Below are 226,459 nucleotides of genomic sequence, written 5' to 3' on the forward strand. Positions count from 1 at the left end.
GATCGTCGGCCAGTGTTGCTGTAGGTGACCCTTGAACTCGGCCACCCCGATGCCATCGACACCGGCTGCACCCTTGTTGCGGATCACCCGCTCGTACGCAAGCCATAGGTTGCCGCGCTCGCACACGGCGTCCATCAGCCCGCTTTCACGCTCCAACTCCGCTTTCGTCCGCTCAACGCCCGCCGATTCCGCCTCGACACGCCGCCCGGCCCCCTCCGGATACCGTCCGGACTCCTCCGCCTGCGCCCCATCTGGCCGATGGGTTTCTGTCTTCATCGGCTTCATCGAGAAACGTTCGCCTACTCGCGTTCTTCCATGTTCGGCCCTTCAGCCCGTACCGGCGCCTACTATGGCCTCGGCTGACTTCCTCACGCGCATCCCGACGCCTCACGACGTCAGTAGCACCATGGCACCCGTGAGGATCTCCCCGGGTATGACGCACCCACCTTCACGCTTATGCCTGTCGGATATACGTCACAGCGCTCCGTGCAAGTTTCGGGCTTTGACGATATTCGCCGCCTTACCCCGCTGTGCCGCCTCGTATCCGCTTCCTGTTCGTCAGGCCAGCGCTTTGCCTTCGGCTTCCTCCAGATTCGCAGTTACCCGCGACACCCTTGCCGTTCAGCTAACTCTTCCCCTTGCCGGGCGAGTAGAGGACTTTCACCTCCAAGTGAGTGCGCCCTGCCGGGCGCACAAAACAAAAAAGGGGAACAGCCCGTGCCGTTCCCCTTTCTTGACCGTGACGGTGCGCGGGCTTAGCGCTTGGCGGCGTGGTCGGCCAGTTTCAGCCAGGTGTCAACAACCGTGTCCGGGTTCAGCGAGATGGTCTGGATGCCTTCGTCCATCAGCCACTCGGCGAGATCCGGATGATCCGACGGGCCCTGGCCGCAGATGCCGACGTACTTGCCGAGGCGGTTGGCCGCCTTGATCGTCATCGACAGCAGCGCCTGCACTGCCGGGTCGCGCTCGTCGAAGGCGTGAGCCACCAGGCCGGAGTCGCGGTCGAGGCCGAGCGTGAGCTGGGTCAGGTCGTTGGAGCCGATCGAGTAGCCGTCGAAGTGCTCCAGGAACGCGTCGGCGAGGATGGCGTTGGACGGGATCTCGCACATCATGATCAGCTTGAGATCATTCACGCCGCGCTTCAGGCCATGCTCGGCCAGCAGATCGACGACGCCCTTGGCCTCTTCGACGTTGCGCACGAACGGGATCATGATCTGCACGTTGGTCAGGCCGAGCTCGTTGCGCACCTTCTTCATCGCCGCGCATTCCATCTCGAAGCAGTCGCGGAACGAATGCGCGATGTAGCGCGAGGCGCCGCGGAAGCCGAGCATCGGGTTCTCTTCTTCCGGCTCGTAGATCTCGCCGCCCAGCAGCTTGCGGTACTCGTTCGACTTGAAGTCGGACATGCGCACGATCACAGGCTTCGGATAGAACGCGGCGGCGATGGTGGCTACGCCTTCGACCAGCTTCTCGATGAAGAACTGCTTGGGCGTGGCATAGCCGCGCGAACGACGGGTGATCTCGTCGCGCAGGCTGGCGGGCACCTGGCTCAGCTCGAGGATGGCCTTCGGGTGGATGCCGATCATGTTGTTGATCACGAACTCGAGGCGCGCCAGGCCGACACCGGCGTTCGGGATCTGCGCGAACTCGAAGGCCAGCTCCGGGTTGCCGACGTTCATCATGACCTTCACCGGAATCTCGGGCAGATTGCCCATGTCGGTGGTGACAATCTCGAAATCCAGCTTGCCGCGATACACGTAGCCGGTGTCGCCTTCAGCGCACGACACGGTCACCGATTCGCCTTCCTGCAGCACTTCGGTCGCGTTGCCGCAACCGACGATGGCCGGGATGCCCAGCTCGCGCGCGATGATCGCTGCGTGGCAGGTGCGACCGCCGCGGTTGGTGACGATGGCGCTGGCGCGCTTCATCACCGGCTCCCAGTTCGGGTCGGTCATGTCGGTGACGAGAATGTCGCCGGCCTGCACGCGGTTCATTTCGGATGCGTCGCCCACCACGCGCACCGTGCCCGCGCCGATCTTCTGGCCGATGGCACGGCCGTGGGTCAGCGCCTTGCCGTACTGCTTCAGGCGGTACTTCTCCATCACCAGGCCGGACTCCTGGCTCTTCACCGTCTCGGGGCGCGCCTGCAGGATGTAGAGCTTGCCGTCGCCGCCGTCCTTGCCCCACTCGATGTCCATCGGGCGACCGTAGTGCTTCTCGATGATCACCGCGTAGCGGGCGAGCTCGAGCACGTCCTCGTCGGTGAGCGAGAAGCGGTTGCGGTCGGTTTCGGGCACATCCACGGTGCGCACCGAGCGGCCGGCAACGGCCTTGTCGGTGAACACCATCTTGATCAGCTTGGAGCCGAGGTTGCGACGGATCACCGCCGGCTTGCCCAGCGCCAGCGTGGGCTTGTGCACGTAGAACTCGTCCGGGTTCACCGCGCCCTGCACCACCGTCTCGCCCAGGCCGTAGGAGGCGGTGATGAACACCACCTGGTCGAAGCCGGATTCGGTGTCGATCGAGAACATCACGCCCGACGCGCCGGTGTCGGAGCGCACCATGCGCTGCACGCCGGCCGACAGCGCCACATCGGCGTGGGCGAAGTTCTTGTGCACGCGGTAGGCGATCGCGCGGTCGTTATACAGCGACGCGAACACTTCCTTCATCGCGTGCAGGATGTTCTCGTAGCCGTGGATGTTCAGGAAGGTTTCCTGCTGGCCGGCAAAGGACGCATCCGGAAGGTCTTCGGCGGTGGCCGACGAGCGCACCGCGAAGCTGCCCTCGCCTTCGGCAGTGATGGCCTCGTAGGCAGTCTTGATCTCGGCCTCGAGCTTGGCCGGGAAAGGCAGGTCGACGATCCACTGGCGGATCTGCGCGCCCGTCTTCGCCAGCGCGTCCGTGTCGTCCACATCGAGCGCATCGAGCGCCGCATTGATGCGGTCGGCCAGGCCGTCGTGAGCGAGAAACTCGCGGTATGCTTCGGCCGTCGTGGCGAAACCGCCCGGCACGCGAACGCTCGAAGGCAGTTGGCTGATCATCTCGCCAAGCGAAGCGTTCTTGCCTCCGACCTTTTCGACGTCGGTCATGCGAAGTTCGTTGAAGGGAATGACGTAACGCGACATGGCTGGTCTTCCGGAAACGTTGGAGAAAAAGCAAAATGCGATAAGTGGAATTTTAGCTGGCTTTTGTGCTCTGCCGCACGGCAGGGTTTGCCCCAATACCCCTCCCATCGCCGCACTCGCGCCAAGGCAGTACACCATGAGCGACGCAAAGACCCGCACCGTATTCTTCATCTCCGACGGCACCGGCATCACCGCTGAAACGCTTGGCCACAGCCTGCTTGCACAATTTCCGGAGACAAGATTCCGCCAGGTGCGGGCGCCCTTCATCGATGACATTGACAAGGCGATCGACTGCGCCACACAGATCCGCGAGGCCGCTCAGGAAGATGGCGCCCGTCCGCTGGTGTTCAGCACACTCGTGAATCCCGACACGGTTGCTGCACTGCGCAAAGCCGACGCGCTGTTCATGGACCTGTTCGAACGCTTCATCGAGCCGCTCGAAACCGAGCTCGGCCAGCGCTCGACCCACGCCGTCGGACGTTTCCACGGCGTGGCCGAAAGCAACGACTACAAGCGCCGCATCGAGGCCATCAACTTCGCCCTCGCGCACGACGACGGCGTGTCGAGCGACGGCGAGCTGGAAGAAGCCGACGTCATCCTCGTCGGCGTATCGCGCTCGGGCAAGACGCCCACCAGCCTCTACCTGGCGATGCAGTTCGGCGTCAAGGCGGCCAACTACCCACTGATCCCGGAGGATTTCGAGCGCAACAAGCTCCCCGGCGAACTGCACAAGTACCGCGTCAAGCTGTTCGGCCTCACCATCGCGCCGGAGCGCCTGTCGCAGATCCGCCAGGAGCGCCGCCCCAACAGCCGCTACGCCTCGCTCGAGAACTGCCGCTACGAGATCGAGGCCGCGCAGAGACTCATGCGGCGCGAGAACATCCGCTCGCTGGACTCGACGACCAAGTCCATCGAGGAAATCTCGGCCACCATCCTGCAGACGGTCCGGCTCGACCGGCCCGGCTACTGACAAACCCACAGGTAACGCAATGAAGAGAACGCGCCTCAAGCGCCGCGGCGGCCTCGGCCGCAACGCCGAACAACTCGTATGGCTGGCCTCCGGCCTGGCCGACTCCGGCAGCCGCGTCGAAGACCGCTACTGGGAGCAGCAGCTCTCCGCACGTCTCGACCATCTCCTGACCGAAGACGAGGAAGAAACGCTCAACGCCGCGCTCGACCACCTGTTCAGCGCCGCGCCGCCGGGCTACGACGAACTCGCCGATTTCATCGAGTCGCGCGCCGAATCAGCCGCTGGCGTCTCGCCGCAGCACGACATCCTGCTGATCGCCGCGCCGGTGCTGGCGTGGTCGCGCTACCGCATTCCGGCCACCTCGATCCCGCCCGCAGTGCTCGCCAACCTGCGCGTCCATCTCCAGGCGCACATTCTCGCGCGCGGCGCAAACCTGTCGCTGGCAGATTTCCTGTTCAGCCCCGACCAGTTGCCCCAAGGCTACTGCGCCACTGCCGAATTCGCGCGCGTGCTGGGCAACTCCGCGCTGGAAAACCGCGACCTTCGCATCGAAACCGAAGGCATGCCGGAAACGACGCAGTTCCTGTCCGACACCCGCTACCTGCTCGCCGCGGTGGCCGTGCCCAAGGGCGAGGCCATCTTCCGCTGGCAGGAAACCGACGGCAGCCGCGAAAACGCTCTCGCGCAGTGGCGCACCCAGGGCGGCGCCTGCCTCGCACCGCTGCTGCCGGGCTGCGCGATCGACCTCGTGCTCCCCGAAGCGTATTTCGCCGCCAGCCGCGCGGCCGACAAGGACAGCCGGCCCTACTCCGTTCGCGCCTCGGTCGCCTTCCTCGGCACCGCACTGGAAACCCCGGCCGCCAACCTGCGCGCGGTAATCGCCCCTTTCTGGGATCGCCAGTTGGAGGAATACCGCATCGGCTTCACCGTGCAGGGCGATGACCAGGTCGTCCATGGCGTGGTGTGGCCGCTGCTCGGCGCCGAGGACGACACCAGCGACAGCCCGTCGCAGATCGAGGCGCTGCTGCGCGAATGCGGCGTCGCCGACGTGGTGAACCTCGATCACCATTTCCCGCTCGAATACTGTGACGACTGTGGCGCCCCGCTCTACCCGTCTCCGGAAGGCGAAGTCGTCCACGCCGAGATGCCGGAGGCCCAGTCCGAGCAGATGCCCCGCCACCTGCACTGACAGCATCTTCCTGCAGGAGCGAGCTCGACCGCGATCGGTGGCAGCCGGGATCGCCGTCGAGCCCGCCCGGCAGGTGGCCCGGCAGCGCACTCACCCCAGGAGAACAGCCATGAGCCGCAAGATCGAAAAACCCGACGCCGAATGGCGCGCCAAGCTCAGCCCGCAGCAATACCACGTCGCTCGCGAGAAGGGCACCGAACGCGCCTTCACCGGCGAATACTGGGACAAGTGGGACGCCGGCACCTACGCCTGCGTGTGCTGCGGCGCACCGCTGTTCCGCTCCGAGCACAAGTTCGACGCGGGCTGCGGCTGGCCCAGCTTCTGGACTGCCGCCGAGCCCGAAAACATCGACACCGCCGTCGACCGCAGCCACTTCATGATCCGCACCGAAGTGATGTGCGACCAGTGCGGCGCCCACCTCGGCCACGTCTTCGAGGACGGCCCCCAGCCCACCGGGCTGCGCTACTGCATCAATTCCGCGTCGATCAAGCTCGAGCCGGACGCGCAGCCCTGACCGCGCCGCGCCATTGGGCGCGGATCACGGCAGCAAGCGCTCGGCGATGCGCTCGACCTTCACCGCATTGTCGGCGCAGATCGACCGGAATTCCGGCGATATCCGCCCATCCCAGGCATCCGCCAGTCACGCACGCCCACGGCCAGCAGATGCGCCGATTGCGACTGGAGGCTGACGAACGCCCGCCGTCCGAAACGCCCTACCCGATCGTAAGCGTCCGCCGCCGACCGTCTATGCAGGGGGATATCTTTCAGGCAGCGACGGCCTGTTGCTCGGGCGGAGCCAGTTCGGTAGCGACGTTCCACGGCAGCAGTTCAGCGACCCGATTCACCGGATGCTCGGCGATGCGGCCGATCACATGACGCAAGTAGGCCTCGGGGTCGAGGCCGTTGGGTTTGTCCGTGCCGATCAAACTATAGATCGCCGCCGCACGCTCGCCCCCGGCGTCGGACCCCGCGAAGAGGAAATTCTTCCGACCCAGGGCGACCGTGCGTAGCGCCCGTTCGGCGGCGTTGTTGTCGATCTCGATGCGCCCGTCGTTGCTGTAGCGCACAAGCGCCTCCCAGCGGGCGAGCGCATAGCGGATCGCCTCGGCCAGTGCCGATTTCTGCGAGAGTTGCTTGAGGGTGGCGTCGAGCCAGGCGCGTAGCGCGACCAAGATGGGGCCGGCGCGCGCCTGCCGTTCCGCCCGGCGTAGTTCGGGCGGTTTGCCGCGAATCGACTCTTCCACCGTGTACAGCATGCCGATCTGCTTGAGCGCCTCAGCCGCCAGGGGTGAGGGTGCGCCTTGTGCAGGTCGTAGAACTTGCGCCGCACATGCGCCCAGCGGGCGGCTTCCTGGATGGCCCCGCCCAGATAGAGCGGCGCGAATCCGGCAAAGGCATCGGCCTGCAGCACGCCCTTGAAGGGCGCGAGATGGCGTTGCGGGTGTTCGCCCCGGCGATTGGGCGAGTAGGCGAACCACACGCCCGGCGGCGTCTCATCGCCTGCGGGGCGGTCGTCGCGCACGTAGGTCCACAACCGTCCGGTCCGGGTCTGGCCCTCGCCCGGCGAGAGCACCGGCACCGGGGTGTCGTCGGCGTGCAGTTTGGTGGCCGAGAGCACATGCTTGCGCAGCGCCTCGACCAGCGGACGCAGCAGCGCATTGCATTGCCCCACCCAGTCGGCCAGCGTCGAGCGCTCGAGTTCGACGCCCTCTCGGGCATAGATGGCGCTCTGACGGTACAGCGGCAGATGATCGCAATACTTGGCGACCAGCACATGGGCGAGCAGCCCGGCGCCCGCCAGCCCCCGGGCGATCGGTCGCGCGGGCGCGTCCGCTTGCACGATCGTGTCGCAGCGGCTGCAGGCGAACTTGGGGCGCACATGACGGATCACCCGGAAGCTCGCCGGCACGTACTCGAGCATCTCGCTGACGGTCTCGCCCAGTTTCTTGAGCGTGCCGCCGCAGGCTGGACAGTCACACGCCGAGGGCAGGTGCTCCTCGATGTCGCGGGGCAGATGCTCGGGGAGCGGTTTGCGGGGCGGGGGCGCCTCGCGCGTGTCGCCTGGCGCGGCCGGTTCGGCCGGGGTCTCGGCACGCAGGGTCTCGAGCTCTTCGAGCGAGAGTTCGAGCTGGCCGAGCATCTCGTTCATCTGCTCCGAGCTGCGGCCGAACTGCATGCGGCGCAGCTTGGCGATCACCAGTTTCAAGTGCTCGATCTCGGCCGCCTGTTCGCTCACCTTCGCCCGCAGGGCGATGACTTCGTCAGGGGCGGAAACAGGCGCGTTCGGCATGGCGACATGATACCGAAGCATGCGGCCAAATGCCGCTAAAAGGTGCCTATCCGCCGCTATGCAGCCCGATTCGGTGCCGTTCTGACCGGGCGCCGCCAGTCGATGCCTTCGAGCAGCATCGACAACTGCGCCGGTGTCAGCGCCACGCTCCCGTGCGTGACCTGCGGCCAGACGAACTTGCCGTGCTCGAGCCGCTTGGCGAACAGGCACAAGCCGTCGCCGTCCCACCACAGCACCTTGATCCGATCCCCGCGCCGGCCCCGGAACACGAAGATCTGCCCGCTGAAGGGGTCGGTCTGGAGTTGGGTCTGCACAAGCGCGGCCAGTCCATCGAAGCCACGCCGCATGTCGGTGATGCCGGCCGCGATCCAGATCCGCGTCCCAGAGGGCGGGACGATCATCGCAGCAGCACCGCCAGCACCTGCGCAAGCACCTGGGCGTCAGGACGTCCCTCGACGGTCAGCCGTGCGCCCTTGCGCTCGATCGTCAGCCGACCGAACGCGTCCGCTGGCGCCTCGAGCATCTCCGTTGCGTCCAAACCGTCGGTGCCCGTAAGGATGATCGGCACGAACCCAGCCACCCCTAGGCGCCCATCCCGGTAGGCCTTGCGCCACGCGAAGATCTGGTTGGCGTTGACGTCGTGCTGGCGCGCGAGCCGCGACACGGAGGCGCCCGGCTGCAGCGACTGCTCGACGACGGCGCGTTTGAACTCGATCGTGTGGCGGCGGTACGACCCGCGCGGACCGCGCTGCGGGCGTTGATCCAAATTTGTGTCCATGAATGCAATCGTGGGCACAAAGTTGGGTGCCCCCTCCGAGGGGCGATCCTCAGGGACTGTTATCCCGAAGGGAAGACGGCGGTGGGCGGACGCTTACACCCGATCGAACCGCTACGACTCGAGAAACGCCCCCCTCCAGCCTATGGTGTCGACATTCAAGACGAAAAAAACCCGCGCAGGCCTTGCGGCCGCGCGGGTTTTTATCTGAAGCGGACGCGAACTTACACGCGTTCCCAGACGGTGGTGATGCCCTGGCCGCCGCCGATGCACATGGTGGCCACGCCGTAACGGCCATTCACGCGGATCAGCTCGTGCAGCAGCTTGGTGATGATCACCGCGCCGGTCGCGCCCACCGGGTGGCCCAGTGAGATCGCGCCGCCGTTCGGGTTCACCTTGCTGGTGTCCAGGCCCAGGCCGCGGTTCACCGTGATCGACTGCGCCGCAAAGGCTTCGTTCGACTCGATGACGTCGATCTGGTCCAGCTTCAGGCCGGCGCGCTGCAGCGCCAGCTTGGTCGCCGGGATCGGGCCCTCGCCCATCACGTCGTTCGGCACACCGGCGATGGCGTAGGACACCAGGCGGGCGATCGGCTTCTGGCCGGCTGCAGCCGCCTTGGCCGCGTCAGCCAGCACCAGGAAGGCCGCGGCGTCGTTGATGCCCGAGGCATTGCCTGCGGTGACCGAGCCGTCCTTCTTGAAGGCCGGCTTCATCTTCGCCAGCGCTTCCATGGTGGTCATGCGCGGATGCTCGTCGGTGTCGAACACCACGGGGCCCTTGCGGGTCTCGAAGGTGATCGGGACGATCTGGCCCTTGAAACGGCCGTCAGCGATCGCGGCGGCTGCACGCTTCTGCGACTCGAGCGCGAACGCGTCCTGCTCCTCGCGGGTGATGCCGTGCTTGGAGCACAGGTTCTCGGCGGTGATGCCCATGTGGCCAACACCGAACGGGTCGGTCAGCACCGCCACCATCGAGTCGATGGCCTTGGTGTCGCCCATGCGCGCGCCGTTGCGCAGCGCCGGCAGCAGGTAGGCACCCTTCGACATCACTTCCACGCCGCCGCCGATCGCGTAATCGGCGTCGCCCAGCATGATCGCCTGCGCCGAGCTCACGATCGCCTGCTGCGCCGAGCCGCACAGACGGCTGACCTGGAACGCGACGGAATCCATCGTCATGCCGGCGTTGATCGTCGCCACGCGCGACACGTAGGCGTAGCGGGAATCAGTGGGAATGCAGTGGCCAACCGATGCGAACGAAATCGCTGCGGCATCGACACCCGCCCGAGCGATCGCTTCCTTGATGACCACGGCAGCCAGGTCCGACGGCTCCATATCCTTCAGCGAGCCACCGAAACCGCCCACGGCGGAACGCATCGCGCTCAGAACAACGACTTCACGATTTGCCATACTCGTCTCCCTCTTTGAAAAAAACAGCGACTCACGCCGCCGACATCAACCACCCACCCAGCCGGCAATGCCGACCAGGGCCAGCAGCAACAGACATACCACGAGGGCCCGCCACACCAGGCCCACGGTACTTTGCATGTGGTCGGCATCGGCCTCATCACCGGCGCCCATTTCGGGGCGCTCGACGATTTCACCGGTTTCATGCACCGGCATGCCCAGGCGCACACCCAGCGCGCCGCCGCCACTTGAAATCAGTATACCGGACGACTTATCGGGCCAGAGCATGGCCTGCGTCCGCCAGCAATAGATCGCATCCTCGAAGTCCCCCACCACCGAAAACGACGCCGCGGTGAGCCGCACCGGCAACCAGTCGATGGCCTCGAATGCGCGCTGGGCGAAGCGGCCGAACTGGCCGAACTCCACATCGGTGCGGCGACCCCAGTCTTCGGCGAAGAAGCGCGCCAGGCGATACATCACCGCGCCGCTCGGCCCCGGCAGCAGGATGAACCAGAACGCCACCGCGAACACGTTGCGATGCGCCGCCACCAGCGCCTGCTCGATCGCCAGCCGCGCCACTTCGCTGGAGCTGGCCTCGTGGTACTGGCCACCGCGCCATTCGGCCAGCAGCGAGCGCGCGCGGTCGATCTCGCCCATGCGCAGCGCAAGGTGGATGTCGGTGAAGAAATGGCTCTCGTGGCGGAAACCCATCGTCACGTACAGCACTGCAACGTTGAACACGAAGGTCACTGCCGGATGCACATGCCACAGCAGGAAATGGATCACCGCGGTGGCGAAGGTCGCCAGCAACACGATCAGCCACCAGGCCACCCTCCCGTGCCGCGCCTGGCCGTCGTTGAAGCGCTCCACCAGCAAGCGCGACAGCGCACGCAAGGGGTCGACCACGACGTGTTGCACCGGCAGCGGGCGGACCTGCTCGATGAGCAGGGCAATGATCAGCGAGAAAAGCGTCATGCGAAGGGGAACAAAACCGGGAAACGAAACGGCGCGGACTGCGGGATCGAAAGATTGCGGCCAAGATACCACAAAGCCACTGCCGAAACGCGCCGCCACCCCGCGTAGCGGCAGGCAATCGAGCCGCACGCCGGCTGTGCGCGGCGACGCACAACCGCACATTCAGGCGCGCCCGCCACTCACTCGTCCTGCAGCAAGCGATACAAGGACATGAGGATGCCCGCCGTCGCACCCCAGATGTAGTAATCGTGATACGGCATGGCATAGAAATGCCGCGTGCGACCCTCGAACACGCGGCTCAGCCGCTGGTGGTTCGCCGGATTCAGGAAATGCGTCAGCGGCACCTCGAAAGCCTCGGCCACCTCGAAGGCATCCAGCCGCAGCTCGAACGGCGGATGCACCACCGCCACCACCGGCGTCACGCGGAAGCCGGTGCCGGTGAAGTAATCCGGCAGCGCGCCCAACAGCTCGACGTGCGAACGGTCGAGGCCGATCTCCTCCTCCGTCTCGCGCAGCGCGGTGGACACTGCCGAATCATCGGCCTCTTCCACCCGACCGCCCGGAAAGCTGATCTGCCCCGGGTGGTGGTGAAGGTGCTCGGTGCGCTTGGTCAGCAGCACCGACGGCCCGTCGTGGCGCGACACCAGCGGCACGAGCACCGCCGCTGGCGTATGGGAATGCCCCTCCCGGACCTCCGGCCAGTCCGCCGAGGGCTGGAGTTCGGAAGACAGCAAACGTTGCTTCAGCTCCTGCGGCCTGAAGTGATAACTATGGTGCGGCAAGTCCCCTATCCTCGAGCGCTCACAGTGCGCTTCTGCAAAGTCGGCACGTCTCAGAGACTGCGACGGACGGAGCGAGTTCATTTAAACCGAGCCTAAGCCACGCCTGTCCAGCCACGCGAAATCAGTTCACCAGCTCGCGCCACATCATGCGCTTGAACCGCGCGCTCCGCCCTGCCTCGGGCAGCGGCACCGACGTGTGCTTGTTGTCCGAGGTCGTGATGATCGCCACATTCTTTCCATTAACCCTGATCACGCTCATGCCGACGCCCAATGCATTGGCGAACAGATAGCCGACGACTCCGCCCTCGACCGTCTTGATGTAGCTTCCGGTCTTGTAATCGAAAAAGTACAGGAAGCTGTAGCCGCCGACATTGCAGGCATTGGGCTCCGGCACGTTGCTGATCACCGCAAGCACGCCGCTTTCGAGCTTGAAGTCGGTGTTGATCCGCTCGCCGGCATCGGCCGCGATGTCGAAGTCGACGAACCAGCCGGGCGAGGTGCTCCAATCCACGGCATTCGCCGTGATCTTGCGCTGCGTGCCGACCGCCGTCAGCGTCTGCTCGACGACACCCGAGGCGGCGCGGAAGTCGCCCCAGGTCGTGCCCAGGGGATCGCGAATCCCGTACAGGGACTGCATCGACGAATCCGTGATGTCGGTCGTGCCGAGATACTTGCCGGTGCCGACGATCACCACCCGGTGCGTGGTTCCACCCGCCTTCACTTGCGCGAGCTCGGGCCGCGTCGTGATCGCTTGCTCGGCAACGCCCCCCGAGCCGCCCAGCTTCGCCAGACGAGCCACCGATTCGGCAACGATGTCGAAGCGCCACACATTGCCCGACAGATCGCCGCCGTACACGTATTGCGTCGTGTCATCGTAGGTGATGTTGTTGACCCAGTTGCTGATCTTGGCAAGGCCACTTCGGGACGGATCGGTTTCGCTGGTTCCGGTAGCCGGATTCACGGTCAGGATTTCCGACAGCTTGGTCCCGTTCGCAGCATCGATGACATATAGCCGTCCCGCACCGTCACCACCGGAGCCATTGTTGTATCCCGAGGCAAACAGCACGACCCACTTCCCGGACCGCTTGGTGATGATCGGATTGCCGAACGAATAGCCCAGATCCGCATCGCTCGCATTCGAAAACTCCCACAACAACTTGGGTGCGGTCGTATCGGTGATGTCGAGGGCGAAATAGCTGCGCCCCCCTTTGCCGAGCCCCACCACCGCGATCGTCCTCCAGTCCGCCTTGGAGGCCGTCGCGCAGTTGGCCGCAACGCAGATGTCGCCGACCGTGATCGCCCCGTCGACATAGAAACGATGGTTGTTCGCGTAATTGCTGTCGGCAAGCCGATACAGGAAGGGAATGACCGCGGTCGGGACGTAAGCCCAGAGTTCGGCCCCCGTCGCGGCGTCAAAGGCGTGCACCATACCGTCGTTGGCGCCGACGAGCACGACGCCCGTGCGCGCGGACTTCACGTATGTCTGAACATAATCCGCGTATCCCGAATCGGTGTAGGCGTAGGGCGGATTCTTCACATACACCGGCTGCGAGCTGACGATGTCGCCGAAGACATGCGCACGGTCGCGAAAAACCCGTGTCGCGTTGCCAGTCTGATCTTCCAGCGAAGTATCTCCGCGGATGAAATCGATGACTTTCGCAGCCGACGCTGCGTCCGTTTGCGTCTTCGTGAGCCCAGCGTACTGGGTCAGCGCGCCATTCGGATTGGTCCCGTCGATATTGAAGTAACGGTTGCCGATTTCGGTAGCGAGATTCGCCGAGGTGAAATCCTTCAAGCCGTTCAAGGCGGTTCCCTTCATGTAGATCTTGCGATCTGCGAATGCTTTCGCGTCGAGCAAGGCCTGTGCGGACCAGGTGCGGTCGACTTCCGACGCCAGCGCGCCCGTGGTCAGGTTGATCGTGCGCGCCTGAAGATCGCCATCCCAGAACTGTGTCCGATAGCTCGCCACGTAGGCGAAGTTGTCGCCTGCGACCGGCTCGAGATTGCTGGTTGCCGAGGCCGCACCAGAACCGGTGCGCGCGCTGACGACCGATAGCGCCTTGTTCAGGCCCGCGCCCAGCCCCTCCGGCGTCTTCGAGCTGAAATACGTGCCGCGCCCATTCACCGCGGCGTGCCACAGATCATCCACTCGGTGGAGATCCTCCTTGTCCGTCGGATCCGGCCAATCGCGAGAACCATCCCGAATCGCGTTGAAATCGACCGAGCCCCCACTGTCGTAGTCGTCCGCATAACGGACCGAACCGTCGATGCCGAAACCCAGCGTGAAGGTCGTCATGTGCTGGGTGCGGAAATTGTCCCGTCCGGCGACCGGCACGTTGTCCTCACAGACGTCGTGCCCGAGCGCACCAGTGCAATTGCCCAGCGCCGGGCTGCGAAGGTCGGTCTCGTAGTAGTACATTGCGATGTCGGCGAGGGTGTTCGGCTTCGCCAGCTTGTCGAACATCGGCCGCGCCGCCTTGCCATCCATGTCGCCGACGCCCGAGGTCGCGTCGAGATTGAACTTCGCCGAGTCGTCCTGGTTCCAGAAGCCGTCGGTCGCCATCACCAGAAAGTTCTGCTGACACGAATACTGCACCGGATCGTTGGCCCCGGTGAGCAGTTTGCCCGCGTACATGCGCCCGATCTTGGTCATCGCGCTGCGCAAGGGCGTGAAGCCGCCTGGCTGTGCAGCGTAAAGCTTCTGGTAGAACTGGGTTCGCTGGTCGCAGATCGTGCCGTCGATCCCGCAGAAATCGGCAATCTGCTGGAAGCTGACGTTCGTGCTGTCGACGCCGGTGTACCTGTGCGTCGAGAAGCCGATGCGGAAGTTCTCCGGATGCGGCATGCTCTTGAATGCCCAACCGACCGAGCTCTTCATCGTGTTGATGCGCGAGCGGTAGTAGCTGTACCAGTTCGCGAAATTCTTCGCGTCGGCGGACGCCGGATCCGAGATGACCACCTTCTGAAAAACCCACTTCGAGTCTTTATCGAGAGCCGCGGTTATCTTCGTGCTGCATTCCGCGTAAAGCGTCGCGTTTCCCTTGATCTTGGCGGTCGTATCGACGTCGCCATTCGCAAGATATGTATAGCTCAAGGGCTGGTTCACACCCTTGTACAAATAATAATAGGCGGTCTGTGCCGTATCGTTGACGCCCCCTCCCGACGGCCCACCACTGCTCTCGTAGGCCTTGAAATTGGTTCGCAGGTCAACCACCGTGGCTGTGGCGCTCGCATCGAAGCCGTCAAGTTTCGCCGCGACAAAACTTGCTGCGGGATAGGAAGTGCCATCGGCCTTCACCGGTGGCTTGTACGTGATGCTCGGGTTGTAATAGACACCGTTGCAGGCGGCACTGACATAACCGTAACGTCGCTCCGACGCGGTGCTGGACGCGAAATTCTCCACCAGGTCGGGGATGAAGGTGTTCCGCATGCTCCCTGAATCGTCGAGCACAAACATCAGGTTGGGCTTGATCTGCGTACCGGTACCGTTCGCCATCGGCGCGTCGGAAATCGAGACCGACGCCGCGAACGCGGACGAGAATCCCGCGATGATCATTGCAAGGGGCAAGCCTCCGGCGAGAAGCCGCTGCAGTCGAGTGCTCATGATCCCGCGATCCTTCGGCAAGGAGACTTTGGCGCATTGCATGATCGATGTCTCATCAGTTCAACAATACGGTCTGCACATAGCTGACCGTATTCTTCGGACCCACCACCCGCGTCGTGACGCGGTAGAAATATTCGCTGCTGGCCGATTTCTTGCCGAAATAGCCGCCGCCGCTCATCGACCGTCCTTCATCGGCCGCAGCCGTCGAGCGTGAATAACTCTCACAGAATGCCTTCTCATCGGTGGGAGGCAACTCATCACCGCAAAGTCGATTGATGACGTAGGCTGCGGAATAGCCGGCAGGTAGCCTGGCCGCATCCACGGCGACGGCCGTCATCTTACAGTTCGGGTAGTACTTATCTTCGTCATCTTTGTTTCCACCCCAATTCACATCGTCCGTACTGTCATCCGGCGTGCTGGAACCGGAAAGGTCGCACCCCACGTGTGAGGTGGCGTAATAGCCCTTGGTTTTGTCCGACTTGTACAAGGAAGTCGGGTTGGCAGTGAGTTGCGCATTCATCCACGTGACCGCCGCTTCAGTTCCGCTGTCGCCCGCCTGCGTGGTCGTCTGGCGGAACGACAGATTCCCCGCAATCTGCGTGCCGGTGTCGACCGAACGCACGAGCGCAACTGCGGACAAGGACAGGATGACCAGCGCAATCAAGACGGTGAAAAAGACCACACCGTGCTGGCTGGACCGTGTTCGATCGAACATCGCAGAAACTCCCTGGATCATGACGGCGACCAGATGATGTTGCGCAAGGGAATGATGGTCTCGTAGAGGCGATAGCGGTAATGCCGTTCCGTTTCGGGTATGTCGATCGTGGGTCCGCCCGTCCACATTTCCAGCTTGTCCGGCGTCCCCGTATCGGCAAAACTCTTTTCATATTGGGGATTTCGCGCCACGACGGCGAGGCGGATTGCACGCACCCGGGAGATGTCGGCGCCCGCAGGATTCGCCCACGCTCCGGTCGCATCGATCCATTGATTCACGACCAGCGATCCGGCCGGTGCGATTCCATACTGCGCCTGCAGATTCACGATCTGCGCCACCATTGGCCTCGTGTTGTCGCAAGTCGGCGCGGCGACCGCCAGCGGGTCGCTGTCGACGAGTTGATCGCACTGCACCGAGTATTGCCGGCGCGGGTAATTTCCCATGTTGATGACGATGTCGTCGACCTTGTACTTCGGCGCATCCTTGAAGACGTTATTGGGATTTGACGGATTGTATGGCCCGTCACTTCCTGGGTTGTGCTGAAGGTGGAAACCGCCCGGCTTACCCCCTATAGCCTGCGGATCTTGGGTCATCTGCAAGAGACTGCAGATCCTTTCACCGTCCTTCGATGCCATTATGAATAGGTCACCAGGTCGATCCCTCTTACGATCGGGCCCTTTCAATCCTGCGCCCGAGGATGTAGCCAATTCCGAAGAAGTATTTGTCATTTCCTTGATCACCGTTGTCGGCACGGCACCGAATTCGGCATCGCTACGCATGGTGATCACCGAATCCGGCGCCGAACCGCCGCCGTCGATGATCCGGATGGGAACGAACGACGCTGCATCCAGGACGGTCGCCCCTCCCACGGGATCGTCGTAATACATGTTGATGCCATTCTTGCAGAGCATCGATTCCGGCCCGAAAAGCCCGTACCCGGCCATCCGGATTTCGCGGTCGAGCATGTACAGCGCAAATGCGCCATTGGTCTGCGCATCGTTTCCGCCGGTGCTCGTGCGCTTCTGCCCCTCGAACGACTGCAGAAGCTGCGTCAGGACGAGCAGCGTGATCAGACCGACGGTCAGGCCGACGAGCAACTCCACCAGGGTAAAACCGCGCTGGACGCGTTTCTTCGCCATGTCTCCACCTACACGCTGACGTACGCAACGACCACGACGTTGCTCCTTTCGGTCGCGCCCGGCGCCCGCCAGGTCACCGTAACGGTCACCTGCGTTCCATTGACCGCCGTCGAGCGCTTGCCATCGGGAAGCGCAGTGCCAAGCTCGGTGTCGTTCTCCACGAACCCGCCCAGGGCCTCCGGATTCGCCCACATGCTGCCCACGCGCTGGCTGGCAATGAAACTGGCATCCGCCCGATACTTGGCCGCAGTCGTATTGCGAATCGCCGCAGCCTGAAGACCGATCACGCTCAGCACCCCCAGGGCGAGAATCAGGATCGCGATCAGCACCTCGAGCAGCATGAAGCCCCCATGGCTCCTGCGCTGCGGTCGTTCCCGGCGTCTCATGTCTAACATCTCCTCGGATCGTCCGCCGGAAGCTTTCCGGATGGATCGCACATGCGAATGGCGCCGTCGGTGCCGATCGTCACGCGCAGCGCGCGCGCCGCGGCAGCCGTCGTGATGGCGATGTCGATGCGCTGCAGCGGCGGCGTTCCTGCCGCGGTATTCGGGTTGACGCGCCCCAAGCCGTTGTAAGCGATGCTGACCGCGCCATCCGGCTGAGTGGTCGCGGTCACAATCGATGTACCTTCGCCGGCGGACCGTTGCTGGATCACCTCGGCAGGATCGCCCGGCACCTGCACTGTCCATGCCGAACTTGCGCCAGAAAGCACGAACTCGACGGTTCCATTGCGCTTGACGGCCTCTGCTCGCGCCAGTTGCAGGCCGTTCTGGATCGTCTCGGCCGCTGTGCGGATGCGCGAACTCTGGATCCACTCCGTGTAGGCGGGGAATGCCACGAGCAGCAACAGGCCGATGATCGCGACGACCACCATCAGTTCGACCAGCGAGAACCCTCGCGCCACTTTCAGCGGCGAAGCCACCAGATCCCGGTTTGCCGTCATGGCGATTCATGCGCACGGATGAGCAAGCTCGATTGCCTCATCAGCACACGCCTCCCTTGCTGGTGATCCAGCACGCCTTATTTCCAACGGCCCACGGGGTCGTGGATGTCATTGCGTTGCTCTGGTTAATCGTATAAGCGAATCCGGTCATGGTTCCGCTTCCCGTCGCAGTGATCGTGAATGTCGTCGCCGCCAATGCACAGGCGAACGTGAATGACTTCGCCGCGGCCGGACAGGGACCGCCCACGTACGTCCGGTTATCCTGGAACCACTGTTCGAGCCGGACGCGCCCTTCGGAAAGGCCCGCGGTCGCCTGTGGCACGTTTCCGCGCATGACATACTCGTTGTAGGCGGGCAGCGCGATGCCCGCGAGGATGCCAATGATCGCTACGACGATCATCAATTCGATGAGGGTGAAGCCGCGATGCCGATTCGCTGTCATGTCGCACTCGTTAGTCCGTGGATGCCGTGGCGCAATGCGCTACGAAAGCAGACTACGGACGCAGCCGGCAAGAAGCCAGCCAGGCACGACGGACGGACACCGGCAGCCGATCACCGGTCGCCGATGAAGCGGGCAGCCGGGCAGCGGAAGACCGAGAGCCTCAGAAACGGCGCCGCAGGATCAGCGTATCGCCCTCGCGCTGCATCGCGACGCGCTGCAGGAAGCTGCTGCCGAGCAGCACGAAGGGCAGCGGCGCTTCGTGCACCGCTGCATCGACATTGCGCAACACGAGGCTGCCCACCTGCACGCGATCGAGCCGGAGCAGCCATACGCGAACCGGGCCGTTGGCCGTCATGCTCGTTGACTGCGCACCGCCGAGGTAGTTGATCCCGGCACGGCGCGCGTCGGCGATGCCGAGCGAAACCAGGGTGGCGCCGGTATCCACCAGAAACTGCATCGCCGCGCCGTTGATCGCGCCACGCGTCGAGAAGTGCCCGCGCGCATCGGCCAGGATGCGGACCTCCTGCACCCCATCTGCGCTGGTGTCCGCTGTCGGGGCGGTGCGAATCGGCCCGTCTCCGACCCGGAGTTGCTGACGCCTGCCATCGACCTCCACCACTGCCGCCCCGTCGCGTATCGACACAAGCCTGACGCCTTCGCGCGTCTGCCCGCCTTCCGCCACGATCTGCGGATCGGCGCCATCGACCACCAGCACCGCGCGGTTGCCGAAGATGCCGTTGACCGAGACGTGCATCTCGGCGGCGCAGGCGGCGGCAACGCCGAACAACCCGGCCAGAACAGCCAGCCATCGGGGCAGCATTCGCAGAGTGCATCCTGAAACCATCGGAACCTCAAGCAACAAGCCGGAGCATGCCAGGGCATCATAGCCGACCCGGCGCCGACGCCCGCCCCAGGCGAGTGTCGGAAAATTTTACAAATGCTGACGCTTCGATCGCAAGAATGGGCCCAAGTTACTGTATTGCCGAGATGTTTATTATTGGCACGGTATTTGCTTTTAGCGTGCGAACGACATCACGTCACGAGCCATCCTGAAGGAAGACACCATGAACAAGAAGATCCTTGCCAGCGCCCTTGCCGCGGGACTGATCAGCATCAGCACTGGCGCCAATGCTGGGCTCCTGACCTTTGACACATTGCCTGGAGACGCCCCTGGAGTCGCTTTCTCGGACTATGGTGGTCTGCTGTGGTCGAATTTCTTTGCATTGAATCCGGACAATTCGACTGACTACAACGGCAGCGGTTATTCGACCGGGCGTGTATCGACACCGAACGTCGCCTTCAATGGAAATGGCGCCCCCGCCAGCGTCAGGACAAGCGACGGCAGCAACTTCCTGTTCAATGGGGGCTACTTCAGCGCCGCCTGGCACACGGGGCTTGAAGTGACGCTCGAGGGGCTGATCGACGGTGCCGTGACCAAGAGCACGAAGATCGTCGTTGGCATTCCCAGTATCGGTAACGCTTCACGCTTCGATTTCGATTGGACCATCGACGAATTGCGCATCACGAGCACGGGCGGAGTGCAGGCTAGTACCGATCTGGCGGGTGACGGCACCCACTTCGTGCTCGACAATTTCACGTTCAACGAACAGCGCACGAGCGTGCCCGAGCCGGGCGCGCTGGCGCTGCTCGGCATCGGTCTGGCGGGGCTGGGACTCACCCGCCGCCGGCGTGCGGCCGCCTGAACGGCCGGCGACGTGATCTTCGGGCGCCCGAAGTGGGGGCGCCTTTTTTCTTGCCTGTGCGGGCAGCCCGTGGCGAGACCTCCCCTTGTCGCCCGGACCCGCTCCGCACTTCGAGGCTGCACGAAATCCGGACCGTTGGCTCCAGCTTACGCCCAGGTATCGATGACGCCGCCAGCCGTGCCGATCGGCATTGGCGGTGGGGCCGGGACGGCCTGCAGCAGTTGCATCGCGCTCTGTTCCTGCGCGTCCAGCGCCTTTCTCAGCACCAGCGTGGCGGCCTTGTCCTGGATCTGGGCCATGGCATTGCCGCTTGCGGCAGAAGCGATAGAAGAAACATCCATGGAGGCGCTCCTGAGACGTGGGTGGCGATGACGAGGATTATGGTCACGCCTGAGATCCGCTGGGCGGGCACGATTGCGCAGGGTGATGGATTTGTCACAGCGGGGCGCGGCGGATCGCGGTCAAGCCCGCTCCTACAAGGGGCGGGCGGTGCGGGGCTTTGGGTGCCAACGTTCCCGCTTGTAAAGTAGCCCTCGGGCTGGAGATGAATCCGCGGCACTACCGGCAAGGCATCCGCCGTCACGACCGTTACAGGGCGCTGCAATGGATCAATCGGCCTGAGGCCATCCATCGGCGCCAAGCATCGTCTTCACGGCGCCCTCGAGTTCCGGAATGTTTTCACGAATGACGCGTACGACGACCTGCGGATCGATCTGCCCCAGATAATCGTGAACGAGTATGTTTCTGAAGCCACTGATCTCTCGCCACGGTATCTCAGTAAAACGCGCCTTCAACATGTCGGGGAGTTTCTGTGTTGCCTCGGAGAGCGTCTGCAAATTCCTCAGGGCCGCGTCGTACAGAATGTCATCCGTTGTCACGTCGCCACGCTCCTGGATACGCCGGATCCTGTTGATCGAATCCAGAATGTGAAGCGCATAGGGCTCCCAGGCCTTATTCACAGCTCCACAGCCTCGTCCAGCACATAGGGCCGTATGTGGCGGTTGAGTTCGTGCTCGGGAATGAGATCAACCTCCCTCCCGAACATGTCCGAGAGCTCCCGCGCAAGCGGCATGCGCTGCCGAAAAAGATCGTACCCTTGCGGCAGGTCCACGAGGAAATCCACATCGCTATCCGGACCCTCCTCGCGACGCGCGACGGAACCGAATACACGAATCCGCCTGGCGCCATATTTCTGCGCGAGAAGGTTGATCTCTGCCCTGTGAGCCCTGAGCGTGTCAAGCAGCATGAGTGCGGTCTCCAGAGCCTGATTTTAGCCCGCTTCGCGCCGCGGCGAGCAAGCGACCCATCGCGTGCGCTTATGCCCGGGGCTCGAACCACGGCGACGGTGGATCGCTCAGTCCCGAAAATTCCCGTACTGCAACGGAAAGTCGGTGATCTGCTTCTTCACCAGCGCGATGGCTTCCTGCAGCACGTCGCGCTTGGCGCCGGAGACGCGCACCGCATCACCCTGGATGGCGGCCTGGACCTTCATCTTGCTGTCCTTCAACAGCTTGACGATCTTCTTCGCCAGGTCCTGATCGACGCCGACGCGGACCTTCACTTCCTGCTTGACCTTGTTGCCGGAGATCTTCTGCACGTCGCCGTAGTCCAGGCAGCGGACGTCGACGTTCTTCTTGGTCATCTCGGGCAGCAGGATGGTCTTGATCTGGTCGAGCTGGAAGTCGCTGTCGCCGTAGAGCGTGAGCAGCTTTTCGGCGTGTTCGATCTTGGCGCTGGTGCCCTTGAAGTCGTGGCGGCCGTCCACCTTGCGGTTGGCCTGCTCGACCGCGTTGCGCAGCGAGGGCTGGTCGACTTCGGACATGATGTCGAACGAGGGCATGGCACGCGCTCCTCCTGCGTGATCAGCCGAAGTGGCAGATGTAGTGGTAGGGCTCGCCGGCGACTTCGATGTCGAAGCTGGAATTGCCGGGGACGTTGAAGGACTGGCCTGCGCCGTAGGTCTTCCAGTCCTCGCCCTTGAGGCGCACGCGGCAGGAGCCGGCCACACCTTCCATGATCTCGGGCGCGCCGGTGTTGAAGGTCAGCGTGGCGGGCAGGATGACGCCGACGGATTTCTTCGTGCCATCGGCAAACTGGATGCCGTGGCTGACGCACTTGCCGTCGAAGTAGACGTTGGCCTTGGTGGTGACGGTGATGTTGTCGATCTTTTCGGTGATGTTCATGCCTTTTTCCTATTCGATGCCGAGCAGTTTCATGATGAAGGCCTTGGCGACGAAGCCGACGAAACCGAGCCCCAGGCCAAGGAACATCCACATCGCGCCGTACTTGCCGGCCTTCGATTCCTTGGCCAGGTTGCCGATGATGAACAGCATGTAGAGGATCAGCGCCGTGAAGCAGACCTTGAGGGAGATGTCCTCGAATTCTGCAATCGTCAGGCCAAAGATCAGTACGTCGCTGTCCATCACCGGGTTTCCGTTTCTCCGCTTCGATCAGCCGCGCTTCGCCCTGGCGTTGGCGGCGATGCGCATGCGCAGCGCGTTGAGGCGGATGAAGCCGTGGGCGTCCTTCTGGTTGTAGGCGCCCTGGTCGTCCTCGAAGGTGGCGATCGTCGGGTCGAACAGCGAGTCGGTGCTGGAGTCGCGGCTGACGACGATGACGTTGCCCTTGTAGAGCTTGACGCGCACCCAGCCATTGACCGTCTGCTGCGTCTGATCGATGAGGGCCTGCAGCGCCTGGCGCTCGGGGCTCCACCAGTAGCCGGTGTAGATCATGCTGGCGTAGCGCGGCATGAGGTCGTCCTTGAGATGGGCGACTTCGCGGTCGAGCGTGATCGATTCGATGGCGCGGTGGGCGCGCAGCAGGATGGTGCCGCCCGGGGTCTCGTAACAGCCGCGGCTCTTCATGCCGACGTAGCGGTTCTCGACCAGGTCGAGACGGCCGATGCCGTGCTTGCCGCCGAGCTCGTTCAGCTTGGCGAGCAGCTCGTGCGGCTTCATGCGGGTGCCGTTGATGGCGACGAGGTCGCCCTTCTCGAACTCGAGGTCGACGTACTCCGCGGCGTCCGGTGCGGCTTCAGGCGACACCGTCCAGCGCCACATCGACTCCTCGGCCTCGGCAGCCGGGTTCTCGAGGTGGCGGCCTTCGAAGGAGATGTGCAGCAGGTTGGCGTCCATCGAATAGGGCGAGCCGCCCTGCTTGTGCTTCATCTCGATGGGGATGCCGTTCTTCTCGGCGTAGGCGAGCAGCTTCTCGCGCGACAGCAGGTCCCACTCGCGCCACGGCGCGATGACCTTCACGTTGGGCATCAGCGCGTAGTAGCCGAGCTCGAAGCGGACCTGGTCGTTGCCCTTGCCGGTGGCGCCGTGCGACACCGCGTCCGCGCCAGTGGCGCGCGCGATTTCGATCTGGCGCTTGGCGATCAGCGGGCGGGCGATGGAGGTGCCGAGCAGGTACTCGCCTTCGTAGATGGTGTTGGCGCGGAACATCGGGAAGACGAAGTCGCGCACGAACTCTTCGCGCAAATCGTCGATGAAGATGTTCTCGGGCTTGATGCCGAACTGCAGCGCCTTGGCGCGCGCGGGCTCGAGCTCCTCGCCCTGGCCGAGGTCGGCGGTGAAGGTGACCACCTCGCACTGATAGGTGTCCTGCAGCCACTTCAGGATGACCGAAGTGTCCAGTCCGCCCGAGTAGGCGAGCACTACTTTCTTGACGTCGCTCATGCTGTGTTCCTGTTTCGTCCGTGCTTGCGCACTTTTTGAGTAAGCAATCAGTCCTCGATGCGGCCAAGCATGAGGAATTCCATCAGCGCCTTTTGGGCGTGAAGCCGGTTCTCCGCCTCGTCCCACACGACGGACTGCGGCCCGTCGATGACCTCAGCGGTGACTTCCTCGCCGCGGTGTGCCGGCAGGCAGTGCATGAACACCGCATCGGGCGCCGCGACGGACATCATCTCGGCATCCACGCACCAGTCGGCGAAGGCCTTCATGCGCGCTTCGTTCTCGGCTTCGAATCCCATCGAGGTCCACACGTCGGTGGTGACCAGGTGGGCGCCCTTGCAGGCCTCGAGCGGGTCGGCGAACTGGCGGAAATGGTCGGTGCCATAGAGGCCGGCGCGCTCGGGTTCGACTTCGTAGCCGGGCGGCGTGGACACATGCACATGGAAATCCAGCACCTCGGCCGCCTGTAGCCAGGTGTTGCACATGTTGTTGCTGTCGCCGATCCAGGCCACGGTCTTGCCCTGGATCGGGCCGCGATGCTCGATGAAGGTGAAGATGTCGGCGAGGATCTGGCAAGGGTGGTACTCGTTGGTGAGGCCGTTGATGACCGGCACGCGCGAGTTGGCGGCGAAGCGCTCGACGATGTCCTGCTCGAAAGTGCGGATCATCACCAGGTCGCTCATGCGCGAGATGACCTGGCCGGCGTCTTCGACAGGTTCGCCGCGGCCGAGCTGGGAGTCGCGCGTGTTGAGATAGATCGCCGAGCCGCCAAGCTGCTGCATGCCGGCCTCGAAGGACAGCCGGGTGCGCGTGCTGGCCTTCTCGAAGATCATCACCAAGGTGCGGTCGAACAGCGGGTGGTAGGGTTCGTAGCGCTTGAACTTGCTCTTGATCCACTTCGCCCGCTCGAAGACGTAGTCGTACTCTTCGCGGCTGAAATCCTTGAACTGCAGGTAGTGCCTCAGTCCGGTCATGGCCTGCCCCTTTCAGCCGTTCGCGAGGAAGTCGCGAATGAGCGCCGCCAGCGCGGCAACCAGCGCCTGCGCGTCGGCAGTGGAAAACACCAGCGCAGGCAGCAGGCGCACCACGCGCTCGGCGGTGACGCTGATCAGCAGGCCCTGCTCCGCCGCGCGCGCCATCAGCGGGCCGCAGGGGCGGTCGAGCTCGATGCCGATCATCAGGCCGCGGCCGCGGATGTCGACGATGCCCGCCGTGCCCTTGAGCGCTTCGGCCATGCCGCTGCGGATTGCCTCGCCGACCTTGACCGCGTTGTCCATCAGCTTGTCTTCGACGATGGCGTCCAGCGTGGCGAGCGCGGCGGCGCACACCAGCGGATTGCCGCCGAAAGTGGAGCCATGGTTGCCCGGATTGAACAGCCCCTTGGCACGGCCGGCAGTGAGCACGGCGCCGATCGGCACGCCCGAGCCCAGGCCCTTGGCCAGCGTCATCACGTCCGGCTTCACGCCGGCATGCTGCCAGCCGAACCACACGCCGGTGCGACCGATGCCGCACTGCACTTCGTCGCAGATCAGCAGCCAGCCGTGCTGGTCACAGATCGCGCGCAATTCGCGCAGATAGGCGTCATCGACCATGTTGACGCCGCCCTCGCCCTGGATGACTTCCAGCATGACGGCGACCACCGTGTGGTCGTGCGCGGCGATGCGGCTGATGGATTCGATGTCCTTGTACGGCACGCGGATGAAGCCCGGCACCAGCGGCTCGAAGCCGGCCTGCGCCTTGCGGTTGCCGGTGGCGGACAGCGTCGCCAGGGTGCGCCCGTGGAAGGCGTTTTCCATGACGATGATGTGCGGCAGCTCGATGCCCTTGGTGTGGCCGTACATGCGCGCGAGCTTGATCGCACCCTCGTTGGCCTCGGCGCCGGAGTTGCCGAAGAAGACTTCGTCCATGCCCGAGATCTCGGCCAGGCGGTCGGACAGTTGCTCCTGCAGCGGAATGCGGTACAGGTTGGACGTGTGCAGCAGGCGGCCGGCCTGCTCGGCGATGGCCTTCACCAGGCGCGGGTGATTGTGACCCAGGGTGTTGACCGCGATGCCGGACAGGGCATCGAGATAGCGCTTGCCAGTCTCGTCGTACATCCAGACGCCTTCCCCGTGCGTGAAGGCGACGGGAAGCCGGGCGTAGGTGTTCATGACATGGGACATGGAGAGACCTCGATCTGAACGAAGCGTAAACGTGCACGGCGGCATGGGCCGCCGTGCATGAAGAGTCCTGAATCTTAAGCCAAAGCAGCCGCGCCTGTACATACGTCGCGTCTGGCGGGCCTGTTGCGGCACTTGACCGCTGGCGTGCGACCTGCGGCACGGCGCCGGAATCATCACCCCGGATTTCTGCTAGAATGCCGGCCGTTTTGCGCAGTGCCGCGGCAGACGGCGACGCCAGAACGCCCCGTAGCCACCAAGGCGTGGAACATGAATCAGAAGATTGAAAACTTCGTCATCGTCGGGGTCACGAGGGAAGGAAAGAAATTCCGCCCGAGCGATTGGGCGGACCGGCTTTGCGGCGTGATGTCAGCCTTCGGCGCCGATCACCGCATGACCTACTCTCCCTACGTGCGCCCGGGCTGCACCCTCAAGGGAGACAAGACCGTCCTGGTCGATGCGCGGCTCTACGACGTCGAGCCGCTCGCGTACAAGTTTCTCGTCAATTTCGGCAACGACAACAATCTGCAGATCGACTGGATGGGCGATACCCCGTTCTGACTTGCACCGGTTACCCGCGAGAAAGATCTCAGTCGAGCCCGCTCCTACGACACCGTTCCACGATCCGGTCATGCACGAGCGGGCTCGACCGCGATCACCCCACCATCACGCCCACACGGCGGCACCGCGAACTCCCTGTAGGAGCGGGCTCGACCGCGATCAGCGCACCGGCAAACCTCCGGCGCACCAACAAAAAAGCGACCCGCAGGTCGCTTTTTTGTTGGTGCAGGGCTGGCCCCGCGGCGTACCGATCTACGAGATCAGGCAGCCATCGCCTTGACGGCGGCAGACAGGCGGCTCTTGTGGCGAGCGGCCTTGTTCTTGTGAATGATGTTCTTGTCGGCGATGCTGTCGATGGTGCTCGTCGAGGTGCGGAAGACCGACTGAGCTGCCGCCTTGTCGCCACCCGCGATAGCCTTGCGAACAGCCTTGATCGCGGTGCGCAGGCGGGAGCGAAGACTGGCGTTGTGAGCGCGAGCCTTGACAGCCTGGCGGGCGCGCTTGCGGGCTTGAGCCGAGTTGGCCATAACGTGATTCCTGAATTGGTGGGTTCTTGAAAGCGCGTGATTGTAGCGGCGATGAATCGCTGTTGCAAGCGGGATTTCCGCGCGGGCGCATCGGGCGGCTATGATGCGCGCTTTCGTTACGCGGGTCTTGTCCCGCCCCCAAGCATGAACCTGCTGCGCGCCCTCGCCACCGTGAGCGGCATGACCCTGCTGTCCCGCATCCTGGGCTTCGTGCGCGACTTCGTGATCGCGCGCGCCTTCGGTGCGGGCATGGCAACCGACGCCTTCTTCGTCGCCTTCCGCCTGCCCAACCTGCTGCGCCGGATGTTCGCCGAGGGCGCGTTCTCACAAGCCTTCGTTCCGATCCTGGCGGAATACAAGAATCGGCTGGGTCCCGAAGCGACGCACACGCTGATCAATCGCGTTGCGACACTGCTCGGCCTGGTGGTGGCCGCAGTGGCGGCGATCGGCGCGTTGGCCGCGCCGCTGATCATTTATGTCTCTGCGCCAGGCTTCGCCGAGAACGCGGACAAGTTCGAGCTGACGGTGCAGCTCACCCGCATCACCTTCCCCTATATCTTCTTCATGGCGCTGGTGGCGTTGGCCGGCGGCACGCTCAACACCTGGAGCCGCTTCGCCATCCCGGCCTTCACGCCGGTGCTGCTGAACCTCTCCTTCATCGGCATGGCGCTGTTCGCCGCGCCGTATTTCGACCCGCCGGTGCTGGCGCTGGCGTGGGCGGTCTTTCTCGGCGGGGCGCTGCAGCTTGCGCTGCAATTGAGGCCGCTGAAGCAGATAGGCCTGCTGCCCCGCTTCGACCTGAAGCTCTCGGATCCAGGCGTGCGGCGCATCCTCAAGCTGATGGCGCCGGCGCTGCTGGGCGTGTCGGTGAGCCAGATCTCGCTGCTGATCAACACCATATTCGCGTCCTTCCTCGAGAGCGGCAGCGTGTCCTGGCTGTATTACGCCGACCGGCTGATGGAATTCCCCTCGGGCTTGCTGGGCGTGGCACTGGGCACCATCCTGCTGCCCAGCCTCTCGAAGCTGCATGCCAACGAGCAGCATGAAGCCTTCTCGTCGCTGCTCGACTGGGGCCTGCGGCTCACGCTGCTGCTGACCCTGCCTGCGGCGCTGGGGCTGGCGATCCTGTCGGTGCCGCTGGTGGCCACGCTGTTCAACTATGGCGCGTTCAGCGCCGCCGACGTGATGCAGACGCGCAGCGCGCTGGTGGCCTACAGCGTGGGCCTCAGCGGGTTGATCCTGGTGAAGGTGCTGGCGCCGGGTTTCTATGCGCGCCAGGACATCCGCACGCCGGTGAAGATCGCACTGATCACCCTGGCCGCCACGCAGTTGATGAATCTCGCCTTCATCGTGCCGCTGCGCCACGCTGGCCTGGCGCTGGCGATCGGCCTGGCCTCGTGCCTGAACGCAACGCTGCTGTATCGCGGCCTGCGCAAGCGCAACGTGTACGTGCCGCAGGCGGGCTGGGGAAAGTTCTCGGCCAAGCTTGCCACTGCGCTGCTGGTGATGGGGGCCGTGCTCTGGTTCGGTTCGGGTGCGGAGACGATGTGGGTGGAAATTCACGGCCTGGAGCGCGGCTTGCGCCTGGCCGCGGTGATCGCCGCCGGCGTGGTGGCCTACTTCGCGACCCTGTTCGCGCTCGGCTTCCGGCCTCGCGACTTCCGCAGACGCGGGGCGGAATAGATACCGGGCAGCAGGTACCGGGTAGCAAGTAGCGGGCAGCGGACGGCTGAAGCCGGCTCCGTCGGGGCGCGTCGCGATGCCGAGCGTACATGGCGCGTGGCGGGCTGAAGCCCGCCCTACGGGGTGCTGCCGCAGCGGGCGCGCTGCGTCACGGCACTGGCGGCAGCGGGATCTGGTCGCTGTGCCGGGCGCCGGCGGTGAAGCTGCGGCAGTCCTGCAGGAAGAGGCGGATTGCCGCGGTGTGGTACTTGCCGCGATGCCAGACGAAATTGAAATTTCGCCGCAGATCCAGCGCCGGCGTCTCCACCGGAACGAGGCTGCCGCGGCGGAAAGCGTCGCGCAGCGCAAGACGCGAGATGCAGCCGATGCCGAGGCCACTTTCCACCGCCCGCTTCACCGCCTCGGTGTGCTCGAGCTCCAGCCTTGGCGTGATGCCGCGTGGCAGGTGGCGCAAGGCCTGGTTGAGCGTCTCGCGCGTGCCTGAGCCCTGCTCGCGCAGGATCCACGGCTGATCGGCGAGTTCATCCGGCGTCACGGTGGCACGACCGGCCAGCGCATGGTCCGGCGCGCAGAAGACCACCAGCTCGTCCTCCACCCAGGGTTCGGATTCGAGTTCGGCATCGCGCACCTGGCCCTCGATGAGGCCGAGGTCGATCTCGTAGTGCAGCAGCAGGCTGGCGATGGTCGCGGTGTTGTGAACCTGCAGTTGCACACGGCTCTCCGGATGGCGTTGCAGGTAGCCGGCGACGATGAGCGGCAGCAGGTAGTTGCCGATGGTGAGGGTGGCGCCGACACGCAGGTTGCCGAGCCCGCGCTCGCCACGCAGCAGGGCCTCGATCTCTTCGGCGCGATCGAGCAGTTCGACCGCGCGTGGCAACAGCAGGCGCCCCTGCTCGTTGAGGCGAAGCCGCTTGCCGTGGCGATCGAAGAGCTGCTGGCCGAACTGGTTCTCGAGCTCGGCCAGCGCAGCGCTGGTGGCGGACTGCGACAGGTTGAGCCCTTCGGCAGCGCGCGACACATTCTCGTTGCGCGCGATGGCGACGAAAACCTCGATCTGCTTCAGGGTGTAGCGCATATCGACTCGATAGATAACAGATACACAAATTATCCGCGAAACCGGTAACCCTGACGAAATACAATTGCGTCATTCCTCAACTCAGGCTCCAACCCACCATGAGCAACCTGCGTACCGAGCGCGTCCTCAGCGTCCACCACTGGAACGACTCCCTCTTCACCTTCCGCACCACGCGCGACCCTGGCCTGCGTTTCGAGAACGGCCAGTTCGTGATGATCGGCCTCGAGGTGGAAGGGCGGCCGCTGACCCGCGCCTACAGCATCGCCAGCCCGAACTACGAGGAGCACCTGGAGTTCTTCAGCATCAAGGTGCCCAACGGCCCGCTGACCTCGCGCCTGCAGCACCTCAAGGAAGGGGACGAGATCGTCGTCAGCAAGAAGCCCACCGGCACGCTGGTGCTGCATGACCTGCATCCGGGCAAGCACCTCTACCTGCTGTCGACCGGCACCGGCCTGGCGCCCTTCATGAGCGTGATCCAGGACCCGGAAACCTACGAGCACTTCGAGAAGGTGATCCTGGTGCACGGCGTGCGCACGGTGTCCGAGCTGGCCTACTCCGAGTTCATCACCGGCGAACTGCCGAACAACGAGTTCTTCGGTGATCAGGTGCGCGAAAAGCTGATCTACTACCCCACCGTCACGCGCGAACGCTTCCGCAACATGGGCCGCGTCACCGACCTGATCGAATCGGGCAAGCTGTTCCATGACATCGGCCTCGCCCCGCTGCACCCGGCGCGCGACCGCGTGATGATCTGTGGCAGCCAGGCGATGATCGCCGACACCTGCGCGTTGCTCGACGCACGCAACTTCCGCGTGTCGCACCGCATCGGCGAGCCCGGCGACTACGTCATCGAACGCGCCTTCGTGGAGAAGTGAGCGCTCATCCAGCCTGAGGGACGGTCCTCAGCGCCTTGTGCGCGGATCGGCGAACGGCAGGTCCGCGCTGACGAGGGACGAGCGCGGCTCGAAAGGCACCCGCAGCATCACGCCCGCATGGGCGTGATCGTAGCCCGGGGCCGATGACACCGCGGCGTAGGCGCCGACGATGAGGTGTGGCGCCAGCAGGCGCGCCCATTGCACCTCCAGGTTGGCGGCCAGCCCACGCGTCGTCGTCTCGGCGTATTGGGCGCCATCCGCTGCCTGTGCGGGGAAACGCGGCGCGGCCTCTTCGTCGGCACTTCCATGGAGGATGGTGCCCACTGCACGCCATTGCTGGCGCTGGTTTTCCGCGGTCAGCGCATCGACCAACAGGCCCCATTGCAGGTTGCGCTGCGGGCTGTAGTAGCCGCCATGGCCGTAGGTGAAATAGCGCAGGTTGCGCTGGTAGGCCGAATACTGCAGCAGCGGCCCGACGCGCAGGTAGTCGAAGCCTTCGGGCTTCAGGTCGTAGGCCAGGCTGCTGGAGAGCTGGTAGCGATGGTTGTCGGCGACATCGCGGCCGTCGAGCTCGGCCCATTCTGCCCCCAGCGCCGCGCTGATGCGCCCGCCCGGCGCCCACACGCCCAGCACCGATGCGCCACGCTCGAGCACGCCGCCCCAGCGCTGCCCCAGCACCGGGTCGCGAGTACCAGAGTATGCAAGCAGGCTGGGCCCGACGACGCGCTGAAAGACCTGTGCAGTGACGCTGTAGGGATCGCGATAGTAGGTCAGGCCGAAGTCGCCGGTGGCGCTCGACGACACTGCCCCGCCGGTGGGAGAGGAGCCGAGGCTGCCGAACAGGGTGAGATCCGGCAGCTCCCAGCGCGCCGCCACGCGGCCCTGCGCCGTCTTGTCCTCCTCGAGCGGCGGATAGGCATCCGGGGCAGTCTGGCGCCAGCCGAGATCGGCGTTGCCGCCGGGGCGGCCGGCCCGCAGCGACGCTCCTTGCGCTTCGACACGCAACCGCACTTCGCCCGCCATGCCCTCCACGCCGACGCGCTGCGTCCACATGGTGAGCCGGTCCAGGCCAGAATCGCCGCTGGTGCGCGACAGCTCGGCCGTGGCATCGACCGCCCAGCCGATGCGCCCCGGTGCGGTGGCGTGGTGCGGGTCGAGGCGTTCGGCGAGATCGAATTGCTTGCGTGCGAAGGCTCGATCTCGCTGCTCGGCGCCCAGGATGCGGGCCACCAGGGGGAGCCGTTCCGCAAGCGCGGCGAGACGCTCATGCTCGCCTGTGCTCCTGAGACTCTCGATGAGGCCGTACGCCGGGCCGGGATCGTCCGACTGCGCCGCGAGCCGTTCGAATCGTCCGGCGGCCGCCCTGGCATCGCCGGTGCGCAAGGTCGACCAGGCGACGAGCGGCTCCAGGTCGGGGCGGGCGATGCCGAGCGAGGACAAGGTCGCCGCGTGTTCGAGCACCTCGGCGTGGCGCCCGGATTCATAGGCGGCAACCATGGCCGCGGCCAGTGAATCCCCGCATGCCATCGCGATGCGTGCGGATTGGCGCGCGTTGTCGCAGGCAAGCCGCCTCGATTCATCCGCCGAAGCGCTTGCGCGCCATGCCAGGATCTGGCCGTAGAGCGCCGGCTCGGCGGCCGGCTCCGGCGCCGATGCCGAGGCGGCCGCGGAGAAGAAAGTGGCGGCCTGCGCCGGCCGCCCGGCATCGAGCAGCATCCAGCCCAGGGTCGTCATGGCCTCTGCGCGCCGCGGCTCGGCAATCTCCCGCGCCAACTGCAATGCAGACCCCTGCTCGCCGTCGAGCGCGGCCTGGCGTGCCAGTGCAAGCAGGGCCTGGTCCTTGCCTTCCTGCGCCTCGCCTGCCCGCCCCCATTGCGCCGCGCGATCGAACCAGCTTAGAGCCGCGTCGGCTGCCTGCCGCTGAAGCGCGAGCCACCCCAGCAGCAGCGCGCCGCCGCCATCGCGGCGGGCCTGCACCTCGCGCCCCACCGCGGACAGGCGCTCGGCGGACAGTGCGCGCACGCCCTCGGCGTCCAGCCGTCCGAGGTTGGCGAGGGTTGTGCCGTAGCGATCGTCGCGCCGGCTGGCCGAGCCGGGCTGCGCGAGCGCCTGCCTGGCAACGCTCCGACGATCGACGGCCGTGTGGGCCGCAGCCGGCGAAGGCTCGAGCACGGGCCGACGACCGGTGCCCTGGTCGAAATCGGTCGCGTGGCCGGCAAGCGCGTCGCGCGCGGCGCGCTGCGTCGGTGCGGCTTGCTGACGCTCGATCTCGACTGCGTTCGTGCGGCGCTCGACGGCAAGCCCCTGCTCGGCCGCGACAAGCGCCGGCGATGCTGCGAAGGCGCCGATCAGCAGCGATGCGAGGGCCAGCGGCGAAGGCTCGCGGACGGGGCAATGTGATGGCTTCACTGACGCATCTCCGCAAGCGCAAGATGGGAAAGCAGGAGCAGACTCCAGGCGTAGTAGCCGTCATCGGCCGCTGGCACCGGCAGCGTCGCCGCCGGCGGGACGTTGTGGGTGACGCGGGCACGCGCCACCTGAGAAACCGCGGCCATGCCGGTCGACCAGGCATATTCGGCAACACGGCCATCCACCAGATCCACCCAGGCCGGTGGCGGGCGCTCGCCGAACTCCGCCCACCAACGCAGATAGGGCGCCAGCAGGGAAGGATCGGAATGCACGCTCCATGCCAGATGCAAGGGCACGCGGACCGCATTGTAGCCATACCGCGGCTCGAAGCGGGCCGATGGCGCCAGGCCTCCGGCCGAGATGTCGAGCCAGTCGGGTGCGAGCTTTGCCGCACCGAAACGCGCCTCGCCGAGGAGATTTCGGCCCGACTCCGCCAATTGCCGCCAGGGCCCTTCGGCGAAGGCCACCGCAAGCTGTTCAAGCGCGGGGAACACCCAATAGGACGGATTGACGGTGACCACGCCGCCCGGCTCGGTCGCATCGAAACCGTGCACGCCCGGCAGCAGCACGAGCCGGCCGTGACGACGCACCACCTGATGGGCCGCCAGCGCCTGCGCGATGCCGGCAGCCTCCTGGCGGTAGGGCTCGGCGCCCCAGCGATCGGCAGCACGCAGCAGCGCCCAGGCGATCAGCAGATCGCCGTCGCTCGCGTTGTTGGAATCGGTGACGCAGTCACCGGCACCTTGCTGGCACGGACCGAACCGCCACGCGAAAAGCCCGTCCGGCCGCGCGAGCGTCCGCTTCGTCCATGCGAAGAGCCCATCGAAGGTGTGCCTGTCGTCAGCGGCGACCGCCAGGAGCATGCCGTAGCCCTGCCCTTCGCTGTGGGTGATGCCGCCGTTATCGACGTCGATCACCCGGCCGTCGCTGATGAAGCGCGTGCGGAAGCCCTCCCACAGCGCAGGATCCAGGTGTCCCGCGCGCGGAAGCTGGAGCTCCGGCGCGGGTCGCATGCAGGACAGGGTGCACAGCGCCAGGAGCACCATGACGGCGCGCCGCCAGATCATCCGCGTCTCACTCACCGCGTTCGATGCGTCCGCGACGGCCGCGCAGCAGCACACGGGCGCTGACGACGACGAGCACAACCCCTGCCAGCAGCGCAAGCAGCACATACCAGGGGTTGGCCGTCAGGTAGAGCCGCAACTGCGTCCATCGCCCCTGTTCGCCGGCCGTAAAGGGTTCGGCAACCCTGAGCGTGGTGACCGCATCGTCCGCTCCACCCCACACTGCCAGATCGCCGCCAAGGCGTGACCAAACCTCGGGGCGCACGAGGTCCTGGACGCGAGCGGCGAGCCGCTCCGCGTCAGCCGCAGCGATCACCGTGAGCGTCGCGGCGTCGGCGCTACGCGGGTTGCGCAGGGCCGCAATGCCGCCGAGATCGCCCAGGCCACCGTCCTGCTGCACCCGCCCGCGCATGGCAGGCGCCTGGCCGCTGGCTTTGCCTTGCAGCAGCGCGTCCATGAGCACGGAGAAGAAGCCGTGCGTGGCCGCACGCCCCTCGTCGCGCATGTCGTTGAGCGCCTGGTAGGGCCAGCTCACCGAGCGGCCGAGCGCCGCCGACCAGGATGCAAAAAGATCGTCCGGCAACTGCGCAGCCGGTGCCAGCAGCAGCGCGCGTCCGGCGAGCTTGTCGCCATCCATCCCGACCTGCAGCATCCAGCCCTCCTGCGGCGCACCTGCCACCTGCGCGAGCTTGCCGAGCAGGGTCAATGCGCTGCCGACCTCGGCCGCGGAGCTCACCACCAGGCGCGGCTCGAGCTTGCCATCGGTGGAGAAATACGGATAACCGGTGGTGCGCAGCAGACCCAGATCCGGTTGCAGCGCGGCGGAGGCGAAAGGCGGCATGACGATGCGCGAGCTGCCGCCTATCTGGGCCACCAGGTGATCGCCGTCGACGCTGACGCATTCTCCGCTCGCCACCTCGGGCCTGAGGCTGAAATCGAAGCGGACCGTATTGACGCCCGGCACCAGCGCGCGGGCCGGCAGCACGATGCGGTAATCGCGATAGGCGACGCCGTTCTTGTCCTCCAGCGGCCTGCCGTGGACGAAGCGGTCGTTCACCGTGACGTTCATCACCGAGCCAGGACCCATGCCCGCCCCGTAGGCCAGGTCGACCAGCAGTTCGACTTCGGCGGACTCCTCGGGGTAATAGTCGGCGGGCACCTGCAGGTTCAGCCTGGCCGTGTGGGCGCCAGCGCCGCGAAAAGCGGCGTCGGCGAAACCCAGCGTGGCGAAGGTGTAGCGGCGGTCGGCGCCGAGCACGCGGCCGGAAAGCTGCGCGAGACCGGGAGTCCGGCGCTCGCCGCCAAGTTGCGTCACGCGCGGAACCGGGTTGAGCGCGTCGTCCATCACGGCGAGCAGGCTGGCTGCGCTCGCCACCTCGTCGGCGCTGTTACCGGTCACCACCAGCAGGCTGGCCGATGCAGCCGCGGCGCGCGCCTGGCGCTCGATGGCCAGATGCGGTCCATTGATGTCGGACAGCATCGCGGCGGGCAGCAAGGGCCTCAGCTCGTCGACCGTACCCACGAGCACCTGCGCGCCCTGAGCAGGGGATTCCGGCAGTTGCGCCGCGCCCGCAGGCACGCTGGCATGCTCGATGGCGAGTGGTGCGAACTGCCTACGCAGCGCCAGCGCCTGGGCGACACGCGGCAACGCCCGCGAAACGACAGGCGCCGCAGAGCCCTCCACCGTCAGCAGGCGCACCTGCGCCAGGCCGCCGATGCCGGGCGAGAACAGCGCGCCGACATCCTTCAGCAGCAGCGCCCGGTCGCGGTCCTCGACGCGGTAGTGCAGTTGGGAGCCATGCAGGTCGAGCTCGGTCCACAACTCGGCAAGCCCCGGGAATTCGCAGCGGTCGAGCACATGCTGCACGACTGCGAAGCTGAGCTTGTTGTAGCCCGGCTTCCAGCGCTCCGCCGGCAGCCGGACGCGTGCCGTGCCCACCGGCTGCTTGGGATCGAGGGGGATCTGCGCCAGGGTGAGATCATTCAGGCGCACGGCGAGCGTCGAGCGGCCCGACACCAGCGCGATCGAGTTGGAGAACTTGAGCTCCACGGTCGCTTCGCGCATGTCGACCGCAGGCGACAGCGGAATGTAGAGATCGCGCGCCGCCGCCGCACCTTGCAACATCAGGGGCCCCGGCTTCGAAGCGAACTGCGACAAGCGCACGCTCGCTTCATCAACCGCGGCGACGCTCGTGCCCGCTGCGAGGGCAGCAAACAGGAGAATGAGGCCCCCGATCGCCCGCGACACGCGGCCGCGCAGCCGAGCCAAAAGCACATCAGCCAGAATCTTGTTGTTATTCATCGTCATCGGTCCACTTCAGGGTGCAGGATCCGCATGCGCGGGCTGCGGAACGATTTGCGGGGCAACAGGCTGCGCGACGCTGCGCGCGCGGCGGCGCCGACCGAACCATTCGACATGCATTTTCACGGGTTTCACCATCAGGTTCAGCATCATTCGCAAGGCTGTGCCGAAGGATATCGGCCGCGAGCGCCGTTGCTGAAAGAAAAGCCAACGCGCGCTGTCGCCGTACGCCAGCGTCACTGCGTCGTCGGCGTGCCTGGGGTCGGAGAGGTCGAACTCCGCGCCGATGACGAGGCCGGCAGCCGTTGCCTCGAGCTTGCGCACGATGGCCGGCAGGCGCAACGTGCGCTCCGCCGCCTGCGAAAACGAAGCGAGCGAGAAGCGCAGCCCCACAGCCAGTCCGGACGCATCGATGCCCTTGACCGTGATGCGGGCGCCGCGCGCCGACACATCGTCGATCGAACAGGCGAAGGTGCGCCCCTCACCCAGGCTTGCGCTGCCCTCCTCCAGCACCGGCATGCGCGGCACGTTGCGGCGCTGACGCCGCTCGATCAGCACACCCAGCGCCGCCAGCACGGTAAGGAAGTTGAACAGATTCCACAAGATGACGACGGTGGTGATGCCGCGCACCAGAGGGTATTCCACCAGCCGATAGGCGCCCCCCAGAAAGGCGAGCCCGGTCAGGGCGAACAGGATGTAGAACGGCATCGCCAGCGGCGACAGGAAATCGTCTTCCATGGTCGCGCCCTTAGGCGTCACGAGGAAAGACGGTTTGCGCGGGTTGACCAGCACGCGGCAGACCGCGACGAAGGAAAACAGGCACTGGACGATCTCGTACAGTTCCGAGATCAGCGGCCACCGCGTGCGCCCGAAGAGCAGGTTGGAGACGATGTAGGTGGCCAGCACGTGCGGCAGCGCATACGCCAGGATCTGCGGCACCGAGGCGTTATAGACCTGAAGGCCGAAGATGAGGAAGGCCAGTGGCGCGGCGACGAAGATCAGGCGCGAAAACGGAAACAGCCAGAACAGGATCGAGCTCATGTAGCCGATGCGCTGGCCGAAGCTCAGCCCGCTGGCGAAGAAGGGCCGCTTGAGCAGCAGGATCTGCGTCATGCCCTGCGCCCACCGCGTGCGCTGCGTGACGAAGCTGGTCAGGGTTTCGGGCGCCAGGCCCGCTACCAGCGGAAGGTCCACATAAACTGAGCGGTACCCGCGGCGATGCAGTTCGAACGCGGTCTCGGCGTCCTCGGTGATCGTGTCGCCGGCCAGCCCGCCCACCTCGTCGAGGTGGCGCCGCCGCAATATGGCCGCGGAGCCACAGAAGAACGACGCGCCCCAGAAATCCAGCCCGCGCTGGATGGTCCGGTAGAACATGTCGCTTTCGGACGGCATGCGGCGGAAGCCATCGAGGAGGTTGCGGTCGATCGGGTCGGGGTTGACCATGAAGTGCGGGGTCTGCACCAGGAACACGTCGTCACGGCGCAGCATCCACGGCACGGTGCGGTCCAGGAAGTCGACCGCGGGAACATGGTCGGCATCGAGCACGGCGACCAGATCCCCGTCGGTACGGCCCAGCGCGTGGTTGAGGTTGCCGGCCTTCGCCCGCTCGTTGCGCGGGCGCGTCATGTAGACCACGCCCAGGCGCGCGCACAAGGCCTTGAGCGCCTCCCGGCGAAGCCGCGCCGCCCGCGCAACGGTCGGATCAGCGTTGTTGAGCTTCTGCTCGGTGGCGCCATCGTCGAGCAGGTGGACGCGCAGCAGATGGCGCGGGTATCGCATCAGCAGCGCGGCTCGGAGGGTGACCTCGAGCAGGGCGGGGTCTTCGTTGTAGCTGGGCACCAGCACATCGACGCTGGGCAGCGTCGTGTCCTCGGGCAGGTCGCGCAGGCTCAGCAGCGGGCGGCGATAGGGGGCCACATTCACCACCATGCCGAGAAAGTGGACAGCGGCGGCATAGATCTCGGCCGCGAAGAGCAGCAGCACCGCGACCATCGACAGCCAATCGCTGGCGTGAAGCGTGGACGACGCGCGCCAGGCAAGATAGCGCAAGGTGATCGCGCCGCAGACGATGAGCACCACCAACCGAAAGACCTCGGCATGTCGGCCTTCGGCCGCCAGGCGCGCAAACCAGGCGATGCCGAGGAGCGCGATCGCGACCGGCAACTGGGCGACGAAGTCCAGCGGCACGAACGAGATCGCGACGACGAAAAGCAGCCCGCAGGCCATGAAGTAGCTGCAGAGCTGCTCGTTCATTCCCGCCACGCGGGTCGACCCTGTAGAGGTGCTCGGCACCGGCTTGCCCGGCTCGCCGCTCATGCCGGAAGGATGACGCTGGGATGGGCAGCGTTGGTCACCAACCTGCCCCGACCATCGATGCGGAGGCCGAGCTTGTAAAGATCGCGAGCGATGATGTTGCGCGCTGACGCCGTCCTTTTCTTCGCCCACAGCGACACCAGCGAGACGATCGTCAGCGCGGGAAACGCGACCAAACCCGCCGCAAGCAGGGCTGCGGCATGCACAGCGGGCGTTCTGAGCACGAAGGCGATGACCGCAAATGCGAAGACGCCGAGTCCCGTTGCACCCGCGTGCAGCAGCCGCAACCCGAGCAGAAGGCGCTCGCTCCGCAGCAAGCCATCCCGCATCCGGCGCAGTCCGTCGAGCGCGGCTTCATCCGTGGGGTGAAGTTCTTCAAGCGCTTCGACATACGCGAGCGCGGTATCACCGCCGAGAAGACTGGCACGATGAAGGCGCAGAACATTCGGCAAGGAGTGAAAGGACATGGTGGAATCCGGCGGACAGCGGGTGTGAGCCTTGCGACGGGCAACCCGGGCGAGCTCGCCCAGGCGTGATCCCGCGCGTTCTTGTTCGGGTGCCTCGAAGGCTAGGCGGAGTGCGCCGAACACACCATGCACTGCATCACGCAGACAGGAGTCGGCAGGCCGCTTCCGTCATGCAGCGTGATTTGGCTCACGTCGGCAAGTTGCTGCCGGTCGTTCCGGGCGCGCGATTGTAACAGAAGCGCCTCGCACGGATGCCGCCTCGCGTGAGCACGCGCGCTCGGTGCGGCAAAGTTCGCTGCTGCGGTAAACTGCTGGCCTCGCAAACTGCCGGCAGCCCCTCGGTCGCTTGTGCTGCTGTCGCCCTGACCCACTCCCTCCGCAGGAAACCATGGCCCAATACGTAATGTCGATGCTGCGCGTGAGCAAGATCGTTCCGCCCAAGCGTCAGATCATCAAGGACATCTCCCTCTCCTTCTTTCCCGGCGCCAAGATCGGCCTGCTCGGCCTCAACGGCTCGGGCAAGTCCACCGTGCTGCGCATCATGGCGGGAGTGGACAAGGAATACGACGGCGAGGTGCAGTGGCTCGCCGGCCAGCGCATCGGCTATCTGCCGCAGGAGCCCGAGCTCGACCCGGCCAAGACCGTGAAGGAAGAGGTCGAGGCCGGCCTGGGCGAGATCATGGAGGCGCGCCAGAGGCTCGAGGAGATCTACGCCGCCTACGCCGAGCCGGATGCCGATTTCGACAAGCTCGCCGAAGAACAAGCGAAGTACGAGAACATCCTGTCTACTGCCGGCAGCGACGTCGAGACCCAGATGGAGATCGCCGCCGACGCGCTGCGCCTGCCGCCCTGGGACGCCGTCATCGGCAAGCTGTCCGGCGGCGAGAAGCGCCGCGTCGCGCTGTGCAAGCTGCTGCTGTCCAAGCCCGACATGCTGCTGCTCGACGAACCCACCAACCACCTCGACGCCGAGTCGGTCGAGTGGCTGGAGCAGTTCCTCACCCGCTTCCCCGGCACCGTGGTGGCCGTCACCCACGACCGCTACTTCCTCGACAACGCCGCCGAGTGGATCCTCGAACTCGACCGCGGCCACGGCATCCCGTGGAAGGGCAACTACTCGTCCTGGCTGGAGCAGAAGGGTGAGCGCCTGGCGCAGGAGGCCAAGCAGGAGGCCGCGCACCAGAAGGCGATGAAGACCGAACTGGAATGGGCGCGCTCCAACCCCAAGGCGCGCCAGGCCAAATCCAAGGCCCGCCTGGCCCGCTACGAGGAGATGGCCAGCGTCGAATACCAGCGCCGCAACGAGACGCAGGAGATCTTCATCCCGCCTGGCGAGCGCCTCGGCGACAAGGTCATCGAGTTCCACGGCGTCAGCAAGGCCTTCGGCGACAAGCTGCTGATGGACAACGTCAGCTTCGCCATCCCGCCGGGCGCCATCGTCGGCATCATTGGCCCCAACGGCGCCGGCAAATCGACGCTGTTCAAGATGATCGAAGGCCGCGACAAGCCCGATTCCGGCGCGGTGGAGATCGGCGCCACGGTCAAGATCGCCGCGGTCGACCAGACGCGCGAGGGCCTGGCCAACGACAAGACGGTGTTCGACGCCATCGCCGACGGCGCCGACGTGCTGACCGTGGGCCGCTTCGAGATGCCCAGCCGCGCCTACATCGGCCGCTTCAACTTCAAGGGCGGCGACCAGCAGAAGATCGTCGGCAACCTCTCCGGTGGCGAACGCGGGCGCCTGCACCTGGCGAAGACGCTGATCCAGGGCGGCAACGTGCTGCTGCTCGACGAACCGTCCAACGACCTCGACGTGGAAACCCTGCGCGCGCTCGAAGACGCGCTGCTGGAATTCGCCGGCTGCGCGCTGGTGATCTCGCACGACCGCTGGTTCCTCGACCGCATCTGCACCCACATCCTGGCGGCCGAGGGCGACTCGCAGTGGTTCTTCTTCGAAGGCAACTACCAGGAATACGAAGAGGACAAGAAGAAGCGCCTGGGCGAGGAAGGCGCCAAGCCCAAGCGCATCCGCTACAAGCCGATCACGCGCTGACGGGCGTAGAGGACGCAGCCCCGGAAGCGACACAGCCCCCGGAAGGGGGCTGTGTGCTTTTCAACATGGCACGGCCGGCATTGCTGCCTGCCGCCGCAGGCCGTCGGTCAGCGGCCGCCGGAGCAGCCGCAGCCGCCGCCACCGCCGCCGCAGGAGCCGCCCTGCGCGCCATAGCTCGGCGCCGCTTCATCCTGCGCATGGAGTTGGATCTTGAAATCGATCACGATGTTGCCGGGCTCGCGCGCCACGTACTGGATGCCCACCTGGCTGCCATAGCGCTGCTGGATCTGGTTGAGCAGCGGCAGCGGGTCGTGGTCGTTCACAAAGCGCATCGTCTCGCCGTCGTCCAGCGATTCGAGCGCGCCGAAGATCGCCGCATGGCGAAAACGCTTGGCGACGCCGCGCGCGTCGAAACCAAACACCGCATTATCGATAACAGGCAGTTCGCTCATCGAATTTCGTCCTCTGGTTGGTCGGCGCCACAGCGCGCCGCAGGCTTCGCATCGTGCCGGCGCGGCGCGGCGAAAGCCTTGAGCCAGAACAAGAATTCGCCCCCCGATCACGACGACCTGCCGCCACGCTACGATGGCAGACCAGCCACCGCGTGGTTGCAACGTCCGTCAGGAGAACCCCGATGTCCATGAGCTATGAACAGCACCTCGATGAAGTCACCACGCTGATCTACGAACGCCACGATCTGAGCGAGAAGGCGGCAATCCGCATCGTGATGCTCGCGCAGGAAGACGGCTATTTCAGCGGGCACGACGACGACCCTTCGATCTGCACTCAGGCACGCGCCGAAGCGGACGCCGAAGCGGTGTTCCGCAAGTACGCCAAGCCGCCGCGCGCGGCCGATGCCGCCCCGAAACGCAGCCGCTGACCGCACCTGCCACGGACAATGCTGCTAGAGTAAAGACGTCGTGTGCCTGAAAGCTCACCCCGGAGATCGATCATGTTCCACAAAATCCTGCACCGTCTCTCCCTGCTGCTCTGCATCGTTGCCTTGCTCGGCCTGTCGGGCTGCGGATACAACGACTTCCAGCGGCTCGACGAGCAGAGCAAGGCGGCGTGGGCCGAAGTGCTGAACCAGTATCAGCGGCGCGCCGACCTCATTCCCAATCTGGTCAGCACGGTGAAGGGCGAGGCAAACTTCGAGCAAGAAACGCTGACCAAAGTCATCGAAGCCCGCTCGCGCGCCACCGCCATCCAGGTCACGCCCGAGATGCTGAGCGACCCCCAGGCCATGGAGCGCTTCCAGCAGGCGCAGGGACAACTCGGCAGCGCGCTGTCGAGGTTGCTCGTCGTCGCCGAGAACTATCCCAATCTCAAGGCCAACCAGGCCTTCCAGGAATTGCGCGTGCAGCTCGAAGGCACCGAGAACCGCATCACGGTGGCGCGCAACAAGTACATCGACTCCATACAGCAATACAACGTCCTGGCGCGCAGCTTCCCCACCAACCTCACCGCGATGGTGTTCAGCTACAAGCCGAAGGCGAGCTTCAGCGTGGCCAACGAAGCCGAGATCTCGCGTCCGCCTACGGTGGACTTCGGCGCGCCGGCGAAGAAACCTTGACTGCGTCGCGTCGAATGCGTGCCGGCATGCGCAATGCCGGCGTGCCGAGCTGCGAGTCCTGATTGCTACCCCCACCCCACCGCACCCCCACCCCGCCCCGCACCCACCCCCTCTCCGACTGCCGATGAACCGCGCACAACCGGCCACCCCCTGCCGCAGCGCGCTCAGCCTTCTGGCCGCGCTGTTCGGGCTGTTGCTGCTGCTGGCTTGCGGGCCGGTCGCAGCCCAGCCACTGCAGCCCGTCCCCGAGCTTAGCGCGCGCGTCGTCGACCGCAGCGGCACCCTCGCGCCACAGCAGCTTCAGGCGCTCGAGGCGCGCCTCGCCAGCTTCGAGCGCGAACGCGGCACGCAGATCGTGGTGCTGCTCGTCCCCACGTCGGCGCCTGAGGACATCGCCGCATATGCGTTCCGCGTCGCCGACACGTGGAAGATCGGCCGCCGCGACGTCGGCGACGGCATCCTGGTGGTGGTCGCGAAGGACGACCGCCGCATCCGCATCGAGGTGGCGCGCGCGCTGGAGGGCGCGGTGCCCGATGTCGCGGCATTCCGCATCATCGACCGCATCATCACGCCGGCCTTCCGCCAGGGCGATTTCGCCGGCGGCCTGGAAGGGGGCGTCGATGCGCTGATGGCCCTGGTGCGCGGCGAGGCGCTTCCCCTGCCCGCGCAGCAAGCGCGCAACGACGGGCAGACGTCGATCGAAGACCTGGGCGCCTTCCTGTTCGTGGCTGTGCCGGTGGTCGGGGCAGTGCTGATCGGCGTGCTCGGCCGCAAGTTGGGCGCGCTGGCGACGGGCGGCGCTGCAGGCTTCGTCATCAAGCTGCTGACCGGCAGCCTGCTGCTCGCCGGCATCGGCGGCGTGCTGGCAGCGGTCTTCGTGCTGGCGCTGGGGATCGGTGGCGGCGGCGGCTTCGGCGGGGGTGGTCCCGGCGGCGGCATGCGCCGTGGCGGTCCCATCATCTGGGGTGGCGGTCGCGGCGGCGGAGGCGGCGGCTTCAGCAGCGGTGGCGGCGGCAGCTTCGGCGGCGGCGGCGCTTCGGGGAGCTGGTGATGAGCCTGCTGCGTGCATTGCGTCATCTATGGCTCGACAGTGGCGACGTTCATCGTGCGCTGGGCAGGGAGGCGCTCGACCGGCTCGCAGCGCAGGTGCGCGACAGCGAGCGGCGGCACAGCGGCGAGATCTGCGTCTGCGTCGAAGCCTCCCTTCCGCTACGCTACCTGTGGCGCCATGTACGGCACCGTACCGCATTCGCGGATCTCGCCCATGAACGCGCGCTGGAACTCTTCGCCGAGCAGCGCGTATGGGACACCGAGCACAACAACGGCGTGCTGATCTACGTGCTGCCGGTCGAGCATCGCATCGAGCTCATCGCCGACCGCGGCGTCGTACCGCATGGCGGCGCCACGCACTGGCAGGCACTGATGCGCGACATCTCGACCCGCTTCGCCGGCGGCCGGCTCGAGGACGGCATATCGCAGGCGGTCGATGCAATCGGCGGCGTGCTGCAGAGCCGCTTCCCGGCGCTGGGGACCGACGGGCTCACTGGCGGTAACGAAGAAGGCGAGTTGCCGGACCGGCCTGTCATTCTCTGATCAAGCGTGAGACCGGCAACGCGGCGGCGGGCGGCTGTGCTATTGTTAAAAAAGAGGCAGACAAGAGGCGTGTTCGCGGTCGCTGTCATGACGCCGACAAATGCGCCCATGCCGGCTTCGCGAAATTCCTATTACCCGCGAGTGTGGAGGATGTGTATGGCCGGAAAGCAAGAACAGATGAACGAACTTCAGAAAAAGAACCTGGAAGCGGCCATGCGCCTCGCGCAGCTCTCGATCGAGAACTCGCAGCGCATCATGGAAATCCAGGTCTCTACCGCAAAGACCCTGTTCGAAGAGGGCGTGCAGAATGCCAAGGCATTGTCTGCGGTGAAGGATCCTCGGGACATGATGAATCTGCGCACCCAGTTCGCGCAGAGCACCACTGAGAAGATGCTGGCCTGCGCGCGTGAGATCGCCGAGATCACCACGCGCACCCAGGCTGAAGTGGGCAAGCTGGTCGGCGAGCAATTGACGACCGGTGGACACGACATCTTCGAGGCGATGCAGAAGATGTTCAAGGGGATGCCGATCACCGACCAGAACGCACTGGGTGCGATGCAGTCCGCGATGGACACTACGCGTGCCGCCTTCGAGCAGATGACCCGTGCTTCGACCGAGGCCTTCCAGGCCTTCACGCAGCAGGGAGCCAAGGGCCGCAGGTAAGCCCGACGGTGGCTGATCCGCTGCCGCAAGGCGGGTCGGCGATGACGAAGACGGCGCCACCAGGCGCCGTCTTCATTTCATCACCGCGCGTCTCTCAGCCCTTCGATGCGCTCGCTGCGGCCGACCAGCGTGCCGCGGCAGTGTCGTCGCTTTCGCGCGCGTCGACCCAGCGCGCCCCTTCGGTGGTTTCCTCGCGCTTCCAGAACGGTGCCTGCGTCTTCAGGTAGTCCATGATGAATTCGCATGCGGCGAAAGCTTCGCCACGGTGCGCCGCGGCGACGCCGACGAAGACGATGCGATCGCCCGGCTGCAGGCGCCCGACGCGGTGGATGACCCTGACCGACAGTAGCGACCAGCGCGCGCAGGCCTGCTCGACGATGTCGCCGAGGGCGCGCTCCGTCATGCCGGGATAATGCTCCAGCGTCATCGCCGACACGCCGCTGCCATCGTTGGCATCCCTCACCAGGCCGATGAACGTGGCGATGCCGCCGACATCGCAACGGCCGTCGCCGAGGCTGGCGGTCTCGGCGCCGACGTCGAAGTCCGCCTCCTGGACGCTCACCAGCATCTCCCCCGCTGCCGCCTGCTGTGCGCTCATGGCTGCTCCCGGGCTCAACCGCCGGTGACGGGCGGAAAAAAGGCGACCTCGTCACCCGGTCCGACCGACGCATCGCCGCCGACCATGCGCTGATTGACTGCCGCCTTGACGTTGGCGGCCGCCAGCTTTTCCCAGACGCCGCCGCGGGCGACGAGGCAGGCGCGCAGCGCGGACACGCTCGCCACCCCCGCCGGCGGATCGAAGTCCTCTGCGGATACGCCCAGCGCCTCGCGCAGCGCAGCAAAGTAGAGAATTCTGAGCGCCATCTGCGCAACCTCGTCGTTCAATCAAGCAAATCGGTGAAAGGCAGGAAACGCACCGTGCCGCCGCGTGCGACCGGTTGCGCCGCCGGAATATCGACCAGACCATTCGCCCACACCGTCGAGTTCAGCGCTGCCGAGCCCTGGTTGTCGAACAGTTCCACGCCGCCCTGCGCATTCATGCGCGCGCGCAGGAACTCGCGGCGGCGGTCCGGGCGCGGCCAGTCGAAGTCGGCGCGCAACAACAGCGCTACTGGCGCCACGTCCCGCACTCCCTGCGTCGCCAGCAGGAAAGGCCGCACCAGCATCAGGAAAGTGACAAAGCTCGACACCGGGTTGCCGGGCAGGCCGATGAAGGCCGCGCCGTGCACCCGGCCATAGGCCAGCGGCTTGCCGGGCTTCATTGCGATCTTCCACAGGTCGAGGCTGCCTTCGGCCTCCACCGCCGGCTTGACGTGGTCTTCCTCGCCCACCGACACGCCGCCGCTGGTGAGGATCAGGTCATGACCCTGCGCGGCCTTGCGCAAGACCTCGCGCGTGGCGCCCAGGTTGTCAGGGACGATGCCGAAATCGGCCACCTCGCAGCCCAGCCCCTGCAGCAAGGCATTGAGCAGGAAGCGATTCGAATTGTAGATACCGCCCGGCGGCAGCGCCTCGCCGGGCATGACCAGTTCGCTACCGGTCGAGAACATCGCCACCCTGACGCGGCGATGGACCGGCAGTTGTGCCAAGCCGACCGAGGCGGCAAGCGCGACCGCCTGCGGCGTCAGGCGCAGCCCCGCCGGCAGGATCTCCGCGCCCAGTGCGATGTCCTCGCCCGCCCGACGCACGGATTCACCCGCGCGCGGCAGGTAGTTGATCACCACGTCGTCGCCATCGGCTTCGCACAGCTCCTGCATCACCACCGCATCGGCGCCGGGCGGTAGCGGCGCGCCCGTAAAGATGCGCGCTGCGCTACCCGCGGCAAGCGGATGGCCTACGCTGCCCGCCGGAATGCGCTGGCTGACGCGCAGCCGTGTGCCGATGGCGGACACGTCGGCAGTGCGCACCGCGTAGCCGTCCATCGCCGAGTTGTCCATCGGCGGTTGTGCCAGGCCGGAACGCTGCGCCACTGCGAGCACGCGGCCGCTGGCGACGAAAGTGTCGATCTGCTCGATCTCGCGCACCGGGCGCACGAAATCCAGCAGCTTGGCGTAGGCCTCGTCGAAGGAAAGCATGGGGGCGTTCATTGGACGTCGCGATGCTCCAGGATGAAGGCGGCGATGGCGGCGGGATCGTTGAGCGGCAGGCGCGGCAGCGGACAGTCGATGTCGCCATCCGTGGCAACCGCGACGACGTGCGGATTTTCCGGCCACAGCGGCGGCTTGCCCAACGCCGGGCGATGGATCTCGATCTTGGGCACGGCGGCTTCCTTGTAGCCTTCGATCAGGACCAGATCGCAGGGCGCCAGCAGTCGCAACTGCTCGTCCAGGGTCGGCTCGGGTGCGCCGCGCAATTCGTGCATCAGCACCCAGCGATCGTTGGACAGCATCAGCACCTGGGTGGCGCCTGCTTCGCGGTGGCGGTAGGAATCCTTGCCGGGGCGGTCAAGGTCGAAGCCGTGATGTGCATGCTTGATCACGGACACGCGCAGGCCGCGCGCAGTGAAGTGGGGAATGAGTTGCTCTACCAGCGTGGTCTTGCCCGAGCCGGACCAGCCGGCCATGCCGATGACTTTCATCGCTCGATGTTCGAATTGGGTTGCGCAGTCAGTTGCGTGTGAAGCCGCAAGGATACCCCAGCACGGTCGCCCCCGGGCTCAGCCGGCGGTCCCGGGCGGCGGCAGCGTGTGCAGGAAGGCCACCGCCTCGGCCTCCAGCCGGGTACGGCGCATTGGCGGCAGGCTGCGCCAGACGACCTTGCCGTAGGACTTGTCGATCATGCGCGGGTCGCAGATGCACAGCACGCCGCGGTCGCGCTCGGTGCGGATGAGGCGTCCGGCGCCTTGCTTCATGCTTATCACCGCACGCGGCAATTGATGGTGGATGAAGGGGTTGAGGCCCTGCCTCTGCATGTGCTCGACACGCGCGGCGAGTACCGGATCGTCGGGCGGCGCGAAGGGCAGCTTGTCGATCACCACCAGCGACAGCGCGTCGCCCGGCACGTCCACACCTTCCCAGAAGCTCTGGCTGGCGACCAGCACCGCGTTGCCGAGGCGGCGGAAACGGTCGAGCAGCTCGGTGCGCGATCCTTCACCCTGCAGCAGCAGCGGCAGCTCGTCGCCCGCCTGCTGCAGGCCGTCGGCGATCAGCTCGTGCACCCGGCGCATCGCACGCAACGAGGTGCACAGCACGAAGGCGCGTCCGCGCGCGGCGCGGATCAGCGGCAGTGCGACCCGCGCCACCGCCTCGGTATAGTCGGGCGTGTTGGGGTCGGGCATGTTGGCCGGCGCATACAGCAGCGCCTGCTCGCCGTAGTCGAAGGGGCTGCCCCACACTGCGGTCATGGGCGGCGGGTCCATCCAGGCGAGGCCGAGTTCGCGGCAGTAGTGGCCGAAATCGGCCTTGCCCACCGCCAGCGTGGCCGAGGTGAAGATCCAGGCGCGAGGATGGCCTTCGAGCTGGCGCTTGAACACGTCGGAAACATGCAGCGGCGTGGCGTTGAGCGCCAGCGACTGGGTGAAGACTTCGACCCAGCGGATCAGGTCCTTCTCCTCCGGGTTGCGCCAGCGTGCCAATCGCTCGTCCATCTCCTCGGTACGCCGCAGGCAGTTACCGAGCCCTTCCGAGCGCTCGGCCTGGGTGTCGAGCACCGAATGGAAGGCATCGAGCGCCTGCTGCAATGCGTCGAGCTGGGGCTCGAAGGCTTCGCGCTCGGCCGCCTGCGTCGCCGACAGCCGCGCCGTCTCGTTGCCGAACACCAGGCGCAGGTCGCGCGCGGCCTTTTCCAGCTTGCGCGACTCGTCGATCAGCGCGATGCAGTCGCGCGCCGCAGCCAGCGTCTCCGAGCGCGTGTCGCGCGCGAGTTCCAGCACCTGCGAAGTCGACACGCTCTCGCCGAAGAACAGGCTGGCCGTCTCGGGCAACTGGTGGGCTTCGTCGAAGATCACCGCGTTGCACGCCGGCAGCAGCTCGCCCATGCCTTCGTCGCGCAACATGACGTCGGCGAAGAACAGATGGTGGTTCACCACCACCACGTCGGCTTCCATCGCTGCGCGCCGGGCCTGCATGACGAAGCATTCGTCCTTGTTCGGGCAGTCCTGGCCGAGGCAGTTGTCGCGTGTGGAGGTCGCCGCGATCCAGGCGGCGGAATCCTCTCGCACGTCGGTGCATTCGGCCTTGTCGCCGGTCTGCGTGAGCTTGGCGAAACGCGTGATCGCGCGCAGGTCGGCAGCGTCCTGCGCGGTAAGGAAACGACCGTCGCGCGCGTTGCGCTCGAGGTGGTAATGGCACACGTAATTGGCGCGCCCCTTGAGCAGCGCGATCGACACGGGCACCTTCAGCGCGGCGCGCACGGTGGGCAGGTCGCGGTTGAAGAGCTGGTCCTGCAAGGTCTTGGTGCCGGTGGAAAGGATCACCTTGCCGCCCGCCAGCAGCGCCGGTACGAGGTAGGCGAAGGTCTTGCCGGTGCCGGTGCCGGCTTCTGCCACCAGTACGCGATTGCCCTGGATGGCCTCGGCAATCTTCTGCGCCATCTCGATCTGTTGCGCGCGCGCGCAGAAGCCGGGGATGGCCGCGGCCAGCGGGCCATCTGGGGCGAACAGGGATGCGAGATCGGACATCGGCGCTGCTAGTGCACCTGCAGCGCGTCGATGGCTTCCACGCGGTGCGCCTCAGCGAGGTAGTCGCGCGAGCGCATCTCGATCAGGCGGCTCACCGTGCGCACGAACTCATGCGCGTTCTGGCCCTCGACGTAGAGCTCGTGCGCCTCGACCTCGGCGCTCATGATGAGCTTGACGCGGTGGTCGTACAGCACGTCGATGAGCCAGGTGAAGCGGCGCGCCTCCGCGGCATTGCCGACGCGCATCTTCGGCACCTTCGATAGCAGCACGCTGTGGTGCTCGCGCGCGATCTCGAGGTAGTCGTTCTGCGACCGCGGGCCGCCGCACAGGGTGGCGAAGTCGAACCAGATCACGCCGGGCGCGCGCCGCACCACCGGCAGCTTGCGCTCGAGGACTTCGATCGTGCCGCCCTGGCCGTCACCGCCGGCGAGGCGGCGGAAATCGTCGCGCATCTTGCGCTCGGCGGCTTCGTCGGCAGGCACGAGATAGATCTCGATCTTCTCGAGTTGCCGCAGGCGGTAGTCGGTGCCGTGATCCACCTCGAAGACATCGAAGCGGCGCTTGATCATCTCGATGGTGGGCAGGAAGTTGATGCGCATCAGCCCGTTGGGATAGAGCCCGTCGGGCGGGTAGTTCGAGGTCATCACGAAGATCACCCCACGCGCGAACAGCGCGTCGAGCAGCCGGCCAAGGATCATGGCGTCAGCGATGTCCGAGACGTGGAACTCGTCGAAGCACAGCAGCCGCGTCTGCCGGGCGATGCGATCAGCCACTTTCTGCAACGGATCAGGTTCGTGGTTGTGGTTCTTCAGGTCGTTCTGCACTTCCTGCATGAAGGCGTGGAAGTGAGTGCGCCGCTTGCGCTTGTAGGGCACCGAATCGAAGAAGCAGTCCATCAGGAAGCTCTTGCCGCGCCCCACCCCCCCCCAGAAATAGACGCTGCGCGGCATCGCCGGACGGGTGAACAGCTTGCGCAGGGCACTGCTGCGCGCCGCCTTGAAGGCGAGCAGCTCGGTATAGAGCTTTTGCAGGCGCTGCGCCGCGGCACGCTGGGCGGGGTCGGACTTGTACCCGCGCGCCTTGAGCAGGGCGTCGTAGGCGTCGAGCATGCCGTGCTCGGCCACCTTGAGGATGCGATGAGGCATGGGGAGATCGATTCTTGGCGTCGGACAGGTCCGAAATGTTAACGCAACGAGGGGTGGGCGCGAGGATCACCCCGCACCACACCCCTCGCACCTCAAGCCTGGCTCAGAAGTGCAGCGGCCGCTTGTCGCAGGCGAGCGCCGCTTCGTGCACCACTTCGGACAGCGTCGGGTGCGCATGGCAGATGCGCGCCAGGTCTTCGCTGCAGCCGGCGAACTCCATCGCCACCACCGCCTCGGAGATCAGCTCCGAGGCATTGGCGCCGATGATGTGCACACCGAGGATGCGATCGGTGGCGGCGTCGGCCAGCATCTTGACGAAGCCGGTCGGGTCGCCCATGCCAAGGGCGCGACCATTGGCGAGGAAGGGGATCTTGCCGGCCTTGTAGGCCACGCCTTCCGCCTTCAACTGCTGCTCGGTCTTGCCCACCCAGGCGATCTCGGGGCTGGTGTAGATGACCCACGGGATGGTGTCGAAGTTGCAGTGGCCGGCCTGGCCCGCCATCAGCTCGGCCACCATCACCGCCTCTTCCATCGCCTTGTGCGCCAGCATCGGGCCGCGCACCACGTCGCCCACCGCCCACACGCCGGGCAGGTTGGTGCGGCAATGACCGTCGACTTCGATCTGGCCGCGCTCGTTGAGCTTGAGGCCCACCGCATCGGGGTTCAGGCCCTGGGTGTTGGGCACGCGGCCCACGGACACGATCAGGCGGTCGGCTTCCAGCTTCTGGTCGGCACCGTCCTTGTCCTTGTAGTTGATCGTGACGCCCTTCTTGCCGACCTTGACCTCGCCGATGGTGACGCCGAGCTTGATGTCCAGGCCCTGCTTGGTAAAGACCTTGAGTGCCTCCTTGGCCACATCCTTGTCGGCGGCACCGAGGAAATCCGGCAGCGCCTCGAGCACCGTCACTTCGGCGCCCACGCGGCGCCACACCGAGCCCATCTCCAGGCCGATGACGCCGGCGCCGATCACCGCCAGCTTCTTCGGCACGGCGTCGAGGTCGAGCGCGCCGACGTTGTCGCAGACGATCTTGTTATCGACCGGAATGCCCGGCAGGTGGCGCGCCGACGAGCCGGTGGCGACGATCACCTGCTTGGCGGTGACGACTTCCTCGCCGACCTGAACCTGCCAGCCGGCTTCGGCCTTGCCGACAAAGGCACCGTGGCCGTTCAGCAGGGTGACCTTGTTCTTCTTGAACAGGCCCTTGATGCCGCCGGTGAGCTGATCGACGATGCCGGCCTTGCGGGCGATCATCTTGCTCACGTCGATCTTGGGCGTGCCGACGCTGATACCCTGCCCTTCGAAGGCGTGACCCGCTTCCTCGAACAGGTGCGAGGTATGCAGCAGCGCCTTGGAGGGGATGCAGCCGACGTTCAGGCAGGTGCCGCCCAGGCGCGGCTCGCCTTTCGGGTCGGCATAGGGATTGGATTCGCAGCAGGCGGTCTTGAAACCGAGCTGCGCGGCGCGGATCGCGGCCACATAGCCGCCGGGGCCGCCGCCGATGACGAGGACGTCGAATTCTTTGGACATGGGTGCTCCGTAAGGAGTTGGGTGTCGGAAGTCAGGTGTCAGGTGCTTGGAGGGCGCCCTTGCGGGGCGCCCGCAGGACGCAGGGCGTGAGGTGTGGGGATCCCCGCACCTCACGCCGCAACTCTCCTTACACGTCGAGGATCAGGCGAGCCGGATCTTCCAGCGCTTCCTTCATCGTCACCAGGCCGAGCACCGCCTCGCGACCGTCGATGATGCGATGGTCGTAGGACATGGCCAGGTAGTTGATCGGACGGATCACGATCTGGCCGTTCTCCACCACCGGGCGGTCCTTGGTCGCGTGAATGCCGAGGATGGCCGACTGCGGCGGGTTGATGATCGGCGTCGACAGCATCGAACCGAACACGCCGCCGTTGGAGATGGAGAAGGTGCCGCCGGAGAGCTCTTCCAGCGTCAGCTTGCCGTTCTTGGCCTTGTCGCCGAACTCGGCGATTTTCTTCTCGATGTCGGCGATGGACATCGATTCGGCGTTGCGCAGGATGGGCACCACCAGGCCGCGCGGCGAACCGACCGCGATGCCGATGTCGATGTAGCCGTGATAGACGATGTCGTTGCCATCGACCGAGGCGTTCAGGATCGGAAACTTCTTCAACGCGGCGACGGCAGCCTTGACGAAGAAGCCCATGAAGCCCAGGCGCACGCCGTGCGCCTTCTCGAACTTCTCGCCGTACTGCTTGCGCAGCGCCATCACCGGGCCCATGTTCACTTCGTTGAACGTGGTCAGGATGGCGTTCTCGTTCTTCGACTGGATCAGGCGCTCGGCGATGCGGGCACGCAGGCGCGTCATCGGCACGCGCTCTTCCGGACGATCGCCGGCCAACGTGACCGGGGCCATGGCAGCAGGCGCCGCGGCGGCGGCGCGCGGTGCCTGGGCGGCGACCGCATCTTCCTTGGTCACGCGACCACCACGGCCGCTGCCCGCCACGTCGGCGGCAGCCACGCCCTTCTCTTCCAGGATCTTGCGGGCAGCCGGGCTGGCGGCGCCAGCGGCAGCGGCCGGCGCCGCGGCAGCAGGTGCTGCGGCGGCAGCCGGGGCTGTGGCGCCGGCGGCCGCCTTGGCCTCGGTGTCGATCTGGGCGATCAGCTCTCCGGAGGTGACGGTGTCGCCGTTGGCCTTGATGATCTTCACCAGCACGCCGTCGGCCGGCGCCGGCGTCTCGAGCACGACCTTGTCGGTCTCGATGTCGATCAGGTTCTCGTCACGCGAGACGGCATCGCCTTCCTTCTTGTGCCAGGACACCAGCGTGGCCTCGGACACGGATTCGGACAACTGCGGAACTTTGACTTCGATCAGCATGGATCTCTCTCCCGATTTGCTTCGTTATACGTTGGGTGACTGCGGCGTGGTGTCCTGAATCGGACCGAAGGCATTCTCGATGACCGCCTTCTGTTGCTGGTTGTGCTTGGCGTAGTAGCCGACCGCGGGCGAGGCGGCGGCCGGACGGCTGACCAGCAGCAGGCGGCGCTTGCCGAGCACGTTGACGAGATGTTGACGCGAGACCAGCCAGTACCACGCCCCCTGGTTGCGCGGCTCTTCCTGGCACCACACCACTTCCTTCGCATTCGGGAACTGGTTGATGGCCTTGGCGAACTCTTCCGCCGGGAACGGGTACAACTGTTCCAGCCGCACCAGGGCGGTGTCGGTGATCTTGTTCTCGCGGCGGTGCGCCAGCAGCTCGTAATAGAGCTTGCCCTGGCACATCACCACCCGCTTGACCTTCTTCGGATCGAGCTTCTCCACTTCCGGGATCACGGTCTGGAAGTGACCATTGGCCAGCTCGTCGATCGACGACACCGCCTCCTTGTGGCGCAGCAGCGACTTCGGCGTGATGATGATCAGCGGCTTGCGCAGCTTGCGCAGCATCTGGCGGCGCAACAGGTGGAAGATCTGGGCCGGCGTGGTCGGCACGCACACCTGCCAGTTGTTCTCCGCGCAGTTCGTCATGTAGCGCTCGAGGCGTGCGGACGAGTGCTCGGGACCCTGGCCCTCGTAGCCGTGCGGCAGCATCATCACGAGGCCGGCGAGGCGGCCCCATTTGGCTTCGCCCGAGCTGATGAACTGGTCGATGACGACCTGCGCACCATTGACGAAGTCGCCGAACTGCGCCTCCCACACCACGAGCTCGTTGGGCTCGGCCGTCGCATAGCCGTATTCGAATGCCAGCACCGCCTCTTCGGACAACACCGAGTCGTAGCACTGGAAGCGGGCCTGGCCGTCCTGGATGTGGTCCAGCGGCTTGAAGATGCCTTCGTCCCAGCGTTCGCGCTTCTGGTCGTGCAGCACCGCATGGCGGTGGAAGAAGGTGCCGCGGCCGACGTCCTCACCGGAGATGCGCACGCCGTAGCCTTGCGCCAGCAGGCTGGCATAAGCGAGGTTCTCGCCCATGCCCCAGTCGAACGGCAACTCGCCACGGCCCATCGCGGCGCGGTCGTCGATGATCTTCTTGACGCGCGAGTGCATGGCAAAACCGTCGGGCGTCGCCGTCAGGCGCTCGGCAAGGCGCTTGATCTCCTGCACCGGGATGGCGGTGTCGCACTCGTCGGTGTAGGACTTCTTCAGGTACGGCGACCAGTCGGTGGAGTTCTGGCGCTGGTAGCCGGACAGCACCGGGTTGTACAGGAGCTCGCCCTTGTCGAGGTGCTCGCGGTACTGGGCGATCATCTGCTCGGGCTCGTCGGCGCTGCAGGTGCCTTCGGCGATCAGGCGGTCGGCGTACAGCTTGCGGGTACCCGGATGCTGCTGGATCTTGCGATACATCAGCGGCTGCGTGACCATCGGCTCGTCCTGCTCGTTGTGGCCGAGCTTGCGGAAGCAGATGACATCGACGACGACGTCCTTCTTGAACTGCTGGCGGAATTCCACCGCCAGCGCGGTGACGAAGGCGACCGCCTCCGGATCGTCGCCATTCACGTGGAAAATCGGCGCCTCGACCATCTTGAAGATGTCGGTGCAGTACAGCGACGAGCGGTAATCGCGCGGGTCGGAGGTGGTGAAGCCGATCTGGTTGTTGATGACGATGTGGACCGTACCGCCCGTGCCATAGCCGCGGGTCTGCGAGAAGTTCAGCATCTCCTGGTTCACGCCCTGGCCCGCCACCGCCGAGTCACCGTGGATCAGCACCGGGATGACCTGGCTCTTGTCCGCGTCCTGGCGGCGAAGCTGGCGCGCATAAACCGAGCCCTCCACCACCGGGTTGATGATCTCGAGGTGCGACGGGTTGAAGGCGAGCGTCAGGTGCATCGGGCCGCCCGGCGTCATGACGTCGCTCGAGAATCCGAGGTGGTACTTCACGTCGCCGGCAGTCAGGTCGAGCGCGGCCTTGCCCTCGAATTCGGAGAACAGCATCGCGGGCGACTTGCCCAGCGTATTGACGAGCACGTTCAGGCGGCCGCGGTGGGCCATGCCGATCACCACTTCCTGGCCACCGAGGCTGCCGGCGACGCGGATCAGTTCGTCCATCGCGACAATGGCCGACTCGCCCCCTTCCAGCGAGAAGCGCTTCTGGCCGACATAGCGGGTGTGCAGGTAGCGCTCCAGCGTCTCGGCGGCGGTCGTGCGCTCGAGCAGACGCTTCTTCATCTCGGCCGAGAACTTCGGCGTGCCGCGCACGCTTTCGAGGCGGCTCTGGATCCAGCGCTTCTGACCGATGTCGGTCATGTACATGTATTCGGCGCCGATCGAGCCGCAGTAGGTCTGGCGCAGCGCCTCGAGGATCTCGCGCAGGCTGGCGTGCTCGGTCGAGAAGCCGTGGAAGGAGCCGACGTTGAAGGTCTGCGACAGGTCGGCTTCGGTGAAGCCGTAGTAGGACGGCTCGAGTTCGGCGATCTGCGGACGCTCGGTGCGCTTGAGCGGATCGAGGTTGGCCCAGCGATTACCGAGGAAGCGATAGGCGTTGATCAGTTGCAGCACCGATACCTGGCGCTTGTCTTCGCCGCCGGCGACGACCGTGCGGACCGGGCCGCGCTTGGCCATCTGTTCGAAGGCCGCGATCACCGGACCGTGCGCCACGTCGCGCGTCGCGGCACCTGCCTGCGCCTGCAGCGCGTCGAAATAGCTGCGCCACTCGTCCGGCACCGAAGCCGGGTCGGCGAGATAATTTTCGTAGAGCTCTTCGATGAACGGCGCGTTCGAGCCGAACAAATGCGAAGTCTGTTCGAGTTGCTTCATCATGATGAAAGCCACCTTTGGGTCTTCTGTTGCCCCGCATGGGGTGTTCTGGCGGATAGCACGGCCCAGCCCTGCTGTCCGAAGGAAAAACGGGATGGCCGCGCACGCGCGACCATCCCGTTGCAGCTATGTTCGACGGAGCCTCCCCTCCCTCTCCATCGACGCTTACGGACGCTGGCCGATCGCCGGCACGTCGCGGCGCGCGGCACCGACGTAGAGCTGGCGCGGACGGCCGATCTTGTATTCCGAGTCGGTGATCATCTCTTCCCACTGCGTGATCCAGCCCACGGTGCGGGCCAGCGCGAAGATGCAGGTGAACATCGAAGTCGGGATACCCAGCGCCTTCTGCACGATGCCCGAGTAGAAATCGACGTTCGGGTAGAGCTTCTTCTCGACGAAGTATTCATCTTCCAGCGCGATGCGCTCGAGCTCCTTGGCAAGCTTGAACAGGCGGTCGTTCTCCAGGCCCAGCTCGCCCAGCACGTCGGCGCACACCTTGCCCATCAGCTTGGCGCGCGGGTCGAAGTTCTTGTACACGCGGTGGCCGAAGCCCATCAGCTTGAAGCTGTCGTTCTTGTCCTTGGCGCGCTTGATGTACTCGCCCACGCGCGACACGTCGCCGATCTCTTCCAGCATGTTCAGGCAGGCTTCGTTCGCGCCGCCGTGCGCCGGGCCCCACAGGCAGGCGATGCCGGCCGAGATGCAGGCGAAGGGGTTGGCGCCCGACGAGCCGGCCAGGCGCACCGTGGAGGTGGAGGCATTCTGCTCGTGGTCGGCGTGCAGCGTGAAGATGACGTCGAGCGCGCGCACCAGCACCGGGTTCGGCTCGTACTTCTCGCACGGATTGCCGAACATCATGTGCATGAAGTTGGCGGTGTAGTCGAGGTCGTTGCGCGGGTACATGAAGGGCTCGCCCTTGTTGTACTTGTAGGCCATCGCAACGATGGTCGGCAGCTTGGCGATCAGGCGGTTGATCGACACGCTGCGGTGCTCCGAGTCGGAGAAGTCCATGGCGTCGTGGTAGAAGGCGGACAGCGCGCCCACCACGCCCACCATCACCGCCATCGGGTGCGCATCGCGACGGAAGCCCGAGTAGAACTTCGTCATCTGATCGTGCAGCATCGTGTGACGCTTGATGGTGTTCTCGAAATCCGATTTCTGCGTGAGGTTGGGCAGCTCGCCGTTCTTCAGCAGGTAGGCCACTTCGAGGAAGTTGCAGTTCTCGGCGAGCTGCTCGATCGGGTAGCCGCGGTACAGCAGCTCGCCCTTGTCACCATCAATGAAGGTGATCGTCGACTTGCAACTGGCGGTCGACAGGAAGCCGGAGTCGTAAGTGAACAGACCCGTCTTCGCACCCAGGGTACGAATGTCGATCACGTCGTTGCCGTGGGTACCGGTCATGACCGGGAATTCGACAGTGTTCCCGTCGACGGTGAGGGTTGCTTTGCGCTCAGTGCTCATGGATCGTCCCTTCGGTTAGAAGTTTCTTACGACTTGTTCCATTTCATGACCCGCCGGCCGGATCAGGCGCCCTGGGGGCGCCCGCTCAACAGGCCGATCATCTCTTTCCAGCGGTCCACCTCGCAGGGCTTGCTGCCATTGACCATCGCCCAGATGTCGTAGTCGTCGCAGCGCAGCAAGTCGTCGAGGTCCGCCACTTGATCGTCCGTGAGACGATCGAAGTGCTGCTCGAGGAAGCGTGTGAAGACCAGGTCGAGCTCCAGCAGAGCCCGCCGACATTGCCAGCGCACGCGTCCCCGGTTGATGCTCATGTCGTTTCGCCCTCGTCAGATCGCACGACGAACCATCATGTCCTTGATCTTGCCGATCGCGCGGGTCGGGTTCAGACCCTTCGGACAGACGTCGACGCAGTTCATGATGGAGTGGCAGCGGAACAGGCGATACGGATCCTCGAGGTTGTCGAGGCGCGCGTTGGTGTCCTGGTCGCGCGTGTCGGCGAGGAAGCGGTAGGCGGCAAGCAGACCGGCCGGACCGACGAACTTGTCCGGGTTCCACCAGAACGACGGGCAGGACGTCGAGCAGCACGCGCACAAAATGCACTCGTACAGGCCGTTGAGCTCTTCGCGCTCTTCCGGCGACTGCAGGCGCTCGCGCTCGGGCGGCGGGTCGTTGTTGACCAGGTAGGGCTTGATCGAGTGGTACTGCTTGAAGAACTGCGTCATGTCCACGATCAGGTCGCGGATCACCGGCAGGCCCGGCAGCGGACGTAGCGTGATGGGCTGCGCCAGGCTGTCGATGTCGGTCAGGCAGGCCAGGCCGTTCTTGCCGTTGATGTTCATCGCGTCCGAACCGCACACGCCTTCACGGCACGAGCGGCGGAAGGACATCGAATCGTCCTTGGCACGCAGGCGGACGAGCGCGTCGAGCAGCTTCTTGTCGGAAGGCTCGAGCTCGACCGAGATGTCCTGCATGTAAGGCTTCTCGTCCTTGTCCGGATCGTAGCGGTAGATCTTGAATTGAACGGTACGCTTGGTCATGTGTGATTCTCCCGTGCGCTCAGTAGGTGCGCTTGGCGAGCGCGATCGGCTCGACGTCGTCGGACAGCGGCTTCAGGTTCACCGGCTTGTAGTCGAGGCGGTTGCCTTCCGAGTACCACAGCGTGTGCTTGAGCCAGTTCTTGTCGTCGCGACCGTTCGGGTTCTCCGCGGTATCGGGCGCGTCGTCGCGGACGTGGGCGCCACGCGATTCCTTGCGGGCCTCGGCCGACACCATGGTCGCGCGCGCCACCTCGATCAGGTTGTCGAGTTCCAGCGCTTCCATGCGGGCGACGTTCCAGACCTTGGACTTGTCCTTGATCTCGGTGCGCTTGGCGCGCTCGGCGACAGCGGCGATCTTGGTCACGCCTTCACGCAGCAGCGCATCGAAGCGGAACACGCCGGCGTGCTTCTGCATGGTCCGGCGCATCTCGAGGCCGACATCGAACACGCTCTCGCCGCCAGTCTGCGAATCCAGGCGCGCGATGCGGGCGAGCGAAGCGTCGGCGGCATCTGCCGGCAGCGGCTTGAGGCTCAGGTTGCCAGCCTTGAAATCCTCGACAACCGTCTCGCCAGCCGACTTGCCGAACACCAGCAGGTCGAGCAGCGAGTTGGTACCGAGGCGGTTTGCACCGTGCACCGAAGCACAGGCGCATTCGCCCGCAGCGTAGAACCCGTGCACCGGCGCGTTGGGGTTGCCGTCCTTCGGCACCACGACCTGGCCCTTGTAGTTGGTCGGAATGCCGCCCATCTGGTAGTGGCAAGTCGGCACGACCGGGATCGGCGCCTTGATCGGGTCGACGCCGGCGAACTGGATCGCGATCTCGCGGATGCCAGGCAGGCGCTTCATGATGGTCTCGGGCGACAGGTGCGTGATGTCGAGCAGCACGTGATCCTTGTCGGGGCCGCAACCACGACCTTCATTGATCTCGGTGACCATCGAGCGCGACACCACGTCACGCGAGGCGAGATCCTTCAGGTTGGGCGCATAGCGCTCCATGAAACGCTCGCCCGACGCGTTACGCAGGATGCCACCTTCGCCGCGCACGCCTTCGGTGATCAGCACACCCGCGCCGGCCACGCCGGTCGGGTGGAACTGCCAGAACTCCATGTCTTCCAGCGGGATGCCGGCACGCGCCGCCATGCCCACGCCGTCGCCGGTGTTGATGAAGGCGTTGGTCGAGGAGTAATAGATGCGTCCGGCACCGCCGGTGGCGAAGATGGTGGCCTTGGAGTGGAAGATCGAGACTTCGCCCGTTTCCATTTCCATCGCCGTCACGCCCAGCACATCGCCGTCGGCGTTGCGGATCAGATCGAGCGCCATCCATTCGACGAAGAACTGGGTGTTGGCGCGCACGTTGCGCTGGTATAGCGCATGCAGCATGGCGTGGCCGGTACGGTCGGCCGCGGCACACGAGCGCATCACCGGCGCCTGACCGTAGTTCATCGAGTGGCCACCGAACGGACGCTGATAGATCTTGCCGTTGTCGGTGCGGTCGAAAGGCATGCCATAGTGCTCGAGCTCGATGACGACCTCATTCGCCTTCTTGCACATGAACTCGATCGCATCCTGGTCACCCAGCCAGTCCGAGCCTTTGACGGTGTCGTACATGTGCCAGTGCCAGTTGTCCTCGGTCGAGTTGCCGAGCGAGGCCGCCACGCCGCCCTGCGCCGCCACGGTGTGCGAGCGGGTCGGGAACACCTTGGTCAGGACGGCTGTCTTGAGGCCGGCTTCGGAGAGTTGCAGGGCCGCCCGCAGGCCGGCACCGCCGGCACCGACGATGACCGCATCAAAGGTACGCTTCGCGACGTTCACGCTTACAGCCTCCAAAGAATCTGGGCAGCCCAGCCGGCGTAGCCGACGAGCAGGAACAGGGTGACGAGATGCAGCACAAGGCGCAGGCCGTCTGGCTTGATGTAGTCCATCCAGATGTCGCGGATGCCGATCCAGGCGTGATAGAACAGCGACAGGAAGAACAGGAAGCTGAGGAAGCGGAACAGTCCGCTCTTGAACAGGCCCGACCACGCCTCATACGTGAAGGACGGCAAGGTCAGCACGCAGACCGCGAACACGACCGTAAACAGCGCCATGAACACGGCGGTGGCGCGCTGGGCGATCCAGTCCTTCAGGCCGTAGTGAGCACCAACGACTTGACGTTTCACCATAGTTTCACCCCGATGATCACGGTGAGCACGAGACTCACGATCAGAACCATGCGCGCCGAGCTGCGCGCGGGCTGCAGATCGACCCCCTTGTGCAGATCCAGCAGCAGGAAACGGATGCCGGCGCAGAAGTGGTGCATGTAAGCCCACAACAGGCCGATCAGCAGCAGCTTCACCAGCGGATGCCCCACGATCGCCGCAAAGGTCTGAAAACTGTCTGCCGACCCCAGGCTCCTGTCGAGCAGGAACAGCAGGAATGGCAGCATCAGGAACAGACCTGCCCCACTGATCCGGTGAAGGATCGACACGAAACCCGGCAGCGGCAGCCGGATCTCATTCAAGGCCAGGTGCTTCGGCCTTTGCTTGCGCACTGTCACTTCTGACATGAAGACTCCCCTCGACATGCGCGGCGGACATCCGCCGCAGACTCCCAAAAGCTCATAACCTACAATTTTAGGCTCACTCGCCTGACATCAGCCTGACGCCGGTCAACCCCTCGACCAGACGCATTCAATTGAGTTCATTCAAGTAAAAGTGTTCCGCGGTCGAATACAGCCCACGCCGCCATTCGACCGGCTTGTCGCCATAGGTGTAAGTGACGCGCTCCACCGACAGCAGCGACGTCCCCTCGGCCACCTTCAGCACCTCGGCAGCGGAGCGATCCGCCGCGACAGCGCGGATGCGCTCCTGCGCACGGATCATGCGCATGCCGAAGCGGGTCTCGAACAAGCTGTACAGCGAGCCGTTCCAGTCCTGCAGGACTTCGAGATTCAAGCCCTGGAACAGGTCGCCAGGCAGGTAGATCTCGTCGATGACGACGGGCTTGGCGCCGAACCGCAGCAGGCGCCGGATGATTATGATGGGCGCCCCCGGCTCGATGCCGAGCATGCGCGAGGCTTCCTGCCCCGCCTTCGCGCGCCAGCAGTCGAGCGGTACGCTCTGCGGATGGGACAGATTGCCATCCATCGGCACCAGGCGTAAAAAGCGGAACATCGCACGCGGGTCGTTGTGCGATGCGACGTAGGTTCCCTTGCCCTGCTTGCGCACCAGTAGATTGTCTGCCGCCATCTCGTCGATGGCCTTGCGGACCGTACCCTGGGAAACATTGAACCGCGAGGCAAGCTCCTGCTCGCTCGGAATGGCCTGGCCTGGACGCCATTCGCCCGCCTCAAGCGCCTGCAAAATCAAGGCCTTGATCTGGCGGTAAAGCGGACTGAAGGTCGGAGCGTCGTGCGACATGCGCTTATTGAAACACAAATTTTTCAACACGTCCATGTCATGTCTTATGTCTTATATAAGACCACAGACCTCATTTGACATGCGGACCCCTTGCCCATAACATTTCCGCGCCTCCGAGGCTGCCTGACGGGCCGCATCGCGATCCAGACGAATTCTTGCGCAATCGGCCTCATCGGCACGCATCATCGATCAGCGAGTCAGACTTTTTTGAGGGAGTCACCACATGAGCAAAGCCCCCGTCCGCGTAGCAGTGACCGGTGCCGCCGGCCAGATCGGCTACAGCCTGCTGTTCCGCATTGCCAGCGGCGAAATGCTGGGCAAGGACCAGCCCGTCATCCTTCAGTTGCTCGACCTGCCCCAGGCCCAGAAGGCAGTGAAGGGCGTGATGATGGAGCTGGAAGACTGCGCCTTCCCGCTGCTCGCCGGCATGATCGCGACCGATGACCCGAATGTCGCCTTCAAGGACGCCCAGGTCGCCCTGCTCGTCGGTGCCCGTCCGCGCGGCCCCGGCATGGAGCGCAAGGACCTGCTGACCGAGAACGCCAAGATCTTCACCGTGCAGGGCGCCGCGATCGGCCAGTACGCCGACCCGGACTGCAAGGTGCTGGTAGTGGGCAACCCCTGCAACACCAACGCCTATATCGCCAAGGAAGTCGCGCAGAAGTACGGCCGCGTACCGGCGAAGAACTTCACCGGCATGCTGCGCCTTGATCACAACCGCGCCCTGTCGCAGCTCGCCGCCAAGTCGGGTCGTGCCGTGTCGAGCCTGAAGAACCTTGTGGTTTGGGGCAACCACTCGCCCACGATGTATGCCGACTACCGCTTCGTGACCTCCAACGGCGACGCCGTGAAGGGCCTGATCAACGACGAGGCCTGGAACCGCGATGTGTTCCTGCCCACCGTCGGCAAGCGCGGCGCCGCCATCATCGAGGCGCGCGGCCTGTCGTCGGCTGCCTCGGCCGCCAACGCGGCCATCGACCACATCCGCGACTGGGTGCTGGGCTCGAAGGGCGAGTGGGTCACGATGGGCATCCCGTCCGACGGCTCCTACGGCATCCCCGAAGGCATCATCTACGGTTTCCCGGTCACCACCGAGAACGGCGAATACAAGATCGTCCAGGGCCTGGACATCGACGCCTTCTCGCGTGAGCGCATGACCCACACCCTCAACGAGCTGCTCGAGGAGCGCGAGGGCGTGAAGGACCTGCTGGGCTGATCGGGACGGCCGGCAGGCGCCGGCCTCTCGAAGCATGCAAGGCGCGCGGCCACGGTCGCGCGCTTTTTCGTTCACCGACCCGCTGCTATCCTAGCCCGCCACATCATCACATCGGCCACGCATGCCGAGTTCCCGCCCCATGAACGCCACTACCGTCCATCCGCGCGATGTCCTGTTCGCCGGAGAAAAGCCCTTCCCTGCCCTGCCCGCCGTCGACCACTACGCCGGCTCGGAAAAGCTCATGCGCAAGGCTCTGGCGTTGCAGCAGGAGCTCGGCGCGATCTTCGACATCACCTGCGACTGCGAGGATGGCGCGCGCGCCGGTGCCGAAGCAGAGCACGCGCGGATGGTGGTGGACCTCGTCAATGGCGCCGACAACCGCTTCGGGCGCGTGGGCGCGCGCATCCACGACATCACCCATCCGCACTGGGAGCGCGACCTCGAGATTCTCGTCGGCGGCGCCGGCGGACGGCTCGCCTTCATCACGCTGCCCAAGGTGCGATCGGCGGCCGACACTGCGGCGCAGATCGCGGAGCTGCGCCGGGTGGAGGCGTCGGCGGGCGTTACCCGGCCGCTCCCCGTCCATGTGCTGATCGAAACCCACGGCGCGCTGCGCGAGGCGTGGCAGATCGCCGAGCAGGACGGCGTCGAGTCGCTCGACTTCGGCCTGATGGATTTCGTCTCCGGCCACCATGGCGCCATTCCGGGCGCTGCGATGAAGAGCCCGGGCCAGTTCGAGCACCCGCTGGTCGTGCGCGCCAAGACGGAGATCGCCGCGGCGGCGCTCGCCTGCGGCGTCGTGCCGTCGCACAACGTGACCACCGAGCTGAAGGACATCGACTACATTCGCCGCGACGCCGAACGCGCGCGCCGCGAGTTCGGCTACCTGCGCATGTGGAGCATCCATCCGAACCAGATCGTGCCCATCGTCGAGGCGATGCGGCCGGACTTCTCCGAGGTCGAGGAGGCCACCGAGATCCTCGCCGCTGCGCAGGACGTCGCGTGGGGCCCGATCCAGCACGGTGGCAGGCTGCACGACCGCGCCTCCTACCGCTACTACTGGGAGCTGCTGCAGCGCGCGCAACAGACCGGCATGGCGTTGCCTGACGCCGCCCTCGGCCGCTTCTTCGCCGCCTGACGAACTGCCACGTGGCCGAACCACCCGCAAGCCCCGCACGGAATCCGCAGGCAGACGATCGCCTCGCAGCCGGCACGCCGGCCTTCCAGCGCGCCAACCTGGCGATGTTCGTCGGCGGCTTTGCGACCTTCGCCCTGCTGTATGGCACCCAGCCGATGTTGCCGCTGTTCGCCGCGTCCTTCGGCATCAGCCCGGCGCGGGCCAGCCTCGCGGTGTCCGCCGGCACCGCGGCGCTCGCGCTGGCGCTGATTCCAGCCAGCGTGCTGGCCGACCGCATCGGCCGCCGCCCTGTCATGAAGGCGGCGCTGGCCGTGGCCGCCGTGCTGTCGATGGGCGCGGCCCTGATCACCGATTTCAACCAGCTCCTGGTGCTGCGCGCGCTGCTGGGCGCGGCGCTCGCCGGCCTGCCGGCGGCGGCGATGGCCTACCTGGGGGAAGAGGTCGCGCCCAACGCGCAGGGCCGCGCGATGGGTCTCTACATCGCGGGTAACGCCCTGGGCGGCATGAGCGGCCGCGTGCTCGCCGCGGTGCTCACCGAGTGGGGCTCGTGGCGCATCGCCCTCGCGGTGCTGGGCGCCCTCGGCGTCGTCGCGGCGATCGTGTTCTGGCAGCGCCTGCCGCCGTCGCGACATTTCAGCCCGCGCGCGGCCTCGCTCGGACGCCTCGCGCGCGACGCGCGCACCCTGTTCGCCGACGCCGGCCTGCCCTGGCTGTTCCTCACTGCCTTCCTCGCCATGGGAGCCTTCGTCGGCCTGTACAACTACCTCGGCTTCCGCCTCGGCGACGCGCCATTCGGTCTCGGCCAGAGCGTGATCGGTGCGGTCTTCCTGCTGTATATCGTCGGCACCTGGGCCTCGGCGTGGGCGGGCGCGCTGGCGGATCGCCACGGACGGCGCAACGTGCAATGGATCATGGTGAGCATCATGCTCGCCGGGCTCCTGCTCACGCTGCCTGACAATCTCCCCGTCGTGATCGCTGGCGTGGCGGTATTCACCTTCGGCTTCTTCGCCACCCATTCGCTGGCAAGCGGCTGGGTGGGGCGCCGGGCGCAGGACCGTCGCGCGCTTGGGGCGGCGATCTACCTGTCGTGCTACTACCTCGGCAGCAGCATCATCGGCAGCGTGTCGGGCGTCGCCTGGCATGACGGCCGCTGGGCCGCGGTCGTGGCCATCCTGGGCGTCTGCGCCGGCGCCACGCTGCTCATCGCCCTGTGGCTGCGCCGCCTGGCGCCGATCGGCAGCGACTGAGGGCTCGTCCCTGGCCGTTCAGCGCATGGTGAGCGCCATCAGCACCGGCGTGGTGACGGCCGAGAACAGGGTGGACAGCACCAGGCTGCCCGCCACCTCCGCCTCCAGCACCTTGAACTGCAGCGCCATCATGTACACGTTGACGCCCACCGAGATCGACGCCAGCAGCACCACCACCTGAGTTTCCATGGCCGGCAGCCCCAGCGCGAGCGCGATGAGCCACACGACCAGCGGTTGCACCACCAGCTTGATGGCCGAGATCGCGCCGGCCATGCGGATTCCCGCGCGCACGCTGTACTGGGCCAGCCCCATGCCGAGCGCGATCAGCGCCATCGGTGCGGCCGTGTCGGACACCATGCCCAGCGTGGCGCCGACGAAAGCCGGCAACGGCAGCCCCACCAAGCCGAACAGCGTGCCCGACAGAATCGCCACGATCAGCGGGTTGGTCAGCACGCCACGCACTGTCTTGGCGAAGCCCTGCACCGAGAACTGGCCATGGCGCGCCCACTCGACCGACACCGTGACCAGGGTCCACAGGGTGAGCGAATTGAACACCAGCACCAGCGCAACGGAAGGCACCGCGGCCTCGCCCAGCATCAGGCGAGCGATCGGCAGGCCCAGCATGACGTTATTGGAAAAGACCCCGCCCAGGGCGAACACCGATTGCGACACGCCATCGAGGCGGAACAGCCGCCACGCCACCACCCGGCCGATCGCGAACACCACCATGCAACTGCCGAAGAAGGCGATCAGCAGGCGTGCATCCACCGGCGGCAGCCTGGAGAAATCGCTCATCAGGTGGAACAGCATGGCGGGCATCGCCACCGAGAAGACGAAGCGCGACAGCGCGTCGCTCACCGCCTTGGTCCAGCCGCCCAGGCGCACCAGCGCGTAGCCGGCGAACACGAGCAGGAACAGAGGGGCCGAAAGGCCGAGTTGGTGCAGGAAATGGCTCATGGGATCGAGATTGTGTGCATCGCAGCCAGGTCCGCCGCGACGTCGTCGATGGGAGGTCGCCGCTGGAGCCGATGCGCGCGACGCCGACCTCCACTTCGGGGAATCCCGGCTGTGCGGGCGCAAGGAAGGATGGTCTAATGATGGTTTCCAAGTTCCACCATTCTATCCACAATGCCGAAGACTCCGCTGTCCATCCTGGACCTCGCCCCCATCGTGCAGGGCGACACCCCCGCGCAGGCGCTGCACAACGCCACCGACATCGCCCGCCATGCCGACCGTTGGGGCTACAACCGCTACTGGCTCGCCGAACACCACAACATGACCGGCATCGCCAGCGCCGCCACGGCGGTGGTGATCGGGCACATCGCCGCCCATACCGAGCGCATCCGTGTCGGTGCCGGCGGCATCATGCTGCCCAACCACGCCCCGCTCGTCATCGCCGAGCAGTTCGGCACACTCGAGTCGCTGTTTCCGGGGCGCATCGACCTCGGGCTGGGCCGTGCGCCCGGCACCGACCAGAACACCGCCCGCGCGCTGCGCCGCAACCTCGGCCACAGCGACGACAGCTTCCCGCAGGACGTGCTCGAGCTGCAGGGGTACTTCAAGCCGGTGCAGCCCGGCCAGGCGGTGCAGGCAGTGCCCGGGGCGGGTCTCGACGTGCCGATCTGGCTGCTCGGCTCCAGCCTCTTCAGCGCCGAGCTCGCGGCCCATCTGGGCCTGCCGTATGCCTTCGCCTCGCACTTCGCGCCGCATTACCTGCTGCGCGCGGTGGATCTCTACCGCAGCCGCTTCCAGCCTTCGGAAGCGCTCGACAAGCCGTACGTGATGGTGGCCGCCAACGCCATCGCCGCCGACACGGACGAGGAGGCCCACTACCTGTTCAGCTCGCTGCGCAACCGCTGGGCGAACATCGCGCGCGGCGTGCGCGGGCCGCTGCAGCCGCCGTCGAACGACTACGAGAAGCACTGGTCGCCCGACCAGATCGCCTACATCGACGATGCGCTTTCATGTTCCGCCGTCGGCAGCGCCGACACCGTGCGCAAGGGCCTGGAATACCTGATCGACCGCACGGGCGCCGACGAGCTGGTCCTGACGGCGCAGATCTTCGACCATGCCGCACGCCGGCGCTCGTTCGAGATCGTGGCGCAGGCCTGGGGGCTCACGCCCGCGGCGGCGGCCTGACAGGCGCTTCGGCGCCCCCCGGCAGGCGTGCTGGCGAGCTCAGTTTTCGAGCAGCGCCTCCACCGGCACGCCGATGCGCACGTTGCCCCAATGGCGGCCGCCGATCACGATCGGCATGGCCATGTCGCACAGGATCTCGCCGGTGTCGCGCAGGTAGGTCTGCAGCAGCAGCGCCTCGGTGTTGCGCGCCGCGCGCAGTTCGGGCGGGCGCTCGAACTTGCGGCAGGTGCGGTTGCCGACGAGATCGGTGTCGTAGTCGCCGGTGAGCGGTCGCGAGAACCTGCTGTTGTGGGCCGACAGGTAGCTGTCGGCATTCACCGCCACGGCGAACACCGCGCCGCGAGTGGCGGCGAGGCTGTCGTCGAGGATGGCCTGGCAGCGGCGGGTGAATTCGTCGCCCCATGACACGGTGAACTTCGCCGGATTGGTCCCCGGCACCGGCCGGTAGTGGCGGTCGAAGACGTCGATACGGCTGCCGGTCATCGCCTCGAGCTCGCCCTGCACCCGATCGCGGAAACGGCGCGCCTGCTCCACCGCCTGGTCGAAGGCCCCCTGGCCGGTGCGGAAGCGCGACACGAGCTCCTGCACCGCCTCGGTCGCGCGCGTGAGATCGCCCGTGCGCTGCTCGCTGTCGTCCATGTGCTGCGCCACCGTGCGCGACAGCTCGTTGATCTCGACGACGTGGTCATGGACGCGGGCATTGGTCGCGGAGAGCGATTCCATGGCGTTGGCGATCTGCGTCAGTTGCGTGCTGGTGGCCTCGAACTCGCCCACCATGTGCTCGAACTGCTGCGCCGAACGATCGACCACCTCGCGCGTGTGCAGCACGTCCACGTTGATGACGTCGTTCTCGCTGCGTGTCTCCGCGACCAGCTCCAGCATGCCGTTGATGTTGCCGACGATCTCTGCGGTCGCCTTGTTCACCCGCTCGGCCAGCTTGCGCACCTCGTCGGCCACCACCGCAAACCCGCGACCGGCCTCGCCGGCGCGCGCCGCTTCGATGGCCGCATTGAGCGCGAGCAGGTTGGTCTGGTCGGCCACCTCGCGGATCAGTGTGGCGATCTGCTTCACGCTCTCCGAGCGCTGCGAAAGATCATCCACGGTGTGGTTGAACTTCAGCACCTTCTCGCTGACGGCGTTGATCTTGCCGGCGATGTCGCGCATCTCCTCGAGCGATTCGCGCGCAATGCTGAGGTTGCCGGTGGTCGATTCGGTGATGCGGTGTGCGCTGCCCGAAACCTCGTTGATCGCCGCGGTCGATTCGGTGCTGGCCTCGAACACCTGCGAGGTCATGCGCCCCTGCTCGCGCGCATCCTGCGCCGTGCCCTCGACACGCACCTTCACCTGCACCGCCTCACGCGCGATGCTCACGCTCATGTGCCGCACCTCGCCGATGATGTGGCGCATCTTGTCGGCAAAGCGGTTGTAGCCGGCGGCGAGATCGCGCAACTCGTCGTGGGTGGTGAGCGGGAGATTGTGCGAGAAGTCGCCTTCGCCGCGCGCGATCTCGTTGAAGATGCGGGTGATCACACGCACCGGGCGCACGATCAGCAAGCGCAGGTAAAGGATCTGCCCGACGCAGAACACGAAGGCGAACCCCGTCAGCCCGAGCAGCAGCATCCAGCCGCCATCCAGCGCGGCGACGACCCGCGCCGCCGTCTCCGGCGGCACTGCGCCCGCCTGCAACAAGGCTTCCACCTCGGCCTTCTGGCGCCAGTAGACGGCCAGATAGGCGAGATTGACGACGAAGAGGAAAAGCAGGCTGAAGAGCTTTTTCGTCAGCGAGTTCCAGAAGGTCTTCTCAACGGACTCGTACATCTGCCAAAAGAGTTTCATGAATCCTGTTTCCGTGGAACATTTGCCTGCATGCATCATCGACGCGCGCGGGCCAGACTTTAACTCGCGATTGCATGCGCTCATGGCGGCTCCGCAGCTCGCCCGCGGGCACACGGTTCGAACACGGATTTGCCCGTACGTTGTTCGCCTGCGACAATTGCAGACTCGCTACGTCAGCCCGACTGCCATGTCCGAAATCACTTCCACCGCACCCACCACCCCGCAGGACGAAAACCACCTGATCGCCGAGCGCCGCGAAAAGCTCGCAGCCTGGCGCGCCAGCGGTCGTGCCTACCCCAACGACTTCTCGCGCGAGAACACGGCGGGCCGGCTCGACGAACTTTACGGCGACAAGGAGGCCGACGCGCTCGAAGCGACGCCGGTCGACGTCAAGGTCGCCGGCCGCATCATGCTCAAGCGCGTGATGGGCAAGGCCAGCTTCGTCACCATTCAGGACCTGTCGGGCCGCATCCAGCTCTACGTACAGCGCGACAGCGTGGGCGAGGACGTCTATGCCGAATTCAAGACCTGGGACATCGGCGACATCGTCGGTTGCGTCGGTACGGTGTTCAAGACCAAGACCGGCGAACTCACCGTCAAGGCGACCGAGATCCGCCTGCTCACCAAGAGCCTGCGTCCGCTGCCCGACAAGTTCCACGGCCTCACCGACGTCGAGCAGAAGTACCGCCAGCGCTATGTCGACCTGATCATGAGCGAGCAGTCGCGCTTCACCTTCGTCGCGCGCAGCCGCATGGTGCAGTCGATCCGCAACTACATGACCGGCCACGGCTTCCTCGAGGTCGAGACGCCGATGATGCACCCCATCCCCGGAGGCGCCGCGGCCAAGCCCTTCACCACCCACCACAACGCGCTCGACATGGAGCTGTTCCTGCGCATCGCGCCCGAGCTCTACCTGAAACGCCTGGTGGTGGGCGGCTTCGAGAAGGTGTTCGAGGTCAACCGCAACTTCCGCAACGAAGGCCTCAGCCCGCGCCACAACCCCGAATTCACGATGATGGAGTTCTACGAGGCGTACGCGAACTACAAGACGCTGATGGACTTCACCGAAGGCCTGATCCGCCATGCCGCGCGCGAGGCGCTGGGCGCGGAGAGCTTCGTGTATCAGGGCCGAGAACTGGACCTGTCGAAGCCTTTCCACCGTCTGACCATCGTCGAGGCGATCCGCAAGTACCACCCGGGATTCACGCTCGAGCAGCTCGCCGACGCCGCGTGGCTGAAGGAGAAGATCGTCGCCTTCGGTGAGAAGGTGAAGCCGGGCGGCCTGGGCAGCCTGCAGTTGCAGTTGTTCGAAGCCTGTGCCGAAGCCGAGCTGTGGGAGCCGACCTTCATCATCGACTACCCGGTCGAGGTTTCCCCGCTGGCCCGCGCCTCCGACGCCAATCCCGAGATCACCGAGCGCTTCGAGCTCTTCATCGTCGGCCGCGAGATCGCCAACGGCTTCTCCGAGCTGAACGACCCCGAGGATCAGGCCGCCCGCTTCCGCGCCCAGGTCGAAGCCAAGGAGGCGGGCGACGAAGAGGCGATGTACTACGACGCCGACTACATCCGCGCGCTGGAGTTCGGCCTGCCGCCGACCGGCGGCTGCGGCATCGGCATCGACCGCCTGGTGATGCTGCTGACCGATTCGCCGGCGATCCGCGACGTGATCCTGTTCCCGCAGATGCGACCCGAATAAGCCACGACCGCGCAGCGCACACAACCCCCGCCGGGCGATGCCCGGGCGGGGGTTTCTTTCTTCTGGCCTCCGCACGGCCCAGCGGCGACACCGGCGGCGCGCCGGGAGCATCGTCGATTTCCACGGTCTAAGATGCACAAGGAGCACGGATCACCAGGAGGCGGGCGATGAAGCGGCTCGATCTGCAGCACTGGGCGACGACGGTCTTTCCGCAGGCGCTGCCGCTACCGGTGGCGGCGGGAATGGCCCTGCTTGCGCGATCGGCCATGCGACCGCACGGCGGATGGCTGCTGCTGGCGGCGTTCGCGCTGGCAGGGCTGGCGCTGTGGACGCTGCTCGAATACCTGCTGCATCGCTTCGTGCTGCATGGCATCGAACCTTTCCGGACCTGGCACCTGCAGCACCATCTGCGCCCCGAGGAGCCGATGCGCACGCCGCTGCTGTTCAGCGGGCTGCTGCTGCTCGCGCTGGTCTTCGCGCCCATGCTGGCGATCAGCAATCAATGGCTGGCGACCGGCCTGGCGCTGGGCCTGCTGGCCGGACACGTCGCGCAGGAGATCGCCCACCACGCGCTGCACACACGCCCGGATGGCGACAGCCACTGGCTGCTGCGCCGCTTCGGGCAGCACCGCCTGCACCATCTGCACTACCCCGAGGCCGCGTTCGGCACCCTGACCCCGGTATGGGACCACGTGTTCGGCACTTCCGCGCCGCAAGGCGACAAGCCAGAAGCCTGATCGCCCCGCGCGCCCCGCACGCATCTTCCGGCACGGCCTCCGTTCCTCAGCCGGTCGTCAACCCGAACACCCGCATCAGCAGGCGCAGCAGCATGGCAGCCAGCCCCACCACCAGCACGCCCGCCGCCCACAGGCCGCCGAACCAGGCGAGGTGGCGCCATGCGGGGGAAGGACGACGTGGCGGGAAGTCCCGCCCATGACTCACGTTCATCAGTGATAGCCCTCCCCCGCGCGGACCTTGCCGCGGAACACGTAGTACGACCAGGCGGTGTACATCAGGATGAAGGGGATGATGAACAGCGCGCCCACCAGGATGAACGCCTGGCTCTGCGGCGGCGCGGCGGCCTGCCAGATGCTGATGTCCGGCGGGATGATCATCGGCCACACGCTGATCGCCAGGCCGGTGTAGCCGAGGAAGACCAGCCCGAGCACATACACGAAAGGCGCCACATGCGGTTCACCGCGCAGCGAACGCAGCAGTTGCACGGTGAAGAACAGCACCAGCAGCGGAACCGGTGCGAACCACAGCATGTTCGGCCACGAGAACCAGCGCTGCGCGATCGATGCGTGCGCGAGCGGTGTCCAGATGCTGACGGCGACGATGAACGCGATCAGCAGCCCGATCAGCGGCCGGCTGAGCTGGATCATTCGCGCCTGCAGCGGCCCTTCCGTCTTCATGATCAGCCAGGTGCTGCCGAGCATCGCATACACCGCGACGACGCCCAGTCCGGTGAAGAGCGGGAACGGTGCGAACCAGTCGAAGGCACCGCCGGCGAAGGCGCGATTCACCACCGGGATGCCCTCGATGTAGGCCCCCAGCGCAACGCCCTGGAAGAAGGCGGCAGCGATCGAGCCGACGATGAAGGCCTTGTCCCAGAAGTGACGCTCGTGGTCGTGCGCCTTGAAGCGGAATTCAAAGGCCACACCGCGCAGGATGAGCCCGAGCAGCATGAAGATCAGCGGCAGGTAGAGCGCACTGAGAACGACCGAATACACCAGCGGGAACGCCGCCAGCAAGCCGGCCCCGCCGAGGATCAGCCAGGTCTCGTTGCCGTCCCACACAGGGGCGACGGTGTTCATCATCACGTCGCGGTCATGGCGGTCCGGGGCGAACGGAAAGAGGATGCCGATGCCCAGGTCGAAGCCGTCCATGACGACGTACATCATGACGCCGAAAAAGATGATCAGGATCCAGATCAGGGAAAGATCGATGCCCATGGTTTCAGCTCCTCGCTGCAGTAGTGCGCAGGTCGTCGTCGGTCGCGGCCGACAGCGGCCGCATCTGCTGGCGTTCATGTCCCGGTCCGCCGACGAGGCCGGTATCGCCCTCGTGCATCACCGGTCCCTTGCGCACCAGGCGCAGCATGTAGGCGATGCCGACGCCGAACACCGTGAAATACACGACGATGAACAGCAGCAGCGAAATCGCCAGCGGCAGCACGCCATGGTTGGACACCGCGTCCGCAGTGCGCTGCAGGCCATACACGACCCATGGCTGACGCCCCACCTCGGTGGTGAACCAGCCGGCGATGATCGCGATGAGGCCGGTCGGGCCCATCAGCAGGGTCGCGCGCAGAAAGGGTCGAGACCGGTAGAGGGCTTCGCCTCTGCGCAGCAGCAGCCCCCATGCGCCGAGCAGGATCATCAGCACACCCAGGCCCACCATGATGCGGAAGGACCAGAACACCACCGCGACCGGCGGCCGATTCTCGGGCGGGAACTCCTTCAAGCCCGGAAACTGACCGTCCCAACTGTGCGTCAGGATCAGGCTGCCCAGGCGCGGGATCTCGATCGCGAAGCGGTTTTCCTCGCGCTGCTGGTCCGGGAGTGCGAACACGACCAAGGGTACCCCTTCGCCCGGATGATTCTCCCAGTGCCCTTCCATCGCGGCGATCTTGGCCGGCTGGTGCTTCAGGGTGTTGAGGCCGTGGAAGTCGCCGATCACCGCCTGAATCGGCGCGACGATCACCAGCATCCACATCGCCATCGACAGCATCTTGCGGATCGCCGGATTGTCCCGGCCGCGCAGCAGATGCCAGGCCGCCGAGGCCGCCACGAACAGCGCGGTCGCCAGGAAAGCGGCAACCGACATGTGCAGCAGGCGGTACGGGAACGACGGGTTGAAGATCACCGCCAGCCAGTCGATTGGCACCGCACGCCCGTCGACGATCTCGAAGCCCGCCGGCGTCTGCATCCAGCTATTGGAAGCAAGAATCCAGGTCGTCGAGATCAGCGTGCCGATCGATACCATCAGGGTGGAGAAGAAGTGCAGGCCCGGCCCGACCCGGTTCCAGCCGAACAGCATCACGCCGAGGAAGCCGGCCTCCAGGAAGAAGGCGGTCAGCACCTCGTAGGCGAGCAGCGGGCCGGTGATGCCGCCCGCAAAGTCGGAGAAGAAGCTCCAGTTGGTGCCGAACTGGTAGGACATCACCAGACCGGACACGACACCCATGCCGAAATTGAGCGCGAAGGCCTTCGACCAGAAGTGGTACAAATCGCGGTAGAGCGTCTGCTTCGTGCGCAGCCACAAGCCCTCGAGCACGACCAGGTAGGCCGCCAGCCCGATCGTGATGGCAGGAAAAAGGATGTGGAAGGAGACCGTGAAAGCGAACTGGATGCGTGCAAGCTCCAGTGCCGTGAGTCCGAACATGAAAGTCTCTCCGTGACTGTGGGGGAGTGCGCGTCCCTGACGGCCGGATCAAGCCGGGAAGGTCGGATCGGCGCGGAAAATTTCTCGAGATTTTATGGTAGCCACTTTCAACAGACTAGCCCCTGCCCAAATCGGTTCCCGTGAACCGGCGACGCCGGGCACCGGCACGTCGAACGGCCAGCCTCCGGAACTCCGCCCCGCGGCGTCGCTCTATGCGCAGACTGTCTGCCAAACCAGATTGCAACCGCACGCCGACATGCACTCCCTCTCACGCACCGTGCTCGGGCCGCTGGCGGCCTGGCTCCTGCTGCAAGCCGCGCCGTCAGCCATCGCCGCCGAGCCGGCACTGCCGCCCGTCACGTCCGCCTGCCTGAAGCCCGGCAACTGGACCTGGCTGGGTGATGTCACGCCACGCCAGGCCACCGCGCAGAGCGTTTTGCCGCGGCTGGCCGAGCGCGACGTGATCCTGCTGGGCGAACAGCACGACAAGACCGACGACCATCGCTGGCAATTGCAGACCATTGCGGCACTCGCCGCCATGCGCACCGACATCGTGATCGGTTTCGAGGCCTTTCCGCGCCGTGTGCAGCCGGTGCTCGATCGCTGGGTCAACGGTGAGCTGACTGCCGCCGAATTCCTCGACAGGGTCGAATGGAACAAGGTGTGGGGCATGCCCGCCGAGCTCTACCTGCCCTTGTTCGAATTCGCCCGCATCAACCGCATCCCGATGGTGGCGCTCAATGTCGAACGCAAGCTGATCCGAAGCATCGCCAGCAAGGGGAGCGACGCAGTCCCCCTGACCGAGCGCGAGGGGGTATCGCGCCCGGCTGCGCCACCTCCGCCCTATGTCGACAACCTGTTCGAGACGCATCGCGAGCACGCGCGCATGCGAGGCAGCGAGAGCGGGCCCGCGGTATCGCGGAACGATCCCGCATTCCGCAATTTCGTGGACGCGCAGGCGACCTGGGACCGGGCCATGGCCGAGGTGCTGGCGCGCCGCCTCAACGCTCTGCCGGGCCCGCGGCCGCTGGTGGTCGGCATCATCGGCAGCGGCCACCTGCGCAATGGCTACGGTGTCGCGCATCAGTTGCGCGATCTGGGCGTGACGCGGATCGCGACCCTGCTGCCGGTGGCGAGCGACACGCCATGTGCCGAGATCCGGCCAGGCCTCGCCGATGCCGTGTTCTCGGTGCCGCCGCAGGCGTCGGCACCGGAGCAGCCGCGGCTGGGCGTCAGCCTCAGCGAAAGCGAGCGCGGTGTGCACGTCATCGAAGTGTCACCCGGCAGCCTGGCAGAGCAGAGCGGTGTTCGTGCCGGAGACCTTATCGTCGAACTTGCCGGAGCGCCGATCAGCAAGGCCGCCGCCGTCGTCGCCGCGGTGAAGAATCAGCCCGCAGGCACCTGGCTGCCAATGCGCGTCAGGCGCGACAGCGAGCTCCTCGAGCTGGTGGTGCGCTTTCCAGCGCGCGGCTGACGCACCGGTGCTCCAGCCCATGCGCCGCGCCGCCACGGCGGCCGCCCCCCTGGCGGCGATTGCCGACGCCAGCATGTGGATGTCGGCCCTGCTCGCCCCAATGGCCGTCGCCATCACGGCCTTCGTGCTGATCGTCGCCTTGCCGGGCGCTGCGCGCGCCCAGGCCGCCGCCCCGGCGCTGCAACTGGACGTCACACTGGACCCCGCCACGCGCCGGCTGGACGTCGTCGCCGATGTCCGTCCGCAAATCGCTCCGCCGGCCCGCGATTTCGATTTCGCGCTGCATCCTTCCCTGCGTATCGAATCGGCATCCAGCGCCGGGGAATCCATCCCCGTCACCGCCACCACGCGGCGGCATGGCCTGCAGGGCTGGCGCGTGCCCCTCGCCGGAAGCGCTCCGGTGCGTCTCGTCTACGGCGGCGTGTTGCCGCCGCTGGCCGCGAGGCTGGACCACCGCGAGGTGCTGCAGGCGCTGCCGCCGATGAGCGCCCCGGAAGGCAGCTTCCTGTCCGCCGGCAGCGGCTGGTACCCGCAGCCTGCCGAACGCTTCGCCTACCGCGTGCGAGTGTCCGTGCCTGCCGGACAGCGCGCGGTGGTTCCGGGGCGCCTCGAACAAGAAACCGCGCCAGCCGACGGCACGGGGCGCTATCGCGCAAGCTTCGACTTTCCGCACCCGGCCGATGGCGTGGACCTCATGGCCGGCCCGTGGCAGGTCCGCGAACGACTGATGCCGCGTGGCGCAGGCGAGCCAATCCGGCTGCGCACCTACTTCCCGGCCACCCTCGATGCAGCGCCAGGCCTGGCGGATGGCTATCTCACGGACAGCGCGCGTTACCTCGAGCGCTACGCGCGCCTCATCGGCCCGTATCCGTACTCGGAATTCTCGGTGGTGGCCAGCCCGCTCCCCACCGGCTTCGGCATGGCCACGCTGACCTACCTCGGCGCCGACATCCTGCCCCTGCCCTTCATCCGCGCCACCTCGCTCGGCCACGAGATCCTGCACAACTGGTGGGGCAATGGCGTGTTCGTCGACTACGCACGCGGCAACTGGTCGGAAGGGCTCACCACCTTCATGGCGGACTACGCCTTCAAGGAAGACGATTCGCCCGCCGCCGCCCGCGAGATGCGGCTCGGCTGGCTGCGCGACTTCGCTGCCCTGCCGCGCGACGGTCAGCCGACGCTGCGCGATTTCCGCGCCCGGACCCACGGCAGCGAGGCTGCCATCGGCTACGGCAAGGCGGCGATGCTCTTCGTCATGCTGCGCGATACCATCGGCGCGGACGCCTTCGCGCGCGGCGTCGCCCTGTTCTGGCAGCACCAGCGCTTTCGCACGGCGAGCTGGGACGCGCTGCAGGCCGCCTTCGAGCAGGCGTCCGGTCGCTCGCTGCAGGCCTTCTTCGCGCAATGGCTGGAGCGCGCCGGCGCACCGCAGGTGCGCATCGTCCGCGCCACGTCCGCAAGTGCCACTGGCCCACACAGAATTCGCCTGCTCGTGACGATCGAGCAGGCTGGCCCGGCGTACGCCCTGCGCTTGCCGCTGGAGATCGCGCACGCGTCCCGCTCCGAACTGCGCTGGGTGGACCTCGCCGGCCCACGCACCGACGTGGAGCTGGTGCTCGACAGCCCGCCCGCCGGCGTGCGCCTGGACCCTGACATGCGCGTCTGGCGCACGCTGGATGCCTCACAACTGCCGCCCATCCTGCGGCAATGGATCGTCGCACCGGCGCCGCGGCTGACCATCTTGTCGGACGATGCCGCGTTTCGCGGCGCGGCGGTCGATGCCGCACGGAGCCTGTTTGAACGACCCGCCACCCTCATCCCGCCAGGCGAGGCGCGTGCGGGCACGGCACCGGTGCTCGTCGTCGGCCGGCCGGCGGACGTAGACGCGGCGCTCGCGCGCATCGGGGCACCGTCCCGGCCGTCGGAAGTGGCCGCCCGCGGCAGCGCGCAGGTGTGGACGACGGCCGTGGCGGACGGGGTGCCACTGGCGGTGATCTCCGCCGTCGATGCCGACGCCTTGCGCGCCCTTGCGCGCCCCCTGCCGCATTACGGCGCGCAGAGCTGGCTGGTCTTCGACGGCCGGCGCGCGATTGCACGCGGAGTGTGGCCGGCGCCGGGAACGCTGCTGCAGGTGCAGTCAGGTACCACGCCGACGCGCTAACATAGCGCGCCGCGCCGCCCCGGCGCTCCACCCGCAACAAGGTATCCCAATGGCCGGAGCCAGCCTGCTCGCCCTCATCGACGACATCGCCAGCATCCTCGATGATGTTGCCGTGCTCACCAAGGTCGCCGCCAAGAAGACCGCCGGCGTGCTCGGCGACGACCTCGCCCTCAACGCGCAGCAGGTCGCCGGCGTGAAAGCGGAGCGGGAATTGCCGGTGGTGTGGGCGGTGGCGAAAGGTTCGATGCGCAACAAGGCCATCCTGGTGCCTGCCGCCTTGCTGATCAGCGCGCTGGCGCCATGGGCAGTGGTGCCGCTGCTGATGCTGGGTGGCGCCTTCCTGTGCTTCGAGGGCTTCGAGAAGCTCGCGCACCGCTTCCTGCACGGCAAGGACGAGGATGATGCCGAACATGCCCGCCTGGTCGAGGCAGTGAGCGATCCGGCCATAGACCTGGTGGCCCTCGAAAAGGACAAGGTCGCAGGCGCGGTGCGTACCGATTTCATCCTGTCGGCCGAGATCATCGCGATCACGCTCGGCACGGTCGCCGACAAGGCCTTCATGACCCAGGTCACCGTGCTGAGCGGCGTCGCGATCATCATGACCATCGGCGTCTATGGCCTGGTGGCCGGCATCGTCAAGCTCGATGACGCCGGGCTGCACCTCAGCCGCGCCCGGGGTGACGCATGGGCCGATTTTCAGCGCCGGCTCGGGCACGCCATCCTGGCAGCGGCGCCGTGGTTGATGAAGGCACTGGCGGTGGCGGGCACCGCCGCCATGTTCCTGGTCGGCGGCGGCATCCTGACCCACGGGGTGGGCGTGATGCACCACTGGATCCAGGGCGTGGCCGAAGATGCCGGCACCCTGCCCGCCGTCGGCACCATTGCCGAGGCGCTGACGCCCGCCCTGCTCAATGCCGGCATCGGCATCGTGGCGGGCGCACTGATCCTCGCCGTGGTGAGCCTGGTCCGCCGCCTGCTGCCCGGCCGCTCCGCCGCGCATTGAGAGCCCCTTCCCTCCCGCACCATGCCAATTACTCCGGCCCGCCTTGCCTACGCCGCCGACGGCACCCCGTATTCCGAGATTTTTGACGACGTCTATCACTCCAGCGACGGCGGGCTTGGGCAGGCACACCACGTCTTCCTTGCCGGCAACGAGCTGCCGCAGCGCTGGGCGGGTCGCGAGCGCTTCGTCGTGCTCGAAACCGGCTTCGGCCTGGGCCTGAACTTTCTCGCCACCTGGGACGCCTGGCGACGCGACGCGCAGCGCTGCGCGCGGCTGCACTACGTGTCCTTCGAACTGCATCCCTTCACCGTCGATGACCTTGCGCGGCTGCACGCGCGCTGGCCCGAATTCGCGGCGCTGGCATCGGAACTGCGTGCCGCCTGGCCGCCGCAGACGCCCGGCGCACACCGGCTGCATCTCGATGAAGGCCGGGTCACCCTCACGCTCTGGTTCGGCGATGCGCGCGACGGGCTTGCACAACTGGACGTCCATGCCGACGCGCTTTATCTGGACGGCTTCTCGCCGGCACGCAATCCGGACCTGTGGTCGGCGCGTGTGTTCCACCTGCTCGCTCGACGCAGCGCAGCGGGCGCCACCCTGGCGACCTGGTCGGTGGCCGGCGAAGTGCGTGAGGGCTTGCGCCGCGCCGGCTTCGAGATTGGCAAGGCGCCGGGCTTCGGCGGCAAGCGGCAGATGCTGCGCGGCCGGCGCAGCGGCGCAGCGGAAATCGACGCCAGCCCCGCGCCATCGGCGCAGGTGCGCCACGCGCTGGTGATCGGTGCCGGACTCGCCGGCAGCGCAGTGGCCGAGCGGCTGGCGGCGCGCGGCTGGCGCGTGGATGTGGTGGATGCGGCGGCGACGGCCGGACAGGGTGCATCCGGCAACCACGCCGGCGTGCTGCGTCCGTTGCCCAGCCTGGACGACAACCGCATGGGCCGCCTGACACGCGCCGGCACGCTGTACGGCTGGCGGCACATCGCCCGGCTGCAGGCGCAGGGCCTGGCGGTGCGTGCCGAACGCTGCGGCGTATTGCATCTGGCGCGCGATGCGACACAACTGGCCAAGATGCAGGCAGTGGTGGAGCGGCTGGCACAGCCAGCCTCGCATCTTCGCTTCGTCGATGTCGCGCAGGCCTCCGCGCTTGCTGGCTGGCCGCTGCCACAGGGCGGCTGGTGGTTCGGCGACAGCGGCTGGGTGCAGCCACCCAGCCTGTGCGCGGCCAACCTCGCCGCCCATCCGGCACTCATCCGCACCCATTTCGGACGCCGCGTCGCGCGCCTGCAACGCGCGGACGAGGGCTGGACGGCCATCGACGACCATGGCGTGGCGATCGCACGGGCGCCGGTCACCATCCTCGCTGCCGGCAGCCTGATCCGTGGTTTTCCCGAGGCCGCCGCGCTGCCGGTGGTGAGCGCGCGCGGCCAGGTGGCCCTGCTGCCGGCCACCGAGGGCAGTGCGCCGCGGGTCGTCGTCTGCCGCGGCGGCTATGTCAGCCCGGCGGTGGATGGCCTGCGCTGCGCCGGGGCGAGTTTTGATGTGGACGACGACGATCCCGAACTGCGCACGGCCGACCACGCGGCCAATCTGGCCAGGCTGGAGGCGATCCTGCCGGGCTACACCGCCTCCCTGCCGGACCATGGCATGCAGGGCCGCGTCGGCTTCCGTCCAGCCTCGCCCGATCGCCTGCCCATGGTGGGTGCGGTGCCTGTGCCGGCGCCGGTCGCGGATGCCATGCCGCTGGCCGACATCCCACGCCAGCCCGGGCTGTATGCGGTCTCCGGCTATGGCGCCCGCGGCCTGGTATGGTCGGCGCTGCTGGCGGAAATGCTCGCCGCGCGTCTGCACGGCGACCCGTCGCCGCTCGAGCAGGAACTGGCGGACGCGGTGGATCCGGCGCGCTATCTGCTTCGCCCGGCGGCCCGCATCCGCGCCGAGAATTGAAAGACGGTGCGCTCTCCAGCCGCCCGCGCCGCGCGGCGCGCAGTCGAGAGGTGTTCGCGTTTGAACTAGAATCAGTTCATAAGCCTAGCAACGGCGGACAATGCCGTTGCCGATTGGCATGAAGAATTCGCGCGTGGACGCGCTCCAGACGCCTGCGCGAGGATTCAGCAAACGAGATGACCATGAAGGACGAAAGCCCGTCGGACCCGTCGAGCTGCTGTGTGAGAGCAATCAACCTGGATGCGTGGCAGTTCCTGAAGCTGCCCAATCTCGCCGAGCCGGATGGCATCGGCACGCTCGACATCGCCGAATGTTTCCGCCTGAAGGAGAAGCTCTGGCACAAGGCGCGACTGCTGAGCGACGCGCATCGCCTCGCGCGGCTTGGCCATTGGGAATACCTTGTCGATGACGGAAGGATGATCTGGTCACTGGAGATCGCCGAGCTCCTCGGTTTCCAGGCTGAGGATCGGATGCCTTCGCCGTCGCAACGTGCCGGCATGCACACAGCCGAAAGCTGGAGACGATTCGATGCCGCGCTGGAACGGACGATCACCACCGGTGAGCCTTTCCAGCTCGATGTAGAAATCAGACGCCGGGATGGCGAACACTGCTGGTTCATGGTGCAGGGTGAGGCCGAGCGCGACGATGCCGGCCGTGTCGTCAAGGTGATCGGGATCGCGCAGGACATCACCGAACACAAGACCATCGAGGCCGCCTTGCGCGCCAGCGAACGACGCCTGGAGGAAGCGCAGACGCTGTGCCAGGTCGGCAGTTGGGAGCTCGACCGCGACAGCGCGCAGATGAAATGGTCGCGCGAAGTCTTCCGCCTGTTCGACCGCCCGGAATCGCTGGGCGTGCCCGATCTGAACGAGGCGATGTGCTACTACACGCCCGAATCGCTGGAACAGACGCGCAGCGCCTTCTGGCGCGCAATCGATACCGGTGAGCGCTGCACGCTGGAGCAGGAGGTGCGCCTGCCCTCCGGTGCGATCCGCCATCACGCGACGGTGATCGTGCCGGTTGCCGATTCCAGCGGCCGCACCTGCAAGCTGTTCGGCACGGTGCAGGACATCACCGAGCGCAGGGTGCTGGAGCTGGAACGCAGCAAGCAGCTCGGCCATGTCGCCGAATTGTCGCGACGCCTGGTGATGGTGCAGGAGCGCGAGCGGCGCAGGCTCGCCAGCGAGCTGCACGAGCGCGCGAGCCCCAACCTGGCCGCCCTGCAACTGACCTTCTCCAACCTCGCCAGCGCCTTGCCGCCCGACGTGCTGGCCGAGGTCGAACCCCTGCTGGACGACATTCGCGGCCTGCTGGCCGACACCACTGCCGGCATCCGCGAGATCTCGACCGAGATGCGCCCTGCCACGCTGGACCACGCCGGCCTGCTGCCCGCACTGCAGGACTACACCTACCTGTTCAGCCAGCGCAGCGGCATCGAGGTCGAGCTCGCCATCGACGACTTCGGTGTGCCCTTGGCGCCGGAGCTGCAATCAGTGCTGTTCCGCATCGTGCAGGAGGCGCTGACCAACTGCGCCAAGCATGCCTCCGCCGGCTGTGTTCGCGTCAGCCTCGCACAGGACGGCAATGCGCTCGAGCTGCGCATCGCTGACGACGGCATCGGCTTCGAACCCTCGATGCTGACCGAGCCGGGTAGCGCGGTGGGACTCGGGCTGATCACCATGCGCGAGCGCGCCGAGTTCGTCGGTGGCCGCTTCAGCTTGTCGTCGCACCCGGGCAAGGGCACCGAGATCCGCATTTCCTTCGATCTGCACGAGGATGCGCCATGATGGTCCGACTCATCCTCGCCGACGATCACCAGATGTTCCGCCACGCCCTGCGCGCGCTCCTGGAAAAGGACAAACGCATGACCGTTGTCGCCGAGGCGAGCAGCGGCGATGAATTGCTCGACATCGTGCGCCAAGTGCAGGCCGACGTCGTCTGCATCGATATCGGCATGCCGGGCATGAACGGCATCGAGGCGACCCGCCGGCTGCTCGCCATCCAGCCCGGCATCAAGGTCATCGGCCTGTCGGCGTTCTCGGACCGCCAGTTCGTGATGGACATGCTGAACGCCGGGGCCACCGGCTACGTGACCAAGGCCGAAGCCGGCGACGAGCTGATCCGGGCCATCCAGACCGTCCGCAGGGGCCGCAGCTACCTCTGCCCCGACGTGGCGGCGACGGTGACCAGCGCGCTGATGGAGAACATGCAGATGGCGACCGCCGCGCCGCGCATCTCGGCCCGCGAGCGGCAGGTGCTGCAACTGATCGCCGAGGGTCACACCTCGGTACGGATTGCCGAGCGATTGCACGTGGCGGCCTCCACCGTCGAGGTGCATCGGCGCAACATCATGCGCAAGCTGGACCTGCACAGCGTCGCCGATCTCACCCGCTACGCCATCCGCAACGGCATCACCTCAGTGTCGAACTGAGCCTTCCCGCTGCCGCTCGACGGCCACGCCCCTCGACCATCCCTACCGGTATATGGGTAGTCCGAACACACCGTCCGCGGTATTTGCGGACGCCCCATGCTCGCTTAGCATGGGCGCCATTCAAGAAATCTATCTTTCTCACCCGGTAATCGAGGCCGCGCCATGAATTCCCTGCCCTCCGTCCAGCAAATCACCGACACCGCCAACACCAGCATCCAGCATTTCGTCGCGCTCGCGGACATCGTGCTGAACGCTTCCGAGCAACTCATGGGCCTGAACATCGAAGCCGCCCGCAGCGCCTGCGAGTTCGCCTCGACCAATGTGGCTCCGCTGACCGGCGAGGACATCAAGGACCAGCTCTCCAACCGCGTCACCGCGAGCGGCGAAGGCTTCGAGAAGGCCGCCAGCTACCTGCGCAGCGTCAACGAGATCTGCGCCAGGACGCAAGCCGACGTCGCCGAAGTCAACGCACGCCACGCAAGCGAATACGCCCAGTCGGTGCAGTCGCTGCTCGACACCGTCACCAAGCTCGCCCCCGCCGGCGCCTTCGATTTCTCGTCGGCCGCGAAGGCTGGCAAGACGCCGGCGCGCAAGTCCGCCTGAAGCGGTCGACTGAAGATTCAGGAGTGAAGGAGACGGACGCGCCGGGATCCTGAGCGATACCTTGCCGCCATAACAAATGGACAAAAGCCCCTCACGGGGCTTTTGTCTTTTCCGCCCCCCACTGTGCAAGGGGCGCTGCGCTCACAGATGGCGTGCCAGGCGTGCCAGCACGCGTTCGCGGCCGAGCACTTCGAGCACCGCGTCGATCGCCGGCGTCTGCGGCACCCCCAGCACCGCGACCCGCAGCGGAATCGCCACCTGCGGCATCTTCAACCCGTGCTCCGCCATGGTGTCCTTGATCGCCTGCGACAGCGCCGCCTTGTCCCAGCTCGCTTGCTCCAGCCGCGCGCGCAGACTGGACAGGGCCGCCTTGGCGGTTTCGGTCAGGTGCTGGGCGATCACTTCCGGCGCCGGATGTACGTCGGCGCAAAACAGTTCGGCCGCATCGGCCAGCTCGTTGAGGTTGCTCGCACGATCCTTGTAGAGGGCGACGACCGCTTCGAGCGCCGGCCCGGCCTCCGGATTGACCTCGCGATGCGCCAGCCGGCTGGCGACGTCCGCGGCCAGCCAGGCGTTGTCGGTCTTCCTGATGTACTGCGCGTTGAGCCAGTTCAGCTTCTCGGTGTTGAACTGCGCCGCAGACGGTGTGATGTGGTCGAGGTCGAACCACTCCACGAACTGCTCGCGGCTGAAGATCTCGTCGTCGCCGTGGCTCCAGCCCAGGCGCGCGAGGTAGTTCACCACCGCCTCGGGCAGGTAGCCTTCCTCGTGGTATTGCATCACGCTGACCGCACCGTGGCGCTTGGACAGCTTGGTGCCGTCGTCGCCGAGGATCATCGACAGGTGCGCGTACATCGGCACGTCGGCACCGAGTGCGCGCAGGACGTTGATCTGCCGCGGCGTGTTGTTCACATGATCGTCGCCGCGGATGACATGGCTGATTTCCATGTCCCAGTCGTCCACCACCACGCAGAAGTTGTAGGTCGGCGTGCCGTCGGCGCGGGCGATGATGAAGTCGTCGAGCTCGGCGTTGGCGATCTCGATGCGCCCCTTGACCAGGTCGTCCCACGCCACCACGCCCTCGGTCGGGTTGCGGAAGCGCACCACCGGCTGCACACCGGCAGGAACGGGCGACAGCGTCTTGCCAGGCTCGGGGCGCCAGCGCCCGTCGTAACGCGGCTTCTCGCCGCGTGCGCGCTGCGCCTCGCGGATCTGCTCGAGCTCTTCGGACGACATGTAGCAGTGGTAGGCGGTGCCCGCCGCCAGCATCTGCTGGATCACTTCCTTGTAGCGATCCATGCGGCGCATCTGGTAGAACGGGCCTTCGTCCTCCTTGAGACCGAGCCAGTTCATGCCGTCGATGATGGCCTGCACCGCCTCCGGGGTGGAGCGGGCCACGTCGGTATCCTCGATGCGCAGGATGAAGGTGCCACCATGACGGCGGGCGTAAGCCCACGAGAACAGGGCCGTGCGCGCACCGCCGATATGCAGGTAGCCGGTGGGGCTGGGCGCGAAGCGGGTGCGGACGGGACGTGATGCGGTGCTGGCGGACATGGGGAATTCTGCGTCTTGCTTGGGAAAGGCGCGATTCTAAGCGATCGGCCGCCCCGAAGCTAAACGCGGCGCTCCATGCCCGGGCTCCGCATCTCAGAACTTGTAGCCCAGCTTGCGATACAGCGTGTTGCGGCTGATGCCAAGCTGCCGCGCTGCTGCTGACACGTTGCCGTCCACCTCGTCCAGCGCGCGCTGGATCACGTCGGCCTGAAACTCCTTCAGCTTGCGCCCACGCCGCGGCGCCGCCGCGGGCTCAGCCGGGGCCGGCAGCGGTGCCGCAGGCGCGGACCGCTTGTCATGCACCGACACGTCGCTGCTGAAGATCTCCTCGGGCAGGTGGTGGGGGCGGATCTCGTCCTCGTCGTCATCGAGCAGCGCCAGCGCCACGCGCAGCACGTTCTGCAACTGGCGGATGTTGCCCGGCCAGGGGTAGCTCTCGATGAAGTGCATCACGTCCTCGCCCACCTGCACACTGCCCGGCGCTCGATCGGTCGCTTCCTCCTCGATCAGTTTCATGACGATGCAGCGGATGTCGGTGCGCTCGCGCAGCGGCGGCAGATGCACGGTCAGGCCATTGACGCGGTAGTAGAGATCTTCGCGGAAACGCCCGGACTTCACCTCCTCGCTCAGCACCCGGTGCGTGGCGCAGACGAGGGCGATGTCCACCGGCACCGCTTCGCTCGCGCCGATCGGCAGCACGCGGCGCTCCTGCAACACGCGCAGCAGCCGCGCCTGCATCGCCAGCGGCATGTCGCCGATCTCGTCGAGAAACAGCGTGCCGCCATGCGCCTGCTGGATGCGCCCCACCGCGCCTTCGCGGCGTGCACCGGTGAATGCACCGCCGGTGTAGCCGAACAGTTCGGACTCGATCAGGTTTTCCGGAATCGCCGCGCAGTTGAGCGCCACGAACGGCCCGGCAGCACGCGGGCCGCTGTTGTGGCAGGCCTGTGCGAACAACTCCTTGCCCACCCCGGACTCGCCCTGGACCAGCAGCGGGATGTTCTTGCCCACTACCTTGCCGGCGCGGTCGAGCGCGAACTGCAACGTGGCGTCGCCGGTGGACAGGCTGTCGAGCGTGATCGTGCCGGGTTTGGCCGCCTTGCGCGCGGGCTCGCCGGCGCTGCGGCGCGACGAACGCGGCGCGCTGCGCACCGGACTCGCGGCCGCGTACCACGCCAGGCTCACCCGCGGCCGCGCAAACACGGCACCGCCGGCGCGCAGCTCGAGTTCCAGCAATCCCACAGGGTCGCGCGCCGCGCGATCCATCGCTGCGCCGAAGGAATTGCGGAACAGGTTGGCGAAGCCGCCGAAGCCGCCACGGTGCGCATCGGCAATGCCCAGCAGCGTGCGTGCCTGGCGGTCCACACCGACGATCTCGCCGTCCGCCGACACCGCCAGCAGACCCTCCTGCAGCCCACCCACCCCTTCCGGGCGCGGATGGAAGGCAAACAGCACATGGCGCGCGTGCTCGCTCTCGAACAGGCTGCGCTCGAGCAGCCGTACGCCGACCCGCGCCAAGCCCAGGGTGTGCGGCTGATAGCTGCGGTGATCGCCGGAGATGTCGAGCACGCCGAGCATCTCGCCGCGCGGATCGAAGATGGGCGCGGCGCTGCAGGTCAGGATGTTGTTGCGCTCGAGGTAGTGCTCCCCGCCGAAGATCTCGACCGGCCGGCGCTCGACCAGCGCCGAGCCCACCGCATTGGTGCCGCGCTGGCGCTCGCTCCAGTCGGCGCCGGGCTGCAGCGCAACGCGGCCGGCACGATCGACGAAGGTCGGGTCGCCCAGCGCATGCAGGATGAGCCCCTCGGCGTCCGACAGCACCACCATGCTGCCCGACGAGCGGATCTGTTCGAACAGATGTTCCATCACGCCGCTGGCGTGGCTCAGCAGCAGGCCGCTGCGCTCGCGCGCCACGGAAAATTCGCTGCGGCTGACATTGTCGAGGCGTCCCGAGGCGCGCTCGTCCAGGCCATCGCGCCGGCAACGGCGCCACGAGCGGATCACCGGCTCGGGCAGGCCCTTGTCCGGCACCTCGCCCATCTCGAAAAACTTCCTCCGCAGCATGGCAAGCTCCGCCGCCTGCTCGCTGCGCGCGAGGGTCTGACCCATCTTCTCGTCTCCAACTCCGGTGGGCGTGCTCTTTTTTTGCACGTCAAGCACTGCCCCCCTGCCCTCTGGGCGCTCCTCGGGACCGGATTGTTCCATCAATGTCGCATCCGGCTTCTTGTTGGTATTAAAGCAAAACGCCTGCCATCCATACAGGGGAATTCGAGGCGTCATGAGCGCAGCCCGGTTGGCATAGGAGATGACTATCGCCCAGCGGCGCGATCTTCCTCCTCCACCTCCGCCATCTCGGCGTCCTCGAACAGCCGCGAGCGGGTGAGGAAGGCCTTGCCGGTGTTGCCTTCCAGCGAAAAGGTGCCGCCGTGGCCTTCGACCACGTCGATGATCAACTGGGTGTGCTTCCAGTACTGGTACTGGGAGGCGCTGATGTAGAAGGGCACGCCGCCGATCTCGCCCAGACGCACGTCATAGGCTCCGATCGTCAGGTCGCTGGGCAGGTAGCAGTTGGCGGCGCTGTTGTCGCAGCAGCCGCCGGACTGATGGAAGAGCAGAGCGGGACCGTGTTGCGCCTTCAAGGACTCGATCAGTTCGAGCGCAGCCGGCGTGGCGATGACGCGTTGCACCATTGCTTTCCCTCCACAAATGGAAAAAACGGGGGCGGCCGCCCGCCCCCGGTGAGGAGCCCGGAGACCGGGCTAGGAGAGAGAAGAGACGTCGCTCAGAAGAAGCCCAGCTTGTTCTCGCTGTAGCTCACGAGCAGGTTCTTGGTCTGCTGGTAATGGTCCAGCATGACCTTGTGCGTTTCCCGGCCGATGCCCGACTCCTTGTAGCCGCCGAAGGCTGCGTGCGCCGGGTAGGCGTGATAGCAGTTCGTCCATACGCGACCGGCCTGGATGGCGCGCCCCATGCGGTAGGCGACGTTGCCATTGCGGCTCCACACGCCGGCGCCCAGGCCATAGAGCGTGTCGTTGGCAATCTCCAGCGCCTCGGCCTCGTCCTTGAAGGTGGTTACTGCGAGCACCGGCCCGAAGATCTCCTCCTGGAAGATGCGCATCTTGTTGTGGCCCTTGAACAAGGTCGGCTGGATGTAGTAGCCGTCGGCCAGGTCGCCGCCGAGTTGCGCGCGCTCACCGCCGATCAGGCACTGCGCGCCCTCCTGCTTGCCCAGCTCGAGATAGGACTGGATCTTGCTCATCTGCTCGCGCGAAGCCTGCGCACCCATCATCGAGTCGGTGTCGAGCGGATGGCCCTGCTTGATGGCGGCCACGCGCTGCAGCACGCGCTCGATGAAGCGGTCGTAGATCGATTCCTGGATCAGCGCACGGGACGGGCAGGTGCACACCTCGCCCTGGTTGAAGGCAAACAGCACCATGCCTTCGATCGCCTTGTCGAGGAAGGCGTCGTCCTTGTCCATCACGTCGGCGAAGAAGATGTTGGGCGACTTGCCGCCCAGCTCCAGCGTGGCCGGGATCAGGTTGTTGGCGGCGGCCTGGGCGATCACGCGGCCGGTGGAAGTCGAGCCGGTGAAGGCGATCTTGGCGATGCGCTTGCTGGTGGCGAGCGGCATGCCGGCTTCACGGCCGAAGCCATTGACGATGTTGAGCACGCCCGGCGGCAGCAGGTCGGCGATCAGCTCGGCCAGGATCAGGATCGAGATCGGGGTGGATTCGGCCGGCTTGAGCACCACGCAGTTGCCGGCGCCGATGGCCGGCGCCAGCTTCCAGGCGGCCATCAGGATCGGGAAGTTCCACGGGATGATCTGGCCCACGACGCCCAGCGGCTCGTGGAAGTGATAGGCAACGGTGTTCCCGTCGATCTCCGAGATGCCGCCCTCCTGCGAGCGCAGGCAGCCGGCAAAGTAGCGGAAGTGATCGACCGCTAGCGGGATGTCGGCATTGAGCGTCTCGCGGATCGCCTTGCCGTTGTCCACCGTTTCGGCGTAGGCGAGCACTTCGAGGTTCTGCTCGATGCGGTCGGCGATCTTGAGCAGCAGGTTGGCGCGATCGGTCGGCGAAGTCTTGCCCCACGTCGTGAACGCGGCGTGGGCGGCGTCCAGCGCCAGCTCGATGTCCTCCGCCGTCGAGCGCGCGGCCTTGGTGTATTTGCCGCCGGAAATCGGGGTCACGACGTCGAAATACTCGCCCTTGACCGGCGCCACCCATTTGCCGCCGATGAAGTTGTCGTAGTGGCTCTTGAACTGGACCTTGGCGTCAGCGTGGCCGGGCATCGCGTAAAGCATGGTGTGTCTCCTGGTTTGATGGTGTCTCGGGGCGTACTGCCGCCGCAGGCCACCTACAGCAGAAGGCATGCCAAAGCTGCTTTTATTCGTTCATTCAATAGCTTGCTTGAAACGCGACTGCTCCAGAATTTTTGCGCTCGCCTTTTGGAGCACTCCAGATCGCAGCGGTTGCTGCGCGTTGGCTGGAGCAGTCCCGCCGCCTTGCTCCAGCGCTGCTCCTTTCGCTGCACGAGCAGGCTGCTGCTCCACAAAGCGCACGCATTCTGGAGCACTCCGCGTACTCGTTCCGGCGCAGCACGGGCGCCGCCCGGCGCGCGCCATTCCTGCATCGGCAGCGGGATCGGGGCGTATCACCCGCCCCGCTGTGCGGCGTGTGGCACACCGCTTGCACTCCGCCTGTCCACCGGCTCCGCAGCCCGCCTGCAAGCGCAACAGGCACGCAGCCGATCAAACGACTCGACAGAAAAAAGGTGGAAGACATGATGATGAAGGAGACTCTCAACCGCGCCCTGCGCGTCGCCGCGATCGCAGCCTCCCTGGGCGCGGCCGCCGGCCTCGCCCAGGCGCATGGTGACGTGACGCCCCAGGCGGTCGACACCTCGGCGCTGAAAGCGATCACCGAGGGCTGGGTCGAGAAGAACCCCTACCGCAAGAACGACGAAGCCATCCGCATCGGCAGCTCGGCGTTCAACCAGAACTGCGCGCGCTGCCACGGCATCGGAGCGGTATCGGGCGGCATCGCCCCTGACCTGCGCATGCTGCCCGCCGGAGACGAGGGCGACGAGTACTTCATCGGCCGCATCCGGCACGGCGTGACCCGCAACGGCGCGGTGTACATGCCGCCCTTCGAAGGCACGCTGACCCAGGAGGCCATGTGGGCCATCCGCGCCTGGCTGGAGACCGTCCATGTGGAATGATCGCCGCCGCGTGCTGTTCGGGGTGGGCGCGCTGATCGCCCAGGCCGCCCTGCCTGGCGTCGCGCGCGCCATCGCCGCCGACAGCCTCCCCGAGACCCAGCAGCCTGGCGCGCTGCGCATCGCTGTGTATGCGGACTTTCCGCCGTACTCGCAGAAGGGCAAGGGCATCGATGTCGCGCTGGGCAAGGCGCTCGCCGAGAAGCTCGGCCTGCGCGCCGAGTTCGTCGAGTTCCAGCCCGGCGAGGACATGAACGACGACTTGCGCAACATGGTCTGGCGCGGGCATTACCTTGGCACACGTCCTGCCGACCTGATGCTGCATGTCCCGGTCGACGCCCGCTTTGCCGCGCAGAACGACAAGGTGGCGATCTTCGGCCCCTATCACCTCGAGACCATGGCGGTGGCGCGCGATCCGGCGCGGGTGCCGCCGGTGGCGGGGTCGGCCGCGAACGGGCTGGAGGTCTTCACGCGCGAGCTGATCGGCGCCGAGGTCGACAGCCACGCCAGCGACTTCCTGATGCAGGTGCTGAACGGCCGCCTGCGGGAGCACGTGCGCCACTTCCGCACGCCCGCACTCGCGGTCGAGGCGCTCAAGCGCGGCGAGATCGCCGCCGTGCTCGGTACCCACACCGAGTTGCAGGCCGCCCTCGGCGACAGCAGCCGCCTAGTGCTCGACCGCGTCGCGCTGCCCGAGCTGCGCGTCGCCCAGTGGCCGCTCGGCATGGCGGTCAAGGCCGAGGCCAAGCCGCTGGCCGAGGCGCTGGGCCGTGCGCTGGGCGAGTTGCAGCGCTCCGGCGAGCTCGCGCGGCTCTTCGCCGCCCAGGGCCTGACGCTGGCCACGCCCTGAGGGCATGACGTTCACGCATTGGCATGACGTCGGCCACAACCGGCGCGCCAGCTCCGCAGCCCCGCAACCGTCGTACCCACCAACCATGAACCTAGGAGACAAAACGATGACAGGACCGATCCGCCGTACCCACCTCGCTGCCGCGCTCGCCACGCTTTGCGTATCCGGCGCTGCCAGCGCGCTCGATGTGGATGCCGGTGACTACACCGCGCTGCCCGAGGGCACCAACCTCGCGCTGCTGTACTACCAGCACGCTGAAGTCGATCACCTTTACGCCGACGGGCACAAGGGCGCGGGGGCGCTGCGCACTGACGCCGCCCTGCTGCGCTATGTGCATTTCACCAAGATCGGTGACTACATCATCGATCCGCAGATCATCGTGCCGTACGTCAACATCGACACCCGCGGCGCGCTGGCCGACGCCGGGGTGAACAGCCCCAGCGGCCTGGGCGACACCCTGCTCGGCGCCACGCTGTGGCTCAAGAACGATCCGAAGAAGGGCGAATACTTCGGCTTCACCTACTTCCTGTCGGCCCCCACCGGCGGATACGACCGCGACCGCGCGCTCAACATCGGCGCCGACCGCTACGGCCACATCCTGCAGTTCGGCTACATCAACCGCCTCACCGACAAGCTGACGGTGGACCTCATCGCCGACGCCACCCTCTACGGCGACAACAAGAACGCGAATGTGGCCGGAGACACGTTGAAGAAGGCGGTCAGCTACCAGGCGCAGGCCTGGCTGCGCTACCACGTCACCGACGCATTCGATGTGCGTGCCAGCCTGTCGCGCGACTGGGGTGGCGAGACCAAGCTCGGCGGCGTGCGCCAGGACGATGAGAGCAATCGCTCGAAGTTCACCATCGGCGCAGCGTGGTTCGTCGAACCGACCGTGCAGGTGATCGCCAACGTCGGCAGGGACATCTCGGTCGACAATGGACCGAAGGAAGACAGCCGCCTGAACCTGCGCCTGCTGAAGGTGTTCTGAGCATCTCCCCCGGGCGCAGCGGTCGCGGTTTCTGGACCGTTGCGCCAACTGTTACCATCCCCGCCTTCGCTTGGCCGGCAAGGCCGCCGCCGCGGAATCCAACCGCGGAACCATTGGGCACTCGTCTCGGGACGAGCGGAATGGGCGAAGGAATCCAGGGGAAGGGCATGAGCGGCGGCAAGGAAGAAGCGCGCACCGGCGCGCAACTATCGGACACATGGAAGGGCGTGCTCGCGGCGGCGGTCGTCGTCTGCTGCTGGTCGGGCTTCAACATCGTCTCGCGTTTCGGCAGCACCGGCGCGTTCACACCTTTCGATCTCGCCGCGCTGCGCTTCGGTATCTCCGGCGCGATCGCGCTGCCCTTCTTCCTGCGCCGGACGAAGCCGGGCGAATGGCCGCGTTACGCAATCCTGGCTGCGGTGGGCGGACTCGCCTATGCACTGCTGGTCTACTCGGGCTTCGTGTACGCGCCGAGCGCTCATGCCGGCGTGTTCGTCAATGGCGGCATCCCGTTCTGGACGGCGATCCTGCTCGCACTCACCACCGGCATTCGCCTCGGCGGCAGGCCGGTGGGTGCGCTGCTGCTGACGACATGCGGCCTGGTCCTGATCGGCTCCGAGAGCCTGTTCGCAACCAGGAAAGGTGATGAATGGCTGGGCGACCTGCTGTTCCTGGCTGCGGCGCTGTCGTGGGCGGTGTTCGGCCTGTTGATGCGGCGCTGGCGGCTGCAGCCGCAGACGGCGATCTTCGGCATCGCCAGTTTTTCCTTCGTCGCCTACCTGCCGATCTACCTGATGGGATTGCCGTCGACGCTGCAGCACGCGCCGTGGAGCGCGCTGCTGCTGCAGGGCGTGTATCAGGGCATCATCGCCGCGCTGGTCGCCGGCGGCCTCTACAGCTATGCAAACCAGAAGATCGGGGCCAGCCGCGCGTCGATGGCGCTGGCACTGGTGCCGGCGGTTTCGGCCGTCGCCGGCTACCTGCTGCTCGACGAAGCGATCTCGCTCGCCGTCGGCGCCGGCATCGTGATCGTCACCGCCGGCGCCGTGATCGGGACATTGTCGCCGGCTACCGCCGGCCACGCCCGCTCATGAGCGGCCGTCAGTGCGCGCCATGCTCCATCGGCTTGCTGGCGGCCGGCGCATTCAGCGGCCGGACCGGAGCGCTGATCTCCAGCATCTGCTGCTTGCCGTCCTTGCCCTCGATGACGAGGGTCAGCGGCACCTTGTCGCCTTCCTTCACCTGGCCTTTCAGATCCATCAGCATCACGTGGTAGCCACCGGGCTTGAGTTCGACGGCCTTGCCCGCGGGCAGGTCGAGCCCGGGGATGGGGCTCATCTTCATGACGCCGCCCGCCATGCCCATCTCGTGGATCTCCACCACGCCGGCCACCGGCGAGCGCGCCGCGACCAGGCGCGAGTTGGCGTCGGCGGTGAGCTGCATGAAGGCGCCCGTCGCCTTCTGCGACGGGACGGTCGCACGCACCCAGGGGTCGCTCACCGTGACATCGGCAAGGACGGGCGCGGAAAGCAGCGTGGCGACGAGGGACGCGAGGGCGAGCTTCTTCATCATGAGACTCCTTCTTGTTGAAGCTGGAACTATGCACCACGAAGGTGCGGCGGTGGAGTGCCAGAATGTCGCACCCTGAGCCCGATCGAGCTCAGCCCAGCCAGACGCGCGCGTTGCGGAACATGCGCAGCCACGGCGAGGCGTCCGGGCTCTTGTCCACCAGCCACTGCGGCGCCCACGACATCTGCAGCGTGCGGGCGGTGCGCTCCGGGTGCGGCATCATGATCATGAAGCGGCCATCGGCGGTGGTGAAGCCGGTGACGCCCGCCGGCGAACCGTTCGGGTTCTTCGGATAGGTTTCGGTCGGCTTGCCATGGTTGTCGATGTAGCGCAGCGCCAGCAGCGCGGCCGCACGATCGGAATCCCGCGCGAACATCGCCCTGCCCTCGCCGTGACTGACGACGATGGGCATGCGGCTGCCGGCCATGCCCTTGAAGAAGATTGACGGGCTGTCGACGACCTCGACCATCGCGAAGCGCGCCTCGAACTGTTCGCTACGGTTGCGGTGGAAGGTCGGCCAGGCTTCGGCGCCGGGGATGATGGGCGCGAGGTGGGCCATCATCTGGCAGCCATTGCACACGCCCAGCGCGAACGTGTCGCTGCGGCGGAAGAAGGCCTCGAACTCGTCGCGCAGGCGGCTGTTGAACAGGATGGACTTGGCCCAGCCCTGGCCGGCGCCGAGCACGTCGCCGTAAGAGAAGCCGCCGCAGGCCGCCAGGCCATGGAAATTGGCCAGATCGATGCGGCCGGTCTGCAGGTCGGACATGTGCACATCCACCGGGGCGAAGCCGGCGCGCTCGAAGGCTGCCGCCATCTCGAACTGCGAATTCACGCCCTGTTCGCGCAGCACCGCGACCTGCGGCCGCGCGCCGATGGCGATGAAGGGCGCGGCGACGTCCTCGGCGACGTCGAAGGACAGCGACACCGACAGGCCGGGATCGGCAGCATCGGCCAGGCCGTCGAACTCCTGCTGCACGCTGTCGGCGTCGTCACGCAGGCGCGCGATCTGGTAGCTGGTTTCCGACCAGGCCTGCAGCAGCTCGGTGCGGCTGGCGCCGAACACCAGCTTGGCGTTGCGGCGGAAGCGGATCTCGTCCTTGTCGTTGGGCTCGCCGATGAAGTGGTAAGCGAGCCTCGCCTCGCGCAGCGCCTCGGTGATCTTCGCACGGTCGTCACGGCGGATCTGGATCACCGCGCCCAGTTCCTCGGCGAACAAGCCCGCGAAGAGCTTGTCGCCGAAGCGGCCCTTCAGCGTGTCGGGCTTCTTCTCCAGGCCGTCCACGTCGTTCATGTACTGGTCGTAGCACACGGTGTCGAGAACCAGCGACAGGCCGCAGCGGGCGGCGAAGGCCATCTCGCACACGGTGGCGAACAGGCCGCCGTCGCCGCGGTCGTGGTAGGCCAGCAGCAGGCCATCGCCACGCAGGCGCTGGATGGTGGCGAAGAAGGTGGCGAGCTGGGCGGGATCGACGTCCGGCGCATGCTCGCCCACCGCGTTGTACGCCTGCGCCAGCGCCGATCCGCCGAGACGGTTGCGACCGTTGCCGAGGTCGATCAGCAGCAGTTCCGTCTCGACGCCTTCGGGCAACTGCAGTTGCGGAGTCAGCGTGCGGCGGATGTCCTGCACCGGCGCGAAGGCGGTGGCGATCAGCGACAGCGGCGCGACGACCTGCTTGTCCTCGTCGCCATCCTTCCACGCGGTGCGCATCGACAGCGAATCCTTGCCGACCGGAATCGACAGCCCGGCCGCGATGCAGAACTCAGACACGGCCTTCACCGTGTCGAACAGCTTGGCATCCTCGCCGCGGTGGCCCGCGGCCGCCATCCAGTTGGCCGACAGCTTGACGTCGCCGATGGTGGCAATGTCGGCCGCGGCGATGTTGGTGATGGCCTCGCCGATCGCCATGCGGCCGGAGGCCGGCGCATCGACGCACGCCACCGAGGTGCGCTCGCCCACCGCGAAGGCTTCGCCGCGGTAGCCGTGGAAGCTCATCGCGGTGACGGCGACGTCGGCCACCGGAATCTGCCACGGGCCGACGAACTGGTCGCGCGCGGTCAGGCCGCCCACCGAACGGTCGCCGATGGTGATGAGAAAGTTCTTGCTCGCCACCGCAGGCATGCGCAGCACGCGCATGCCGGCCTCCCTGAGGTCGATGTCGGTGGTGTCGAAAGGCGGCAGGAAAGTGGCGCGGCGCGACACGTTGCGCGTCATCTTCGGCGGCTTGCCGAGCAGCACCTTCATGTCCATGTCGACCGGCTTGTTGCCGAAGTGGCGGTCGCTCACGGTGAGATGGCCATCGGCGGTCGCCGTGCCCAGTACCGCGAACGGGCAGCGCTCGCGCTCGCAGAAGGCGCGGAACTGCTCGAGGCTCTCGGGCGCGATCGCGAGCACGTAGCGCTCCTGCGATTCGTTGGACCAGATCTCGCGCGGGCTCATGCCCGGCTCCTCGATGTGCACCTCGCGCAGCTCGAAATGCGCGCCCAGGCCGGCGTGGTCGGCGAGCTCGGGCATCGCGTTCGACAAGCCGCCAGCGCCGACGTCGTGGATGGCGATGATCGGGTTGCGCTCACCGAGCTGCCAGCAGGCATCGATCACCTCCTGGCAGCGGCGCTGGATCTCGGGGTTGCCGCGCTGCACCGAGGCGAAGTCGAGGTCGGCGGTGTTGGTGCCGGTCGCCATCGACGAGGCGGCGCCGCCGCCCAGGCCGATCAGCATGCCCGGGCCGCCGAGCTGGATCAGCAGCGTGCCGGGCGGGAAGGTCGGCTTTTCGGACTGCTGCGCCTGGATGCTGCCGAGGCCGCCGGCGATCATGATGGGCTTGTGGTAGCCGCGCACCTCGCCCTGCACTTCCTGCTCGAAGCTGCGGAAGTAGCCGGCGAGGTTGGGCCGGCCGAATTCATTGTTGAAGGCAGCGGCGCCGATCGGGCCCTCGATCATGATGTCGAGCGCGGAGGCGATGCGCTCCGGCTTGCCGTAGGGCCTGCCGTTGGCGGTCTCCCAGGGCTGCTCGAAACCGGGGATGTTCAGGTTCGACACCGAGAAACCGGCCAACCCTGCCTTCGGACGCGAGCCGCGCCCCGTCGCGCCTTCGTCGCGGATCTCGCCGCCGGCGCCGGTCGCCGCCCCCGGGAAGGGCGAGATCGCCGTCGGGTGGTTGTGCGTCTCCACCTTGGCGAGGATGTGGGTCTCTTCGGTGTGGTAGCGCCACACGCCGTCGGCGTCCGGGTACAGGCGCTCGATCGTTGCGCCCTCGATGATGGAGGCGTTGTCGGAATACGCCACCACCGTGCCTTGCGGATGCGCCTTGTGCGTGTCCTTGATCATGCCGAACAGGGACTTGTCCATCGGCCGCGCATCGATGACCCAGTCGGCATTGAAGATCTTGTGCCGGCAGTGCTCGGAGTTCGCCTGCGCGAACATCATCAGCTCGACGTCGGTGGGGTTGCGGCCCATGCGGCCGAAGTTGTCGACCAGGTAGTCGATCTCGTCCTCCGACAGCGCCAGGCCCAGCTCGCCGTTGGCGGCCTCGAGCGCCGCACGGCCGCCGGCGAGGATGTCGACGCTGGTGAGCGGCTGCGGTGCATAGTGGTGGAAGAGCTCGTCGGCCTGGTCCAGCGTCGGCAGCACCGATTCGGTCATGCGGTCGTGCAGCAGCGCCAGCAGCGCCGTGCTCTTGCCGGCGTCCTTCGCATCCACCGTGTACGCGGTGCCGCGCTCGATGCGCACGATCTTGTCGAAGCCGCATTGCCGGGCGATGTCGGTGGCCTTCGACGACCACGGCGAGATCGTTCCCAGGCGCGGCACGACGAGTAGCAGCGTGCCGGCCGGCGCCTGCTCCGTCGCCGGATGGGCGCCCAGCAGATCGACCAGCCGTGCCAGCTCCTCCGCGGTCAGCGCCGCCGACAATTCGATGAAATACCAGTGCTCGGCTGCGAGCCCCTTCAGCTTGGCCAGCACCTCGCCCGCGGCGCGGGAAAGGCGTTCCAGACGGGTACGGGACAGCGCCGCAGCGCCACGCAGTTTGAGGATCGAGGTCATGTCGGTCGAGGCGGGAATGAGAAGGGTCCCCAGGCTTTGCGCGCCTGCAGAAGCCCGAAATTATACCCGACCGGCCCGGCTTTCCCCCCGCGCCCCTATTGCTTGGGCTTCGGGTTGAGCCAGCCGCGCATCACTTTCGTCAGCCGCGGCATCACCACCCAGGTCATGGTCACCACGATCACTGCGGTGAACACCGCCGTGCGCGGCAGGAAGGGCTGCTCGAGGAAACCCGGCCACAGCGAAACCAGCCACAGGTAGAAGGACACTACCGGGAAGATGCCCATCCAGGTCACGACCGCCATGCGAAAGCGCGGCGGATGCATGGATGCAGGCACCACCGTACCGGCAAACCAGGCCTCGAGCCCGCTGAGGCGGCGATAGTCGGGGTCGTCTTCGGCCACCTCGCGGATGCGACGATGCATCTCGGCACGCACGGACGACTCGTCCCAGCGCTGCAGGTCCGCTTCCGAGGCGAAATTGACCACCACCTGATAGCAGCCGCCAGGCTGCTCGGGCGGAATCATGTCCGCGCCCATGAAGCCATGGAAAGCGCGCATCTTGCCAAACATCTCGCGGATCAACGCCTCGTACTGCGGCTCATGCCCCGGCCGCGCATGGCGCCGCGCGATGCGCGTCACCGGCGCCGGCCCCGCAGACACCACCTCAGCGGCCTTGCTTGCTTCGCTCATTCGATCACCCCGAACATGGCGCCGCCCTACGCGCGGCGTCGGAAGTCTGAAAAGAATTCGGCCGGTCGCAAACGCTTCCGGCCGAATGGCATCGAGTCATTGCGGCGAAGGGCTCGGGACCGAGTTCATCGCCGCATGGTGGCAATGCGACCTGTTGCTCAGCGCCCCAGATCCTTGGCAGACACGCCGCCAATGCCCCAGTTCGTCTTCGGCACCTCGCGGATTACCACGCGCACCGTCTGGATCGGCGCACCGACCGCTTCGACCAGCGCCTGGGTGACCTTCTCGATCACCGCGCGCTTCTGGTCCTCGGTGCGTCCTTCAATCATCGTGATTTCAGCCAAAGGCATCGCTATCCCTCCCCTCGTTGTGCGCGGCGGCGGCCGTTCCAGGCCGATCACCGCAACCCTGCAAAATCCACGTGCGGCGCGTCGCGCACGACGCGCGCCGTGATCGACGCTCAGGCCGCCTGCTTGCGCGCCTTCGACATCGTGATCGCCGTGTCCTCGATCATGTCTTCCTGGCCGCCCACCATGCCACGACGGCCCAGTTCGACGAGCAGTTCGCGTGCCGGAATGCCGTACTTCTTCTCGGCACGCTTGGCGAACAGCAGGAAGGAGCCATACACGCCGGCATAGCCCAGCGTCAGCGCATCGCGGTCGCAGCGGATCGGGAAATCCATGATGGGCACGACCAGGTCTTCGGCCACGTCCTGGATCTTGAACACGTCCACGCCCGTCTCGATGCCCATGCGCGCGCACACGGCGACCAGCACTTCCATCGGCGTGTTGCCGGCACCCGCGCCCAGGCCTGCGGCGGCCGCGTCTACGCGGTTGGCACCGGCTTCGACGGCGGCGATCGAGTTGGCCACGCCCATGGCGAGGTTGTGGTGGCCGTGGAAGCCCAATTCGGTCTCGGGCTTGAGCGCCTGGCGCACCGCGCCCAGCTTGGTCCTCACTTCGTCCGGCAGCATGTAGCCGGCGGAGTCGGTGATGTAGATGCAGTTGGCGCCGTAGCCTTCCATCAGCTTCGCCTGGCCGATCAGCCCTTCGACGCTGTTCATGTGGCTCATCATCAGGAAGCCGACAGTGTCCATGCCGAGCTTGCGCGCCATGCCGATATGCTGCTCGGAGACGTCCGCCTCGGTGCAGTGGGTGGCGACACGGATGGTGTGCACGCCCAGTTCATGCGCCATCTTCAGGTGGTCAACCGTGCCGATGCCCGGCAGCAGCAGCGCCGACACCTTGGCCTGCTTCATCAGCGGGATCACGGTGCCGAGGTATTCCTCGTCGGTGTGCGCCGGGAAGCCGTAGTTCACCGAGCTGCCGCCCAGGCCGTCGCCGTGCGTGACTTCGATCAGCGGCACGCCCGCCTCGTCGAGGCCGACGGCAATGCTCTTCATCTGCTCGAGCGTCATCAGGTGGCGCTTCGGGTGCATCCCGTCGCGCAGGGTCATGTCGTGCAGGGTGATTTTCTTGCCGCGAAGATCCATCGTCATCTCCTTCAGGCTGCCATGACGGCGCGGTTGGGTTCGAGGGTGAGACGGCCGGCGATGATCTCTTCGGCGAACATCTCGGCAGTGCGCGCGGCGGCCGCGGTCATGATGTCCAGGTTGCCGGCGTACTTCGGCAGGTAGTCGCCCAGGCCTTCAACCTCCAGGTACACCGACACGCGGTTGCCGTCGAACACCGGGCCATTCACCAGCTTGTAGCCGGGCACGTACTTCTGCACTTCCTTGATCATGGCGTGGATCGAGTCGGTGATCTTCGCCTGGTCGGGCTCGCCTTCGGTCAGGCAGTGCACCGTGTCGCGCATGATCAGCGGCGGATCGGCCGGATTCAGGATGATGATCGCCTTGCCCTGCTTCGCGCCGCCGACGCGTTCGACGGCGCCCGCGGTAGTGCGGGTGAATTCGTCGATGTTCTTGCGCGTGCCGGGGCCGGCCGACTTGCTCGACACGGTGGCGATGATCTCGCCGTACTTCACCGGCTGCACACGAGACACCGCGGCCACCATCGGGATCGTCGCCTGGCCGCCGCAGGTGACCATGTTCACGTTCATCTCGCCCTTGCCGACATGCTCGACCAGGTTGACCGGGGGCACGCAGTAGGGGCCGATCGCCGCCGGCGTGAGGTCGATCATCAGCACGCCCAACTCGTTCAGCTTGCGGCTGTTCTCGGCATGCACATAGGCCGAGGTCGCGTCGAAGGCGATCTGGATGCCGTCTTCCTTCACGTGCGGCAGCAGGCCATCCACGCCGTCGGCGGTGGTCTTGAGACCCATTTCACGCGCGCGGGTGAGGCCTTCGGAGGTGGCGTCGATGCCGACCATCCACACCGGCTCGAGCACCGGGCTACGCTTGAGTTTGTAGAGCAGGTCGGTGCCGATGTTGCCGGGACCGATCAGCGCGCACTTGATTTTCTTGCTCATCGCCTTCGTTCTCTGTGAGATAGCTTGGTTGAATCAATCTCAGGCTGCGAACCCCGCCGCCTGCATGACAGCCGCCTCGCGGCCCTTGATCACCACTCCCTCACCCTCCTCCGCCGGCTGGTGGCCGGTGGTGAGACTGATTCCCGAGGCTGAGCCGGTCAACGCTGCCCGCTTGTCTGAGAGGTGAAGATTCATCGAGGGTTTCATCAAAATTGCCATTGCTGCGCATGAGAATGCAGGGCACGCGGCGGAGCGAGGGGAGAGGGAGAGGGCCGCCCCGCCGCGCGCCTGCAATCAGTCGAGCGCCTTCGGCTCGTCGGCCTGCGCCTCCGCCAGGAAATCGCCGACCAGACGGGCGAAGCGTGCCGAATGTTCGATCTGCGTCCAGTGCCCGCAACGGCCAAAGACATGCAGTTGCGAGCGCGAGATCCAGTTGGCCAGGGTCAGCGAGGTCGACAGCGGAATGACCTGGTCGTCGCGACCGTGGATCACCAGGGTTTCATGCGGGATCGCGCGGATGTCCGCTTCGCTGCTCGTCATCGCGTCGACCCAGCGCTGACGCGGCGCCGGGAACATGGCCGAGAAGGATTCCTGGAAGCCGGGACGGATGCTGGCCTCGTAGCGCAGCTTCGCCAGTTCGTCGTTCACCAGCGAACGGTCCCAGGCGAAGTAGTCCATGATGCGGCGCATGTTCTCGAACGAGGGCTCGTAGCCCCACACCGCATCCAGTCCTTCCGTGATCTCGAACGGCACGCCGACGCTGCCCATCAGCACCAGGCGACGCACCCGCTGCGGATGGCGGATGGTCAGCGCCAGGGCCAGCGCGCCACCGAAGGAGTTGCCCACCAGATCGGCGCGCTCGATGCCGAGCGCGTCCAGCAAGCCGACGGCCTGCTCGACCCAGACATCCATGTCGTACTTCTGCCCTGCGGGACGCTCGGTAAAGCCGAAGCCCACCATATCGGGCGCGATCACGCGCGAGCGCTTCGCCAGTTCCGGCATCACCAGGCGCCAGTTGGCCCAGGCCGACACACCGGGACCTGAACCGTGGATCATCAGCAGCGGGAACCCGTCGCCGACGTCATGGTAGTTGGTTCGAATGCCCGCCGCGACGATGCTGCGACCGATCTCGGGGCTCGAGATGCTCATCCCGCCTGCTCCTGATTCAAAGTTGCACGTCGTCCGCGCCGATCGCCACCAGGCCGGCCCGCGCGCACTCCGCGTCCTGCTCTTCCGATGCGCCGGAAACGCCAATGCCACCAATCAGCTCGCCGTTCACCCGGATCGGCAGACCACCACCGAACACGACCAGGCGCGGACGCGCCGAGAAGCCGAACTTCATGCCTTCGTTGTCGCCGAAGATCGACATCCACTGCTTGGTCGGGAAACCGAAGCCGCCGGACGTGTAGGCCTTGTCGATGGCGATGTCGATCGACTGCGGGAAGGCGCCGGGCATGCGCAGGAAGGAGATGAGGTTACCGCCAACGTCGGTCACTGCGACATTGATGAGAACCCCGAGGGACTCGGCATGCCGAACGGCCGCCTGCACGGCAGCATGGCCGGCCTCCCAGGACACGGTGGCTTGGGGCACAGCGACTTTCATGAGCGTCTCCTTGTCGCGAATTGTGTTTGAACAGGTCTGATGCTGATCTGAACGCAGAAAGATAGTACCCGTCAATCTCGAAGTCAATAATTAATCTCGAGATTTCAATATAGCTTTGTGAATATCCCTCTGCGATTCACGCTCGGCTAAAATTGATTCGTGAACATTCTATTCAGCGACCGCATCATGCGCGACCAGCACGCCTCTCCAGGGATCGACATCGACCAGACACAGGAGCCAAAGACGCTGGTCGAGGCGGCGTACCTTCGCCTGCGGCGTGACATCATCGAAGGAATCTACGCCCCCGGCGAAAAGCTGCGCGTCGAGCACCTGAAGGATCAATATGAAGTCGGCGCCGGCACGCTGCGCGAGGCGCTGCTGCTGCTGGTGACCGATGCCCTGGTCGTGGCGCAGGGGCAGCGTGGGTTCCGCGTGGCGCCGATCTCCATCGCCGACTGCGAGGACATCAGCCACACCCGCGTGCTGCTCGAAACCGAGGCGCTGCGCCAGTCGATCGCACGCGGCGACGACGCCTGGGAAGCCGCCCTGGTCGCCGCCTTCCACCGTCTCACCCGCGCCGAGCAGAAGCTATGCGACAACGACGACTCCACCACCGAGGAATGGGAGAAGTGCAACCGCGCCTTCCACGAAGCGCTGATCGCCGCCAGCACCTCGCGCTGGATACGCCACTTCCAGCAGATCCTGTATCAGCAGTCGGAACGCTACCGCCGGGTGAGCCTTTTCCGGCAGCCGATCACGCGCGACATCCACGCCGAGCACCACGCCTTGTTCGACGCCACGCTGGCGCGCGACGCCGCCCGCGCCAGCTCCATCCTGTCCGAGCACATCCTGCGTACCCTGGACGCGGTCAAGCGCCTGCCGGTGGATTTCTTCTCGCAACGTGCCTGAGCCGGCTGCCCCACGGCGACCGACGAAAATCGAGGTGCGCCCTGCCGGGCGCACCAGAAAAAAAGCGGCCCGAAGGCCGCTTTCCTTTGTTGCACCCCAAGGCTCAGGACACCACGGTCAGGAAGCGCTCGTTGAGCTTGCGGTCGTGGTAGAAGATGCCCGGGCCGACCTGGTCCCAGGTCCACTTGATCGCCTTGTAGTCCGGGTAGCCGTCGTAGCCGCCGCAGAAGGTCTCGAAGCGGTTGCCGGACGGGTCGAACGCGTAGATCGTGGTACCGCGGGTGATGCCGTGGCGGGTCGGGCCGATGTCGATGGAGATGCGATTCATCGACATGATGTCGGCGGCACGCAGCACCTTTTCCCAGCTATCGAGCTTGAACGAGATGTGGTGCAGCTTGCCCGGCTCCGGGTGACGCACGAAGGCGATGTCGTGGGCCTTGATCGAGCACGACAGCCAGATCGCCAGGTCGGTCTTGCCGTCTTCCATCACGACGTGCTCGACGAGATAGAAGCCGAGGACCTTCTCGAAGATCTCCTGCACCTTCTCGATGTCCGGACCGTACAGCAGGCAGTGGTCCATGCGGGTCGGCGCGATGCCGCGCTCGGCGTCGGCGATCCACGGATCCGGGTTGACGTACGACTGGCCGTTGCCGATGTCGGTCTTCTCGGCATACAGCTCGATGAAGTGGCCCGACGGAATCTTGAAGCGGACGCGCTCGCCGGTCTCGAGCATTTCGCCCGCCGGGATGCGCTCGGTGGTCAAGCCGTAGGCCTTCAGGTCGGCGTCGAGCTTCTCCAGCGTGGCCTTGTCGGCCACCTTGAACGCGAAGAAATCGACACCCGCCTCGTCCGCCTCGCGGATCAGGACGCTGTTGTGGTCGCGCTCGTCCCAGGTCTTGAAATAGACGCGGCCCTGGTTGTCACGCCCGGTCTCGACGAGACCCAGCGTGTTCTTGTAGAAGTTGATGCCCTCCTCGAGATCCAGCACGCGCAGCGAGATGTGGCCGGGACGCAGTACGCCAGTCATTGCCATAGAGTTTCTCCTCCAGAAATTTGCTCGTCCGGCCTGTGGCGGCCGGATCGACGCGGGTTGCAGAGCAAAAAAACGAACCAACCAAGCATAGCGTCCGATTCACGAGACGCGAGTGAAATCTCGATATTTGTTGATCTAGCTCAAACCTTCTTGAACAGCGGGCTGCGCACCTGCTGCGCATCTGCGGCAGAGAAGAACTTCTCCATGTAGATGTCGCGTTCGAACAGCCGCCCCTGCATCAGCGTGGTGATGCAGGCGTCGATCATCATCGGCGGACCGCACAGGTAAGCCTTGTGGTTGCGGAAGTCGTTGTCGAAGTGCGCCTTGGCCGCCTCGTGCACGAAACCGCGGAAGCCCGTCCAGCCCGAATCGGCCGGCTCGTCCGACAAGGCCGGCACATAGGTGAAGTTGGGATGCTTCTCGGCGAGCGCGAGGAACTCGTCGTGGTAGTACAGCTCGGCGCGATTGCGCTGGCCATAGACGAGCGTCATGTGGCGCGCGTCGCCGGCCTCGAGCAGGTCGAGGATCATCGAGCGCGGGCTCGACAGGCCGGAACCGCCCGCCATGAAGATCAGCGCCTCGGGCGCCGACTTGCGCACGAAGAAGCGGCCATAAGGGCCGGACAACTTCACGCGGTCGCCCACCTTCTGGTTTTCGTGCACCCAGGTGGTGCCCTTGCCGCCGGCGACGATGCGGATGTTCAGCTCTACCGTGCGTCCGGTCGAAGGCGGATTCGCCAGCGAGAAGGCACGGCTGTAGGCGCCACCCTCGATGTCGAAGTTGATGTACTGGCCGGCCTGGAAGTGCATCGGCTCGTCGAGCTCGATGAAGATGCCCTTGATCGTCGGCGTCAGCGCCTCGACACGCACCACGGTGCCGGGGAAGTCGCGCACCGGGATGTTCTCGGCATCGGGTTCTTCCTCGATCTCGGCCTCGATGGTCACGTCGCTCTGCAGGCGCGCACAGCAGGCCAGCGTCTTGCCTTCGTCGCGCTCGAAATCCATCAGCGCGAAGCTCGAGGCCTCGCCGTGGTCGATCTCGCCGTCGAGCACCTGCACCTTGCAGGTCGCGCACAGGCCGTGGCAGCAGGCGTGCGGCAGCCAGATGCCGGCGCGCAGCGCGGCATCGAGAATGGTCTGGTCGTCCTCGACCTCGATGGTCTGGCCGATCGGTTCAATGGTCAGTTCGTAGCTCATGGTTCTTTTCCGTTCTCTCCGTCCTCGGTCGGGGATGGGACGGCGACCCGCCATGCGGGCCGCCGTCCGCCAAGACGATCAACTGCAGGAGCCCTTGATGCCGGTGAGGCCCGGGGTACGGAAGCGGATCACGTCCTTGTGCTTGAGGCCGTTCTCGGCCAGCGACTTGTCGAAATCGGGCGTGAAGGGCTTGCCCGACTTGAACCACTCGGCCTTCGCCCAGTCGATCTGCGCGAAGTCGGGGTGGTAGCCGAAGGCGGCCTGCATCGGCCCGGCGACGACGTCGCCGAAGCGCATGGTCGCCGGGAACGGGAACGCGAACGGCGCGCAGAACAGCAGATGGTCTTCCCAACCGATGTACAGCAACTGGGCACCGTGGAACTTGTCCTGCGTGTCGGCAGGGGCGAATTCGTATTTCGAAACGGCAGCAACAGCCATGTGTTGTCTCCTTGCTAACTCGTGAATCCCGCGGGCGCCCGAGCGCCCGCGGTGTGCGGCATCAGATGTTCTTCGTTGCCTGGCCACGCCACTCGGCGAAGTTCTTCTTGTCCTCGGAAACGTCGAAGTCGAGGTTGTCGCGACCGTGCTCGAGGTGGTAGTACTTCAGCACCGCGGCGAGCGGATCGAAGCCTTCCACCGTCGGATCGGTGCCTTCGGGGAAGCAGTTGCCCTGGTAGATCTGGTGCACCGGCATCCAGGCCTGCACATACTTCTCCGGCTCGTGCTCGAAGATCGCCTTGCAGTGGTCGGAGCAGAAGTGGTACTTGTCGCCCTTGTAATCGACTTCGCGGTAGCAGATCTTGGTCGGATCGCCCGGCTCGGTGAAGATCATCGGGATCTGGCAGGTCTGGCACAGCATGGGCAGCGTCTTGTTGTAGAAGCGGTTGCCCTTGGCAGCCTGTTCGCGCCAGAACTCGTAGCGCGGACGGTAGAGCTTGTCGAAGCTGTTCGGGTACTTCGCCGACAGCCAGGCCATCTCGTCCTCGTCCGGCATCCAGGTGTGGAAGTTGGCGGCCGCAGCGTAGTTGTAGAAGGTGCTCCAGGCCTGGTGCGACAGGTGGTCCTTCTCGAGGGCGATCTGCTCGGCGCACTGCGGCATCTTGATGCCGTAGCGGGCCAGATCCTTGAACAGCGCGCCGCCGTTCTCCTCGAAGTAGATCTCCCACGACTCCTTCCAGCTCATCGTGCGCTTCGGCAGCATGTAGTCCATCATCATCGCGACCAGGGTCAGCACGCGGTAGCCGCGCCAGGTCCACTTGTCGATCCAGCGCTGCACGATGGGCACGTTGTCGGGATCCTGCTCGAGGATGAACTTGATGACTTCCAGGCCCAGCGTCATGTGGCGCGCTTCGTCGGACTGCGCCGAGAAGCCGAAGGTCATCGCCGCCATGTCGCCGTTGTAGGCCGCGCCCGAGACGAAGGGCACGAACAGCAGGTTGGTCAGCACGTACTCGAACGAGAAGCCGATCGAGACCATGAACTCGAACGGGCCGGCGGTGATCGCGTCGTCGAAGAACGACTTCGGCACCGACAGGAACCACACGCGGTCGTGCGCATGATGGAAGTCATGCATGCCGTTGTAGTACTTGTTGTAGTTCGACACCGCATGCACCTGGGTCTGGGCGTGGCGGATCTCGTCGAGCGACTGCATCAGGCAGGCGACGCGCGGGCCGGGGCCGGGGAACTGGCGGCCGGCATGGGCGAAGCCGCGGTGCGCCACGTATTCCAGCGGGCTGATGCCGCTCAGGAACAGCTTGACGGTGTTCAGGTAGCGCGCGTCGGTCACGTTGAGGTGGCCGTTGTTCTGGGTGAAGGCATCGAGCACCGAGTACAGCTTGCGCTCCTTCTCGGCCTGATACTTCCAGTAGGCGTCCATCGTCAGGCGGAACGGGTCTTCCCACTTGTCCCAGTCGTGGATCTTGATGCCTTCGTAGGTGATGTACGGATAGATGTCCTCCATCTTCTGATACGACGGCGTCCAGTCGAGGCCGCGCGTCATCACGGCATAGCGTTCTTTCAGACCCAGTTTCTTCTTGGCAACAGTCATGTCCATGTCGTTGTCTCCTTGGGGGCTCAGGCTTTCCAGAAAAGGGTGATTTCGTCGTCGGTCTGATCGAGGTTGCCCGACATCGTGATCATGTTCACCTGCAGCTCCTGCAGGTCGTAGTCACGGCCGGTGATGTCCTCGATCGTCTGGCGGCGCACCACGAGCCTGCCATCGGCATTGATCTTCACCATCGCCGGCTGCTCATCCACGACGGCGCTCGGGTTGTCCTGCAGGATCGCCTCGATGATCGGGCGGGTTTCTTCGTTGGTTTGCAGCGCGAGGAATACGGTCGACATCCAGGTGTCTCCTTAGATGGCCACGCCGGCTTTCGCCATGCGGGCATTGAATTGCTGAACGACTTCGCCCATGAGCTCGTCGGTACGATCACCCAGTGCAATGCGGGCCACCGGCAGCAGCGCGGCAGCCGCGCGATCGCGCCAGGCCGTCAGCCACTTGGTCATGATTTCCTTGTTCTCGGCCGATTCGGCCGCCGCGATCTTGACCGTCGCGTCGGCCCACTTCTTCGTCTCGGCGAACCAGTCGGTCATGAACTGGGTCAGCATCGCGACGGCAGTCCCGCCCTTGGATGCGAGCACGTCATCGACGATGGTCTCGTACACCAGCGGGTACATCAGGCCGTCGAGCACGACGTTCTGCACGACGAAAAGCTCGACCGGATCCTTGACCACGAAGGAGTCCTCGACGTAACGGCGCAGACCTTGCCAGGCGTCGTCATCCATCCAGGCGCGCTTGCCTTCGTCGAGCGACGCGACGTCGCCGAGCAGCAGACCGACGCGAGTGAGGTACTGGGCAATGCCGAGCTGGTCCATCGAGTGGAAGATATGCGGCTGCGAGAAGCCGGTGCCGTAGCTGTAGGCGCAGATGCTCGCGTTGTTCATGTTCGAGCCCCACGCCACGTGGCGCAGCGGCACCAGCAACTTCAGCGCCGTGTCGCGCACCGCTTCCGGCAGCGTCGCGGCCAGGCCGCGGTTCTCGACGAAGTCGAAGTTGGCTTCCGCCGTGTCCTGCTGCTTGGCACGCGCCATCGTGTAGGCGCCGTAATAGAACTGGCGCGGATCCTTGAAGGCGTACCAGTCGGCCATCTTGATCGCAGTACGCGACGCGTCGTAGATGTCGTGCGCCGGGTCCCACGTCGGGCGATAGTGGAAGTTGGCCGTCTGCTGCATGTCCAGCGTGCCTTCCTGGTAGCGGGAGGCCGGCTTGTCGCCGCCGATGCGGCGGGCAATGTTGTCGAAGGTGTGCCGCAGGGGCTTGATGGTCACCGTACGCAAATCGATTTGCATGAATTCTCCTCCTGTCGATTGATCAGCGATTCAACGGAATCGCTCGTGGGTTGCCTGATGCAGGTTCCAGTCCCACTCGGAACCATCACCTTCGGCCTGCTCCTCGCGGGGGCCAAGATGAATCACTTCATTGCTCTTGCAGAACGCTTCGTAAGCCTCTCCAGGCAGCAGCATTTCTGCGTAGATCTCGGGCTCGCCGATGGCGAACTCGAACTCGACGAATCCGTCCGCACGGCGCTCGATGAGTCGCACGTACTTCTTGGTCACGTCGATCGTAGGTTTTTCTGTCTCCATCTGCCGGGGCTCCGTCTGTTTTGATGCAGTGGCCTCCGCCACTCCACCACTACACTCAAGAGCCGTGCCAGAATGTTCAAGTTATTGATTTACATCAAAACCATCCGAGGCCAGAGGCATTGGTTGAAGTTTTCATATTTTATTGAATGATGAAATGATCAAATCGACTTCATCACTTCACCAAATGATCAAAGCAGTTTTTTGCATTGCAGCACCTCACCCCGTCGTGCCGGGTCAAAGGCCGCCATTCGACGCACCAGCTCAGCAACGGTTGGCCATGGATCGAATTTCGAGATTAATATTCAGTTTCGAGAGAGTTCTTGCGGGAGTGGGCGGCCTGCGTCACGGAAAGCCGTTCGCCCACGTGTTATAAGAAGAAGAGTGTCAGACGGCCGCCCCGGGCAATCCGGTGCGTGGGCGCGCACCAGAACCCGCGTTCGACGGGATGACGAGGAGACAGGCTTGAGCAGCATCCGGTATCCGGAAGATTCCGATCTGAGGCGCTTGTTGCGCTTTTCCAGCGAAGACAGCCTGATCTGGCTGGGCGAACACAGGATGGTGCTGCTGCATGCCGGCGCCCTCGCCGAACTGCGCAAGGAGCTGATCGAGTCAGTCGGCATGGAGCAGGCTCGCCGCATCCTCACCCGCATGGGCTTCGCCTCGGGCCTGCGCGACGCGGAACTGGCGCGCAAGGTGCGCGGCGCCGGCGATCTGGTGGACGCCTTCGTCGTCGGCCCCCAGTTGCACATGCTCGAAGGGTCGGTCCAGGTCGAGCCGGTACGGCTCGAGGTCAACCGCGGCAGCAAGCAGTTCTACGGCGAATTCCTCTGGCACCACTCGTGGGAAGCCGAAGCGCACGTGCAGACCTTCGGCGAAGTTGACCACCCGGTGTGCTGGATGCAGATCGGCTACGCCTCCGGCTACACCACCGCCTTCATGGGCGAGTTCATCCTGTTCAAGGAAATGGAGTGCAGCGCCACTGGCGCGCCGCACTGCCGCATCATCGGCCGCCCGGTGGACGAATGGCCGGATGCCGATGCGCTCAGGACCTACTTCGAGGCGGATTCCATCGTCGGCCGCCTGCTCGAGCTGCACGAAGAAATGGAAGCCATGCGCCGCAGCATCGCCTGCCGCAACAAGTCGCCCAGCCTCATCGGCAACTGCGCCACCTTCCTGCACGCCTACGACCTCGCGGTGAAGGCCGCCCCCACCAGCGTCACGGTGCTGCTGCTGGGCGAAACCGGCGTCGGCAAGGAGCGCTTTGCGCGCGCGCTGCACGATCTCAGCCCGCGCCACACCGCCCCCTTCGTCGCCGTCAACTGCGCCGCCCTGCCCGACGAGCTGATCGAATCCGAACTCTTCGGCGTCGAGCGCGGCGCCTTCACCGGCGCGCATGCGTCGCGCGCCGGCAAGTTCGAGCGCGCCGACGGCGGCACCCTGTTCCTCGACGAGCTCGGCGAATTGCCGCTATCGGCCCAGGCCAAGCTGCTGCGCGTGCTGCAGGAGGGCGAGATCGAGCGCCTGGGCGACGAGCGTTCGCGCAAGGTCAATGTGCGCCTGGTGGCGGCCACCAACGTCAACCTGCAGGAAGCCGTCGCCGCCGGCCGCTTCCGCCGCGACCTGTTCTACCGCCTCAACGTTTACCCGATCACGATCCCGCCGCTGCGCGAGCGCGTCGCCGACATCCCGCCGCTGGTCGAGGCGATGGTCGCGCGCTTCTGCACCTTGCACGACAAGCGGGTGGCGGGCGTCACCGACAAGGCCATGCGCGCGCTCAAATCGCACAGTTGGCCCGGCAACGTGCGCGAGCTGGAAAACGTCATCGAGCGTGGCGTGATCCTCGCGCCCCACAATGGCTGGATCGAGGTCGAGCACCTGTTCGTCGGTGCCGTCCCGCAGGAATCCGCTCATGCCTCGCTGGGCGAAGACGGACTGGTGGCGAGCAAGCCCGCCGCGGCGGGCGCCCCTGCAGACACCGACCTGCCGGATGCGGTGCTGGATTCGGGCATGTCGCTCGATTCGCTCGAGAACGAACTCCTGCAGCGTGCAGTGCAACGCGCCAACGGCAACCTTTCCGCCGCGGCGCGGCTGCTCGGCCTCACGCGCCCGCAGTTGAATTACCGCCTCAAGAAGAACACCTGACGGAAAGACGAAGCCTGCGGCGATGGGAGCCGGCACGAGCCGCTTGCAGCCCTCACAGCCGCATCGTGTAGTCCGCCCCGAAAGGCAGGCTCATGCGCCGCAGGTCGCTCTCGAAGTCCACATGGAAGATGACCTGGCGGTCGAGCATCTTGGCTTCGCGGCACAGGCTCCGCAGGTTGCCCGGCAGGCTGTCGGCGCGCCAGCGGTGGGGCTGGGAGAAGAGTGCGCACACCGCGTCGCTCCAGCGCCAGGCGCCTGGAAATTCATCCTCGATCCGTTCCGGTTCGACCCAGCGCGTGCGGCTGAAGGCCTGCGCCACGTCCTGCTGCGCCAGATAGCGCCGCAGGCGCATGCCATCGCCAATGATGATCGTGAAGGGATAATGCATGATGCGAATCGCCGGACAGTCGCAATAAGGTCGCGCCGCGCCGCCGGTATTCATGGCGAATAAAAACCCGATTGTGACAGAACGCGACCCGACCATACAGCGGACAGCGTGGCGGAACGTCCTGAAACTGTCAGAGGGGGCACGTTTGCGCGCGCGAAGAACCCTTGGGCAGCGGCAGCGCCAGCCATCGGCGCGCAGGCATTTCGCGCGAAGTCGCCGCCGCACGCTTCAGCGCCGGGCTGCGTTCAATTCGATCAGGCGCTGCTCAAGGTTGCGCACGAAGCGCGGTGTGTCGAACAAAATGCCCTTATCGCGCACCTCTTCCAGACGCTCACGCAAGCGCAGGCAGGCCCCCGACGTGGTCGCGAGTTCGACCGCCCTGTCTTCATAGGCCTGAAAGTCGTAAGTGATCAGTTCCGGCAATCCCGCAGCCGTCAGCAATGCACCGGCCATGCGGGAGGCGAAACAGCGCCCAGACCGCGTCAGCACGGGCAAGCCCATCCACAGCGCATCGTTCGCAGTCGTCCCGGCGTTGAAGGGGAAGGTATCCAGGAACAGGTCCGGTACCGCATAGCGGGCAAGGTAATGCTCGGGTGCCACACGTTCCGAGAAGAAGATCCGGCCCTCGTCGATCCCTCTGGCGCTCGCCTCGCGCCGGAGGTTTCCCTCAGACCAGGGGTTGTCCGACAGCAACCACAACACGCTTCCCGGCACGCGTCGCAGGATGTTCATCCAGACGTCGAACACCTCAGCGGTGTACTTGTAGTTGTTGTTGAAGGAGCAGAAGACAAAACCCTCCGGCGGCAGGCCGCAGGCCTTCCGCGTCGGCGCAGGGGAGCACAGCCGCTTGCGGTCGCTCACCTGATAGACGTCGGGCATGTAGAGCGGCGTTTCGGAGTAGTGCTTCGCCTCTTCCTCCGGAATGAGGAAGCGATCGGCGATGACGTAGTCGATGCACGGCAGCCCGGTCGTCGCGGGCAGGCCGAGGTAGGTGATCTGGATGGGTGCAGGACGATAGGCGAGCATCTGGGTCCGCGCACCGCGCGTCTGGCCATGCAGATCGATCAGGATATCGATTTCATGCTCGCGGATGAGCTGCGCCGATGCCGCATCGTCGAGCGCGTCGATGCGGATGTAGTGATCGAATGCTTTCACCACACGTTGACGCAGGGATGAGCCGTCGTCAGGTGACCAGCAGAAGCCATACACTTCAAATTTGTCTCGATCGTGAAGCTCGAAGAGTTCGGCGGTCAGCATCGCGACGGGATGCAGGCAGAAATCCGACGAACAATAGCCAATACGGATCCTGTCGTGACGATAGCCCTCGGCCGGAGCCAGTACAGGGAGATCGGCCGGGATCTTGCGGCGTGCGTAATTCATCGCGGCAGCAAGCTGCTCGGCCGGATCGTCGGAGAGACTGATCATTGCAAGCACCGACGTGGATCGCTGCATCAGCTCGGGATCGACCCCCGCCGGTGCGGAATATACCGGCCACAGGCACTGCTTCTCGCGCAGGAACACCCAGTGATGCAGCACGTCGGGCTGGTTCGGGTCGAGCGACAGGCTGCGCTCGAGGCAGGCCTGCGCATCCGCATACTGCTTGCGGCTCTCGCCGAGGCGCCCACGGCTGTTCAGCGCCGCGATCAGGATCGCGCGCTCGTCCGGCTTCTCCGGCGAGGCATGCTCCTCAATCCACAACCATTGCTCGGTCGCTGCGTCAGGCTGTCCCAGGCGTTCATGGACGAGTCCGAGGTTGAACCTCGGCTGCACGAAGTTGGGCGCCAGACGGATCGCCTGTTCGTAGGCCTCGCGCGCGCCGGCAATGTCTCCCTCGCCGAACAGCGTCACGCCGAGATTGAACCAGGCGAAGTGATCGTAGGCGCTGCGATTGCGCTTGAGCCAGGTCTGATACAGCACCGCCACAAGCCCCGTGAGTCGCGCGGCCTCGAGCTGATTCGCATAGTTCAGCACTTGCGGAAATTCCAGCTTGCGCTGCCAGATCAGATTGACGATGCCGGCGTAATCGACGTCCTTCATTTCGCTCAAGGGAAAAACTCCGAAAATGACGACGCCTCCAGCGGCTCAGGGTATAAGCCCTGAAGCGCCTGGAGGCGTGCCGATGCGACTGACGCTGAAATCAGCCGGCAAGATCAACCGAAATTGAGCTGCTGGATCTGATCGTTGGTCATCGCCGCGACCTGGGTCGGAGTTAGCGCCTGAACCTGCGCCGAGGTCAAGGCCTTGACCTGTTCGGTGCTCAAGCCTTCCTGGATCTGCGACGTCGTCAGTGCTGCAATCTGGCTCGTGGTCAGCTCCTTGATCTGGTCGGTCGAGAGACCCGACTGGATTTGCTCGGTGCTCAGCGCCTGGATCTGGGCGGCGGAGAACTGCACCAGGTCCTCGGTCTGCAGCGCGCTCACCTGCTCGGTGCCGAGCGCGCCGATCTGGGTCGCAGTCAGGGCCTTGACCTGTGCGGTGGTGAGGGCTTGCAGGTTTTCGGTCGACAACTTGCCCACCTGCTCGACCGTGAATGCCGATACCTGCGCCGCGCTCAGGCTCTGAATCTGATCGGTGGTCATGGAATTGATCTGTTCGGTGCTCAGCCCCCCGATCTGGGCGGCCGTCAGCGCGCCGAGCTGGCCCGTACTGAGTTCCACCAGGTCCGCCGTCTCGAGCGCCTGCACCTGCGAGGTCGTCAGCGCTGCGATCTGAGTGTACATCAGCGCCTTGACCTGACCGGTCGTCAGCGCCTGAATGTTGCTCGTGGACAAGCCCTTGACCTGCGCGGCAGTCAGCGCAGCAACGTCTTCCGTGTTCAGCGCCGCAAGCTGTTCGCTGCTCAAGCCGTTGAGTTGCGCCGCAGTCATCGCCTGCACCTGCGTCGAGGTCAGCGCCTCAACATTCTCGGTCGACAGTTTGGACACCTGTGCCGTCGTCAAGGCCGCGATCTGCGTTGCCTTCAGTCCGGCGATCTGGTCCGTGCCCAGTGCGTTGAGTTGCTCCGAACTCAACGAACGCACCTGTGCCGCAGTCAGGGCACCAAGTTGCCCGGAATCCATCGCCACCAAATCGGATGTCTCGATCGCCCCCACTTGGTCCGACGTGAGCGCTGCAATCTGCGTGTACATCATTGCCTTGACCTGACCAGTCGTCAGCGCCTGGATGTTGCCGGTCGACAGTCCCTTCACCTGCGCGGCCGTCAGCGCCGACACGTCACCGGTGTCGAGTGCGGCGATCTGCTCGCTGCTCAGGCTGTTGAGCTGCGACACCGTCATCGCCTTGACCTGCGTCGCGCTCAGCGCCTGCACGTTGTCCGTCGACAGCTTGGACACCTGCTCGGTCGTCAGCGCCGCAATCTGCGCTGCCTTCAGCCCCGCGATCTGCTCCGTGCCGAGGGCGTTGAGCTGTTCGCTCGTCAGCGACTTCACCTGCGTCGCCGTCAGCGCACCCAGTTGCGCGGTACCCAGCTTCACCAGATCCTGCGTCTCGAGTGCCTGGATCTGGTCCGAGCCCAGCGCCGCCATCTGCGCCGCCGTCAGCGCCATCGCCTGGTCCGAGTTCAATGCCTGGATGTTGGCGGTCGACAGCCCCTTCACCTGCGCGGCCGTCAGCGCCGACACGTCACCGGTGTCGAGTGCGGCGATCTGCTCGCTGCTCAGGCTGTTGAGCTGCGACACCGTCATCGCCTTGACCTGCGTCGCGCTCAGCGCCTGCACGTTGTCCGTCGACAGCTTGGACACCTGCTCGGTCGTCAGCGCCGCAATCTGCGCTGCCTTCAGCCCCGCGATCTGCTCCGTGCCGAGGGCGTTGAGCTGCTCGCTCGTCAGCGACTTCACCTGCGTCGCCGTCAGCGCCCCCAGTTGCGCGGTACCCAGCTTCACCAGATCCTGCGTCTCGAGCGCCTGGATCTGGTCCGAGCCCAGCGCCGCCATCTGCGCCGCCGTCAGCGCCATCGCCTGGTCCGAGCTCAATGCCTGGATGTTGGCGGTCGACAGCCCCTTCACCTGCGTGACCGTCAGCGCGGCCACATCACCGGTGTCGAGCGCGGCGATCTGCCCACTGCTCAGGCTGTTGAGCTGCGACACCGTCATCGCCATGACCTGCGACGCGCTCAACGCCTGCACGTTGTCCGTCGACAGCTTGGACATCTGCTCGGTCGTCAGCGACGCAACCTGCGCCGGCTTCAGCGCGGCGATCTGGTTCGTGCTCAACGCGTTGAGCTGCTCGCTCGACAATGACTTCAACTGCGCCGCCGTAAGCGCCGCGACGTCGGTACCCAAGGCCGCGATCTGCTCACTGCCCAGCATGCTGAGCTGACTAGTCGTCAATGCCTTCACCTGCGTCTGTGAAAGCGCCTCGGCCTGGTAGGTCAGCAAGCCATCGGAGAATGCAGTCTGATTGAAGGCAGCGATCTGGCTGGCATTGAGGACCACAAGATCCTGCGTCTCGATTGCGGCAACCTGCTCCGAACTCAAGGCATTGATCTGCGCCGAAGACATTGCCTTGAAGTCGGCAGTCGACAGGCTCTGGATCTGGGCAGTGGTGAGCGCCGAGATCTGCGATCCGGACATTCCGCTGATGATGGACATGACGACCCCTTTTCCCTCGCCCCTGGGGCGAGAATTCTGGACAAATCCAGCACGTGCCCGAGGCTCGGTTCAGGAACGTCTGGATGTTACTCAGGGGGGTCTAACGGATCATTCCATGCAAACTTTAGGATGACGCCAAGCCACACGAAGCGCCCTCGCCAGATGCGTTCGAGACGAGGGCTGCTCACATGCCGCGGCTGAGCGGGAACCGCCATCTACACCCAGCGGTTGGGCAGTACGCCGGGAAATACCTGCGACAGCAACTTATGCCGCTGCTCCCTGACCGCCTCGTCGGCAATCGGCCATTTCTTGTAGATGTGGAGATAGTCGGATAGGAGCATCTCGTTCTGCGCGTCCGCCGAACGACCCCTCGAATCGGGAGCCCCTGCCCTCTTGTGTATCTGCGGACCACCGAGGGGACAATGCACGAGGTCGTGCCGTGAAAGAACCGACAGGAGGTAATCCCAGTCCTCGATCGACTTGAGATTCGTGTCGGTCCAATGTTCCTTCAGGCAGACACGCGGATAAACGAGACAAGAGTTGGGTATGAAATTCTTTACATAAAGGTCAGCGACGCTGCGCCCCGCAAGGCTCACGTATTCACGTGAGCTCTCGACCATGTCGCCATTGGCGGAGACCTCTTCGTTGATCACGTAGAAATCGCAATATAAGACGCTGTGCGGGTGTTTGACGACATGCTGCAGCATCGAAGGAAGAAAATGCGGCGCGAGCGTATCGTCATCATCCAGGAAGAGAAAGTAATCGCCGCTTGCGAATTTCTGGGCCAGATTCCGGCTGTATGCCGGCCCAGGTGGACCATTCCTGCGGACATAAACGTCGTTGTCGGCGAGCAGCGTCGAGGCCACTTCATCCGTCTCGCGACAGATGCAGTCCGAGACGACGATGAGTTCGATCTCTGCGTATGCCTGCGCCCTCACCGAGGAGATCGCCCGGGCAAGCAGCTTTGGGCGCAGATGGGTTGCCATGATGATGCTGACCTTGGGATTTCTCTTTGCCTTCACGGTTGATCTCGCTGATGGCCAACGATGTGTCTGCGGCTCTCGATTCAAACTCGGAGCAGCACAACGGATGCGGTGCCGCCGGCCAATTCCCGGCAGCCACTCAGATTACTGCCAGGCGCGCTTGGCGCACGAGAAGCCACGAACAGGGATAAGTGACCTCAAGCGAACGCCCCTGCCGTCCGTAAATGCTCTCATGCTCGGAAGAGCTACGCTGCACCGGCGAAATTATCTCAAGGATTTCTTCCGGGCACCGTAAAAGCAACCAAGAGCATAACGAAACGCTCCTCACCCGCCCAGGCCGACGACGAAACCAACGGGTGTATGACCAACCTGACCTTCCAGGAGAAACATCATGGCCCAGACGATCAACACCAACGTGGCTTCGCTCAATGCGCAGCGTAATCTCTCCGCTTCCCAGAGCTCCCTGGGCACCACCCTGCAGCGCCTCTCCTCGGGCCTGCGTGTCAACAGCGCGAAGGATGATGCTGCCGGCCTGGCGATCGCCGACAGGATGAATACCCAGGTGCGCGGCATGAACGTCGCGGTCCGCAACGCCAACGACGGCATCTCGCTGGCACAGACGGCTGAAGGCGCGATGGGCAAGATCGGCGACAACCTGCAGCGCATGCGCGAGCTGGCCGTCCAGTCGGCGAACGACACCAATAGCGCCGACGACCGCACCATGCTTGACTCGGAATTCAAGCAGCTCGCGGAAGAAAACGACCGCATCATCAAGAACACGAAGTTCAACGGCCAGGAACTTCTGACCGGCGCAGGCGGCGATAGCGGCACATTCACTTTCCAGGTTGGTGCAAACACGTCTGGCGACAACCAGATCTCGATCACAACGACGGACATCGCGGGCGCCATGACCACCGCAACGGTCGGATCGAGTGCAACGTTGGGCACCGATGCTTCTGGCGCACGCGACGCGATGGATGCCGTTGATGCTGCGATGAAGGAAGTAAACAAGGCCCGTGCCAACTTCGGTGCGTCGCAAAACCGCTTCGACGCAGTGATCAGCAACCTGCAGGTCGCGTCGGAAAACCAGTCCGCCGCCCGCGGCCGCATCGTGGATGCCGACTTCGCGACCGAAACCGCCAACCTGTCGCGCACCCAGATCCTGCAGCAGGCCGGTACCGCGATGCTGGCACAGGCGAATTCGCTGCCGCAAAACGTGCTGTCGCTGCTCCGCTAAGCCTGAGCCGACCTGAAACAAACGACGGGCGCGGGGCGTAAGATACGCTCCGCGCCGTCTGTCCATAAGGAGGACACACCATGTCGATTCAGCCCCTCAGTAGTAGCGCCGCATCCATGCAATCCATGGTCGCGCGCGAGGCGCAGGCCAGCCGGAGCATGCCCGCGGCGCAAGGGGTCGAAACCCGGCCCGAGAACGTTCAGACTCAGACCGTGGACGGCTCCCAGAAAGTCCCGAGCGCGGGAGAATTGCAGAAGGCCCTCGAGGACGTTGCCAAGGCGGTCGCTCCGATGGCGCAAAGTCTCGAGTTTTCCCTCGACAAGGATTCGGGCAAGACCGTGGTCAAGGTGATGGACACCGAGACCAACGAGGTCATTCGCCAGATTCCGTCCGAAGAAGTGCTTGCCATCTCGAAGGCGGTCGACAAGCTCAAGGGTTTGCTGATCAAGCAGCAGGCCTGAACGGCAGGAGGGTAGCAAGATGGCGATCAGCGCAGCAGGAGTCGGTTCCGGTCTGGACGTCGGCAGCATCGTCAGCCAGTTGATGGCAGTGGAGCGCCAGCCGCTGACCCGCCTGCAGGATCAGCAGAAGAGCTACCAGTCCAAGCTGTCGGCCTTCGGCCAGCTCCAGAGCGCCATGTCCAAGCTCCAGGACGCGGCCGCCACACTCGCGAAGTCGAGCACTTTCTCGGCGACCACGGCAAACGCTGGCGACACGAAGGCGTTCACCGTCACCTCGACCGCATCGGCGCAGACCGGCAGCTACAACCTCGAAGTCACCCAGCTCGCCCGCGCGCAGCGCACCGCGACGAGTGCCACGGTAGCCCCGGACCTCGCTGGCGGCGGTTCGCTCACGATCACGCTCGGCTCGGGAACGCCGAAGACGGTGAACCTCGAGGATGGCGCCACGCTGCAGGACCTGCGCGACGCGATCAACGCCGCCGATGCCGGCGTGAGCGCGCAGATCGTCAATAACGGGACGGTCAACCAGCTCGTCATCAGCAGCAAGGAAACCGGCGCAGCCAACGCGTTCAAGCTGGAAGGTACAGGCGGATTGAGCGCGTTCAGCTTCGACCCGGCCGCACCGGCGGGCGACATGGTCTCCGTGCAGCAGGCCCGGGACGCGAAGCTGAGTATCGACGGCCTCGCCATCACCCGCAGCAGCAACACGGTGAGCGATGCAATCGACGGCGTCACGCTGACGCTGGTCAAACCGACGGACGGCGAGACTGCAGTGACGGTGGCACGCGACGACGACACCGCCAAGAAGGCCATCGACGATTTCGCCAAGGCCTACAACGACCTGAACTCGTTGATCCGCAGCCAGACGAGCTACGACGCCGCAACCAAGAAGGCCGGAACGCTGAACGGTGACGCCAGCGTGCGCTCGATCCAGGGCCAGTTGCGCAGTGTGTTCACCAACCCGATGGCCGGGCTCAGCGGCGCGACGATGCTGTCCCAGGTCGGAATCAGCTTCAAGACCGACGGCAGCATGTCGGTCGACAGCAAGAAACTGGCCGAGGCACTCGCCGATCCGTCCAAGAAGATCGGGGAACTCTTCGCCGGCAACGGCACTGTAGACGGCGTTGCCAAGACGCTCGAGACGCGGATCAAGGACATGCTGGGCACCGACGGCCTGCTGTCAGCGCGTACCGAAGGCATCAATCGCACGATCAAGTCGTTCGACTCGCGGATCGACACGCTCGAGGTTCGGCTCGAGAAGGTACAGGCTCGTTACAGCGCCCAGTTCACAGCGCTCGATGCGACGATGTCGAGCTTGAACACCACGAGTGCTTACCTTACACAGCAGCTCAGCCGGCTCTAATTACAACAAGCTGTCCCGCATCTCCAGGAGATTGACAAGATGTTCGGAGGTTTTGGTAACCGTGCTGCCGCTTATGCAAAGGTCGGCGTGGAAACCGGCGTCAATACGGCCGACCCTCACAAGCTGATCCTGATGCTGTTCGACGGTGCCTTGCTGCAGGTACGCACCGCCGGTATCGCCATCGGCAACGAGGACATTCCGGGCAAGGGCGCCGCCATCTCGAAGGCAGTCGAGATCATCATCAACGGCCTCAAGGTGAGCCTGGACTTGAGCGCCGGTGGCGAACTGGCCGGGCGGCTGGCCGCGCTCTACGACTACATGAGCGACCGCCTGCTCTACGCCAACCTGCACAACAGCCAGCCCGCGCTGGACGAAGTGGCGGGCCTGCTGGATTCGCTGCGCGAAGCGTGGGCGAGCATCCGCAGCCAGGTCCAGCCGGTCGCGGCCTGATTCCTGCTTGGGCTCATTCGTCCGTCGCTACCGCACTGCCGCCGAACCATGCTCACCCGCCCTGCCCTCGACGCCCTGACCGCCCGCTATGAAGCGATGGCGGAAGCGGCGCGCGCCAACGACTGGGACCGCCTGTCCGCGCTGGAGCGCGAGGCAGCGGGCTTGCGGGAGGCAGCACGCGCCGACGCAGATGCGGCGACGGCTGCCGCTGCGCAGTCGGCCCTGCCAGCCGCGGAGCTAGCGGCCCTGCGCAAGGGCATCGAGCGCATCCTGGCGCTGGATGCCGAGATCCGCAGCCACGCCGACCCCTTCCTTGCCAGCGTGCGCAAGCTGCTTGCCGCCGGACGGCAGGAGCGCGCGCTGCGCAGCGCCTACGGCGCGCTCGAGCCCTGACGCGCACACCGGCTGAGCCGGCGGCAGCCATGGAGCCCACGCGATGATCCCCGCCGACCTCGCCGCCCGCCTGCGCCTGCTCAACGAAGCGAGCTTCTTCAACACCGAGCAGCCCGTCTCCGGGCTGCAGCGCACACGTGAGATCCAGGCCGACCTGCCCGAGCTGCTGCCGGGGCAGCGCGTCACGGCGACCTTGCAGCGCCCCCTGCCCGACGGCACCTTCCGCGCCCTCATTGCCGGACGCGAGATGACCCTGTCGCTCAACAGCCCCGCCAACAACGGCGACACGCTCGAGCTGGAAGTCTCGCAGGTCACGCCGCGGGCAGTGTTCGCGCGCATCGTCGGCACCGAGGCCAGCGTCGCCAGCGGCGCTTCGGCGCAGGCGTCGCTGAGCCAGACCGGTCGGCTGATCAGCTTCCTGCTCACCGGCCAGCCGGCCTCCAGCCCCGCTGAACTGAGGGCCGGGCAAGCCCTGATCAGCGCCCCGCCGAGCAGTGGCGCGCAACTGGCGCCCGCGCTGCGCGACGCAATCGGCCAGAGCGGATTGTTCTACGAAGCGCACCAGGTGCAGTGGGTGCTGGGCAAGCTGGATCTCGCCAAGCTGCAGCGCGAACCGCAGAACCAGGCGCCAGCGTCTGCCGTGGGCGGCGCCGGCGCGGGTCCGGCGGGTTCGCCGGCCACGACCGAGTCACGACCCGCGACCGCGGCCGAGGTGCGGCCGGCGACGGCCGAGCAGCGCCTTGCCACGCCAGCCCCCCTGGGCGACACACGAGCCCCGGAGCGCGGCACAACCATCGACAACGCGGCCCCGTCGCCCCGCAGCACAGCCACCACCAGCGACGCGCCAGCGGCAGCGCGCGCCGAGCCCATCCCGGAGCGCCTGCTGCCGGTGGTGCATCGGCAGCTCGATGCGCTGGCGACAAACCAATACGTGTGGCAGGGCCAGGCGTGGCCGGGGCAGCCGGTGGAATGGATCATCCACGACCCGGAGGACCCGTCCGAAGGCCGGGAACAAGTCCAATCTGGCGAAACTTCACCGGAATGGAAGACCACCCTGCGCCTGACGCTGCCGCGGCTCGGCGGCGTCGAGGCGCACCTGCATCTGACCGCTGCGGGCGTCGCGCTGCGCATGCGCGCCGACGATCCGGCCACGATGGCGGCGCTGCTGGATCGCCGCGGCGAGCTGCAATCGGCGCTGGAGGCCGCCAACCTGGCGCTGGCCGGCATGGTGGTGGAAGAGCAATGACCAAGGTACGGCGATGAACTCCGACGCCCGGCCCGATGTACGCGGCGAAGCGGTCGCCCTCGCCTACAACGCGGGCGAGGCGGCGCCCCGCGTGGTGGCCAAGGGGCGCGGCGTGGTGGCGCGCGAGATCATCGAGCGCGCGCGCGAGGCGGGTGTCTATGTGCATGAATCGCCCGAACTGGTGAGCCTGCTGATGCAGGTGGATCTCGACGCGCGCATCCCGCCGCAGCTCTACGTTGCGGTCGCCGAACTGCTGGCCTGGCTCTACCGTGTCGAACAGGGCGCCGAAGCCGGCAACGCACCCGTCCCCGCGCACGGCAGCCTGCCGGAGAGCCTGCCGCGCCGGGGAGCAGGCGCACAGGCGGGCTGAGTCGTGCTATAAGCCACGACTGCCTCCCGACTCGACTCATCCGCCCACCCAGCTCCTGGTTGCGCAATCCACTTACCATGGCCACCGACGACAAGCTGACCCGTGTGGAACTGCTGCAAGCCGACGACGAGTCGCGTTACCTGCTGCGCGACCCATTGGAAATTGTGCACCTGATCCGCATGCTGGCAGCCGAGCGCGCCCTGGTCACGGCTTACCTTGCTCCGGGCAGCCAGTCCCTCCTGACGATGGTGCTCGGCGTGACGTCCGGTGAAGACGCCGTCCTGCTCGATGGCAGCACGTCCGAGGCGATCAACCGCCAGGTCGAGCTCGCCGAGCGGATCACCTGCATCACCCACCTCGACAAGGTGCGGGTGCAGTTCAGCCTCGGTACGCCGTCGCGCCAGGCCACGGGGAACGGAGCGGTGTTCAGCACTGCGCTGCCGACCGAGGTCCTGCGCCTGCAGCGGCGCGATTTTTTCCGCCTCAACACGCCTGTGGCGCAGACCGTGCTGTGTTCGATCCCGCTGGACACGCGGCATGGAATCGGCGGGCGGGTGGAGATGCGCATCCTCGACATCAGCACCGGCGGCATCGCCGTTGCTGTGCCGCCCAGCGGCCTGGCGCTCGTGCCCGGGATGTCGTTCGACGGTTGTCAGCTCAAGCTGCCCGCCAGCGAGCCGATATCTGCGCAGCTCACCGTGCGCAACGTGTTTCGCCTGGTCACCCGCAACGGCACCGAGATGCTCCGTGCCGGCTGCCAATTCACCGGATTGTCGCCGCAAGCCGAAGGCATGATCCAGCGCTACATCATGAAGAACGAAAAGCAGCGCAGCGCCCTAGCCCGCAGCCGCCACTGAAGAAGCCATGTCCCAGCCAGAGCAAGACCGCGCCCAAGGCAGCGAACCCGACCGCATCCAGCCGCTGCCGACCGAAGGCCTGGACAAGTACCTGCTGCATGGCCCGCGACAGATCCGTCAGTTGCTGCAGTCGCTGAGCGATGCCCATGCGCTGGTGAGCGTGCATCTGACGCCGGGGCGCGAATCCTTCCTCAGCGCCATCGTCTCGCTGGCCGACGACGAGAGCGCGGTCTATCTCGATGCCTGCATCGATGAAGGCACGAACCGCCGCGCCACCCAAGCCGGCAAGCTGCTGTGCGTGACCCAGCTCGAACGCATCCGCATCCAGTTTTCGCTCGAGGCGGCGGCACTGGCCACCCTGGACGGCCGCACGGCCCTGCGGGCGCCGCTGCCCGCACAGATGCTGCGTCTGCAGCGGCGCGAGAGTTATCGGCTGCACGTGCCGCTCAGCCACGAAGCACGGTGCGCGCTCCCCCGGCCGGATGGCGGACCGCGCCTGCCGGTCAGGATCATCGACATCGGCGCCGGCGGGATTGCCTTCCATCTGGCACCGGACGCCCTGCACGTCGAATTGGGAATGGAACTGGCAGGCTGCCTGCTGACGCTTCCCGATGTCGAACCCATGGTGGTAGCGCTCGAGGTGCGCAACATCACGACGCAACCCAGCCGCAGCGGCAGCGACAACCTGCGCGTCGGCTGCCGCTTCGCGGCCCTGCCCCGCGGCGCCGACACGGCGATCCAGCGCTACATCCTGCGAACTGAAAGGGAACTCAACGCACGCGAACGCGGCGGGCTCTAACAGCGGCGCTCGCCGCTCCCACGCGAATAGTTGCCGGATGCGAGCGGATGCCGCTCACACCGACATGTTCATGATGTCCTGATATGCGGTGACGAGGCGGTTGCGCACCTGGACCATCTGCTGAAACGACAGGTTGGCCTTCTGCAGGTTGACCATCACGTCCTGCAGATTGACGTTGGGATCGCCGGCGGAGAAGTTCTGCGCCATTTCCCGTGCCTCGTTCTGCGCGGCGCTGACGTCCTTCAGCGCGCCGTTGAGCACGTCGGCAAAATTGACGCCGCCGGCCGCCTCTTCGGGCTGCACCGGCTTGTTCTGCGCTGCCTGTGAGACAGAGCGCAGTTCGCTGAGCATCTGGTCGATTCCGCGGGTGTCCATATCCTCGCCCCCGGCTGCGGGTGGTACGTGATAAACGATTCCAATCTAGCACAGCAAACTGCATGCCACCATGCCGGCGCAGGCTAGATGTCGTAGCCCTCGTCGCGGTACTGCTGCAGCTTGTAGCGCAGCGTGCGCTCGGAAATGCCCAGTTTTTCAACGGTCTTCTTGCGCGAGCCACCCAGCTCGCGCAGCGTTGCGAGGATGTGCTCGCGCTCCAGGTCCTTCATGTTGGACGTCCGTGCGCCATCGGTTGGAGGCGCTGCGGCGGCAGGAGCGGCAAATCTTGCCGGTTCCGGCACGGGCGCGGCTGCCGGTGGCGCGGGCGAGGCGGCAGCCTGTTGCACCATCGCCCCGCTCGCCGTTCCGCCGCCGTCCCAGTGCGGCAGGCACAGGCGGATCGTCTCCGGCGTGACGGTGTCACCCGCGGTCAGGATCAGCACCCGGTGCATGGTGTTCTCCAGCTCGCGCACATTGCCAGGCCAGTTGTAGCGCTCCAGCAGGGCCTCGGCCTCCGGCGACAGGCGCACCTGGCGCTTGAGCAGCGCCGCATGGCGGGCGAGGAAGTGGCGCGCCAGCGGCACGATGTCGCCCGCGCGCTCGCGCAAGGCCGGGATGGCCAGCGGGAAGACGTTGAGGCGGTAATAGAGGTCCTCGCGGAAGCGGCCGGCCGCCACCTCCTTCACCATGTCGCGGTTGGAGGTGGCCAGCACGCGGATGTCGAGCGGCACCGGCTTCTTGCCGCCGACGCGCTCGACCTCGCGTTCCTGCAGCACGCGCAGGAGCTTGGCCTGCAGGCCGAGCGGCATCTCGGAGATCTCGTCGAGGAGCAGCGTGCCGTTCTGCGCCTGCTCGAACTTGCCCGGCTGGGCGGCCTGCGCGCCGGTGAAGGCGCCCTTCTCGTGGCCGAACAGCGTAGCCTCGAGCAGGCTGTCCGGGATCGCGGCACAGTTGATGGCGACGAAAGGCCCGGCAGCGCGCGGCGAATGGGCATGGATGTAGCGCGCGAAGACTTCCTTGCCGGTGCCGGACTCACCCGACAGCAGCACGGTGGCGTCGGTTTCGGCCACGCGCGCGGCGAGCGCGAGCAGGTTGCGGGTGTGTGGATCGTCGGCGATGGTGTCGTCGCCTTCTTCCTGCACCGCCGCGTAGCGGCGCACGTTCTCGAGCAGCACTTCGGGCTCGAAAGGCTTCATCAGGAAGTCGCAGGCACCGCCGCGCATCGCCGCCACCGCCTTGTCGACGTCGCCATACGCGGTCATCAGCAGCACCGGCAGTTGCGGCAGGCGCGCGCGGATCTCGTGCAGCAATTGCAGGCCGTCCATGGGCTGCATGCGCAGGTCGGTGACGACGATGTTGAACGCCTGGCGCTCGAGCTCGACCAGCGCCGCGGGCCCGCCGTCGACGCCCGTGACCTGGTGGTGCGCCATTTCCAGCGTGAAGCACACCGCGTCGCGCAGCGCGGCGTCGTCCTCGACGACGAGAATGTTGAGTGCCTGGGTCATGATTGATGGATCGCCTCGGCGCCTGCTTCGCCACCGGCAGCCAGCGGCAGGGCAAGCGTGAAGATGGCGCCCTGCCCGGGCGCGGAGCGCAGCGTGATGTCGCCGCCGTGGCCACGCGCCACGCCACGGGCGATGGCCAGCCCCAGCCCGGTGCCGTCGGCGCGGGTGGTGAAAAAGGGATCGAACAGGCGCGACTGCAGCTCGGGTGGCACACCACGTCCGCTGTCGCGCACGATGAAGCGCAGGCCAGGCTGCGCGGATGCGGTGGCCGCGTCACTGCCGGCGGCGTCGAGTTCCACGCGCAGACTGACGCTGCCGCCCGCCTCCGTGGCCTGGATGGCGTTCTCCAGCAAATTGGTGAGCGCGCCGGCGAGCGCCTTGCGGTCGCCATGCAGCGCGGCATCGCCACAATCGCAGACGCACTGGAAGTCGAGCTGGCGCGCGCGCGCCAGCGGCTCCAGGGTGTGCGCCAGCTCCGCGGCCAGTTCGCAGGCACCGAAACGCTGCCGGCCGAGGCTGTCGCCACGGGCAAAGAGCAGCATGTCGCGGATCAGGCGCTCGAGGTAGCGCAGGCGTTCGATGGCGCGGTCGGCCACCCTGGCCCGCTCTGCCGCGCCCAGCTCGGCCTGGCGCAGGTTGCCGGTGTAGAGCAGCGCGGCAGCGAGCGGTGTGCGCAACTGATGGGCGAGGCCGGCGACCATCTCGCCCATCGCGGCGAGGCGCTCATTGCGCTCGGCCGTCAGGCGCATCTGATGGGTGTCGGTGATGTCGTGCAACAGCAGGATGCGCTCGTCGCCCGACTCCAGCGCCGTCTCCGACAGGGCGAGGCGCGAGGTCTCGCCAGATCGGGCGAGGGTCAGTTCGCCGGGGGTCTCGGTGGCTTGCAGCGCGCGCCCAACCTCGTCCCAGTCGCGCCCGGCGAGCTCGGCGCCGAAGAGGGCCTCGGCGGCGCGATTCACCTGCACCACCCGCCCACTTCGATCGAGCACCACCACGCCGGCGGGCAGCGCGCCCATCAGCATGGTGAGCCGCTCGGTGAGCTGCGCGACCTGGCCTTGCAGCGCGTTGTATGCGGTGGACAACTCCTCCGAGGCGCGGCTGAACAGCGCGAACGCTTCGGCAAGCTGCGCTGCGTCCAGCGCGGGAGCGGGTGGCGTGGCGGGATCGATGGCGGGTTTCACGGCGGTCACTGTAGCCGATACCCTGCCATGGTAGCCGGCAAACAGGCGGCAAAAAATGCCGCTTTTCCTGCCGTCCCGCTTGAGCCGGCCGACGGACAATGCCGTCATCCGTCAAAGTGCACGCAACAGGATCGTCGCCATGGCAACCGCTGAAAACACCGCCGACGCTGCCCTCGGCGCCGCGCCCGCCGAGGGCGGTCCGCCGTCGCGCCTGCAGCAGACGCTGCAGAACATCAACGCGCTGAGCCAGCGCCAGAAGATCGCCGCGGCGGCGGCCATTGCCCTCGCCATTGCGCTGATCGTCGGTGCGCTGCTGTGGAACCGCCAGCCCGAGTACGCGGTGCTGTTCTCCAACCTGGAAGAGCGTGACGGCGGCCAGATCATTGCGGCGCTGCAGCAGCAGAACGTGCCCTATCGCATGTCCGACAACGGCAGCGCGATCCTCGTGCCGCAGGCCGCCGTGCATGAAATCCGCCTGCGGCTGGCGGCCAATGGCCTGCCCAAGGGCGGCCTGGCGGGGTTCGAGCTGATGGATGGCCAGAAGCTGGGCATTTCGCAGTTCAACGAGCAAATCAACTACCAGCGCGCGCTCGAAGGCGAACTGTCGCGCACCGTGCAGTCGATCGCCACGGTCGCCAGCGCACGGGTGCACCTGGCCATCCCGCGGCAGACCGCCTTCCTGCGCGACGACCAGAAGCCGACCGCCTCGGTGATGGTGAACCTGCGCCCGGGACGCACGCTCGATGCGAACCAGGTGGCGGGCATCGTCCATCTGGTGTCGTCCAGCGTGCCGCGCATGACGGCCTCGGGCGTCAGCATCATCAACCAGGACGGCGAGCTGCTCACGCAGCAGGCCGATCCCCTGCGCCGGGCCGGCATGGACCCCACCCAGCTCGACTACGTGCGCGAGCTCGAAGCCGGCTTCATCCGCCGCATCGAGAACATCCTGGGACCCATGCTGGGCAAGGACAACTTCCGCGCGCAGGTCGCGGCCGACGTCGACTTCAACCAGGTGGAGCAGACGGCCGAGACCTACAAGCCCAACCCCACGCCCGACCAGGCGATCCGCAGCCAGCAGACGAACGAACAGGTCAACCCGGCGCCGGGCGCGATGGGCGTGCCGGGCGCGCTGAGCAACCAGCCGCCGGTGCCGGCGACGGCGCCCATCACCTCGCCGGCGGTGCCGGGCGGGGCCGGCGCGGGCGTGGCGGGCGCGGGCAGCAGCACCCGCAGCGCGGTGCTCAACTACGAACTCGATCGCACCGTCCAGCACGTCAAGCAGTCGATCGGCCAGGTCAAGCGCCTTTCGGTGGCGGTGGTGGTGAACAACCGCTCGGCCACCGCGCCCGACGGCCAGACACAGAACCTGCCGCCGAGCGAGGAGGAGATCGCACGCATCACCAACCTGGTGCGCGAGGCGGTCGGCTACAACGCCAATCGCGGCGACACCATCAACGTGGCGAGCAGCAGCTTCACTGCGCCGGCGACCGAGGCCGCACTGCCACTGTGGAAGGATCCGCAGATGCTGGATCTGGGCAAGGAGCTCGCCCGTTGGCTGATCGTGCTGCTGGTGATCCTGCTCGTGTATCTTGCGGTGGTCCGCCCGCTGGTGCGCGCCGTCGTTCCGCCCAAGGAAGAGCAGGCGGAGGAAGAGGCAGCCGCCGTTGCGGGCGAAGAGCTCGAGGAAGGCGAGGAAGGCGTGCAGGTCAGCCTCTCCGGCGCCACCGAGGAGGACAGCTACGAAGCCCATCTGGAGCGCGCGCGCAACCTCGCGCGCAATGACCCGAGGACGGTCGCCAACCTGATCAAGGAGTGGATGGGCGCCACCGAGGAGGGCCGCAAGTGACGACACCGGAAGAAGGCCTGGAGAAGGCCGCCCTGCTGCTGATGACCCTGGGCGCCGACGAGGCGGCCGAGGTGTTGAAGCACCTTGGCCCGCGCGAAGTCCAGAAGCTGACGATGAAGATGGCCACCATGCCGGCGCAGGCGCGCAGCAAGGTCGATCCGCTGCTGGTCGAGTTGAACGAGCACTTCGGCAAGGGTGCGCTGATCCAGTCCGACGAGGACCAGTTGCGCAGGATGCTCACCAAGGCGCTCGGCGACGAGCGTGCGGGCCAGTTGCTGTCGCGCATGGTGCAGGGATCGGACACGGCCGGCATCGAGGCGCTGAAGTGGATGGACGCGGCGACGGCGGCCGACCTCATCCGCGAAGAGCATCCGCAGATCATCGCCACCATCCTGGTGCATCTCGAATTCGACCAGGCGGGCGACATCCTCAAGCACTTCAACGACCGCCTGCGCAACGACGTGGTGCTGCGCATCGCCACCCTGGACGGCGTGCAGCCGACCGCGCTGAAGGAGCTCAACGAGGCCCTGTCGCGGATGCTGGCCGGCGCGACGACGGTGAAGAAGGCGGCGATGGGCGGCGTGCGCCACGCGGCCGAGATCCTCAACTTCGTCGGTTCGGCGCAGGAGACCGCGGTGATCGACAGCGTGCGCGAGTACGACCCCGAGCTGGCACAGAAGATCCTCGACGAGATGTTCGTCTTCGACAACCTCGTCGACATCGACGACCGCGGCATCCAGACGATCCTGCGCGAGGTGCAGTCCGACTCGCTGATCGTCGCCCTCAAGGGTGCGACACCCGAACTGCGCGACAAGATCTTCCGCAACATGTCGAGCCGCGCCGCCGAGATGATGCGCGAGGATCTCGAATCGCGCGGGCCGGTGCGCCTGTCCGAGGTCGAGGCCGAGCAGAAGGAAATCCTCAAGATCGTGCGGCGCCTGGCCGAGGAAGGCCAGGTGATGATGGCCGGCAAGGGAGGCGACGATGGCTTCGTGTAAGCCTGCCGTACGCCCATGCCGCGGCCGGGAGCGGCGATGACCATCAGCCGCCACCAGGCGGTAGGCGCCTATCGCCGCTGGGAGCCGGTCGATTTCGACGCGCCCGAAACCCCCGCTGCGGCCGAGCTTCCCGTTGCGCCCGCCGCGCTCGATCCAGCGGCGATCCCGCAAGCACCCGAACCCGAGCCCGACCCGCTCGGCGACGTGCAGTTGCCGACCGCCGAGGACATCGAGCGCATGCACGAGGAGGCGCGCGCCGCCGGCCACGCCGAGGGCTACGCGGCAGGCCACGCCGCCGGCTTCGAGGCGGGCCGCGAGGCCGGGCATGCGGAGGGAGCGGCACGCGTGGAGGAAGCCGTGCGGCGACTGACGGACCTTTCCGCCGACCTGGACAAGGCCTTGAGTCAGCTCGACCAGGAGGTCGCCGAGGAGCTGATGGCGTTGTCGATCGAGATCGCACGGCAGATGGTGCAGCACACGCTGGCGGTGCACCCCGAGACCGTGCTGCAAACCGTGCGCAACGCGCTGCTGCAGATGCCCCAGGGCCACGCCCAGATCCGCCTGCACCCGGACGACCTGGCGCTGGTGCGCGAAAACATGGGCGAGCAGCTCGGCCACGCCGGCCATCGCCTCGTCGAGGACGCCGAACTGTCGCGCGGCAGTTGCCGCATCGACAGCCTTGGCGCCCAGGTCGACGCCACGCTGGAGCGGCGCTGGCGGCGCATCCTCGAGTCGCTCGGCCATGAGCGGGCGGCATGGCAGCCTGCCGATGACGGCGGAGAAGGATGATGGAACACCACGGGGCCCTGTGGCGCAGCTTCCTGAAAAGCGGCGCGAGCCTGGTGGGCAGTTGCAACCCGCTGGAAGTATCGGGCCGCCTGACGCGCATCAACGGCCTCGTCATGGAGGCCGCGGGCCTCAAGCTGCCGCTGGGGTCCGGCTGCCGCGTGCTGGTGCCGGGCGGCGGCGCGGTGGAAGCCGAAGTCGTGGGTTTCAACGGCGAGAAGCTGTTCATGATGCCGACCGACGATGTCTTCGGCCTGGCGCCGGGTGCGCGCGTGCTGCCGATGGAAGTGGGCACGCCGCGCCTGGTGCTGGGCAAGCACATCGGCCCGCGCCGGCGCGCCGCCGACCGCGCCAAGCACCTGCCGGTGGGCGACGCCCTGCTCGGCCGCGTGGTCGATGGCGCCGGGCGCCCGCTCGACGGGCTGGGGCCGCTGACGACGCAGGAGACGCGCTCGCTGCAGGGCCGCGCCTTCAACCCGCTGGCGCGGGCGCCGATCTCGCAGCCGCTGGACGTCGGCATCCGCGCCATCAACGCCCTGCTCACCGTGGGGCGCGGCCAGCGCCTGGGCCTGTTCGCCGGCTCCGGGGTGGGCAAGTCGGTGCTGATCGGCATGATGGCGCGCTATACCGCGGCCGACATCATCGTCGTCGGCCTGATCGGCGAGCGTGGCCGCGAGGTGAAGGAGTTCATCGAGCAGAGCCTGGGCGCCGAGGGCCTCGCGCGCTCGGTGGTGGTGGCGGCGCCGGCCGACACCAGCCCGCTGATGCGCATGCAGGGCGCATCCTATGCGACCACCGTGGCGGAGTATTTCCGCGACCAGGGCAAGCAGGTGCTGCTGATCATGGATTCGCTGACCCGCTATGCGATGGCCCAGCGTGAGATCGCCCTGGCGATCGGAGAGCCGCCGGTGACGCGCGGCTACCCGCCGAGCGTATTCGCACGCCTGCCGGCGCTGGTCGAGCGCGCGGGCAACGGGCCCGAAGGCGGCGGCTCCATCACCGCCTTCTACACCGTGCTGGCCGAGGGCGACGACCAGCAGGACCCGATCGCCGATTCGGCGCGCGCCATTCTCGACGGCCACTTCGTGCTGTCGCGCAGCCTGGCCGACCAGGGTCACTACCCGGCGATCGACATCGAGCAGTCGATCTCGCGCGCGATGCACAACCTCGTCGGCGACGACCACTTCGCGGTGGTGCGCCAGTTCAAGCAGTTCTTCTCGCGCTACCAGCGCTCGCGCGACCTGATCGCAGTGGGCGCCTACCAGCCCGGCGCCGATCCGATGCTGGACATGGCGGTCAAGCTCTACCCGCGGCTGGAGGCCTTCCTGCAGCAGGGCATCCACGAGCGCGAAGGCTATGACGGTGCCCTCGCGAAGCTGGCCGAGGTATTTTCCACGCCGGCGTGAAGGCGGACGCATACGGCGTGCGGACACCGCGTTAGAATCGCGCACTGCTTCTGCTGCAACCGAAAACCAAGACCCTCACGATGAGCAGCCGCTTCCATCTCCAACCCCTGCTCGATCTCGCGCAGACGCGCACCGACGAAGCCGCGCGCAAGCTGGGCGAGCTCATCGCGGGCGAGCGCTCGGTGGAGCAGAAGCTCAAGCAACTGGAAGACTACCGGCAGGAATACCACGAGCGCTTCATGCAGGCCGTGCGTGACGGCATCGGACCCGAGGCGTGGCGCAACTTCACCGCCTTCATCGGCCGCCTGGACGACGCCATTGCCATGCAGCGCAGCATCGTCGAGCAATCCCGGGCGCAGACCGCGCAAGGCCAGCAGTCGTGGCTCGACCAGCGCAACAGGCTGAAGGCCTTCGACACCCTGTCTCAGCGCCATCAGGCCGGCGTGTCGCGCAGCGAGGCCAGGCAGGAACAGAAGCTCACCGACGAGCACGCCGCACGGCGCAGCCGCCAGGACGACGACGCCTGATCCAGCAGTCGAATGCGCCGCGCTTCAACGCTGCGCGCATGGCATGAAGCTTGCTGAAAGCTCATCGACGCTTTTCAGGATCCTCCAGACAGAGGTCACCGCCATGCCTGCTTCCGTTTCTCCAAGCAACACGATGCTCGGGCTCGCCCGGACGCTGTTCGCCTCCTCGGCGCAATCCGGCGCCAGGGACCTGCCGACGGACTCCACCGGAGTTTCGTTCTCGAGCACGCTGCAAGGCCGGCTCGACAACGCGCCGCCGGCCCGTGCGCCGGGCGCCCACCTCGATGGTGCAGGCCGCCCGCGCGATCCCGAGCGCCCGGCGGAGCGCGAACGCCCCGCCGAGGCTGATCGCTCCGCCGAGGCTGAGCGCCCCGCCGAGCCTGGACACCCCACCGAAACTGCGCGCAGCGACGCCGGGGGGAACGCGGATGACGGCAGCGCCGCCGGCGCCACCAGCAGCGCGCCCGCGGCAGCACGAGGCGGGCAAGGGGCTTCCGGGAGCGGGCAGGAACAAGACGCCGCGGCAGAGAAACTTGCCGAGGCGGGACTGGCCCGCGGCAAGCCGGCAAGGGGTGTCACGCTGGACACCGCAGCGGGCGTCGATACGGCTGCCGCAGCTCAAGCAATCAACGGCACCACGGACGCGCGGGCGCTTGCCGCACTCGTCAAGGCAGGTACGGCGGGCGAAAGGACGGTCTCCGGCGGCACCGACAAATCCAGCGACGCCGACTCCTCTGCCGCAATCGATGCCGGCCTGCCGGCAGATCTTGCCGCCCTGTTGCCCCAGCTTGCCGCTTCGAGAGCGGCGGATGGCGCGCCGAAGCCAGATCCGGCTGTGGATGACAGCCTCGGCAAATCGCTTCAGAATTCCGGCCTGCCGCCGAGAATGGGAGCAGGCACGCAGGGTCCCGACCGCGATGTCGCCGGGGCGCTGATGATGTTGCAGGCACGAGAGAGCGCTGCCGCCGTCGCGGCCGGCAAGCTTGCCGGCGGCCTGCAGCAGGACGTGGAAGCGACCGCATCGGTCTCGGGTGCGAACGCCACGGGCTCGGCACCTGCCAGCGGGCTGCCGCACCAGCTCAGCGAATTTGCGGCGATCCGCGGCCAGGCGATCGCAGCGCGGCCGCTCACGCCGCAACTGCCCGTCCACACGCCGGTCGGCCAGGAGGGCTGGGCAGAGGACGTCGGCAACCGGGTGACGTGGATGCTGGGCCGCGCCGAAAGCAAAGCCGAGCTGGTGCTGACGCCACCCAACCTGGGCAAGCTCGAAGTCTCGATCAACCTCAGCGGCGATCAGACCACGGCGCAGTTCATCGCCGCCAACCAGGCCGCGCGTGATGCGCTCGAGCAGGCCCTGCCGCGCCTGCGCGAGATGCTGGCCGGCGCAGGCATCAACCTGGGTGAAACGAGCGTGAGCACCTCGGGTGAGCAACAGGCCGGGCGCGACAATGGCGGCAGCGGGCGCCATCGCGGGCAAGGCGAGGGCACAGTGGGCGGTGGCGGAGCCACCGTCTGGTTGAGACAGCACGACGGGATGGTCGACACCTTCGTCTGAAGCGCTGGAATTGGGGCGGCTCTGCCCCACTTTTCCACTCTTCGAAGGCGGCAACTCTCCCGGATAATGGAATCTGGAATCTAGGAGAACCGCATGGCGAAGGCGCCAGCCAAACCGGACGCAGCCCCCGAAGCCGCCCCCAGGAAGAAGGGCAAGCTGCTGTTGATCGTCGTCATTGCCTTGCTGGTATTGCTGATCGCGGCAGCAGGGGTGGTGGTGCTGCTGTTGCTGAAGAAGGACAAGGGCGGCGACGACCACGCTGGCCCGGCTGCTGCGGCGGAAGCTGCGCCGCACTCGACGATCGATCTCAGCAAGCCGCCGACCTTCGTGCCGCTGGACCCCTTCACCGTCAATCTGCGACGCGACGAGGGCGACCACTACCTGCAGGCGGTCGTCGTTCTGCGCGTGGGCGACCCGAAGCTGGCCGAAAGCCTCAAGGCCTTCATGCCCGAAGTGCGCCACCGCATCAACCTGCTGTTGTCGTCCAAGCTGCCTTCAGAACTCGCCGACACCGTCGGCCGGGAAAAGCTTGCAGAAGACATCGCCAGCCAGGTAAACGAGGCGCTCGGCTTTCCGGCAAGCACGGATACGCGCGGGCGCACACGCTCGAACGGACCGGTGCAGGCCGTGCTTTTCAACTCCTTCATCATCCAGTGACGGATCGCCGCCATGTCTTCGGACTTTCTTTCCCAGGAGGAGGTTGACGCGCTGTTGCGGGGCGTCACCGGGGAGTCCGACGAACCTGCGGACGATCTCGCCGACCAGAGCGGGGTCAGGCCCTACAACCTCGCCACCCAGGAACGCATCGTGCGTGGGCGCATGCCCACGATGGAGCTGATCAACGAGCGTTTCGCGCGCTACCTGCGCATCGGCATGTTCAACTACATGCACCGCAACGCCGAGGTCTCGGTCGGTCCGATCAAGGTGCAGAAGTACGCGGAGTTCATCCGCAACCTGGTGGTGCCGACCAACCTCAACCTGGTGCTGGGCAAGCCACTGCGCGGCACCGGCCTGGTGGTGTTCGACCCGAACCTGGTGTTCCTGGTGGTCGACAACATGTTCGGCGGCGACGGCCGCTTCCACACGCGGGTCGAGGGGCGGGATTTCACCCCCACCGAGCAGCGCATCATCAAGGCCATGCTCGACGTGGTGTTCGCCGAATATGCACGTGCCTGGGCGCCGGTGTTCAAGCTCGAGCTGGAGTACGTCCGCTCCGAGATGAATTCCCAGTTCGCCAACATCGCCACGCCGTCCGAAGTCGTCGTGGCGACCACCTTCTCGCTCGATTTCGGCGGCGCGCAGGCGGACATGCACGTGTGCTTCCCCTACTCGATGCTGGAGCCGATCCGCGACGTGCTCTACTCGACGATGCAGAGCGACCACCTCACCCAGGACAAACGCTGGATCCGCCTGCTTTCTCGCCAGTTGCAGACAGCCGACGTGGAACTGGTGTGCAACTTCGGCACCGCGCCGGTGACGCTGCGCGACATCGTCGACATGCGCGTCGGCGACATGATCCCGCTCAACGTCCCTGAACTGCTGACGGCTGCAGTGGATGGCGTACCGGTGTTCGAGGGCAGGCAGGGCACGAAGAACGGGCACTACGCGCTGAAGGTCGAGCGCTTCGTCAGTGCGAACGAGAACGACGCCGTACAGCTTCCCGGAGGCCAGAATGGCTGACGACAACCAGATTACCGACGACGACTGGGCTGCCGCGATGCAGGAGCAGGCCTCGGCTGAGGCCGGCTTGGGCGACGACGCCGCGCGCGTGGCTGCCGAACTTGCCGCCGCTGCCATGGACAACTCGCCCTACCAGGCGCGCCCGGCCAGCCAGATCTTCGAGGACTTCGGCGCCACCGGCACCAAGCCGAGCTCGCTGAACGACTTCGACATGATCCTGGACATCCCGGTGCAGATCACCGTCGAGCTCGGCCGCACCAAGCTGTCGATCCGAAACCTGCTGCAACTGGCGCACGGCTCGGTCGTCGAACTCGACGGGCTCGCCGGCGAACCGATGGATGTGCTGGTGAACGGCACGCTGATCGCCCAGGGCGAGGTGGTGGTGGTGAACGACAAGTTCGGCATCCGCCTGACCGACATCATCAGCCCCGCCGAACGCATGCGGAAGATCCGCCACTGATGCGCTGCCTTGCGGCCGGGCGCCATCGCGCCCTCGACCCGTTGCACGACGTGCCGGCCTCACGTTCCCAGCCGGCCTTCGCGGCCGTCACGGCCCTCTTCCTGCTGTCGGCGGCATCGCCGCTGCACGCCGCCGAAACCGCCGCCGCAGCCTCCCCGCCCGGGCCGGATCTCGCCGTCGGCCTCGGCCAGATGGCCTTCGGTCTGGCCGTGGTCATCGCCCTGCTGTTCGCCAGCCTGTGGGTGATCCGGCGGCTGTCGGCGCCGCGTGGCTCGGCCGCGTCGGCGCTGAAGGTGCTGGGCGCGGTGGCGGTCGGCCCGCGCGAGCGCGTGGTGCTGGTCGGCCTGGGCGACACGGTGCTGGTGCTCGGCGTGGCGCCGGGCCAGGTGAGGACCTTGCATGTGCTGCCGGCGGACGAACTGCCCACCCTCGCCGGCGGCACCGCCGCGGCGGTCAGCATGAAGGATTTCCCCGCGTGGCTGCGACAGGCAATGGAGCGCCGCCATGAGCCCTGAGTCGGCGTCCCGCCCTGCGCCGCGCGCGCGGGCTGCTTTCGCACGCGGCGCGACCGCGCTGGCGCTGTTGCTCACTCCGCTTCTGGCCGCTGCGCAAGCCCTGCCGACGCTGACCGCGATGCCGGCGGCCGGCGGCGGCACCACCTACAGCCTCACCATCCAGACGCTGGTGCTGATGACGCTGCTCAGCTTCATCCCGGCGATGGTGCTGATGATGACCAGCTTCACCCGCATCGTCATCGTCTTCGGCCTGCTGCGCCAGGCCATCGGCACGCAGACAGCACCGCCCAACCAGGTGCTGGTGGGCCTGGCGCTGTTCCTCAGCTTCTTCATCATGGCGCCGGTGGCCGAGAAGGTTTACCAGGATGCCTACCTGCCGATGTCGCAGGGCTCGATACAGTTCGAGGAGGCGCTGCAGCGCGCCTCGGTGCCGATGAAGGCCTTCATGCTGAAGCAGGTGCGCGAGCCCGACCTGTCGCTGTTCTCGGGGCTCGCCAAGCTGCCGCCGGTGGAGAAGGCCGAGGATCTGCCGATGCGCGTCGTCATCCCGGCCTTCGTCACTTCCGAGCTCAAGACCGCCTTCCAGATCGGCTTCATCGTGTTCATTCCTTTCATCATCATCGACATGGTCGTCGCCTCGGTGCTGATGTCGATGGGCATGATGATGATGTCGCCGGTCATCGTGTCGCTGCCGTTCAAGATCATGCTGTTCGTGCTGGTCGACGGCTGGACGCTGCTGATCGGCTCGCTGGTGCAGAGCTTCGCCGTGTAGGCGCCGAGGAGACAGGATCATGACCCCCACCGCCGTCGTCGAGCTGGGCCGCCAGGCGATCGAGATCACGCTGCTGGTGTCGGCGCCGCTGTTCATCGCCGCGCTGGTCACCGGCCTGGTGGTGAGCATCTTCCAGGCCGCGACGCAGATCAACGAAATGACCTTGTCGTTCGTGCCGAAGATCGTGGTGATGTTCGTCACCCTCGTGGTGGCGGGCCCGTGGATGATCACCACGCTGACCGACTTCATGCGCCGGCTGTTCGAATCCATTCCGGCGATGATCGGCTGAAGCCGGCGCCCGCCGCCTGCCGCCCGCTCCCCGCCATGCTCAGCGTCACCGCCGCCCAGCTCGACGCCTGGCTCGCCGCGCTGATGTTCCCGCTGGCGCGTCTGCTGGGGCTGTTCTCGTCGGCGCCGGTGTTCTCCAACCGCGGCGTGACGATGCGCGTGCGACTGGCGATCGGCATCGCCGTGGCGATCGCGTTGCTGCCGGCGATGCCGCCGATGCCTGCAGTGCCGCCGGCCTCCGGGCTGGGACTGGCGATCTTCGTGCAGCAGATCTTCATCGGCATCGCCATCGGCTTCATGATGCGCATCGTGTTCGCCGCGGTGGATCTGGCCGGCGCGCTGATCGGCATGCAGATGGGCCTGTCCTTCGCGCTGTTCTTCGACCCGGAAGCGGGCGGCCAGACGGCGGTGATGTCCGATTTCCTCGGCCTCGTCACCCTGCTGCTGTTCCTGTCGATGAACGGGCATCTGCTGCTGATCGACGCCACGGTGAAGAGCTTCGAGTGGCTGCCAGTGGGGGTCGAGCCGGTGCGGGCGCTCGGCTGGGGCTACATCGCGCGGGCCGGCGCAACGGTGTTCGCAGCCGGGCTGCTGCTGTCGCTGCCGGTGGTGGCGGTGCTGCTGGTGGCCAACATCGCGCTCGGCGTGCTGACGCGCGCGGCACCGCAGCTCAACCTTTTCGCCGTCGGCTTCCCGATCACGATGACGGCGGGCTTCATCGGCCTGATGCTGATCTTTGCCAACTTCGCGCCGGTGCTGCAGAGCCTGTTCGAGCGCGGCATGGATACCATCGCGCTGATGCTGGAAGCGCTGGCGCCGCTCCCCGCCGCGCCCCCCTGATCAGAGCTGCGGGAACTGCCGCGACCGCACCAGGCGAACCTCGCCGCTCGCGATACGACGTGCGAAGGGCCGGGTAGCCTCCATGCCTTCCTCGTAGCGCAGCACGTCGTAGCCGGCAAAACCGCCCGCCTCCACCATGCGTTGTGCATTGCGCAGGAAGATCTGCCGCGCCTCGCCCTCGCCGCCGGTGATGAGGGATTTCATGCGCAAGTCCATACGTACCCGGTCGTCGCCGGCGCGGCTGACGTCGATGCTCCAGGTCGGCGCCAGCGGATCGTAGATGGCGTAGGCGACGAGCGCCCCGGCAATGTATTCGGGCTTGAGGTAGGACAGCTTGCTGGCCATCAGCAGCCCGCCGGCGATGCCTGCCACCGTGCCGCCGGAGGCGGCGACTTCGTCGGCGGTCACGCCGGCAAAGGTCGCCTGGCCGTTCGGCGTGGTCGAGCATGCCGCGGCCGCGAGCGCAACGCCCAGCGCAAGGCACAACGGACCAATCCGCATCGACATCGTCATGCTCAATTGAGGTAGTTGAAAAGAGACAGCCCGGTGATCTTCAGGAACGACTGCTGCGCCGCCTGCAGGATGGTCTGCTGCTGGCTCAGACGCGAAAGCGCCTCGTTGTAGTCGAGATCCTGCAGGTTGGACAGGGTCGTCGCGTACTGCAGGTCCAGGTCGCTGCCGATCGTGCCGAGCTGGTCGATCTCGACCTGCTGCGAGCCGATCTGCGCCTGCGCACTCAGTACCCTGTCGAAATTGCGGTCGATGCCATCGAGCGCGGTCGTGACCGCTGTCGACACGCCCGATGCCGGCCCCTCGAGCGCGTGGATGAAGGTGGACAGCGTGGCGAACACGCCGGAATCGTCGCTGCCGAAGACCTGCTGCCCGGCGAACGTGGTGGGCATGAAACGCGACGAGGAGACCTGCATCGTGCGCGAGCCCTGGTCGCCCTGGTAGCTGACGCCCGCGTCCGGATTGCCGCTGAAGGCCGGATCCCGCGACTGGTAGCCGGCGAACAGGTAGTCGCCGTTGGCGTCACGGGTGTTGGCGATGGCCAGCATCGCGTCGAACTGCGCCCGCAGGTCGGTGGCGATGGCACGGCGGTCGCTGTCTGACAATACCGGATTGCCGGCCTCCAGCACACGGTCGCGCGCGTACTGCAGGATGTCGCCGGCGCCGGTCAGTTGTCCGTCCACCAGCTTGAGCGCATCTCCGGCGTAGCCCTGGTTGCGCGTGAACTGCGCATTCACGCTGCGCGACTGGGTGACGTCGAGCGCCTGCGCAGAGGCCACGGGGTCGTCCGCAGGCGTGAGCACCTTGCGCCCGGTCGCGATCTGCTGCGCGGTGTAGAGCAAGGAGGCGGACTGCTGCTGCAGCGCGCCCACGCTCTGTTCGTAGATCATGTTGGTCGAGATGCGCATGATGCGCTCCTGCTATCAGCGGCCGATCGCCAGCATGGTATCGAAAAGCGTCTGGGCAACCGACATGACCCGCGCCGACGCCTGGTAGGCCTGCTGGAAGCGGACGAGGTTGGCGGCCTCCTCATCCAGGTTCACCCCCGACACCGAGTCACGCGTGGCCTTGGCCTGTGCCAGCAGCGCATCCTGCGCCTTCTCCCCGGTCTGCACTTCGCGCGCCTTGTTGCCCACCTTGCCGACGAGCTGCGCGTAGGCGTTGTTCAGCGTCGCAGTGGGCGTGCCGCTGGCGTCGTTGAACATCAGCTTGGTGGTCTGCAGGGCACCCAGGAGCACAGCGTTGCGGTTATCGGCAACGCCGCCGGCGTTGTCGGCGAGCGCGAAGCTGTCCGACACATTGGTACTTGCATTTACGTCAGGAATGCCGGAGATCTTGAATGACAACGAGACTCCGCCCGGGCCGGTCACATTCACCACCTTGCCCGAACCTCCATCGGTCGCCGGGTCGTAAGCGAAGGATGTGGGAGAGTATCCGGCGGCGGCACCCGAGATTTCGAAAAGTTTGCTCGCCTTGTTGAACGTGTAGGTCAGCGACGGGAAGCTCAACGCGGTGCCTGCCGCAGCCGACGAAACGCCGGTCAAGCGCACATCGCTGATTCGCATCGACCCGACATTGCCCGGCGGCGTGCTGCCGAGCACCGCGCCTGCCGCGGCGACGAGCGTCGGGTCGCTGATGGCCATCGCGATCCGGCCGCCACTGTCGAAGGTGAAGAAGTCTCGGCCGAGCTTGCCGTCCAGATCCAGGCCGAGGCGATGCTGCGCGTTGAAAGCGTTGGCAAGCGAGGTGGCGATGTCGCTGAGGCTACCTTGCGCAGAAACCAGCGCCTCACGCCTGAACGCAAGCAGGCCGCCCAGGCTGCCGCCGGTCAGCAGGCTTTCGGAAAGCGGCGAAGCGGAACCATCACGGCCGATCAGCGTGATGCCGACCCCGCCGCCTTCGCCGGCGCCCGGCGCGGTGCCAAGCTGCGCGGCGTCGTTGCCCAGGACCAGGCGCTGCCCGCTGCCGATGAAGACCGAGATCGAGCCGTCGTCCTGCGGCAACGTGGTGGCGCGCACGAGCTGGTTCAGCCCCGTCACTGCCTTGTCGCGCAGGTCGTACAGGTCATTGGCCGTGGCGCCGCCACTGGTGGCGCGCGAGTCGAGGATGCGCTGGTTCAGCTCCGCGATCTGGCGGGCGTAGCTGTTGATGCTGCTGACCGTCGCATCGATGTCGGCATCCACACCCCGGCTGATCTCGTCAAGCCGCCCACCGAGCGACTGGAAGCGCGCGACCAGGGATTCGCCGGTCGACAGCAGCGCCTGACGCGAGGCGATGTTCGTCGGGTTCGCCGACACGTCCTGCGCGGCGGCGAAGAAATCGGCCATCGCCGGCGCCAGGCCGACCGATGGATCGCCGAGCAGGTTGTCCACCTGGCTGACCTGCTGGCTGTAGGCCGCGTACTCGGCGCGGCGGTTGTCGTTGAGCATGACCTGGCCTTCCAGGTACTGGCTGTAGGAGCGCTGCACGGAATCCACCTCCGTGCCCTGGCCGAAGAAGGAACCACCCCTGAGCAAGGGCTCCGCGTTGCTCTGCTGCACCGTCTGCCGGTGATAGCCGGGCGTGGCCGCATTGCTGATGTTGTGCGATGTGGTGGTGAGCTGCGCCTGGGCGGCGTAGAGACCGGTCAGTCCGATGTTCAGCAGGCTCGACATGGCAATGTTCCTGATACGCGAAGTCAGGCAACAATCAGCAAGATCCTTGCCAGCAACGCCTCAGAACTCCCTCGAAGCTCAGGCCGCCGAAGCGAGCGCGTTGCGCAACGTGCTGCCGCCGATGATGCGGGCGAGCTTGTCGGCGTACATCGGATCGGTCGCATAGCCCGCCTGCTGCAGCCCACGCGCGAAGCCGTCGGCGTCGCGCTGGCCGAGCACCGCCGCGTAGCGCGGGCTGCTCGACAGCAGGCGCGCGTAGTCGGCAAAGGATTCGGCATACGACCCGTAGGCGCGGAAGTTCGACGGCTCGCTGTAGGCGCGCCCGTTGGCGTATTCGGTGGCGCTCACATTCACCGTGCGCCCGCCCCAACTGCTGCCGGCCTTGATGTTGAAGAGGTTGTAGCTGGGGCTGCCATCCGCCTGGCGAAGCTGCCTTTCGCCCCAGCCGGTTTCCAGCGCGGCCTGCGCCACCATGAACTGCGGCGGGATGCCCGTCTTGCGGCTGGCTTCGACCGCGTGCGGCCAGACATCGGCAACGAACGATTTCGCTCGCGTCGACAGCGCGCCTGTCGCCTCGCGCGCGGAGCGGATCGCATCGCTGAGCCGGGCCTGCAGCGCCGCGCGCTCGGCCACGGCGGTGATGTCGTCGACGGCGCCGGAGTCGCCCCGTGGCGTACCGGTGATCGCCAACGCGCCGGCGCCCTGCGACAAGGCGGCAAGCGCACCGGCAGCGCTTTCCGCAGCGGGCATGCGGGCGGCAGGAATTGCCGCCCGCCGCACGACGTTGGCAAGATCGAAGCCGGCGGAAGGCCCGGCATTGCCGGTGTCGAGCGCCTCGAGCGCACCGCCGGCGGCCTTGCCGCCCAGTTGTCGATACAAGGTTTCGGCCAGACCGGTGCCCTTGCCCTGCGCCATGTTCAGTGAAAGTTGCTGGTCGAGCAGCCCCTGGAAGAGCTTGCCCTGCTCGCTGTCGAGCAAACCGCCAGAAGGCGTGGCGTCGCGCATGGACTTCATCACCATCTGCACGAACAACGCCTCGAACTGTTTCGCTGCCGCACGCAAGGCCTGGTCGGACTGGCCGTCGGTGCGCGCCAGGCGCTTGAGATCGCCCAGCGAGTTGGGATCGAGCGCGTTGAGCTGCACGCCGGCGTTGATGTTCGCTGCCGTCATGGTCGCGGCCTCAGATGACCTCGAGCTCGGCGCGCAGCGCACCGGCCGACTTCATCGCCTGCAGGATGCTGACGAGGTCCATCGGCTTGGCGCCGAGGGCGTTGAGCGCCTTGACCACGTCGGCGAGATTCGCCCCGCCCTTGACGTTGAACAGCGCCCCACCCTCGCGCTCGATGTCCACCTGGCCGCGCTGCGTCACCACCGTCTGGCCGCCGGAGAGCGGCCCGGGCTGGCTGACCTGGGCCTCGTTGTTCACCGTCACCGTGAGGTTGCCGTGCGCGACCGCGCAGTTCTGCAGCGTCACCTTCTGGTTCATCACGACCGAGCCGGTACGCGAATTGACGATCACCTTCGCTGGCTGCACCGCCGGCGTCACGTCCAGGTTCTCGAGCTGGCCCAGGAAGGCGACGCGGGCAGTCGAATCCAGCGGCGCGCGCACCTGGATGCTGCGCCCGTCCAGCGCCTGCGCCGAGCCCGGCGAGGCGTGGTTGATGGCGTCGACGACCCGGCGCGCGGTGCCGAAGTCCGTGTCATTGAGCTCGAAGAAGACGTACTCGCCCTGGCCCAGCAATGCCGGAACCGTCCGCTCCACGGTGGCGCCAGCCGGAATGCGTCCGGCGGACAGGTGGTTGATCGTCTGCGACGTGCCACCCGCGGATGCGCCCGCGCCCCCCACCACCATGTTGCCCTGGGCGATGGCATAGATCTGACCATCTGCGCCCTTCAGCGGCGTCATCACCAGCGTGCCGCCGCGCAGGCTCTTGGCATTGCCGATGGACGACACGGTGACGTCCAGGTTCTGGCCCGGGCGCGCGAAAGGCGGCAAGGTGGCGGTCACCATGACCGCGGCCACGTTCTTCAACTGCAGGTTGGTGCCCGGCGGCAGGGTGACGCCCATGTTGCCCAGCATGTTGGCGATGCTCTGCACGGTGAAGGGCGTCTGCGTGGTCTGGTCGCCGGAGCCGTCCAGGCCTACCACCAGGCCGTAGCCCGCGAGCTGGTTGTCTCGCACGCCGGCGATCGACGCGAGGTCCTTGATGCGTTCGGCAGCCGCGGGCTGCACGGCAACCATGGCCGCAGCGACAAGCCCGGATGCCAGCAGGCGCGCGAAAATTCGGGGGGTGTTGCGCATGTGATTGACTCAGAAGGGCAGGATGGCGACGAAGAAGCGCTGCAGCCAGCCCATGGTGTTGGATTCGTCGATGAAGCCGCTGCCGCGATACTCGATGCGCGCGTCGGCCACCTGGGTGGACTGCACGGTGTTCGCCGCCGTCACCGTGTTCGGGTTGATCACGCCCGAGAAGCGGATGAACTCGTTGCCCTGGTTGATCGCGACCATCTTCTCGCCCGACACCAGCAGGTTGCCGTTCGGATAGACGTCGATCACCGTCACCGTGATCGTGCCGTTGAAGGCGTTGTTGGCGGCCGCAGCACCCTTGCCGGAGAAATCCGACTTGGCGCCCGCGTCGGCATTGAGGCCGGCCAGGCCACCGAGTGGCAGTTTCGACGTGGCATTGATGCCGCCGCTGAGACTGGACTCGCGGCCGGCGCTGGCATTGGCGTTCTTCTGCGCGGTGTTGCGCTCCACCAGGTTGATGGTGATCGTGTCGCCGACGTTGCGCGCGCGACGGTCCTCGAACAGCGGCCGGCCGTAGCCCGGCTGGAAGATCGCGCCGGAGGAAGGCATCGCCTGCGGCCTCGCCTCGGGTCTCGCGGTCATCGGCTGGTGCACGGTCGTGGGCGGCGTCGAGTAGATCGACGCGCAGCCCGATATCAGGGCCGCGCCGACGAGTGCGAATGCACCGCTCGTTCTCATGATGCGTTTCCTCAAAGCTGCGTCAGCCGGCTCAGCATCTGGTCCGAAGTCGAAATGGCGCGCGAGTTCAGCTCGTAGGCACGCTGGGTCACGATCATGCTCACGAGTTCCTCGGCGACATTGACGTTCGACGTTTCGACGTACCCCTGATTGAGCACTCCGGCACCATTGGTGCCGGGCTGGACCGGTGTGGCGACGCCACTGGAGGCGGTCTCGGCAAACAGGTTCTCGCCCAGGCTCTGCAGGCCGCCGGCGTTGATGAAGGTGGCCAACTGGATTGCCCCGATCTGCACCGGCGCGGTGGCGTTGGCCTGCAGCACGCTCACCGTGCCGTCCTTGCCGATGGTGACGCTTTTCGCGTCGCCGGGAATGTTGATGTTGTCCGCCAGCAGGTAGCCGCTGGCGGTGACGACATTGCCCTGGTTGTCGAGCTGGAGGGCGCCGTCGCGCGTATAGGCGGTGGTACCGTCGGGCATCGTCACGCGCAGGAAACCGTTGCCCTGCACCGCGACGTCGAGCGAACCACCGGTCTGCTGAAGGGTGCCCTGGGTGAAGATGCGCTCGGTCGCCACCGGTTTGACGCCGGTGCCAATCTGCAGACCGCTGGAGATCTGCGTCTGCTGCGTCGATTGCGCACCGGGCTGGCGGATCGTCTGGTACAGCAGATCCTCGAAGATCGCCCGCTGGCGCTTGAAGCCATTGGTCGACACGTTGGCCAGGTTGTTCGAGATCACGTCCAGTTGCGTCTGCTGGGCGTCCAGCCCGGTGCGGGCGGTCCATAGGGAGCGGATCATGGTTCTGTCCTTGTTCGTGCTGTTAGCTGACCGACAGCACCTTCGCCGCCGCCTGGTCGTTCTGGTCGGCGGTCTGCAGCATGCGGGTCTGCATCTCGAACTGCCGGCCGAGCGAGATCATCTGCACCATCTGATCGACCACGTTGACGTTGCTGCCTTCGAGGTAGCCGCCGGCCACGCGCACGTTCTCGTCAGCGGGTGCCGCCCCGCCCTGCTGCAGGCGGAACAGGCCGTCATCGCCGCGCACCAGCGACTGTTCGGGCGGATTCACCAGCTTGAGCCGCCCCACCACATTGACCACGCCAAGCTGGCCCGGCTGCAGCGCCGAGATCGAGCCATCGTTGCCGATGCTGATCTCGTTGTCGGGCGGAATGGACACCGGCCCGCCATCGCCGATCACCGGCCGGCCGTCACGTGTCTGCAGCACGCCGTTGGCGCTCAGTTCGAGGCTGCCGTTGCGCGTGTAGGCCTCGCTGCCATCGGGCATCTGCACCGCCAGCCAGCCCTTGCCGGCCACCGCCACGTCGTAGGGGCGGCCGGAGTATTGCATCGGCCCGGCGGTATAGTCGTTGACCACGCTGGCATCGACGGTGAACGCGCGCGTGCGCAAGGCTTCGGTCTGCACCTCGACCGCGCGCAGCTTGTGCAGCTCGGCGCGAAAGCCGGTGGTGGTCGCATTGGCGATGTTGTGCGCGACTGCGCCCTGCTGGTCCAGGGTGCCCCTGGCACCGGTCATCGCGGTATAGATCAGGCGATCCATGGCTCAAGCCTCGATTCTGGCGGTCTCAGCGCAGGTTCACCAGCGTCTGCAGGATCGCGTCCTGGGTCTTGATCGATTGCGCGTTGGCCTGGTAGTTGCGCTGCTGGATGATCATCTGCACGAGCTCCTGCGTCAGCTCGACGTTGGATTCCTCGATGGTGCTCGACGAGATCACGCCATTGAGGCCCTCGCCAGGTCCGTTCTCGAAAGCCGGGCCCGACTTGCTGGTGGCCTCCCACAGGTTGTTGCCGAGCGAGTTCAGGCCGTTGGCGTTGCGGAAGGTGGCGAGCGCGACGCGGCCGAGGTTGTAGGTCTGGCCGTTGGTGTAGCTGCCGACGATTAGGCCGGCCTGGTCCACGCTCAGGCTCGCCAGTTCGCCCGCGCGGCGGCCGTCCTGCTTGATGTCGTTGATCAGGAAGGTGCCGCCGGTCTGGGTCATGCCGGTCAAGTCCAGCACACTGCTGATCTGGGCGGCATCCGGCGTCCGGGCCGGGTCGACGTTCCAGGTCACGCTTGCCGGCGAAGCTGTGTCAAGGCGCCCCGAGGTGGTGAATTTAAGCGTCAGCAGCGGCGTGGTGTCGGGTTTTGCGCCATCGAAGCTGGCGAACACGTCCCAGGTGTTGAGCGCCGTCGCCTCGGGCTGCTTGACGAAGTAGAAGGTCATCTCGTGCGACTTGCCGAGACTGTCGAAGCCCTGAATCGAGGTGCTGTAGTTGTAGGTGCGCGCATCGCGCCAGTCGAGTGCGCCGGGGAATGCGGCAAGCAGCGGATAGGCCTCCTTCGGGCTCAGCGCTTCGGCGTCCAGGTTGCCGGCCACCGTGACCTTGCTGGTTGCCACCGGGGCGGAACTGACGTTCGGGATCTGGAGCTGCTTGAGGCCGCCGATCTCGTTCGGCAGGCGGCTGCCGGCGTCGGGAATGCTCTGGTAGCCCATCAGCCGCTCCCCGGTCGAGGTGACGACAAACCCGTCCTTGTCGAGGTCGAACTGGCCGTTTCGCGTATAGGCGCTCGGCCCGTTGTCGCGGGCGATGATGAAGAAGCCGTTGCCGTTGATGGCCAGATCCAGCGGATTGTTGGTCGTGGTCAGGTTGCCTTGGGCGAAAGTCTGCCGCACCGCCGACAGCGTGCCGCCAGCGCCGACCTGCTTGTCGGACACCGTGCCGCTGAGCGAAGCCGCATACACGTCGGCAAAGACGGCCGAACCATTCTTGAAACCGGCAGTGTTGGTATTGGCAACGTTGTTCGAAATGATGTCAAGGGCTCTCGAGGAGACGTTCAGGCCGCTCAAACCTTGCTGGAAAGACATGATCGGGGCTCCGGATCAGAGGATCTGCTTGATGTCGTCGTATTTGAAGATGCCGAGCGAGCCGACCTGGAAGTCGGTGCCGCTGGAGCCGCGAATGACGCTGGAGACGTTACCGAATTGCAGCGTGCGACCCGCCACGTCCTTGCCGTCCTTGGTGGCGGTGATGCCTATCGAATAGACGCCATCGGCGGCACGCGATCCGTCCTGCGTGGTGCCATCCCAGGTGAAGTTATGGCTGCCGGTGGCGACCTCGGCAAAGCTCATCTGCTTCACCTCGCGGCCGGTGGCGTCCTTGACCGACAGCATGACCTTGTCGGCGTCGGCGTCCACCTCGAAGCCGCCCACCGCACCAGCGCTGGTGAGGACAAGCCCACGCCCCTCGACCAGCACGCCATGGCCGACCAGCGCAGCGGCCTGCATGGAATCGCTCGTCCCCTGGGCATCGACGAAGGACTGGAACATCTTGTTCAGCCGCTCGATGCCATCGACCGTGCTCATCTGCGCAAGCTGGGAAGTGATCTCCGCGTTCTGCATCGGATTCATCGGGTCCTGATTGCGCAACTGCGTCGTCAGCAAGGTCAGGAAGCGGGACTCGGTTGCCGCATTGCTCTCCGTTGAGCCATTGCTCGAAGTCGTCCTGGAACTGCTGTCGCTGCGGGCCAGGCTACTGAACGGATTGGGTGCAGCCTGGGTGCCGGATACGGTGCTCATGAAATTCTCCTGCTGTCGGCGTCGGTTGCGGGTCGGCGCTTACTGGCCGATCTGCAAGGTACGCTGTAGCAAGGTCCGTGCCGTGTTCATGACCTCGGCGTTGTTCTGATATGAGCGCGATGCCGAAATCATGTTCACCATCTCCTCGACGACGTTGACGTTCGGCATCTGGACGTAGCCTTCGGCATTGGCGGCGGGGTTGTTCGGCTCGAACACCAGGCGCATCGGCGCGGTGCTCTCGACGACCTGCGTCACCTGCACGCCGACCGACGCGCCGCCCGGCGCAACCGGTTGCGCCGCGAACACGACCTGCTTGGCACGGTAAGGCTGGCCGTCCTCGCCGACGACGCTGTCCGCGTTGGCAAGGTTCGACGCCGTCGTGTTGAGCCGCAGCGACTGCGCATTCAACGCGGAGCCCGCGATCTGGAAAACGTTGAGCATGCTCATGATCGAGCCTCGGAATTCACTGGCCGGTGATCGCGGTGTTCATGGACCGCAACATGCCGTTGATGAAGGTGATGCTGGATTCGTAGCGCAGCGCGTTCTCGGCGAACGCCGCGCGCTCTACGTCCATGTTCACCGTGTTGCCGTCCACCGCCGATTGCTGCTCGGTGCGGTAGCCGGTGTAGCGTTCCAGCGGGTTGGCTGGCCCTGCCGCAATGTGCGCTGCCTGCGTGGCCGCCAACTGGACAGGCGCGGCCTGCTGCGCCAGCGCCCCTTGCAGCGCGGCGCGGAAATCCATGTCGCGCGCCTTGTAGTTGGGCGTGTCGGCGTTGGCGATGTTGGAGGCGAGCATCTGCTGCCGGTGGGCCAGCAGGTTGAGCGCGTTCTGCTGGAAACGCAGTTGCTGGTCGAGCAGTGTCTTCATTGCCTCACCTCGGATGCTGTTGCCGCCCCGGATTCACCGGGCTGCGACGGATTGCGAAAGCCGTGCAGCTTCCATGCCAGCCATCCTAGATGTTTCAGGACCGTCCCCTTCGGCCGATAAGGCAAGGAATCCCCGGCCAATTTCGCCGCCAGGACAGCCGCCTGCGGCAATCTTTGCCGCCGGGTTGCCCGCGACCTCGAGGCCATGATGCAATCGCAGCATGAAGAACCATTTGAGATCCTTCCGGGAATCCCTGCTGAAGGCGCGCCGGGCCGGATGCGCAGCGCGCCTTCTCGCCGCATGCGGCGCACTCGCCCTTGCGCTGCACGCACCCGCAGGCAGGGCGCAACAGGCGCCCGACGCGGTAACGAAGGCGGTGCAGGGCTACCTCGAACGCGAGACGCGCGGCCTGCCCGGGCAGGTCCGCATCACCGTGAGCCCGCTCGACGCGCGCAACCGGTTACCGACCTGCGCGGCGTTGGTGCCCTTCCTGCCCGCAGGCACCCGTGCCTGGGGACAGATCAGCGTCGGCGTGCGATGCGATTCGCCGGTCGCCTGGACGGCCTATCTGCAGGCCCACGTCGCGGTCATGGGTGACCACCTGGTCACCAAGCGGCCCCTGCGCGCGGCGCAGATCGTCGGCCCGGAAGACGTCGACCTGCGCCAGGGCGACCTGACCGCGCTCCCGGACAACACGCTCACCGATGCATCGCAGGCCGTCGGCCACCATACGCGCTATGCCATCGCCGCCGGCATGCCGCTGCGTGGAGAGATGCTGCGCGTCCCGCCAGCCGTGCTGCAGGGACAGTCGGTTCGGGTCATCAGTGCCGGCCCAGGCTTTCGTGTCTCCAGCGAAGGGCAGGCCTTGAACAATGCGTCGCCTGGCGAGCCGGTGCGTGTAAGAATGGCGAACGGACAGGTCGTGACCGGGACTGCACGGACCGGCGGCAACGTCGAAATCGCCTTCTGAGAAAAAATTCACGCCCTGTGGCCTAAAGTTCCATCAAGGTCGGCCGTTACCCCGTCTGAGACAAACTGTCCGGGAAAGCATCATGAAGATCGAGAACTCAGGAAAACCGGTTGCGACCAGCGCCGCAAACGAGGCCAGGAACCGCGCGGCGATCGCCGGGCAGAAGGCATCGACGACCGTGGCCGCCGCTTCGGACAAGGTCGAGCTCTCGTCCCTGTCGTCCAGCCTGCAGAAGGCCGAGGCGGCGATGGCCGACACGCCTGCAATCGACCAGAAGAAAGTGGATGAGATCCGTCAGGCCATCGCCGACGGCCGCTTCAAGGTGGACGCCAATCGGGTGGCGGACGGCCTGATCGCCAGCGTGCGAGAGATGCTCGGCCGCCAGGGCTGATCACCGCCAAGCACCTGAAATCGCCGCGACGAGCCGCACAGCCGGTCGATGAGCCGCCCTGCTCCAACACCGACTCCCGCCGACACACAGCGCCTGGCGTTGCTGGTCGAGGCCGAGCTCATCCAGTTGCGCGAGTTCATCGCCATCCTCGAACGGGAGGAGGCCTTGCTCGTGTCCGGCGACAGCGACGGGCTCATTGCGCTGGCGCAGGAGAAGAGCGACCGTTACCGCCAGTTGCAGCGCCTGCACGACGATCGCGCCTTGCTGCTCGCGCGCCTGGGCCGGCCGGATTCCGACGCCTCGATGCGCGAGCTGTGCGCCGGGCTGCCACGCGTCATCGCGCGCTGGGCCGAACTGCTCGAACTGGCACGCATCGCGCGCGACCGAAATGCGATCAACGGCAAGCTGATCCTCGAGCGCATGGCCACCAACCAGGCCGCGCTGTCGGTGCTGCTCGCAGCCGCGGATCAGGCGCCGCTCTACGACGCCGAAGGCCAGGCGCATCCCATGCGCGGCGGCCGCATGCTGGGCAGTGCCTGAACATTCATTCAGTCATCACGGCAGTTCGCAGCGCGCCTCTGCTATCCTTGCGCCCTTCGTGAAACCCGACGGGCACGCGGCATGGCTGGCAAGCAAGATACCCCCAAGCAGTACGACGAATCCTCCTTCCGCGTCCTGAAAGGACTCGAGCCGGTGCGCGAGCGCCCCGGCATGTACACCCGCACCGACAGCCCGGCGCACATCATCCAGGAAGTGATCGACAACGCCGCCGACGAAGCACTCGCCGGCTTCGCGAAGAAGATCCACGTAACGCTCCATCTCGACGGCTCGGTCACCGTGGCCGATGACGGCCGCGGCATCCCGGTCGGGCTGCACCCCGAGGAAGGCGTGCCGGTGGTCGTGCTCGCCTATACCCGGCTGCACGCCGGCGGCAAGTTCGACAAGCGCGAGGGCAACTCGGCCTATGCCTTCTCCGGCGGCCTGCACGGCGTGGGCGTGTCGGTGACCAATGCGCTCTCCACCCGCATCGAGGTCGAGGTGAAGCGCGAGGGCAAGATCCACCGCATCGACTTCGCCGACGGCGGCGAGACGATCAGCCCGGTACGCGTGGAGGGCGATTGCGGCCGCCAGACCGGCACCCGGGTGCGGGTGTGGCCGGATGGCAAGTACTTCGAGTCGCCGCGCGTGCCGATGAGCGAACTCGAGCGCCTGCTGCGCTCGAAGGCGGTGCTGCTGTCGGGGGTGAATGTGCGGCTCGACATCGAGCAGGCGAGCGGCCCGGCGCTGAGCAAGACCTGGTCCTACCCCGAAGGCCTGGCCGGCTACCTGAAGGAGCTCGCCGGCGACGTCGAATCGGTGGCGCCGATCTTCACGGCGGAGAAATACGCCGAAAAGGACGACCCGACCTTCGCCCCCGGCGAGGGCGCGGCCTGGGCGCTGGCCTGGTTCGAATCCCCCGTGCCGAGCGAGTCCTACGTCAACTTGATCCCGACGGTGAATGGCGGAACCCACGAATCCGGCCTGCGCGCCGGCGTGTTCGAGGCGATGAAGTCCTTCATCGACCACCACACCCTGCTGCCGCGCGGCGTCAAGCTGCAGCAGGAGGACGTATGCGGGCGCATGAGCTTCGTGCTGTCGGCGCGCCTGCTCGACCCGCAGTTCCAGGGCCAGGTGAAGGAAAAGCTCAATTCGCGCGAAGCCGTCAAGCTCGTGTCGGCGCAACTGCGCGACCCGTTCGAGATCTGGCTCAACAACCACGTCGAGGCCGGCAAGGCGATCGCCGAGCTGTCGATCAAGCAGGCGCTGGCGCGCCAGAAGAGCGCGCAGAAGGTCGAGAAGAAGAAGACCTCCGGCGTCGCGGTGCTGCCCGGCAAGCTGTCGGACTGCGAATCCGAGGACCTCGCCGACAACGAGCTCTTCCTGGTCGAAGGCGACTCCGCCGGCGGCTCGGCCAAGATGGCACGCAACAAGGAAACCCAGGCCATCCTGCCCCTGCGCGGCAAGGTGCAGAACGCCTGGGAGATCGATCCCGACCGCCTGTTCGCCAACGCCGAGATCCACGACATCGCGGTGGCGCTGGGCGTGGATGCGCACAAGGCCGACAGCGAGGTCGACCTCTCGGGCCTGCGCTACGGCAAGGTCGTGATCATGTCCGACGCCGACGTCGACGGCGCGCACATCCAGACCCTGCTGCTCACCTTGTTCTTCCGCCACTTCCCCAAGCTGATCGAGCGCGGCCATGTGTATGTGGCGCAGCCGCCGCTGTACCGTGTCGACGTCCCCGCCCAGGGCAAGAAGCGCCCGCCGCGTCGCCTTTACGCGCTCGACGAGGGCGAGCTCGCGGCGATCCGCGAGCGCCTGGAAAAGGAAGGCTTCAAGCCCGACGCGATCGAGATCGGCCGCTTCAAGGGCCTGGGCGAGATGAACCCCGACCAATTGCGCGAGACCACCATGGACCCCGCCACCCGCCGCGTGCTGCCGGTGAAGGTGCGCAACGGCGCGCTCAAGGACACGCTGAAGATGTTCACCCTGCTGATGGGCAAGGGCGAGGCCTCGGGGCGGCGGGCGTGGATGGAGGAGAAGGGCGACAGCGTCGAGGCGGATGTCTGAGCGGGAGTCGAGCCCCGAGTCCGGCTGTACGGGAAGCGCGATTCACGAAACGACGTCACAACTTCGCCGATCAAATGCAGACGATTTCGTACAGCGAGGCAAGAAGGCGCCTCCCAGCCCTACTTCGACAAGTGGCCTGCGGCCATACATTCGTCGTCGTTCGCAAAGGTCTTCCCATCGCCATCATTAAGCCCCCGTACCGAATTGGTTCTGGCCACGACCGATCCTACGCCCGTGCGCGGCTATTCGAACGGCTCGGTCATGTTTCTCCGGCGGGAGCGCGTAGCTGGAAGCGGGATGAACTCGACCGCTTTTCAGAAACCTGAACCCACCCCGAAAAGATATATACTGATGGTAGATTCCAAACAAAGGAGGATGCCATGGACACTGCAAAGCTCTTCATCAATGGCCGAAGCCAGGCGGTGCGTCTTCCCAAGGAATTTCGTTTCGAGGGTGATGAAGTGATGATCAAGCGTGTAGGTGACGCAGTCGTGCTGTTGCCACGTCACGGCTGGCGGACGCTGTTCGACGCACTCGACCAGTTCGAACCGGGGTTCGAGCTGGTCCGAGAGCAGCCGCTCCAGCAGGAACGCGAGGCGATCGCGCCATGAAGTACATGCTGGACACCAACATCTGCATCTACCTCATCAACCATCGTCCCGCCCACGTCCGCCGTCGCTTCGAAGCACATCCGATCGGGGACATCGGCATCTCGGTCATCACTGCCTGCGAGCTTGCATACGGCGTATCGAAGAGCAACTCGGCACGCAATCGCGCAGCGCTCGAGACCTTCCTGCTGCCGCTGGACGTTGCAGCCTTCGACGACACGGTGGTCTGGCGCTACGCCACGCTGCGCGCCGAACTCGAACGCAGCGGGCTGCCGATCGGAGCACTCGATACCCAGATCGCCGCGCACGCACTTGCGCTCGGATGCACGCTGGTCACCAACAACACGCGCGAGTTCGCCCGCATCGGCGGTCTGGCGCTCGAGAACTGGGTCGAGCCGCTGCTGCATGAACCCCTGGCACCTTACCTTTCCGCAACATGAGCACTGACACTCCCGATCTCTTCGACGCGCCCGAGGTACCCGCATCTGCGACGGCGGTAACCTCGTCCGCAAGTGCTGCGCCGACTACCACCGCGCCGATGCCAGCAGACGAAGGCGACACGCTGGCGGCCGCCACCGGCGCCGACCAGCCCCCGCCCCCTGCCCCGCCCGCCGACCCGGAGCGCGAACCCGGGGACGACGGCACGCTGGCGCTGGACCGCTACGCCGAGCGCGCCTACCTCGCCTACGCCATGAGCGTGGTGAAGTCGCGCGCGCTGCCGCAGGTCGAGGACGGCTTGAAGCCAGTGCAGCGCCGCATCCTGTTCGCGATGAACGAGATGCGGCTGTCGTCCACCTCCAAGCACGTGAAGTCCGCGCGCGTGGTCGGCGACGTGATCGGCAAGTACCACCCGCACGGCGACACCAGCGTCTACGACGCGATGGTGCGGGTGGCGCAGGACTTCTCGCTGCGCTATCCGCTGGTCGACGGCCAGGGCAACTTCGGCTCGCGCGACGGCGACTCGGCGGCGGCGATGCGCTACACCGAGTGCCGCCTGACGCCGATCGCCGAGCTGCTGCTGGCCGAGATCGACCGCGGCACGGTGGACTTCATCCCCAACTACGACGGCGCCTTCGAGGAGCCGCAACTGCTGCCGGCGCGCCTGCCCTTCGTGCTGCTGAACGGCGCCTCGGGCATCGCGGTGGGCATGGCCACCGAGATCCCGCCGCACAACCTGCGCGACGTGGCCGAGGCGACCTGCCACCTGATCCGCCATCCGGAGGCGACGCTCGATGACATCCTCGGCATCATCCCCGGCCCCGACTTCCCCGGCGGCGGCCAGCTCATCTCGACGCCGGAAACCATCCGCGAGGCCTACGCCAGCGGTCGTGGCAGCCTGCGCCTACGGGCGCGCTGGAAGATCGAGGAACTCGCCCGCGGCCAGTGGCGCGCGATCATCGAGGAGCTGCCGCACGGCGTGTCCGCCGCGCAGGTGCTGTCCGAGATCGAGACCCTGACCAACCCGCAGCCGCGCGCCGGCAAGAAGGAAGTCTCGCAGGAACAGAAGAACCTCAAGCAGCTCGTGCTCGGCGTGCTCGACACGGTGCGCGACGAATCCAGCGACAAGGCGCCGGTGCGCATCGTGCTGGAGCCGAAATCCAGCCGCCAGAACCGCGACGAGTTCATGGCGGTGCTGCTCGCCCACACCAGCCTGGAGACCTCGGCCTCGGTCAACATGACCATGATCGGCCGTGATGGACGTCCGCAGCAGAAGAACCTGGTGCAGATCCTGCGCGAGTGGATCGACTTCCGCTACGTCACCGTCGAGCGCCGTACCCGCCACCGCCTGGATGAGGTCGATCGTCGCATCCACATCCTCGAGGGCCGCATGATCGCCTTCCTGCACATCGAGGAAGTGATCCGCGTGATCCGCGAGTCGGACGAGCCCAAGCCGGCGCTGATCGCGGCCTTCGGGCTGTCCGAGATCCAGGCCGAGGACATCCTCGAGATCCGCCTCCGCCAGCTCGCCCGCCTGGAAGGCTTCAGGATCGAGAAGGAGCTCGCCGAACTGAAGGACGAGCGCGCCGGCCTGCAGCACATCCTCGACAGCCGCGCTGCGATGACCAAGCTGATCCTGAAGGAGATCCAGGACGACGCGAAGAAGTACGGCGACGACCGCCGCACCCTGGTGGAAGCCGTGGCCGCGGTGGCGCCGGCCGAGATCTCGGTGCCGGACGAACCGGTCACCGTGATCGTATCGAAGAACGGCTGGGTGCGTTCGCGCCAGGGCCACGGCATCGACCCCGCCGGCATCGCCTACAAGGCCGGCGACTTCGGCTTCGCGGTGATCGAGACGCGCACCACCTGGCCGCTGGTCGTCATCGACAGCAACGGCCGCGCCTACACGGTGAAAGTGTCCGACCTGCCTGGCGGGCGTGGTGATGGCGTGCCGATGGCGACGCTGGTCGAATTCCAGGACAACGGCAAGCTGGCGCAGGTCGTCACCGACACGCCGGAGTCGGTGTACTTCTTCGCCAACAGCGGCGGCTACGGCTTCCTGTGCAGCGTTGCGGATGCCACCAGCCGCCAGCGCGCAGGCAAGGCCTTCATGAACCTGGAAAAGGGCGAGAAGGTCCTGGCGCCGGCCAAGGCCTTCGGTGACTGGATCGCGGCGGCGTCCGAGAACGGCCGCATCCTGATCTTCCCCCGCCCCGAGATGAAGGCCCAGAGCGGCGGCCGCGGCGTGATCGTGATGGCGCTGGACGAGGGCGAGGCGCTGGCTGCGGTGGCGGTACCAGCCGACGACGCGGTGCTGAAGATCGAGGGAACCGGGCGTGGCGGCAAGGCGGTGACGATCGAGCTCAAGCCTTCACAGCGCGAGCCGCTGCGTCATCGCCGCGCACGCAAGGGCGCGCCGCTGTCACCCAAGGTCCGGCCAGAAAAGATGCTTTAGTGAAGCGCGTCGGGCTGCAAGGGGAACCCCATCGCGGCTGTCGCCGATTCCACCGGAGGCTCGCCCGGATCCGCGGCTTATCGGGTCGGGGCTGCAGCAGGCTGCTCGTTCGACGGGGCTTCGGCTGCGGGCGCCGCGGGCGGCAGGATGGCGCGGATCGGATCGTTCGGGGCGATCTGGCCCGGCGCGGAGGGCGCGACGTCTGCCGTGCGCGACTCGATCAGGATCGTCACGCGGCGATTGCGCGCCCGCCCCTCTTCGATGCTGTTGAGCGCGACCGGGCGCTGGTCCGCATAGCCGGCGGCGGTGAGGCGGTCGGGCGCAACACCGGTCTCGATGAACAGCCTCACCACCGAGGCCGCACGCACCGCCGAAAGCTCCCAGTTGGAAGGGAAGCGGGAGTTGGCAATCGGACGGTTGTCCGTGTGGCCCTCGACCATGATCGGGAACGACGCCTGCGCCAGCACCTCGCCGACCGAACGCAGGGCCGTCACTGCCTCTGCGCCGAGCACCGCCTCGGCCGGCGCGAACAGCAGGCTGGCGTTGATCTCGACGCTGATGCCGAACGCCCCCTCCGACACATTCACCTGCCCGTCCCGCGTCAGCGGCGACAGCACGCGCCGGATCTCCTCCGCCATGCTGCGCATGCGCTGTGCAGTCTCGCGGCGGCGGGTTTCCTGCTCCGGGGTCGCCGGCGCCATCTGCGCCGGTGCCATCGTGATCGGCTGCACGACGATCTGCTGGCCGCTGTCGTTGAGGTTGATGTTGCGGAAGGCCTGCACCATCGAGTCGGACAGTACGCGGTATTTGCCTTCGTTCACCGATGACAAGGAATACATCACGACGAAGAACGCGAACAGCAGCGTGATGAAATCCGCATAGGACACGAGCCAGCGCTCGTGGTTGTCGTGCTCCACGTCCTTCCTGCGCTCACGCCTGTCCCGACGTACCATCGATCGCCTCGCTGTCGCCGCCGCCTGTGGCCGGATCAGGCCACGTAGCCGCGCATGCGGCTTTCGACAATGCGCGGATTGTCGCCGTTGGCGATACCGACGATGCCATCGACGAACATCTCGCGCATCGTCGCCAGGGTGGAGATGTGTGCCATGAGCTTCTTCGCGACCGGCAGAAAGACGAGGTTCGCCAGGCCCACGCCGTAGATCGTGGCGACGAAGGCCACGGCGATGCCGGCACCGAGCCTGGACGGATCGCTCAGGTTCTCCATCACGTGGATCAGCCCCATCACCGCGCCAAGGATGCCGATCGTCGGCGCATAGCCGCCGGCGCCCTCCCAGATGCGCGCGGACTGCCGCATCTGGGCTTCCCACACGCCGATCTCCACCTCCAGCACCTCGCGCAGGCGGCCGGGCTCCACGCCATCGACCAGAAGCTGCAGCCCCTTGCGCATGAAGGGATCGGTGAGCCCTTGCGCACGGCTTTCCAGCACCAGCAGCCCTTCCTTGCGTGCGATCTGGCTCCAGCCCGCCACTTGCCCGATGATCTCCTCGTGGCTCAAGGCTGGCGGCATGAAGACCCACCGCGCCATGCGCACACCATCGAGGAAGGTCCGCAGCGGGCTTTGCAGCATCACTGCGCCCAATGTGCCGCCGACCACGACCAGGAAGGCGGTCGGCTGCACCAGCGACGAGATGTGACCGCCTTCCAGTGCCTGACCCAACAGGATGGCGGCAATGCCCAGGCTGAGGCCGACCAGGCTGATGCTATCCATGCGCGCGGGGCCTCATCATCGTTGCAGCATCAGGCCTGCGCCGCCTTCTTCGGCGGGCGGCCACGGCGCGCGCCGCCAGTCGCCGGCCCGCCGACACCCAATACCCGCGCCCGCAGGCGTGCAACCGCCTGGCTGTGCAACTGGCACACGCGCGACTCGGTCACGCCGAGCACCGCGCCGATCTCACGCAGGTTCAGTTCCTCGTCGTAGTACAGGCTCATGATGAGTTTCTCGCGTTCAGGCAGATCCTCGATGGCACGCACCAGGTTCACCCGCATGTCCGCATCCTCGAGAATGGCCAACGGGTTGGCCTCGGGCTGGCCGAGGTGGCGCTCGAAATAGTCCTCGCCCTCGCCATCGGTGAAATCCTCGAAATACACGAGCTGGTGGCCGCGCGCGTCCTGCAGCATCTGCTGGTATTCGAGCAGCGGTACCCCGAGCGACTCCGCCAGTTCCGTTTCCGATGGCGGCCGACCGTGCTGCTGCTCCAGCGCATGGATTGCGGCCTCGATGCGGCGCATGTCGCGGCGCAGGCTGCGTGGCAGCCAGTCGTTTTCGCGCAGACCGTCGAGCATCGCGCCGCGGATGCGCTGCACTGCGTAGGTCTCGAACTGCGCACCCAGCCCTTCCTCATAGCGGCCGATGGCGTCGAGCAGGCCGATCATGCCGTTCTGGACGAGGTCGTCGACATCGACACTCGCAGGCAGCTTCGCCATCAAGTGGAAGGCGATGCGCTTCACCAGGGGCGCATAGTTTTCAACCAGGTGCCCCTTGTCGAGTTTTCCGGCAGCGTCGTACATCCAGTCGGCCTGTGAGTGCTGTTGCGGCAGATGCGCAAATGCGCACCATCGCGATTGCGGGCCTGCATTTTCCCGCACTGTCGCGGGCATTACCAGCGGAGTCGATCACACTTGTCATTCATGCTTCAGGCAAGCGACCGCCCACCAGCCCCGATCCGCCCCCAGGCCGCGTATCGGCGCGCTGCCGGCGCCGCAATCGATGCACCGCGAGCCTCCTGCAGCGGGCGCGAGAGACCGGCCGCGAGATCGTCGCGCTCCACTTCACCGAGCCATGCAAGGGGCACGCCGACATGACGCTGCACCAGCGCATCGAGACTGGCGAAGAAGGCCGCGGCATCCGCCCTGCTGCGTGCGCGGCACACGGCGATATCGACCGATCCAGCGCCGCCGGCAGCGAGTTGCTTGATCGCCTGGTAGGCCTGGGTGGCGCCGCAGGCGCTGGCCTCCGCAAGCAGCACGCGGCGCGGCGCCGCATGCACGAATGGAGACGGTCCGTCCGCCGTGGCGCCGTCGGCGTGGATCAGCACGAATCCGGCGTGGCGGTGCAGGATGCGCAGCGCCTCGAACAGGCAGGCGCGGCGCGCATCGTCGAGCAGCGGCAGCGCGAGCGCCGCGGCGGCGGCCGGCACCCGTCCGAGCAGGCCCGGGACAGGCTGCAACACCGAGGCGAGGAGCGTGCGACCGTCCAGCAGTTGCAGCAGGTCGGGCCCCGCGTCCAGCCCGAGGGCTGCACCCAGCGCCGCCTCGCCCTCGGCCTCGTCGACGAGGAGCACGCGCTGCGCATGGCAGGCGATGCGGTGCGCGGCCAGCACCGCGTTCTCGGCACGCAACCGGCCGGTGGAATACAGGGCCACTACCTGCGGCGGCGCCTGGCGGAACAGCCGGCGCAGGCCGGCCGCCTGGTCCTCGCGCGGGTCGACCATGTCAGGCTCCCGCGCCAGCAGCCGCCAGCATCATGCCGGTCTCATCGTTGTCGAGGTGCCATGGCGACTCCGCCGACTGCTCGCGCATCGCGCGGTGCAGCAGGTAGGCGCGATTGGGAACGTGAAGGTCCTCCGGCACGCGCTGGCCATTGGTCAGGAACAGGATGTCGAGCTTGCGCCGGACCGCCACGTCGAGCGCGGGCGCCAGGGACGCTGCCTCGTCCACCTTGGTGAAGATGCAACCGGCCAGGTCGCCACCGCGGTAGGCGCGCACCACGTCGTCCAGCGTGTCGCCGCGGCAGGTGGCGTTCAGCAGCAGAATGCGGCGCACCTCGCCGGCGTCGGCCAGCATCCGCGCCTGTTCCGGCACCATGCGGTCGCGCTGGCTCATGCCCATCGTGTCGATCAGCACCATGTGCTTGTCGCGCAGGCCCGCCAGCGTCTGGCGCAACTCGTTGCCATCGCGCACGGCGAACACCGGCACGCCGAGGATGCGGCCGTAGATGCGCAATTGCTCCTGCGCGCCGATGCGGTAGCCATCGGTCGTGATCAGCGCAACGCGGCCGGCGCCATGGCGCACCACGCAGCGCGCGGCCAGCTTGGCGGTGGTGGTGGTCTTGCCCACGCCGGTTGGCCCGACCAGCGCATAGACGCCACCGCGATCGATCGGGTCGTCGTCGCTGGTGCGGGCGCGCAGCAGGCTGTCCAACGCCTTGCGCACCGCCGTGCGCCCTTCGCCCGGCGTCGCTTCATCCTTGATGACCTCGGCGAGCCGGCGCGACGAATCGGCGGAGAAACCCGCCTCGAGCAACTCGCCCATCACTGCGGCCCGCGCCGGCGCATGGCGGCGGGTGTCGCCCCAGGCGAAGCCGGCGAGCTGGCGTTCGATCATGCTGCGGATGCCGGTCAGCTCCTCCATCAGCCTGGCGTTGGCGTCCTGCAGCTCGCGCACGCGGTTATCCGCACCGCTGTCGGCGTTCCTGTCGGCGTTCCTGTCCGCGATGCCTGCCGCTGCACCCACCGGCGGCTGCGGCTCGATCCGCAGCGCTGCCGCGCGGGCGCGGGCGGCGCGCTCGGCCTGCGACGAGAGCAGGAATTCGGGCGTCTCGATGCGCGGCGGGCTGAAGGGGCGGATCACCGGCTGTGCCGCCGGGCGCGGCATCGCGGCTGGCTGGCTCTGGCGCACATTGGCGGCGAGATCGGACAGGCTGACGCGGAAGTCATCTTCGCCTGCGGGCATCGCGGGCTGCATGACCGACCGAGCCTGTGCCGCCTGCGGCGGGCGCGAGGACGCGTCCGGCGAGGCGGCCCTGCCGTCCTTGGCCCGCGCAGCGGCCGCCTGCAAGGCGCCAACCGCATCGCCGGGCAGGGCCACGATCTCGACGCCGCCTTCGACCGCGCGGTTGGACAGCACGATGGCTTCCGGACCGAGCTCTTCCTTGAGCGCGCGCAGGGCCTCGCGCGCGGTGGGGGCGAAATAGCGTTTCACGTTCATGGCGTCTCTCCCGGCGGCCGGACATCGGCCGCAGCTTGAACCGGATTATCGCCAGCTACCCGCGAGCGGCGAGACCCGAAAAAAGGTCCTTTCCCCCGTCAATTCGATCGAGGATCACCCGCGGTTCGACGCCGGAGTCCGCCGCGCCGGCTGACTGACCGGCACGGCGCACAGGAGTCAGCCCTGCGCACCGATCATCGCGGTGACGCGGATGGTGCGCGACTCGGGCACTTCATTGTTGGAGATGACCTTCAGCGTCGGCACCGCGCGGCGCAGGAAGCGCGACAGCAGCATGCGCAGTTGCGCCGGCACCAGCAGTACCGGCGGCAGGCCGACGTCCTCCTGGCGCTGGGCGATCTGCGCCGTCTGCCGCAGCAGCGTGTCGGCAAGGCCCGGCTCGATCACGCCGCCGTCGCCGCCCGAAGTCATCGCCTGCATCAGGATGCGTTCCAGACCCGGCTCGAGCGCCATCACCTGGACCTCGGCAGCGCCCGGGAACAGCGCCTGCACGATCGCGCGACCGAGCGCCTCGCGCACCCGCGCGGTAAGCTGAACCGGGTCCTGCGTGCGCGGCGCGTGCTCCGCCAGCACCTCGATGATGCTGCGCATGTCGCGGATGTTGACGCCCTCCTCGAGCAGGTTCTGCAGCACGCGCTGCACGGTCGACACCGGCAGCAGCTTGGGCACCAGGTCTTCCACCAGCTTGGGCGCCTCCTTGCCGATATGGTCGAGCAGCGCCTGCGTCTCCTGGCGGCCGAGCAGTTCGGCGGCATGGTTGAGGATGAGGTGGTTCAGGTGCGTGGCCACCACCGTGCTGGCGTCGACCACGGTGTAGCCCAGCGCGTGCGCCTGCTCGCGCTGCGCGGGCTCGATCCACACCGCCGGCAGGCCGAAGGCCGGATCCTTGGTCTCTCGGCCAGGCAGCGTGCCCGACACGCGACCCGGGTTGATCGCCAGGAACTGGCCCGGGAAGGCTTCGCCGCTGCCGATCTCGACGCCCTTCAGCGCGATGCGATAGGCATTGGGTCGCAACTCCAGGTTGTCGCGGATGTGCACCGGCGACGACAGGAAGCCCACCTCCTGTGCGAACTTCTTGCGCAGGCCACGGATGCGCTTGAGCAGCTCGCCATCCTGCGCCTTGTCCACCATCGGAATCAGGCGGTAGCCCACTTCCAGCCCGAGCACGTCCACCGGCGCAACGTCGCTCCAGCTCGCCTCCTGCGCCTCGGGTCCGGGGGCCGCCGCCACCGCCGGCTGCGCAGCGGTGGCGCTGGCGGCTTCCTCGGCGATCTTCTTGCGCTTCACCCATGCCAGCGAGCCCAGCGACAAGGCCAGCAGCAGGAACACGACGTTGGGCATGCCGGGGATGAGGCCGAGCACGCCGATGATGCCGGCGGTGAGCAGCATCACCTGCGGGTTGGAGAACAACTGGCCGATCACCATGCCACCGATGTCGGCGTCGTCGCCGACGCGCGACACCACCAGGCCCGCCGCGACGGAGATGATGAGCGCGGGGATCTGCGCCACCAGGCCGTCGCCGATGGTCAGCAGGGTGTAGTTGTGCGCGGCGTCGCCCACCGCCATGTTGTGCTGGATCACGCCGACGAACAGGCCGCCGATGACGTTGATCACCAGGATCAGGATGCCGGCGACCGCATCGCCACGCACGAACTTCGACGCACCGTCCATGGCGCCGTAGAAGTCGGATTCCTGCGCGATCTCCTTGCGCCGGCGCTTGGCTTCCTTCTCGTCGATGAGCCCGGCATTGAGGTCGGCATCGATCGCCATCTGCTTGCCGGGCATCGCGTCCAGGGTGAAGCGCGCGCTCACTTCGGCGATGCGCCCCGCGCCCTTGGTGATCACCACGAAGTTGATGATGGTGAGGATCACGAACACCACGATGCCCACCGCGGTATTGCCACCGACGAGGAAGTTGCCGAAGGCCTCGATCACCTTGCCTGCGGCGTCCGGCCCGGAATGGCCGTGCATCAGCACGATGCGGGTGGAGGCCACGTTGAGCGACAGCCGCAGCAGCGTGGTCACCAGCAGCACGGTGGGGAAGACGGAGAAGTCCAGCGGCTTCTTCGAATACATCGCCACCAGCATCACCATCACCGAGATGGCGATGTTGAAGGTGAAGAACACGTCGAGCAAAAAGACCGGCAGCGGCAGCACCATCATCGACAGGATCATGACGATGAGCAGCGGCGCCGCCATCGGCCGCAAGTTGGCCGGCGTCAGCAGTTGGCGGATGTTGAGCGTGTCGTTGGTGGCCATGCGTCAGGCCTCGCTGCGGAAGTTCATGTGCATGCTTTGCGGCAGGCGCCGCCTCATTCCTCGGGGACGCCGGGGTCCATGCCCTCGGGCACCGGCAGGTTCGTCGGCACCTGCGGCGGCAGTCCGCCGCCGGCAGTCCAGGCATCGAGCTGGTAGACGTAGGCCATCACCTCGGCCACTGCGGTGTATAACGCCGCGGGAATCGCCTGTTCGAGCTCGCAGTGCGCATACAGGGCACGCGCCAGCGGCGGCGCCTCGAGCAGCGGCACGTCGCTCTCCCTTGCGACCTCGCGGATCTTCAGTGCCAGTTCGCCGCGCCCCTTGGCGACGACGACGGGCGCGCCCATCCTGCCGGCGTCGTACTTCAGCGCCACCGAGAAGTGCGTCGGGTTGGTCACCACCACGTCGGCCTTGGGCACCTGGGCCATCATGCGGCGCCGCGCCATGTCGCGCTGCATGGCGCGGATGCGGCCCTTGATCTGAGGGTCGCCCTCCTGCTCCTTGCTCTCGCGCCGCACCTCGTCCTTGGTCATGCGCAGCCTGCTGTGGTACTGCCACAACTGGAAGGGCACGTCGATCAGCGCCAGCAGACCAAGGCTGGAGACGATCAGCAGCGCGGCGAAACCGACGGTGTCGGCAAAGTCGGGCATGCCGACTTCGAGCGGCTCGATCATCAGGTCGAACAGGTGCTCCTTGTTGTTCCACAGCACCGCCGCAGCCACGCTGCCCACCAGCAGCGACTTCAGGATGGCCTTCACCATCTCGGCAAAGCCGTGCAGCGAGAACATGCGGCCTATGCCCTGCAGCGGGTTCAGGCGGCCGAAGTTCGGCCCCAGCGCCTTGGGCGCGAAGACGAAGCCGCCGAGCAGGATGGGCGCCGCCACCGCAGCCACCATCAGCACGACGAACAGCGGCATCAGCATGAACAGCGCACTCTCGAGCTCCGCGTGCAGCGCGTCGAGCATCAGCGCGGGATCGAAGGCCCGCGCGCGCTCGAAGGCGAAGGCGCCCCGCACCAGCGCGAGCATGCGCGCCGCCATCCAGTCGCCCATCATCCACAGCGATGCAATGCCCGCCATGGTGACGAGGAAGGTCGACAGCTCGCGCGACTGCGGGACCTGCCCTTCCTCGCGCGCCTGCTCCAGCCTGCGTGGCGATGGCGCTTCTGTCCGTTCGAGATCGCTGTCTTCGGCCAAGGCCGGCTCCGGTGATCGTCCGCCGCATCCCCATGGATGCGGACGCCAGACGACGTGTGGAGATTATGGCCGTGGCACTTGCTGCGGCAGGAGCCGATAAAACGCAGGAAAGACCCGCTTTTCGAACTTTGCGTGAGCGGTGGCGGAAGCGGTGATCAGCGCGCGGGCGGCAGGCGGTCGATGCCGCGGATGCTGTCGCCCGGCTTCACGCCGCGCTCGCGGAACCAGCCGATGTTCATCTCCAGCGCGTAGCGCGCGGCGCCGGCAGCGCAGTGGTTGTCCTCGGTCTGCGGCTGCATGTCCTCGACGTTCAGCACCCTGCCCTTCGCATCGAGGAAAGCCACCGACAGCGGCAGGAAGGTGTTGCGCATCCACATGCAGTGGATTGCATCCTCGGGGAAGACGAACACCATGCCCCGCTGCAGCGGCATCATCTTGCGGTTCATCAGCCCTGTCTGCCGTGCCTGGAAGGTGCTCGCGACTTCCGCCTCGATGCGGTACATGCCGACACCCAGCTCGGCTACCGGCAGCTCGGCGCGTGCCGATGCCGCACAGACGACGGCGATGACCGCGGCGCCGAGCGCGCGCCGGATGAACTGCGAAGGAATGCCCATGTGCCCGCCCCTGAATCCGGAAGCCTGAAGTTGGCGCGGATTCTAGCGCGTTCGCGCAGGTCTCCGAATCGGCTCTGTCGGCGCCGGCTCCTCGCGCCACTGCCCGGGCAGCAGCCCCGCCAGCCGCCACGGTCCGATCGCCACTCGCACCAGGCGCAGTGTCGGCAAGCCGACCTTCGCCGTCATGCGCCGCACCTGGCGGTTCTTGCCCTCGCGCAGCACGATCTCCAGCCAGCTCGTCGGCACCGTCTTGCGATACCGCACGGGCGGGTCGCGCGGCCACAGCCAATCGGGCTCGGCTACCCGCCGCGCCTCGCACGGCTTCGTGACGAACTCGCCCAGATCCACCCCGCGCCGCAGTGCGGCGAGCGCCGCCTCGCCGGCCTCGGCCTCCACCTGCACCAAGTAGGTCTTGGGCAGCTTGTGGCGCGGATCGGCGATGCGGTGCTGCAGCGCGCCATCATCGGTGAGCAGCAGCAGCCCCTCGCTGTCGGTGTCGAGGCGGCCGGCGGCATACACACCGGGAATGCGGACGTAGTCCTTGAGCGTCGCGCGCCCCGCCTCATCGGTGAACTGGCACAGAACGCCATAGGGTTTGTTGAGGAGGATGAGTCGGGACATGGTCGGGATCGATGCCGAACACTGGAAACGCTCGCTCGGCCGGGATGACGGCCGTCTCGCGCCGCTGAAACGAAAAAGCGGCTTCCATGGCCGCTTTTTCCTGATCTCCTGGCGGAGGCGGTGAGATTCGAACTCACGAGGGGCGTAAACCCCTGACGGTTTTCAAGACCGTTGCATTCAACCGCTCTGCCACGCCTCCGAAGCGCGCGGAGTATACACCACGGTATGCACCGTGCACCACGGCCGGACCCGCGCCTCCCCAGGCGCGGGCGGCCAGTCAGGCGCCGCCGCCCTGGATGCGCATGTCGAGGCGGTCGAGCAGTTTGCGGTCGCGGCCGGTCTGCGGGTTGGGGGTGGTCAGCAGGCGGTCGCCGTAGAACATCGAGTTGGCACCGGCCATGAAGCACAGCGCCTGCAGCGCCTCATCCATCTCTTCGCGCCCGGCCGACAGGCGCACCATCGAGCTCGGCATGGTGATGCGCGCCACCGCGATCGTGCGCACGAACTCGAAGGGGTCGATCGGGTCGGTGCCGGCGAGCGGCGTGCCTTCGATCGGCACCAGGTTGTTGATGGGCACCGACTCGGGGCAGGGATCGAGGTTGGCGAGCTGGGCGATGAGCGCGGCACGGTGGGTGCGCGATTCGCCCATGCCGACGATGCCGCCGCTGCACACGTTGATGCCGGCGCTGCGCACGTTGTCCAGCGTGTCGAGGCGGTCCTGGTAGGTCCGGGTGCTGATGACCTTGCCGTAGTACTCGGGCGCGGTGTCGAGGTTGTGGTTGTAGTAGTCGAGGCCGGCGTCCTTCAACTCCTGTGCCTGCTCCGCGTCGAGCATGCCCAGCGTCATGCAGGTCTCCAACCCCATCGCCTTCACCTCGCGCACCATGGTCGACACCTTCTCCATGTCGCGCTCCTTGGGCGAGCGCCACGCCGCCCCCATGCAGAAGCGCGTCGCACCCTGCGCCTTGGCAGCCTGCGCGGCTTCCAGCACCTCGTCGAGCGGCATCAGCTTGCTCGCCTTGACCTCGGTGTCGAAATGCGCCGATTGCGAGCAGTAGCCGCAATCCTCGGCGCAGCCGCCGGTCTTGATCGACAGCAGCGTCGAGAGCTGGATCTCGTTCGGGTCGAAGTGCTCGCGGTGCACCTGTTGCGCGCGGAACACCAGCTCCATGAAGGGCAGCGCGAACAGCGCCTCGACGTCCTCCACGCGCCAGCGTTGCGGACGCTCCGGCTGCTTGCTCGGTGCGGATCGACGCAGGGCGTCGGGTGAGATGGTGGCGATGGTGTTCATGCTGTGTCCCTCTGGGTGTGTATGGTGTCGAAGATCGCGTGCAACGCTGGCACGTTGAGATAAGGATAGATCGCTTCCGGCGTCGGGTCAGGCAGGCGCGGCACCAGGCCGAGGCAGGGTGCCGCCCCCAGGCCGTGGGCAAGCGCGTCGAGGTTCTGCGCCACGTAGGGCAGGTGCGGATCGACGGTGTTGGCCACCCAGCCGCACAGCTTCAGGCCGCGCGCGCGAATCGCTTCCGCCGTGAGCAAGGCGTGGTTGATGCACCCCAGCCGCACGCCGACCACCAGCACTACCGGCAGGCCGAGATCGCGGGCGAAATCGGCACTGTCCCAGCCGCCGCCGAAGGGTACACGAAACCCGCCCACCCCTTCCACGATCAGCAAATCGGCACGATCGGCGAGCGCATGCACCGTAGCCAGCAGCGCATCGCGCCCGATGTCCCGCCCTTCGAGTTCGGCGGCGATGTGGGGCGAACAGGCTGCCTCGAACTGGAAGGGACCGACCTCCGCCGCGGTGAGGGCGATGGAACTGGCCGCGCGCAGGGCCGCGACGTCCTCATTGATGCGCTCGCCGCCGATGTCGTCCATGCCGGCCGCCACCGGCTTCATGCCGGCCACGCGCGCGCCGCTCTTGGCAAAGGCCTTCACCAGCGCCGCGGAGACGCGCGTCTTGCCGATCTCGGTGTCGGTGCCGGTGACAAAGAGCCCGCGCAATGCGGATCGTGTCGAGGAGTTCATGTGGGATCTTCCTGATCAGCCAGATCTTCGAGCGCGGCGCATAGCCGTTCGACGTCGGCGTCGCTGTGGGCGGCGCTCAGCGTGATGCGCAGGCGCGCGGTATTGGCCGGCACGGTCGGCGGCCGGATCGCGGGCACCCACAGGCCGCGTGCATCCAGCCCGGCCGCCAGCGCAAGCGCCGCAGCGTTGTCGCCGACGATCAGCGGCTGGATGGCGGTGCCGGATTCGGCCAGGCGCCAGCCAAGGTCGGGATGACGATCGATGATCGCCTGCAGCCCCGCACGCAGCAGGGCAATGAGTTGCTGCAGGTGGCCGCGCCGCCGGGTGCCCTCCTCTCCCGCGATCAGCGCGATGCTCGCGCGCAGGGCATGAGCCAGGGCGGGCGGCGCGGCGGTCGTGTAGATGTAGCTGCGCGCCATCTGCACCAGCGCGTCGATCACCATCGGATGCGCGGCGACGAAGGCGCCGCCGATGCCGGCGGCCTTGCCCAGCGTGCCCATATAGATGAAGCGCTCGCTCGCCAGCCCGAAGTGCGCCAGCGCGCCGCGCCCCTGCTCGCCGAGCACGCCGAAGCCGTGCGCGTCGTCCACCACCAGCCAGGCGTCGTGGCGCTCGGCCAGCGCCAGCAGTTCGGGCAGCGGCGCGAGGTCGCCATCCATGCTGAACACCGCGTCGGTGACGATCAGCTTCACCGGCGTGTCGCAGGTGGCCAGCCGCGCCTCGAGCAGATCCGCGCGGTTGTGCGGGTAGCGCCACATCTTCGCCTCGGCCAGCAGGCCGGCGTCGATCAGCGAGGCGTGGTTGAGCTTGTCGGCGAAGAGGGTCGCGTCGCCGTCACCGAGCGTGGTGAGCAGGGCGAGATTGGCCATGTAGCCGGTGCAGAAACTGAGCGCCTCGCAGCCGGGGATGCAGGGTGCGAGCAAGGCTGCGAGGTCCTCCTCGAGCGCCGCGTGCGCGCGGCCGTGCCCGCTCACCAGATGCGAGGCACCGCTGCCTGCTCCCCACTGCCGCGCGCCATCGGCCAGCGCCTCGATGACCGCAGGATGGTTCGCCAGCCCGAGATAGTCGTTGCTGCAGAAGGCCAGCATGTCGCGCGTGCCACCTTCGCCCGCCACACGCTGGTGCGGCGCGCAGGGCGTCTCGGCGATGCGGCGGCGGCGCTGCAGCGAGGCCGCCTCGCGCTCACGCAACCGGCGGTTCAGGTGTGCGAGCAGCATGGATGTCGGGGGTCCGGGCCAGGGTGGCGTCGAGCGTCGCCAGCGTGCGCTGGGCGAGCCACTGCGCGAGCTCCTCGTCGAGCACGTAAGGTGGCAGCAGGTAGACGGTGCGGCCGATCGGGCGAATCAACAACTCACGTTCTCGACCCGCAAGATGGAAGCGCTCGGCGAAACGCTCGCCGACGAAAGGCTCGCGCACGTCGAATGCCCAGATCATGCCGCGGTGGCGCAGATGCTCGACGCGGGCGTCTTCGCGCAGGGGCGACAGCGCCTCGGTGAGCGCCTGACCCACCACACGGTTCTGCATCAGCACATCGTCGTCGGCGAAGCGGTCGAGCACCGTCAGCGCTGCGCGGCAGGCCAGCGCGTTGCCGGTGTAGGAATGCGAATGCAGGAAGCCGCGCGCCACATCGTCGTCGAGGAAGGCCCGGTAAACGGCATCGCGCGTCATCACAAGCGACAGCGGCAGATAGCCGCCGCTGATGCCTTTCGACAGGCACACGAAATCCGGCCACATGGGCGATCCGCCCGCCTGCGCGGCCTGCTCGAAGGCGAAGAAAGTGCCGCTGCGGCCGCAGCCGACGGCGATCTCGTCCGCAATCAGATGCACGCCGAACTCGTCGCACAGCGCCCGCAGGCCCCTGAGGTAGGCCGGATCGTGCATCGCCATGCCGGCGGCGCACTGCACCAGCGGCTCGACGATCAGGGCGGCAATGTGCTGGTGGCGCAATTTGAACAGCGCGCGTACTTCCGCCAGTGCCCGCGCGGCGACGTCGGCGGCGGACTCGCCTGCCAAGGCCTGGCGCGCGTCCGGAGACATCACCATGTGGGCGCGCAGCAGCAGCGGATCATAGGCGTCGCGGAACACCTTGACGTCGGTGACGGCGAGCGCGCCCAGAGTTTCGCCGTGGTAGCCCTGGTGCACGCAGACGAACTCGCGCTTGGCGTCGTGCCCGCTGTTGCGCCAGTAGTGGAAGCTCATCTTGAGCGCGATCTCGACCGCCGAAGCGCCGTCGCTGGCATAGAAGACGTGCCCGAGGACGCCGTCCGTGAGCGCCGACAGCCGCTCGGCGAGTTCCACCGCCGTGCCGTGGGTGCAGCCGGCCAGCATCACGTGCGGCAGGCGTTCGAGCTGGTCGTGCAGCGCGGCGTTGATGCGTGCATCCGCATGACCGAACAGGTTCACCCACCACGAGCTGTTGGCGTCGAAGTAGCGGCGGCCGTCGTAGTCTTCCAGCCAGGGCCCTTTCGCGCGCGCGATCGGCAGCGGCGGCACGGCCGTCATCGCACGCTGCATCTGCGTGCATGGATGCCAGACGTGCGCAAGGCTGCGTTGCTGCCAGGCACGATTGAGGCTGGCGTCGCTGGAGGCTGGAGGCGTGACTGCCGGAATCAATGTACAGCGCCTTTCATTTTGAATTCATAATTACGGAATCTAATCGGGCCTGTTGCGCCGCGTCAAGCCGCTGTCCGGCCGTGGGCACCAGCAGGTGCCCGCCAATGTCATCAGGCCATGACGCGGGAAACACCGCGGCCCTTCAGTTGGCGGCCGCCATCCGCGGCCGGCCGCGGACCGTGCTCGCATCACCGATCGGTTTCAGGCGAGTTCGAACAGCGCGACCGACTCGACATGGGAGGTCTGCGGGAACATGTTGGCGATCCCCGCTCCCCGCAGCAGGTAGCCCTTCTCATGCACCAGCACCGCCGCATCACGCGCGAGCGTGGCCGGGTTGCACGACACATAGACGATGCGCGCCGGCAACTGCTGCGCGCCGAGCGCCTTCACCACCGCGACCGCACCCTCGCGCGGCGGATCGATCAACAGCTTGTCCAGGCGCCCCAGCGCGGCGAGGCTGTCTTCGGTGGCCTCGAACAGGTTGGCCGCATGGAACTCGCTGTGCCCATCGAGACCGTTGCGGCGCGCGTTGTCGCGCGCGCGCGCCACCAGCGCCTCGCTGCCCTCGATGCCCACCACCGTCGCGCCACGGCGCGCGATCGGCAGGCTGAAATTGCCCAGCCCACAGAACAGGTCGGCGATGCGCTCGCCCGGTCGAGGATCGAGCAACTGCATGGCGCGCCGGATCAGCAGGCGGTTGATGTGGATGTTCACCTGGGTGAAGTCGGTCGGCCGGAAATCCAGCCCCACACCGAACTCCGGCAAGGTGTAGGACAGGCCGGAACCGTCCGCGGGGCGCAGCGGCGCGGCGGTGTCGGGGCCGCCGGGCTGCGTCCACACCTGCACGCCTTCAGCATCGGCAAATGCCGCGAGGGCATCGGCGTCGCGCGCACTCAGCGGCAGCAGGTGACGGAAGACCAGCACCGTCGTCGCCTCGGTGACGGCCACCTCGACCTGCGGCACCCGGTCGGCGATCGACAGCCCGGCGATCAGCTCGCGCAGGCGCGGCAGCAGCGCCGACACATGCGCTGGGAGGATGTCGCACGAGCGCATGTCGATGATGTAGCTCGAGCGCCGCTCGTGGAAGCCCACCCGCACGCCGCCCTTGCTCGGCACCAGCCGCACGCTGAGCCGTGCGCGGTCGCGATAGCGCCAGGCCGGGCCGTGGATCGCCGAATACACGATCTGCGGCTGCACGCCGCCGATGTGCCGCAACGCATCCTCCAGCACGCGCTGCTTGGCGGCGGCCTGCGCCACCGGGTCCAGGTGCTGCATCGAGCAGCCGCCGCAGGTGCCGAAATAGGCACAACGTGGGGTCACGCGCTGCGCGCTGGCCTTCAGCACGCGCACCGCGTCGGCCTGTTCGTAGCGCGGCTTCACACGATAGGACTCGTACTCCACGCGCTCGCCCGGCAGCGCGCCGTCGATGAAGATCGCCTTGCCTTCCACATGGGCGACGCCGCGACCTTCGTGGTCCAGCGACTCGATGACTGCGATGGGCATGGGCGGCTTCCGGCGGAAAAATCAGCCGGCGATTTTACCGCCAGCCTGCAGCCGCGTGACGGACGTGGGCCACGATGGTGGCCACCTCCCTATAATGTCGCGCATGAAACTGCCCGCACTCGACACGCTCCTCGGCGGCCTGACGCCGCGCCAGTTCTTCGAAGAATACTGGCAGAAGAAACCCCTGCTGATCCGCCAGGCCGTGCCCGGCTTCACCGGCGTGCTGTCTCGCGACGAACTCTTCGACCTCGCCTGCGACCCGGATGTCGAGTCGCGCCACGTCTCTCGCCACGGTGAAGAATGGCGCCTGGAGCGCGGCCCGCAGACGCGTGGCCGACTGCGCGGCAAGCGCAATCCATGGACGGTGCTGGTGCAGGGCGTGAACCTTTGGGTGCCGGAAGGCGACCGCCTGCTGCACCATTTCGACTTCATCCCGCAGGCGCGGCTGGACGACCTGATGATCAGCTACGCGGTGGATGGCGGTGGCGTCGGGCCGCATTTCGACAACTACGATGTATTCCTGCTGCAGGGCATGGGCCAGCGCCGCTGGCTGATCTCCGACCAGGACGACCGCACCCTGGTCGAAGGCGCGCCGCTGCGCATCCTGCAGGATTTTCACCCGACCCACGACTGGGTGCTGGACCCCGGCGACATGCTCTACCTGCCGCCGCACTGGGCGCACAACGGCATCGCCATCGGTGAATGCACCACCTACTCCATCGGCTTCCGTTCGCCGACGGCACAGGAACTGGGCGCGGAATTCCTCGGCTGGCTGCAGGAACGGCTGGATCTCCAGGGCCTTTACGCCGACCCCGACCTGCAGCCGCAGGCCCATTCGGCGGAAATTGCACCGCGCATGATCGACCAGATCGAAGGCATGCTTGCCCGCATTCGCTGGAGCCGCCGCGACGTTGCCGAGTTCGTCGGCGAATACCTGACCGAACCCAAGGCGCACGTCTTCTTCGATCCCCCTGAAGATCCGCTGACACGCATGGCTTTTGAACGGGCCGTCGCCACCTGCGGCTATGCCCTCGACCCCCGAACACTGCTGCTGTTCTCGGAAGCGGGCTTCCACCTCAATGGCGAAGCGGTCGCGGTTGCTGCCGAGCTTTCGCCGCTGATCGTCGAACTGGCGGACCGTCGCCGCATCGGCGCAACTTCGAATCATCCGCCAGCGCTGCTCGAACTGCTTTACGCGTGGTATTGCGACGGCTTCGGCACACCGGAACAGGGCCATGGCTGAAAATGCTGCAGCAGCCGTCGAGCGCAAATTCGACACCTATGCGGCGTATCGCGAGCAGTTTCTCGATGCACTGCGCAACACGAGACGCAGTCTCCTCATTTTCGATCGTGATCTGGCCCACACCGCGCTGGAGAGCCGCGATGGCATCGAGGCGCTGGACACCCTCGCACGCGACGTGGTCGGAGAGGAGCCGATCCGTATTCTGGTCAGCACCGCGACGCACATCGAGCAATCGTGCCCTCGGCTGTTGAAGCTGGTGGAGCGCTATAGCCCCCGCATGCGCATCAAGGTCGTCGCGGAGGGCGCTGCGCACCCCGATGGCTGCTTCCTGATCGGCGACGGCCGGGTGCTGGTCACACGCTTCCATCTTGATCGCGCACGCGGCAAGCGAGTCGACGGAGCGAGCCCGGACATCGCCCGGAACGCCGCACAATTTGAAACAATGTGGATATCGGCGAAGATCGGCCCAAGCGGCGCCGCGCTTGGGATTTGAACGAATTGCCCGGCATTGCGCAATGCCGCATCGCGATGTTGGCGTTGCAAATCGGCGTGCTAGAATTGAGCACGGTTTGGCACTTTTAAACCGCAATCACCTTGCGTTGGAAGTCTTGCCGTCATCACCTGTCAATAAGGATAAACAGCACATGAAGAACTCCCTCCTCGTCGCCGCCCTCGTCGCTCTCGCCGTGTCCGCTTGCGGCAAGAAGGAAACCGCTGCTCCGGCTCCGGCTCCGGCCGCCCAGGAACAGGCCGCTCCGGCCGCTGCCGCGCCGGCCGCCGCGCCCGCCGCCGAACAGGCCAAGGAAGCTGCTGAGAAGGCCACCGAAGCAGCCAAGGAAACCGCCGCTGCTGCCACCGAAGCTGCCAAGCAGGGCGCTGCCGCCACGGTTGAAGCCGCGAAGGAAGGTGCCGCCGCCGCTACCGACGCTGCCAAGGACGCTGCCGCCGCCGCCAAGGACGCCGCTGTCGCTGCCAAGGACGCTGCAGCCGCCGCTGTGGACGCTGCGAAGAAGTAATCGTCCCGCTGCGGACGTAAAAAAACCGGCTTCGTGCCGGTTTTTTTACGTCCTTGGCGATCCCGCGACACAAGACACGCGCGTCGTCCGCAGTGCAGCCGACGCCGCTGCGGCGTCGGCTGCACTTTCTCGTCAGCGAAGCTCCTGCTGCAGCAATCCGAGAATCCGCTTCGCGGTGTCGGAGTTGTCCGCCCCACCCTCCCGCGTCAGCACCGACACGCGCGCCTGGTCGCCGAGCCCCTGCACGCGCAGGCGGTATTCGCTGCCCGATGCCGCCGGTTTGTCGCTGCTGCGCCAGAAAGCGAGTCGGGACAGGAAACCTCCACCGCTCTTGGCCTTGGTGTCGGCATCCGGATCGACATAGCGCACGAAGTACAGGCCTTCGGTGCGGTTGCGATCTTCGACGGTGAAACCGATGCGATCGAGCGCGAGTCCGACGCGACGCCATGCGCGGTCGAAGGGTTCGTCCATCGTCAGGCCGACCTGACCATTGGACGCGGACGTGATCTTCGCACGCTCGGCAACCGGCGCGGTCGTGATGGCCGCCTTTGCGCGCGCCTCGTCGGCCCCGAGGCGAACCATGAGCCGGCGCAGCATTTCCGCCTCGAGCTCGGGATCGGCCGGGCGCGGCTGCCAGATCGTCGTATCCTTCGCTTCCGTCGGATAGATCTCCATCATGCCGCGGTGGCTGACGTAGATCTCCACGGTGCCGGGCTCCTTGCCGGGCTCCAGGCGGGTGCGGAACTTGTCGCGATTGGGCGTCGAATACAGCCCATCGAGCACCTTGCCGATCGTCGAGCGGATGATGTCCTGCGGGATCTTGGCGCGGTCTTCGGCCCAGTCGGTTTCCATGACGCCGATGTTCGGGCTGTCGATGTTGAGGATGAAGCCGAGTTCGAGCCAGAAGTCCTTCACCTGCGGCCAAAGCGCATCCGGTGTTCCCGGCACGACCAGCCAGCGCTGCGTGCCGGCGCGCTCGATGCGCATCTTGTCCGGCGTGGCCAGCACTTCACCGGAGGTCGAAGCCGTGGTGGGCTGGCCGGCGCGATCTGCAGCGTAGGCCGAATAAGTCGCCACACCGCGCGGCGCAACGTCCGGCACCGCGTAACGGTCGTCGCGCGTGGGCGCCGTCAGGTCCGGAGGAATCTCGAGCGGCGCAACCTGACGTGCGCTCTTGTAGTCGATACGTTTGGTTTCGAGCAGGCCGCCACTGCAGCCCGCCAGGAGAATTGAGGCCGCAGTGAAGGAAACGGTGGTACGCAAGGAGCGATTCATGAGGTTCCTGATGTGATAGAGCGTGTCAGACGTCGATGCCGGCCGTGCGCATCGCCTTCAGGACGCGCTCATGCTGCGATTCGGAGAGCAGGGTCAGCGGCAGGCGCAGGCCGTACCCGATCAGCCCCATGCGCGCCACGCCCCACTTCACGGGAATGGGATTCGCCTCACAGAACAGGTCACGATGCAGCGGCACGAGCTTCGCATTGGTCTCGCGCACGCGGCGCGCATCGTCTGCCGCGGCAGCAGCGCACAACTCGTGCATCGCGCGCGGCGCGATGTTGGCGGTGACCGAGATCACGCCGTGACCGCCGAGCATCAGGAACGCCGCGGACGTCATGTCGTCGCCGCTGTACAGGGCGAAACCCTTCGGCGCACGCGCGACGAGGTCACAGGCACGGTCGATGCTGCCGGTGGCATCCTTGATTCCGACGATGTTCGGGACTTCCGCCAGCCGCAGCGTGGTGTCGTTGGCCAGGTCGGCGACCGTGCGGCCGGGCACGTTGTAGAGGATCAGCGGCAGATCGACCGCCTCGGCGATGGAGCGGAAGTGGCGGTACAGACCTTCCTGCGTCGGGCGGTTGTAATAGGGCACCACGGACAGGTGCGCATCCGCGCCAGCCGACTTGGCAAAACGTGCCAGCTCGATCGCTTCGGCGGTCGAGTTGGCGCCGGTGCCCGCGATCACCGGCACGCGGCCGGCGGTGTGCTCGACCGTCACACGGATGAGTTCGCAATGCTCGTCGACGCTGACCGTGGGCGATTCGCCGGTGGTGCCGACGATGACGATGCCGTCGGTGCCCTCGGCGATGTGCCAGTCGATGAGGCTGCGCAGGCGCGGGAAATCCAGGCTGCCGTCGTCGAGCATAGGGGTGACGATGGCGACAATCGATCCGGTGATCATGGTGATGGGCGGGACGATAAAAGCTCGATTCTAACCCATCGCCGCAACTCGGCTAGATGCCCGGACGTTTTCCAGCGCCGGGCATTGCAACACCCGGTAAGCGCTAAAGATCGGCCAGCGCCTTGATGTGGGCGACAACCGAGCGCGCGAGCGAGGACAACGCATATCCGCCTTCCAGCAGCGACACGATGCGCTTGTGGCCGCAGTCCTCGGCGACCCCCTTGATCTGCTGCGTCGCCCAGACGTAGTCGGCCTCCAGCAGCCCCAGCGACCCCATGTCGTCCTCATAGTGGGCATCGAAGCCGGCCGACACGAAGATCATCTGCGGATTGTGGTTGCGCAGCGCCGGAACGATGATGTCGCTGAAGACCTGGCGGAAACCGTCGCCGCGCGTGCCGGCGGGAAGCGGCACGTTGCACATGTGCGCCGGCGCGTTGTCCACTCCGCAATAGGGGTAGAAGGGATGCTGGAAGATGCCCGCCATCATGACCCGGGGATCGTTGCGGAAGATGTCCTCGGTGCCATTGCCGTGATGGACGTCGAAATCCACGATGGCGACACGTTCGAGCCCATGCACGTCGATCGCATGGCGCGCTGCCACGGCGACGTTGTTGATGAAGCAGAAGCCCATCGCCTTGGCCCGCTCGGCATGGTGGCCAGGCGGACGGATGGCGCAGAAGGCGTTCTCGATCTCGCCCTTCATCACCAGGTCGGTGGCGAGGATGCCCGCACCGGCCGAGCGCAGCGCCGCCTTCATGGTGTTCGGATTCATTGCCGTATCCGGATCGAGGTGGCGGATGCCATGCTCCGGCACGTTGGCGATCAGCTCGTCGAAGTAACTCGCCGGATGCGCGCGACAGACCTGCTCCGCAGTGGCGACAGGCGCGTCGTAGAAGGACAGGTACAGGTCGAGCCCGGCGGCAATCAGGCGATCGTTGATCGCCGCCAGCCGGTCCGGGCATTCCGGATGAAACTTGCCCATGTCGTGCAGCCAGCACTCGCGGTGCGTGATGAACGCCGTCGTCGTCATGCCTCCCCCACTCCTGATCGGATTCGAACTCCCTGGCGCCGGATAACGCCTGCCACGCGGGAACACTGCGGTTCCGGGCCGGTCATTCAGGCGGTTGCGCCTTGTTTGTCGTCTATTATCACCGCTTCAACTGCAAAATCACAGTACGCCGAGCCATGCCCGATCGTCATGCAGACCGCCTCCTCGAAGCCGCCAGCCGGGTCATCCTCGGCAAGGAGCATGAGCTGCGGCTTGCGCTTGCCTGCCTCATCGCACGCGGCCATCTGCTGGTGGAAGATGTCCCCGGCGTCGGCAAGACCACGCTCGCGCACGTATTCGCACGGCTGCTGGGGCTGCAGTTCCAGCGCGTCCAGTTCACCAGCGACCTGCTGCCGGCGGACATCGTCGGCGTTTCAATCTTCGATCGCGAAACGGGCAGCTTCCGCTTCCATCCCGGCCCCCTCTTCGCCCAGTTGATCCTTGCCGACGAGATCAATCGCGCCACACCGAAGACACAGAGTGCGCTGCTCGAGGCGATGGAGGAGCGCCAGATCACCGCCGACGGGCGCACCCTCGCCCTGCCGAGCCCGTTCTTCGTCATCGCGACGCAGAATCCGGCGAACCAGATCGGGACTTTCCCGCTGCCCGAAAGCCAGCTCGACCGCTTCCTGATGCGCATCCACCTCGGCTATCCGGCACGTGCCGCCGAGCGCGCGCTCCTCATGGGCGAAGATCGCCGTCGCCTGCTGGAGCGCCAGCAGCCAGTGATCTCCATCGACGAGTTGCGTGCGCTGCAGCGTGCCGGACAAGACGTCATCGTCGCCGATGCGCTGATCGACTATGTGCAGGCCCTGCTCGCCGCCACCCGCACCGATGTCTCGCTCGCCGCTGGACTCAGCCCGCGCGCCGGCCTCGCACTCATTGCCGCGGCACGTGCCTGGGCGCTGATCGACGGGCGGGACCATGTGCTACCCGAGGACGTGCAGGCGGTCTTTCCCCACGTTGCCGGCCATCGGCTGCACCTCGCCGGCGACGGCCGCAACGTATCGCCGGCCGCGCTGCTGCGCCTGCTCCAATCCGTCGCATTGCATTGATGCCGTCGGCGACGCAGCCCCTCGCAAGCACGCTGCGCAGGGCTTCCCGCGCGATGGTGGACCGCTGGCTGTTCCGTCTCGACCGCCCCGAGCCGTCTCCCATCGTGCTGCACCAGCGGCGCATCTACGTCTTGCCAACGAACGCAGGACTCGGCCTCGCAGTCGCCCTGCTGGCGATGCTGATCGCCTCGATCAACTACAGCCTCAGCCTCGGCTTCGGACTCACTTTCCTGATCGCCGGCATCGGCATCGCCAGCATCATCCACGCATTCCGCAACCTCTTTGGCCTGAGCGTGAGCGCGGGGCGCTGCGAACCCGCTTTCTGTGGCGAATCTGCGCGCTTCGTCTTCCATGTGACCAATTCCCGCCGCTGGCGACGCCCTGCGCTGCGCCTGCGCTTGCATGGCGGCGAGACGGCCTTCGACCTGGCCGCGGCCGACGTCACGAACGTCGAACTTGCCAGCCCTGCGACGCACCGTGGATGGCTCGCCGCCGGGCGAATGACACTCGAGACGACCTGGCCGCTGGGCCTCATCCGTGCCTGGAGCGTCTTCATTCCGGACCTCGCCTGCATCGTGTATCCGCAGCCGGAGAGAGCGCCTCCGCCGCTGCCGCTGGGTGCAGCCGAAGGCGGTAACGGGCGCCGGCTTGCGAACACGGGAGACGAGGATTTCCACGGCCTGCGTCCGTATCGCGACAGCGACTCGCCACGCCATGTCGCGTGGAAGGCGCTGGCGCGCGGAGCGCCGCTGCTGACCAAGCAATACGCCGGACACCGCGGCGAAGACGTGGTCCTCGACTGGCACACGCTGCCCGCCACGTTGGGTGACGAGCAGCGGCTTTCACGCCTCACCGCCTGGCTGCTGGCTGCGGAGCGGGCGGGTCATCGCTATGCGCTGAAGCTGCCGTCCGCGCGGATCGATGCCGGCCAGGGCGAGCACCAACTGCATCGATGCCTGAGGGCCCTGGCGCTGTACCGCGCGTCCGACACACCGCCAGCGGGAACGAAGCGGGATGCGCGCTGAACGTATGCGACACGACACGCATGCGGGCGGGGCGATCGGCAGCCTGACGCCGCCTTCGCTGACGCTGCAGCAGGGGCTGTGGCTGCTCGCCGCGGCCGGCGTCACGCTTGCGCCTCATGCCAGCTATCTGCCGTGGTGGATCATCGCGGCCTGCGCGTCCCTGCTGGGCTGGCGCGCATGGTTGCTGTGGCAGCGTCGCCTGCCTCCGCACCGCGTGCTGCTGTTGCTCCTCACGCTGGCCTGCGGTGTTGCGGTACGGCAGGAATACGGTCACTTTTTCGGCAAGGATCCCGGCGTGGCACTGCTCGCCCTGCTGCTATGCCTCAAGCTGCTCGAGATCCGCCGCTCACGGGATGTGCGCGCCGCCGTGCTGCTGTGCTTCTTCCTGCAGATGGCGGTCTTCTTCGAGGACCAGTCACCGCTGATCGCGCTGGCGGCGCTGTCCGGCACCTGGCTTGCCGTCGTCACCCTGCTCGCGCTGGCCGACGCGAATGCAGCGCACCGCGCGCAGATGCGCACCGGCGCGCTGCTGCTGGCGCAGGGCCTGCCGTTCATGCTGATGCTGTTCCTGCTCTTCCCCCGGGTGCAGGGGCCGCTCTGGGGCTTGCCCGCAGATGCGACGAGTGCACGCTCGGGCCTGTCCGACACGATGAGCCCGGGATCCATCAGCGATCTGAGCGTGTCGCCAGACATCGCGTTCCGCGTCGAATTCAGCGGGTCGCCGCCCGAACCCTCGGCGCGCTACTGGCGCGGCCCGGTATTCACGCGCTTCGACGGACGCACCTGGCGAGCAGAACGGCCCATCGAGGCCAGCACGCCCTTCTACACCCCATCCGGGCGCCGCTTCGACTACCGCATCACGCTCGAACCTCACGACCAGCGCTGGCTGCTGGCGCTCGACTTTCCAGGTGCGGGTGCGGGCGCGGTTAGAGGCGATGGTGCGGGCGCGGGCCCGATCCGCTTCACGAATTTTGCGCAAGCCCTGCTGCCGCGCCCGCTGCAAAGCCGCAGCCGCTTCGAGCTCAGCGCGTGGCCTGGCACCGCCACCGGCCTGCAGGAGACGGCGGCGACGCTGACCGCCGCACTTGCGCTGCCCGATGGTTTCAACCCCCGCAGCCGCGAACTCGCCCGCCAGCTTGCGGCAGGCGCAGGCTCGGACGCAGTGATCCTGGATCGCGTCGTCTCGTACCTGAGCGAAAGCCGCCTCACTTACACGCTGAAGCCGCCCCTGCTCGGCCGCGATGCGGTCGATGAGTTCCTCTTCGAGACCCGCCGCGGCTTCTGCGAGCACTTCGCATCGGCCTTCACCGTGCTGCTGCGGGGCGCGGGCGTACCGGCGCGTGTGGTGGCCGGCTACCAGGGCGGCGAGGTCAACCCGATCGACGGCAATCTCGTGGTGCGTCAATCCGATGCGCACGCCTGGGCGGAGGTGTGGCTCGGCGGGCGGGGCTGGGTCCGGGTCGATCCCACTGCGCTGGCAGCTCCGCAGCGCATCGAGGCCGGCCTTGCGGCCGCCCTGCCTGAAGGCGAAGCCCTGCCGCTGATGATGCGGCAGGATCTGGGCTGGCTTCGCAACCTTCGTCACCGTTGGGAAGCGCTCGCCAATGCCTGGGATCAGCGCGTTCTTGGCTACAATCCGGAGAGGCAGCGAGAGTTTCTCGCCAGCCTGGGCTTCGGCAAGGTCGACTGGCCCCAGCTCGTCGCCCTGATGTCAGGCGTCGGACTGATCCTGATTGGCGGGCTGATGGCCTGGGCAAGCTGGCAGCGGCGGCTCCAGGATCCGCTGGAGCGGAGCTGGCTAGTCTTCTGCAAGCGGCTTGCCCGCGCCGGTCATCCGCGTGCCCCCTGGGAAGGCCCGCAGGATTACGGCCGCAGGCTGGCGCTCGCCCTGCCCCGGCAGGCGGACGAGCTGCTCCGCATCACCGCATCCTATGCGCGCCTGCGCTACGGTGCAGGGGCAAACCGCGCCGACATCCGTGCGCTGAACCGACAGATACGCAACTTCGAACTGCAATGAAAGACACCCTTCGCGCCCCGCTCGCCGCCTTTGCCCTTGCAGCGAGCGCCCTTGCCGTCGCCCTGCCGCGCACCGCGCAGGCCTCTTTCCTCGAGCGCGACGATGCACAGGCCTTCGTGCGCGAGATGGTCGAAAAGCATGGCTTCGACAGCACGGCCGTCACCGCTGCGCTCACCCTCGCGCAGCACGAACCGCAGGTGATCCGCCTGATCGCGCCGCCGAGCCGGCCCGGCGTACGTTCGTGGCAAAAGTATCGCGCCCGCTTCCTCGATCGGTTGCGCATCGACGGCGGGCTGGCCTTCTGGGCAGAAAACGAAGCCGACCTGCAGCGCGCCTCGGAGCGCTACGGCGTACCGATCGAAATCATCGTCGCCATCATCGGCGTCGAAACCGTCTATGGCCGCAACACCGGCAACTTCGAGACCCTGTCCGCGCTGGCCACCCTGGCCTTCGATTACCCGCCGCGCGCACCGCTCTTCCGCCGCGAACTCGAGTCACTGCTGCTGCTCGCGCGCGACCAGGGCCGCGCTCCGCAGAGCTTCTACGGCTCCTACGCCGGTGCGCTGGGCTATCCACAATTCCTGCCCAGCAGCGTGCGCAATTTCGGCGTGGATTTCGACGGCGACGGTCACATCGATTTCGACGCCAGCCCGGCCGATGCGATCGGCAGCGTCGCCAACTACCTGCACGTGCATGGCTGGCGAATTGGCGAGCCGGTCGCCGAGCGCGCGCGCTTCACCCGGGTGGTCGATCCTGAACCGTTGGTGGCTGCCGGCATCGAGCCCAGCCTGGAACCCGTCGCGCTGGCCGACGCTGGCGTGACGACGATCAGCGGCGCACCCCCGGCCGCCACCGCCACCCTCGTCGATCTCGTCACCCCCGGCGCAACCACCGAGTACTGGCTCGGCTACCGCAACTTCTACGTCATCACGCGCTACAACCGCAGCAGCTTCTACGCGATGTCGGTGTTCGAACTGGCCGAAGCCCTGCGCGCGCGGCGTGCCACCCAGCTCGCGCAACAGACCGGGCAGGCCCGGTAGTTTCGTTCCCCATTCCCCGGCCTGTTCGGCACAGGCCGGCGCACCTTGCGCACGAAGTGATGCGGGTCAAGGCGATGTGGACTGGCCACGCCGAGAATCATGTCGTCGGGAAGGAGGCGCCATGATCATCCATTCGCTGTTCGATTCAATCTCACCGCTCGCCGGCGCGGACATGCCGTCCACCGCACTGGGCATGGCGCTCGGACTCGGGCTGGACCCGACAGGCAGCCTGCGGCCCGCGCGCGTCGGCGTGCGCGACATCGCGGCGGCGCTGCGCGAAGGTCATGCGACGTTCCGCGCGACGATCGCGCTGAGCATGACCTGCGCTGCCTTCTTCGCGCTGGTTGGAGCCGCACTGTTCCTGACACTGGAGTGGCTGTCCATCGCACCGCTGAGCGTGTCCGCCGCCGGCGGTTTCGTCCTGATCGGGCCGACCATCCTCGCGGGTTTCTTCGCCATCGCCGATCGGCACGATGGAGGCGTCAGGCCCACCCTGGCGGAGGTGTCGCGCGGCTTCCGCAACATGCCGCGCGGCGGCTGGGTCGTGTCCTTCGTCTGCGCGCTGCTGTTGCTGATCTGGTTCACCGATGCCGGAACGCTTTACGGCTTCATGGTCGCCCACGCGCCACGGGGGTTCCGCGAACTCCTCCGGGGCGATTCGGACGTCCTTATTTTTCTCGGCTTCAGCGCGCTGATGGGGGCAGGCCTGGCCTTCATCCTGTACTGCGTCACCGCGTTCTCCATCCCGCTCATCCACGACCACCGCGCCAACCTGGTGTCAGCCGTGGTCGCGAGCGTGCGAGCGGTATTCGGGCGCTTCCCGGTGATGATCTGCTGGGGCCTTTTGATCGCGGGCGTGATGCTGCTGAGTGCTTGGCTGCTGCCGCTGCTGCTGTATTCCCTGCCGACGATGGCCTACGCCAGCCGCGCGTTCTATCGCCGCGTATTTCCGCCAGACTGAGCGCCGCGGCGGCGGGAGCTTCCGAAACAGGAGCTGCTCAGAGCAGGGCGTCGCGGCCAATGCCACGGCGCTTCAGAATCCGTCGCAACTGGCTGAGGGCTTCGAGCTGGATCTGGCGCACACGTTCGCGGGTGAGCTCGAGGCGCAGCGCGAGCTCCTCCAGCGTCAGCAATTCGCATTCATCGATGCCATAGCGGTGCCGGATCACGAGCCGCTGCTTGTCGCTGAGCATCTTGATCCACTCGCGCACGAGGTGCTCCACTTCCGTGGAGTGAATCTGCAGGTCGGGAGTCTCGACATGCTCGTCGGCGAGCGACTCGCCGATCGACAAGCTCGGGTCGATATCCAAAGGTGCGTCGAGAGATGCGGTGTGCTCGCTCAGCGCCAGCACCGCACGTACTTCCTCCACCGGCTTGTTCAGGCGCTGCGCGATGCTCTCCAGCGTCGACTCGCCATTTGAACTTGCCTCGAGCGAGCGTTGCGCACGCAGCACCTGGTTGAGTTCCTTCACGACATGGACCGGAAGCCGGATCGTGCGCGACTGGTTCATGATCGCGCGCTCGATGTTCTGCCGGATCCACCAGGTGGCGTAGGTGGAAAAACGGAAACCGCGCTCCGGGTCGAACTTCTCGAGCGCATGCATGAGCCCGAGGTTTCCCTCCTCGACCAGGTCGAGCAAGGGGATGCCGCGGTTCAGATAATGCTTGGCGATATTGACGACCAGCCGCAGGTTGCGCTCGATCATCGTCTGCCGCGCAGCGAAGTCACCGCCCCGCACCAGCCTCGCCAGACGCAGTTCTTCGTCGGGCGTCAGCAGCGGGTTGGCGCCGATCTCGTTGAGGTAGAGCTGAGTGACATCGCTCAGGAAGTCGTTTTCGACCGCCGGCCCATGCTGCGGACTGGCGAAGACTTCCACTTCCAGCGGAAGATCCGGCTCCTGACTCTCGAGATCGTCCAGATCAACCGGTTCTTCCATCCGTCACTCCTTCAGCGCGCCGGCAGATACTTCATTGGATCGACCGCCTTGCCCTGTTTGCGGATCTCGAAATGCAGCTTGGGGCGATCGGCTTCTGTGTTTCCAAGTTCGGCAATCTGCTGCCCCTTGGCGACAACGTCATCTTCCTTCACGAGCAACTTCTGGTTGTGAGCATAAACCGAGTTGTACTCCTGGTTATGCTTGATCACAACCAGCTTGCCGTAGCCGCGAAGGCCACTACCGGCATAGACGACCTTGCCCGCCGCCGAGGCGTAAACCGGATCGCCAGGGTTACCGGAGATGTCCACACCCTTGTTCGTGCTTTCGTTGAAACCCGCGATCGGCTTGCCCTTTGCCGGCCAGAGCCAGTCACCATTACCCTGCGCAGGCCCCACGGCAGGCGCCGCAGGCGGGGAAGGTTGCGGCACCGCCCCGGCGTTGAGCTTCGCCCACGCATCGTCGGAATAGGGCTGGCGCCCGCCGACCGGCGCCTGCTTGATCGGTACCGCCGCACCTTCGCCGCCAACCGGCGTGACCGGCGCTACCACCACAGCGGAGGGCGCAACCGGGATCGCCGTGGCGACCTCGCTGCTCCCCTCGCCCGCACCGGGAGGCGCCACGCGCAGGCTTTGTCCGACATGGATCTGGTTCGGGTCAGTCAGGCCATTCCAGGTGACGAGGTTGGGAATCGTCTGCCCATACTGCCGGGCAATGCCGATCAACGTGTCGCCCGGACGTACGACGTGCACGCCGGCCGCCTGCGGCGCCGTCGCAGAAGGTGCTGGCCCGCCGTCGCGCACAGGCGCGGTGATGCGCGACGCGCAGCCGGACAACATGAGGACCGCGACCAGCAGGGCGGTCGTCGTCTGCTTTCGCTTCATGAATCGATTGAAGTGTTTCATTCCGTACCAGCAAGGAGCGGCACGAATCGAACCGCCTCGTGCCAGCTTTCCCTGAATATGTTTCCTTGTCGCTCGACAAGCAGCAGGCGCTGCTCCGCAGAGCCTACCGGGACGATCAGACGACCGCCCGGCGCGAGTTGTTCCTTCAACGCCTGCGGCAGGCCGATCGCCGCCGCGGCGACGATGATGCTGTCGAACGGTGCCGCCTCCGCCAATCCCAGGCTACCGTCGGCAAGTTTCAGCCGTACGTTGGGCAGCCGCAGCGGTCGCAGGTTGGCGCGCGCCCGATCGAGCAAGGGCCGGATGCGCTCCACCGCGTACACCTCGGTGGCCAGTTGCGACAGGACCGCGGCCTGGTAGCCGCAACCGGCTCCAACCTCGAGCGTCTTGCCCAGCTCGCGCCCGATGCGCAGCAATTCAATCATTCGCGCAACGATGAATGGCTGCGAGATCGTCTGCTGGAATCCGATCGGCAATGGCGTGTCGTCGTAAGCGCTGTACGCGAGCCCTTCCTCGACGAACTGGTGACGCGGCACCCCCTGCATCGCGGCCAGCACGCGCTCGTCGCGGATGCCCTGGATGCGCAGGCGCTCGACCATGCGCGCGCGCGCACGCGCTGCCTGTCCGGCGTCCGCACTGCGCATCGTCACAGCTTCAACCAGTCGTTGACCGGCCCGATCAGGCCATTGTGAGTCAGATCCAGTTGCAGGGGCGTGACCGACACGAAGCCGTTCGCCACCGCGTGGAAGTCCGTTCCCTCGCCGGCGTCGGCCGCCCCCCCTGCTGCGCCGACCCAATACACCGTCTCGTTGCGCGGTGTCACGCTGCGCACCACCGGTTCCGCCTTGTGGCGCCTGCCCAGGCGCGTGACCCGGATCTCCCCCAGGCTGTCGTAGGGAAGATCGGGCACATTGACGTTGAGCAGCACTGGCTGGCGGAACGGGGCGCGCATGAAGCGTTCGGCAAGATCGCGCGCGACTCTTGCCGCTGCCGAAAAATCCGATGCCGATTTGCTGACAAGTGACACGGCGATCGACGGCACGCCGAGCAGAAACCCCTCCGTGGCCGCTGCCACGGTACCGGAATACACGGTGTCGTCGCCCATGTTGGCGCCATGGTTGACGCCCGACACGACCATGTCGGGGAGATGTTCGAGCATGCCGGTGACCGCCAGGTGGACGCAATCGGTCGGCGTGCCATTAACGAAATGGAACCCGTTCGCGGCGCGCCGCAGCGACAGCGGCCGGTCCAGCGTCAGCGAATTGCTCGCACCACTTCGATCGCGCTCCGGCGCAACGACCGTCACTTCGCCGAGCGTGCTCAGGGCTTCCGCGAGTGCGGCAATCCCGGGGGCGAAATAACCGTCGTCGTTACTGACCAGAATGCGCATTTCGAGTCCATGCAGAGCATTGACGAACACGGCGGATATGCTGATCCGCTCGATGAGAGGCGAAAATTCTAGCACAGGGAGAAGAACAGTCCGGCGCACGGCTGCAGACAAAATCCCTCAAACCATCCGGAGGGCACGCGCAGCGCGAGACGCTGCTGCCCCTCCGCAGGAGCGCGCGGCTGCGGCCGGACGCGTCATCGCCGAGGCGATCGCCTGCAATGGACGTTGCCAGCAGTGATTTGGATCTACTATATTTGCACGAATACTCCGAGCACGACACCACCCGCCGCACCGGCCGTTCCGCGCAAGGCGGGCGCCTAACGATCTCGATCCCGTCGTCTCTCTCCCTGGAACGCTTCCGATGGATTTGCTCGTCTGGCCGGAATGGCCACCGCGCTTCAGCGCCCTTCTTCAGGTCGGGCTTGCGTTGATCCTGACCGCCCTCGCCGGCGAAGCCTGCCGGCGCGCCAGGCTCCCCAGCGTGAGCGGCTACGCAGCCGCCGGGCTGCTGCTCGGACCGTTGCTGCTCGGCTGGTTCGATGCGTCGGAACTGGCGAGCTATCGCAGCGTGCTCGACCTGTGCCTGGCGCTGCTGCTGTTCGAACTCGGCATGCGCCTCGACGTGCGCTGGTTCAGCGCCAACCCCTGGCTGCTTGCAACCAGCCTCGCGGAAATCGCCCTCAGCTTCGTGCTGACCTTCGCCGCACTGCAGGCGATCGACGGCGACACCCTGCTCGCCCTGGCCATCGCGGCGATTGCGGTGGGCACTTCTCCGGTGGTGGTGATGCGGGTGGTGGCAGAGCAGCATGCCAGCGGACAGGTGACCGATCGATTGCTGGCCCTGTGCGCCCTCAACGCAGCGGCCTCGGTCGTGTTGCTCAAGCTCGTGATGGGCGGGCTGCACGGCGTGCATGGTGGCGGCATCATCGCGCTGCTGCATCCGCTCTATCTGCTGGCCGGCTCCGTCGTGGGCGGAGCGCTGATCGCGGCGGCGTATGCCGGGTTGCGCAAGATCGTCGGCCCCGCATCCGAGCAGGGGCCGGCAGCGACCATTGCCCTGATGCTGGTGGTCGTGGCGATGCTGCACGCACTGCGGCTGCCGCTTGCGCTCGCGCCGTTGATCGGTGGCGCCCTTGTGAAATGGTTCGATCCCCGGCCGCACCAGTGGCCTGCGCAATTCGGCAGCGTGGGGAGCACGCTGGTGATCGTCGCCTTCATCCTCGCCGGCGCGGCGGCCGACCTGAACCACCTTGCGCTGGGCGCAGGCCTTGCCTTGGTGGCGATCGCCGCCCGCGCCTTCGGCAAGCTGGCCGGTGCGCTGGCCTTCGGCGCCCGCAGCGGGCTGGACCGATCCAAGAGCCTCGCCCTCGGCGTGGCGCTGATGCCGCTTTCCGTGCTGGCATTGGTCCAGACCGAGGATGTACACCAAGTCTTTCCGGAGTTCGGCGAGCGCCTGCAATCCGTCGTACTCGCGATGACGGCCGTGCTGGGCGCACTCGGGGCCATCGCCACTCGCTGGGCGTTGTTGCGCAGCCGTGAAAGCCGCGCGGGAGACAGATGATGAGCCTCGAATCCTTCGCGCCGTCGCGCGCGCTGTCCATCGGCGTGGAGCTTGAACTGCAACTGGTGAGCACGCACGACTACGACCTCGCTCCGGTGGCAGAGGATTTGCTGCGTGCCCTGTCGCACGCGGACCTGCAGGGCGACGTCAAGCCCGAGATGACCTGCTCCATGATCGAGCTATCGACCGGTGTCTGCGACCAATACGAGACGGTCGTCGCGCAACTGGAGGCGCTGCGCGACACCCTCGCGGCTGCTGCGCGCCGGCTCAACATCGGGATCTGCGGCGGCGGCACGCATGCATTCCAGAAATGGGGCGAGAGACGCATTTTCGATGGCCCTCGCTTTCACTATCTGTCCGACCTCTATGGCTATCTCGCCAAGCAGTTCACCGTTTTCGGCCAGCACGTGCATGTCGGCTGCCCGAGCCCGGATACCGCGCTCTACCTGCTGCACGGGCTTTCCCGCTACATCCCGCATCTGATCGCCCTGTCCGCGTCCTCGCCCTTCGTCCAGGGCGAGGACACAGGATTCGAATCCGCGCGACTCAACTCGGTGCTGGCCTTTCCACTGTCCGGTCGGGCGCCCTTCATCGGTAACTGGAGCGATTTCGAGCGCTACTTCGATAAGATGGCGAGCACCGGCGTGGTGAGCAGCATGAAGGATTTCTACTGGGACATCCGCCCCAAGCCCGAGTACGGGACGATCGAGATCCGCGTCATGGACACCCCGCTGACGGTACGAAGGGCTGCCGCGGTGGCCGCCTACATCCAGACCCTGGCGCGCTACCTGATGATCGAGCGGCCGTATCGGCTCGCCGAGGACGACTACCTCGTGTACACCTTCAACCGTTTCCAGGCCTGCCGCTTCGGCTACGACGGCGTCTATGTGCACCCGGAGACCCACGAGCACATCCCGATCGCCGAAGCGATCACGTCCAGCATTGCGCGCATCGAGCAGCACGCCATCGAACTTGGCACCGACGCCGTGCTCGCCGGGTTGAGGGCCGACGTTCTCGCGGGTCGCAACGATGCCCGCTGGCTGCGTGCGCAGCATGAAAACGGCGCGCCGCTCGCCGAGTTGGTGATGGGCCAATGCGCGCGCTGGACGCAAGGAGGCGCGATGTGAGCCGGCTGCCGCTGCGCATCGGCCTGTCGGCCCGCCTGATGCACAGCCCGCCGGCCGAACTCGGCTTTCCGGGCAAGACGCTGCAGTACCTGGAGCAGTCGATGGCGCACTGGATCATGTCCCACGGTGCGCTCGCGCTGATGGTGCCGACCATCGGCGAGCACTTGGGGCTGCGGCGCGCGCAGATCTCGGTGCGCGACTATGTCAGCAGCCTTGACGGCCTGGTGCTGCAGGGCGGCGCCGATGTCAGCCCCTCGACTTACCGCGACACGGCGCTGAGGCCGGAATGGACGGGAGATCGCGTGCGCGACCTTTACGAAATCGAACTGTTGTGGGAGTTCGTCATCCAGGGCAAGCCGGTGCTGGGCGTCTGCCGCGGTGCTCAGCTCATCAACGTGGCCTGCGGTGGCACGCTTTGGCAGGACATCACCGAATGCGTGCCGGGCGCGATCGCACACCGCAGCGACGACCTCTACGACCGCCACTACCACACCGTCGAGTTCGAACCGGGCAGCCGGCTGGCGAGCCTCTATCCCGAACGTGCGGGCGGACGCGTCAACAGCATCCACCATCAGGCGGTGCGCGAGCTCGGCGCCGACCTGCAGGTGGAGGCGCGCTCGGCGGGCGACGGCGTGATCGAGGCGATCCGCTGGCAGGGGTCCACCTACCTGTTCGGCTGCCAATGGCATCCCGAGTTCCAGGCTCGGGACGGCGACCTGCTGGACGGCAGCCCGATCATGCAGGACTTCCTGGAGGCAGCCGAACGCTCGCGTGCGTGACCACGGTCACGCCCCAAATCTGCACATGCGGGTCACGCCGCAGTCCGCAGCGGCCAACCTGCACCCACAGGCCGTGACAGATTCCGGCCGACCAGGCGCGCGCGTACAAGAATGGAAGGCCGGAAAGCAAAAAGCCGATCAGATTGATCGGCTTTTTGCTTGATTCGATTGGTCGGGGCGGCGGGATTCGAACTCGCGACCCCTTGCACCCCATGCAAGTGCGCTACCAGGCTGCGCTACGCCCCGACACAGAAGCCGCATTATAGCAGGCTATTCACGAATATCCAGTGCTTTCAGCGCGATCGCTTCATGCTCTCAGCTCCGCAAGCGCGTCGGCCACATCGATCCGAAGTTCCGCCAGCAGTGCCTTGCAGCGTTCCACCTCGGTAAGCTCTTCCTGACGCTGGATCGCAGCCTCGCCCAGCCTGTTGCGCGCACCGGAGATCGTGAACCCCTCCTCGTACAGCAACTGCCGGATGCGCCGAATCAGGAGCACCTCATGGTGCTGGTAATAGCGGCGATTGCCCCGCCGCTTCACCGGCTTGAGCTGGGTGAATTCCTGCTCCCAGTAGCGCAGCACATGTGGTTTGACGCCGCACAATTCCGACACCTCGCCGATCGTGAAGTAGCGCTTGGCGGGAATCGGCGGCAACTGTGCCGAACTGACTTCAGGGCTGCTTGCTTGCATCGCTGAGTTGCTCCACTGCGGCCTTCAGCTTCTGACTGGCATGGAAGGTGACGACACGGCGCGCGGTGATGGGGATCTCCTCGCCCGTCTTCGGATTGCGCCCAGGGCGTTGCGGCTTGTCGCGCAACTGGAAGTTGCCGAAGCCGGACAGCTTGACGCTGTCCCCGCGCTCGAGGGCGGTGCGGATCTCCTCGAAGAACCCCTCCACCATGTCCTTCGCTTCGCGCTTGTTCAATCCGACCTGCTCGAACAGCAGGTCGGCCAGTTCTGCCTTCGTCAGGGTCACGTCAATCTCCCGATCCACGCAGGCGTGCTCCGAGCACGGATTCGGCCTGACGGACGAGCGCCGAAACCGCAGCATCGACCTCGGCGTCTTCGAGAGTGCGCTGAGTATCTTGCATCAACACCCTGAAGGCAAGGCTCTTCCTGTCCGGATCGATGCCCTTGCCATGGTAGACGTCGAACAGCACAATCTCCCGCACGACGGCTGGCGCGGCCTCGCGCAGCACCTCGAGGGCGCGCGCCACGCTGACGTCCAGCGCGACGACCAGTGCGAGGTCGCGAGTCACCGCCGGCATGCGGGAAATCTCGGCGTAGGCCGGTACCACGGCGCCGAGCGCTGCCTCCAGTTCGAGCTCGAACACCACAGGCGCACTGCCCATGTCATAGCGCTGCACCCACACCGGATGCAGTTCGCCGATGATGCCGATGTTGCGGCCGTCGAGCCGCACGGTGGCGGCGCGGCCCGGGTGCAGTGCCGGATGTGACAAGCGCTCGAAGCTCAGCGTGCGCGGCGCAAACAGCGCCTCGAGGTCGCCCTTCACATCGTAGAAATCCACCTGGCGCGAGCGCTCGCCCCATTGCTCCGGCTGCGCCGATCCAGCCGCAAGGCCGGCCACCATCAGCGACTGGTGAAAGCCCGCCACCGGCACACCGTCGGCCTTGCGCTCGAAGCAACGGCCGATCTCGAACACGCGCACACGATCGATCTGGCGCTTGCGGTTGGTCACGAGGTTCGCGGCGAGGCCGGGAATCAGGCTCGAGCGCATCACGCTCAACTGGCTGGCGATCGGGTTTGCAAGGCGGATCGGCGCTTCGTTGGCGCAGAAGTCGCGCTCCCACGCTTCCTCGACGAAGGCGAAGTTCACCACCTCCTGATAGCCACGTGCAGCCAGCAGATGGCGCACATCCCATACCGGACGGCGGTTCTCGGCGCTGGGCAGCATCATCAGCGATCCCTGCGGTGCCACCGCCGGGATGTTGTCGTAGCCGTGCAGGCGCGCAAGTTCCTCGATCAGATCCTCCTCGATCTCGATGTCGAAGCGGAACGACGGCGGCGTGACGAGAAAGTCCTCGCCCTCGCGCACGACGTGCAGATGCACACGCTCGAGCAGCGCCTGGATCCCGGCATCGTCGAGATGGATGCCGAGCAGCCGGCGTGCGCGCGCCGGACGCAGGCGCACCGCAGGACGTGCCGGCAGGTGATCGCGAGCGACCGCCTCCTCCACCGGCCCGGCCTCGCCGCCACAGATGTCGAGGATGAGCTGCGTGGCCCGCTCGAGCGCAGTGCGCGCGAGTTCGAAATCCACGCCACGCTCGAAGCGGTGCGACGCATCGGACGTGAAACCGTAGGCGCGGGCTCGCCCCGCGATCGCCGCCGGCGCGAAGAAGGCGCTCTCGAGGAACACTTCGGTCGTCGCGAGCGTGATGCCGCTGTCCTCGCCACCCATGATGCCGGCCAGCGCCAGCGCACGGTTCTCGTCGGCGATGAGCAGCGTGTCGGCAGCCGGCGTCACCGTCTGCTTGTTGAGCAGGACGACCTGCTCTCCGGCCGCCGGATAGCGCACGTGGATCGCACCGGCAAGCTTCGTGTTGTCGAAGGCGTGAAGCGGCTGGCCGAGTTCCAGCATCACGTAGTTCGTGACGTCGACCAGCGCGCTGATGCTGCGGATGCCGCTGCGCACCAGGCGACGCACCATCCAGTCCGGCGTCAGTGCCCTGGCGTCCACACCGCTCAGGATGCGCCCGCAATAGCGCGGGCAGGCATCCTCAGCATCCAGGACGATGGCGCGGCGCGCATCGATGCTGGGCACAACCGGGGCGACCGCGGGGAGATGCAGCGGCCGGCCGGTGATTGCCGCCAGCTCGCGCGCCACGCCGGTCAGGCTCAGGCAGTCGGCCCGGTTGGGCGTGAGCTTGATCGTGAACAGGGTATCGTCAAGACCGAGATAGTCGCGGATGTCGGTGCCGACCGGCGCGTCGGCGGGCAGCGCATACAAGCCGCCGTGGTCGTCCGACAGGCCCAGCTCGCGTGCCGAGCACAGCATGCCGAAGGATTCGACGCCGCGCAGCTTGGCTTCCTTGATCGCGAAGTCACCCGGCAGGCGCGCGCCCACGCGAGCGCACGGCACCTTCATTCCGGCCGCCGCATTCGGCGCACCGCAGACGATCTGCAGCAGCTCGCCGGTGCCGGCGTCGACCTTGCACAGCTTGAGCTTGTCGGCATTGGGATGCTTGTCAGCCTCGACGATCTGCGCGACCACCACGCCCGTAAACGCGGGCGCAGCCGGGTCGGCTTCTTCCACCTCGAGACCGGCCATCGTCAGCAGATGGCCGAGTGCGGCACTGTCGAGCTGCGGGTCGACGAAAGTCCGCAGCCACTGTTCGGAGAATTGCATGATTCGTATACCTGGATGGGCTTGCCTTGATGCGGATGCCGGGGCGGGCGCGGTCAGCGAAACTGGCTGAGGAAGCGCAGGTCGCCCTCGAAGAACAGGCGCAGGTCATTGACGCCGTAGCGCAGCATGGTCAGGCGGTCCGGCCCCATGCCGAAGGCGAAACCGGTGTAGCGCTCGGGGTCGAAGCCGCCGAAGCGCAGCACGTTCGGATGCACCATGCCGCAGCCGGCGATCTCGAGCCAGCGGCCCTCGAGTGCGCCGCTCATGAAGGCGACATCGATTTCGGCGCTGGGCTCGGTAAAGGGGAAGAAGGACGGCCGGAAGCGCACCTGCAGGTCTTCCGTCTCGAAGAACTTGCGCAGGAAATCGGCGATGACGCCTTTCAGGTCTGCGAAGCTGACGTTTTCGCCCACCCACAGGCCCTCGACCTGATGGAACATCGGCGAGTGCGTGGCGTCCGAGTCGACGCGATACACGCGACCAGGCGCGATCAGGCGCAGCTCGGGCATGTGCTCGCGCTCGGCGTGGCGCGCGACGTGCTCCTGCATCGCGCGGATCTGCACCGGGCTGGTGTGCGTGCGCAACAGCACATCGTCGTGGCCTTCGAGATAGAAGGTGTCGTGCATCGAGCGCGCCGGATGGTTTTCCGGCGTGTTGAGCGCGGTGAAGTTGTGCCAGTCGGTCTCGATCTCCGGACCGTCGGCGACGATGAAACCGATCGAACCGAACAACGCCTCGACACGCTCCAGCGTGCGGCTGACCGGATGCAGGCCGCCGGGCGCGCCACCGCGCCCAGGAAGGGTCACGTCGAGCGCCTCGGCAGCGAGTTGCGCCAGCAGCGCGGCTTCGCGCAGGGCTTGGCGGCAGGCATCGAGCGCCTGCTCGATGGCATCCTTGGCGCGATTGATCGCCGCTCCCGCTTCACGTCGCTCATCGGGCGCGAGCTTGCCCAGCGCCTTCAGCCGTTCGGTGAGCGAACCGCTCTTGCCGAGGTAACGCGCCTTGGCCTGCTCGAGCGCGGCGCCGTCCACCGCGGCGGCGAAGTCCGCCGCCGCCTGTTGAACCAGTTGATCCAGTGTTTCCATTGTCCTGCCGTCCGGAATTGCTCTGATGCGGAGACACTAAAAAAAAAGGAGGCCAGGCCTCCTTTTTTCGGGCTGCTTGTGCCGGATAGAGTCGGCTTAGGCAGCGAGTTTGGCCTTGGCTTGTTCGGCAATCGCCGCAAAAGCGGGCTTGTCGAACACGGCCAGGTCGGCCAGGACCTTGCGGTCGATTTCGATCGCAGCCTTCTTCAGGCCGTTCATGAAGGTGCTGTAGGTCAGACCCAGTTCGCGGGCGGCCGCGTTGATACGCGCGATCCACAGGGCGCGGAACTGGCGCTTGCGCTGACGGCGGTCGCGGTAGGCGTACTGGCCAGCCTTCATCACCGCCTGCTTGGCGATGCGATAGACGTTCTTGCGACGGCCGCGGTAGCCCTTGGCCTGGGAGAGGACTTTCTTGTGACGGGCGCGGGCGGTTACACCACGTTTAACGCGAGGCATTGCGGTCTCCTATCAAGCGTAAGGCAGCATGGCGCGAATCAGCTTCTCGTCTGCGGCGTGGACTTCCGTCATGCCGCGAAGCTGGCGCTTGCTCTTGGTGGTCTTCTTGGTAAGGATGTGGCGCTTGAACGCCTGGGACCGCTTGATCCCGCCGCTGGAGCGGACCTTGAAGCGCTTCTTCGCTCCGCTCTTGGTCTTCATCTTGGGCATTGCTAAGACTCCGTGTTTTTGGATGCCGTCAGGTAGCGCCGAAACCAGCCGGCACGTTTTCAGACCTGACACCACTTGTTTTCCGCCGCCCCGGCTTCCCGGGGCGCCGGTCCTGTCCCGTTACCGGGACAGATCCTGCAAACCGCTCAGCGGTTCTTCTTGGGCGCGATGACCATGATCATCTGGCGCCCTTCCATCTTGGGCATCTGCTCGACCTGACCCAGCTCCTCCAGGTCGGCCTTGACGCGCTCGAGCTGACGCAGACCGAATTCCTGGTGCGCCATCTCGCGGCCGCGGAAGCGCAAGGTCACCTTGCACTTGTCGCCTTCCTCGAGGAAGCGCTTCAAGTTGCGCAGCTTGATCTGGTAGTCGTTCTCGTCGGTACCGGGGCGGAGCTTGACCTCCTTTACCTGCACCTGTTTCTGCTTCAATCGGGCTTCGTGGGCCTTCTTCTGTTCCTGATACTTGAACTTGCCGAAGTCCATCAGCTTGCACACCGGCGGCTTGGCCATCGGCGCGATTTCGACAAGATCCAGCCCGGCTTCTTCAGCCATGTTGAGGGCGGTATGCACGGAAACGATGCCGAGCTGTTCGCCTTCTTCGCCGACCAGGCGGATCTCAGGCGCGTTGATCTCCCCGTTTACGCGCTGCTTTTTTTCTTGAGCGATGGTTCAACTCTCCACGAAAACCAAAAATCAGACCGTGCCGGCTTTCGCTTCTAGTTCGCGACGCCAGCGTTCGATCAGCGAATCGAGGGACATTTGGCCAAGGTCCTGGCCGCCTCGGGCGCGCACGGCAACAAGGCCCGCCGCCCTTTCCTTGTCGCCGATGACGATCTGGTATGGCAGCTTTTGCACGCTATGTTCGCGAATTTTATAGTTAATCTTCTCGTTGCGCAAATCGGCCTCGACGCGGAAGCCCGCCTTCTTCAAGGCGGCGACCACCTCGGTCGCATATCCGGCCTGCGCTTCGGTGATGTTCATCACCACCGCCTGCACAGGTGAAAGCCACAAGGGCATCGCACCGGCGTGATGCTCGATCAGGATGCCGATGAAGCGCTCCATCGAGCCCACGATGGCGCGATGCAGCATGACCGGAAACTTCTTGGTGTTGTCTTCGGCCACATACTCCGCGCCCAGGCGCACCGGCAGATTGAAATCAAGCTGCAGCGTGCCGCACTGCCAAACGCGCTGGAGACAGTCCTTCAGCGAGAACTCGATCTTCGGCCCATAGAAGGCCCCCTCACCCGGCTGCAGCTCGTAGGCCAGGCCCTGCGCATCGAGCGCGGCAGCCAGCGCCGCCTCGGCGGCATCCCACTGCTCGTCCGAACCCACCCGCTTTTCGGGCCGCGTAGACAGCTTCACCAGGATGTCGGTGAAACCGAAATCCGCGTAGACCTTCTGCAGCAACTCGATGAAGGCGGCGGATTCCGCCTGCACCTGGCTCTCCGCACAGAAGATGTGCGCATCGTCCTGGACGAAGTTGCGGACGCGCATGATGCCGTGCAGCGAGCCCGAGGGCTCATTGCGATGGCACGAGCCGAACTCGGCCATGCGCAGCGGAAGGTCGCGATAGCTCTTGAGGCCCTGATTGAAGATCTGGATGTGACAAGGGCAGTTCATCGGCTTGACCGCGTAGTCGCGCTTCTCCGACTGCGTGGTGAACATGAGGTCGGAGTACATGCCCCAGTGGCCGGACTTCTCCCACAGCGAACGATCGACGATCTGCGGCGTCTTCACTTCCTGGTAGCCGTGCTCGGCAATCGTGCGGCGCAGGTACTGCTCGACCTGTTGCCACAGCGTCCAGCCCTTGGCGTGCCAGAACACCATGCCCGGCGCCTCTTCCTGGATGTGGAACAAATCGAGGGCACGACCGAGCTTGCGGTGGTCGCGCTTCTCGGCTTCCTCCAGCATGTGGAGGTAGTCGTCGAGCTCGTCCTTCTTCGCCCAGGCGGTGCCATAGACGCGCTGCAGCATCTCGTTCTTCGAGTCACCGCGCCAGTACGCACCAGCGAGCTTGGTGAGCTTGAACACTTTCAGCTTGCCGGTCGACGGCACGTGCGGGCCGCGGCACAGGTCGATGAAATCGCCCTGCCGGTACAGAGACACGTCTTCCTCGGCTGGAATCGACGCGATGATCTCGGCCTTGTAGTGCTCGCCGATACCCTTGAAGAACGCCACCGCCTTGTCACGCGGCCACACTTCACGCTGGACGGGAATTTCGCGCCTGACGATCTCCGCCATGCGCTTTTCGATCGCCTCGAGATCCTCGGGCGTAAACGGGCGCTTGTACGAGAAATCGTAGTAGAAGCCGTTATCGATCACCGGCCCGATCGTCACCTGAGCATCCGGGAACAGCTCCTTGACCGCATGCGCCAGCAGGTGGGCAGTCGAGTGCCGGATGATGTCGAGGCCCTCGGCGTTCTTGTCGGTGATGATCGCAAGCTCGGCGTCGGCGTCGATGCAATGCGACAGGTCGACGAGCCTGCCCCCGACGCGACCGGCAAGCGCCGCCTTCGCCAGACCCGCCCCGATCGAGGAGGCCACCTCGAACACCGTCACCGGATGATCGAAACTGCGGACGGAGCCATCGGGAAGTGTGATGTTGGGCATGATTTCGTGGCCTCGGAGCGTGATAGTGCTTTGGTGCTTTGGCTTCCAGACATCCGGCTCGATCACCGGCGGCCGTGGACGAAAAAAAAGCGCGGTCGAGGCGCGCTTTTTTCTCTAGCAGACAAGCGGAGCCGACCTGTTCAGTTTCCGGCCGTGAAACGAGTTCGGAACATGAAGATCAACCCCAGATGTTTGGTAGGCGCGATTGGATTCGAACCAACGACCCCCACCATGTCAAGGTGGTGCTCTAACCAACTGAGCTACGCGCCTGCTGAAGCCCCCCATTATAGACATCGATGAAATCTTGTCAAAGACTTTTTACGATGTCGCGACAACGGGGAACGCGCCCGACTACCTTTTCAGGCGCGACACCACGACAAGGATGATGATCGCGCCGATCACCGCGCCGACGAAGCCGGCCGGCTGCCCCGCCTGATAGACGCCGATCGCCTGGCCGCCGAAAGTGGCGAGCATGGCGCCGGCGATGCCGAGCAGCGAAGTCATGATCAGCCCGAGGCCGTCCTTGCCCGGATGCAGAAGACGGGCGACGAGGCCGACGATGAGACCGATGATGATGGTGCCGATGATGGACATGGTGCTCTCCTTTGAAGAGTGTCGATGAATCACTCCGCCGGCCACGCCGACAGGAACTGCTTCCAGTGCGGCGCATCGATGCGCGCCAGCGTGTCACGCACAACCTGCACCTCCTGCGCCCACGCCGCCGCGTCGAGATGGCCGCGCATGCGCTGGAAGCGCAGATAGACGAGGTAGGTGTTCACCACGTCGGTTTCGCAATAATCCCGGATCTCCGCGATGCGACCCGCCTGCCAGGCCTGCCACACCGCGGAGCCGTCCATGCCGAGCTTGCCCGGATAACCCATCAGCCTGGCCAGATCATCAAGCGGCGCATTGGCGCGCGGCTGGTACAGGGCCAGCAGATCCATCAAGTCCAGGTGCCGGGCGTGGTAACGGCTGATGTAGTTGTTCCACTTGAAGTCGCGCGAATCGTTGTAGTCGCCTTCGCCCTGATCCCAGTAACGCGGCGCGGCCACGCCGTGCAGCATGCCGCGATAGTGCAGCACCGGCAGGTCGAAGCCGCCGCCGTTCCACGACACGATCTGCGGCGTAAAGCGCTCGATGCCATCGAAAAAGCGCTGGATGATCTGGCCCTCGCCGCAATCCGGCTCCGACAACGAGAACACGCGAAAATGGCTGGCGTCGCGCAACGCGCATGAGATCGTCACCACGCGCTGCAGGTGATGCGGCAGGAAGTCGCTGCCGTGGCTCACACGCCGCTGCTGGAAGGCGAACTCCGCCGCTTCTGCATCCGAAAGCTCGGCGGGCAGGTCGTTCAGCGCACGGATGCCCGTGATGTCAGGGATCGTCTCGATGTCGAAGACCAGAACCGGCATCACTTCCTCACCCAGTTCCCGTCCGCCTGCACCCACCAGCCAGACTGGGCGCGCTGGACCCATCGCTGCGCGAATGTCCTGCGCACGTCGGCCTCCCACTCGGGGTGGCCGTTGGCGCGTGCGATCTCGCGGTACAGCGCAACGCGGTCGGAATTTTCCGCTGCCACCAGGACGTTCACCTGCCCGCGCTGGGCCAGCGGCACGCCGGACACATCCCGCAGCGCAACCGTACCGTCCGCTGCCAGTCCGACGGCGCCCGCGGCATAGAGCGGCGCAAGCTGTGCGTGGCGCTGCTGCATCGAGGTCCGCAACGCGGCGATCGCCGGAGAATCGATGTCCAGATTACCCTGCGCCCCCGCGCCGAGCGGAAGCAGACCTGCGAGCGCCAGCCACAGGATGCCGGCCCATCTCTTCATGTTCATGGCTTCGCTCCTCCCGCGTTCGAATCCTGACCCGCCGGAGGTGGTGCGGACGGGCGAGTCGTCTGCCTGCCTTCCTGCAACTGCCACACCTCGTCGATGATCCTGTCCGCTGCCTTCTCGGCGGCGGCAGCAGGGAAATAGATGTTGATGGTGACGCAACCGGCCAGCATCAGCAGTGCTGCCGCGCCGGCAAGGCAACACAAGCGGCGACGCTTCATGTATGACATCGAGTTCTCCCGTTCCAGCCGCACGCCGTCGATTCCGCAGCAATCAGCGCAGCTCCGGAGCGACCTTGCCGCTGGTGACGCGCTGCAGGCGTTCGACGAGCTCGTTCCAGTCAATGCGCCGATTGTAGCCGATGACATCCAGGGCCGGGACGCCGCCGCCGCGCACGATCACGAAGCCGTCATCTGCCCGGTTCGCCCCGGCAATGCCATCCGCACGGCATACGTTCGCCCGCAGCACGCAGCGGAAGCCGAGCTCACGGTAGCCGAAGGTGTCGAACAGGCCGATCAGGCCACGCTGGATCGCTGCCGATGCTCCCGCGCCACCCAGCGCACTGATGTTCTGCACTGCGCGCTGGCTGATGCGCCGCGGATAGGAGCCGGCGCTGCTGGCGATGCGCGCGTCGAAGCGCACCGGTCGCCAGCGCTGCAACTCCAGGTCCCGGACGTCCGCGTCGACAAAGCCGGTGATGCTGCCGAAGCGGAAGGTGTCGGTAAGCTGGGCAAGGTCGATGTGCCGCGCCTCGATGTTGGCCGACAGATGCGAAGCGATGCCGAAAGGCTCGCGCACGCGCAGTTCGGTCGCCTGCACATAACCGTCGAACGCCGAGATCACGAGCGCACCATCCAGCGAAATCTCACCCGGACGCAGGTTGAGCGCCGGGATGGAGGCCGTCAGCACACCGCCCATCGAGGGCAGACCGAGCGCGTCGGTGAGCAGCCGCATCGACAGCGGCTCGACCACGACTTGGCCGCTGCCGCGCCAGCCCTCGGTTACACGCTGCAATGCCAGACCGTCGAGTACGACTGCGCCATCGAGCAAGGGAATCGAACTTCGAGCGAACGCAATGCGGTCGCCCTGAAGTTCCGCAGCGAGCAGAAAGGGCCCGAGGGTCAGCCGCTCCCAACGACCGCCGTCCACGCGCAGGTCAGCGCGCGAACTGGCCCCTGCCCGCCAAGGGACATGGCCGCTGACCGGCCCAAGCGCCAGACCACCTCCGGCCGCGCCTGGAAGGCTGAATCCGGCTGCATCGAATACCGCATCGAATTCCTGCAAGGCCCCGGCGCCAACGCGCACGCCCGCACTGACATGCCCGGCGAAGCGCAGGCGCTCGGCCGCCTGCGGCGCGACCAGCGGGGCGATCCAGCGGGGCCCGACAATGGCAAGATCGGCACGTGACATCGTCATTGCCCCATCGACCAGGCGTCGCCGCCGGACATCGAGTACGGCGGTCGCTGCCAGCGCATCGACGCCCTCGAGCTGCAACACCACCCGCTGCAAGTCGAGCCGGTCGCCCTGCATCGCCCCGGCCACATCCAGCCGCGCACCCGCCTCGACGAAGAAAGGGTGCCAATAGATCGCGCCCGAGCGCCAGTCGACCGAGCCCTCACCGTGCCAGCGCCCGCGCCGGCGTGAGGCGTCAAAACGGAAATCGACACCCAGCTTTTCGCCGGCCTGCAAGCCGTCTGCGCTGCCGAAGCCTCCGGCGTCGATCGTGCCGCGCACGATCAGGCGGCCGTCTGTTGCCGCGGCGCCGCGCGCAGCCCCGGGTGGCAGCCACTCGATCTCGCCATCAACGAGGCCTGCCGCCTTCCATCCAACGAGCGCGGCGAGGTGAGGCTGAAGTCGTGCCGCAAGCTCGGTCAGCGACAGGCGTGTGATGCGTCCGTGGAGACGGCCCGAGGCGTCGGCGCGGAAGGCCACGCGGGCACCGCGCTCGCCGCGGGCCACCGCGTTCGCCTCGCCCGTCGTCAGGTCGAGGTCGAAGTCCACCCGCCAGGGGAGCTCGTCGGCTCCGATGTGAGGGCGCCCGTCACGACAGGCGATGAATGGATAGCTGAGTGCTCCCTGCGCACACCGAAGGCCCAGGCCGCGGAGCTCACCGGCACCGACGCGCAGATGCGCAATCTCGAGCGCGAGGCGTGCCTCACCGCCACTGGCATGCAGCGACAGATCGCGGATGGAAAAGGCAGGATGATCGACGCGGCTCACCACCAGCGCCAGCCGCTCCATGCCGATCGTCGCCGCTTCGGCCGGCGCTGCCACAGCCCACGGCAAGCACGTCGCGAGTGCGGTGGCGAAGACCCGCCGCACGCCGCGCAAGCGCCAGCCCTCAGGCGGGGAAGACACCCGTGGACAGGTAACGGTCACCGCGGTCGCACACGATGGTGACGATCACCGCGTTCTCCACTTCGGCTGCGATCCGCGTCGCCACATGCAGCGAGCCGCCTGACGAGATGCCGGCGAAGATCCCCTCCTCGCGCGCCAGGCGCCGCGTCATTTCCTCGGCTTCGGCCTGGCTGACGTTTTCGACCCGGTCAACGCGTGGTCGCTCGAAGATCTTCGGCATGTAGGCTTCCGGCCACTTGCGGATGCCTGGAATCTGCGAGCCATCCGCCGGCTGGCAGCCGACGATCTGGATCGCCGGGTTCTGCTCCTTGAGGAAACGGGAGGTGCCCATGATGGTGCCAGTGGTGCCCATCGAGCTGACGAAATGCGTGATCCGCCCGCCTGTCTGCTCCCACAGCTCGGGGCCCGTTCCTTCGTAGTGCGCAAGCGGATTGTCCGGGTTGCCGAACTGGTCGAGGATGATGCCCTTGCCTTCGTCGCGCATGCGGTCGGCGATGTCGCGAGCCAGCTCCATGCCGCCGGAAGTCGGCGTCAGCACGAGCTCCGCACCGAAGGCGCGCATCGTCTGCCGGCGCTCGATGCTCTGGTTCTCGGGCATCACCAGGATCATGCGGTAGCCCCGCATCGCCGCCGCCATCGCCAGGGCGATGCCGGTGTTGCCGCTGGTCGCCTCGATGAGGGTATCCCCGGGCTTGATGTCGCCGCGCGCCTCGGCGCGCAGGATCATCGACAGCGCCGGCCGGTCCTTTACCGAGCCGGCAGGGTTGTTGCCCTCGAGCTTGGCGAGGATGACGTTGTTGCGGCCGGCGTTGATGCGCTTGAGCCGCACCAGCGGCGTCCTGCCGACGTAGTCTTCGAGCGTCCTGAATTCCATTCCAGTTCCGATGTTTGCGTCCGATGCGTGTTCGACCACGAATCAGCCGCGTCCGATCCCGTGATACTCGACTCCCGCCTCACGCATCACGGCCGGATCGTACATGTTGCGCCCGTCGAAGATCACCGGATGCTTGAGCGCGGCGCGGATGCGCTCGAAATCCGGGCTGCGGAACTCCTTCCACTCGGTCACGATCACCAGCGCGTCGGCGCCGTCGACCGCGGCCATCGGCCGCTCGACATAGCTCAGACGCGGCTCGTCGCCGAAGATGCGGCGCGCCTCGTCCATCGCCACCGGGTCGTAGGCGACCGCGGTTGCCCCACGCCGGAACAGCTCGGCCAGAATGACCCGGCTGGGCGCGTCACGCATGTCGTCGGTATTGGGCTTGAACGCCAGCCCCCACAACGCGAAGCGCATGCCGCTCAGGTCCTCGCCGAAGCGGGTGACGATCTTGTCCACCAGGCGCAGCTTCTGCGCCTCGTTGGCCAGTTCGACTGCGTTGAGCAGCAGGAGATCGTGTCCGCTCTCGTGGCCAGTGCGGACCAGCGCCTTGACGTCCTTCGGGAAGCAGGAACCGCCATAGCCGCAGCCGGCATAGAGAAAATGCCAGCCGATGCGCGGGTCGGAGCCGATGCCCTGGCGCACCAGCTCGATGTCCGCGCCCAGCGTCTCGGCCAGGTTGGCGAGTTCGTTCATGAAGCTGATGCGGGTCGCCAGCATGGCGTTGGCCGCATACTTGGTGAGCTCGGCACTGCGCACGTCCATCACCAGCAGCTTCTCGTGGCTGCGCTGGAAGGGGCCGTAGAGCTGGCGCATCAACTCGATCGCGCGCTTGTCGTCGGCACCGACGATGATGCGGTCGGGACGCATGAAATCCTCGACCGCCGCACCTTCCTTGAGGAACTCCGGATTCGAGACGACCGCGAACGGGATATCGGCACTGCGTCTGGCCAGCTCCTCGGCGATCACCGCCCCGACCTTGTCACCCGTCCCCACCGGCACGGTGGATTTGTCCACCACGACCCGGTAACCATCCATGAAGCGGCCGATGTTGCGCGCGGCGGCAAGCACATACTGCAGGTCGGCCGAGCCATCCTCGTCCGGCGGCGTGCCGACGGCGATGAACTGGATGGTGCCGTACTTCGCCGCATGTTCGATGTCGGTGGTGAAGGACAGGCGGCCCGCGGCGACGTTGCGGCGCACGATCTCGAGCAGACCAGGCTCGTGGATGGGGATGCCGCCTTCCTCCAGGATGCGGATCTTGTTCGGATCGACATCGAGGCACAGGACGTCATTGCCGACATCCGCCAGACAGGCGCCACTGACCAGGCCGACATAGCCGGTACCAACCACGGTGATTTTCATGCTGGACAGCTCCTGAAGAAGTTAAATGTTGGGGAGGCGGCGCCGCTCAGGGCGTCAGATCGAATTCTTCGGTCCGACGCGGCGGATAGGTTTCCCAGCCGCCACAGGCCGGACAGTGCCAGTGGAACTGGCGCGCCTTGAAGCCGCACGCATCGCAACGATAGCGCGCAACCTTACGCGTGTGCCCATGAATCAACTGCTTGACGAGCTCGATGTCGGAGCGCTGCTCTGGCGGCGCCGTCAGCAGCGCAGCCTCCAGCAGCTTGTCGAGGCCGAGCAGTGTCGGGTTGCGCTTGAGTTCCTCGCGCACCAGATCGTAGGCAGTCCTTGCCCCATGCTTTTCCAGCTCCCAACGGAACAGCTCGTCGAGCAGGTCGAGCGAGGCATGGTTCTCGAGCCAGGCACGGAGCAACTGGTGGCCCTGCTCCAGGCGGCCGAGGCGCCCGTATGCGTCCATCACCCGCTCGGCCACGAGGGCGAGGTAAACCGGGTCTTGCGTTTCGATCCGCTTCCACGCCTCGAGCGCGTCCTCGTCGCGCCCTTCGGCCACCAGCAGGTCGCCCAGCAGCAGGCTGGCGCGCACGCTGCGCCGGTTTACCGCCAGCGCCTCATCCAGATGCGGGCGCACTTCGTCGAAGCGGGAGTTTGCCAGCGCACTCGCGGCGAGCTCGCAGTGGAAGTTGGCCACTTCACGACGCCACATCACGCTTTCGTGATTCGGCAGGGCGCGTGCGATGCCGATCGCCTTGGCCCAGTCCTTCTCCTGCTGGTAGATCTCGAGCAGGTACTGCAGCGCCACCGCGTCGGCACGCGTGTCGCGCAGCTTGAGGAACACCGCCTCGGCACGGTCGAGCAACCCGGCCTTGAGGAAGTCCTGCCCGAGCTCGCTCAGCGCCTGCAGGCGCTGCTCCTCGTCGAGATCCTCGCGATCGACCAGCAGTTGATGGATGCGGATCGCGCGATCGGTTTCACCACGGCGCCGGAACAGGCTGCCGAGCGCAAAATGCAGTTCGACCGTCTGAGGGTCGATGCGCACCGCCTCGACGAAGGCATCGATCGCCTTGTCGGGCTGTTCGTTGAGCAGGAAGTTCAGGCCGTTCAGGTAGGAGCGCGGCAAGGCGCGCGACTCCTGGACCACCTGACGGATGTCGATGCGTGCGGCCAGCCAGCCGAGCGCGAAGAAAAGCGGCAGCGCGAGCAGCCACCAGAATTCGATTTCCATACTTGATCAGAGGGGTTCGGCGGGGAGCGCGTCGACTGCCGGCGCGACCGGTTCCGCCTGACCGCGCTCCATGCGTTCGACCTGGCGGCGCAGCCGGCGGATCTCGCGATGCTTGCGCAGCAACGAGGCGAAGGTGGCTGTCACGCCAAGCAGCGCACCAGCAGCAAAGCTCAGCAGGATCACGAAGACCAGTGGCAATTGCCACTGCCCGCCAAAGAAGAAGTACAGGTTCGCCAGGTGGTCATTCTTGACCGCGAACCCGAACAGGAAGAAGAACAGCAGCAGGCGGAGTGTCCAGATCAATGCACGCATGGGTCCGCATTATCCCCGAGCGAATGACAAAAAAGAAGGCGGCCGCAGCCGCCTTCCAGAACATCCAAAAAAAACCCGTCGCCGCGCGGTCACTCGCAGAGATCCACCCGCTCGCGCAACTCCTTGCCGGCCTTGAAATGGGGCACGTACTTTTCCGGTACATGCACCTTTTCACCCGATTTCGGATTGCGCCCTACGCGGGGAGGACGGTAATTCAGTGCGAAACTTCCAAACCCGCGGATCTCGATGCGATCGCCGCGCGCGAGCGCGTCGGACATCGCATCGAGGATCATCTTGACCGCGTAATCGGCATCCTTAGCAACCAGTTGCGGGAAACGTGCCGCAAGCAGGGTGATCAGCTCCGACTTGGTCATGACGGGGTGAATCAGTTCTTCTGTTCGTTCAGCTTCGCCTTCAGCAGCGCACCCAGGTTGGTCGTGCCGGACGCCGCCGAGCTCTCGGAAGCCAGCTTGTTCATGGCTTCGGACTGCTCAGCCTGATCCTTGGCACGGATCGACAAGTTGATCGAACGGGTCTTGCGATCGACGTTGATCACCATCGCCTCGATCTCGTCGCCTTCCTTCAGCATCGTGGTGAGGTCATCAACACGGTGCGGAGCGGCCTCGGATGCACGCAGGTAAGCTTCGACGTCGTCACCCAGCGAGATCACGGCACCACGAGCTTCGACCGACTTCACGGTGCCGCGCACGAGGGTGTTCTTCTCGTGGGTGGCGATGAAGTTGGTGTACGGGTCGCCTTCGAGCTGCTTGATGCCGAGCGAGATGCGCTCGCGCTCGACGTCGATCGCCAGCACCACGGCCTCGACCTCGTCGCCCTTCTTGAAGCGACGCACGGCGTCCTCGCCGGTTTCGCTCCACGACAGGTCGGACAGGTGAACCAGGCCGTCGATGCCGCCTTCCAGGCCGATGAACACGCCGAAGTCGGTGATCGACTTGATCTGGCCGCGGACCTTGTCGCCCTTCTTGTGGTTGATGGCGAAATCGTCCCACGGGTTGGACATGCACTGCTTCATGCCCAGCGAGATGCGGCGGCGGTCTTCGTCGATCTCGAGGATCATCACCTCGACTTCGTCGCCCAGCTGGACAACCTTGGTCGGGTGGATGTTCTTGTTGGTCCAGTCCATTTCGGACACGTGGACCAGGCCCTCGATGCCCTGCTCGACTTCGACGAACGCGCCGTAGTCGGTGATGTTGGTCACCTTGCCGAACAGGCGGGTGCCCTGCGGGTAGCGGCGCGAGATGCCGACCCACGGATCTTCGCCGAGCTGCTTGAGGCCCAGCGAGACGCGGTTCTTTTCCTGGTCGAACTTGAGCACCTTGGCTTCGATCTCGTCACCGACGTTGAGCACTTCGCTCGGGTGACGGACGCGGCGCCAGGCCAGGTCGGTGATGTGCAGCAGGCCATCGATGCCGCCGAGGTCGACGAACGCACCGTAGTCGGTGATGTTCTTGACGATACCCTTGATGACGGTGCCTTCCTTGAGGTTCTCGAGCAGCTTCTGGCGCTCTTCGCCCATCGACTCTTCGAGCACGGCGCGGCGCGACACGACGACGTTGTTGCGCTTGCGATCGAGCTTGATGACCTTGAATTCGTATTCCTTGCCTTCGTACGGCGTGGTGTCCTTGACCGGACGCATGTCGACCAGCGAGCCCGGCAGGAAGGCACGGATGCTGTTGGTCATGACGGTCAGACCACCCTTGACGCGGCCGGTGATGACACCCTTGACCAGCGTGCCGTCGTTGAGCGCCTTCTCGAGGTCGTTCCAGGCCGAGATGCGCTTGGCCTTTTCGCGCGACAGGCGGGTCTCGCCGAAGCCGTCCTCGAGCGCGTCGATCGCGACGTGCACGAAATCGCCCGGATTGACTTCGAGTTCGCCGCGGTCGTTGCGGAACTCCTCGATGGGCACATAGCTTTCGGACTTCAGGCCGGCGTTGACGACGACGAAGTTCTGGTCGATGCGCACGACTTCGGCGGTGATGACTTCACCGGTGCGCATTTCCTGGAGGGCAAGGCTTTCCTCGAAGAGGGCGGCAAAGCTTTCTTCGAAGGAGGGGGTGGTGTTGGACATAGAGGAAGAATCCGGAACCGCCGTGCGACGGCGAACAAGGTTGATTGAGGACAGCACCGGAGAGCCGTCAGGCCCCCGGCGATCTAGCCGGCGGCCAGCCCCCGACCCCGCACGAGATCGAGAACAAAGGCCACGGCCGCGCCGACATCCATGCTGGTCGTGTCGAGCAAGGCCGCATCCGGCAACTTCTGCAACGGCGCCACGGTGCGGGCGGCATCACGCGCGTCCCGTTCCCGCAGGTCCTGCAGAAGACTTTGCATGTTAGCAGGCAAACCCTTTTCCATCAACTGCTTATAGCGCCGATCGGCGCGCGCCTCGACCGAGGCGGTCAGGAAGATCTTGACCGGCGCATCGGGGAAAATCACCGAGCCCATGTCCCGTCCTTCAGCCACCAGACCCGGCCCGACGCGGTAGTCGCGCTGGCGGTCGAAGAGCGCGTCGCGCACCGCCGGCAGAACGGCCACCCGGGACGCTCCCACCGAGCAGGCTTCGCTCCGGATCGCTTCGGTGACATCGTTCCCCTCCAGCCAAACGCGCCCCTCGGCGAATTGCGCCGGCAGCGCCGCCGCGATCGGCTCGAGCGCCACCTCATCGTCGAGCGACACCCCCGCACGCATCGCCGCCAGGGCGACGAGGCGGTAGAGCGAGCCGCTATCGAGGTAGTGCCAGCCCAGTGCCGCCGCGGCTTCCGCCGCCACGGTGCCCTTGCCTGACGCAGATGGGCCGTCGATGGCCACCACTGGCACCGGGCGTGCCACCGAACCGAAGGCCGCGAAGTATTCGGGGAACGTCTTGTTGACACACTTCGGATCGTTGATGCGCACGCGGCAGGCGCCCAGGCTGACGAGCGAGAAGCACATCGCCATGCGGTGGTCGTCGTAGGTGTCGATCGCCGCGGGCATGAGCTTCGCAGGCGGCGACACGCGCAGGTAGTCGGCCCCCTCCTCGACCTCGGCGCCCACCTTGCACAATTCGGTCGCCATCGCGGCGATGCGGTCGGTCTCCTTCACCCGCCAGCTCGCGATGTTGCGCAGCGTGCATGGTCCATCGGCGAACAGCGCGGCCACCGCGAGCGTCATCGCCGCGTCGGGGATATGGTTGAGATCGAGGTCGAAGGCGCGCAGCCGGCCGTCGACGGGAGCGGACGATTCGATCCAGTTATCGCCCATCGTGATGCGCGCGCCGAGCTGCTGCAGCGCCTCCGCAAACAGCACGTCGCCCTGGATGCTGTCGCGCCCCACGCCCTCGACCCGCACCGGCCCGCCGCCGATCGCCCCGGCGGCAAGGAAGTAGGACGCCGAGGACGCGTCGCCCTCGACATACACCGTGCCGGGGCTGCGATAGCGCGCACCACCCGGCACCACGAAGCGTGCCCAATCCTCGCGCCTCACGTCGACGCCGAAGCGCGCCATCAACTCCAGCGTGATCGCGATGTACGGCCTGGAGATCAGCTCGCCCACGACCTCGATCGTCGTTTCGACGCCGGTCAGCGGCAGCGCCATCAACAGCGCGGTGAGGAACTGGCTCGACACGTCGCCGCGCACCCGCACGACGCCGCCCGGACGGATCTCAGCCGGTTTCAGGTGCAGCGGCGGATAGCCCTCGTTGGCGGTGCAGGTGATGTCGGCGCCGAGCTGGCGCAGCGCATCGACCAGATCACCGATCGGCCGCTCGTGCATGCGCGGCACACCCGACAGGCGATATTCGCCGCCCGACAGCGCGAGCGCCGCCGTCAGCGGCCGGAAGGCGGTGCCGGCGTTGCCCAGGAACAGGTCGGCCGATTTCACCGGGAACGGCCCGCCGACACCCGTCACACGATAGTTCAGGCTGTCGCCCTCGCGCCGCCAGGGCACGCCCAGAGCACGCAGCGCGTCGAGCATGCGATCGACGTCGTCCGACGACAGCAGATCGCGGATGTCGGTCTCGCCTTCGGCCAGCGCAGCCAGCAGCAGCACGCGATTGGAGATGCTCTTGGAGCCGGGCAGGCGCACCGTGCCCGCGGCGCCCAGCATCGGGGGCAGATCGAGAAATTCCATCATCACCTCGGAAGGAAACACGCGGCGGGACGGCGCTCATACGCCGCACCCCCGTCATTCGGCCGTCTGGACCGGCAGCCCCGCGGCCCAGGCGTTGCGCGCACGCCGGGCGTTGTCGAACACCGCCTCCAACCCAGCCCCATCGCGCGCGGCAAGCAGGCGCCGCAGCACGGCGAGTTCGGCCACGTACTGGTCGAGTTCCACCAACAGCGCCTCGCCATTGGCCAAGCAGATGTCGCGCCACATCTCGGGATGGCTGCCAGCGATGCGGGTGAAATCGCGGAAACCGCCCGCGGCATGCGAGAACAGCAGCTCCGCATTAGGCCGCCGCGCCAGGTCGTCGACCAGGCCGAACGCCAGCAGATGCGGCAGATGGCTCACGGCGGCAAAGACGCGGTCGTGCTCCTGCGGCGAGGCCGCGCTGACGCTCGCCCCGCACGCGATCCACGCTGCGCGCACCATATCCACCGCCTGCGGGGTGTTCTCGGGCAAGGGCGTCACCACCACGCGGCGCTTGTCGTAGAGTTCGGCAAAGGCCGCATCCACCCCGCTTTTCTCGGCACCGGCGATGGGATGGGCCGGCACCACCGTGGCGAGCTGCGCGCCGAGGTGGCGATACACCGCGTCGACCACATCGCGCTTCGTGCTGCCGGCATCGGTGACGATGGTTCCCGGCCGCAGGTGCGGCGCCATCGCCGCCATGATGGCGTCCATCTGGCCGACGGGCGCCGCGAGCAGCACCATGTCGGCACCGTCGAGCGCATCCGCCCAGCCCTCGGCGATCTCGTCGATCACGCCGAGCGCCAGGGCACGTTCGAGTGGCGCACGGCTGCGGCCGATGCCGACCACCCGGCCGACGTCGCCGGCACGTTTCAGGGCCAGCGCGAAAGAGCCGCCGATGAGGCCGACCCCGCACACCACCAGCTTGCCGATCAGGGGCATGACCGTCGGCCTCCGCAGATCAGGCGAGCGCCTGCTCGAGCGCCTCGATGAAGCGCGCGTTTTCCTCGGGCAGGCCGATCGACACCCGCAACCAGTGCGGCATGCCATAGCCGGCAATGGGACGCACGATGACGCCCTGGCGCAGCAGCGACTGGTTGACCGCTGCCGCATCACCCACCTTGACGGTGACGAAGTTGCCGGCCGACGGGATCCACTCCAGACCCAGCGCCGCGAAGGCTGCAGTGAGCTGCGCCATGCCGCGGCGGTTGATGTCCGCGCTGCGGGCGAGGAACTCGTCGTCCGCCAGCACCGCCTCGGCCGCCGCCAGGGCGATGCTGGACACGTTGAAGGGCTGCCGCACGCGGTTCATCAGGTCAGCGACCTCGGGATGGGCGATGGCGTAGCCGACGCGCAGACCGGCGAGGCCGTAGGCCTTGGACAGCGTGCGCGACACCAGCAGATTCGGATAGCGCTCGAGCCAGGCGATGGCGTCGTAGCGCTGATCGTCGGCCAGGTATTCGGTGTAGGCCTCGTCCAGCACCACCAGCACGTCCTGCGGCACCTTGCGCAGGAACGCTTCGAGCTGCGGCCCGGGGATGAAGGTGCCGGTGGGGTTGTTCGGATTGGCGATGAAGACCATGCGCGTGTCGGGCGAGATGGCCGCGGCCATGGCGTCGAGATCGTGGCCGAAGTTCTTCGCCGGCACCTCGATCCCGCGCGCCCCCCGGGCGTTGGTGGCCAGCGGATAGACGGCGAAGGCGTGCTGCGCGTACACCGCCGACAGCCCCGGCGCGAGGAAGGCCTGGGCAGCGATCTCGAGTACGTCATTCGAGCCGTTGCCCACCACGAGCTGCTCCTGGCGCACGCCGAACTTGCGGCACAGCGCGGCCTTGAACGCGAACGCGCTGCCATCCGGATAGCGCGCTCCTTCGCACAGCGCGCGCTTCGCAGCTTCGCGGGCTGCGGCGCTCATGCCCAGCGGATTCTCGTTGGAGGCGAGCTTGACGATGCTGGCCTCGGGAATGCCCATCTCGCGCGCCAGCTCGGAAATCGGCTTGCCCGGCTGGTAGGGCATGATGGAACGGATGTAGGAAGGGGCCTGACTGGCAACGCTCATGAGCTACTCCCGGAAATCGGTACGGATTGCGGTTCAGATCGCGGCGACCGGGTAGGACCCGAGCACCTTGAGGAAGGCCGCACGTTCGCCCAGCTCCTTGAGCGCTGCGGCCACCGGCGCATCCTGCTGATGGCCGTTGATGTCGGCGTAGAAGACGTATTCCCACAACCCGGACTGCGCCGGACGCGACTGCAGCTTGGTCATGTCCACACCGTGGCGCGCAAGCGGCTCGAGCAGGCCGTGGATCGCGCCCGGACGATTGGCCGCGGAAAACACCAGCGAGGTGCGGTCCTTGCCCGACGGGCCGGCGTCATGATCGGCGATCACCAGAAAGCGGGTGGTGTTGTTGGGGTCGTCCTCGATATTGGGCGCGAGGATGTTGAGACCGTAGAGCTGCGCCGCCGCTTCGCCGGCGATGGCGCAGGATTCCGCGTCCTCGGTGGCCATGCGCGCAGCCTCCGCGTTGCTCGCCACCGGGATGCGTGGCAGGTGCGGCAGGTTGCGGTTGAGCCATTCGTGGCACTGCGCCAGAGACTGCGAATGCGAGTAGATGCGCCTTGCCGCGCCGATGCCGTCGGCACGCGACATCAGTTGCTGATGGATGCGCAGCCGCACCTCGCCACACACCTTGAGCGGATTCGCGAGCAGCAGGTCGAGCGTGCCGCCGACTGCGCCCTCGGTGGAGTTCTCCACCGGCACCACGCCGTAATCGGCGTTGCCCGCCTCCACCGCACGGAAGACGTCATCGATCGCCGCCATCGGCATGAAGTTGGGCGCGGAGCCGAAGTGCTTGCGGCTGGCGCTCTCGGAGAAGGTGCCGGCAGGGCCGAGATAGGCCACGCGCAGCGGCTGCTCGAGGCCGAGGCAGGCCGACATCACCTCGCGGAAGATCGTCTTCACCGCATCGGACGACAGCGGGCCGGGGTTGAGCTCGGCCAGCCGGCGCAGCACCTGCGCCTCGCGCTCGGGGCGGTAGTACATCACGCCGCGCTTGATCTCGCCCACACGCTGCGCGCAGCGCGCGCGCTCGGCGAGGCGGGCGAGGATCTCCTCGTCGATGCGGTCGATCTCGTTGCGCAGTTTCAGCAGTTCGTCGCTCATGCTCGGCCCGTGGCCCCTCCAGCTTCCGCGTTGATGTTGTCCCCGTTCCCGCCCTCGCCGCCCGTCCGGCAGTGCTCGCCCGGCCTCAGCCGCGGCGCGCGGCGAAGTCGCGCATGAAGTCGATCAGCGCCTGCACGCCGGCGAGCGGCATCGCGTTGTAGATCGACGCACGCATGCCGCCGACCGACTTGTGCCCCTTCAATTGCACCAGCCCGGCAACCTTCGACTCGGCGAGAAAGGCGTCGTTGAGCGCCTCGTCCTTGAGGAAGAAAGGCACGTTCATGCGCGAACGGCAGGCGGGATCGACGCGATTCTCGTAGAAATCGCTACCGTCGAGGAAGTCGTACAGCAGCTTCGCCTTGGCGATGTTCTGCGCCTCGATCGCCGCCACGCCGCCCGCGCGCTTGAGCCACTGGAACACCAGCCCGGCGATGTAGATCGCGTAGGTGGGCGGCGTGTTGTACATCGAGTGGTTGTCGGCGACGATGCGGAAATCGAAGGCCGTCGGGCAATGCACCATGGCGTGGCCGATCAGGTCGTCGCGCACGATGACCAGGGTGAGCCCCGCCGGGCCGATGTTCTTCTGCGCGCCGCCGAAGATCAGCCCGTACTTCGACACGTCGATGGCACGCGACAGGATGTGCGAGGACATGTCGGCGACCACCGGCACCTCGCCGCGACCGATGCGGGCAAGGTCGGGCTCGAACGGATATTCCACGCCGCCGATGGTCTCGTTGGTGCACGCGAAGACGTAGGCGGGGTCGGCCGACAGCTTCCATTCCGCCATCGCCGGCACGGTGGTGAACCCGCTCGGCTCCGACGTCGCGGCGATGTTCACCGCGCCGTACTTGCGCGCCTCCTTCTGCGATTTCACCGACCACGAACCGGTGACGACGTAGTCGGCGACACCCTTGGAACCCAGCAGGTTCATCGGGATGAGCGCGTTCTCCGCGATCGCGCCGCCCTGCATGAACAGCACCCGGTAGTTCGACGGGATGGCGAGCAGTTCACGCAGATCGGCTTCCGCCTGCTCGGCGATGGAGATGAATTCCTTGCCGCGATGGCTCATCTCCATCACGCTCATGCCCGAGCCATGCCAGTCGAGCATCTCGTCAGCAGCCTGGCGCAGCACGTCCTCGGGCAGCACTGCCGGACCGGCGCTGAAATTCCACACGCGACTCATCACACTTCTCCGTCGTCGCCGGACCCCTGGGCGTCGTCGCCGTCATCCGGTTTGGTGGGTGCGTCTTCCGACGCCCCTTCGCCCATCTCGCCTTCCCGCATGGTCTCGTCCGACTCGGACTCGGCCACCTTCTCGATGCTGGCGAGGAAAGTCCCTTCATCCAGATTGATCAGTGTCACGCCCTGGGTCGAGCGCCCCATCTCGCGGATGCTCTCGACGCTGGTGCGGATCAGCACGCCACCGGTCGAGATCAGCATGACCTCGTCGGTGGGCTCGACCAGCACCGCGCCGACCAGCTTGCCGTTGCGATCGCTGGTCTGGATCGCGATCATGCCCTTGGTGCCGCGCCCGTGGCGGGTGTATTCGGCGACCGGGGTGCGCTTGCCGTAGCCGTTCTCGGTCGCGGTCAACACCGACTGCGACTCGTCCTTGGCCACCAGCATCGCGATCACCGCCTGGCCGTCTTCCAGCGTCATGCCGCGCACGCCGCGCGCGTCGCGGCCCATCGGGCGCACGTCGGTCTCGGCGAAGCGCACCGCCTTGCCGGCGTCGGAGAACAGCATCACGTCGCACTGGCCATCGGTGATCGCAACGCCGATCAGGTGGTCGCCATCGTCCAGGTTCACCGCGATGATGCCGGCCTTGCGCGGGTTCGAGAACGCGGTGAGCGCGGTCTTCTTGACCGTGCCTTCGGAGGTCGCCATGAACACGAAGTGCTCCTCGTCGAACTCCTTGATCGGCAGCACCGCGGTGATCTTCTCGCCTTCCACGAGCGGAAAGAGGTTCACGATCGGCTTGCCGCGCGAGTTGCGCGTGCCTTCGGGCACCTCGTACACCTTGAGCCAGTAGCAGCGCCCACGGCTGGAGAAGCACAGCACGGTGTCGTGCGTGTTGGCGACGAAGAGGTGGTCGATGAAGTCCTCGTCCTTCATCGAGGTCGCCTGCTTGCCGCGGCCGCCGCGGCGCTGGGCGCGATAATCGGCGAGCGGCTGGCGCTTGAAGTAGCCGGTGTGGGACAGCGTCACGACCATGTCTTCCGGCGTGATGAGGTCCTCGATGTTGATTTCGGCAGTGTTCATCACCAGCTCGGAGCGGCGCGGGTCACCGAACTGGTTGCGCACCGCGGTGAGCTCCTCGACGATGATCGCGGTGATGCGCTCCGGGCGCGCCAGGATGTCGAGCAGGTCGGTGATGACGTCCATCACCTCGCGATATTCGCCGACGATCTTGTCCTGCTCCAGCCCGGTGAGGCGTTGCAGGCGCAGCTCGAGGATGGCCTGGGCCTGGGCTTCGGACAGGCGGTAGCCCTGGGCGGACAGCCCGTACTGCGGATCCAGCCCTTCCGGCCGGTAGCTGTCGGCCATGGCCCGAGAAAGCATTTCCTCGACCAGCGCCGAGCGCCATTCGCGCGCCATCAGCTCGCGCTTGGCATCGGACGGCGTGGGCGCGGCCTTGATCAGCGCGATGATCTCATCGACGTTGGACAGCGCCACCGCCAGGCCTTCGAGGATGTGGCCGCGGTCGCGCGCCTTGCGCAGTTCGAAGATGGTGCGGCGGGTGACGACCTCGCGCCGGTGCTCGAGGAAGCACACCAGCATCTGCTTCAGGTTGAGCAGCCGCGGCTTGCCGTCGACCAGCGCCACCATGTTCATGCCGAAGCTGTCCTGCAACTGCGTGTGCTTGAACAGCTTGTTGAGCACCACCTCGGGCATCTCGCCGCGCTTGAGCTCGATCACCAGGCGCATGCCGGACTTGTCCGACTCGTCGCGGATCTCGCTGATGCCCTCGATCTTTTTCTCGTTGACCAGCTCGGCCATGCGCTCCTGCAGGGTGCGCTTGTTCACCTGGTAGGGCAGCTCGTCGACGATGATCGCCTGGCGGTCGGTCTTGCCGATGGGTTCGAAGTGGGTACGCGCGCGCATGATCACGCGGCCGCGACCGGTGCGGTAACCCTCGTGCACGCCGGCGAGGCCGTAGATCAGGCCGGCGGTGGGGAAGTCCGGCGCCTGGACGATGTCGATCAGCGCCTCGATGTCGGTGTCGGGCTCGGCCAGCAGCTTCAGGCAGGCATCGACGATCTCGCCGAGGTTGTGCGGCGGGATGTTGGTCGCCATGCCCACCGCGATGCCGGCCGAACCGTTGATCAGCAGGTTGGGGATGCGGGTCGGCAGGACGAGCGGCTCTTTCTCCGAGCCGTCGTAGTTCGGGCCGAAGTCGACCGTTTCCTTGTCGATGTCGGCGAGCAATTCATGGCCGATGCGGGCCATGCGGATTTCGGTGTACCGCATCGCCGCAGCGTTGTCGCCGTCGACCGAGCCGAAGTTGCCCTGGCCGTCCACCAGCATGTAGCGCAGCGAGAAATCCTGCGCCATGCGCACGATCGTGTCATAAACCGCGGTGTCGCCGTGCGGGTGGTACTTACCGATCACGTCGCCGACGATACGCGCCGACTTCTTGTAAGCGCGGTTCCAGTCGTTGGACAGCTCATGCATCGCGAACAGCACACGCCGATGCACAGGCTTGAGGCCGTCGCGCGCATCGGGGAGCGCACGCCCCACGATCACGCTCATTGCGTAATCGAGGTAGGAATGGCGCATTTCCTCCTCGAGGCTGATCGGCAGGGTCTCTTTCGCGAACTGGGTCATGCTCGAAGGCGGCGAATCCGCGTCAATCAAAAACGTGCGATGTTACCACGCCCCACCCTGCCCCCGCCGCACGTCGGCACTGCGAAGCCGCACGTCGTGGCGGCAGGCGTGCCGCGCTCCAATGTGGCATCTTGCGGAACGTGACCGCGAGCGGTCGCTGACGCAGAATGTGGCGTGTTCAGCGGTTTCCCCAACATCGCCGTTCCAGAACGCCGGAATGCGCGAGGCTCAGGCCGGGCAACCGCGGCCGCTCGATGCACAACAGCGAAGCGCGCGCGGCGCCACCACGACGTGCCCCCAACTGCCGGCCATCATCATGCCGTTTCCCCAAGCCACCGCGCCGCGCGATCCGCCCCGCCTGCTGGAACGGGAAGCTGCCGCGTGGCTGATCCTGGTTTTCACCACCGCACTCACCCTCGTGCTGTGGGATTACTCCCACACGCATCGCAGCGTGCGCGCGCTGGAGCGATTCGAATACCGCTCCGAGAAGGAGATCAGCATTCTGCGCAGCCGCCTGCAGGCGTACGAGCAGGTCCTTCTTGGCGGGGCAGCGTTCTTCAATGCGAGCGAGCAGGTGTCGCGCCAGGAATGGCACGACTACGTCGAACAGCTCAACCTCGATGCCACCCTGCCCGGCATCCAGGGAACGGGGTTCGCGCTGATCGTGCGCGCGCGCGACAAATCGGCACACGAACAGGCCATGCGTGCAGCGGGCTTCGCCAACTACAGGATCCAGCCGGAAGGCGAGCGCGACCCCTATTCCAGCATCACCTACCTGGAGCCCTTCTCGGACCGCAACCTGCGCGCGTTCGGCTATGACATGTACTCCGAACCCGTGCGGCGGGAGGCCATGGATCGCGCCCGCGACAGCGGCACCCTCGCGCTGTCGGGAAAAGTCACGCTGGTGCAGGAGACCGATTCGGACATCCAGCCCGGATTCCTGATGTACGTGCCGGTTTACGCCAAATCCGTCGCCGTCGACGACCTTGCAAGCCGGCGCGATCACATCTTCGGCTACGTCTATAGCCCCTTTCGCGCGCACGACCTGATGCGAGCCATCTTCGGCGAGAGCAACAAGGACATCGAGATCGAGCTCTTCGACGACAGCCCCGCCCCGGCAAACCTGTTGTTCGCCTCGGCGGACGCAAACAGGGCTGCCGCGCAGGAACGCGAGCTTACGCTCGTCTTTGGCGGACGGCAGTGGATCGCTCGCGTTCGCAGCAGCGCCGAATTCGACGAATCCGCGAACAGCGACGAACCGCTGCTGATCCTGATCGGCGGCCTGGCGCTCGATACCTTGCTGTTCGCCGTGATCCTGGGCAGCGCCCGTCACCGCCGCCGCATGCAGGCGGCTGCAGCGCAGATTGCAGAAAGCCGCGACCGCTTCCAGACGCTGGTGGAAAACGTCCCGGGCACCGTCTTCCGCACCGCGCCCGCGCCGCCATGGCATGCGCTGCATGTCAGCCGCGGCATCGAAAACCTGACGGGGGAACCCCCGGAGCGATTCCTGTCGGGCGCGGTGAGCTGCAGGGCGCATCTGCACCCCGATGATGCCCCAGACGTCCTCGGGGCGATCACGCAGGCTGTGACCGATCACACCACCTACAACGTCGAATACCGCGTCCGCGGGGCCGACGGCGTGACGCGCTGGGCCAGCGAGCGCGGTCGCGCCAGCTACGATTCGAGCGGCACACCACTTTGGATCGACGGCGTCATCCTGGACGTCACCGACCGCAAGATCGCCGAGCTTGCGATCCGCGACCTCGCCTTCTATGACCCGCTGACCGGATTGCCGAACCGACGCCTGCTGATGGATCGCCTGCAGCAGCAGCTCTCCGTCAGCGCGCGCTCCGGCCTCTACGGCGCCTTGCTGTTCGCCGACCTGGACAAGTTCAAGACGATCAACGACACGCTCGGCCATCAGATCGGCGACCAGCTCCTCACCGAGGTCGCACATCGGCTGCGCGCCACGGTGCGCGAAGGCGACACCGTCGCGCGCCTGGGCGGGGACGAATTCGTCGTGATGCTCGAGGATCTCGGCCGCACGCGCGACGAGGCGACCGCCTTGGCAGCAAACATCGCCACCAAGATCCTGCACAGCCTCGCCCGCCCCTACGCACTGAAGAAGCAGACGGTGCAATGCACGCCCAGCATCGGTCTCGCGGCCTTCCGGGGACACGAGCTGTCGGTGGATGAGCTGATCCGGCGCGCCGACGAAGCGATGTACCGTGCCAAGTCGGAGGGCCGCAACCGCCTGCACGTTTTCAGGGGAGAAGACCACTGATCCGCCGGTGCGCAGCGCCGCTTATTTTTTCGCGTCGGCGCTTGAAATATCGGCCCTTGCCCCTAAATTGCGTTGCGAAGCGCATTCAACATGGAGCAACGAACGATGCAGGATCCGAATCTGACCCCGGAAATTCCGCCCGCCGTCGAACAGCAGCCCGCCCCGCAGGCGGCCCCCGCTGGCGCGGACGCCACGCCCGAAACCACGGTGGAGGTGATGCCTGGGCTGGAGGAGGCGCTGCGGATTGCAGAGCTGAAGGCGGCCGAGCACCACGACGCGTGGCTGCGTGCCAAGGCCGAAGGCGAGAACATCCGCCGCCGGGCGCAGGAAGACATCGCCAAGGCGTCCAAATTCGCCGCCGAGAAGTTCGCCACCTCGATGCTGCCGGTGAAGGACAGCCTGGAAGCCGCGCTGTCGGTGGAAAACCAGACCGTCGAGAAGCTGCGCGAAGGCGTCGAGCTGACCCTGAGGCAGCTCGTGTCGGCCTTCGAAGGCGCCAACCTGGCCGAAGAAAACCCGCTCGGCCAGAAGTTCGACCCCAACAAGCACCAGGCGATCAGCACCGTCGAAGCGGACGCAGAGCCCAACACCGTCGTCAGCGTGCTGCAGAAAGGCTACCTGCTCAACGACCGCGTCATCCGCCCGGCGCTGGTGATGGTCGCCAAGGCCAGGAGCCAGTGAGGAATCCGCGCGCCACCGCTTGAAAGCCGGCGGCGGCGCCCCATATTCGAACCAGACCGGCGCACTCCAGACTGCGCCTCCCGAATACAGACTGAAAAGGAACATTCATGGGCAAGATCATCGGCATCGACCTCGGCACCACCAATAGCTGCGTCTCCGTGATGGAAGGCGGCAAGCCGAAGGTCATCGAAAACTCCGAAGGCGCACGCACCACCCCGTCCATCGTCGCCTACGCCGAGGACGGCGAGATCCTGGTCGGCGCACCGGCCAAGCGTCAGGCTGTCACCAACGCCCGGAACACGCTGTTCGCGATCAAGCGCCTGATCGGCCGCCGCTTCGAAGAGAAGGAAGTGCAGAAGGACATCGACCTGATGCCCTTCACCATCACCAAGGCAGACAACGGCGACGCCTGGGTGGAGGTGCGCGGCAAGAAGATCGCACCGCCGCAGGTCTCGGCCGAAGTGCTGCGCAAGATGAAGAAGACCGCCGAAGACTACCTCGGCGAGGAAGTCACCGAAGCGGTCATCACCGTGCCGGCCTACTTCAACGACAGCCAGCGCCAGGCCACCAAGGACGCGGGCCGCATCGCCGGCCTGGAAGTCAAGCGCATCATCAACGAGCCGACCGCGGCCGCGCTCGCCTTCGGCATGGACAAGAAGCCGGGCGACTCCAAGATCGCGGTGTATGACCTGGGCGGCGGCACCTTCGACATCTCGATCATCGAGATCGCCGACCTCGACGGCGAACACCAGTTCGAAGTGCTGGCCACCAACGGCGACACCTTCCTCGGCGGCGAGGACTTCGACCAGCGCATCATCGACTACATCGTCACCGAGTTCAAAAAGGAACAGGGCGTCGATCTCAAGAACGACGTGCTCGCGCTGCAGCGCCTGAAGGAAGCGGCCGAGAAGGCCAAGATCGAGCTGTCCTCCGGCCAGCAGACCGAGATCAACCTGCCCTACATCACTGCCGACGCCTCGGGTCCGAAGCACCTGGCGATCAAGATCACCCGCGCCAAGTTCGAATCGCTGGTGGAAGACCTCATCGAGCGTTCCATCGAGCCTTGCCGCGTCGCACTGAAGGACGCCGGCCTCAAGGTGTCCGACATCGACGACGTGATCCTGGTCGGCGGCCAGACCCGCATGCCCAAGGTCATCGACAAGGTGAAGGAGTTCTTCGGCAAGGAGCCGCGCCGCGACGTCAACCCGGACGAGGCCGTCGCCGTGGGCGCCTCCATCCAGGGCGGCGTGCTGCAGGGCGAAGTCAAGGACGTGCTGCTGCTCGACGTGACCCCGCTGTCGCTCGGCATCGAGACCCTGGGCGGCGTGATGACCAAGCTGATCCAGAAGAACACCACGATCCCGACCAAGGCCTCGCAGGTGTTCTCGACCGCCGACGACAACCAGAGCGCGGTGACCATCCACGTGCTGCAGGGCGAGCGCGAGATGGCCTCGGGCAACAAGAGCCTGGGCCAGTTCAACCTGTCCGACATCCCGCCGGCGCCGCGTGGCATGCCGCAGATCGAGGTCACCTTCGACATCGACGCCAACGGCATCCTGCACGTGTCCGCCAAGGACAAGGCCACCGGCAAGGAAAACAAGATCAAGATCCAGGCCAACTCCGGCCTGTCGGACGACGAAGTCCAGCGCATGGTGCGTGACGCCGAGGCGCACGCCGAGGAAGACAAGAAGGCGCACGAACTGGTCGACGCGCGTAACCAGTGCGACGCCCTGGTGCACTCCACCCGCAAGGCGCTGACCGAGTACGGCGACAAGCTGTCGGGCGACGAGAAGTCCAAGATCGAAGCCGCGCTGAAGGACGCCGAAGAGGCGATCAAGGGCAACGACAAGGACGCCATCGAAGCCAAGAGCCAGGCCCTGGCGATGGCGGCGCAGAAGCTCGGCGAGCACATGTATGCCCAGGCCCAGGCCGAAGGCGGCGCACAGGGTGCCGCGGGTGGCCAGCAGGCCGGCGGCAAGGCCGACGATGCCGACGTGGTGGATGCCGAATTCACTGAAGTGAAGGACAAGAAGTAATCGTCACTCTGGCGAATCCTTCGCGGCCGAGCCCCGCCGGAGCCTCGCTCCGGCGCCGGCTCGGCCTTTGCATGAGACCAGACTGAGCGCAGCACATGTCCAAACGGGATTACTACGAAGTCCTCGGCGTCAACCGCGACGCCGGCGACGACGAGATCAAGAAGGCCTACCGCAAGCTGGCCATGAAGTACCACCCGGACCGCAATCCGGACAACAAGGAAGCGGAAGAGAAGTTCAAGGAGGCCAAGGAAGCCTACGAGATGCTCTCCGACCCGCAGAAGAAGGCGGCCTACGACCGCTACGGCCACGCCGGCGTCGACCCGTCGATGGGTGGTGGTGGCCAGGGTTTCGAGGGTGGCTTCGCCGATGCGTTCGGCGACATCTTCGGCGACCTCTTCGGCGGCGGCCGCGGCGGGCGCTCCAACGTCTATCGCGGTGCCGACCTGCGCTACAACCTCGAGATCACCCTCGAGGAGGCCGCACGCGGCGCCGAGAAGACGATCCGCATCCCCACCGTCGAGGAATGCGGCACCTGCCATGGCAGCGGCGCCAAGCCGGGCACCCAGCCCAAGACCTGCCCCACCTGCAACGGCCATGGCCAGGTGCGCGTGCAGCAGGGCTTCTTCTCGATCCAGCAGACCTGCCCGAAGTGCCACGGCACCGGCAAGATCATCCCCGACCCCTGCCGCGACTGCGGCGGCGCCGGCCGGGTGAAGAAGCACAAGACGCTCGAAGTGAAGATTCCCGCCGGCATCGACGAGGGCATGCGCCTGCGCCACGGCGGCCACGGCGAGCCGGGCGTCAATGGCGGCCCGCCGGGAGATCTCTATGTCGAGATCCACATCCGGCAGCACTCGGTGTTCCAGCGCGACCACGACGATCTGCACTGCGAGATGCCGATCAGCTTCAGCACCGCGGCGCTCGGCGGCGAGATCGAGATCCCGACGCTGGAAGGCATGGCGCGCCTCAAGATCCCTGCGGAAACGCAAAGCGGCAAGGTCTTCCGCCTGCGCGGCAAGGGCATCAAGAACGTGCGCAGCCACACGCACGGCGACCTGATGTGCCACGTCGTGGTGGAGACGCCAGTCAATCTGACGGAACGTCAGAGGGAACTGCTGCGCGAGTTCGAGGAGATCTCCAGCGGCAACGCCGACCGCCACAACCCGAAAGCCAAGTCCTGGATGGACAAGGTGAAGGATTTCTTCGGCACCTGAGCCTCGCCGGCGATTCGCGGCCCATCAACGACAACGCCCGCCATCATGACGATGGCGGGCGTTGTCGCGTGAGGCCTGCAAACGCCTCAGGCGCGGCGCCAGGTCGTGCCGCCCGGTCCATCCTCCAGGATGATGCCCGCTGCGGTCAGCTCGGCGCGGATGCGGTCCGCCTCGCCGTAGTTCTTCGCCTTCTTCGCTGCGCTGCGGGCGGCGATCTGCGCCTCGATGGCGTCGGCATCCAGCGCGCCGGCGTCGGGCGCACCCGCCTGCAGGAAGGCCCGCGGCTCGCGGCCGAGCAGGCCCAGCACGGCGCCCAGCGCCTTCAACTGCGCAGCCAGCGCCGGCGAGGCGCTGCGATTGACCTCATTGACCAGTTCGAACAGCACCGCCACCGCTTCGGCGGTGTTGAAGTCGTCGTCCATCGCCGCGCGGAAGCGTTGCGCATGGGCCTCGTTCCAGTCCGGCGCAGCCTCGTCTTCCGCCGGCACGTTCTTCAGCGCGGTGTACAGGCGCGTCAGCGCGTTGCGGGCGTCCTCGAGATGCGCGTCCGAGTAGTTCAATGCGCTGCGATAGTGGGCACGCAGGATGAAGAAGCGCACCACCTCCGGGTCGTACTTCTGCAGCACTTCGCGGATGGTGAAGAAGTTGCCGAGCGACTTCGACATCTTCTCGTCGTCGACGCGGACGAAGCCGTTGTGCATCCAGACATTGACGAAGGCATGGCCGTGCGCGCCTTCCGACTGGGCGATCTCGTTCTCGTGGTGCGGGAACTGCAGATCCATGCCGCCGCCGTGGATGTCGAAATGATCGCCGAGCAGGTCCGAGCTCATCG

Annotated in this window: 214 protein-coding genes, 3 tRNA genes and 2 pseudogenes (1 of these 219 cut by a window edge); 77 read left to right on the forward strand and 142 right to left on the reverse strand. The window is 66.3% G+C overall.

Translation table 11 applies throughout. The annotated features are described in order from the left end of the window. Both GH664_RS03595 and ppsA read right to left on the reverse strand, forming a co-directional pair. Positions 1-285: pseudogene (locus tag GH664_RS03595) on the reverse strand (hypothetical protein); the annotation flags it as partial. A 470-nt stretch (positions 286-755) separates the two neighbouring features. Then, complete coding sequence (gene ppsA / locus GH664_RS03600) at positions 756-3,125, reverse strand: phosphoenolpyruvate synthase (protein WP_153166770.1); 2,370 nt, start codon at positions 3,123-3,125, stop codon at positions 756-758. A 136-nt stretch (positions 3,126-3,261) separates the two neighbouring features. Between ppsA and GH664_RS03605 the strand changes: the two genes are divergently transcribed. The 3 genes from GH664_RS03605 to msrB all read left to right on the forward strand — a co-directional run bounded on the left by GH664_RS03605 (position 3,262) and on the right by msrB (position 5,798). Further along, on the forward strand, positions 3,262-4,095 hold the full coding sequence (locus tag GH664_RS03605) for a pyruvate, water dikinase regulatory protein (RefSeq protein WP_153166771.1): 834 nt from the start codon (positions 3,262-3,264) through the stop codon (positions 4,093-4,095). Positions 4,096-4,114: 19 nt separating this feature from the next. Further along, entirely contained in the window at positions 4,115-5,284 is a 1,170-nt protein-coding gene (locus tag GH664_RS03610) for a DUF2863 family protein (RefSeq protein WP_153166772.1), read from the forward strand. Between the two features lie 109 nt (positions 5,285-5,393). Then, complete coding sequence (gene msrB, locus GH664_RS03615; RefSeq protein ID WP_153166773.1) at positions 5,394-5,798, forward strand: peptide-methionine (R)-S-oxide reductase MsrB; 405 nt, start codon at positions 5,394-5,396, stop codon at positions 5,796-5,798. Between the two features lie 250 nt (positions 5,799-6,048). Here msrB and GH664_RS03625 read toward each other — a convergent pair. The 13 genes and pseudogenes from GH664_RS03625 to GH664_RS03685 form a co-directional block, all read right to left on the reverse strand. Next, positions 6,049-7,574: pseudogene (locus GH664_RS03625) on the reverse strand (IS66 family transposase). A 56-nt stretch (positions 7,575-7,630) separates the two neighbouring features. After that, positions 7,631-7,975, reverse strand: a complete 345-nt coding sequence (gene tnpB / locus GH664_RS03630; protein ID WP_153166774.1) for an IS66 family insertion sequence element accessory protein TnpB — start codon at positions 7,973-7,975, stop codon at positions 7,631-7,633. Beyond that, positions 7,972-8,352 (reverse strand): transposase, encoded by a 381-nt coding sequence (locus GH664_RS03635; RefSeq protein ID WP_153166775.1) that lies wholly within the window; start codon positions 8,350-8,352, stop codon positions 7,972-7,974. The genes tnpB and GH664_RS03635 overlap by 4 nt, the downstream gene beginning before the upstream one ends. Positions 8,353-8,573: 221 nt before the next feature. Next, complete coding sequence (locus tag GH664_RS03640) at positions 8,574-9,755, reverse strand: acetyl-CoA C-acyltransferase family protein (protein WP_153166776.1); 1,182 nt, start codon at positions 9,753-9,755, stop codon at positions 8,574-8,576. A 45-nt stretch (positions 9,756-9,800) separates the two neighbouring features. Then, positions 9,801-10,727: a CobD/CbiB family protein gene (locus GH664_RS03645; protein ID WP_153166777.1), complete on the reverse strand. Its 927-nt coding sequence runs from the start codon at positions 10,725-10,727 to the stop codon at positions 9,801-9,803. A 179-nt stretch (positions 10,728-10,906) separates the two neighbouring features. Beyond that, positions 10,907-11,458 (reverse strand): CoA pyrophosphatase, encoded by a 552-nt coding sequence (locus GH664_RS03650; RefSeq protein WP_228111385.1) that lies wholly within the window; start codon positions 11,456-11,458, stop codon positions 10,907-10,909. A gap of 172 nt (positions 11,459-11,630) precedes the next feature. Further along, on the reverse strand, positions 11,631-15,113 hold the full coding sequence (locus GH664_RS03655) for a pilus assembly protein (protein WP_194270321.1): 3,483 nt from the start codon (positions 15,111-15,113) through the stop codon (positions 11,631-11,633). A 55-nt stretch (positions 15,114-15,168) separates the two neighbouring features. Beyond that, positions 15,169-15,828 carry a hypothetical protein gene (locus tag GH664_RS03660; protein ID WP_153166780.1) on the reverse strand — a complete coding sequence of 220 codons (660 nt, stop codon included), beginning with the start codon at positions 15,826-15,828 and terminating at the stop codon, positions 15,169-15,171. A gap of 17 nt (positions 15,829-15,845) precedes the next feature. Beyond that, positions 15,846-16,967 carry a PilW family protein gene (locus tag GH664_RS03665; RefSeq protein ID WP_153166781.1) on the reverse strand — a complete coding sequence of 374 codons (1,122 nt, stop codon included), beginning with the start codon at positions 16,965-16,967 and terminating at the stop codon, positions 15,846-15,848. An 8-nt stretch (positions 16,968-16,975) separates the two neighbouring features. Further along, a complete protein-coding gene (gene pilV, locus GH664_RS03670) occupies positions 16,976-17,353 on the reverse strand; it encodes a type IV pilus modification protein PilV (protein WP_153166782.1) in 378 nt (125 codons plus the stop codon). Positions 17,354-17,355: 2 nt separating this feature from the next. After that, entirely contained in the window at positions 17,356-17,889 is a 534-nt protein-coding gene (locus GH664_RS03675; protein ID WP_256219453.1) for a GspH/FimT family pseudopilin, read from the reverse strand. A gap of 61 nt (positions 17,890-17,950) precedes the next feature. Then, the gene (locus tag GH664_RS03680; protein WP_153166784.1) at positions 17,951-18,352 is read right to left on the reverse strand and encodes a type IV pilin protein; all 402 of its coding nucleotides are present in this window, start codon (positions 18,350-18,352) and stop codon (positions 17,951-17,953) included. A gap of 160 nt (positions 18,353-18,512) precedes the next feature. Beyond that, positions 18,513-19,172 (reverse strand): TIGR02281 family clan AA aspartic protease, encoded by a 660-nt coding sequence (locus GH664_RS03685; protein WP_153166785.1) that lies wholly within the window; start codon positions 19,170-19,172, stop codon positions 18,513-18,515. A 244-nt stretch (positions 19,173-19,416) separates the two neighbouring features. Here GH664_RS03685 and GH664_RS03690 point away from each other — a divergent pair, with 244 nt between their 5' ends. After that, positions 19,417-20,055, forward strand: coding sequence for a PEP-CTERM sorting domain-containing protein (locus GH664_RS03690; protein WP_153166786.1), 639 nt, complete (start codon positions 19,417-19,419; stop codon positions 20,053-20,055). Positions 20,056-20,201: 146 nt separating this feature from the next. On the opposite strand, the gene GH664_RS03695 is transcribed toward GH664_RS03690, so the two are convergent. The 9 genes from GH664_RS03695 to GH664_RS03735 form a co-directional block, all read right to left on the reverse strand. Beyond that, positions 20,202-20,396, reverse strand: a complete 195-nt coding sequence (locus GH664_RS03695; protein ID WP_153166787.1) for a YjfB family protein — start codon at positions 20,394-20,396, stop codon at positions 20,202-20,204. 267 nt (positions 20,397-20,663) lie between these two features. Then, positions 20,664-21,014, reverse strand: a complete 351-nt coding sequence (locus GH664_RS03700) for a DUF86 domain-containing protein (RefSeq protein WP_153166788.1) — start codon at positions 21,012-21,014, stop codon at positions 20,664-20,666. Further along, entirely contained in the window at positions 21,011-21,301 is a 291-nt protein-coding gene (locus tag GH664_RS03705; protein ID WP_153166789.1) for a nucleotidyltransferase family protein, read from the reverse strand. Before GH664_RS03705 ends, GH664_RS03700 begins: the two co-directional genes overlap by 4 nt. A gap of 108 nt (positions 21,302-21,409) precedes the next feature. Further along, positions 21,410-21,895 (reverse strand): YajQ family cyclic di-GMP-binding protein, encoded by a 486-nt coding sequence (locus GH664_RS03710; protein ID WP_153166790.1) that lies wholly within the window; start codon positions 21,893-21,895, stop codon positions 21,410-21,412. Positions 21,896-21,917: 22 nt separating this feature from the next. Continuing rightward, a complete protein-coding gene (locus GH664_RS03715) occupies positions 21,918-22,238 on the reverse strand; it encodes a pyrimidine/purine nucleoside phosphorylase (RefSeq protein ID WP_153166791.1) in 321 nt (106 codons plus the stop codon). A 9-nt stretch (positions 22,239-22,247) separates the two neighbouring features. Then, a complete protein-coding gene (locus tag GH664_RS03720; protein WP_153166792.1) occupies positions 22,248-22,478 on the reverse strand; it encodes a DUF2788 domain-containing protein in 231 nt (76 codons plus the stop codon). A gap of 27 nt (positions 22,479-22,505) precedes the next feature. After that, positions 22,506-23,735, reverse strand: coding sequence for an argininosuccinate synthase (locus GH664_RS03725; protein ID WP_153166793.1), 1,230 nt, complete (start codon positions 23,733-23,735; stop codon positions 22,506-22,508). A gap of 47 nt (positions 23,736-23,782) precedes the next feature. Then, positions 23,783-24,706, reverse strand: coding sequence for an ornithine carbamoyltransferase (gene argF, locus GH664_RS03730; protein ID WP_153166794.1), 924 nt, complete (start codon positions 24,704-24,706; stop codon positions 23,783-23,785). 12 nt (positions 24,707-24,718) lie between these two features. Then, positions 24,719-25,894, reverse strand: a complete 1,176-nt coding sequence (locus GH664_RS03735) for an aspartate aminotransferase family protein (RefSeq protein ID WP_153166795.1) — start codon at positions 25,892-25,894, stop codon at positions 24,719-24,721. A 267-nt stretch (positions 25,895-26,161) separates the two neighbouring features. On the opposite strand from GH664_RS03735, the gene GH664_RS03740 reads away from it, so the two are divergent. Beyond that, positions 26,162-26,452, forward strand: coding sequence for a DUF3579 domain-containing protein (locus tag GH664_RS03740; RefSeq protein WP_153166796.1), 291 nt, complete (start codon positions 26,162-26,164; stop codon positions 26,450-26,452). 260 nt (positions 26,453-26,712) lie between these two features. On the opposite strand, the gene rpsT is transcribed toward GH664_RS03740, so the two are convergent. Then, complete coding sequence (gene rpsT, locus GH664_RS03745) at positions 26,713-26,979, reverse strand: 30S ribosomal protein S20 (RefSeq protein WP_153166797.1); 267 nt, start codon at positions 26,977-26,979, stop codon at positions 26,713-26,715. 144 nt (positions 26,980-27,123) lie between these two features. Here rpsT and murJ point away from each other — a divergent pair, with 144 nt between their 5' ends. Next, positions 27,124-28,662 carry a murein biosynthesis integral membrane protein MurJ gene (gene murJ, locus GH664_RS03750; RefSeq protein ID WP_153166798.1) on the forward strand — a complete coding sequence of 513 codons (1,539 nt, stop codon included), beginning with the start codon at positions 27,124-27,126 and terminating at the stop codon, positions 28,660-28,662. A gap of 148 nt (positions 28,663-28,810) precedes the next feature. Here murJ and GH664_RS03755 read toward each other — a convergent pair whose 3' ends face one another. Next, complete coding sequence (locus GH664_RS03755; RefSeq protein WP_153166799.1) at positions 28,811-29,737, reverse strand: LysR family transcriptional regulator; 927 nt, start codon at positions 29,735-29,737, stop codon at positions 28,811-28,813. Between the two features lie 98 nt (positions 29,738-29,835). Between GH664_RS03755 and GH664_RS03760 the strand changes: the two genes are divergently transcribed. Then, positions 29,836-30,612, forward strand: coding sequence for a ferredoxin--NADP reductase (locus GH664_RS03760; protein WP_153166800.1), 777 nt, complete (start codon positions 29,836-29,838; stop codon positions 30,610-30,612). A 27-nt stretch (positions 30,613-30,639) separates the two neighbouring features. On the opposite strand, the gene GH664_RS03765 is transcribed toward GH664_RS03760, so the two are convergent. From GH664_RS03765 to GH664_RS03785, 5 genes are read right to left on the reverse strand one after another with little or no spacing between them, the layout of a single operon-like run. Beyond that, positions 30,640-33,021 (reverse strand): cellulose synthase subunit BcsC-related outer membrane protein, encoded by a 2,382-nt coding sequence (locus tag GH664_RS03765; RefSeq protein ID WP_153166801.1) that lies wholly within the window; start codon positions 33,019-33,021, stop codon positions 30,640-30,642. Further along, positions 33,018-34,103 carry a glycosyl hydrolase family 8 gene (locus GH664_RS03770; RefSeq protein WP_256219454.1) on the reverse strand — a complete coding sequence of 362 codons (1,086 nt, stop codon included), beginning with the start codon at positions 34,101-34,103 and terminating at the stop codon, positions 33,018-33,020. Before GH664_RS03770 ends, GH664_RS03765 begins: the two co-directional genes overlap by 4 nt. Next, positions 34,096-36,387, reverse strand: coding sequence for a cellulose biosynthesis cyclic di-GMP-binding regulatory protein BcsB (locus GH664_RS03775; RefSeq protein ID WP_194270323.1), 2,292 nt, complete (start codon positions 36,385-36,387; stop codon positions 34,096-34,098). The genes GH664_RS03770 and GH664_RS03775 overlap by 8 nt, the downstream gene beginning before the upstream one ends. 15 nt (positions 36,388-36,402) lie before the next feature. After that, a complete protein-coding gene (bcsA, locus tag GH664_RS03780) occupies positions 36,403-38,640 on the reverse strand; it encodes a UDP-forming cellulose synthase catalytic subunit (RefSeq protein ID WP_153166804.1) in 2,238 nt (745 codons plus the stop codon). Between the two features lie 59 nt (positions 38,641-38,699). Further along, complete coding sequence (locus GH664_RS03785; protein WP_153166805.1) at positions 38,700-39,167, reverse strand: hypothetical protein; 468 nt, start codon at positions 39,165-39,167, stop codon at positions 38,700-38,702. A 388-nt stretch (positions 39,168-39,555) separates the two neighbouring features. Here GH664_RS03785 and ettA point away from each other — a divergent pair, with 388 nt between their 5' ends. Further along, positions 39,556-41,220 (forward strand): energy-dependent translational throttle protein EttA, encoded by a 1,665-nt coding sequence (ettA, locus tag GH664_RS03790; protein WP_153166806.1) that lies wholly within the window; start codon positions 39,556-39,558, stop codon positions 41,218-41,220. A gap of 107 nt (positions 41,221-41,327) precedes the next feature. On the opposite strand, the gene GH664_RS03795 is transcribed toward ettA, so the two are convergent. Continuing rightward, a complete protein-coding gene (locus tag GH664_RS03795) occupies positions 41,328-41,672 on the reverse strand; it encodes a DUF2249 domain-containing protein (RefSeq protein ID WP_153166807.1) in 345 nt (114 codons plus the stop codon). Positions 41,673-41,854: 182 nt separating this feature from the next. Here GH664_RS03795 and GH664_RS03800 point away from each other — a divergent pair, with 182 nt between their 5' ends. From GH664_RS03800 to GH664_RS03820, 5 genes are all read left to right on the forward strand, one after another. Then, positions 41,855-42,100: a hypothetical protein gene (locus GH664_RS03800; protein WP_153166808.1), complete on the forward strand. Its 246-nt coding sequence runs from the start codon at positions 41,855-41,857 to the stop codon at positions 42,098-42,100. A gap of 72 nt (positions 42,101-42,172) precedes the next feature. Next, on the forward strand, positions 42,173-42,793 hold the full coding sequence (locus tag GH664_RS03805; RefSeq protein WP_153166809.1) for a LemA family protein: 621 nt from the start codon (positions 42,173-42,175) through the stop codon (positions 42,791-42,793). Between the two features lie 124 nt (positions 42,794-42,917). Next, positions 42,918-43,844 (forward strand): YgcG family protein, encoded by a 927-nt coding sequence (locus GH664_RS03810; protein WP_153166810.1) that lies wholly within the window; start codon positions 42,918-42,920, stop codon positions 43,842-43,844. Next, entirely contained in the window at positions 43,844-44,386 is a 543-nt protein-coding gene (locus tag GH664_RS03815) for a TPM domain-containing protein (RefSeq protein ID WP_153166811.1), read from the forward strand. The genes GH664_RS03810 and GH664_RS03815 overlap by 1 nt, the downstream gene beginning before the upstream one ends. Positions 44,387-44,542: 156 nt before the next feature. After that, positions 44,543-45,049: a phasin family protein gene (locus tag GH664_RS03820; RefSeq protein ID WP_153166812.1), complete on the forward strand. Its 507-nt coding sequence runs from the start codon at positions 44,543-44,545 to the stop codon at positions 45,047-45,049. 94 nt (positions 45,050-45,143) lie between these two features. Here GH664_RS03820 and moaE read toward each other — a convergent pair whose 3' ends face one another. The 16 genes from moaE to GH664_RS03900 all read right to left on the reverse strand — a co-directional run bounded on the left by moaE (position 45,144) and on the right by GH664_RS03900 (position 62,423). Then, positions 45,144-45,617: a molybdopterin synthase catalytic subunit MoaE gene (gene moaE / locus GH664_RS03825; protein ID WP_153166989.1), complete on the reverse strand. Its 474-nt coding sequence runs from the start codon at positions 45,615-45,617 to the stop codon at positions 45,144-45,146. 44 nt (positions 45,618-45,661) lie between these two features. Next, a complete protein-coding gene (gene moaD / locus GH664_RS03830) occupies positions 45,662-45,913 on the reverse strand; it encodes a molybdopterin converting factor subunit 1 (RefSeq protein WP_153166813.1) in 252 nt (83 codons plus the stop codon). Between the two features lie 17 nt (positions 45,914-45,930). Beyond that, positions 45,931-47,136: a gephyrin-like molybdotransferase Glp gene (glp, locus tag GH664_RS03835; protein WP_153166814.1), complete on the reverse strand. Its 1,206-nt coding sequence runs from the start codon at positions 47,134-47,136 to the stop codon at positions 45,931-45,933. Then, positions 47,133-47,627, reverse strand: a complete 495-nt coding sequence (gene mobB / locus GH664_RS03840; protein WP_153166815.1) for a molybdopterin-guanine dinucleotide biosynthesis protein B — start codon at positions 47,625-47,627, stop codon at positions 47,133-47,135. The genes glp and mobB overlap by 4 nt, the downstream gene beginning before the upstream one ends. Before the next feature lie 78 nt (positions 47,628-47,705). Continuing rightward, the gene (locus GH664_RS03845; protein WP_153166816.1) at positions 47,706-49,667 is read right to left on the reverse strand and encodes an ATP-dependent DNA helicase; all 1,962 of its coding nucleotides are present in this window, start codon (positions 49,665-49,667) and stop codon (positions 47,706-47,708) included. 8 nt (positions 49,668-49,675) lie between these two features. Further along, positions 49,676-50,812, reverse strand: coding sequence for a cell division protein ZapE (gene zapE, locus GH664_RS03850; protein ID WP_153166817.1), 1,137 nt, complete (start codon positions 50,810-50,812; stop codon positions 49,676-49,678). A gap of 103 nt (positions 50,813-50,915) precedes the next feature. Beyond that, positions 50,916-52,340 carry a dihydrolipoyl dehydrogenase gene (lpdA, locus tag GH664_RS03855; protein ID WP_153166818.1) on the reverse strand — a complete coding sequence of 475 codons (1,425 nt, stop codon included), beginning with the start codon at positions 52,338-52,340 and terminating at the stop codon, positions 50,916-50,918. Between the two features lie 127 nt (positions 52,341-52,467). Continuing rightward, positions 52,468-53,655, reverse strand: a complete 1,188-nt coding sequence (gene odhB, locus GH664_RS03860) for a 2-oxoglutarate dehydrogenase complex dihydrolipoyllysine-residue succinyltransferase (RefSeq protein ID WP_153166819.1) — start codon at positions 53,653-53,655, stop codon at positions 52,468-52,470. Positions 53,656-53,679: 24 nt separating this feature from the next. After that, positions 53,680-56,529, reverse strand: a complete 2,850-nt coding sequence (locus GH664_RS03865) for a 2-oxoglutarate dehydrogenase E1 component (protein ID WP_153166820.1) — start codon at positions 56,527-56,529, stop codon at positions 53,680-53,682. 162 nt (positions 56,530-56,691) lie between these two features. Next, the gene (gene gltA, locus GH664_RS03870) at positions 56,692-57,987 is read right to left on the reverse strand and encodes a citrate synthase (protein ID WP_153166821.1); all 1,296 of its coding nucleotides are present in this window, start codon (positions 57,985-57,987) and stop codon (positions 56,692-56,694) included. 62 nt (positions 57,988-58,049) lie between these two features. After that, the gene (locus tag GH664_RS03875; protein ID WP_153166822.1) at positions 58,050-58,298 is read right to left on the reverse strand and encodes a succinate dehydrogenase assembly factor 2; all 249 of its coding nucleotides are present in this window, start codon (positions 58,296-58,298) and stop codon (positions 58,050-58,052) included. A gap of 15 nt (positions 58,299-58,313) precedes the next feature. Further along, entirely contained in the window at positions 58,314-59,024 is a 711-nt protein-coding gene (locus GH664_RS03880; protein ID WP_153166823.1) for a succinate dehydrogenase iron-sulfur subunit, read from the reverse strand. A 19-nt stretch (positions 59,025-59,043) separates the two neighbouring features. Further along, positions 59,044-60,837: a succinate dehydrogenase flavoprotein subunit gene (gene sdhA / locus GH664_RS03885; RefSeq protein WP_153166824.1), complete on the reverse strand. Its 1,794-nt coding sequence runs from the start codon at positions 60,835-60,837 to the stop codon at positions 59,044-59,046. A gap of 2 nt (positions 60,838-60,839) precedes the next feature. Further along, positions 60,840-61,187: a succinate dehydrogenase, hydrophobic membrane anchor protein gene (sdhD, locus tag GH664_RS03890; RefSeq protein WP_153166825.1), complete on the reverse strand. Its 348-nt coding sequence runs from the start codon at positions 61,185-61,187 to the stop codon at positions 60,840-60,842. Continuing rightward, entirely contained in the window at positions 61,181-61,570 is a 390-nt protein-coding gene (gene sdhC, locus GH664_RS03895; protein WP_153166826.1) for a succinate dehydrogenase, cytochrome b556 subunit, read from the reverse strand. Before sdhC ends, sdhD begins: the two co-directional genes overlap by 7 nt. A 124-nt stretch (positions 61,571-61,694) precedes the next feature. Beyond that, positions 61,695-62,423 carry a GntR family transcriptional regulator gene (locus GH664_RS03900; protein WP_153166990.1) on the reverse strand — a complete coding sequence of 243 codons (729 nt, stop codon included), beginning with the start codon at positions 62,421-62,423 and terminating at the stop codon, positions 61,695-61,697. A 223-nt stretch (positions 62,424-62,646) separates the two neighbouring features. Here GH664_RS03900 and GH664_RS03905 point away from each other — a divergent pair, with 223 nt between their 5' ends. The 3 genes from GH664_RS03905 (at position 62,647) to GH664_RS03915 (ending at position 66,024) form a co-directional block, all read left to right on the forward strand. Next, on the forward strand, positions 62,647-63,639 hold the full coding sequence (locus GH664_RS03905; RefSeq protein WP_153166827.1) for a malate dehydrogenase: 993 nt from the start codon (positions 62,647-62,649) through the stop codon (positions 63,637-63,639). A 139-nt stretch (positions 63,640-63,778) separates the two neighbouring features. Further along, positions 63,779-64,777, forward strand: a complete 999-nt coding sequence (locus tag GH664_RS03910; RefSeq protein ID WP_153166828.1) for a CoA ester lyase — start codon at positions 63,779-63,781, stop codon at positions 64,775-64,777. Positions 64,778-64,881: 104 nt separating this feature from the next. After that, positions 64,882-66,024, forward strand: coding sequence for an MFS transporter (locus tag GH664_RS03915; RefSeq protein WP_153166991.1), 1,143 nt, complete (start codon positions 64,882-64,884; stop codon positions 66,022-66,024). Between the two features lie 18 nt (positions 66,025-66,042). On the opposite strand, the gene GH664_RS03920 is transcribed toward GH664_RS03915, so the two are convergent. Then, positions 66,043-66,981, reverse strand: a complete 939-nt coding sequence (locus tag GH664_RS03920; RefSeq protein WP_153166829.1) for an AEC family transporter — start codon at positions 66,979-66,981, stop codon at positions 66,043-66,045. Between the two features lie 171 nt (positions 66,982-67,152). On the opposite strand from GH664_RS03920, the gene GH664_RS03925 reads away from it, so the two are divergent. Continuing rightward, positions 67,153-68,163 carry an LLM class flavin-dependent oxidoreductase gene (locus GH664_RS03925; protein WP_153166830.1) on the forward strand — a complete coding sequence of 337 codons (1,011 nt, stop codon included), beginning with the start codon at positions 67,153-67,155 and terminating at the stop codon, positions 68,161-68,163. A 39-nt stretch (positions 68,164-68,202) separates the two neighbouring features. Here the strand turns inward: GH664_RS03925 and GH664_RS03930 are convergent, their stop codons facing one another. Further along, positions 68,203-69,999 (reverse strand): methyl-accepting chemotaxis protein, encoded by a 1,797-nt coding sequence (locus GH664_RS03930; RefSeq protein ID WP_153166831.1) that lies wholly within the window; start codon positions 69,997-69,999, stop codon positions 68,203-68,205. A gap of 187 nt (positions 70,000-70,186) precedes the next feature. Between GH664_RS03930 and lysS the strand changes: the two genes are divergently transcribed. Further along, on the forward strand, positions 70,187-71,695 hold the full coding sequence (gene lysS, locus GH664_RS03935) for a lysine--tRNA ligase (RefSeq protein WP_153166832.1): 1,509 nt from the start codon (positions 70,187-70,189) through the stop codon (positions 71,693-71,695). 167 nt (positions 71,696-71,862) lie between these two features. Next, the gene (locus GH664_RS03940; protein ID WP_153166833.1) at positions 71,863-72,432 is read left to right on the forward strand and encodes a sterol desaturase family protein; all 570 of its coding nucleotides are present in this window, start codon (positions 71,863-71,865) and stop codon (positions 72,430-72,432) included. Between the two features lie 46 nt (positions 72,433-72,478). Here the strand turns inward: GH664_RS03940 and GH664_RS03945 are convergent, their stop codons facing one another. The 3 genes from GH664_RS03945 to GH664_RS03955 are packed head-to-tail and all read right to left on the reverse strand — an operon-like array spanning position 72,479 to position 75,082. Further along, the gene (locus GH664_RS03945) at positions 72,479-72,643 is read right to left on the reverse strand and encodes a DUF2474 family protein (protein WP_153166834.1); all 165 of its coding nucleotides are present in this window, start codon (positions 72,641-72,643) and stop codon (positions 72,479-72,481) included. After that, the gene (gene cydB / locus GH664_RS03950) at positions 72,643-73,650 is read right to left on the reverse strand and encodes a cytochrome d ubiquinol oxidase subunit II (protein WP_153166835.1); all 1,008 of its coding nucleotides are present in this window, start codon (positions 73,648-73,650) and stop codon (positions 72,643-72,645) included. The genes GH664_RS03945 and cydB overlap by 1 nt, the downstream gene beginning before the upstream one ends. Positions 73,651-73,654: 4 nt before the next feature. After that, positions 73,655-75,082, reverse strand: coding sequence for a cytochrome ubiquinol oxidase subunit I (locus tag GH664_RS03955; RefSeq protein WP_153166836.1), 1,428 nt, complete (start codon positions 75,080-75,082; stop codon positions 73,655-73,657). Positions 75,083-75,338: 256 nt separating this feature from the next. Between GH664_RS03955 and GH664_RS03960 the strand changes: the two genes are divergently transcribed. The 7 genes from GH664_RS03960 (at position 75,339) to GH664_RS03990 (ending at position 84,695) form a co-directional block, all read left to right on the forward strand. After that, positions 75,339-76,556 carry a ChaN family lipoprotein gene (locus GH664_RS03960; protein ID WP_153166837.1) on the forward strand — a complete coding sequence of 406 codons (1,218 nt, stop codon included), beginning with the start codon at positions 75,339-75,341 and terminating at the stop codon, positions 76,554-76,556. Positions 76,557-76,575: 19 nt separating this feature from the next. After that, positions 76,576-78,717, forward strand: a complete 2,142-nt coding sequence (locus tag GH664_RS03965) for a M1 family metallopeptidase (RefSeq protein ID WP_228111372.1) — start codon at positions 76,576-76,578, stop codon at positions 78,715-78,717. A 49-nt stretch (positions 78,718-78,766) separates the two neighbouring features. Continuing rightward, positions 78,767-79,720 carry a DUF808 domain-containing protein gene (locus tag GH664_RS03970; protein ID WP_153166838.1) on the forward strand — a complete coding sequence of 318 codons (954 nt, stop codon included), beginning with the start codon at positions 78,767-78,769 and terminating at the stop codon, positions 79,718-79,720. A 21-nt stretch (positions 79,721-79,741) separates the two neighbouring features. After that, complete coding sequence (gene mnmC, locus GH664_RS03975; RefSeq protein ID WP_153166839.1) at positions 79,742-81,661, forward strand: bifunctional tRNA (5-methylaminomethyl-2-thiouridine)(34)-methyltransferase MnmD/FAD-dependent 5-carboxymethylaminomethyl-2-thiouridine(34) oxidoreductase MnmC; 1,920 nt, start codon at positions 79,742-79,744, stop codon at positions 81,659-81,661. 182 nt (positions 81,662-81,843) lie between these two features. After that, on the forward strand, positions 81,844-83,448 hold the full coding sequence (locus GH664_RS03980; protein WP_194270324.1) for a PAS domain-containing protein: 1,605 nt from the start codon (positions 81,844-81,846) through the stop codon (positions 83,446-83,448). Then, entirely contained in the window at positions 83,445-84,092 is a 648-nt protein-coding gene (locus tag GH664_RS03985) for a response regulator transcription factor (protein ID WP_153166841.1), read from the forward strand. The genes GH664_RS03980 and GH664_RS03985 overlap by 4 nt, the downstream gene beginning before the upstream one ends. A 162-nt stretch (positions 84,093-84,254) precedes the next feature. Continuing rightward, a complete protein-coding gene (locus tag GH664_RS03990; RefSeq protein WP_153166842.1) occupies positions 84,255-84,695 on the forward strand; it encodes a phasin family protein in 441 nt (146 codons plus the stop codon). Positions 84,696-84,836: 141 nt separating this feature from the next. Here the strand turns inward: GH664_RS03990 and gltX are convergent, their stop codons facing one another. The 4 genes from gltX to adh all read right to left on the reverse strand — a co-directional run bounded on the left by gltX (position 84,837) and on the right by adh (position 90,552). Beyond that, positions 84,837-86,249, reverse strand: coding sequence for a glutamate--tRNA ligase (gene gltX / locus GH664_RS03995; protein WP_153166843.1), 1,413 nt, complete (start codon positions 86,247-86,249; stop codon positions 84,837-84,839). Between the two features lie 93 nt (positions 86,250-86,342). After that, positions 86,343-88,358, reverse strand: coding sequence for a sigma-54-dependent Fis family transcriptional regulator (locus tag GH664_RS04000; RefSeq protein ID WP_153166844.1), 2,016 nt, complete (start codon positions 88,356-88,358; stop codon positions 86,343-86,345). A 200-nt stretch (positions 88,359-88,558) separates the two neighbouring features. Then, the gene (locus tag GH664_RS04005; RefSeq protein ID WP_153166845.1) at positions 88,559-88,939 is read right to left on the reverse strand and encodes a DUF779 domain-containing protein; all 381 of its coding nucleotides are present in this window, start codon (positions 88,937-88,939) and stop codon (positions 88,559-88,561) included. Positions 88,940-89,031: 92 nt separating this feature from the next. After that, entirely contained in the window at positions 89,032-90,552 is a 1,521-nt protein-coding gene (gene adh, locus GH664_RS04010; protein ID WP_153166846.1) for an aldehyde dehydrogenase, read from the reverse strand. A gap of 479 nt (positions 90,553-91,031) precedes the next feature. Here adh and pedF point away from each other — a divergent pair, with 479 nt between their 5' ends. The 4 genes from pedF (at position 91,032) to GH664_RS04030 (ending at position 94,398) form a co-directional block, all read left to right on the forward strand. Then, the gene (gene pedF / locus GH664_RS04015; RefSeq protein WP_256219455.1) at positions 91,032-91,469 is read left to right on the forward strand and encodes a cytochrome c-550 PedF; all 438 of its coding nucleotides are present in this window, start codon (positions 91,032-91,034) and stop codon (positions 91,467-91,469) included. Then, on the forward strand, positions 91,459-92,316 hold the full coding sequence (locus GH664_RS04020; RefSeq protein WP_153166847.1) for an ABC transporter substrate-binding protein: 858 nt from the start codon (positions 91,459-91,461) through the stop codon (positions 92,314-92,316). The genes pedF and GH664_RS04020 overlap by 11 nt, the downstream gene beginning before the upstream one ends. Before the next feature lie 106 nt (positions 92,317-92,422). Continuing rightward, a complete protein-coding gene (locus GH664_RS04025) occupies positions 92,423-93,304 on the forward strand; it encodes a transporter (RefSeq protein ID WP_153166848.1) in 882 nt (293 codons plus the stop codon). 140 nt (positions 93,305-93,444) lie between these two features. Further along, entirely contained in the window at positions 93,445-94,398 is a 954-nt protein-coding gene (locus tag GH664_RS04030; protein WP_228111373.1) for a DMT family transporter, read from the forward strand. Between the two features lie 7 nt (positions 94,399-94,405). Here GH664_RS04030 and GH664_RS04035 read toward each other — a convergent pair whose 3' ends face one another. The 9 genes from GH664_RS04035 to GH664_RS04075 form a co-directional block, all read right to left on the reverse strand. Next, positions 94,406-94,876: a copper chaperone PCu(A)C gene (locus GH664_RS04035; protein ID WP_301334035.1), complete on the reverse strand. Its 471-nt coding sequence runs from the start codon at positions 94,874-94,876 to the stop codon at positions 94,406-94,408. Positions 94,877-94,964: 88 nt separating this feature from the next. Continuing rightward, a complete protein-coding gene (purL, locus tag GH664_RS04040) occupies positions 94,965-98,912 on the reverse strand; it encodes a phosphoribosylformylglycinamidine synthase (RefSeq protein ID WP_153166849.1) in 3,948 nt (1,315 codons plus the stop codon). A 95-nt stretch (positions 98,913-99,007) separates the two neighbouring features. After that, complete coding sequence (locus tag GH664_RS04045) at positions 99,008-99,601, reverse strand: antibiotic biosynthesis monooxygenase (protein WP_153166850.1); 594 nt, start codon at positions 99,599-99,601, stop codon at positions 99,008-99,010. Between the two features lie 158 nt (positions 99,602-99,759). After that, positions 99,760-99,951 carry a 2-hydroxymuconate tautomerase gene (locus GH664_RS04050; protein WP_004357990.1) on the reverse strand — a complete coding sequence of 64 codons (192 nt, stop codon included), beginning with the start codon at positions 99,949-99,951 and terminating at the stop codon, positions 99,760-99,762. Between the two features lie 110 nt (positions 99,952-100,061). After that, positions 100,062-101,093 (reverse strand): 4-hydroxy-2-oxovalerate aldolase, encoded by a 1,032-nt coding sequence (gene dmpG, locus GH664_RS04055; protein ID WP_153166851.1) that lies wholly within the window; start codon positions 101,091-101,093, stop codon positions 100,062-100,064. Positions 101,094-101,104: 11 nt separating this feature from the next. Further along, complete coding sequence (locus tag GH664_RS04060) at positions 101,105-102,031, reverse strand: acetaldehyde dehydrogenase (acetylating) (protein WP_153166852.1); 927 nt, start codon at positions 102,029-102,031, stop codon at positions 101,105-101,107. A gap of 39 nt (positions 102,032-102,070) precedes the next feature. Further along, positions 102,071-102,226, reverse strand: a complete 156-nt coding sequence (locus GH664_RS04065; protein ID WP_153166853.1) for a hypothetical protein — start codon at positions 102,224-102,226, stop codon at positions 102,071-102,073. A gap of 99 nt (positions 102,227-102,325) precedes the next feature. Next, on the reverse strand, positions 102,326-103,180 hold the full coding sequence (locus tag GH664_RS04070; protein ID WP_153166854.1) for an alpha/beta fold hydrolase: 855 nt from the start codon (positions 103,178-103,180) through the stop codon (positions 102,326-102,328). 16 nt (positions 103,181-103,196) lie between these two features. Beyond that, on the reverse strand, positions 103,197-103,634 hold the full coding sequence (locus tag GH664_RS04075; protein ID WP_153166855.1) for a heme-binding protein: 438 nt from the start codon (positions 103,632-103,634) through the stop codon (positions 103,197-103,199). Positions 103,635-103,820: 186 nt separating this feature from the next. On the opposite strand from GH664_RS04075, the gene GH664_RS04080 reads away from it, so the two are divergent. After that, positions 103,821-104,543, forward strand: coding sequence for an FCD domain-containing protein (locus GH664_RS04080; protein WP_153166996.1), 723 nt, complete (start codon positions 103,821-103,823; stop codon positions 104,541-104,543). Between the two features lie 103 nt (positions 104,544-104,646). Here GH664_RS04080 and GH664_RS04085 read toward each other — a convergent pair whose 3' ends face one another. The 7 genes from GH664_RS04085 to GH664_RS04115 form a co-directional block, all read right to left on the reverse strand. Beyond that, a complete protein-coding gene (locus GH664_RS04085) occupies positions 104,647-105,576 on the reverse strand; it encodes a catechol 2,3-dioxygenase (protein WP_153166856.1) in 930 nt (309 codons plus the stop codon). A gap of 140 nt (positions 105,577-105,716) precedes the next feature. Next, a complete protein-coding gene (locus GH664_RS04090; RefSeq protein WP_153166857.1) occupies positions 105,717-106,772 on the reverse strand; it encodes an NADH:ubiquinone reductase (Na(+)-transporting) subunit F in 1,056 nt (351 codons plus the stop codon). Between the two features lie 78 nt (positions 106,773-106,850). Beyond that, positions 106,851-107,210, reverse strand: a complete 360-nt coding sequence (locus tag GH664_RS04095; RefSeq protein ID WP_153166858.1) for a phenol hydroxylase subunit P4 — start codon at positions 107,208-107,210, stop codon at positions 106,851-106,853. Between the two features lie 61 nt (positions 107,211-107,271). Beyond that, positions 107,272-108,825 carry an aromatic/alkene/methane monooxygenase hydroxylase/oxygenase subunit alpha gene (locus GH664_RS04100; protein ID WP_153166859.1) on the reverse strand — a complete coding sequence of 518 codons (1,554 nt, stop codon included), beginning with the start codon at positions 108,823-108,825 and terminating at the stop codon, positions 107,272-107,274. 20 nt (positions 108,826-108,845) lie between these two features. Continuing rightward, on the reverse strand, positions 108,846-109,115 hold the full coding sequence (locus GH664_RS04105) for an MmoB/DmpM family protein (RefSeq protein ID WP_153166860.1): 270 nt from the start codon (positions 109,113-109,115) through the stop codon (positions 108,846-108,848). A 12-nt stretch (positions 109,116-109,127) separates the two neighbouring features. Beyond that, the gene (locus GH664_RS04110) at positions 109,128-110,123 is read right to left on the reverse strand and encodes an aromatic/alkene monooxygenase hydroxylase subunit beta (protein WP_153166861.1); all 996 of its coding nucleotides are present in this window, start codon (positions 110,121-110,123) and stop codon (positions 109,128-109,130) included. Positions 110,124-110,153: 30 nt separating this feature from the next. Continuing rightward, a complete protein-coding gene (locus GH664_RS04115; protein ID WP_153166862.1) occupies positions 110,154-110,417 on the reverse strand; it encodes a phenol hydroxylase subunit in 264 nt (87 codons plus the stop codon). Positions 110,418-110,879: 462 nt separating this feature from the next. Here GH664_RS04115 and GH664_RS04120 point away from each other — a divergent pair, with 462 nt between their 5' ends. Beyond that, positions 110,880-112,559 carry a sigma-54-dependent Fis family transcriptional regulator gene (locus tag GH664_RS04120; protein ID WP_153166863.1) on the forward strand — a complete coding sequence of 560 codons (1,680 nt, stop codon included), beginning with the start codon at positions 110,880-110,882 and terminating at the stop codon, positions 112,557-112,559. Between the two features lie 52 nt (positions 112,560-112,611). Here GH664_RS04120 and GH664_RS04125 read toward each other — a convergent pair whose 3' ends face one another. The 4 genes from GH664_RS04125 to GH664_RS04145 all read right to left on the reverse strand — a co-directional run bounded on the left by GH664_RS04125 (position 112,612) and on the right by GH664_RS04145 (position 118,558). Next, positions 112,612-112,947 (reverse strand): hypothetical protein, encoded by a 336-nt coding sequence (locus tag GH664_RS04125; RefSeq protein WP_153166864.1) that lies wholly within the window; start codon positions 112,945-112,947, stop codon positions 112,612-112,614. A 228-nt stretch (positions 112,948-113,175) separates the two neighbouring features. Continuing rightward, positions 113,176-114,984 (reverse strand): tetratricopeptide repeat protein, encoded by a 1,809-nt coding sequence (locus tag GH664_RS04130; protein WP_153166997.1) that lies wholly within the window; start codon positions 114,982-114,984, stop codon positions 113,176-113,178. Between the two features lie 113 nt (positions 114,985-115,097). Further along, positions 115,098-117,536, reverse strand: a complete 2,439-nt coding sequence (locus GH664_RS04135) for a heme utilization protein (protein ID WP_153166865.1) — start codon at positions 117,534-117,536, stop codon at positions 115,098-115,100. 215 nt (positions 117,537-117,751) lie between these two features. Beyond that, positions 117,752-118,558, reverse strand: a complete 807-nt coding sequence (locus GH664_RS04145; protein ID WP_153166866.1) for a glycosyltransferase — start codon at positions 118,556-118,558, stop codon at positions 117,752-117,754. Between the two features lie 352 nt (positions 118,559-118,910). Between GH664_RS04145 and GH664_RS04150 the strand changes: the two genes are divergently transcribed. From GH664_RS04150 to GH664_RS04190, 9 genes are all read left to right on the forward strand, one after another. Next, positions 118,911-119,756, forward strand: coding sequence for a flagellin domain-containing protein (locus GH664_RS04150; protein WP_153166867.1), 846 nt, complete (start codon positions 118,911-118,913; stop codon positions 119,754-119,756). 80 nt (positions 119,757-119,836) lie between these two features. Further along, complete coding sequence (locus GH664_RS04155) at positions 119,837-120,217, forward strand: flagellar protein FlaG (protein ID WP_153166868.1); 381 nt, start codon at positions 119,837-119,839, stop codon at positions 120,215-120,217. A 19-nt stretch (positions 120,218-120,236) separates the two neighbouring features. After that, positions 120,237-121,580 carry a flagellar filament capping protein FliD gene (gene fliD, locus GH664_RS04160; protein WP_153166869.1) on the forward strand — a complete coding sequence of 448 codons (1,344 nt, stop codon included), beginning with the start codon at positions 120,237-120,239 and terminating at the stop codon, positions 121,578-121,580. Positions 121,581-121,619: 39 nt separating this feature from the next. Then, the gene (fliS, locus tag GH664_RS04165; protein ID WP_153166870.1) at positions 121,620-122,030 is read left to right on the forward strand and encodes a flagellar export chaperone FliS; all 411 of its coding nucleotides are present in this window, start codon (positions 121,620-121,622) and stop codon (positions 122,028-122,030) included. Positions 122,031-122,078: 48 nt separating this feature from the next. Continuing rightward, positions 122,079-122,423: a flagellar protein FliT gene (locus GH664_RS04170; RefSeq protein ID WP_153166871.1), complete on the forward strand. Its 345-nt coding sequence runs from the start codon at positions 122,079-122,081 to the stop codon at positions 122,421-122,423. Positions 122,424-122,466: 43 nt separating this feature from the next. After that, positions 122,467-123,669 (forward strand): flagellar hook-length control protein FliK, encoded by a 1,203-nt coding sequence (locus GH664_RS04175; protein WP_153166872.1) that lies wholly within the window; start codon positions 122,467-122,469, stop codon positions 123,667-123,669. Positions 123,670-123,682: 13 nt separating this feature from the next. Next, on the forward strand, positions 123,683-124,039 hold the full coding sequence (locus GH664_RS04180; RefSeq protein WP_153166873.1) for an EscU/YscU/HrcU family type III secretion system export apparatus switch protein: 357 nt from the start codon (positions 123,683-123,685) through the stop codon (positions 124,037-124,039). A 77-nt stretch (positions 124,040-124,116) separates the two neighbouring features. Further along, entirely contained in the window at positions 124,117-124,896 is a 780-nt protein-coding gene (locus GH664_RS04185; protein ID WP_153166874.1) for a flagellar brake protein, read from the forward strand. Positions 124,897-124,903: 7 nt separating this feature from the next. Continuing rightward, entirely contained in the window at positions 124,904-125,695 is a 792-nt protein-coding gene (locus GH664_RS04190; RefSeq protein ID WP_153166875.1) for a flagellar brake protein, read from the forward strand. Between the two features lie 54 nt (positions 125,696-125,749). Here GH664_RS04190 and fliE read toward each other — a convergent pair whose 3' ends face one another. The 3 genes from fliE to GH664_RS04205 form a co-directional block, all read right to left on the reverse strand. Next, positions 125,750-126,070: a flagellar hook-basal body complex protein FliE gene (gene fliE / locus GH664_RS04195; protein ID WP_096446196.1), complete on the reverse strand. Its 321-nt coding sequence runs from the start codon at positions 126,068-126,070 to the stop codon at positions 125,750-125,752. 83 nt (positions 126,071-126,153) lie between these two features. Then, positions 126,154-127,575 (reverse strand): sigma-54 dependent transcriptional regulator, encoded by a 1,422-nt coding sequence (locus tag GH664_RS04200; RefSeq protein ID WP_153166876.1) that lies wholly within the window; start codon positions 127,573-127,575, stop codon positions 126,154-126,156. Further along, positions 127,572-128,756, reverse strand: coding sequence for a PAS domain-containing sensor histidine kinase (locus GH664_RS04205; RefSeq protein WP_228111374.1), 1,185 nt, complete (start codon positions 128,754-128,756; stop codon positions 127,572-127,574). The genes GH664_RS04200 and GH664_RS04205 overlap by 4 nt, the downstream gene beginning before the upstream one ends. A gap of 139 nt (positions 128,757-128,895) precedes the next feature. On the opposite strand from GH664_RS04205, the gene fliF reads away from it, so the two are divergent. The 13 genes from fliF (at position 128,896) to fliR (ending at position 140,429) form a co-directional block, all read left to right on the forward strand. Next, the gene (fliF, locus tag GH664_RS04210; RefSeq protein WP_153166878.1) at positions 128,896-130,602 is read left to right on the forward strand and encodes a flagellar basal-body MS-ring/collar protein FliF; all 1,707 of its coding nucleotides are present in this window, start codon (positions 128,896-128,898) and stop codon (positions 130,600-130,602) included. After that, entirely contained in the window at positions 130,599-131,600 is a 1,002-nt protein-coding gene (gene fliG, locus GH664_RS04215) for a flagellar motor switch protein FliG (protein ID WP_153166879.1), read from the forward strand. The genes fliF and fliG overlap by 4 nt, the downstream gene beginning before the upstream one ends. Before the next feature lie 36 nt (positions 131,601-131,636). Continuing rightward, on the forward strand, positions 131,637-132,389 hold the full coding sequence (locus tag GH664_RS04220) for a flagellar assembly protein FliH (protein ID WP_153166880.1): 753 nt from the start codon (positions 131,637-131,639) through the stop codon (positions 132,387-132,389). Next, positions 132,389-133,792, forward strand: coding sequence for a flagellar protein export ATPase FliI (gene fliI / locus GH664_RS04225; protein ID WP_153166881.1), 1,404 nt, complete (start codon positions 132,389-132,391; stop codon positions 133,790-133,792). The genes GH664_RS04220 and fliI overlap by 1 nt, the downstream gene beginning before the upstream one ends. Before the next feature lie 80 nt (positions 133,793-133,872). Next, positions 133,873-134,319: a flagellar export protein FliJ gene (gene fliJ, locus GH664_RS04230; protein WP_153166882.1), complete on the forward strand. Its 447-nt coding sequence runs from the start codon at positions 133,873-133,875 to the stop codon at positions 134,317-134,319. A gap of 103 nt (positions 134,320-134,422) precedes the next feature. Continuing rightward, positions 134,423-135,874 (forward strand): flagellar hook-length control protein FliK, encoded by a 1,452-nt coding sequence (locus tag GH664_RS04235; RefSeq protein ID WP_228111375.1) that lies wholly within the window; start codon positions 134,423-134,425, stop codon positions 135,872-135,874. A gap of 93 nt (positions 135,875-135,967) precedes the next feature. Continuing rightward, complete coding sequence (fliL, locus tag GH664_RS04240; protein ID WP_153166883.1) at positions 135,968-136,531, forward strand: flagellar basal body-associated protein FliL; 564 nt, start codon at positions 135,968-135,970, stop codon at positions 136,529-136,531. Between the two features lie 12 nt (positions 136,532-136,543). After that, positions 136,544-137,554 carry a flagellar motor switch protein FliM gene (gene fliM / locus GH664_RS04245; protein WP_153166884.1) on the forward strand — a complete coding sequence of 337 codons (1,011 nt, stop codon included), beginning with the start codon at positions 136,544-136,546 and terminating at the stop codon, positions 137,552-137,554. Continuing rightward, on the forward strand, positions 137,547-138,014 hold the full coding sequence (fliN, locus tag GH664_RS04250; RefSeq protein ID WP_153166885.1) for a flagellar motor switch protein FliN: 468 nt from the start codon (positions 137,547-137,549) through the stop codon (positions 138,012-138,014). The genes fliM and fliN overlap by 8 nt, the downstream gene beginning before the upstream one ends. Then, complete coding sequence (gene fliO / locus GH664_RS04255; RefSeq protein WP_228111376.1) at positions 138,014-138,529, forward strand: flagellar biosynthetic protein FliO; 516 nt, start codon at positions 138,014-138,016, stop codon at positions 138,527-138,529. Before fliN ends, fliO begins: the two co-directional genes overlap by 1 nt. Further along, the gene (gene fliP, locus GH664_RS04260) at positions 138,519-139,301 is read left to right on the forward strand and encodes a flagellar type III secretion system pore protein FliP (RefSeq protein ID WP_153166886.1); all 783 of its coding nucleotides are present in this window, start codon (positions 138,519-138,521) and stop codon (positions 139,299-139,301) included. The genes fliO and fliP overlap by 11 nt, the downstream gene beginning before the upstream one ends. A gap of 19 nt (positions 139,302-139,320) precedes the next feature. Continuing rightward, positions 139,321-139,590, forward strand: a complete 270-nt coding sequence (gene fliQ, locus GH664_RS04265; RefSeq protein ID WP_153166887.1) for a flagellar biosynthesis protein FliQ — start codon at positions 139,321-139,323, stop codon at positions 139,588-139,590. A gap of 35 nt (positions 139,591-139,625) precedes the next feature. Next, positions 139,626-140,429 (forward strand): flagellar biosynthetic protein FliR, encoded by an 804-nt coding sequence (fliR, locus tag GH664_RS04270; protein WP_153166888.1) that lies wholly within the window; start codon positions 139,626-139,628, stop codon positions 140,427-140,429. On the opposite strand, the gene GH664_RS04275 is transcribed toward fliR, so the two are convergent. The 12 genes from GH664_RS04275 to flgB all read right to left on the reverse strand — a co-directional run bounded on the left by GH664_RS04275 (position 140,430) and on the right by flgB (position 151,018). After that, positions 140,430-140,930: a hypothetical protein gene (locus GH664_RS04275; RefSeq protein ID WP_153167000.1), complete on the reverse strand. Its 501-nt coding sequence runs from the start codon at positions 140,928-140,930 to the stop codon at positions 140,430-140,432. Between the two features lie 14 nt (positions 140,931-140,944). Then, a complete protein-coding gene (gene flgL, locus GH664_RS04280) occupies positions 140,945-141,847 on the reverse strand; it encodes a flagellar hook-associated protein FlgL (protein ID WP_153166889.1) in 903 nt (300 codons plus the stop codon). Positions 141,848-141,862: 15 nt separating this feature from the next. Then, entirely contained in the window at positions 141,863-143,593 is a 1,731-nt protein-coding gene (flgK, locus tag GH664_RS04285; protein ID WP_153166890.1) for a flagellar hook-associated protein FlgK, read from the reverse strand. Positions 143,594-143,671: 78 nt separating this feature from the next. After that, a complete protein-coding gene (gene flgJ / locus GH664_RS04290; protein WP_153167001.1) occupies positions 143,672-144,748 on the reverse strand; it encodes a flagellar assembly peptidoglycan hydrolase FlgJ in 1,077 nt (358 codons plus the stop codon). 25 nt (positions 144,749-144,773) lie between these two features. Further along, positions 144,774-145,835: a flagellar basal body P-ring protein FlgI gene (locus tag GH664_RS04295; RefSeq protein WP_255424907.1), complete on the reverse strand. Its 1,062-nt coding sequence runs from the start codon at positions 145,833-145,835 to the stop codon at positions 144,774-144,776. A 69-nt stretch (positions 145,836-145,904) separates the two neighbouring features. Beyond that, positions 145,905-146,579: a flagellar basal body L-ring protein FlgH gene (locus GH664_RS04300; protein ID WP_153166892.1), complete on the reverse strand. Its 675-nt coding sequence runs from the start codon at positions 146,577-146,579 to the stop codon at positions 145,905-145,907. A gap of 11 nt (positions 146,580-146,590) precedes the next feature. Next, complete coding sequence (gene flgG, locus GH664_RS04305; protein ID WP_153166893.1) at positions 146,591-147,373, reverse strand: flagellar basal-body rod protein FlgG; 783 nt, start codon at positions 147,371-147,373, stop codon at positions 146,591-146,593. A 22-nt stretch (positions 147,374-147,395) separates the two neighbouring features. Beyond that, positions 147,396-148,133 carry a flagellar basal-body rod protein FlgF gene (flgF, locus tag GH664_RS04310; protein ID WP_153166894.1) on the reverse strand — a complete coding sequence of 246 codons (738 nt, stop codon included), beginning with the start codon at positions 148,131-148,133 and terminating at the stop codon, positions 147,396-147,398. 25 nt (positions 148,134-148,158) lie between these two features. Next, positions 148,159-149,439, reverse strand: a complete 1,281-nt coding sequence (gene flgE / locus GH664_RS04315; protein ID WP_153166895.1) for a flagellar hook protein FlgE — start codon at positions 149,437-149,439, stop codon at positions 148,159-148,161. A 15-nt stretch (positions 149,440-149,454) separates the two neighbouring features. Next, positions 149,455-150,150, reverse strand: a complete 696-nt coding sequence (locus tag GH664_RS04320; RefSeq protein ID WP_153166896.1) for a flagellar hook assembly protein FlgD — start codon at positions 150,148-150,150, stop codon at positions 149,455-149,457. A gap of 39 nt (positions 150,151-150,189) precedes the next feature. Continuing rightward, complete coding sequence (flgC, locus tag GH664_RS04325) at positions 150,190-150,597, reverse strand: flagellar basal body rod protein FlgC (protein ID WP_153166897.1); 408 nt, start codon at positions 150,595-150,597, stop codon at positions 150,190-150,192. Positions 150,598-150,613: 16 nt separating this feature from the next. After that, entirely contained in the window at positions 150,614-151,018 is a 405-nt protein-coding gene (flgB, locus tag GH664_RS04330) for a flagellar basal body rod protein FlgB (RefSeq protein WP_153166898.1), read from the reverse strand. A gap of 220 nt (positions 151,019-151,238) precedes the next feature. On the opposite strand from flgB, the gene flgA reads away from it, so the two are divergent. From flgA to parC, 7 genes are all read left to right on the forward strand, one after another. Further along, complete coding sequence (gene flgA / locus GH664_RS04335) at positions 151,239-151,988, forward strand: flagellar basal body P-ring formation chaperone FlgA (RefSeq protein WP_153166899.1); 750 nt, start codon at positions 151,239-151,241, stop codon at positions 151,986-151,988. Between the two features lie 82 nt (positions 151,989-152,070). Continuing rightward, positions 152,071-152,379 carry a flagellar biosynthesis anti-sigma factor FlgM gene (gene flgM / locus GH664_RS04340; RefSeq protein ID WP_153166900.1) on the forward strand — a complete coding sequence of 103 codons (309 nt, stop codon included), beginning with the start codon at positions 152,071-152,073 and terminating at the stop codon, positions 152,377-152,379. A 48-nt stretch (positions 152,380-152,427) separates the two neighbouring features. Continuing rightward, on the forward strand, positions 152,428-152,919 hold the full coding sequence (locus GH664_RS04345) for a flagella synthesis protein FlgN (protein ID WP_153166901.1): 492 nt from the start codon (positions 152,428-152,430) through the stop codon (positions 152,917-152,919). 81 nt (positions 152,920-153,000) lie between these two features. Next, complete coding sequence (locus GH664_RS04350; RefSeq protein WP_153166902.1) at positions 153,001-154,989, forward strand: DNA topoisomerase IV subunit B; 1,989 nt, start codon at positions 153,001-153,003, stop codon at positions 154,987-154,989. Positions 154,990-155,369: 380 nt separating this feature from the next. Beyond that, positions 155,370-155,600 (forward strand): antitoxin, encoded by a 231-nt coding sequence (locus GH664_RS04355; RefSeq protein ID WP_153166904.1) that lies wholly within the window; start codon positions 155,370-155,372, stop codon positions 155,598-155,600. Then, positions 155,597-156,037: a type II toxin-antitoxin system VapC family toxin gene (locus GH664_RS04360; RefSeq protein WP_153166905.1), complete on the forward strand. Its 441-nt coding sequence runs from the start codon at positions 155,597-155,599 to the stop codon at positions 156,035-156,037. The genes GH664_RS04355 and GH664_RS04360 overlap by 4 nt, the downstream gene beginning before the upstream one ends. Next, a complete protein-coding gene (gene parC / locus GH664_RS04365) occupies positions 156,034-158,490 on the forward strand; it encodes a DNA topoisomerase IV subunit A (protein ID WP_153166906.1) in 2,457 nt (818 codons plus the stop codon). Before GH664_RS04360 ends, parC begins: the two co-directional genes overlap by 4 nt. Before the next feature lie 77 nt (positions 158,491-158,567). Here the strand turns inward: parC and motD are convergent, their stop codons facing one another. From motD to GH664_RS04410, 9 genes are all read right to left on the reverse strand, one after another. Next, the gene (motD, locus tag GH664_RS04370) at positions 158,568-159,443 is read right to left on the reverse strand and encodes a flagellar motor protein MotD (protein WP_153166907.1); all 876 of its coding nucleotides are present in this window, start codon (positions 159,441-159,443) and stop codon (positions 158,568-158,570) included. 35 nt (positions 159,444-159,478) lie between these two features. Then, a complete protein-coding gene (locus GH664_RS04375) occupies positions 159,479-160,219 on the reverse strand; it encodes a flagellar motor protein (RefSeq protein WP_153166908.1) in 741 nt (246 codons plus the stop codon). A gap of 29 nt (positions 160,220-160,248) precedes the next feature. Beyond that, a complete protein-coding gene (locus tag GH664_RS04380; RefSeq protein WP_153166909.1) occupies positions 160,249-161,019 on the reverse strand; it encodes an RNA polymerase sigma factor FliA in 771 nt (256 codons plus the stop codon). A 125-nt stretch (positions 161,020-161,144) separates the two neighbouring features. Next, positions 161,145-161,942, reverse strand: coding sequence for a flagellar FleN (locus GH664_RS04385; protein WP_153166910.1), 798 nt, complete (start codon positions 161,940-161,942; stop codon positions 161,145-161,147). Between the two features lies 1 nt (position 161,943). Then, positions 161,944-163,437 carry a flagellar biosynthesis protein FlhF gene (flhF, locus tag GH664_RS04390; protein WP_153166911.1) on the reverse strand — a complete coding sequence of 498 codons (1,494 nt, stop codon included), beginning with the start codon at positions 163,435-163,437 and terminating at the stop codon, positions 161,944-161,946. A gap of 177 nt (positions 163,438-163,614) precedes the next feature. Further along, complete coding sequence (flhA, locus tag GH664_RS04395; RefSeq protein WP_153166912.1) at positions 163,615-165,714, reverse strand: flagellar biosynthesis protein FlhA; 2,100 nt, start codon at positions 165,712-165,714, stop codon at positions 163,615-163,617. A gap of 53 nt (positions 165,715-165,767) precedes the next feature. Further along, the gene (flhB, locus tag GH664_RS04400; RefSeq protein ID WP_153166913.1) at positions 165,768-166,910 is read right to left on the reverse strand and encodes a flagellar biosynthesis protein FlhB; all 1,143 of its coding nucleotides are present in this window, start codon (positions 166,908-166,910) and stop codon (positions 165,768-165,770) included. 155 nt (positions 166,911-167,065) lie between these two features. Further along, positions 167,066-167,524, reverse strand: a complete 459-nt coding sequence (locus GH664_RS04405) for a DUF192 domain-containing protein (protein WP_153166914.1) — start codon at positions 167,522-167,524, stop codon at positions 167,066-167,068. A gap of 42 nt (positions 167,525-167,566) precedes the next feature. Continuing rightward, positions 167,567-168,145, reverse strand: coding sequence for a pseudouridine synthase (locus GH664_RS04410; RefSeq protein WP_153166915.1), 579 nt, complete (start codon positions 168,143-168,145; stop codon positions 167,567-167,569). Between GH664_RS04410 and GH664_RS04415 the strand changes: the two genes are divergently transcribed. Then, the gene (locus tag GH664_RS04415; RefSeq protein ID WP_255424904.1) at positions 168,144-168,269 is read left to right on the forward strand and encodes a hypothetical protein; all 126 of its coding nucleotides are present in this window, start codon (positions 168,144-168,146) and stop codon (positions 168,267-168,269) included. The genes GH664_RS04410 and GH664_RS04415 overlap by 2 nt on opposite strands. Here GH664_RS04415 and GH664_RS04420 read toward each other — a convergent pair. From GH664_RS04420 to rlmD, 6 genes are all read right to left on the reverse strand, one after another. Continuing rightward, positions 168,255-168,344: transfer RNA gene (locus tag GH664_RS04420), tRNA-Ser, on the reverse strand. The genes GH664_RS04415 and GH664_RS04420 overlap by 15 nt on opposite strands. A gap of 78 nt (positions 168,345-168,422) precedes the next feature. Beyond that, positions 168,423-169,436: a biotin synthase BioB gene (gene bioB / locus GH664_RS04425; RefSeq protein WP_153166916.1), complete on the reverse strand. Its 1,014-nt coding sequence runs from the start codon at positions 169,434-169,436 to the stop codon at positions 168,423-168,425. Then, the gene (gene bioD, locus GH664_RS04430) at positions 169,433-170,173 is read right to left on the reverse strand and encodes a dethiobiotin synthase (protein WP_153166917.1); all 741 of its coding nucleotides are present in this window, start codon (positions 170,171-170,173) and stop codon (positions 169,433-169,435) included. Before bioD ends, bioB begins: the two co-directional genes overlap by 4 nt. Next, entirely contained in the window at positions 170,170-171,390 is a 1,221-nt protein-coding gene (bioF, locus tag GH664_RS04435) for an 8-amino-7-oxononanoate synthase (RefSeq protein WP_153166918.1), read from the reverse strand. The genes bioD and bioF overlap by 4 nt, the downstream gene beginning before the upstream one ends. After that, positions 171,356-172,783, reverse strand: a complete 1,428-nt coding sequence (bioA, locus tag GH664_RS04440; protein WP_153167002.1) for an adenosylmethionine--8-amino-7-oxononanoate transaminase — start codon at positions 172,781-172,783, stop codon at positions 171,356-171,358. The genes bioF and bioA overlap by 35 nt, the downstream gene beginning before the upstream one ends. A 204-nt stretch (positions 172,784-172,987) precedes the next feature. Next, positions 172,988-174,289 carry a 23S rRNA (uracil(1939)-C(5))-methyltransferase RlmD gene (gene rlmD, locus GH664_RS04445; protein WP_153166919.1) on the reverse strand — a complete coding sequence of 434 codons (1,302 nt, stop codon included), beginning with the start codon at positions 174,287-174,289 and terminating at the stop codon, positions 172,988-172,990. A 103-nt stretch (positions 174,290-174,392) separates the two neighbouring features. On the opposite strand from rlmD, the gene GH664_RS04450 reads away from it, so the two are divergent. The 3 genes from GH664_RS04450 (at position 174,393) to GH664_RS04460 (ending at position 176,548) form a co-directional block, all read left to right on the forward strand. Further along, a complete protein-coding gene (locus tag GH664_RS04450) occupies positions 174,393-175,532 on the forward strand; it encodes a cupin domain-containing protein (RefSeq protein ID WP_153166920.1) in 1,140 nt (379 codons plus the stop codon). Next, complete coding sequence (locus GH664_RS04455) at positions 175,525-176,025, forward strand: hypothetical protein (RefSeq protein ID WP_153166921.1); 501 nt, start codon at positions 175,525-175,527, stop codon at positions 176,023-176,025. The genes GH664_RS04450 and GH664_RS04455 overlap by 8 nt, the downstream gene beginning before the upstream one ends. 151 nt (positions 176,026-176,176) lie before the next feature. Continuing rightward, the gene (locus GH664_RS04460) at positions 176,177-176,548 is read left to right on the forward strand and encodes a hypothetical protein (protein WP_153166922.1); all 372 of its coding nucleotides are present in this window, start codon (positions 176,177-176,179) and stop codon (positions 176,546-176,548) included. A gap of 132 nt (positions 176,549-176,680) precedes the next feature. Here GH664_RS04460 and bamC read toward each other — a convergent pair whose 3' ends face one another. The 3 genes from bamC to GH664_RS04475 all read right to left on the reverse strand — a co-directional run bounded on the left by bamC (position 176,681) and on the right by GH664_RS04475 (position 179,757). Beyond that, positions 176,681-177,823, reverse strand: a complete 1,143-nt coding sequence (bamC, locus tag GH664_RS04465; RefSeq protein ID WP_153166923.1) for an outer membrane protein assembly factor BamC — start codon at positions 177,821-177,823, stop codon at positions 176,681-176,683. Between the two features lie 25 nt (positions 177,824-177,848). Then, complete coding sequence (gene dapA, locus GH664_RS04470; protein ID WP_153166924.1) at positions 177,849-178,727, reverse strand: 4-hydroxy-tetrahydrodipicolinate synthase; 879 nt, start codon at positions 178,725-178,727, stop codon at positions 177,849-177,851. A gap of 103 nt (positions 178,728-178,830) precedes the next feature. After that, positions 178,831-179,757, reverse strand: coding sequence for a histone deacetylase family protein (locus tag GH664_RS04475; protein WP_153166925.1), 927 nt, complete (start codon positions 179,755-179,757; stop codon positions 178,831-178,833). Between the two features lie 155 nt (positions 179,758-179,912). On the opposite strand from GH664_RS04475, the gene GH664_RS04480 reads away from it, so the two are divergent. From GH664_RS04480 to GH664_RS04500, 5 genes are all read left to right on the forward strand, one after another. Continuing rightward, the gene (locus GH664_RS04480; protein WP_153166926.1) at positions 179,913-180,830 is read left to right on the forward strand and encodes a MoxR family ATPase; all 918 of its coding nucleotides are present in this window, start codon (positions 179,913-179,915) and stop codon (positions 180,828-180,830) included. Next, the gene (locus tag GH664_RS04485; protein WP_153166927.1) at positions 180,830-181,855 is read left to right on the forward strand and encodes a DUF58 domain-containing protein; all 1,026 of its coding nucleotides are present in this window, start codon (positions 180,830-180,832) and stop codon (positions 181,853-181,855) included. The genes GH664_RS04480 and GH664_RS04485 overlap by 1 nt, the downstream gene beginning before the upstream one ends. Continuing rightward, entirely contained in the window at positions 181,845-183,872 is a 2,028-nt protein-coding gene (locus GH664_RS04490) for a DUF3488 and transglutaminase-like domain-containing protein (RefSeq protein ID WP_228111378.1), read from the forward strand. Before GH664_RS04485 ends, GH664_RS04490 begins: the two co-directional genes overlap by 11 nt. Then, on the forward strand, positions 183,869-184,912 hold the full coding sequence (mltB, locus tag GH664_RS04495) for a lytic murein transglycosylase B (protein ID WP_153166928.1): 1,044 nt from the start codon (positions 183,869-183,871) through the stop codon (positions 184,910-184,912). Before GH664_RS04490 ends, mltB begins: the two co-directional genes overlap by 4 nt. A 121-nt stretch (positions 184,913-185,033) precedes the next feature. Continuing rightward, positions 185,034-185,873 (forward strand): DUF2189 domain-containing protein, encoded by an 840-nt coding sequence (locus tag GH664_RS04500; RefSeq protein ID WP_228111379.1) that lies wholly within the window; start codon positions 185,034-185,036, stop codon positions 185,871-185,873. A gap of 37 nt (positions 185,874-185,910) precedes the next feature. Here the strand turns inward: GH664_RS04500 and rpoS are convergent, their stop codons facing one another. The 4 genes from rpoS to surE are packed head-to-tail and all read right to left on the reverse strand — an operon-like array spanning position 185,911 to position 189,141. Then, complete coding sequence (gene rpoS / locus GH664_RS04505; RefSeq protein WP_153166929.1) at positions 185,911-186,849, reverse strand: RNA polymerase sigma factor RpoS; 939 nt, start codon at positions 186,847-186,849, stop codon at positions 185,911-185,913. 11 nt (positions 186,850-186,860) lie between these two features. Next, positions 186,861-187,751 carry a peptidoglycan DD-metalloendopeptidase family protein gene (locus GH664_RS04510; protein WP_228111380.1) on the reverse strand — a complete coding sequence of 297 codons (891 nt, stop codon included), beginning with the start codon at positions 187,749-187,751 and terminating at the stop codon, positions 186,861-186,863. Next, the gene (locus GH664_RS04515) at positions 187,748-188,395 is read right to left on the reverse strand and encodes a protein-L-isoaspartate(D-aspartate) O-methyltransferase (RefSeq protein WP_153166930.1); all 648 of its coding nucleotides are present in this window, start codon (positions 188,393-188,395) and stop codon (positions 187,748-187,750) included. The genes GH664_RS04510 and GH664_RS04515 overlap by 4 nt, the downstream gene beginning before the upstream one ends. Positions 188,396-188,397: 2 nt before the next feature. Further along, positions 188,398-189,141: a 5'/3'-nucleotidase SurE gene (gene surE / locus GH664_RS04520; protein ID WP_153167006.1), complete on the reverse strand. Its 744-nt coding sequence runs from the start codon at positions 189,139-189,141 to the stop codon at positions 188,398-188,400. A 361-nt stretch (positions 189,142-189,502) separates the two neighbouring features. Between surE and GH664_RS04525 the strand changes: the two genes are divergently transcribed. Genes GH664_RS04525 through GH664_RS04535 form a run of 3 tightly spaced genes read left to right on the forward strand, consistent with a single transcriptional unit; the run spans position 189,503 to position 192,608 of the window. Continuing rightward, positions 189,503-190,702: a cation:proton antiporter gene (locus GH664_RS04525; protein WP_153166931.1), complete on the forward strand. Its 1,200-nt coding sequence runs from the start codon at positions 189,503-189,505 to the stop codon at positions 190,700-190,702. Then, positions 190,702-191,829 (forward strand): YbdK family carboxylate-amine ligase, encoded by a 1,128-nt coding sequence (locus GH664_RS04530; RefSeq protein ID WP_153166932.1) that lies wholly within the window; start codon positions 190,702-190,704, stop codon positions 191,827-191,829. The genes GH664_RS04525 and GH664_RS04530 overlap by 1 nt, the downstream gene beginning before the upstream one ends. Beyond that, complete coding sequence (locus GH664_RS04535; protein WP_153166933.1) at positions 191,826-192,608, forward strand: gamma-glutamyl-gamma-aminobutyrate hydrolase family protein; 783 nt, start codon at positions 191,826-191,828, stop codon at positions 192,606-192,608. Before GH664_RS04530 ends, GH664_RS04535 begins: the two co-directional genes overlap by 4 nt. Before the next feature lie 169 nt (positions 192,609-192,777). Here the strand turns inward: GH664_RS04535 and GH664_RS04540 are convergent. The 27 genes from GH664_RS04540 to gyrA all read right to left on the reverse strand — a co-directional run bounded on the left by GH664_RS04540 (position 192,778) and on the right by gyrA (position 219,412). Beyond that, positions 192,778-192,854, reverse strand: a tRNA-Pro gene (locus tag GH664_RS04540). Positions 192,855-192,915: 61 nt separating this feature from the next. After that, entirely contained in the window at positions 192,916-193,296 is a 381-nt protein-coding gene (locus GH664_RS04545) for a MerR family transcriptional regulator (protein ID WP_153166934.1), read from the reverse strand. Further along, complete coding sequence (locus GH664_RS04550; protein WP_153167007.1) at positions 193,277-193,588, reverse strand: integration host factor subunit alpha; 312 nt, start codon at positions 193,586-193,588, stop codon at positions 193,277-193,279. Before GH664_RS04550 ends, GH664_RS04545 begins: the two co-directional genes overlap by 20 nt. Further along, positions 193,584-195,974, reverse strand: a complete 2,391-nt coding sequence (pheT, locus tag GH664_RS04555) for a phenylalanine--tRNA ligase subunit beta (protein WP_153166935.1) — start codon at positions 195,972-195,974, stop codon at positions 193,584-193,586. The genes GH664_RS04550 and pheT overlap by 5 nt, the downstream gene beginning before the upstream one ends. Positions 195,975-196,027: 53 nt before the next feature. Continuing rightward, on the reverse strand, positions 196,028-197,059 hold the full coding sequence (pheS, locus tag GH664_RS04560; protein ID WP_153166936.1) for a phenylalanine--tRNA ligase subunit alpha: 1,032 nt from the start codon (positions 197,057-197,059) through the stop codon (positions 196,028-196,030). A 96-nt stretch (positions 197,060-197,155) separates the two neighbouring features. Next, positions 197,156-197,515: a 50S ribosomal protein L20 gene (gene rplT, locus GH664_RS04565; protein ID WP_153166937.1), complete on the reverse strand. Its 360-nt coding sequence runs from the start codon at positions 197,513-197,515 to the stop codon at positions 197,156-197,158. Between the two features lie 12 nt (positions 197,516-197,527). Then, on the reverse strand, positions 197,528-197,725 hold the full coding sequence (gene rpmI, locus GH664_RS04570; RefSeq protein WP_096446058.1) for a 50S ribosomal protein L35: 198 nt from the start codon (positions 197,723-197,725) through the stop codon (positions 197,528-197,530). A 146-nt stretch (positions 197,726-197,871) separates the two neighbouring features. Next, the gene (gene infC / locus GH664_RS04575; protein WP_153166938.1) at positions 197,872-198,393 is read right to left on the reverse strand and encodes a translation initiation factor IF-3; all 522 of its coding nucleotides are present in this window, start codon (positions 198,391-198,393) and stop codon (positions 197,872-197,874) included. A 27-nt stretch (positions 198,394-198,420) separates the two neighbouring features. After that, positions 198,421-200,337 (reverse strand): threonine--tRNA ligase, encoded by a 1,917-nt coding sequence (thrS, locus tag GH664_RS04580; protein WP_153166939.1) that lies wholly within the window; start codon positions 200,335-200,337, stop codon positions 198,421-198,423. Positions 200,338-200,530: 193 nt separating this feature from the next. Beyond that, positions 200,531-200,607: transfer RNA gene (locus GH664_RS04585), tRNA-Val, on the reverse strand. Between the two features lie 81 nt (positions 200,608-200,688). Continuing rightward, entirely contained in the window at positions 200,689-200,931 is a 243-nt protein-coding gene (locus tag GH664_RS04590; protein WP_153166940.1) for a GlsB/YeaQ/YmgE family stress response membrane protein, read from the reverse strand. Between the two features lie 29 nt (positions 200,932-200,960). Then, entirely contained in the window at positions 200,961-201,749 is a 789-nt protein-coding gene (locus GH664_RS04595; protein ID WP_194270326.1) for a 3'-5' exonuclease, read from the reverse strand. Further along, on the reverse strand, positions 201,749-202,171 hold the full coding sequence (locus GH664_RS04600; RefSeq protein WP_228111381.1) for a YdbL family protein: 423 nt from the start codon (positions 202,169-202,171) through the stop codon (positions 201,749-201,751). The genes GH664_RS04595 and GH664_RS04600 overlap by 1 nt, the downstream gene beginning before the upstream one ends. Continuing rightward, positions 202,168-202,389 (reverse strand): hypothetical protein, encoded by a 222-nt coding sequence (locus GH664_RS04605; RefSeq protein ID WP_153167010.1) that lies wholly within the window; start codon positions 202,387-202,389, stop codon positions 202,168-202,170. Before GH664_RS04605 ends, GH664_RS04600 begins: the two co-directional genes overlap by 4 nt. Positions 202,390-202,441: 52 nt before the next feature. Further along, entirely contained in the window at positions 202,442-204,526 is a 2,085-nt protein-coding gene (locus tag GH664_RS04610) for a hypothetical protein (protein ID WP_256219456.1), read from the reverse strand. Continuing rightward, complete coding sequence (gene cysM, locus GH664_RS04615; protein WP_153166942.1) at positions 204,510-205,400, reverse strand: cysteine synthase CysM; 891 nt, start codon at positions 205,398-205,400, stop codon at positions 204,510-204,512. The genes GH664_RS04610 and cysM overlap by 17 nt, the downstream gene beginning before the upstream one ends. 42 nt (positions 205,401-205,442) lie before the next feature. Further along, positions 205,443-206,765 (reverse strand): UDP-glucose/GDP-mannose dehydrogenase family protein, encoded by a 1,323-nt coding sequence (locus GH664_RS04620; protein ID WP_153166943.1) that lies wholly within the window; start codon positions 206,763-206,765, stop codon positions 205,443-205,445. 46 nt (positions 206,766-206,811) lie between these two features. After that, positions 206,812-207,987, reverse strand: a complete 1,176-nt coding sequence (lapB, locus tag GH664_RS04625) for a lipopolysaccharide assembly protein LapB (RefSeq protein WP_153166944.1) — start codon at positions 207,985-207,987, stop codon at positions 206,812-206,814. A 6-nt stretch (positions 207,988-207,993) separates the two neighbouring features. Next, on the reverse strand, positions 207,994-208,299 hold the full coding sequence (locus GH664_RS04630; protein ID WP_153166945.1) for a lipopolysaccharide assembly LapA domain-containing protein: 306 nt from the start codon (positions 208,297-208,299) through the stop codon (positions 207,994-207,996). 89 nt (positions 208,300-208,388) lie between these two features. After that, positions 208,389-208,673 carry an integration host factor subunit beta gene (locus GH664_RS04635; RefSeq protein WP_153166946.1) on the reverse strand — a complete coding sequence of 95 codons (285 nt, stop codon included), beginning with the start codon at positions 208,671-208,673 and terminating at the stop codon, positions 208,389-208,391. 11 nt (positions 208,674-208,684) lie between these two features. Next, on the reverse strand, positions 208,685-210,388 hold the full coding sequence (gene rpsA, locus GH664_RS04640; protein ID WP_153166947.1) for a 30S ribosomal protein S1: 1,704 nt from the start codon (positions 210,386-210,388) through the stop codon (positions 208,685-208,687). An 83-nt stretch (positions 210,389-210,471) separates the two neighbouring features. Next, positions 210,472-212,424 carry a bifunctional 3-phosphoshikimate 1-carboxyvinyltransferase/cytidylate kinase gene (locus GH664_RS04645; RefSeq protein ID WP_153166948.1) on the reverse strand — a complete coding sequence of 651 codons (1,953 nt, stop codon included), beginning with the start codon at positions 212,422-212,424 and terminating at the stop codon, positions 210,472-210,474. Positions 212,425-212,478: 54 nt separating this feature from the next. Further along, positions 212,479-213,366 carry a prephenate dehydrogenase/arogenate dehydrogenase family protein gene (locus GH664_RS04650; RefSeq protein WP_153166949.1) on the reverse strand — a complete coding sequence of 296 codons (888 nt, stop codon included), beginning with the start codon at positions 213,364-213,366 and terminating at the stop codon, positions 212,479-212,481. 19 nt (positions 213,367-213,385) lie between these two features. Continuing rightward, positions 213,386-214,483: a histidinol-phosphate transaminase gene (gene hisC, locus GH664_RS04655; RefSeq protein WP_153166950.1), complete on the reverse strand. Its 1,098-nt coding sequence runs from the start codon at positions 214,481-214,483 to the stop codon at positions 213,386-213,388. A gap of 33 nt (positions 214,484-214,516) precedes the next feature. Continuing rightward, complete coding sequence (pheA, locus tag GH664_RS04660; RefSeq protein ID WP_153166951.1) at positions 214,517-215,584, reverse strand: prephenate dehydratase; 1,068 nt, start codon at positions 215,582-215,584, stop codon at positions 214,517-214,519. An 85-nt stretch (positions 215,585-215,669) separates the two neighbouring features. Further along, a complete protein-coding gene (gene serC / locus GH664_RS04665) occupies positions 215,670-216,767 on the reverse strand; it encodes a 3-phosphoserine/phosphohydroxythreonine transaminase (RefSeq protein WP_153166952.1) in 1,098 nt (365 codons plus the stop codon). Then, positions 216,767-219,412 carry a DNA gyrase subunit A gene (gene gyrA, locus GH664_RS04670; protein WP_153166953.1) on the reverse strand — a complete coding sequence of 882 codons (2,646 nt, stop codon included), beginning with the start codon at positions 219,410-219,412 and terminating at the stop codon, positions 216,767-216,769. The genes serC and gyrA overlap by 1 nt, the downstream gene beginning before the upstream one ends. 316 nt (positions 219,413-219,728) lie before the next feature. Between gyrA and GH664_RS04675 the strand changes: the two genes are divergently transcribed. From GH664_RS04675 to dnaJ, 4 genes are all read left to right on the forward strand, one after another. Next, positions 219,729-221,696: a CHASE domain-containing protein gene (locus GH664_RS04675; protein ID WP_153166954.1), complete on the forward strand. Its 1,968-nt coding sequence runs from the start codon at positions 219,729-219,731 to the stop codon at positions 221,694-221,696. Between the two features lie 105 nt (positions 221,697-221,801). Continuing rightward, positions 221,802-222,377, forward strand: coding sequence for a nucleotide exchange factor GrpE (grpE, locus tag GH664_RS04680; RefSeq protein WP_153166955.1), 576 nt, complete (start codon positions 221,802-221,804; stop codon positions 222,375-222,377). Between the two features lie 107 nt (positions 222,378-222,484). Further along, complete coding sequence (gene dnaK, locus GH664_RS04685; protein ID WP_153166956.1) at positions 222,485-224,413, forward strand: molecular chaperone DnaK; 1,929 nt, start codon at positions 222,485-222,487, stop codon at positions 224,411-224,413. A gap of 95 nt (positions 224,414-224,508) precedes the next feature. After that, the gene (gene dnaJ / locus GH664_RS04690) at positions 224,509-225,627 is read left to right on the forward strand and encodes a molecular chaperone DnaJ (RefSeq protein ID WP_153166957.1); all 1,119 of its coding nucleotides are present in this window, start codon (positions 224,509-224,511) and stop codon (positions 225,625-225,627) included. A gap of 86 nt (positions 225,628-225,713) precedes the next feature. Here the strand turns inward: dnaJ and cysS are convergent, their stop codons facing one another. Beyond that, positions 225,714-226,459: the 3' portion of a cysteine--tRNA ligase gene (gene cysS / locus GH664_RS04695; RefSeq protein ID WP_153167011.1), read on the reverse strand. It continues 640 nt past the right edge of the window; only the last 746 of its 1,386 coding nucleotides appear in the window; its start codon lies off the right edge, out of view; it ends in the stop codon at positions 225,714-225,716.

Origin of the sequence: Thauera sp. 2A1 (assembly GCF_009469595.2) — a bacterium.
Classification (GTDB): Bacteria; Pseudomonadota; Gammaproteobacteria; order Burkholderiales; family Rhodocyclaceae; genus Thauera.

Coding starts and splice junctions, on each gene's coding strand:
- ppsA (WP_153166770.1), bottom strand. CDS start 3,125: ATGTCGCGTTACGTCATTCCCTTCAACGAACTTCGCATGACCGACGTC.
- GH664_RS03605 (WP_153166771.1), top strand. CDS start 3,262: ATGAGCGACGCAAAGACCCGCACCGTATTCTTCATCTCCGACGGCACC.
- GH664_RS03610 (WP_153166772.1), top strand. CDS start 4,115: ATGAAGAGAACGCGCCTCAAGCGCCGCGGCGGCCTCGGCCGCAACGCC.
- msrB (WP_153166773.1), top strand. CDS start 5,394: ATGAGCCGCAAGATCGAAAAACCCGACGCCGAATGGCGCGCCAAGCTC.
- tnpB (WP_153166774.1), bottom strand. CDS start 7,975: ATGATCGTCCCGCCCTCTGGGACGCGGATCTGGATCGCGGCCGGCATC.
- GH664_RS03635 (WP_153166775.1), bottom strand. CDS start 8,352: ATGGACACAAATTTGGATCAACGCCCGCAGCGCGGTCCGCGCGGGTCG.
- GH664_RS03640 (WP_153166776.1), bottom strand. CDS start 9,755: ATGGCAAATCGTGAAGTCGTTGTTCTGAGCGCGATGCGTTCCGCCGTG.
- GH664_RS03645 (WP_153166777.1), bottom strand. CDS start 10,727: ATGACGCTTTTCTCGCTGATCATTGCCCTGCTCATCGAGCAGGTCCGC.
- GH664_RS03655 (WP_194270321.1), bottom strand. CDS start 15,113: ATGAGCACTCGACTGCAGCGGCTTCTCGCCGGAGGCTTGCCCCTTGCA.
- GH664_RS03660 (WP_153166780.1), bottom strand. CDS start 15,828: ATGTTCGATCGAACACGGTCCAGCCAGCACGGTGTGGTCTTTTTCACC.
- GH664_RS03665 (WP_153166781.1), bottom strand. CDS start 16,967: ATGGCGAAGAAACGCGTCCAGCGCGGTTTTACCCTGGTGGAGTTGCTC.
- pilV (WP_153166782.1), bottom strand. CDS start 17,353: ATGAGACGCCGGGAACGACCGCAGCGCAGGAGCCATGGGGGCTTCATG.
- GH664_RS03680 (WP_153166784.1), bottom strand. CDS start 18,352: ATGACAGCGAATCGGCATCGCGGCTTCACCCTCATCGAATTGATGATC.
- GH664_RS03685 (WP_153166785.1), bottom strand. CDS start 19,172: ATGCTGCCCCGATGGCTGGCTGTTCTGGCCGGGTTGTTCGGCGTTGCC.
- GH664_RS03690 (WP_153166786.1), top strand. CDS start 19,417: ATGAACAAGAAGATCCTTGCCAGCGCCCTTGCCGCGGGACTGATCAGC.
- GH664_RS03695 (WP_153166787.1), bottom strand. CDS start 20,396: ATGGATGTTTCTTCTATCGCTTCTGCCGCAAGCGGCAATGCCATGGCC.
- GH664_RS03705 (WP_153166789.1), bottom strand. CDS start 21,301: ATGCTGCTTGACACGCTCAGGGCTCACAGGGCAGAGATCAACCTTCTC.
- GH664_RS03710 (WP_153166790.1), bottom strand. CDS start 21,895: ATGCCCTCGTTCGACATCATGTCCGAAGTCGACCAGCCCTCGCTGCGC.
- GH664_RS03715 (WP_153166791.1), bottom strand. CDS start 22,238: ATGAACATCACCGAAAAGATCGACAACATCACCGTCACCACCAAGGCC.
- GH664_RS03720 (WP_153166792.1), bottom strand. CDS start 22,478: ATGGACAGCGACGTACTGATCTTTGGCCTGACGATTGCAGAATTCGAG.
- GH664_RS03725 (WP_153166793.1), bottom strand. CDS start 23,735: ATGAGCGACGTCAAGAAAGTAGTGCTCGCCTACTCGGGCGGACTGGAC.
- argF (WP_153166794.1), bottom strand. CDS start 24,706: ATGACCGGACTGAGGCACTACCTGCAGTTCAAGGATTTCAGCCGCGAA.
- GH664_RS03735 (WP_153166795.1), bottom strand. CDS start 25,894: ATGTCCCATGTCATGAACACCTACGCCCGGCTTCCCGTCGCCTTCACG.
- GH664_RS03740 (WP_153166796.1), top strand. CDS start 26,162: ATGAATCAGAAGATTGAAAACTTCGTCATCGTCGGGGTCACGAGGGAA.
- rpsT (WP_153166797.1), bottom strand. CDS start 26,979: ATGGCCAACTCGGCTCAAGCCCGCAAGCGCGCCCGCCAGGCTGTCAAG.
- murJ (WP_153166798.1), top strand. CDS start 27,124: ATGAACCTGCTGCGCGCCCTCGCCACCGTGAGCGGCATGACCCTGCTG.
- GH664_RS03755 (WP_153166799.1), bottom strand. CDS start 29,737: ATGCGCTACACCCTGAAGCAGATCGAGGTTTTCGTCGCCATCGCGCGC.
- GH664_RS03760 (WP_153166800.1), top strand. CDS start 29,836: ATGAGCAACCTGCGTACCGAGCGCGTCCTCAGCGTCCACCACTGGAAC.
- GH664_RS03775 (WP_194270323.1), bottom strand. CDS start 36,387: ATGAATAACAACAAGATTCTGGCTGATGTGCTTTTGGCTCGGCTGCGC.
- bcsA (WP_153166804.1), bottom strand. CDS start 38,640: ATGAACGAGCAGCTCTGCAGCTACTTCATGGCCTGCGGGCTGCTTTTC.
- GH664_RS03785 (WP_153166805.1), bottom strand. CDS start 39,167: ATGTCCTTTCACTCCTTGCCGAATGTTCTGCGCCTTCATCGTGCCAGT.
- ettA (WP_153166806.1), top strand. CDS start 39,556: ATGGCCCAATACGTAATGTCGATGCTGCGCGTGAGCAAGATCGTTCCG.
- GH664_RS03795 (WP_153166807.1), bottom strand. CDS start 41,672: ATGAGCGAACTGCCTGTTATCGATAATGCGGTGTTTGGTTTCGACGCG.
- GH664_RS03800 (WP_153166808.1), top strand. CDS start 41,855: ATGTCCATGAGCTATGAACAGCACCTCGATGAAGTCACCACGCTGATC.
- GH664_RS03805 (WP_153166809.1), top strand. CDS start 42,173: ATGTTCCACAAAATCCTGCACCGTCTCTCCCTGCTGCTCTGCATCGTT.
- GH664_RS03810 (WP_153166810.1), top strand. CDS start 42,918: ATGAACCGCGCACAACCGGCCACCCCCTGCCGCAGCGCGCTCAGCCTT.
- GH664_RS03815 (WP_153166811.1), top strand. CDS start 43,844: ATGAGCCTGCTGCGTGCATTGCGTCATCTATGGCTCGACAGTGGCGAC.
- GH664_RS03820 (WP_153166812.1), top strand. CDS start 44,543: ATGGCCGGAAAGCAAGAACAGATGAACGAACTTCAGAAAAAGAACCTG.
- moaE (WP_153166989.1), bottom strand. CDS start 45,617: ATGCTGGTGAGCGTCCAGGAGGCGGACTTCGACGTCGGCGCCGAGACC.
- moaD (WP_153166813.1), bottom strand. CDS start 45,913: ATGGCGCTCAGAATTCTCTACTTTGCTGCGCTGCGCGAGGCGCTGGGC.
- glp (WP_153166814.1), bottom strand. CDS start 47,136: ATGAACGCCCCCATGCTTTCCTTCGACGAGGCCTACGCCAAGCTGCTG.
- mobB (WP_153166815.1), bottom strand. CDS start 47,627: ATGAAAGTCATCGGCATGGCCGGCTGGTCCGGCTCGGGCAAGACCACG.
- GH664_RS03845 (WP_153166816.1), bottom strand. CDS start 49,667: ATGTCCGATCTCGCATCCCTGTTCGCCCCAGATGGCCCGCTGGCCGCG.
- zapE (WP_153166817.1), bottom strand. CDS start 50,812: ATGCCTCATCGCATCCTCAAGGTGGCCGAGCACGGCATGCTCGACGCC.
- lpdA (WP_153166818.1), bottom strand. CDS start 52,340: ATGTCCAAAGAATTCGACGTCCTCGTCATCGGCGGCGGCCCCGGCGGC.
- odhB (WP_153166819.1), bottom strand. CDS start 53,655: ATGCTGATCGAAGTCAAAGTTCCGCAGTTGTCCGAATCCGTGTCCGAG.
- GH664_RS03865 (WP_153166820.1), bottom strand. CDS start 56,529: ATGATGAAGCAACTCGAACAGACTTCGCATTTGTTCGGCTCGAACGCG.
- gltA (WP_153166821.1), bottom strand. CDS start 57,987: ATGAGCACTGAGCGCAAAGCAACCCTCACCGTCGACGGGAACACTGTC.
- GH664_RS03875 (WP_153166822.1), bottom strand. CDS start 58,298: ATGAGCATCAACCGGGGACGCGTGCGCTGGCAATGTCGGCGGGCTCTG.
- GH664_RS03880 (WP_153166823.1), bottom strand. CDS start 59,024: ATGACCAAGCGTACCGTTCAATTCAAGATCTACCGCTACGATCCGGAC.
- sdhD (WP_153166825.1), bottom strand. CDS start 61,187: ATGGTGAAACGTCAAGTCGTTGGTGCTCACTACGGCCTGAAGGACTGG.
- sdhC (WP_153166826.1), bottom strand. CDS start 61,570: ATGTCAGAAGTGACAGTGCGCAAGCAAAGGCCGAAGCACCTGGCCTTG.
- GH664_RS03900 (WP_153166990.1), bottom strand. CDS start 62,423: ATGTCGCACGACGCTCCGACCTTCAGTCCGCTTTACCGCCAGATCAAG.
- GH664_RS03905 (WP_153166827.1), top strand. CDS start 62,647: ATGAGCAAAGCCCCCGTCCGCGTAGCAGTGACCGGTGCCGCCGGCCAG.
- GH664_RS03910 (WP_153166828.1), top strand. CDS start 63,779: ATGAACGCCACTACCGTCCATCCGCGCGATGTCCTGTTCGCCGGAGAA.
- GH664_RS03915 (WP_153166991.1), top strand. CDS start 64,882: ATGTTCGTCGGCGGCTTTGCGACCTTCGCCCTGCTGTATGGCACCCAG.
- GH664_RS03920 (WP_153166829.1), bottom strand. CDS start 66,981: ATGAGCCATTTCCTGCACCAACTCGGCCTTTCGGCCCCTCTGTTCCTG.
- GH664_RS03925 (WP_153166830.1), top strand. CDS start 67,153: ATGCCGAAGACTCCGCTGTCCATCCTGGACCTCGCCCCCATCGTGCAG.
- GH664_RS03930 (WP_153166831.1), bottom strand. CDS start 69,999: ATGAAACTCTTTTGGCAGATGTACGAGTCCGTTGAGAAGACCTTCTGG.
- lysS (WP_153166832.1), top strand. CDS start 70,187: ATGTCCGAAATCACTTCCACCGCACCCACCACCCCGCAGGACGAAAAC.
- GH664_RS03940 (WP_153166833.1), top strand. CDS start 71,863: ATGAAGCGGCTCGATCTGCAGCACTGGGCGACGACGGTCTTTCCGCAG.
- GH664_RS03945 (WP_153166834.1), bottom strand. CDS start 72,643: ATGAACGTGAGTCATGGGCGGGACTTCCCGCCACGTCGTCCTTCCCCC.
- cydB (WP_153166835.1), bottom strand. CDS start 73,650: ATGGGCATCGATCTTTCCCTGATCTGGATCCTGATCATCTTTTTCGGC.
- GH664_RS03955 (WP_153166836.1), bottom strand. CDS start 75,082: ATGTTCGGACTCACGGCACTGGAGCTTGCACGCATCCAGTTCGCTTTC.
- GH664_RS03960 (WP_153166837.1), top strand. CDS start 75,339: ATGCACTCCCTCTCACGCACCGTGCTCGGGCCGCTGGCGGCCTGGCTC.
- GH664_RS03965 (WP_228111372.1), top strand. CDS start 76,576: ATGCGCCGCGCCGCCACGGCGGCCGCCCCCCTGGCGGCGATTGCCGAC.
- GH664_RS03970 (WP_153166838.1), top strand. CDS start 78,767: ATGGCCGGAGCCAGCCTGCTCGCCCTCATCGACGACATCGCCAGCATC.
- mnmC (WP_153166839.1), top strand. CDS start 79,742: ATGCCAATTACTCCGGCCCGCCTTGCCTACGCCGCCGACGGCACCCCG.
- GH664_RS03980 (WP_194270324.1), top strand. CDS start 81,844: ATGAAGGACGAAAGCCCGTCGGACCCGTCGAGCTGCTGTGTGAGAGCA.
- GH664_RS03985 (WP_153166841.1), top strand. CDS start 83,445: ATGATGGTCCGACTCATCCTCGCCGACGATCACCAGATGTTCCGCCAC.
- GH664_RS03990 (WP_153166842.1), top strand. CDS start 84,255: ATGAATTCCCTGCCCTCCGTCCAGCAAATCACCGACACCGCCAACACC.
- gltX (WP_153166843.1), bottom strand. CDS start 86,249: ATGTCCGCCAGCACCGCATCACGTCCCGTCCGCACCCGCTTCGCGCCC.
- GH664_RS04000 (WP_153166844.1), bottom strand. CDS start 88,358: ATGGGTCAGACCCTCGCGCGCAGCGAGCAGGCGGCGGAGCTTGCCATG.
- GH664_RS04005 (WP_153166845.1), bottom strand. CDS start 88,939: ATGGTGCAACGCGTCATCGCCACGCCGGCTGCGCTCGAACTGATCGAG.
- adh (WP_153166846.1), bottom strand. CDS start 90,552: ATGCTTTACGCGATGCCCGGCCACGCTGACGCCAAGGTCCAGTTCAAG.
- pedF (WP_256219455.1), top strand. CDS start 91,032: ATGATGATGAAGGAGACTCTCAACCGCGCCCTGCGCGTCGCCGCGATC.
- GH664_RS04020 (WP_153166847.1), top strand. CDS start 91,459: ATGTGGAATGATCGCCGCCGCGTGCTGTTCGGGGTGGGCGCGCTGATC.
- GH664_RS04025 (WP_153166848.1), top strand. CDS start 92,423: ATGACAGGACCGATCCGCCGTACCCACCTCGCTGCCGCGCTCGCCACG.
- GH664_RS04030 (WP_228111373.1), top strand. CDS start 93,445: ATGGGCGAAGGAATCCAGGGGAAGGGCATGAGCGGCGGCAAGGAAGAA.
- GH664_RS04035 (WP_301334035.1), bottom strand. CDS start 94,876: ATGATGAAGAAGCTCGCCCTCGCGTCCCTCGTCGCCACGCTGCTTTCC.
- purL (WP_153166849.1), bottom strand. CDS start 98,912: ATGACCTCGATCCTCAAACTGCGTGGCGCTGCGGCGCTGTCCCGTACC.
- GH664_RS04045 (WP_153166850.1), bottom strand. CDS start 99,601: ATGAGCGAAGCAAGCAAGGCCGCTGAGGTGGTGTCTGCGGGGCCGGCG.
- GH664_RS04050 (WP_004357990.1), bottom strand. CDS start 99,951: ATGCCTTTGGCTGAAATCACGATGATTGAAGGACGCACCGAGGACCAG.
- dmpG (WP_153166851.1), bottom strand. CDS start 101,093: ATGGATCTTCGCGGCAAGAAAATCACCCTGCACGACATGACCCTGCGC.
- GH664_RS04060 (WP_153166852.1), bottom strand. CDS start 102,031: ATGAGCAAGAAAATCAAGTGCGCGCTGATCGGTCCCGGCAACATCGGC.
- GH664_RS04065 (WP_153166853.1), bottom strand. CDS start 102,226: ATGAATCTTCACCTCTCAGACAAGCGGGCAGCGTTGACCGGCTCAGCC.
- GH664_RS04070 (WP_153166854.1), bottom strand. CDS start 103,180: ATGAGCATCTCGAGCCCCGAGATCGGTCGCAGCATCGTCGCGGCGGGC.
- GH664_RS04075 (WP_153166855.1), bottom strand. CDS start 103,634: ATGAAAGTCGCTGTGCCCCAAGCCACCGTGTCCTGGGAGGCCGGCCAT.
- GH664_RS04080 (WP_153166996.1), top strand. CDS start 103,821: ATGCGCGACCAGCACGCCTCTCCAGGGATCGACATCGACCAGACACAG.
- GH664_RS04085 (WP_153166856.1), bottom strand. CDS start 105,576: ATGGCAATGACTGGCGTACTGCGTCCCGGCCACATCTCGCTGCGCGTG.
- GH664_RS04090 (WP_153166857.1), bottom strand. CDS start 106,772: ATGAGCTACGAACTGACCATTGAACCGATCGGCCAGACCATCGAGGTC.
- GH664_RS04095 (WP_153166858.1), bottom strand. CDS start 107,210: ATGGCTGTTGCTGCCGTTTCGAAATACGAATTCGCCCCTGCCGACACG.
- GH664_RS04100 (WP_153166859.1), bottom strand. CDS start 108,825: ATGGACATGACTGTTGCCAAGAAGAAACTGGGTCTGAAAGAACGCTAT.
- GH664_RS04105 (WP_153166860.1), bottom strand. CDS start 109,115: ATGTCGACCGTATTCCTCGCGCTGCAAACCAACGAAGAAACCCGCCCG.
- GH664_RS04110 (WP_153166861.1), bottom strand. CDS start 110,123: ATGCAAATCGATTTGCGTACGGTGACCATCAAGCCCCTGCGGCACACC.
- GH664_RS04115 (WP_153166862.1), bottom strand. CDS start 110,417: ATGGAGACAGAAAAACCTACGATCGACGTGACCAAGAAGTACGTGCGA.
- GH664_RS04125 (WP_153166864.1), bottom strand. CDS start 112,947: ATGCATTATCCCTTCACGATCATCATTGGCGATGGCATGCGCCTGCGG.
- GH664_RS04130 (WP_153166997.1), bottom strand. CDS start 114,984: ATGAAGGACGTCGATTACGCCGGCATCGTCAATCTGATCTGGCAGCGC.
- GH664_RS04135 (WP_153166865.1), bottom strand. CDS start 117,536: ATGTCCATCATCAGCGGAATGTCCGGATCGCAGATCTCGGCGCTCACC.
- GH664_RS04150 (WP_153166867.1), top strand. CDS start 118,911: ATGGCCCAGACGATCAACACCAACGTGGCTTCGCTCAATGCGCAGCGT.
- GH664_RS04155 (WP_153166868.1), top strand. CDS start 119,837: ATGTCGATTCAGCCCCTCAGTAGTAGCGCCGCATCCATGCAATCCATG.
- fliD (WP_153166869.1), top strand. CDS start 120,237: ATGGCGATCAGCGCAGCAGGAGTCGGTTCCGGTCTGGACGTCGGCAGC.
- fliS (WP_153166870.1), top strand. CDS start 121,620: ATGTTCGGAGGTTTTGGTAACCGTGCTGCCGCTTATGCAAAGGTCGGC.
- GH664_RS04170 (WP_153166871.1), top strand. CDS start 122,079: ATGCTCACCCGCCCTGCCCTCGACGCCCTGACCGCCCGCTATGAAGCG.
- GH664_RS04175 (WP_153166872.1), top strand. CDS start 122,467: ATGATCCCCGCCGACCTCGCCGCCCGCCTGCGCCTGCTCAACGAAGCG.
- GH664_RS04180 (WP_153166873.1), top strand. CDS start 123,683: ATGAACTCCGACGCCCGGCCCGATGTACGCGGCGAAGCGGTCGCCCTC.
- GH664_RS04185 (WP_153166874.1), top strand. CDS start 124,117: ATGGCCACCGACGACAAGCTGACCCGTGTGGAACTGCTGCAAGCCGAC.
- GH664_RS04190 (WP_153166875.1), top strand. CDS start 124,904: ATGTCCCAGCCAGAGCAAGACCGCGCCCAAGGCAGCGAACCCGACCGC.
- fliE (WP_096446196.1), bottom strand. CDS start 126,070: ATGGACACCCGCGGAATCGACCAGATGCTCAGCGAACTGCGCTCTGTC.
- GH664_RS04200 (WP_153166876.1), bottom strand. CDS start 127,575: ATGACCCAGGCACTCAACATTCTCGTCGTCGAGGACGACGCCGCGCTG.
- fliF (WP_153166878.1), top strand. CDS start 128,896: ATGGCAACCGCTGAAAACACCGCCGACGCTGCCCTCGGCGCCGCGCCC.
- GH664_RS04220 (WP_153166880.1), top strand. CDS start 131,637: ATGACCATCAGCCGCCACCAGGCGGTAGGCGCCTATCGCCGCTGGGAG.
- fliI (WP_153166881.1), top strand. CDS start 132,389: ATGGAACACCACGGGGCCCTGTGGCGCAGCTTCCTGAAAAGCGGCGCG.
- fliJ (WP_153166882.1), top strand. CDS start 133,873: ATGAGCAGCCGCTTCCATCTCCAACCCCTGCTCGATCTCGCGCAGACG.
- GH664_RS04235 (WP_228111375.1), top strand. CDS start 134,423: ATGCCTGCTTCCGTTTCTCCAAGCAACACGATGCTCGGGCTCGCCCGG.
- fliL (WP_153166883.1), top strand. CDS start 135,968: ATGGCGAAGGCGCCAGCCAAACCGGACGCAGCCCCCGAAGCCGCCCCC.
- fliM (WP_153166884.1), top strand. CDS start 136,544: ATGTCTTCGGACTTTCTTTCCCAGGAGGAGGTTGACGCGCTGTTGCGG.
- fliN (WP_153166885.1), top strand. CDS start 137,547: ATGGCTGACGACAACCAGATTACCGACGACGACTGGGCTGCCGCGATG.
- fliO (WP_228111376.1), top strand. CDS start 138,014: ATGCGCTGCCTTGCGGCCGGGCGCCATCGCGCCCTCGACCCGTTGCAC.
- fliP (WP_153166886.1), top strand. CDS start 138,519: ATGAGCCCTGAGTCGGCGTCCCGCCCTGCGCCGCGCGCGCGGGCTGCT.
- fliQ (WP_153166887.1), top strand. CDS start 139,321: ATGACCCCCACCGCCGTCGTCGAGCTGGGCCGCCAGGCGATCGAGATC.
- fliR (WP_153166888.1), top strand. CDS start 139,626: ATGCTCAGCGTCACCGCCGCCCAGCTCGACGCCTGGCTCGCCGCGCTG.
- GH664_RS04275 (WP_153167000.1), bottom strand. CDS start 140,930: ATGCGGATTGGTCCGTTGTGCCTTGCGCTGGGCGTTGCGCTCGCGGCC.
- flgL (WP_153166889.1), bottom strand. CDS start 141,847: ATGCGCATCTCGACCAACATGATCTACGAACAGAGCGTGGGCGCGCTG.
- flgK (WP_153166890.1), bottom strand. CDS start 143,593: ATGTCGAGCCTGCTGAACATCGGACTGACCGGTCTCTACGCCGCCCAG.
- GH664_RS04295 (WP_255424907.1), bottom strand. CDS start 145,835: ATGGTTGCCGTGCAGCCCGCGGCTGCCGAACGCATCAAGGACCTCGCG.
- GH664_RS04300 (WP_153166892.1), bottom strand. CDS start 146,579: ATGAGAACGAGCGGTGCATTCGCACTCGTCGGCGCGGCCCTGATATCG.
- flgG (WP_153166893.1), bottom strand. CDS start 147,373: ATGATCCGCTCCCTATGGACCGCCCGCACCGGGCTGGACGCCCAGCAG.
- flgF (WP_153166894.1), bottom strand. CDS start 148,133: ATGGATCGCCTGATCTATACCGCGATGACCGGTGCCAGGGGCACCCTG.
- flgE (WP_153166895.1), bottom strand. CDS start 149,439: ATGTCTTTCCAGCAAGGTTTGAGCGGCCTGAACGTCTCCTCGAGAGCC.
- GH664_RS04320 (WP_153166896.1), bottom strand. CDS start 150,150: ATGAGCACCGTATCCGGCACCCAGGCTGCACCCAATCCGTTCAGTAGC.
- flgC (WP_153166897.1), bottom strand. CDS start 150,597: ATGAGCATGCTCAACGTTTTCCAGATCGCGGGCTCCGCGTTGAATGCG.
- flgB (WP_153166898.1), bottom strand. CDS start 151,018: ATGAAGACACTGCTCGACCAGCAACTGCGTTTCCAGCAGAACGCGCTC.
- flgA (WP_153166899.1), top strand. CDS start 151,239: ATGAAGAACCATTTGAGATCCTTCCGGGAATCCCTGCTGAAGGCGCGC.
- flgM (WP_153166900.1), top strand. CDS start 152,071: ATGAAGATCGAGAACTCAGGAAAACCGGTTGCGACCAGCGCCGCAAAC.
- GH664_RS04345 (WP_153166901.1), top strand. CDS start 152,428: ATGAGCCGCCCTGCTCCAACACCGACTCCCGCCGACACACAGCGCCTG.
- GH664_RS04350 (WP_153166902.1), top strand. CDS start 153,001: ATGGCTGGCAAGCAAGATACCCCCAAGCAGTACGACGAATCCTCCTTC.
- GH664_RS04355 (WP_153166904.1), top strand. CDS start 155,370: ATGGACACTGCAAAGCTCTTCATCAATGGCCGAAGCCAGGCGGTGCGT.
- GH664_RS04360 (WP_153166905.1), top strand. CDS start 155,597: ATGAAGTACATGCTGGACACCAACATCTGCATCTACCTCATCAACCAT.
- parC (WP_153166906.1), top strand. CDS start 156,034: ATGAGCACTGACACTCCCGATCTCTTCGACGCGCCCGAGGTACCCGCA.
- motD (WP_153166907.1), bottom strand. CDS start 159,443: ATGGTACGTCGGGACAGGCGTGAGCGCAGGAAGGACGTGGAGCACGAC.
- GH664_RS04375 (WP_153166908.1), bottom strand. CDS start 160,219: ATGGATAGCATCAGCCTGGTCGGCCTCAGCCTGGGCATTGCCGCCATC.
- GH664_RS04380 (WP_153166909.1), bottom strand. CDS start 161,019: ATGTACGACGCTGCCGGAAAACTCGACAAGGGGCACCTGGTTGAAAAC.
- GH664_RS04385 (WP_153166910.1), bottom strand. CDS start 161,942: ATGGTCGACCCGCGCGAGGACCAGGCGGCCGGCCTGCGCCGGCTGTTC.
- flhF (WP_153166911.1), bottom strand. CDS start 163,437: ATGAACGTGAAACGCTATTTCGCCCCCACCGCGCGCGAGGCCCTGCGC.
- flhA (WP_153166912.1), bottom strand. CDS start 165,714: ATGGCCACCAACGACACGCTCAACATCCGCCAACTGCTGACGCCGGCC.
- GH664_RS04405 (WP_153166914.1), bottom strand. CDS start 167,524: ATGGGCATTCCTTCGCAGTTCATCCGGCGCGCGCTCGGCGCCGCGGTC.
- GH664_RS04415 (WP_255424904.1), top strand. CDS start 168,144: ATGGTCGGGATCGATGCCGAACACTGGAAACGCTCGCTCGGCCGGGAT.
- GH664_RS04410 (WP_153166915.1), bottom strand. CDS start 168,145: ATGTCCCGACTCATCCTCCTCAACAAACCCTATGGCGTTCTGTGCCAG.
- bioB (WP_153166916.1), bottom strand. CDS start 169,436: ATGAACACCATCGCCACCATCTCACCCGACGCCCTGCGTCGATCCGCA.
- bioD (WP_153166917.1), bottom strand. CDS start 170,173: ATGAACTCCTCGACACGATCCGCATTGCGCGGGCTCTTTGTCACCGGC.
- bioF (WP_153166918.1), bottom strand. CDS start 171,390: ATGCTGCTCGCACACCTGAACCGCCGGTTGCGTGAGCGCGAGGCGGCC.
- rlmD (WP_153166919.1), bottom strand. CDS start 174,289: ATGCCCATCGCAGTCATCGAGTCGCTGGACCACGAAGGTCGCGGCGTC.
- GH664_RS04450 (WP_153166920.1), top strand. CDS start 174,393: ATGAAACTGCCCGCACTCGACACGCTCCTCGGCGGCCTGACGCCGCGC.
- GH664_RS04455 (WP_153166921.1), top strand. CDS start 175,525: ATGGCTGAAAATGCTGCAGCAGCCGTCGAGCGCAAATTCGACACCTAT.
- GH664_RS04460 (WP_153166922.1), top strand. CDS start 176,177: ATGAAGAACTCCCTCCTCGTCGCCGCCCTCGTCGCTCTCGCCGTGTCC.
- bamC (WP_153166923.1), bottom strand. CDS start 177,823: ATGAATCGCTCCTTGCGTACCACCGTTTCCTTCACTGCGGCCTCAATT.
- dapA (WP_153166924.1), bottom strand. CDS start 178,727: ATGATCACCGGATCGATTGTCGCCATCGTCACCCCTATGCTCGACGAC.
- GH664_RS04475 (WP_153166925.1), bottom strand. CDS start 179,757: ATGACGACGACGGCGTTCATCACGCACCGCGAGTGCTGGCTGCACGAC.
- GH664_RS04480 (WP_153166926.1), top strand. CDS start 179,913: ATGCCCGATCGTCATGCAGACCGCCTCCTCGAAGCCGCCAGCCGGGTC.
- GH664_RS04485 (WP_153166927.1), top strand. CDS start 180,830: ATGCCGTCGGCGACGCAGCCCCTCGCAAGCACGCTGCGCAGGGCTTCC.
- GH664_RS04490 (WP_228111378.1), top strand. CDS start 181,845: ATGCGCGCTGAACGTATGCGACACGACACGCATGCGGGCGGGGCGATC.
- mltB (WP_153166928.1), top strand. CDS start 183,869: ATGAAAGACACCCTTCGCGCCCCGCTCGCCGCCTTTGCCCTTGCAGCG.
- GH664_RS04500 (WP_228111379.1), top strand. CDS start 185,034: ATGATCATCCATTCGCTGTTCGATTCAATCTCACCGCTCGCCGGCGCG.
- rpoS (WP_153166929.1), bottom strand. CDS start 186,849: ATGGAAGAACCGGTTGATCTGGACGATCTCGAGAGTCAGGAGCCGGAT.
- GH664_RS04510 (WP_228111380.1), bottom strand. CDS start 187,751: ATGAAACACTTCAATCGATTCATGAAGCGAAAGCAGACGACGACCGCC.
- GH664_RS04515 (WP_153166930.1), bottom strand. CDS start 188,395: ATGCGCAGTGCGGACGCCGGACAGGCAGCGCGTGCGCGCGCGCGCATG.
- surE (WP_153167006.1), bottom strand. CDS start 189,141: ATGCGCATTCTGGTCAGTAACGACGACGGTTATTTCGCCCCCGGGATT.
- GH664_RS04525 (WP_153166931.1), top strand. CDS start 189,503: ATGGATTTGCTCGTCTGGCCGGAATGGCCACCGCGCTTCAGCGCCCTT.
- GH664_RS04530 (WP_153166932.1), top strand. CDS start 190,702: ATGAGCCTCGAATCCTTCGCGCCGTCGCGCGCGCTGTCCATCGGCGTG.
- GH664_RS04545 (WP_153166934.1), bottom strand. CDS start 193,296: ATGCAAGCAAGCAGCCCTGAAGTCAGTTCGGCACAGTTGCCGCCGATT.
- pheT (WP_153166935.1), bottom strand. CDS start 195,974: ATGCAATTCTCCGAACAGTGGCTGCGGACTTTCGTCGACCCGCAGCTC.
- pheS (WP_153166936.1), bottom strand. CDS start 197,059: ATGGAAACACTGGATCAACTGGTTCAACAGGCGGCGGCGGACTTCGCC.
- rplT (WP_153166937.1), bottom strand. CDS start 197,515: ATGCCTCGCGTTAAACGTGGTGTAACCGCCCGCGCCCGTCACAAGAAA.
- rpmI (WP_096446058.1), bottom strand. CDS start 197,725: ATGCCCAAGATGAAGACCAAGAGCGGAGCGAAGAAGCGCTTCAAGGTC.
- thrS (WP_153166939.1), bottom strand. CDS start 200,337: ATGCCCAACATCACACTTCCCGATGGCTCCGTCCGCAGTTTCGATCAT.
- GH664_RS04590 (WP_153166940.1), bottom strand. CDS start 200,931: ATGTCCATCATCGGCACCATCATCATCGGTCTCATCGTCGGCCTCGTC.
- GH664_RS04595 (WP_194270326.1), bottom strand. CDS start 201,749: ATGCCGGTTCTGGTCTTCGACATCGAGACGATCCCTGACATCACGGGC.
- GH664_RS04600 (WP_228111381.1), bottom strand. CDS start 202,171: ATGAACATGAAGAGATGGGCCGGCATCCTGTGGCTGGCGCTCGCAGGT.
- GH664_RS04605 (WP_153167010.1), bottom strand. CDS start 202,389: ATGAAGCGTCGCCGCTTGTGTTGCCTTGCCGGCGCGGCAGCACTGCTG.
- cysM (WP_153166942.1), bottom strand. CDS start 205,400: ATGGAATTCAGGACGCTCGAAGACTACGTCGGCAGGACGCCGCTGGTG.
- GH664_RS04620 (WP_153166943.1), bottom strand. CDS start 206,765: ATGAAAATCACCGTGGTTGGTACCGGCTATGTCGGCCTGGTCAGTGGC.
- lapB (WP_153166944.1), bottom strand. CDS start 207,987: ATGGAAATCGAATTCTGGTGGCTGCTCGCGCTGCCGCTTTTCTTCGCG.
- GH664_RS04630 (WP_153166945.1), bottom strand. CDS start 208,299: ATGCGTGCATTGATCTGGACACTCCGCCTGCTGCTGTTCTTCTTCCTG.
- GH664_RS04635 (WP_153166946.1), bottom strand. CDS start 208,673: ATGACCAAGTCGGAGCTGATCACCCTGCTTGCGGCACGTTTCCCGCAA.
- rpsA (WP_153166947.1), bottom strand. CDS start 210,388: ATGTCCAACACCACCCCCTCCTTCGAAGAAAGCTTTGCCGCCCTCTTC.
- GH664_RS04645 (WP_153166948.1), bottom strand. CDS start 212,424: ATGGAATTTCTCGATCTGCCCCCGATGCTGGGCGCCGCGGGCACGGTG.
- GH664_RS04650 (WP_153166949.1), bottom strand. CDS start 213,366: ATGCCCCTGATCGGCAAGCTGGTGGTGTGCGGGGTCGGCCTCATCGGC.
- hisC (WP_153166950.1), bottom strand. CDS start 214,483: ATGAGCGTTGCCAGTCAGGCCCCTTCCTACATCCGTTCCATCATGCCC.
- pheA (WP_153166951.1), bottom strand. CDS start 215,584: ATGAGCGACGAACTGCTGAAACTGCGCAACGAGATCGACCGCATCGAC.
- serC (WP_153166952.1), bottom strand. CDS start 216,767: ATGAGTCGCGTGTGGAATTTCAGCGCCGGTCCGGCAGTGCTGCCCGAG.
- gyrA (WP_153166953.1), bottom strand. CDS start 219,412: ATGACCCAGTTCGCGAAAGAGACCCTGCCGATCAGCCTCGAGGAGGAA.
- GH664_RS04675 (WP_153166954.1), top strand. CDS start 219,729: ATGCCGTTTCCCCAAGCCACCGCGCCGCGCGATCCGCCCCGCCTGCTG.
- grpE (WP_153166955.1), top strand. CDS start 221,802: ATGCAGGATCCGAATCTGACCCCGGAAATTCCGCCCGCCGTCGAACAG.
- dnaK (WP_153166956.1), top strand. CDS start 222,485: ATGGGCAAGATCATCGGCATCGACCTCGGCACCACCAATAGCTGCGTC.
- dnaJ (WP_153166957.1), top strand. CDS start 224,509: ATGTCCAAACGGGATTACTACGAAGTCCTCGGCGTCAACCGCGACGCC.